Here is a 223,914-nt window from a genome sequence, read left to right as displayed (position 1 = left end):
CCAGGTCCTCGGGCAGGCCGGCGTCGTTGATGCAGAACGTGTCCCGGTCGCGCCGCTCCAGCAGCAGCTCCAGCCGCTCGTGCACGTCCGGCATACCGAGCTCCACATACGCGTCCTGGGCCTCGCCGAGCACCGCGCGGCCGGTGAAGAACGCGTAGTAGTGCTGCAGGGTCACCGTCGAGACGTCCGTGACGTTCCGGAACGCGCTCTGGGCCGTGCGCGCCAGGTCCTCGGCGAACTCCTTCTCGACCTCGGCGAGCACGCTGCGCTGCAACGGGTACGGCACGTGCTTCATCATCCGCGAGATGGTCCGCCCGAAGGCCCGCTCGAGCAGCGCCCGGTCGTTCTTGAAGGCCGCGTTCGGCGGCGAGTCGGCCGTGCTGACCGGGTCCATCCCGATGAACGTCTGCGCCGGGAAGAACCGCGCGATCCCGCTGGGCTCGAAGAACAAACGCGGATCGACCGGCTTGCCGACGAACATGTCGTCGTTGAAGTACAGGAAGTGCTCGGACAACCCCTCGATGCGGTGGAGCTGCGTCTCGATCGCGTGGGAGTTGAACGTGGGCAGGCAGTCCGGGTCGTCGAACAGGTCCCGGTGGTCGACCACGGTGATCCCCGGGGCGTCCGCGTCGAGCCAGTGCGGGCGCTGCCGGTCGGTCACCAAGTAGACATGCCGCACCCACGGCGCGTTCAAGTGCAAGGAGCGCAACGAGAACCGCAGCTCCTCGCGGTCGTGGAAGCGGGCCGCGTTCGCCGACTCCGCGTGGTACGGCGACTGGTCGGCCTCGGCACGGCGGCGCAGCCACGAGTGGTCGGCGCCGTCCACCCACGTGTAGACCACGTCGATCGGGAAGTCCACCAGGTCGAGCCCGGGCCGCGAGAACTCCGGCCGGGTCGCCACGCGCGGCAGCCCCGCGCGCGGACCGGCCGCCAGCGCCGTGAAGAGGCGCCCGGGGGCGGTGACCCGGGCGCCGTCGTCGCGGACGACGGGACTGATGCGGTTGTGCCTGGGCGCCAAGAGGTGCCCGTCGCCGGTCGGGTTCCAGAACTCGACGTCGCAGCCGTAGTCGGCGCCGAAGAGGAGTTCGCGGGCGGCGTCGGTCCAGAGCCAGGAGGCGCGGACCATCGGCACGTCGCCCATGTCGGCGCGGCGGGCCCACTGGGGGCGGTTGAGGCCGAGCTCGGACTCGCGGAACGCGGGTTCGGGCGTGGCGAGGCGCCCGCCGGTGGAGTCGCAGAGCATGGCGAGGGCGGTGAGGACGCGCTGGCGGTCGGCGGCGCTGACGGCGAGCACGGGCCGGGTGAGGCTGAAGCCGGGCACGGCGAAGGAGTCGACGCCGGCGGCGGTGAGGATCGCGGTGATGATCTCGAGGTTGCGGCGCCAGACTTCGAGCGGCGTGGGTTCGGCGAGCGTGTAGGCCGGGCGGATCTCGCCCTCGTGGAGGAGGTGCGCGGCGGTGAGGTCGGAGAAGTAGCCGTAGGGCTCGGTGACCTCGGTGCGGGCCTTGGGAGGTTCCATCGGCCGGGGCTCGGTGAGTTCCACCGCTTCATGCAGTGGGGGCAAGCATTCGGCCGCTCGGGTTGCGATGCGACGGTCATTGTCTGCGAACAATCGACACCTCCTGACACTCACGGCTTTCGCCGTTCCGGGGTGGACCGGGACTGGGACCGGCAGGATTCAGGCAAGTCGTCACTGACCACGCCTGAACGTCACGTGGCCGGACATTGACACTGCTACCAACAGTAGGCCACAGGTCGGTGACAGCATCGTGTCAGATTCGCGTCGTAGACGTCAACCGCAACGGGCGCCGCTCGCGGCGGCGCCCGTTCACAGATTGAGTTCCCTACTCCCCCAAGGGGATTCGCGCGATGTGCTCCCAGGTGTAGGTGGAGGCGTCGGCGGATTGGATGACTCGGACGAGATCCACTCCACTGACCGTGATCTCCGTCCTACCGGGGCGGACGTCGCGGAGCTTGTTCTGGATGGCGCCGCGGCGCGGGTGGGCGTCGGCGTCGGCCGAGCGGTAGGAGAGGGAGACGTGGCCCGGTCCACCGCAGGGGCGGCCGTAGTCGCCTTCGACGATCTCGTTGACGGCGTCCACGCAGGCGTTCACGAGCTGCCGGAACGAGGTGTCGGGGAAGGTGTCGAGCATGATCGCGCCGGTCGCGGCGAGCGCGGGGCCGATGGTGAGCGGGAAGGCCTTGACCTGGGCGGTCTTCTCGCGGAGTCGGTGGATGAGCTTCTCGCGGGTCGCGTCGTCGATCGAAGCGGCGTCGCATTCGACGGAGGCGACGGTGGCGTGGAGCCATTCGAGCGGGACGTGCCGGTCGCCAGCGGCCCGGTCGATGACCTCGCGGTAGGACTCCGCGACGGCCTTGACCTGGTCGAGGTCCGTCAGGTACACGTGGAGTTTGGTCCACCCCTCGGGCCAGCGCTGCCCCGAGTTCGGGGCCTTGGGTCCGGTAGCGGGTGCAGATGTGTTCACTGCTGCATCAAGCCTTAGCGTGATTCATGGGTGACGGGCGCCCGGGCGGGCGCCGTCGTCGGTCGTTCCACCGGTCGGCCTTGGTGGCACTGGTCGTTGGAATCACCGTCTGGGGAGTCTACCCAGGAGGAGCCACGCCCAAAAGCCGGTTGTCCGGCGCGTCACGTCGGGGAGTCGGAACCGGGGCGCGCAGGTGCACGACGCGGTCGACGACGCCCTCGGGCAGCGGCCGGTGGGTGATCACGATGGTGGTCTTGCCTTCGAGCGCGGCGGCGGCCGTGCGGAGGACGCGTTCGGCGGTGGCGGCGTCGAGGTGCGCGTCGGGTTCGTCGAGGACGAGGACCTCGCGGTCGGCGAGGAGGCAGCGGGCGAGGGCGATGCGGCCGCGTTCGCCGCCGGAGACGGCGCGGCCGTGCTCGCCGAGGCGGGTCTCGAGGCCTTCGGGGAGGGCTTCGAGCCAGTCGCGGAGGCCGGCCCAGCGCAGGGCCCGGGCGAGGTCGTCGTCCGCGGCGCCGGGCCGGGCGAGCCGCAGGTTCTCGGCGAGGGTCGTGTCGAAGACGTGGGCGTCCTGGGAGCAGAGGCCGACGGTGCGGCGGATGTCGTCGCCGTCGTACTCGGCGAGTTCGACGCCGCCGAAGCGGAGGCTCCCCTCGTAGGGCAGGAAGCCCATGAGGGCGGCGGCGAGCGTGGACTTGCCGGAGCCGGACGGGCCCATGACGGCGACGCGCTCGCCGGGCTGGACGGTGAGGTCGAATCCGTGCAGCGCAGGGGTCTCGGCGCCGGGCCAGGTGACGGAGAGCCGTTTGATCTCGATGAACGGCGGCCCGCCGAGCGGGTTGGGCTCGAACTCCATGGGCTCCACGGGGTCCGGGCGCGGCTCTTCGGCCTGGGTGATCTCGAGGAGGCGGCGGCCGCAGGCCTTGGCGACGGCGGTCTGCTGCGCGGCGGCGGGCAGGGCGAGCACGGGTTCGAACGCGGCGAGCGGGACGAGCGCGATCACGGCGAGCAGGACCCCGTCGAGGGTCCCGGCGGCGACGGCCGGGATGCCGGCCCCGAGCGCGCCGGTGACGGCGACGGCGAGGGCGAGGAGCCCGGCGGCCTCGCCGAGTCCGGCGGTCCAGGCGATGCGGGCGTGGGCGCGGCGGAGCCGGTCGTCGCCTTCCAGGACCCGTTCGAGCGCTTTGGCGTCGGTGCCGGCGGCGACGAGTTCTTCGCGGCCGTGCAGGCAGGCGCGGACGCCTTCGGTGAGGTCGCCGCGCGCGGACGCGGTGGCGCGCACCGCGTACCGGGACGACCAGGTCGCCAGAGCCGGGCCGACGAGCGCGGCCGCGAGCAGGCAGGCGCCGAGGATGACCCCGGCGGCGGGCAGGAGCGTCGCCTGCAGGGCGGTGGCGCAGACGGAGACGATGACGGCGGAGGCGAGCGGCAGCGCGCCGCGCAGCCACCGGTCCCCCACGCCGTCCACGTCGTCGATGAGGCGGGCCTGGAGGTCGCCTGAGCGCCACACGGGGACGCCGGCGGGCGCGAGCCGCACGAGCTTGCGCCACACGGCGATCCGGAGGCGCTCGAGGCCGCGGAAGGCCGCGTCGTGCGAGACGAGCCGTTCGAGGTAGCGGAGGACGCCGCGGCTGATCCCGAAGAGCCGCACTGAGGTGATCGCGACCATCAGGTACAGGATCGGCGGCTGCTCCCAGGCGCGCGAGATGAGGTACCCGGAGACCGCCAGCAGCGCCAGGGCGCTCAGCTGGGCGAGGGCGCCGAGGGTCGCGCCGAGGCCGAGCCTCAGGGCGATCGTGTTGCGGAGCTGCGCCATGGGACGGCCCATCACCAGTCCACCTCTCTGTCGGCGATCGCGCGCACCGCGGCGCGGTGCGAGGCGATCAGGACGGTCCGCTGGTCGCGGTAGGGCGCGAACGAGTCGAGGACGGCCTGCTCGGTGTCGCCGTCGAGGTGCGCGGTCGGCTCGTCGAGCAGGAGCACCGGCGGGTCGAGCAGGTCGACGCGGAGCAGGAAGCGCGCCAGACCGACGCGGGCGGCCTCACCGGCGGAGAGGCCCGAGCCGTCGGCGGCGACGGTGCGGGTCGCGGCGGGCGCGTGCGCGGCCGCGATCGCCTTGGCCACCGCGGGATCCGAAGCGCCGTCGGGGACGGCGAGGCGGACGTTCTCGGCGACCGTGCCGTCGACGAGGACGGGCCGCTGCGGGAGCCACGCGATCGAGCGGCGCACGGCGGCGAGGTCGAGGTCGTCGAGTTCGGTGTCGTCGAACGCGATCGAGCCGGAGACGGGCCGCCGGAAGCCGACGAGGGCCGCCATGAGCGTCGACTTCCCGGCCCCGGAGCGGGCGGTGAGCACGGTGGTCTGCCCGGCCGGGACCGTCAGGCTCAGCTCGGGGAGCGGCTGGCGGCCCGGGTAGGCGAACACGGTGCGGCGGAACATGATCGTGGGCGCGCGGCCGAGCGGCGTGCGCATCACGCGGGCCGCGGTGATCGCGGCGGCGTTCGGGTTCGAGGGCTCCCCCGGGGCCGGGGCGGCTTGGCGGTCCTCGGCGTCCTCGGGGGTCTCGGCGAGGATCGCGAAGACCCGCTCGGCGGCGGCCAGGCCCTCGGCGCTGGCGTGGTAGTGCGCGCCCGCGTTGCGCAGCGGCAGGTACGCCTCGGGGGCGAGGATGAGGACGAGCAGCGCGGTCTGGAGCCCGGCCTCGCCGGACATGCCGCCACCGCTGTTGTGAGGACTGACGAGGTCGACCCCGACGGTGACCGCGACGACCGCCACGGACAGGCTCGCGGCGAGTTCGAGCACGAGCGCCGAGCAGAACGCGACCCGCAGCAGCGACATCGAGCGGCGCCGGTACGCGCCCGTGGTGACCTCGATGGCCCCCACCTGCTTCGACGCGCGCCCGAAGGCCTTCAGGGTCGGGAGCCCGGCCACGAGGTCCGCGAAGTGGTGCGCGAGATGGGAGGTGGACTCCCATTGGCGTTCGGCGCGGGTGCGCGTGTAGAGGCCGATGAGGACGCCGAACAGCGGGATCAGCGGCAGCGTGACCAGCACGATGAGTGCGGCGGGCGGGTAGGCGACGAGCATGACCACGAGGACGCCGACGGGCACGACCACCGCGAGGACGAGCTGCGGCAGGTACCGCGCGAAGTAGTCGTCCAGCGCGTCGATCCCGCGGACCAGCAGCGCCGCGGTCTCACCGGTGTGGCGCTTCCCGGAAGGGAGGCGCATGAGCTGTTCGAGGGCTTGGCGGCGCAGCCCGGACTTGACGCCCGCGCTCGCGCGGTGCGCGGCCGCCTCCTGCACGGACGCGAGGAGCGCCCTGGCGGCGAGCACGCCCGCGAGCGCCATCAGCTGCGGCGCCAGCGAATCGAGGCCGCGGCCGCCGGCGAACGCGCCTGCGATGAGGCTCGCGGTGAGCCACGCCCCGGCGACCACACAGGCGGTGCGGACGATCCCGAGCCCGGCGCACACGCCGATGAAGACGGACGCGCCGCGGGCGCGGTGGAGCAGGCGGCGGTCGAGGCCGCTCTTGGACGGTTGCGGAGCGAGCTGCGTCATGCGACAGGGATCCGTTCTACGACGACACGCTTGCGGAAGACCCAGTAGGTCCAGCCCTGGTACAGCAGGATCACCGGCAGGAACACCACCGCGGCCCAGGTCATGATCCCGAGGGTCTTCTCGGTGGCGGCCGCGTTCTCGTGCGTGAGGCTGTTCGCGGCGTCCGGCGTGGACGGCAGCACGTCCGGCCACAGCGCGCAGAACAGCGAGGTGGAGGCCAGCGCGATCGTCAAGGCGGTCGCGGCGAACGCCCACCCGCTCCGGCCGGTGTAGTCCAGCGCGAGGCCCGCGACGAGCGCGAGCACCGCGAGGATGATGAGCACCAGGGAAGCCCCGTTCCCGTACGCGGCCTGCGTCCAGATCAGGAACGCCAGCGCGGGCACGGCCGTGGCCGCGCCGAGCCTGATGCCGATCGCGCGGGCCCGCTCGGCGAGGTCGCCGGTGGTGCGCAGGTGCAGGAAGTACGCGCCGTGGGTCGCGAAGAGCAGCAGCGTGGTCAGGCCGCCGAGCAGCGCGTACCCGTTGAGCAGGCCCCAGATCGAACCCGTGTAGTCGAAGTTCGCGTCGAGCGGCACGCCGCGCACGAGGTTCGCGACCACGACGCCCCAGAAGAACGCCGGGAGCGCCGAACCGGCGACGATGCAGATATCCCAGTTCCGCCGCCACCGGTCGGTGTCGCCCTTGCCGCGGTACTCGAACGCGACGCCGCGCACGATGAGCCCCACGAGGATCGCGAAGAGCAGCAGGTAGAACCCGGAGAACAGGCTCGCGTACCAGTGCGGGAAGGCCGCGAACATGGCCCCGCCGGCGGTGATGATCCAGACCTCGTTGCCGTCCCACAGCGGCCCGATCGTGTTGATCATGGCGCGCCGCTCGCGGTCCTCGCGGCCCAGCACCGGCAGCAGGATGCCCACCCCGAAGTCGAAGCCCTCCAGGATGAAGTACCCGGTGAACAGGACCGCGATGGCTATGAACCAGATCGTCGTCAGTTCCATGCAGTGTCGTCCTCAGCAGTGTCCGGTCGTCAGTAGGCGAAGGCCATGGGCTTGTCCGGGTCGTCCGACGGGCTCGAGGTCGCGATGGCGTTCTCCTCGCTCGGCGGGCCCGCCTTGGCGAACTTCAGGAAGAGCCGCAGCGCGACCACCGCGAGCACCAGGTAGACGAGGGTGAAGCCGATGAACGAGAGCGCCACGGTGGGCGCGCCGACGCGCGGCGAGACCGCCTCGCTCGTCTCGTAGAGGCTGAACACGACCCACGGCTGGCGGCCCATCTCCGTGAAGATCCAGCCCGCGCTGTTGGCGAGGAACGGCGTCACGGCCATCCACATCGCGATCGGCCAGAACAGGCGGTGCTCGGGCAGGCGGCCGCGGCGGGTGAACCACCAGACGATGACCGCCATCGCGACCGCGAGCATCCCGAACCCGATCATCGCCCGGAACGACCAGTAGGTGAGCGGGATGTACGGCGCGTAGTCCCCCGGCCCGTACAGGCCCTGGTACTGGGCGTTGAGGTCGTTGATGCCCTGCACCTCGCCGTTGAACGAGCCCGTGGCGAGGAACGAGAGCAGGCCCGGGATCTCGATGATCGGTGTGCCGTGGCTGCCGTCGAGCGAGCCGATGGTGAGCACGGAGAACGGCGCGTTGAACGTGGTCTGGTAGAGCGCTTCGGCGGCGGCCATCTTCATCGGCTGCGTCGCGGTCATGACCTTCCCGAGCGAGTCGCCCGAGAGGACCAGGCCGAGCCCGCCCACGAGGGTCGTCAGGATGCCCAGGCGCATCGCGGGCCGGTGTACGTCGAGGTCGCGGCGGTGCATGAAGTGGTAGCCGGAGACGGCGACGACGATGGTGCCGGCGGTGAGCCACGAGGCGAAGATCGTGTGCGGGAACGCGGCCATCGCGACCGGGTTGGTGAGGACGGCGCCGAAGTCGGTGAGCTCGGCGCGTCCGGCGGTCTCGTTGAGCTGGTAGCCGACCGGGTTCTGCATGAACGCGTTCGCGGCGAGGATGAAGTAGGCGCTGGCGAGGGTGCCGAAGGCGACGAGCCAGATGCAGGCGAGGTGGAGGCCGGGCTTGAGGCGGTCCCAGCCGAAGATCCACACGCCGATGAACGTGGACTCGAGGAAGAACGCGACGAGCGCCTCGAACGCGAGCGGCGCGCCGAAGACGTCGCCGACGAAGCGCGAGTAGGCCGACCAGTTCATGCCGAACTGGAACTCCTGCACGATGCCGGTGACGACGCCCATCGCGATGTTGATGAGGAAGAGCTTGCCCCAGAACTTGGTCGCGCGCAGGTACGCGGTCTTGTGCGTGGTGCGCCAGAGGGTCTGGAGGATCGCGACGAGGAGCGAGAGGCCGATGGTGACGGGCACGAAGAGGAAGTGATAGACGGTCGTGACGCCGAACTGCATCCGGGCCAAGTCGAGAACGTCCATATCGCCCCAATCGCGCATTGAGTGCCTGAGTGTGATTATCGTGGCAGCTCGACCGGGCCCCGGGGGATGAAACGCGCGAGTGCACGGGTTTTCGGGTTCCGCTGATTTTCAACTCATGGAGTCGCGAGGGACAATTGCCGAGGCCGTCGAACGGAGAGGGAGTGGCGATGCGGACAGTCGCGGTGCTTGGTGCGGGGAAGATGGGGCAGGCGATCGTGTCGGGCCTGCTGCGGGCCGGCTGGTCGGGCGAGTCGGTGGTGGCGACGGCGCGCAGCGCCGAGCGGGCCGCCGAGCTGCGCGAGGCCTACGGGATCCGGGTCGAGCCGAACGCCGAGGCCGTGCGGGACGCGGACGTGGTGGTCGTCGCGGTGAAGCCGCAGGACGCCGGGGCGCTCCTGGAGGAGCTGGCCGGGGCGTTCGAGGGCGGCGCGCCCGTCGTGAGCATCTGCGCGGGACTGCCGGTGGCGTTCTTCGAGAAGCGGCTGCCCGACGAGACCCCGGTGATCCGGGCGATGCCGAACACGCCGGCGCTCGTCGACGAGGCGATGACCGTGCTCTCCCCCGGGTCGCACGCGAGCGAGACGCACCTGGCGGCCGTCGAGGAGTTGTTCACGCCGCTCGGGCGGACGCTCGTGGTCGACGAGAAGCACCAGGACGCGGTCACCGCGATCTCGGGTTCGGGCCCGGCGTACTTCTACTACCTGGCCGAGGCGATGACCGAGGCGGGCGTCCTCATGGGACTGCCGCGGGCGATCGCGAAGGAGCTGGTGACGCAGACGTCGCTCGGCGCGGCCCGGATGCTGCGCGAGAGCGGGCAGTCGCCGGTGGACCTGCGCGAGGCCGTCGAGTCCCCGGCGGGGACGACGATCAGCGCGGTGCGGCAGTTGGAGAACCACCGGGCGCGGTCGGCGGTGACCGACGCGATCGAGGCCGCGCGGGACCGGGCGCGGGAGATCGCGGAGGAATATGCGTAGCCGGCGGAGCGGATCGGGAAGGACAGGCGCGTAGATGACGGGCATCAAGCGGGGGAAGTTCGCCGAACTGGACGGCGCGACGGTGTTCGCGATCGCCCGGCTGCGGCAGGAGGTGTTCGTCGTCGAGCAGGAGTGCGCCTACCCGGACCTGGACGACTACGACCTGGACGCGGAGACGGTGCACTTCTGGGTCGAGGGCGAATCGCCTGCGGAGGCGGTCGCGACGCTGCGGGTCCTGCGCGACCGCACTTCCGGTGACGCCTGGAAGATCGGCCGGGTCTGCACGGCGCTCTCGGCGCGCGGGACCGGCTTGAGCGCCAAGGTCTTCGGCGCGGCGATGGACTTCCTCGGCCCGGAGGCAGAGGTGACCCTCGGCGCGCAGACCTACGCGGCGGGCTTCTACCGCCGCTTCGGCTTCACCGAAGCGGGCGAGGAGTACGACGAGGACGGCATCATGCACATCGAGATGCGCCGCCTCCGAACGTGAAACGGTCCATGTCGGAAATGTCCGCCCGGGGGACCCCTTGTTGTAACCCTACGTAGCGCGGCCGACGGTTTCCCGGGCGTGTCGTTCACCCGTTGGCGTGAAAGGGAAAGCCCGGGAGCGGAATCCCGGATCTATCATTCCGCTCCCGGACGTCTGGGCCCCCCTTTAGGCCTCGGGCATGGGTTCAAGCTTGCTCGGGTCGACCACGCCCCAGTACGCCGACTTCGCCTGCAGGCGGTCGTCGAAGAACAGCGGGGCCTCGTGCGGGCGCGAGACCGGCCAGGTCCGCAGCCACGAGACCGCGTCGTACAGGCCCCACATCGTCACCGACTCGAGGTCGTCGGCGCGGGCGCGCAGGACCTCGAAGAGCTCCTTGTAGTACCAGCCCTGCGCGATCAGCCGCTCCGGCGGGGTCGCGGGCAGGCTCTCGGTCATCTCGTTCGAGAGCGAGACGTCGAGCTCGGTGATCGTCTGGAGCACGCCGAGCTCGCGGAACAGGTCGATCGACTCGCCGAGCAGGGCCGGGTCGCGCCGGTAGTCGACGTGCGCCTGGTGCCCGATGCCGTCGACCGGCGCGCCCTCGCACTTGAGGTGCTGCACCAGGTTGAACATCGCCTCGCGCTTGTCGGGGAACTCGGTGTTGTAGTCGTTGATGAAGAGCTTCACCTTGCGCGGGAAGGCCTTCCGGGCGATCTTGAACGCCTTCTCGATGTACTTGGGGCCGCCGAAGACCTCGTACCAGCGCGAGTGGCGCAAGCCATCGGGCTGCTCGGGGTCGACGACCTCGTTCACCACGTCCCAGGCCCACACGCGGTCGCCGTAGTGCGCGGCGATCGCCTTGACGTGGGTCTCCAAGCGCTGCAGCAGGAGCTGCTGGTGCTCGCGCGTCTTCCGGAGCGGCTCGCCGTTCGCGTCGAGGAACCACCAGGCCGGGGTCTGGTTGTGCCACAGCAACGTGTGGCCCCAGATCTTCATGCCGTGGGCCTCGGCGAAGTCCACGATCTGGTCGGCCCGGCTGAAGTCGAAGACGCCCTCGGTCGGCTGGATCGACTCCGGCTTCATCTGGTTGCCGGTCGTGACCTGCGCGAAGTGCTTGGCGAGGAGTTCGGCGGGCTTGCCGACCACCTCAGGCGGTTCGACGGCGCAGCCGAAGGTGAAGTCGTCGGCGAGGAAGTCCTTGAGCGGCAGCAAGTCCTGGATCTCCGGTTCTGCGATGCGGGTGAGCGTGAAGGCGTCGAGGAGGATCGGGGTGAGGCTCGAGTCCGATTCGACGTAGAACTGCAGCAGGTCGGCGGGCTGGGCGATCGAGTACGTGCCGGAGAACTCGGTCCAGGCCGCGTCGGTGACGGCGGTGTTCCATCTGACGCCTTCGTAGTTCGAGACGCCGCCGACGTCGCGCTGCACGGTGGTGCGCAGGTCCGCGGCGGTCTCGCCCTCGGGCAGGCGCAGGTACACCTTGAGCTGGTAGCGGACGCCGACCTCGATGTGCGAGGTGATGTCGATGGCGGCGCCGTTCCAGGTGGCGGTGCGGCCGGTGATCAGCAGGCGCTGTTCGGGGTCGACGGCGACGGCGGCCGCGCCGCGGCCGGTCCAGCCCTCGGTGGTGCCGGAGGAGAAGTCGGTGGCGAGGAGGAGGTCGTCGGCTTGGGCGGGGCTCGCGGCGAGGGCCACGAATCCGGCGGGGAGGAGGCCCGCGCCCGGGCCGCGGGCGGGGCCCCCGCGCCCCGGGCGGCGGCTGGCGGGCGGGGCGAGGGAGGGGTGGGGCATTCGTTGCGGAGAGGGGTGGGACATGCGTTGCGCTCCTTTGCGACAGGCCTTCACAGCGAGGGCCCCGGCCGCTCCATCACGGGGTCGAGGAGCGACCGGGGAACACTGCGAGATCCCGAAAGTTTCGGAAACTTTCATTCAAAGCATTGATATGTTACGATCCTCGCGTCGGGGCTGTCAAGGCGCCGACCCACCACTGTGGCGGAGATGTGAGGGGCTCTGCCGCAATGAAGAAAGGGGACCGGCCTCGCGGCCGGTCCCCTCAAAACGTTATGGCGTCTGCCTGCGGCTACGCGCCGTCGGGCTGCTCGATGAGCGACTGGATGTACAGCGCCTCGCCGATCTTCTCCAGGATCTCGAGCTGCGTGTCCAGGTAGTCGATGTGGTGCTCCTCGTCCTCGAGGATGCTCTTGAAGAGGTCCCGCGAGACGTAGTCCTTGACCGACTCCATGTGCTCGATGCCGCGCTTGAGGCGGTCGATGGCCTCCACCTCGATGAGGCGGTCGCACTCGAAGATCTCCTTGACCGTGGTGCCGATGCGCAGCGGGAACAGCCGCTGGTAGTTCGGCATGCCGTCGAGGAACAGGATCCGGTCGGTCAGGATCTCGGCGTGGCGCATCTCGTCGATCGACTCGGACTTGGTGTACTTCGCGAGCTTGGTGTAGCCCCAGTTCTCCTGCAGCTTCGCGTGCAGGAAGTACTGGTTGATCGCGGTCAGCTCCGCCGTCAACTGCTCATTGAGGAATTCGATGACCTGCTTGTCGCCCTGCATTGCAATCCGTCCTTCCCGGTCCGTCAATCGCCGGCTCCATGACCGACGATCTCAGACTAGGACCAGGTGGGGGCCCATTTCCAGCCAGGAATGCCTAAAATAGGACAACCTATCCTAACGGAGGACATCCTAAAGCGTCCGCCATTTCCGTTGAATCCGGCGATTGAGGATGGGCTCAAGCCGCGGCGGGAACCGAGGACGTGAAATAACTCTCGATCATGTCGACCAGGCGCTCATGGCAGGTGCCGCAGCTGGTGCCGGCGTCGCAGGCCTCGCCGATGGCCTCTTCGGTGTGCGCGCCGGCGCTGATGCAGTCACGGACTTCGTTCTCGTGGACTGCGTGGCAGATGCAGGCGTACATCCGACCTCCGGGAAGGTAAGGCTGGACTAATGAAGGTATGCCTAACCTACCTGCGGTCGGGGGCGATCGGCAACCCCCGTTCCGGTGGATCACCCGGAGCCGTTCGGGCGACCCACCGGCCGGGCGTCAGCCCGCGAGGTCGCCGAGGACCTTCACGGCATGCTCGATCCCGGCGTCGTCCACGTCGAGGTGGGTGAGCATCCGGCCCCAGTCGGGGCCGAGCACCGAGATCTTCACGCCCTGCTCGGCCGCGGCCCGCGCGACCTGCGCGATGTCGGGGAGGCGCAGCAGCACGATATTGGTCTCGACCTGCGAGGCGTCGCAGATGCCGAACGGCTCGAGCGAGCGCGCGAGGTGCTGGGCGCGGGCGTGGTCCTCGGCGAGGCGCTCGATGTTGTTGGCGAGGGCGTAGCGGCCGGCCGCGGCGAGGAACCCGGCCTGGCGCATGCCGCCGCCGAGGCGCTTGCGGATGACGCGGGCGCGCTGGGCGCGCTCGGCGTCGGTGATGAGCAGCGAGCCGACGGGCGCGCCGAGGCCCTTGGAGAGGCAGACCGAGACGGTGTCGAAGAGCGCGCCGTACTCGCTCAGCGGGACGCCGGTGGCGGCGTGGGCGTTCCAGATGCGGGCGCCGTCCAGGTGGAGGCCGAGGCCCTGGGCGTCGGCGAGGGCGCGGAGGGCGCGCAGCTCCTCGATGGGCTGGACGGTGCCGCCGCCGATGTTGTGGGTGTTCTCGACGGCGATCGCGCGGGTCGTCGTGGAGTACGGGTGCGGCGGGTTGATGATCGGTTCGATGAGCGCGACGTCGAGGCGGCCGTTCGGGGCGGCCCAGGTGCGGGTCGAGATGCCGCTCAGCGCGGCGGCCGCGCCCATCTCGTAGTTGACGACGTGCGAGCGCACGTCGCAGAGCAGTTCCTCGCCGGGGGGCACGAGAAGCTGCAGGCCGATCTGGTTGGCCATCGAGCCGGTCGGGGTGAAGACGGCGGCCTCTTTGCCGAAGAGCTCGGCGGCCTCGGCTTCGAGGGCGTTGACGGACGGGTCCTCGCCGTACACGTCGTCGCCGACGTCGGCGCTGGTCATGGCGGCGAGCATGGCCGGGGTCGGCCGGGTCACGGTGTCGGAGCGGAGATCGACGATCATGGGCCGACCCTACTGCGGCCGGTGGGTCTGGATGCGTTCAGGCGGAGTCGGTGGAGAGGCCGTCCAGGACGAGGTCGAGCAGGCGGCTTCGGGCGCGTTCGGGCGCCCAGGAGTGGTGGCGGCGCAGGTGCACGTAGGGCCAGCAGACGGTGTTGAAGACGAGGTCGGCCGCTTCCTCGGCGTCGGCTTGCGGCGCGAGGGAGCCGTCGGCGGCGCCGTCGAGGATGAGCCGCACGAGCGGGGCGACGACGTCCTCGATGGGCTCGTCGAAGAGGCCGGTCTCGTGGAAGGCGGTGTCGAAGTCGGTGAGGAGCGCGAGGTGGCGGTCGAAGACCGCGCACATGGCCTCCAGCGCCCGGCGCAGGCGCTCGCGGCCGGTGCCGGTGGCGGTGAGGACGGGCCACAGGGAGTCGCGGTAGTCGACGAGGAGGCGTCGGATCAGGGCGAGGCGCAGCTCCTCCTTGCCGCCGATCTGGCGCCAGAGGGTCGCGCGGGAGACGCCGGCGCGGTCGGCCACGTCGCCCATGGTGAGCCGGTCCCAGCCGGTCGTCCCGAGCACGTCGGCGGCGGCGGCCAGCAGCTTCTCGTCCATCGTGGTCCCTCCCGTGCGCTCCGGCGCGCCATCATCCCATGAACCAGTCCCGTGAAACACGGTGTTGCACAGACTGGAACGCTCGGTATCATCAGAGCATGTCCCTTCGGCACCACCTGGTCGACACCACCCCCCTGCGGATCAGCCGCGACTTCCGCTGGCTCTACATCGGGCGCACGGGCCTCCTGGTGGGCGCCATGCTCACCGAGACCGCCCTGATCTGGCAGATCTACCAGCTCAGCGGCTCGAACCTGGCCGTGGGCGCGGCCGCCGCCTCCGGCGGCGTCGGCATCGTCGCCGGGCTCCTCGTCGGCGGCGTCCTCGCCGACCGGTTCGACCGGCGCCGCATCCTCGTCACCGTGCGCGTGCCGGGGCTCCTGGTCGCCTTGGCGCTCTTGGTGAACGCCCTGCAGGACGAGCCGCTGCTGTGGTTCCTCTTCGCGGCCGTCGTCGCGGACACGTTCCTCGCCGGGCTCAGCATCCCGGCCTCGTTCGCGGCCGTCCCCTCCCTCGTCGGGCAGGAGAACGTCGCCGGCGCCTCGGCCCTGAACGGCCTCACCGGCCAGCTCACGAGCGTGGCCGGGCCGGCCCTCGCGGGCGTCGTGATCGCGGCCGGCGGCACCGAATGGTGCTACGGCCTCAACGTGGTCGGGTTCGTCGTGTTCGCGGTGGCGATGGTCTTCGTCGGGCCGATGCCGCCCGACCACGGCGGCGAGGACGAGGAGGCGTCGAGCTCGTACTCGCTCAAGGACGCGTTCGCGTTCGTGCGCCGCAACAAGATCGTGGCCGGGGTGCTGCTCATCGACATCATGCCGATGCTCTTCGCGTACCCGAAGGGCCTGTTCCCGGCGCTCGCGACCGAGCAGTTCGAGGGCGGGGCCGTGGCGTTCGGACTGCTCTCGGCCGCCGCCGGGGTGGGCGCGTTCCTCGCGGCCGCGTTCAGCGGGAGGGTCACGAAGACCGCGCGGCCCGGGCTCGTGGTGGTCGTCGCGGCGAGCATGTGGGGCGCGGCGATGATCGGTCTGGCGCTGTCGCCTTGGCTCGCTTTGGGTCTGGTGTTCCTGGCGATCTCGGGGGCGAGCGACCTCGTCTCGGAGGTGCTGCGCACGGGCCTGTTGCAGAACCACACGCCAGACCGGCTGCGCGGGCGCGTCACGAGCCTGTGGCTGGCGCAGGCCACGGTCTCGCCCGCGCTCGGCAATCTGCAGGCCGGAGCGCTGGCGGGCCCGCTGGGGCTCGGCGGCGCGATCCTCGCGGGCGGCGCGGCGTGCGTCGCGGGCGTGGCGGTCGTGGGCTGGCGGCTCCCGGCGTTCCGGCGCGCGACGATGGAGGCCCCGCGGCCGGAGGCCCCGGCGGTCCCGAGCGGCGCCGCCTAGTACGGGTTGTCGCCGTTGCCGATGCCGAGCACCGGCAGGTACATGCGCTCGCCGTCGGCCGTGAAGCCGTCGTAGACGATGTCGAACAGGTCCTGGATGCCGAAGGCGCGCAGGGCGTCCACCATCATGTGCGCGGCCTGGTTGGTGGCGGTGCGGTCGGTCGAGTTGAAGCTGCGCGACCAGTTCGGCTGGGTGCCGCTGGGGGCGCGGAAGCCCATGCTCGGCAGGTTCGACAGGCCCGAGCGCCAGGCGCCGCTCACGGCGGCGCTCGCCTCGACGCGCAGGCCGCCGTCGACGAACGCGGCCACGTACCGGGCGGACCAGTCGCCGGTGCGCAGGAGCACGGTGCCGGCGGTGTCGACCACGGGCACGTCGGCGGCCATGTCGGCCAGGAGCGAGGAGAGCCGCTCGGTGAACTCGCCCATGTCGGTGCAGGCGGGCTCGGGCGGGCGCTGGCCGGTGCGGGCGTAGGCGGCCCAGCCGGAGACGTCGCCCTTGCCGACGGCGTGCGCCTCGAGCTGCTCGAACAGCTCGGGCGAGAGGAGCCGGAGCGTGACGCCGCCGTGGAAGCGGCGCAGGTGGAGTTCGAAGATGAGGCCGTCGCGGTACCAGCGGATCCAGGGGCCGCCGTCGCCGCCGCGGATCTCGGGGGCGCCGAGCTCGCTCATCATGGTGCGCAGCACTTCGCGGAAGATGAGCGTGCGGTGCTGCTCGCCCTGGCGGCCGCGCTCGGCGGAGCGCAGGACCATGACCTCGATGGAGTAGAAGTCGGCGCGGCCCGCGACCGGAGTCTGGGGCGGGATCGAGTCGGCGATGGCGTTGCCGGTCTCGTAGCCGGTCTCGGCGCGCCACATGCCGATGTCGACCTCCGCGGAGCGCACCTGCCAGCCGAGGTCGGTCATGGCGCGCTGCAGGTCCGCCTTGTTCCAGCGCCCGAAGTCGGTCTTTCTGGCCCGGCGGAGCAGGTCGACGAGTTGCGCTTCACTGATCCTGTGTGTGCCGAGCATCCGTTACCGTGCCAATCCGTCCGTAGGTGGGGCTGCGGGCGAAGCCCGGCGTGCCACTGCGGTTAGGGTAGCCTTGCCTGCGGTAGCGGGTCGAGAGGTGAGGGTTGGCAGTTGTCCGATACTGTGCGGCAAGACACGCTAGTCAGCCTACTAGGCGGCAGGCGCGGGGCCTTCGACGCCACCGCCCCGGTGGTGGTGTTCATCCTCACTTGGATGCTGACCGGGAACTCGATCGCTTGGGCCGCAGGGGCTTCCCTCGTTTCGGCGGGCCTGCTCGCGATCGTGCGGCTGCGCCAGCGCCAGAAGCCCCGGGCCGTGATCCTCGGACTCCTCAGCGTCGCGGTCGCGTGCCTCATCGTCCTCTACACCGGACGCGCCCAGGACATCCTCCTCCCCCGCATCGTCACCAACGCCGCCAGCGCCCTCGTCTGGGCGGGCTTCATCGTCTTCCGCCGCCCCCTCCTCGGCCTCATCGTCGGTGGCCTTCTCGGCCAGAAGACCCGCTGGCGCCGCGACCCGGACCTGCTGCGCGCCTATAGCGCGGCCTCCTGGGTGTGGGTGGCGATGTACGCGCTCCGCGTGGCGATCCTGACCCCGTTCTGGAACAGCGAGAAGGAGGAACTGGCGGTGGTCGCCGGCGGGGTCGCTCAAGTGGCGCTCTCCTGGCCCCTGCTCGTCCTCTGCCTGATCGTCAGCGGCTGGGTCATCCGCGCCGTCCTCCCGAAGCACCACCCGGGCATCAGGCACCCGGTCGACCCGGCGGAGCCCGCCGAACCGGAGAAGACCGCTCCGTAACGCGGTTCCCTTACGCACCAAGCGAAACGAATTCCGGTCGGCTTCCCGACTGTCGGCGTTTCGCTGACCCGGTTTCGTTGTGTGCACCAATACACTCAACTGCATGGAAACCCGTAGTCAGGTTCTGTGGAATCCGCTACTCAGCGATGAGCACCAGGACGCGCTCAAGCCGGAGGCGCACGCCGTCTCCTACCCCACGGGCACCAAGCTCATGAAGGCCGACGAGCACTCGGACTACGTGATCTACCTCCGCTCGGGCCTGGTGATGTCGTGCCGCTGGGAGCAGCAGCCGGACGGTCAGGAGCGGCGCACGATCTTCGGCCTCCACGGCCCGGGCACGCTCATCGGCGAGCTGGCCCCGCTCACCGGCGAACCGCGATCGGCCGACCTGGTCTCGCTGCGGCCGGTCGAGGTGCTGCACATTCCGGGGGACGTGTTCCTCAGGTTCCTGCTGTCGAATCCGCGGGTCCACCTCGAGGTGACGCGGCGGCTGGCGAAGCGGGTGCGCGAACTCGGCGAGGTGCAGGAGGAGTCGTTCCTGTCGAGCGAGCGGCGACTCGCTCGGGCGCTGCTCCGGATCGTCGAATCGGGCATCGGCGTGGAAGGCGAGCAGGGTCTCGTCATCGCCGGATTCACCCAGAACGACCTCGCCGACCTCGCCCGCCTCTCCCGCGAATCGGTCTCGGCCGTCATGCAGCAGTTCAAGGCCCGCAGTTACATCGCGACCGGACGGGCCAGATTCACCATCTGCGATACCGCTGCGATCGAGGCGCTGGCCATGCGCCGCGACCGCTCCCTCATTTAGCCCCGGAACGGATTGATCCGCCATGTCGGACTTCGACCTCATTGAACTCATGACCGCGATCATCGGCTCGATCGCCGCGATCGCCACAGTGGCGGGCGCGGTGTTCCAGTACAAGGCGGCACGGCTCGAACTGCGCTCGAGGCAGGAGATCCGCCAGGAACCCTCGGTCCACCCGAAATCGGCAGATGGGAAACCACCGCAGTGAATCCAGTCCGGAGTGAGACCTACGAGGGGTCCGAGTTGATCGAACTGCTCCGCCAACATGTGCCGCTCGACTTCGATCCGGAGGAATTCGTCGTCGCGGGCAGCGCCCGCCTGTGGGTGGAGGGCATCACGCCGCGCCTGTCGGACCTGGACCTGCTCGTCCGGCCGAGAAGCGAGACCTGGCGCCGTGCGATGGAACTCGCGTTCGAGCATGCGCTCGTCTTCGACGCCGCGCCCTTGCGGACGAGCGCCTACACGGGAGACAAGATCGCCCGCCTCTACGGCGGCGTGGTCGAGGTCTGCCAGACATGGCTCCTTCCCGGCAGCGACACGTCGGAACTGCTGGAGAGGGCGGAGGAGATCGACGGGCTGAAATACCTTTCCGTCGAGCAGGTCGTGGCGTACAAGCGGATGCTCAATCGCGACAAGGACAAGGCCGACCTGCACGCGGTCTTCGAGCACGCCGAATCCGGCAATGTCGCTCCCCGTGTTGGGGGGATGTCTGCGATGCTGTTATGTACCAATGTCATTGACGGAGGTTGTCATGGGAACCCCACCACCCGAGACCACCAGGGCCGCCCTCGACGAGGTCTACCGGCAACTCGATCATGCCCGCGTCAACGTGTCCCACGCCGATACGAAGGCCGCGCTGCTGGCAGCGGGGGCCATTCCGATCACGGCGCTGCTGCTCGCCGCGCCGTCGTTAACCGAGCGCGTCAGTGTTTCCAGCGTCTTCGGATGGGCGGCCGCTGGGTCCATGCTCGTGGGCATCGGCTTCCTCGGCGCCGCGGTGTGGCCGCGACTGACCGGCCGCACCGGTATCCGGTCGGGCGCCCGCCGCTCCCCTGACGAGATCGTGCGGACGACGCTGCGCACGTCGACCGACCCGGAGCAGCAGTTGCACGACGCGGCGGAGGAGCTGTCGATGCTGGCCACATTGGCACTCGACAAGTTCCGGAGAGTGCGCGCGGCAATGACCTGCTTCGCCATTGCCGCGCCCCTCATGGCGGCCGCCGCGATCGGGTTCGCCGTTTCCGGCTGAGCTTGTCAGGCTTCGCGGATCACGGCGCATTCGCCGGGTTTCAGGGAGAGCATCGGCGCCCACGGCTTGCCGGTGAGGAGGTTGCGGCCGGTGGCGGGGACTTTGGCGGGTTCGTCGCCGTGGTTGATGGCGAACAGGTAGGTCGGGCCGGCCGGGCGGGAGCGGCGGACGAGTTCGAGGTCGGCCGGGGTCTCGGGGAAGTCGGCGGGAAGGTCGAGGCTGGAGAGGAAGGGGTCGAGGTCGGCGAGGCGGGTCGCCAGGTACCAGACCTGGCCCCGGCCGAGACTGCGGCGGAACACGGCCCCGGTCTCGGGGTAGTCCTCGAAGTTGGCGACGACGTCGGCGTCGAGGGCGTGGGTGACTTCGGACCAGGTGTGGCCTTCCCAGCCGTTGTCGAGGGCGACCTTGTCGCCGTTGGGGATCGGGACGAACTCTTCGACACGGATACCGAGGAGGTCGCCGAGGGCGCCGGGGAGGCCGGGGTGGACGTGCTCGTTGGAGTCGACGATGCCGGAATAGGGGCCGACGACGAGGGTGCCGCCGTTCTCGACGTAGGCGCGGAGGTTCGCGTCGTCGTCGAGGAGGTAGAGGTGCGGGGCGAAGACGTGCGTGTAGCGGCTGAGGTCCCAGGCGGGGTTGACGAGGTCGGTGGTGACACCGCGGTGCCAGAGGGCGGCGTGCCAGCGGCGCAGTTCGGGGTAGGTGTCCATGTCGGAGGACGGCTGGCCGGGGGTGCCTGCGGCCCAGCAGGAGTTGAAGTCCAGGAGGATCGCGGCGTTGGCGTCCACGGTGGAGCCTTTGATCTCGGCCAGGTTCTTGAGCCAGGCGCCGAGTTCTTTGACCTCGCGGAAGACCTTGGAGTCGGTGCCGCCGTGGGGGACCATCGCGGAGTGGTAGCGCTCGGCGCCGTAGCGGGAGGCACGCCATTGGAAGAACATGGCGCCTTCGGAGCCGCGGGCCACATAGGAGAGTGAGTGGCGCAGGAGGTCGCCGGGGCGTTTGGCGAAGTAGCCGCGGCGCCAGGCGGAGGAGTTGGAGGACTGCTCCATGAGCAGCCAGGGGTCGCCGGCGGCGAGGCCGCGGGACGCGTCGGCGCCGAACGCGGCCTGGGCGGGCCAGTCGATGTCGCCGTCCGGCAGGAGGTAGTGGTCGGTGGCGATGAGCCGGTTGGGGCCGGTGGCGTGCTCGCCCCAGCGGTGGTAGTCGAGGCCGGAGAAGTTGCCGGTGACCATCATGTTGGTGGTGATGGGCTTGTCAGGGCTGTGGACCTCGATCGCGGCGGCCTCGGAGCGGAAGAGCTCGAGGAGCGCGTCCGAGGAGAAGCGCTTGAAGTCGAGCACGAGGCCCGGGTTGGGGGTCTCGGCGCAGATGCGCGGGGGCAGGACCTGGGACCAGTCGCTGTAGGTCTGGGACCAGAACGTGGTGCCCCACGCGGCGTTGAGGCCGGCGAGGTCGCCGTGGCGTTCCTGGAGCCAGGCGCGGAAGGCCTCGGCGGCGAAGTCGCACGTGCAGGAGCGGTAGTACTCGTTGCCGATGTGCCACATGGCGAGCGCGGGATGGTCGGCGTAGCGCTCGGCGAGGCGGGCGGCCATTTCCACCACGGCCGCTTGGAAGACGGGCGCGTGCGGGCAGTATTCGGCGCGCGCGCCGGAGTTGAGGCGGACGCCTTCAGGGTTCACCGGGAGGGTCTCGGGGTGGGCCTGGGAGAACCACGGCGGCGGGGACGCGGTGGAGGTGGCGAGGTCGGCCTTGACGCCGCCCTCGGCGAGGAGGTCCATGACGGCGTCGAGCTGCGCGAAGTCCCATTCCCCCGGCCCGGGGTTGATGCTCGCCCAGGCGAAGATGTTGACGCTCACGAGGTTGACGCCGGCCTCGCGCATGAGCCGGACGTCCTCGTCCCAGACCTCGCGGGGCCACTGCTCGGGGTTGTAGTCGCCGCCGTAGGCGAGGCCGTCGATCGTGGGGATGATGTCGGTGTTCCTATGTGCCACAAGTGGTCCTTCGGTGTTCGGCACGGTCGGGGTGAGGCCTCGAAGACGCATGACAGCGCTTTCCAGCCAGGCCTGAGGATTCTGCCTCCACGATCCCCTGCAAGTCAAGCGCTTCCCGGCGCACGCAGCGCGCGCCGTCGAGCAGCGGGATCGGCCCTTTCCCCTGGAACGTTTCGAGGGATGCGGACTGGAGGTGCATCGATGCAGCTAGGGGCGTTGCCGGTGCGGCGGGAGGCCCCGCTTGTACGCGTCCCAGAGGCTGCGCATCACGAAGATCTTCTCGTCGAGCTCGTCGTCGGTCGAGAGCGCGCGGCCCGAGTACGGCGCCTGGAGCCGCCACGGCTTCTGCTCGGGGTCGAGGAGGTAGACGACGGGCACGGTGCGGCTCGCGCGGCGCTCGGCCCGGATGTCCGCGATGTCCGTCCAGGCGGCGTACCGCTCCGTATGACGCTGGGACGCAACGGCTTTGAGCGGGTGGATGCCGCGCTCGTCGAGCACGACCCCGCGGTTGCGCGCGCCCGCGTAGGCGACCGCCAGCGCGACCGCGAGCGCGAGGAGGACCAGCGCGAGCGTCGTGTAGCGGTACCAGTGCCTGACGGCGAGCATGTACGCGGCGGCGGGGACGAGGGCGGTGACGAGCGAGGCGCCGGAGAGGAACAGCGCCCGGCCGAGGACCTGGCGCGTCGTCGGACGGAATGTGATCTTGACGGCCACGTCCACCCCCACCAGGCTTGTGCCGCTGCTGTACCGCTGATCGTGCCACGTTGAGCGGGCACGTCAAGCGACAATCCGACAGAAACCGGACCGGCACTTTGCGTACCCCGCGCCCGGGTGTGTCAGGCTGGTCCCATGACGAGTACCGATGCCTCCACCGGTCCGATCCCCGGCGCCCGCAGCGGCCGCCGGCTCCGGGTCCGGCGCCCGGCGGCGGTCACCGGCGCGGCGTTCGTCGCGTGGCTGACCGTGACGCCGCTGTCCGTGGCGCTCATCGTGGAGCGGCCGATCTGGGGCGCGTTCTCGGCGGCGGTGGGCCTGGCGATGCTGCTCGCGCCAGTCGCGGTCTCCATGTGGGCGTGGCGCTCCGGCATCGACGTGACGAGCGAGGGCATCGCGGTGCGGGGCATGTTCACCAGCCGCACGATCGCGTGGCGGCACATCGACGGGTTCGCCACCGGCAACGAGGGCGTGGCGGCCATATTGGACGACCAGTCGCAGGTGCGGCTCGACCCGCTCAAGCCCGAGAACCTGTCGCAGGTCCTCGCGATCGGCGGCCAGGAGCTGCGCTCCGCCGATTGACGGCTCGCCGGCTTCGCCGTGGCCGAAGCCGACCGCTAGTAGCCGTCGCTGACCACGTTCTCCAGGGGTTCGCCCGCTGCGAAGCGGCGGATCTGGGCGCCGATGGGCGCGTAGGCGCGGTCGAGGGTGCCGTCCACCGAGGCGCCTGCGTGCGGGGTGATGAGGGCGCCTTCGAGGTCCCAGAGCGGGTGGTCGGCCGGGAGCGGTTCGGGGTCGACGACGTCGACGGCGCAGCGCAGGCGGCCGGAGGCGACTTCGGCGACGAGGGCGTCCGTGTCGACGATCGGGCCGCGCGCGGCGTTGACGAGGAGCGCGCCGTCCTTCATGCGGGCCAGGAACTTCGCGTCCACGAGGCCGCGGGTGGCGTCGGTGAGCGGGAGGATCAGGATCACCACGTCGAAGTCGGGCAGCAGCGCGTCGATCCGGTCGATCGGGTGCACGCCGGGGCGGGCGCGGCGGGCGACCTTCTCGACCTCGACGCCGAGCACGGTCAGGACGTCGGCGACCTTCTCGCCGATGTCGCCGGCGCCGACGATGAGGGCGCGCTTGCCCACGACCGTGGTGGTCCACTCGACCTTCCATTCGTGGCGGGTCTGCTTGCGCGCGAAGACGTCGAAGCCGCGCATGGAGGCGATGACCGCGCCGAGGGTCCATTCGGCGGTGACGCCGGTGTGCACGCCGCGCGCGTCGCAGAGGGTGACGCCGGGCGGGACGGCCGGGACCCAGACCTCGGCGCCGGCGCTGAGGAGCTGGATGGCCTTGAGGGAGGTCATGTCGCGCAGCGGGGTCGTGACCTTGGACTGGGCGAGGAACGGCGGGACCCAGAAGTCGAGCGCGGCCGGGTCGGAGGGGTAGTCGCCGCGGCCGTCGTAGACCTCGACCTCGACGCCGTCGGGGAGCGGGCCGAGCAGGGCGCGGCCCTCTTCGTGTGCGATCCAAACCTTCACGGCCACAGCGTCTTCCTCCGGGTCGGTCGTTCTCGGCGCCGCGCTCGCGCCCCATTGCCCCGTATATCCTATAGGATCCATGATTCCCGGCCGCGGGGGTTAGAGGAGGCGCGCGCAGGGGAACCGTGGGGCGTGGAAAACTGCGCCGCTCCCCGGTCGGGCCCTGCCTATAGTCTTGTGGCCATGCGCAGGTTGCTCTCGGCAGCGGCGGCCACCGCCGCCGCACTCACGCTCGCGTCGTGCTCCTTCGGCGAGCCCCCCGAGCCCGAGACCGGCGAGCCCCCGAGCCTCCCCTCCCCCAGCTCCTCGCCCGAGGCGCAGACCTCGTTCATGGACGTCGTCGCCGACGGCCTCGAGGTCCCCTGGGGCCTCGACTTCCTCCCCGACGGCACCGCGATCGTGGGCGAGCGCCCCACCGGCCGCCTCCTCACCATCCCCCTCGCCGAGGACGGCACCGCGGGCGAACCCGTCGAGCTGCGCACCGTCGACGTCGCCGACGACGGCGAAGGCGGCCTCCTCGGCCTCGCCGTCTCCCCCGACTACGACACCGACTCGACGGTCTACGCCTACTACACCACCGACACCGACAACCGCATCGCCAAGATCGACACGAGCACCGACGCCGCGCCCGTCCCGATCCTCACCGGGATCCCCTCCGGCCCCAACCACAACGGCGGCGCCCTCGAGTTCGGCCCGGACGGCTTCCTCTACGCCGCCACCGGAGACGGCGGCGACGGGAACAACGCCCAGGACCCGGAGTCCTTGGGCGGCAAGATCCTCCGCATCACCACCGCGGGCAAGCCCGCCGAGGGCAACCCCGACCCCGCCTCCCCCGTCTGGACCCTCGGCCACCGCAACGTCGAAGGCCTCGCCTGGAACGCCGCCGGCCAGCTCTACGCCACCGAGTTCGGCCAGGACGTCGCCGACGAGGTCAACCTCATCGAAGCCGGGAAGAACTACGGCTGGCCGTACTTCGAGGGCACCGACACCGAGGAGGCCTACGCCGACCCCGCCCTCATCTGGGAGCCCTTCGAGGCCTCCTGCGCCGGCGCGGTCTTCCTCGAGGACACCTTCGTCACCTCCTGCCTGCGCGGCCAGCGCCTCTGGACCGTCCAATTCGACCAGTCGGGCACGCCCACGGCCGAGCCGCAAGCAAGCCTCGTCAACGAGTTCGGTCGACTACGATCGGTCGCCATGGGCCCCGACGGGATGCTCTGGGTGACGACCTCCAACCGCGACGGCCGCTGCACCGAGGAGCGCGGCTGCACCCCCGACGACGCCGACGACCGGATCATCCGGTTCTCCACCAGCTACGCGGCCCAGGGAAGGGTCTGAGCCGCATGACCAGTCCAGCCGCGCGAGAAAGGCACTAGATGAACGACCGGCTCGCCGCCGCCCTGCACCGCATCGAGAACGCCGTCCGACCCGCCGGGAGGCGCGTGCGATCCCTGTGGCGCCGCTCGAGAGCGGGCTGGAAGCGGCTGCGGGCCTCCGAGCGGGCCCAGCGGCTCGCCGTCGTCGTCGCGATCGTCTTCGTCGGCACGGGCGCGGCCGCCGGCGGCCTCGCGCTCGTGGGCGGCACGAAGGCCGACATCGGACCGTTCGACACCACCGTCTCGCTCCACCCGGATCTGAGCGGCGAGACCATCGTGACGATCCCCCCGCTCGGCGACGTCATCTTCGACAGCCACGACGGGCCCATCGGCCTCGACCTCAAGCTCGACTCCGTCGACCCCCTCGAAGCGCAGGAGATCATCAACACCCCCGGCGGCGTCACCAGCGCCTCGAAGAGCCTCGCCTCCGACGTCGAGGACGCCGTGGTGCGCGTCGTCGTGGAGGCCCTGGCGATCGTCACGCTGTGCGGGCTGCTGGTGGGCGCGCTGGCGTTCCGCACGATGCGGCGGGCCCTGCTCACCGGGGTGACCTCGCTGGCGGTGACGGCGGCGCTCATGGGGTACGCGGCGGCGACGCTGCGCGCCGAGTCGATCTCGCAGCCGCGCTACGAGGGCCTGCTCGCCTACGCGCCCAGCGTGGTCGGCAACGCCGAGGACATCGCGCAGAACTACGAGGAGTACGTCGCGAACCTGCAGAAGTTCGTCACGAACATCTCGGAGTTCTACGCGCTCGCGATGGACATGCCGCAGCTCGGCATCCAGGACGACTCGATCCGGGTGCTGCACGTCTCGGACATCCACCTGAACCCCTCGGCCTGGCACCTGATGGAGTCGGTGGTCGACCAGTTCGACATCGACGCCGTGGCCGACACCGGCGACATGAACGACTGGGGCTCCGAGCAGGAGGCCGAGATCTTCTCGCAGGGGGTGGAGCAGATCAACGTGCCGTACGTGTTCGTCAAGGGCAACCACGACTCGGTGACGACCGTGGCCGCGCTCTCGGCGTACGACAACGTGATCGTGCTCGACGGCGAGGTGCAGGAGATCGCGGGGCTGGAGTTCGCCGGGGTCGCCGACCCGCGGTTCACGCCGGACAAGGGCGCGCAGCCGTCGAGCGAGTACGCGCAGCAGATGCTCACCGAATCCGGTGAGCGGCTTGAGCAGACGATCGTCGACGCGGGCGGGGCCGACGTGGCGATGGTCCACGAGCCGCCGATGGCCGATCCGCTCGCGGGCGTCGTGCCGCTGGTGCTCGCCGGGCACACCCACGAGCGGGCCGTGAAGGACCTCGGGGACGGCACCACCCTCATGATCGAGGGCTCCACCGGCGCGGCCGGGCTGCGGAACTTCCAGTCCGAGGAGCCGATGCGGATGGAGATGGACGTCCTCTACTTCGACCCGACGACCAAGGCGCTCACCGCGTACGACTCGATCTCGGTCGGCTCGGGCACGGAGACGGACGTGACCCTCGACCGCACGGTGATCCCCACCGAGAACCAGGTGGACGAGGCCGAGATCCAGGGCGCCACCGAGTCGCCGACGCCCGCCAGCGAATGAGCGGGACCGGTTGCGCCGCAACCGGACCGCCCGCCGTTACCGTTCCGTGATGCACCTTGAGGTTGTCTTGAGTTAACCCGGGGTTCAATCGGAGACGGCCCGGTTTGACTCATCGCGTTCCCAACGACAAGGAGCGCCGATGAGCGACACGGGCATCCCGCCTGACACCGATGGCCAGCTGCGCCGCACCGCGAGCGCGCTGCACTCGTTCAACCGGTTCGAGATCAAGTACCTCCTCTCCTACGAGGAGGTGCCGCGGCTGCGCGAGGAGCTGGCCGCGCGCATGGAGGCCGACCCGTTCACCACGCGCGGCGGGTACCCGGTGTGCAGCCTGTACTACGACTCGACCTCGCTGCGGTACTACTGGGAGAAGATCGAGGGCCTGCGGTTCCGCCGCAAGCTCCGGGTGCGCGCCTACGGCGAGCGCCACGAGCTCCACGACGACACGCCGGTGTTCATCGAGATCAAGCAGCGCGTCAACCGGGTCACCCAGAAGCGGCGCGTCAAGGTCCCGTACCTCTTGGCGCGCAAGCTCTGCGATGAGGCCACACTCATCGACCACGAGCCCGAGCAGCGGCCGTTCCTCGAGGAGGTCATGGGCCTGGTCGACGGGCACGGGCTGCGGCCCACCGCGATCACCGCCTACAACCGCGAGGCCTACCTCGGTTCGGACGCCGACCTCGGACTGCGCGTCACCATCGACCACCGGGTGCGCGGCCGCGACCGCGACCTCCACCTCGGCGCGGAGGTCGAGAACCGGCTCATCATCCCGCCGCACAAGGCGGTCGTCGAGGTCAAGGCCAACGAGCGGGTCCCGTACTGGGTCACCGACACGGCCGCGCGCCTCGGCATGTCCGTCGTGCGGATCTCCAAGTACTGCCAGAGCATCGAGGCGCACGGCCTAGCCCCGCGCTCGGTGTTCCACGTGCCCGTCGAGGACGACTACCTCGTCCGCGCGGAGCCGCAGCCCGCCACCGCCTCCGTCTGACCCATCCCAAGAAAGCAGCCATGGACTTCCTGACGAACTTCAACGACCTCTCGGCCGAGTTCAGCGTGGCGGACATCGCCATCTCGCTGACCCTGTCGTTCCTGCTGAGCTGTGTGATCGGCATCGTCTACCGCCACACGCACCAGAACGTCTCGTACAGCCAGTCGTACGTGCAGACCCTCATCATCATGGGCGTGGTCATCAGCGTGATCATGCTGATCGTCGGCTCGAACGTGGCGCGCGCCTTCGCGCTCGTCGGCGCCCTCTCGATCATCCGGTTCCGCAACGCCCTCAAGGAGACCCGCGACGTCGGGTACATCTTCCTGGTCATGGGCGTGGGCATGGCCTGCGGCACCCGCTTCTACCTGCTGGCGATCATCGCCACGGTCGTCGTCTGCCTCGTGCTGCTCATCATGCACCGCTTCAACTGGTTCGCCCACAACGTGCAGCGCCAGGTCGTGAAGGTCCACGTGCCGGCCGTCGTGGACGGCACCGACGAGGACTACGCCGACCGCATCGACGACGTGCTCATCCGCAACACCGACGAGTTCGAGCAGGTCAGCATGGAGACGATCCGCGGCGGCGCGCTCATCGAGATGACGTACACGGTGCGCCTCAAGAAGGGCAAGAGCCCGTCCGGCCTGCTCGGCGAGTTGCGCGACGTGACCTCGGGCCAGCAGGTGACCGTCCTGACCGGTTACGACCAGACGGACCTGTAGCCATGGCGGCCAAGAGACCACGGCGCAGCCTGCGGAGCCGTGCACGGGCACTGCGCCACCGGATACCGGTGAGCCTCCGGCATCACTGGAAGCTCATCGCGGGCTCGGTCGGGCTCATCGCGGTGCTCACCCTGGCGGTCGGGACCGTGCGGGCGACCGCGCTGGTCTACTCGGAGGCCAACGAGGGATTCGTGGTCACCAACGACATCCAGGGCACCGTCGACCTGTTCGACACGGGCGTCGCGCACGAGATCGCCCTCTCCTACAGCGACGCGGACTTCGAGGAGATGAAGGCGACCTTCGAGGACACCGGCGAGAAGGAGTGGATCAAGGCCGACATCACCATCGACGGCGTCACCATCGCCGACGTGGGGATCCGCCTCAAGGGCAACTCGACGCTCTCGGCGCTCGGCGGGGGGATGTCCATGGGCGGCAACGGCGAGCAGTTCCCCGGCGGCGGGCTGCCCGAAGGCATCGAACTCCCTGAGGGGATGGAGCTCCCGGAAGACATGGGTGCGGTGCCTCCGGACGGCGTGCAGATGCCCGGCATGGGCGGCGGCTCCGGCTCGTCGGTCAGCTTCGACGCCCCCGAGGGCCTGCCGTGGCTCATCGACTTCTCGAAGTACGTCGACGGCCAGGTCTACCAGGGCAACCGGCAGATCAGCCTCCGCGTCGAGTCGGCGATGGGCGGCAGCGGCTCGACCCTCAACGAGGCCGTCGCGCTGGAACTCATCGAGGCCGGCGGCGAGGCGAGCTACGACTGGAACTACGCCACGGTCTCGGTCAACGGCTCCGAGGGCGTCACCCGCCGGTTCGTGGACATCATGGACGTGACCTGGGCTGAAAGCGAGTACGGCGAGAACGCCGGCGTGCTCTACAAGGCCCTCTCGACCGGTTCGTTCGAGTACCAGGGCGAGGACCCCGACGAGTACGAGGACGACTTCAAGCAGATCACGATGGAGGGCTCGGCGGACATGCAGCCGCTGGTGGACTTCCTGGAGTGGCTGAGCGAGGCCGACGACGCGACCTTCGACGCCGAGCTCGGCGACTGGGTCGACATCGAGTCCTTCGCGAACTACACGGCACTGCAGAACCTCCTGACGAACGGCGACGACATGGCCGGCCCGGGGAAGAACTGCTACCTCTGGTACGACTACGAGACGGGCCTCATCAGCGTCGTGACCTGGGACGTCGACCTGACGCTCCAGACCGCCGACCTCGCTCCGGACGAGACCGCCTCGATCGGCGGCGGCATGGGCGGCGGCTTCCCGGGCCAGGACCAGGCCGCCGAGGGGACGGACGAGACCGCGACCGGCGAGCAGCCGCAGGGCCGGACGCCCGGCGGCGGCGAGATGCCCGAGGGCATGGAAGAAGCGCCGGGAGGCATGGGCGGCAACGAACTCAAGGAACGGTTCCTCGCCTCCGAGGCCTTCCAGGACGAGTACCTGGCGGCGTACGACGAGCTGTACGACTCGCTGTTCGCCTCAGGCGCCGCCCTCGAAGCGGTCGACACCGCGCAGGCCGCGGCCGAGCTGAACGGCGCCGATGTCGCCGACGCGGCCGAGACCCTGAAGGCGACGATCCAGCAGCGCACCGAGTTCCTGGCGACGGCACTCGCCGCGGAGTAGCCACGGCACGCCGAAGGCCCGGAAGCGGCACGGCTTCCGGGCCTTCGCGCTGCGTCTCAGCCGGTGAGGGCGGGCCCGAGGACCAGGGCCGCGATCGAGAAGTAGATGAGCAGGCCGGTGGCGTCGCACAACGTCGAGACCATCGGCGCGGAGACGAGGGCCGGGTCGATGCCGACCTTCTTGGCGACCAGCGGCAGCAGCGAGCCGACGAAGGTCGACCAGGTGCAGATCACCAGGAGCGTCACCGCGATGATGAGCCCGATGTCGGGTCCGTAGACGAGGGCGACGATGGGTCCGCCGACGAGGGCGAGCATCGCACCGAGCAGGAAGCCCACCCGCGATTCGCGCCAAGTGATTTTGAAGGCGTCGGAGAAGCGGACTTCGCCGACGGCCATGGCGCGGATGATCGTGACCGACGCCTGCGAGCCCGAGTTGCCGCCCGTGCCGGTCAGCAGGGACACGAACACCGCGAGGACGGTGACGTTCGCGAGGTAGGACTCGTAGTAGTTGAGCACGGTGACGGTGAGCGAGGCGGAGACGGCGAGGATGAGCAGCCATACGGCACGGCTGCGCGCCAGCATGAACACGCCCGCCGAGAGGTAGGGGCGCTCCAGCGGTTCGGCCGCACCGGCGCGGGCGGCGTCCTCGGTGTCCTCGGCTTCCAGGACCTCCATGGCGTCGTCCCAGGTGATGAGGCCGACGAGCCGGTCCTCGTGGTCGACGACGGAGAGGGCGTTGAGGTTGGCCTCCTGGATGAGGCGGGCCGCGTGCTCCTGGTCGGTGTCCGTGGAGACCTGGTAGTGCTCGTCGGCGATGAGGTGGTTGACGAGCGTGTCCGGATCGGCGCTCACGAGATCGGCGAGGGTGACGGTGCCCAGGAGCTTGCGGTGGCCGTCGGTCACGGGCAGCACGTCGAGGTGGCGGGGGCGTTCGCGCAGGTGGCGGATGCGCTCGATCGCGGCGGCGGCGGTCATCGAGGCGCGCAGCGACACGAAGTCGGGGGTCATGATGCGCCCGGCGGACTCGGGGTCGTACCCGAGCAGCTGGGCGGTGGTGCGCCGGTCGGCGGCGTTGAGCTGGGACTGGAAGCGGGTGGCGACCTTGGCCGGCATCTCGTCGAAGAGCTTGGCCCGGTCGTCGGCCTCCATGGAGTCGAGCAGTTCGCGGACGGTGTCGGTCTTGAGCCCGTCGATGAGTTCCTGCTGGTGGACGGTGTCGAGCTCTTCGAAGACGGCGAGCGCGCGGTCTTTCGGGAGGAGCCGGAAGCGCAGGGCCTGCTCGGCCAGGTCCATGCGGGGCAGCTCTTCGGCGAGAACGACGGTCGAGGTGTCGGCGAGTTCCAGGCGGAGCGCCGCGAGCTCGTCAACCGCCGCGGGCGAAATGGGCTGAATGACCTGAGCCATGGCAGCCACCTCCTAACACGAGGAAAGGGCCGTGCCCTAAAGCCCGCGTGGAAGTGCAGGTCAGCCCGTCCGCTCCAATGTAAGAGGACGCGGGGCACGGTAAAAGGAAAATGGGAAGAACGCGTCGGTATCTCGACTAGATCCGGGGTCATCGCCCATGGTCTCCACCTCCTCCGGCCGCAATGAAGCTGACGCGGTCAAGGGTAGCAATCCTCTGTGAACAACATCGCTCTCTGGGGTGCCCAAAGACTCGCGGCTCACACCAGGACTGAACGGACATTGGCATCCCCTTCGCCGCGAACGGCTCAGGTTTCCGACTCGCGGTCCGCTATAGCGGCCGGCTACGGACGGGTTCCTGTTTCGACGGGCCGCGCCAGGTCTTCCCTGGTCTTACCGGCCCTCCACAGGCGTTTCACGTCTCCCAGTGCCCCCGGGCGACAACTTCGATCAGGGCAGCGTCGCAGCTGCGAGCCGCTGGCCCTCACGACGAATGTTGATCTCTGCATTCGCGTCGCGATCGTGAGTCGCGCCGCACTCGCAAGCCCACGCCCGGATTCCCAGGTCTGACAGACCGGCCGGACCGGTCAGCGCCCCGCATGCCGAGCACATCTGCGTGGAAGGGAAGAATCGATCCACACGCACGAAGTTCCGCCCAGCACGGGCGGCCTTCGACTCGAGCTTCGACAAGAACGAGCTCCATGCGGCGTCATGCACGGACTTCGCGGCCCTGCCACGCAAGAGGCCCTTCACGCACAGGTCTTCGACAAAGAGGGCTTGGTTCTCGCCCACCAGAGTCATTACCTGCTTGTGCAGCCAGTCCTCGCGCATATTCCGGGTCCGCTCATGAATCTTCGCGACCTTGACCCGGGCCTTCGCCCTGTTTGCTGATCCTTTGCGCTTCCGCGACAACTGCCGCTGTGCCTTCTGAAGTTGCCGCTCCATCCGCTTAAAGAACCGGGGGTTCTCGATCACCTTCCCACCCCGAACCACCGCGAAGTCTTTGAGTCCCAGGTCGATTCCAGTCTCGGCCTCGGGACCAGCGATAGGCTCCAGCCGCTGGGCATCGTCTTCGAGAGCGATCACGAAACTGGCGAAGTACTTTCCGGTCGAGGTCTTGATGATCGTCACTGAAGTCGGTTCGGCGGCCAAACCTCGGGACCACGCCACCCTGAGGTCTCCGATTTTCGCAAGGTACAGACGCCCGTTCGCCCTCAGCGAGAAGCCGTTTCGAGTGAATCGGGCCGCCTGCCGATTCGAGCGGAGCTTGAATTTGGGCGGCCCGGCCTTCGCCCCGACCCGCTTGCCTTTCAGCGAGTCGAAGAAGTTTCGGTAAGCCGCATGGCAGTCCCGCAAGGCCTGCTGCAGCGGCACCGTCGATACCTCGGCAAGCCAGGCACGTTCCGGGGTGCGCTTTGCCGCCGTGATCAACAGCTTGTCCAACTGCGCAGTAGACGGGAACGGCAATCCTTCAGCGTATGCGCGCCGGCGGGCAGCGACAGCATCGTTGAATACGGTCCGCACACACCCGAACGTCCGCGCGAGCGCTGAGCGCTGCGGCGCGGTCGGATAGACCCGATATGTGTAACGAAGCTGCACGATCGAAACCATAAGCCACGAGTACGACAATCCAGTTATCTACATTCCCGTTATGTGGGACTCCGAACAGGCATGTCGAAGCGAGAGGGCCGGGCGGCTGACGCCACCCGGCCCTCTGCTCGTATCGGTCTAGCTCAGCTTGTCCAGGATGATCTGGCGGACGGTGCCGGCGTCGGCCTGGCCCTTGGTGGCCTTCATGACCGCGCCGATGAGCACGCCGGCGGCGGCGTGCGTGCCGCCGCGGATCTTGTCGGCGACGGCGGGGTTGGCGGCGATGGCCTCGTCGACGGCGGCTTCGAGCGCGCCCGTGTCGGAGACGACCTCGAGGCCGCGCTTGGCGGCGACGTCGGCCGGGTCGCCTTCACCGGCGAGCACGCCGTCGATGACCTGGCGGGCGAGCTTGTCGTTGAGGCGGCCGTCGTCGACCATGCCCTGGAGTTCGGCGACCTGCTTGGGCGTGATCGCGAGCGCGGCGAGTTCCTCGCCGGACTCGTTGGCGCGGCGGGAGAGCTCGCCGAGCCACCACTTGACCGCGCCGGACGGGCTGGTGCCCGCGTCGACGGTGGCCTGGATGAGCTCGACGGCGTCGGCGTTGACGACCGACTGCATCTCCTTGTCCCCCAGGGCCCATTCGGCCTGGAGGCGTTCGCGGCGCTTGCGCGGCAGCTCGGGGAGGCCGGCGCGCAGCTCCTCGACCCATTCGCGGGAGGGCTCCATGACGGCGAGGTCGGGCTCGGGGAAGTACCGGTAGTCGGTGGCCTCCTCTTTGGAGCGTCCGGCGCGGGTCTCGCCGGTAGTCTCCTGGAAGTGGCGGGTCTCCTGGAAGATCCGCTCGCCGGCGTCGAGGAGCGCGGACTGGCGGCGCACCTCGTAGCGGACGGCGCGTTCGACCGAGCGCAGGGAGTTGACGTTCTTCGTCTCGGTGCGGGTGCCCCACTCCTCGCCGGGCAGGTTGAGCGAGAGGTTGACGTCGCAGCGCAGCGACCCCTGCTCCATGCGCACGTCGGAGACGCCGAGGGAGCGGACGATGTCGCGCAGTTCGGCGGTGTAGGCGCGGGCGACCTCGGGGGCGAGGGCGCCGGTGCCCGGGACGGGCCTGGTCACGATCTCCACGAGCGGGATGCCGGCCCGGTTGTAGTCCACGAGCGATTCGGTGGCGCCGTGGATGCGGCCGGTGGCGCCGCCGACGTGGAGCGTCTTGCCGGTGTCCTCTTCGAGGTGGACCCGCTCGATCTCGATCCGGTACTCCTTGCCGTCCACGACCACGTCGACGTAGCCGTTCTCGCAGAGCGGCTCCTCGTACTGGCTGGTCTGGAAGTTCTTCGGCATGTCCGGGTAGAAGTAGTTCTTCCGGGCGAAGCGGGTCCACTCGGCGATGTGGCAGTTGAGGGCCAGGCCGATCTTGATGGTCGCCTCGATCGCGGCCTTGTTGGCGACCGGGAGGGCGCCGGGCAGGGCCAGGCACACCGGGCAGGTCTGCGTGTTGGGCTCGGCGCCGAAGACGGTGGAGCAGCCGCAGAACATCTTGGTGTGCGTGTCGAGTTCGATGTGCGTCTCGAGGCCGAGGACGGGCTCGTAGGTCTCGACGGCCTTGTCGTAGTCGTTCAGCTTCGTCATGGCGCTACTTCCCCTTCTCGTCGAACGCAGTGAGACGTAGATTTGCGGAGATCTCGGGCGCGGTGTCGGCGAGCAGGGTGTCCTGGGTGGACTCCAGGGCGGCCGCGACGCGGTAGGTGATGTCGTCGCCCATGACCGGGCCCATGACCTGCAGGCCGACCGGCATGCCCTCGGAGAGGCCGACCGGGACGGAGACGCCGGGGCCGCCGTAGAGGTTGGTCGGGATCGTGTACAGGTCGGCGAGGTACATCTGGTACGGGTCGCCGGTGCGCTCGCCGAACTTGAAGGCGATGAACGGCGTGGTCGGGCTGATGATCGCGTCGACCTGCTCGAAGGCCTTCTCGAAGTCCTGCTTGATGAGGGTCCGCACGAGCTGGGCCTTGCCGTAGAACGCGTCCACGTACCCGGCGCTGAGCGCGTAGGTGCCGAGGATGATGCGGCGCTTGACCTCCGGGCCGAAGCCGGCCTCGCGGGTGAGGCTCATGACCTCTTCGAGCGAGTGCTGCCCGTCGTCCCCGGCGCGCAGGCCGTAGCGGACGCCGTCGTAGCGGGCCAGGTTCGAGGAGGCCTCGGACGGCGCGATCAGGTAGTAGGTGGGCAGCGCGTAGGTGAAGGACGGGCAGGAGACCTCGACGATTTCGGCCCCGAGCTTCACGAGCTGCTCGACGCCCGCGCGGTAGGCCTCGACCACACCGGGCTCGGCCTTGTCGTAGCTCGACTCGAACTCCTTGACGACGCCGAGCTTGAGGCCCGAGAGGTCGCCGTTCGCGCCGGTCTTCGCGGCCTCGACCACGGGCGGGACGGGCGCGTCGATCGCGGTGGAGTCGCGCGGGTCGTACCCGGAGATGACCTCGTGCAGCAGCGCGCCGTCGAGGGCGTTGCGGGACACGGGACCCGGGGTGTCCAGCGAGGACGAGAAGGCGATGAGGCCGTAGCGGGAGTTGGAGCCGTACGTGGGCTTCGCGCCGAACGTGCCGGTCACCGCGCCGGGCTGGCGGATCGAGCCGCCCGTGTCCGTGCCGATCGCGAGCGGCGCCATCTTCGCGGCCACCGCGGCGGCCGAGCCGCCGCCGGAGCCGCCGGGGATGCGGCCGGTGTCCCACGGGTTCACGGTCTTGAAGAACGCCGAGTACTCGGTGGAGGAGCCCATCGCGAACTCGTCCATGTTCGTCTTGCCGAGGATCGGCATCTTGGCGGCCTTGATGCGCTCGGTGATCGTCGCGTCGTACGGCGGGATCCAGCCTTCGAGGATCTTGGAGGCGGCGGTGGTCGGCAGGCCCTTGGTGACCACGACGTCCTTGACGGCGATCGGGACGCCGGCGAGCGGGCCGAGGTCCTGACCGGCGGCGACGGCGGCGTCGACCTCGGCCGCGGTGGCGAGCGCGCCCTCCCGGTCGACGTGCAGGAAGGCCTTGACGGTGCCGTCGACGGCCGCGATGCGGTCGAGGAACGCGGTGGTGACCTCGACTGAGGTGAGGCGGCCCTCGCGGATGTCCGCGGCCAGTTCGGCGGCGGTCCGGTCGATGATGCGGCTCATGGGCTAGGCCTCCTCGTCCAGGATGCGCGGGACGCGGAAGCGGTCCTCGGCGGTGTCGGGGCCGCCGGCGAGGACGTCCTCGCGGGGCAGGGAGGGCTGGGGCTGGTCTTCCCGGAAGACGTTCACGAGCGGCACCGCGTGCGAGGTCGGCTGGACGCCGTCCGTGTTCACTTCGGCGAGCGTCTTCATCGATTCGAGGATGACGTCGAGCTGGCCGGCGAAGGCGTCGAGCTCGTCATCGGTGACTTCGAGGCGGGCCAGCCGCGCGAGGTGCGCGACTTCCTCGCGTGAAATCGTACTCACGACAGGTGTTTCCTAACGGTTACTAGCTGCGGGAAGACCAGTCGAGTCTAGGCCGTGCACGACCGGGGCCAAAGGCGGGCACCGCCCGGAGTGGCGGGCCGGGCACCGCCGCGGGCGGAGTGCCGGTCGGGCGGGAGTGCTGGCGGTTGCCTTGTGGTGTGACGCACGGATCGCGAAAATCGATCGACACGGATCGAGTGACCTGGATACGACCCCCTAGCCACTGGACATGTGACGTGATACTCTTTCGTCACTGGTTCGGAACGGGTTTCCTGGTTTCCTTTCTGTTTCCTTGCTAAGAACGAGTCGGTGGGTGTTCCGACTTGTGGTGGTGTTCTCGAGCCAGTACAGGCCCCGGGCTGAGCCCGGGGCCTGGTTCTTTGTTTGGGCTACAACGTATTCGCGCTCGAAGCCAATGCGCCCGACTGCTCGTTCTCGGTAGCGTCGACGTCCCCGTGCTCAGCAGATTCACGGCTCGCACGCTCGCCGTGCCAGGCTCGCCAGAGCGCGGCGTAATGGCCGTCGAGTGCGATCAACTCGTCGTGGCTCCCCAATTCGGCGACCCGCCCGTCCTCGACCACCGCGATGCGATCCGCGTCGTGCGCGGTGTGCAGCCGGTGCGCGATCGCGATCACGGTGCGCCCCTCCAGAACGGCCGCGAGCGCCCGCTCGGTGTCGCGCGCCGCGCGCGGGTCGAGCATCGCGGTCGCCTCGTCGAGGATCACCACATCGGGGTCGGCCAGGATGATCCGCGCGAGCGCGATCTGCTGCGCGCTCGCCGCGTCCAGCTCCCGGTTCTTGCCGCCGAGCGGCGTGTCGAGTCCCTCGGGCAGGTCGAACGCCCAGTCCGCGCCGACGGCCGCCAGCGCTTCGTTCAGCTCCTCGTCCGCGGCCTCGGCCTTGGCGAGGATCAGGTTGTCCCGCAACGAGGCCGTGAAGACGTGGTGCTCCTGGGTGACCAGGGTGACGCGCTTGCGGCGCTCGTCGAGCGGCAGCGCGGCGACGTCCACGCCGCCGATCGCGGCGCGGCCCTCGCGGGGCACGTCCGATCCGGAGATGAGGCGCGCGAGCGTGGATTTGCCTGCGCCAGAGGGACCTACGACGGCGAGGCGCTGCCCGGCGGGGACGCTGAGCGTCACGCCGTGGAGCACATCGCGCGGACTCGTCGGGTACGCGTACCGGACCTCGGTGAGGTCCACGGTGCCGTCCTTCGGACGCTCGGTCGTGGCGTCCGCTTCGGCGTCCTCGGCTTCGGCGACGCCCTCGATGCGGGACATGGCCGCGAAACCGCGCTGGACCTTCTCGACCCACATGAGGATGTGGTCGATCGGGAACATGATCTGGCGGGTGAGGACCGCGCACGAGGCGACGGTGCCGAGGGTGACCGCGCCGTCGAAGTAGAACGCGCCGCCCACGAGCAGCACGGCCGCCGTGGGCAGGGCGTACGCGCCGTCGAGGAACGGGAAGTAGACGCTGCGCAGGAACAGCGTGTAGCGGGCGGCCTTCCAGTGCTTGGCGACCGTCGCGTCCCCGGCGGCGTCGCGCTGGTCGCGCAGCCGGTAGGCCTCGGTCGTGCGGGCGCCGTCCGCGGAGGCGCCAATCGTGTCGCCGATGGTCGACTCGGCCTCACGCTCGGCCAGGTAGCCCTTGCGGCCGCGCTTCAGGTACCAGCGGGTGCCCACGACCAGGGGCGGGACGACGACGAGCATGCACAGGCCCAGCAGCGGGCTGGCGATGAGCATGGCGGCGAAGAAGACCAGGACCTTGAGCATCGAGACGGTCACCTGCGGGAGGCCGTCGCGGAACAGCACCCCGGCCTCGGGCACGTCGGCCGAGGAACGGGTCATGAGGTCGCCGGAGCCGGCCTGCTCGACCACGGGCATCGGCAGACGCAGGGCGCGCTCGACGAACTGGACGCGCATCCGCGCCGAGAGCCGCTCGCCGAGGCGGTAGGACACGAACGTGCCCGCCCAGGTGAAGACCACGACCGCGACGATCGCGGCGACGATCCCGAGCGCGAGCTTGTCGATCTGGCCCATGCCCGAGCCGGCGGACAGCTCGTCGAGCATGTCCCCCAACAGGATCGGCGCCACGGCGGCGGCGACGGCGGCGACGAGGTGGAGGCCCACCGCCGCGACCGCGCGGCGCTTCTCGGAGGCGAGGAGCCGGAAGAACGCGCGGCGCACGGTCCGGGTGTCGGCGATCGGCAGCTGGTTCGTCCTCTTGTCGGTCATCAGGACTCTCCCCGGGTCACGAGTGCGCGGTAGTCGGCGTGCGCGGCGATCAGCTCGCGGTGCGTGCCGTGGGCGACGACCTTGCCGCCCTGGACGAACGCGACCTTGTCGGCGCGGCCGAGCCACAGCGGCGAGGTGGTGGCGATGGCGGTGGCGCGGCCGCCGCGGGTCTCGGCGAGGCGGTCGACGATGCGGGCCTCGGTGTGGGAGTCGACCGCGGAGGTCGGCTCGTGCAGGAGCAGGGCCTCGGGGTCGGCGGCGATCGCGCGGGCGAGGCGCAGCCGCTGGCGCTGGCCCCCGGAGAGGGTGCGGGCCTGGTTGTCGACCTCGGTGTCGAGGCCGTCGGGCAGGGCCTCGATGACGTCGTGCGCCGAGGCGGCCTCGATCGCGGCCTCCACGCGGTCGCGCCCGTCGCGGGCGGCGACGGCCGCGGCGACCGTGCCGGCGAAGAGGTAGGCGTCGTGGTCGGCGACGAGCACGCGGCGGCGCAGCTCGTCCCGGTCCAGTTGCGCCACAGGGACAGTGCCGAACCGCGCCTCGGACTCGGTGAACCCGCCGAGCCGGTCGAAGACCTCGGCGACCTGCTCGGAGTCGGAGGAGGCGACGGCGAGGAGCTCGCCGCCCGCGACCGTGAGCCCGGACTCGGGGTCGTGGAGCTCGGCGCCTTCGCGCGGGCCGGGCATGATCTCGCCGGAGACCTCGCGTTCGGGGGTGCTGAGCAGTTCGCAGACCTTGCCGGCGGCGACGCGGCCTTCGATGATGCGGTAGGTGCAGCCGATGAGCCAGTGCACGGGCAGCAGCATCGCGCTCGTGTACCCGAACGCGGCGACCATCTGGCCCGGCGTCAGGTCCCCGGCCGCGACCTGGCGGGCGGCGATCCAGATGACGACGCCGAGGAGGATCGCGGGCGTGCCCTCGCCGAGGGAGTTGAGCCAGGCGGTGGGCCCGGCGACCTTGTACCCGGCGGAGCGCAGCGCGTCCGAGTCGCGGCGGTAGGAGGCGTTGAAGCGGGCCTCGCCGCCGATGCCGCGCAGCACGCGCAGGCCGGAGACGATGTCCGAGGCGCGCTCGGTGATGTCGCCGACGCGTTCGCGGTACTGCTCCTGGCGGTTCTGGAGGCGGGTGAGCAGCGGGCCGGTGATGAGGCCGACGACGAACACGCCGATGAAGATGGTGAGGCCCAAGGCGACCGAGGTGTTGAACAGGAGCACGCCCACGGCGATGAGGCCGGTGAGGCAGCCCGCGGTGGGGGCGAGCGAGTCGATCGCCCACGAGATCCGGTTGATGTCCGTGGCGCCGACGCTCACGACCTCGCCGGTGGTGAGCTTCTTGCGCAGGTCGTCGCCGAGCCGGTTCACTTTGCGGGTGGCGAGCTGCAGGACGCGGTAGGAGGCGTCCGCGCGCCAGAACACGGTGAGGCGGTGCGACCAGACGATCATCGCGGCGGTAACGAGCCCGGCGAGGACCATGCCGAGCGACCAGAACGTGAGCGCGCCCCAGTCCCGTTCGCGCAGACCGTGGTCGACGGCGCCGGTGAGGAAGAACGGCAGCACCGGGAGCGCGCCGAGCGCGATCCCGGAGGTGATGAGCGCGGAGAGCATGAGGCCTTTGCGGCGCCCGGCGAGCCACACGAGGAGGCGCCAGGGCTCTGTCGGCGGCTGCTTCGCGGACGCGACGGACGACGGGTCGCCCCTGGTCCCTTCGGGGAGCAGCGGATCGTCGAGCGGCAGCACGGGGGCGCGGAGGAACCTCACTAGCCGAGCGTAAAGGGAGGGTGCGACACCCGGCAATCGATTAACCCCTCGAACGGGTGCGTACCAGCGCTTTTCACCGTCCGGACTCGACGCGGGGAGACGAAGGTCGCACCGACAAGAAGACCGATAGGAAGCACTGACGAGAAGGCACCGCCGGGACGGTACGAATCGGACCCTCGGTGAAATTGCCTCACTTCGACTCGTAGACTCAGCGCGTCGCACCGGTACCAAGCCGCACCGAGGAGGACCGCCATCCGGAAGCAGCGCAGTCGTACCGGCCAGCGCAGTCGTACCGGCCAGCGCAGTCGTACCAGCCAGCGCAGTCTCACCGGCGCAGGCCTCCTCACGGCGGGCTCCGCGCTCGCCTTCGGGATCCTCGGATGGATTGCGGCCCATGGCATCTCGTCCTGGCTCCTCGCGCACTGCCATGTCGACGGCGCCGCCACGGACGTGTGGCGCGTCGACCGGTACGCGGGCGAGGCCGCCCTCTTCGCCGGATTCCTGGCGCTCGGCTCGCTTCTCGCACTCCTCGCGGCTCCCGGCATCGGTCGCCTCGGCGGCCCTGACCGCAAGCGCACCATGCGACTCTCGGCCTTCGTCTCGGTCGGGGCGTTCCTCACCACCGACGTCGCCGAACGGGTCGTCGCCGGGGACCACCCGGTGCCGCCGCTCATGGTGCTCCTCATCGGCCTTGCGGTCTACGCCGCGATCGGCACCGGCACGTCGCTCCTGTGGCGGTACTGCCTCGGCACGGTTCGCGGCGTCGCCGCACTGCTCGACCGGCGACGTCCGCTTGCGCCGCACCGGCTCTCAGCGATAGCCGCGCGGCGGGCGTCCTCCCGGCGCGCCGCCTTCACCGGCATATGCGCGGGCCGCTCCCCTCCTTCGACGGCGTAACGCCCCCACCGTCGCCGCGTTCGACGCGGCGGCCTCCGTCCTGCCCTGCCCGGCCGACGACGCCACACACGCCGACCATTCGACAGGAGCCACGCCATGCCTGCCCTGCGCTTCGAAGACCTCCTTCAAGACCCCGACCGCGAACATGACGGCGACCGCTGGGGCGCCGACGGCCGCCCCGTCCTCCTCCTCAACGCGGCCGGCACCGACCGCTCCGCGTGGTGGCCGGTCGCGGCCCGCCTCGCCGACGAGCACGCCGTCGCCGTCCTCGACCTCCCCGCCCGGCGTTCGATCGACGACCAGGCCGAGCGCCTCGCGATCTACGTCGCGGCCATGGGCACCCGCGCGCCGGTCATCGCCGGGCACGGCGACGCCGCGCTCGTCGCGTCCCTCTTCGCGGCCCGCTACCTCGCCCATGCCGTCGTCAACATCGAACGGCGCCTTGACGAACCGCATCCCGACCCGGACGCCGAGCGCGCCCGCTCGGAGATCGCCGCCGGTCCCCGCAAGCTCCGCGGCCGCTACCTCACGATCTTCGCCAGCGCTCCGCCACCGGCGTATGAGCCCTGGCTGCAGGACCGCATCCCCGAGGCCGCGTGCGCCGTCTACCGGACCGACGGCGAGTTCCCCCACTTCAACGACCCGAAGCGCTTCGCCGACGACATCCGCTTCCTCGCCACCTGAACTTCCGGCGGCGCCGCGTGCGAAGTGGCATAGTTCACGTCGCCGCCGTTCGTCACCGGCGATGAATCCGCGCGGCTCGCGCAGTCTCATTGGCGTCACCGCAAATGAGCGACGGAAGGAAGCCTCATGAGCCAGCTTCTCAGGGTCCAGAACTTCAACGTCTCCGCCGACGGCTTCGGCGCCGGCGACGGGCAGTCCCTCGAGCGCCCCTTCGGCCACGCCGACCCGGGCACGATGTTCGCCTGGGCCGGGGCGACCGCGAGCTGGCCCAACCGCACCGACCCCGGCGGGAGCCGCGGCCTCGACGACTACTTCACCCGCGACTTCGCCAACAACATCGGCGCGGAGATCATGGGCGCCCACAAGTTCAGCCCTCACCGCGGGCCCTGGGAGAACTACGACTGGAAGGGCTGGTGGGGCGACGAGCCGCCGTTCCACACCCCCGTCTTCGTCATGACCCACCACCTCCGGCCCTCCTTCACGCTCTCGGACACGACCTTCCACTTCACCGACGACGACCCGGCCACCGTGCTCGAACGCGCGCGCGAGGCGGCGCAGGGCAAGGACGTCCGCCTCGGCGGCGGCGCGTCCGTGATCCGTGAGTTCCTGGAGGCCGACCTCGTCGACACCCTGCATGTGGCTGTCTCTCCCAAGATCGAACTCGGCTCCGGCGCCCGCCTCTGGGAATCCCCGGACGAACTCCGCGACCGCTTCCACCTCGACATCGTCCCGAGCCCCGGCGGCGATGTCATCCACCACCTCTTCTGGCGCAAGTAATCCGAATGCCGGTGGACCGAATGCGGTCCACCGGCTTCTCGCCGGGCGGCCCGGCCTCTGCGAAGATGCGGGGGTGACCTTGACGCCCATGTGCCCCTGCCTTCTGACCCGCCACTCCCCTACCGGTCGGCGCGAAGTGCTGCTCGGCCGGAAGAAGACCGGATTCGGCACCGGCAAGATCGTCGGCCTCGGCGGGCACGTCGAACCCGGCGAGACCCCGCTCGCAGCCACGGTGCGCGAGGTCGCCGAGGAGTCCGGCATCCAGGTCGAGCCCGCCGACCTGCGCGAGGCGGCCGCCCTGACGTTCCTGTTCCCCGCGAAGCCCGAGTGGGACATGCAGGTCATCGTGTTCGTCGGCGACCGCTTCACCGGCGAGGCCCGGGAGTGCGACGAGATCGCGCCGCGCTGGTGCCCGCTCGACGACCTGCCCGTTCAAGACATGTGGGACGACAACCAGTACTGGCTGCTCCAAGTAATGGACGGCCCGCACCTCACGGCGACGTTCGAGTTCGCCGCCGACGGCGAGACCGTTGAGACCAGCCGCATCGAACTGGGCCCCACCGGCATCGGCGACGAGGGCTAGCCCGCGACGGCGAGGCGGCGTCGCACCGCTTCCAGGTGCCGGCTCTCGACACCGGCCTTCTGCAGGTACGCCGACACTCCGCCGTGCTCGCTGTCGAAGTGGTCGAGCAGGTCCTGCATCGTCTTCGCTTCGGCGCCTTCAGTAAGGGCGTAGTCGGCGACGATGACGTCATGCGCCGCACCGGCGACCGCCAGAGCCAGCGCCGTCATGATCCCGGCGCGGTCTCTGCCTGCGTGGCAGTGCACCAGCACGGGCCCGGCGGGCGCTTCGGCGAGGGCGATGAACGCGGCCGCGACTCGTTCGGGAGCGTGGTCGACCTCGGGCCGGTAGTCATCGGGCGCAGTCGGATCGAACCCCGGGTAGACGCCGAGGAGCGGGAGGTTCAGATAGATCTCGTCGTCCCGGAACGGACTCGGGAACTCGTCGGCCTCCCACCCATGCCGAAGATCGATGATCCGCCTGACGCCGAGCCCCCGAACGGCGGCGATGCCCGCTTCGGTGAGCAGGTCATGGTTGTCCGACCGCAGCAGCGCGTTCGCGCGAACCGAACCGCCGCCGATGAGGGGCGTCCCGCCGAGGTCGCGGGCATTGACGCAGTCGGGCAAGTCCAGGAAAGGCATGTTGCTCCAGGGAGTCTCGGCATCGAGGAGCGACCGATACTACCCGGGCGTGCCCGGCAACGAAGGCGTTCCGCGTCCATTGCCGCCCCTGTTGCGGCCGTTGGAATGTCGCAGTCGCTTGTCATAGTGGCGGGCATGGATATCCAGGAGATCGTGCAACTGCTGGCCGACGTCGACGCTGGCCGGCCGGCCGGGCCCCGCCGGTCGGGCGGGTACGTCGTGGTCGGGTACAACCCCGAGGCCGTGATCGACGAGGACGATGAGGACTACGACGAGGACCTCGAACACCTCGAGGTCTGGGGCACCGCCGCCACCGCCGCCGAGGCCTTCGAGAAGCTCGGCGGGGAGCTGGCGACGACCTACGACGATGCGGTCCGGGGGCAGTGGTCGAACTACTTCGAAGAGGACATGGAGGACGACGAGTTCGAAGAGGAGGAGGGCAAACGGGCCGCCCTCGCTCTGCTCGCGTTGCAGCGGACGCCGGGTCGGGAGGCGCTCTTCTTCCTGTTCAGCGGCTATTACGCCCCGATGGAGTTCATCACCTCGGCGGACTGGTTCGACGACTTCTATCTGGGTGCCGCGGCCGGACTCTTCCCGGGCGCCAGGCTCCTCTTCGGGGCCAGCGCCGCCTCTCCTCACCAGGATGAGGCCGTGGCCGTCTTCGAGCTGCAGCCCGTCGACCGCGAGGACGGGCCGAACTCCCTTGACGCCCGAGGTATGTCCCCGCTGCACCACGCCGTGGCCGGTGGCGACCTCGCGGAGGTCGCCGCGCTGCTGGCGTCCGGCGCCGACCCGAACCTCCAAGCCGAGTATGGCAATGCGCCGCTGTTCGCCGCGGCCGATGCGAAGGGGCGCACGGCGTCCGCCCTCGAGGCGCTCGATGACGAACGCTGGGCCGTGACCAAGGCCCTGCTCGATCACGGCGCGGACATCGACGCGCGGGACCGGTCGGGCCGCAGCATCGTCGACCTCGCCGCCGACGGCTCGGCCGAGATCCGGGACGAGCTGCGCGCCCGCGGCGGAAGGGCCTACGCCTAGCGGTTCAGGGCGGCGGCGGTTTCGGGGTTCGCGGGGTAGAAGGCTTCGATGGCGAGTTCGGCGACGGTGACGTCCATCGGGGTGCCGAAGACCGTTGTGGTGCTGAAGAAGGAGAGGACGCCGCCGGGGGTGTCGATGCGGAGCGGGACGACGAGGCTGTGCGGCGGGGAGGGGTCGATGCCTCCCGGGTAGGCGCGGAGTTCGTCGCGCAGGGACTCGAGTTCGGGATCGCCGGTGGTGCGGATCTGGTGGTCGAGGCGCGTCAAGATGTGGGCCCGCCATTGCGGGAGGTTGCGGATGCGGGGCGCGACGCCGTCGGGGTGCAGGCTGAGTCGCAGGACGTTGACAGGGGGTTCGAGGAGTTCGGGCGCGCAGCCGTCGAGGAGCCGGTCGATCCCGGGGTTGGCGTCGACCATGTTCCAGTGGCGGTCGACGACGACGGCGGGGTAGGGCATGTGGCCGTCGAGGATCTGCATGAGGGCCTGGCCGATGCTGCTCATCGACGGCTGGTCGAGGGCGGTCTCGGTGTAGGCGGGGGCGTGGCCGGCGGCCATGAGGATGTCGTTGCGGTGGCGGAGTGGCACGTCGAGTTCCTCGCAGACCTTGAGGACCATCGCGGCGGTCGGGTTGGAGCGGCCGGTCTCGATGAAGCTCAGGTGCCGGGAGGAGATGCGGCACTGGATCGCGAGCTCCTGCTGGGTCAGGTGCCGCTGGGTGCGCCAGTGCCGGATGAGGCCGCCCGGGGTGGTCCGGGTCTCGGTGAGCGGTGCAGGCATGCGGCCCAGCCTAAACCCGGAGGTAGCGCGGCTCATTACCTCTGAGGTAATCGACGGGAGGCGCGATCGGGGCGAAGCTGGTGTCGTTCCCGGAGAGGCCGGGACGAGCGCAGAGGAGATCATCATGGACTTCGACACCGTTGCCGCCCAGTACATCACCGCCTTCAACGCGACCGACGCCACGGAGCGCAAGGCCTTCATCGGCGAGGTGTTCGCCGCCGACGTCAGCTACGTCGACCCGATGGCGGCCGTCGCCGGGCATGACGGCGTGGACGCCTTCATCGCCGGCGCGCACCAGCAGTTCCCCGGCTGGGTGTTCAGCCTCCTCGGGCCGGTCGACGGCCACGGCGCTCAGGCCCGGTTCACCTGGGGCCTCGGTCCGGCGGGCGAGGAGCCTCCGGTCGTCGGGTTCGACGTGGTCGTCCTCGACGAGGAGGGCCGGATCGCGCAGGTGCTGGGCTTCCTCGACAAGGTGCCCAGCGCGTGATCAGTGCAGGTCGACCAGGACCGCTGTGGCGTCGTCGTGCTTCTTGCCGCTCCAGCGGTCCGGGTCGGGGTCGGTGAGTTCGGCCCCGCGGACGGCGTCGATGAGGGCTTCGGGACCGCGGTTGGTGGTCGCGAGGGTCATCAGGTCGGGGAGGCGGTAGTCGTACCGGTCCGTCAGGCGCGTGATCCCGTTGGTGCACAGCAGGACTCGTCGGAGCTCGGGCACCTCCCGGTATCCGGTGAACGCGTGGTCGGCCGCTTCCGGGACGGCGCCGGCGAACCAGGCGCCGCCCGGCTGGTTGCGGTAGCGGGCGATGTACTCCGCGATCCCTTCAGCGGTGTCCGGGGGTTCAGGGAGTTCGTTCATCCGGTTGTCGGTCTCGATGGGGACGCGGCCGGTCGTGTCCTCGAAGAGGACGGCGGCGTCGCCCAACACCAGCCATTCGAGCCGGTCGTTCGCTTTGCGCGCCATGGCGACCGTGGCTCCCGGCGAACGCGGGTGCGCGAGGTCGCAGGTCGGGCCGTGGTCGTCGACGGTCGCTCGGATCGCGTCGCGCAAGACGTCGGCGAGCGTCCCCTCCCCCGCGTCCAGCCCTTCGCGCAGATGCGCACCGAGACGGCCGACGATCCAGGCCACGCCGTGCGTGCAGCCGACGTCGACGCCCTCGGGCGGGTTCGCACCGTCGAGGACGACGGCCCAGTCCGCGCCCGTCAGGGCGAGATCCTGGTTCTCGGCGCCGGATCCGATCGCGGTGCGGCGCTGGGTTTCAAAGGTCATGCCGGGCTCCGCTCGCTCGTGCCGTGCCAGGTGTTCCAGAGCAGAGCATAAGGCCCGTTCGCTTGCAGGAGTTCGTCATGGCTCCCGAGTTCGGCGAGCCGCCCGGCCTCGACGACAGCGATCCGGTCGGCGTCGTGGGCGGTGTGGAGGCGGTGGGCGATCCCGATGACGGTGCGGCCCTCGAGGACGGCCGCGAGGGCGCGTTCGGTGTCGCGGGCGGCGCGGGGGTCGAGCATGGCGGTGGCCTCGTCGAGAATGACGACGTCGGGGTCGGCGAGGATGATGCGGGCCAAAGCGATCTGCTGGGCGGCGGCGGGGTCGAGTTCCTTTGCGGTGCCGCCCAGTTCGGCGTCGAGGTCGTTGGCCCAGGCGGCACCCACGGTGGCGAGGGCTCGGCGCAGTTCGGCGTCGTCGGCGTCGGGTTTGGCGAGGGTGAGGTTGTCGCGGAGGGTCGCGGTGAAGACGTGGTGCTCCTGGGTGACGAGGGTGACGTGGCCGCGGCGTTCGCTGAGAGGAAGGGTCGCGACGTCCACACCGCCGATGGTGACCTGGCCGGAGGTGGGGGCGTCGATGCCGGAGACGAGGCGGGCGATGGTGGATTTGCCGGCGCCGCTGGGGCCCACGACGGCGAGGCGTTCGCCCGCGGGGATCCTGAGGTCGACCCCGTGGAGGACTTCGGGCCCGCTCGGATAGGCGAAGTGGACAGAGCGGAGCGCGACGGTGCCGTCTGCGGGCAGCGCCGCGGCGGCGGCCTGCTCATCCGTGTCGATCGCGGCGATGCCTTCCACGCGCGCGAAGGACGCGAAGCCGCGTTGGAGCCATTCGACCATCATGAGCAGGAAGTTCATGGGCGTCATGATCTGACGGGACAGGACGGCGCAGGCGGCGACCTCGCCGAGGGTCACGGCGCCGTCGAAGTACATGGCGCCGCCGAGGACCAGAACGGCCGAGGCGGGGAGCACATAAGAGCTTTCGAGGGTCAGGAAGTAGACGCTGCGCAGGTAGAGCGTGTACTTGTTGGCGGCCCAGTGCGCGGCGATCGTGGTGTCGCCGTGGGCGATCCGGTCGGCTTCGAGGCGGTGGAGCTCGGCGGTGCGGGCGCCGTCGGCGGTCGCGGAGAGGGCTTCGCCGGAGCGGGATTCGGTGCGGGCCTGGGCGAGGTAGCCGTCGCGGGCGCGCTTGAGGTACCACCGGGCGCCGACCGCGATCAGCGGGACGGCCAGCACCATGCAGAGCGCCAGGAGGGCGTTGACCCAGATCATCGCTCCGATGTAGACGAGCGCGGTGAGGATCGCGACCGCGGCCCTGGGGATGGATTCGCGGATGAGGTTGCCCGACTGCGGCACGTCCACGGAGGTGCGGGTCATGAGGTCGCCCGCGCCGGCCTGCTCGGCGGTGTGGAGCGGGAGGCGTAGGCACTGCTCGACGAAGCGTTCACGTAGGCGGGCGGAGAGGCGTTCGCCGACGCGGTTCGCGGTGAAGCCGGCGAGCCAGGTGAGAGCGACGGCTGCCGCGATCGCGGCGGCCATGCCGGCGGCGATCATGTCGATGTCACCGATGCCTTCACCCGCGGCGAGGGCGTCGATCATGCGGCCCATGAGGAGCGGCGCGGCGGTGGAGGCACCGGCGGCGGCGACGCGGAGTGCGATGGCGACGCCGACGCGGGCGCGCTCGGAGAGGAGGAGCGCGACGAAGGCGCGGCGGACGCGTTCGGGTTCGGCGACGGGCAGTTCGGTCTCGGCGGTCATGAGAGCTCCCGGTTCACGAGGGCCCGGTAGTCGGGCCGGGAGGCGAGGAGTTCGGCGTGGGTGCCGGTGGCGGCGACCTTGCCGTCTTGGACGAAGGCGACCTGGTCGGCGCGGCCGAGCCAGAGCGGGGAGGCGCTGACGAGCGCGGTGGTGCGGCCGTGGCGGAACTCGGTGAGGCGCTCGGTGATGCGCGCTTCGGTGTGGGAGTCCACTGCGGACGTGGGTTCGAGGAGGAGCAGGACTTCCGGTTCGGCGGCGAGGGCGCGGGCGAGGCGGAGGCGTTGGCGCTGGCCGCCGGAGAGCGTGCGGGCCTGGTTGTCGATTTCAGCGGCGAGGCCGTCGGGGAGGGCGTCGACGATGTCTTCGGCGGCGGCCGCGGCGATGGCGGCCTCGGGGTCGCGGCCGCCGACGACGGCGGTGAGGGCGCCCGCGAAGAGGTACGCGTCGTGGTCGCCGGGGAGGATGCGGCGGCGCAGTTCGTCAGAGGCCATGCGCGCGAGGGGGATCGGGCCGAAGACCGCTGCCGATGGTTCGAGGCCGGCGAGGCGGTCGAAGATCGCGGCGGCGGCGTCGGTGTCGCTGGTCGCGACCGCGGTGAGTCCGGGAGCGAGGCTGAGGCCGGAGTCGGGGTCGTGGAGTTCGGCCCCGGTTTCGGGGCCCGGCAAGGGGTCTCGCGGGGCGGCGCGTTCGGGCAGGGCGAGGAGTTCGCCGACCTTCGCGCAGGCGACCTCGCCCTGGATGATGGTCATGGCGGTGCCCATGAGCCAGCGCACGGGCATGAGCAGCGCGGCGGTGTACCCGAACGCGGCGACCATCTGGCCGACGGTGATGTCGCCGGAGGCGACGAGGCGCGCGGACATCCAGACGACCGCGCCGAGCAGGATCGCCGGGGCGCCTTCGGAGATCGCGTCGATCCAGGCGCCGGGGGCGGCGAGGCCGAACCCGGATCGCTTGAGGCGCTGGGAGTCCTGGCGGTAGGCGGCGTTGAAGCGGTCTTCGCCGCCGACGCCGCGCAGGACGCGGAGGCCGGCCACGATGTCGGCCGCGCGTTCGGTGACGCGACCGATGTCGCTGCGGAAGGCGCCGTAGCGGGTCTGGAGGCGGCGCAGCATGGGCCCGGTGATCGCGGCTACGGCGATCACGCCGATGAAGACGGTGAGGCCGAGGACCGCCGACATGCCGATGAGCAGCACGGCGACCGCGACGATGCCGGTCACGCAGCCGACGGTGGGCGCGAGGGATTCGATGGCGCGGCCGATCGAGACGACGTCGGTGACGCCGACGCTGACGACCGAGCCGGTGGTGGTGTGGCGGCGCAGGCGCGAGCCGAGCCGCGCGGTCTTGCGGGTGGCGAGCTGCAGGACGCGGTACTGGGCGTCGTGGCGCCACCAGACGGTGAGGCGGTGGTGGAGCACGATGCTCACGGCCGCAACGGATCCGGCGAGGGTGAGGGCGCCGGCCCAGACGAGGAGCGCGCCCCAGTCGCGTTGCGCGAGGCCGTCGTCGACGGCGCCGGTGAGGAAGATCGGCATGACGGGGACGAGCCCGAGGGAGAAGACCGCGGAGACGAGGACGGCGGCGGCGAGTCCTTTGCGGCGGGTGGCGAGCCAGGTGAAGAGGCGCCAGGAGGTGACAGGTGGTCGGCCGGGGTCGTCTACGGGCAGTTCGGGTGCGCGGAGGAGTGACACAAGGCCAAGGTAGTCAGGCGCGAGCCGACGCGGCAAACGGTTAACACTGTTTCGCCGCGTCAACCTTTCAGTCGATCAAACCAACTGGCTCGCTGAGTCTGTTGGCCTTGGCGGTGCCCGAGGAAGTCGACGACATAGTTCACTACGTCTTCCGGATCCGCCGTCGCCGCCACCAGCCTGGGATGGGAAGCGCCCCGCGCTTTCGAGCCACTGGTGTAGAGCACCACTGGGGCGATGATGTGCTGCTCCTCGAAGCGGTCGAGCAACGCAAGGCCGGCTTTCGCCCCTGCCGACTCGTTGTACCGGCCCATATCGCTGATGACGAGGTCGTACGAGTTGCTTCTCAGGGCTTGCATTGCCGCTTCGGTCGAGAGCACGAGGTCGACTTGAATCCCGACCGATTGGAAGAGGAATACCAGCGACTCATTGTTCTCAGGGTGATCGTCAACCCACAGAATCGAGCCGCCTTCCAGGAACTTGGCCGCGGAAGCGAGACGGGTCGCCGCCCGCCGGCTGCGCCGGCTGTCGGCTTCGGTGGGCCGGTACGCAGGCGGCTGCCGGTACGCCGCCGGAAGTGGCTGGTTCCAGTGGAAGTCGGCCTGAGGTCGAGCGGCCTGCCCAAGAGAGGTGCCGCCGGGCGGGGACGCGATGGCCGGGTAGGTGGGCGGGATGTTCGGGATCTGCCGGTTCGGGGCGGTGACGGCGGCGCGCGGGTCCAGGTCGGGGGGTTCGGTGCCATCGGCAGGGGTGTCCGCGGGCGGGGTGGCGTGGTGGTCCGGTTCCGCTTCGGGCGGCGGCTCGGTGTGGACGGCGTCGTCGGTGTCCTCGTCCGCGGGCGGTTGGAACTCGGGCGGGAGCGGCCCTGCGCCGCTGATCGGGAGGCCGTGGACGTCGTTTCGGTTCCCGGGCGGGACCTGCTGCGTCGGCAGCGGATACAGGTTCGAGGGCCAGGCCGGCTCGACGTTCAGCGGGGCGGCGGAGCCGCGCAGCCCGGCCTGTTCGATCGCCTGCTGGGCGAGTTCGACGGTGACCCAAGGGGTCTCGACCTTGGTCATGCGCGGGGCCTGGGCGGTGAAGAGCCGCTTGGCGAAGGCGAGCGCGATGAATCCGAAGGCGACCCAGAGGAATGCGGGCAGCACCCTGATCAGTTCGATCCAGATGGCTTCGCTCATCGCAGGCTCCAAGAGGGGGTACCGGGCCGGGCATCCCTACCTTAATCGGCCGATGCCCGGTACCCGGTGACTCAACGCGTGAGCGCCTCGAACAGGGCGATCCAGCGGTCGGGCGGGACGTGGCCGACGACCTGCTCGCGGCCGATGCCGGCTTCGGCGCAGGCCCGGTGTGCGAGGCGCCTGGGGACGACGCGGCACAGGGACGCGGCGAGGGAGCCGCCGACGCCGGAGAAGCCGAGGTCCACGAGGTCGCGGTAGTCGACCAGGTCGGCCTTGGGCAGCAAGGGTTCCGGGCGGCGTCGCAGGTGGATCGCGGCGGCGTCGACCTGCGGGACGGGCCGGAACTCGCGGCGGTCGATGCGCATGCCGAGCGCGAACTCGAACTCGGGCCAGTGCGCGACGGTGAGGCGGCTCCAGCGGCCGAAGTCGCCGGTGTGCTTGCGGGCGAACTCGAGTTGCGTGACGACCGCGGCCGAGGCGAGCGTGCGCGCGCTGAGGCACCAGCGGACGATGTCAGTGGTGATCCCGAAGGGCGCGTTCGAAACCACATGGAACGGCTCGCCCGGCGGCCGCACGTCGCGGAAGTCCGTGTGGTGGCAGCGGAAGTGCTCGTGGTGGCCGAGGCGCGACTGCAGGCGTTCGACGAAGTGGCGGTCCTTCTCGTAGGCGATCACACGGCCGGCGCGGTCGAGCAGCGGCCGCGTGATCGCGCCGTCGCCGGGGCCGACTTCGATGACGAGGTCGTCCGGGCCGACCCCGGCTGAGGCGACGAAGGCGCGGGCGATGTTCGCGTCGCGCAGGAAGTTCTGGGACAGGGCCTTGCGGGCAGAGGCGCTGCGGGCAGGCTGGAAATGGCTGCGGGACATGGGAGATGCTCCATGGGACGAGTCGAATCAGGACGATCGATTCGCCTAGGCCCGCGCAGGGCGCGGCCGCCGGCGGAGCGGCGGTCGAACAAGAAGCGCTTGCGGTGGCCTAGGCCGCCGCGCGCAGCCGAATGAAGATCGGGCAGGACGCGGCGGACGCGTACTGCCCCGGAGACCCGTACATGGCCGCGAGATTATCCGGTTTCATCCGTGGCGTCCACCCGTTTGTCGGGCGGGGTCCGGCGTGCGCGCGGGATCGCGCCGGTGTCGCCGGTCGAGTAGCGGCCGGGCACGTGGAGGCGCAGCACGGCCTCGCTGGCCCAGTTGGGGACCGAGCCGGGCCGGGACGCGGCGATCATCGTGACGAACGCGAGCGGGACCGTCCACAGTGCAGGCTGAGCGAGGAGGACGGAGACGACGCCCGGTTCGAGGTCGAGGACCACCGAGGCGAGCGCCGCGCCGGTGGAGGTGCACGCGCCCACGAGCAGGCCCGCCGTCGCGCCGGTCGCGGTGAGGCCGCGCCACCAGATGCCGAGGGTGAGCAGCGGGCAGAACGTGGAGGCGGCCACGGCGAACGCCCAGCCGACGAGCACGTTGATGTCCACATCGGAGGCAGGAAGGGAGAGCGCGACCGCGAGCGCGGTGCCGACCACGACGCCGAGGCGCAGGCGCGAGAGCGAGCCGCCGAACAGGTCGTGCGAGAGGCCCCCGGCGAGCGCGAGGAGGAGCCCCGAGGAGGTCGAGAGGAACGCCGCGAACGCGCCGGCCGCGACGAGCGCGGTGAGGACCGCGCCCACCGAGCCGGGGACGATCGCGCCCGGGACGAGCAGCGGCACCACGTCCGTCTCCTCGAGCGTGGGAGTCGTGACGCGGCCGAGGAGGCCGTAGACGACCGGCCACAGGTAGAAGAGGCTGAGCAGGACGATCACCGAGACGGCCACGCGGCGGGCCGCGCGGGCGCCGGCGACGGTGTGGAAGCGCATCACGACGTGCGGAAGTCCCATGGCGCCCAACGTGGTCGCGACCAGGACCGAGATGGTGGCGAGGAGCGGGTGCCCGGAGCCGTCGAGGTCGAGCAGCGGGCGCGACCAGTCCGTGTGCGGGCTCGGGTTGAGGGCCGCGTCGCGCCGCTCGGGCGAGGCGAGGGCGATGAGGAACACCGCCGGCCCGGCGATGAACGCGAGTTTCACCAGGTAGTGGAAGGCCTGCACATAGGTCGCCGAGCGCATGCCGCCCACGGCGATCGCGGAGGAGACCACGAGGCCCGCGCCGACCACGCCGATCCAGTACGGGATGCCGGAGACGAGTTCGAGCACGACCCCGGCCGCTTTGAACTGCGGCAGTAGGTAGAGCAGCATGATGACGAGCACGACCAGGCCGCACATGCGGCGGATGCGCGGCGACCCGAGCCGGTACTCGGCGAAGTCGGGCACCGTGTACGCGCCGCTGCGGCGCATCGGCCCGGCCGCCAGCGCGGCGACGAGCACGTACCCGGCGGTGAATCCCACGGCGTACCACATCGCGCCCACGCCGTTCTTGACGAGCAGTCCGGCGAGGCCGAGAACGGATGCGGCGGAGACGTACTCGCCCGCGATGGCGAGGGCGTTCCAGCCGGGGACGATGCTGCGCGAGGCGACGAGGAAGTCCGGTGTGGAGCGTGCCGCGCGCACACCCCAGACGCCGATGACGACGCTGGCGGCGAGCACCAGGCTGATCGCGGCCAGGCCGAGCATCAGTCGTCCTCGCAGTACTCGGCCTCGATCTTCTCGGCCCGGCGCACGTGGATCGCGGCCAGCGCCAACAGGATCGGGTAGGGCGCGAAGAACAGGACGGCCCAGCCGAGGCGGCCGGGAGTGAAGACGGCGGCGGTGAGCAGGGCGGCCAGGGCGAGCAGGAGCGCGATCGCGGTGCGGGCGGCGAGGCGGCGCTGGCGGCGGAGGGCGCGTTCGGCGTCGTCGAGGTCGATCGCGCTGCGGTCCACGGGGGTGTGGCCCGCGAGGCGGCTGAGGCGGCGGGTGGCGTCCGACCTGCGGCGCAGGGCGAGCCGGGTCTGGGGGCTGGTGACGCGGACGCGCTGGTTCATGGGCGTCCGGTCCGGTCGGGAGCGGACGCGAGCCGGGGAGGACCGTCGGCGGTGCATGCGAGGCGCGCGGGTCCGGTGCGGCGGTCGCGCCAGGCGTTCACGCCGGTTCGGTCCGGTCCGGTCGCGCCGTGCCGCGCCGCCTCCGCTGCCCTCACCGGTGCGCCCCGCCTTCTCTCGCGGCCTGGAGGAGCCGTTCGCGCAGGAGCCGGGAGTGGCGGCGGCTGACGGGGACCTCGCCGGGTTCGGTGACGGCGACGAGGCCGGCTGTGGAGGTCACGCGCAGTTCGGTGACCGCGGCGAGGTTGATGAGGAAGGAGCGGTGGGCGCGCACGAAACCCGCTGCGTCCCATACCTGTTCGAGGTAGGTGAGGGACTGGCGGAGGAGGTGCGAGCCTTGGGTGGAGTGGAGGCGCACGTAGTCGCCGTGGGCTTCGGCGTAGGCGATGTCGTCGCGGCGCACGAACACGGTGCGCCCGGCGAGCTCGACCTGGACGACGGCGAGGTCGTCGGCCTTGTCCCCCACGGCGGGCCCGGAGCGGCGGCCGCCGATGCGGGCCACGGCCTCGGCGAGGCGTTCGGGCCGGAAGGGTTTGAGCAGGTAGTCGGCGGCGCCGAGGCCGAAGGCCTCCACGGCGTGGTTGTCGTAGGCGGTGACGAACACGATCTCGGGCGGGTCCGAGAGGCGCCGGAGGATGCGGGCCACGTCCATGCCGTTGAGGCCGGGCATCGCGATGTCGAGGAACGCGGCGTCGAACGAGCCGGAGCCGAGAAGGCGCACCGCCTCGTCGCCGCCGGCGGCGGCCACGACCTCGCCGACGGCGGGCAGCTCGGCGAGCTGCCCGGCGAGTTCGATGCGGGTGGACGGCTCGTCTTCGACGACGAGCACGCGCAGGCCGGCACTCATGCGTGCACTCCTCGGGCGTATCGGGGGATTCTCACGGTCGCCTTGGTGCCCGCGCCGGGGGCGGTGTCGAGCCACAGGCCGTACTCGGGTCCGTAGACGGCCCGCAGGCGTCGGTCCACATTGGCCAATCCGATGCGGCCGGCGCCTTGGCGGCTGCCGTTCAGGATCGCCTTCGCGGTCTCCGGCTCCATGCCCGCGCCGTCGTCCTCGACCTCGATGACGCACAGCGCGCCCTCGGAGAAGCCGCGCACGGCGATGTGGCCGGTGCCGGGCTTCGACTCGAAGCCGTGGCGCACGGCGTTCTCCACGATCGGCTGCACGACCAGGAACGGGATGGGCACGGGCAGGACCTCCGGGGCGATGCGGACGGTGATGTCGAGGCGGTCGTCGAAGCGGGCGCGCTGCAGTTCGAGGTAGGTCTGGACGGCCTGCAGCTCGTCCGCGACCGTGGCGTAGTCGCCGGTGTTCGCGAACGAGTAGCGCAGGTAGTCGGAGAAGTCGGTGAGCAGTTCGCGCGCGCGCTCGGGGTCGGTGCGGGTGTGGGCGCTGATCGCGGCGAGGGCGTTGTGCATGAAGTGCGGGGAGATCTGGGCGCGCAGGGTGCGCAGGTCGGCCGCGGCGATGCGCTCGCGGGCCCGGTCGAGGTCGGCGTGGTCGAGCGCGGTCGCCACGAGGTGGGCGGCCTCGGCGACCTCCGCGTCGCTCACGTCCCCCGCCACGAGCAGGCACCCCGCCAGGTCCCCCGAGACGATGAGCGGCGAGCCGCGCAGCGGCGGGGCCGTCACCGGTTCGAGCACGTCCAGGGTCTCGACCAGGAGGCCTTGGGCCGCAACCGGATCGAGCGTCCCGGAGACGGCGATGACCCGTTCGCAGTCGGCCAGCGCCACCGCGTCGGCTCCGAGGAGCTTCGCGAGGCGGCGGGCCGCGACCGGCGCGCCCTTGCCCGTGAGGCCGTCCGCGAGCGCTTCGCCGATCTGGCGGGAGAGCCGCAGGGCCGCGAGGGTCCCGGCGCCCACCGCACGGCGCCGCGCGGGGACGCGGAGCGAGGCGGTGAGGCGAGCGGGGATCACGTGTTCACTGTAACGGGGCCCACAGAAAAGGGCGGGGAGGGCCGCCCCGGCCCTCCCCGCCCCACTGGGGCGCCTAGTGCGTACCGGCCCGTTCGGCCCCGGCCCCCGTCAACGCCCTGACTTGCATGGACGCGAAACGGGTCGGGTTCGTTTCCTTACTCATCAGCGTGCCGACCACGGCGCAGATGAGACCGAACGGGATGGACACCAGGCCGGGATTCGACAACGGGAACCATGCGATGTCGACCCCTTCGCCGAGCAGCGAAGTCGGTGTGCTCGAGAAGGTCGGCGAGAAGATCACCAGACCGATCGAGGAGATGAGGCCGCCGTAGATGCCCGCGACGGCGCCGGCGGTGTTGAACCGCTTCCAGAAGAGGCTGAACAGCAGCGTCGGCAGGTTCGCCGAGGCGGCCACCGCGAAGGCGAGCGCGACGAGGAACGCCACGTTGAGGTCCTGCGCGAACACCGCGATCACGACGGCGATCGCGCCGACGCCGACCGCCGCGAACTTCGCGAACACGACCTCTTGGCGGCCGGAGGCCTCACCGCGCTTGAAGACCCCGTTGTAGAGGTCGTGGGCGAGCGAGGACGAGCAGGCGATGATGAGGCCCGCGACCACCGAGAGGATCGCCGCGAACGCCGCCGACGCGATGAGCGCCAGCATGATCGCGCCGCCCGTGGACCCGGCGATGTTCTCGCCGATGACCTGCGAGAGCTGCGGCGCGGCGGAGTTGCCGGCCGGGTTCTCGGCGACGATCGCCTCCTTGCCGACCATCGCGGCCGCGCCGAAGCCGAGCACGAGGGTGAGCAGGTAGAACATGCCGATCAGGCCGATCGCCCAGTTCACGGACTTACGGGCGGTCTTGCCGTCCGGCGTCGTGTAGAAGCGGATCAGCACGTGCGGCAGGCCGGCCGTGCCGAGCACGAGCGCGAGGCCGAGACTGATCAGGTCGAGCTTGTTCCACAGGGTCTGCACCGAATCCCCGGCGACCTCCGTGCCGTACTTCAGCCCCGGTTCGAGGAAGGCCGCGCCTTGTCCCGAAGCCTGGGCCGCGTCGCCCAGCAGCGCCGAGAGGTTGAAGTTGTACTCGGCGAGCACGAGGATCGCCAGGACGAACGCGAGGCCGATCTTCACGCAGGCCTGGAAGATCTGGACCCAGGTCGTGCCCTTCATGCCGCCGAACGCGACATAGGCGACCATGAGCAGGCCCGTGACGACGATGCCCGCCACCTTCGCCGAGCCGGCGTCCATGCCGAGGAAGGTCTCGCCCTCCTTGATGCCCAGCAGCAGCGTCACGAGCGCGCCCGTGCCGACCATCTGCGCGAGCAGGTAGAAGATCGAGATGCTCAGCGTCGCAATGGAAGCAGCCGTGCGGACCGGACGCTGCCGCATGCGGTAGGAGAGGGCGTCGGCGACGGTGAACCGGCCGGAGTTGCGCAGCGACTCGGCCACGAGCAGCAGCGCCACGATCCAGGCGACGAGGAAGCCGATCGAGTACAGGAAACCGTCGTAGCCGTACAAGGCGATCGTTCCGGCGATGCCGAGGAACGACGCGGCCGAGACGTAGTCGCCCGCGACCGCGAAGCCGTTCTGCCACGCGGAGAACCCGCGACCGCCGGAGTGGAAGTCGGTCGCCGTCTTGGTCGAGCGCCCGCCTCGGATCGTGATGCCGATGGTCACCAGGACCATCACCATGAACAGGGCGATCGTCAGGATGCGGTTGGAGTCGCTCATCTCCTGCGCGAGGATGTTCATCGCCCTCCCCCGTTCATGATGTCGTCGCGCAGGTCGGCGGACTGCTGGTCGAAGTGGCGCGCGGTGAACCGGTTGTAGCCCCAGGTGATCCAGAAGGTCACCACGAACTGGGAGAGGCCCAGGATCAGGCCGAGGTTGATGTTGCCGAACAGCACGATGCCCATGAAGTCGCGCGCGTAGGCCGACAGGAGCACGTAGACGAGGTACCAGGCGAGGGACGCGAGCAGGACGGGCACGGTGAAGCGGAAGAGCGTCCGCTTCAGCGCGACGAACCGGGGGTCGTCGTGCATCGCCGCAATCTCGGCGTCGGTGATCTCGGGGGGTGGGCCGTCGCCCTCGGGGGTCGTGGTCATCGAGCCTTCCTCCTTGAAGGGCTTTGACGTGTCGGCGTTGTATCTGGCGCGTGTCGACACCGGGCCTTGTTTACAAGGAACCTATGAGCCCGCGGAGGCAGAGGAAAGCATTGCTGTGACGCGTGTCGCCGGACCGGGCGCATCCTGCGGTGAGAGCGCCGACGAACGGTCGGCGAACGGTCGGCCAACGGTCACCGCGGATCTCGTTCGCGCGAACGATGAATCCCGAGAACCGGTCTCGTCTGTACTGGTGAAGGCAACGGACCACTGAAAGGACCGCCCGATGGCGAGCAAGATGATCTTCCTGAACCTGCCAGTGCACGACCTCGACGCCTCCAAGGCGTTCTACGAGGCGCTCGGCTGGGCCATCAACCCCGACTTCACCGACGAGAACGCCGCCTGCGTCGTCGTCGACGACAACATCTGCCTCATGCTGCTCACCAAGGAGTTCTACAAGACCTTCACGGCCCGCCCCATCGCCGACACCACCGCCTACTCGGCCGCCGCCTACGCGCTGGCCCTCCCCGACCGCGAAGCCGTCGACGCCCTCACCGACGCCGCGGTCAAGGCCGGCGGCACCGAGGAGACCTCCCAAGAGGACCGCCGCACCCAAGAGGCCGAAGTGGGCATGTATGGCCGCACCTTCCTCGACCTCGACGGCCATCAATGGGAACCGTTCCACATGCCCTACCCCCAATAAGAGGCAGACCGAAAGGGCCGCACCGGATCGGTGCGGCCCTTTGTTGCGGGTCAGCTCGGTTGCCGCGGGTCTGCGGGTGGCTGGGGTGGGGTTCCGGGCGGGAGCTGCTGCGGGCCCGCTTGGGGCGGGTGTCCCTGCCACTGCTGTGTGCCGGGGGGCGGGTACATCTGCGGCGGGTACTGGTACTGCTGCCGCTTCTTCCTGGTGGAGTTCGCAACGAGCACGACCGTCAGGACGATCGCGCCGACGACCGCCACGAGGAAGAGCAGGATGAGCACGTGCCAAGGCTTCAGGGCGCCCAAGTCGAGGCCTCCGCCCGTCGGCTCCGGAGATGCGGGGGTGGTGTCTGGAAGCTCCTCCATGAAGAGGCTCCGTTCAGCGTGCGGGCAGGGCACTCTCCATCATGTCAGGTCGGACCCCTCAGGCGCCACAGCCGTCACCGACGGCTTCGGCCTCCTCGACAGGTTCGGTAACCCATACCGAAACCCTCCCTCCCTCCGCGACCGCCTTCGATCAGAGCCGCCCCCCAATGGCGTCTCCTCGCCCGACACAACCTCGTCGCCCTGTCCACACCATCCCTTGGCCCGCTAACTGTGCCGCCCATCGAGGAATGCCTCTGGCAGGCACCACAACCACAGGACCGCGGTCGTGATCTCCCACGCACCATGAGTCCGTGGGCGGGGTCGTGCTGCCCGGCGGCCACCGTTGCGGACCGGCCCGGATCAGTGCTTCCCGCACGCACCAGGCAGGTGCGAGCGCGGGATGGTGTTGCCGTGCATGGCGGGATGGGGAGACCAGGTCCTCTATTGCCTGGCCGGCATCACCGATCATGCTGGCGGTCTTACCAGTGTGTGCCTCGTTCAGAGCACTGCCGCCGGTCGAGGTGATCCCGACCAACGATCTCCCACCCAGCACGGCCCCTTTCGTAGGGGCCGTGGTCCGCTGTGGAACCCGATAGCACGAAGAGACTGAGCTGACGAGGCTCGGGAAAATCATCCGGTTTGGGTTTCGGCCAGAGGCTTGGCGTAGTCTGCTTGCACCTACTCGCCACCTGTACGTTTTCCGTATCCCTGTGCGTACATCAATCATCCCTCACACCACCCCACACCGTCATCACCCACAGGGGTACAAGACCCTCACATTCGCCCCAACCCCACTGCACCCCAAGGAAACAGGGCGCGCCCGACCCCCGCGGCCGGGAGTGTCGCCCGCCCCAAAACAGGCCCGCCGCCCGCCAGCGAACCCCACCCCTCAACTCACCTCTTCGTCGCTGCTCGCCCTGAGCGCAAGCCATCCGCAGCCGCAGCCGCAGCGTCCGCAGCGCCCCAGCAATCTGAGCCGGTCGGCTGGACTCCCTTGACGCCGTTCGGCTTCTGCACGGCGCGCCACGTCGATCCCTACCGCCTCGCCGTGTTCGATGACGCTCCCTCGGCGATCGTCGCGTTCGGGCGGGGGCGGCCGGAAACAGGCGGGCCTCGCATGAGACTCGCCCATCAGCTCCGATTCCCCGAATCGGGACCGAATGCGGGACCGAATGCGGGACCGAATGCGGGACCGAATGCTCCCTCAGGAGTGGACGCAGAACTCGTTGCCTTCGGGGTCCTGCATGACGATCCACTGGGAGGGGCCTTCTTGGCGGCGTTCGCTCGCGCGGGTGCCGCCCAGGGCTTCGAGGCGTTCGGTCTCCGCGTCGATGTTGGCGAGGCCCACGTGGAGGTCGAGGTGGAGGCGGTTCTTGACGGTCTTGGGTTCGGGCACCTGCTGGAAGAGGAGGCGCATGCCCTGGCCGGCGTCGGAGGCCGCGTCGAAGGGGTCGTCCGGGTTGCGGACCGCGGCGAGGGTCTTCCAGGCGTGGTGGCCGTCGACCTCGGTGAGGAGATCCTCGGTGATGATGCCCTGGGCGAGGAGGCCCGCGATGAACGCCGAGTGGTCTTCCACCTTGTAGCCCATGGCCTCGGCCCAGAAGGCCGCGAGGCGGTGGGGGTCGGCGCAGTCGATGACGATCTTGAAGTGAACAGGCATACGGACACCGTAAACCGCGGGTATGACGGTTTCCGCCGAAAGCGGAGGCCGCCCCGATCGAGCACGGGGCGGCCTCCGTTCTACTCGCGGTATTCGGGCGGGAGTCCGAAGAGCGGGAAGAGCTTCGGCGTGTCCAGGAAGTAGTTGAGCCCCGAGATCTTGCCGCCCTCGAGTTCGAGGACGGTGATCGACCACGGCTCCCACAGGCCCGGCGTGCCGCTCGGCTTGTAGTGGCCGAAGGCCGGGAGGCCGTTGGCGCTGACCGGGACGAGCTTGGAGCCCTCGCAGCCCTTGCCGGCGGTGAGCATGAACTCGACGACGCTCGCGTGCCCCTGGACCCACAGCGGGATCGGCGGCATCGAGAGGGCCACGTCCTGCGTGCACAGAGCCGTGAGGGCGTTCATGTCGTACGCCTCGAAGGCGCTCACGTAGCCGTCCACGAGCTTGCGGAGCTCGGCGTCGTCGATCTCGTAGGACTCGTCCGGTTTCGCGTGCACCTGCTCCATGGTCGCCTTCGCGCGCTGCAGCGCCGAGTTGACGCTCGCGGGGCTGAGCTGCAGGGCCTCGGCCGTCTCGGCGGCCGAGAAACGAAGGACCTCGCGCATGAGCATCACCGCGCGCTGCTTCGCGGGGAGGTGCTGGACGGCGGCCACGAACGCGAGCCGGAGCGTGTCCTTGGCTTCGGCGGCCGCTGCCGGGTCGGCCCCGAAGGCCATCGAGTCCGGGATCGGCTCCACCCACATGTAGTCCGGCTCGGGCGCGGGCAGGGGCGAGCCGGCGTCGGAAGCGGGGGCGAGGTCCATCGGGCGGGCCCGGCGCTGCGGGCCCTTGAGCATGTCGAGGCACACGTTCGTCGTGATCTTGTAGAGCCACGAGCGCAGCGAGGAGCGGCCCTCGAAGGAGTCGTGGGACTTCCACGCGCGCGTGAAGGCCTCCTGCACGGCGTCCTCGGCCTCGAAGGACGAGCCGAGCATGCGGTAGGCGTACGCGCAGAGCTCGCGCCGGTGCGGTTCGAACTCGGCGAGGACGTCGTCTTTCATAGCAACGTTCATGCGCAAAGCCTCGCACAGCCCACCGACATTCGCCGAGACGGTTTCGGAAATCTGATCCGCCAGGCCGCAAGGCGCCCGAAACCTCCCTTGTGACCCGAGGAAAGCGCTATTTGTCCCGCTGGTGGTCGGCCATCCACCGCTCGAACGCGTCCGGGGCCATCGGCTTCGCGAAGTGCCAGCCCTGCCCGGCGTGGCAGCCCCAGCCCTCGAGCTGCTTGCGGACCTTCTCGTCCTCCACGCCCTCGGCCACGACCTCCACGTCCAGGGCCCGGCCGAGGTCGATCGTGGTCGAGACGATCGCGGCGTTGTCCGGGTCGTCGATCAGCGTCGTCACGAAGGACTTGTCGATCTTGATCTCCGTGACCGGCAGGCGCCGCAGGTGCTGCATCGACGAGAAGCCCGTGCCGAAGTCGTCGAGGCTGATGCCCACGCCGAGGTCGGAGAGGCGCTGCACGTTGACGACCACGCGCCGCGGGTCGGCCATGAGCGCCGATTCGGTGATCTCGAGCTGGAGTTTGTGCGCGTCCACCCCGTACGCGTCGATCCGCTCGGTCAGGAAGTCCGTGAACTCGGGCGACTGCAGGTCGCGCACCGAGACGTTCACGGCCATGCGCAGGTGGTAGCCCGATTCGTTCCAGGACCGCAACTGGCGCAGGGCGATGTCGACGACCCGCTCGGTGAGCATCCGCATCACCGAGGAGTGCTCGGCGGTCTCGATGATCTCCGCCGGGTTGACGATGCCCCGCTCGGGGTGGTGGTAGCGCAGCAGGGCCTCGGCGCCGATGACCTCGCCGTCGACCAGGCGCACCTGCGGCTGGTAGTAGAGGTTCACGCCGGGCGAGTCGGGGTGGTCGAGCGTCCGGCGCACGTCGCCGAGGAGCAGCAGCCGCTCGGGCGAGTTGTGGTCGAACTCGGGGGCGTACCGCGCGAACGAGGAGGCGCGCTGCTTCGACTCGTACATCGCGATGTCCGCGTGGCGGAACAGGGTCTGGAAGTCCGAGCCGTCGTCGGGGAAGACCGCGACGCCGACCGAGCCGTCCACTTCGACGCTCGCGTCCGCGAGGACGATCGGGGCGTCCAGGCGGGCGCGGATCTCGCGGGCGCACTCCATCGGGTCGGTCATGCCGTCCAGTTCGGACCACATGAACGCGAACTCGTCGCCGCCGAGCCGTGCGATGGCCTTGCCCTTGGGCTTGTCCGCCTCGAAGCGGTGCGCGAGCTCGATGAGCAGCTGGTCGCCCACCTCGTGGCCGAGCGCCGAGTTGACGTCGGCGAAGCGGTCGAGGTCGAGGATGAGCACCGCCACCGCCGTGCCGGTCTCGGCCGCGTCCAGGAGCTTGCCGTCCACGGCCTGCTGGAAGCCCTTGCGGTTGAGCAGGCCCGTGAGCGGGTCGTGGTCGGCCTCGCGCTCGCGGTCGGCCGCGGCCTGGAGGATGCGGTACACGCTGAAGATCGGGATCGCGGAGGCGGCCACGAGCCACCACGAGGACATCGCGGCGGCCGCGAGGATCGGCGCGATCGAGATCTGGGTGGCGCGCAAGGCCCATTCGCTGCGGATCCACTGTGCGAGGAGGTCGCTGAAACCGCCGCCGAGGCGCAGCGCCTGCCGCACGGAGACGAGGAGCCAGCTCGTGAGCGACCAGGCGATCCCGGCCGCGAACACCGCGAACACCTGCGAGGCGGTGCCGCTCCACGGCTCGCTGCCGGTGACGCCGTTCCACACCAGCCAGGCGACGCACAGGGCCCCGCCCTGCTGGGAGAGGTTGAAGACCGTGCGCCACGCGGAAGCCTTGAGCTGCAAGGAGAGCAGGAACAACGCTCCGGACTGGACGATGAGCGCGGGCAGGTAGCCCCACGTCACCATCGTGGCGAGCACGTAGACGAGGTAGATGGAGGCGGCGGGCGACATCCACAGGCCGCCCCAGCGGGTGGGCCGCAGCTCGGCGACCATGGCGAGGCCGGCGGTGAGCCAGAACGCGAAGGGCACGCCGAGCCAGCCGCCCTCCGGGGCGCCGCCGACGACGGTCACGGCGACTGAGCCGGCGATCGCGAACATCGCGACCGCCGACATGAAGCCGTAGTACCGGCCCGGATGCTCTCTAGGCGCAGTGTTGCGCATGAGCGTCGTGGCCATTTCGCTCCTCCCACTGCCGCGCCGTCTCCGGGTGACGCGCCAGAATCACCCAGGGCCGGTCGCGGCCGACTCCTCTGTCATATCGCGAATTCCTCTCCCAGACAACGCCGGGAGCACATGCGGCACAGTTGTGACCAGGCGCGACATGCCAATTACAGAAACCGTTATCCGGCTCCTGCCGCAGCGTCTCCCGTGGTCGGTTCCAGGCTCGGCGGCCCTTTCGGGCGATGGGCGCCGGGCCGTTGGTACGACAGGGGCAAGCATCCACGAGTCGACTCTGCCTTGATCTAACGAGTCTCCCCCCGTGAAGGAATACGGATCGTTACTAACTTGTGATCATTCTGGTTCGGTCTCGGCATCTGGTGTTTCCGGTACGGACAACCCGTCCTCGAGGAACGCCGCGAACTCCTCGCCGCGCACGATCGGGACACCGAGCTGGACGGCCTTGTCGTACTTGGAGCCGGGCTTGTCCCCCGCGACGACCGCACCGGTCTTCTTGGACACCGAGCCGGAGACCTTGCCGCCGCGGGCCTTCACGGCCGCGGCCGCGCCCTCGCGCGTGTATTCGGGGATGCCGCCGGTGATGACCACTGTGAGCCCCTCGAGGGTCTGCGGCAGCACCTCCGAGGGGTCCGGGGCGTCGTCCTGCATCCGCACGCCCGCCTCGCGCCAGCGCTCGACGATCGCGCGGTGCCAGTCGACGGCGAACCAGTCCTTGATGGCCGCGGCGATCGTGGGGCCGACGCCGTCCACGGCGGCCGTCTCGGCCTCGTCGGCGTTCGCGATGCGGTCGAGGTCGCCGAAGTGCTCGGCGAGGGCCTGGGCGGCGACGGGACCGACGTGGCGGATCGAGAGCGCGTTGACGACGCGCCACAAAGGCTGCCGCTTCGCGGTCTCGAGGTTCTCGAGCATCTGGACGGCGGTCTTCTTCGGTTCGCCGTTCTTGTTGGCGAAGTAGGCGACGACCTTGTCCTCGCCGGTCTTCGGGTCGGTCTTGGGCAGGCCCGTGTCGGGGTCGCGCACGACGACCTGGATGGGCAGCAGGTCCTCCATCTTGAGATCGAAGACGCCGCCCTCGTCTTCGAGGACCGGCTCGGCGCCGAGCGGTTCGACGAGCGCGGCGCACGCGATGTAGCCCATGCGGTCGACGTCGAAGCAGGAGCGCCCGGAGAGGTAGGCGAGGCGTTCGCGCAACTGGCCGGGGCAGGTGCGGGCGTTGGGGCAGCGCAGGTCGACGTCGCCTTCGGAGGCCGGGGCGAGCACGCTGTCGCATTCGGGGCAGCGCTCGGGCATCACGAACTCGGTCTCGTCGCCGGTGCGGGCGGCCTCGACCGGGGCGACGATCTCGGGGATGACGTCCCCGGCCTTGCGGACGACGACCGTGTCGCCGATCCTGACGCCCTTGGCCTTCACCTGGTCGGCGTTGTGGAGGGTCGCGAACTCGACTTCGGAGCCGGCGACCCGGACGGGCTCGAGCACGGCGTAGGGGGTGGCGCGGCCCGTGCGTCCGATGGAGACCTTGATGTCGAGGAGCCTGGTGTTGACCTCCTCGGGCGGGAACTTGTAGGCGACGGCCCAGCGCGGGGTGCGGGAGGTCGCGCCGAGGCGGCGCTGCACGGCCGTGTCGTCGATCTTGATGACGACGCCGTCGATCTCGTGCACCAGCTCGTGGCGCTTCTCGCCGTACTCGGCGATGTACTCGAAGGCCTCGCGGATGGTGCCCACGACGCGCCAGTAGGGGCTGACGGGCAGGCCCCAGGCGTCGAGCGCGGCGTACGCGTGGGACTGCGAGTCGGGTTCGAAGCCGCGCAGGGCGCCGAGGCCGTGTGCGATGAAGCTGAGGGGCCGCTCGGCGGTCTTGGCGGCGTCCTTCTGCCGCAGGGAGCCGGCGGCGGCGTTGCGCGGGTTGGCGAACGGGGCCTTGCCGGCGGCGACCTGGGATTCGTTGAGGCGCTCGAAGTCGGCGCTCGGGAAGTAGACCTCGCCGCGCACTTCGAGGAGTTCGGGCACCTCGTAGCCCTCGGCGGCGGTGAGGCGCTGCGGGACGGCCTTGATGGTGGCGACGTTCGCGGTGACGTCCTCGCCGGTGACGCCGTCGCCGCGGGTGGCGGCGCGGACGAGGCGGCCCTGCTCGTAGACGAGGTCGACGGCGAGGCCGTCGATCTTGACCTCGCAGAGGTACGGCTCGTCGGGGACCTCGGCGGTGATCCTGTCCGCCCAGGTCTGGACCTCTTCGAGGCTGAACACGTCTTGGAGGCTGAGCAGCTTCTCGAGGTGCTGCACGGGGGTGAACGCCTCGGAGAAGGTGCCGACCTGCTGCGTGGGCGAGTCGTTGCTCTGCAGCTCGGGGTAGGCCGTCTCGATGTCGATGAGCTCGTGGAAGAGCTCGTCGAACTGGCTGTCCGAGATCGTGGGCTCGGCGAGGTAGTACCGCTTCCGATGCTCGGTGACCGCCGCGGCCAGGGTCTCGTGGCGCTCGCGGGCGCGCTCGAACTCGGGGCCGGCGGTCCGGCCGGTGCCGTCCAGGTCTGCGTCAGTCGTGCTCACGGCCCCATTGTGTCAGCTGGGTCCGACGTTTCGTGGACGCCGAAGCCTTATGCAACCGGTCACCTCGCGTTCACGTCGTGATTGCCCCGTCAACCCCGAGGGCCGGAAGGATCGGCCGCGTACGGCCCGTACAGCCCCTTGCTTGCCCCGTCCCGAAGGAGTCCGGCATGGCGATCACCTCGATCGGCGGCTCGAACCGCCGCAGTTTCCTCCGCCGCGGCGCGACCGCTGCCGGCGCGAGCCTCTTCGCGGTCGCCGCGATGGAGGGCCTGTCGATCCGCGCGGCCAATGCGAAGGACGGCGAGAAGGACCGCAGCTGCCCCGACAACGGCGGCTACGGCGAGCTGCGCGAGCTCACCCGCACCGACCCGGAGTCCGGGTTCGCCCAGACCCTGTGGCTCCCCGAGGGCTTCGACTTCAAGGTGTTCGCGGTGGCCGCGTCTCCGATGCGGGACGGCAACCGCACCCCGCTCGCGCACGACGGCATGGCCTGCTTCCCGACCGGGCGGCGCGGCGAATGGCGGCTCGTGCGCAACCACGAGGAGCGCAACGAGCCCGGCGTGGGCGTCCCGGCCGGGAGCCCCGAGCGGCGCTACGACGCGCTCGGCGGCGGCGGGACCACGACGATGAGCGTGCGCTGGGACGACGGCGAGCCGCACTTCGTGGAGGCCTGGCAGTCGCTCTCGGGCACGATCGTGAACTGTGCGGGCGGACCGACCCCGTGGGGCTCGTGGCTCTCGTGCGAGGAGACCACGGCCGGGACGGGCGCCGGCTGGGCGGCCGACCACGGGTACGTGTTCGAGGTGCCGTCCGCCGAGGAGGTTGAGACGGTTCCGGTGCCGCTCAAGGAGATGGGCCGCTTCGTGCACGAGGCGGTGGCCGTGGACCCGCGCTCGGGCGTGGTCTACGAGACCGAGGACCAGAACACGGCCGGCTTCTACCGGTTCCTGCCGAACGTGCCGGGCGACCTCGCCGCGGGCGGGCAGCTGCAGATGCTGAAGATCGCCGACGAGTGGAACTACGACACGCGGACCGGCCAGCGCGCCGGGCGCAGCCTGTACGTGGAGTGGGTGGACATCGACGAGCCGGATCCTGCCGACGCGGAGGCGAACGAGCTCGCGGTGTTCGACCAGGGCTGGGCGCGCGGCGCGGCGGTGTTCGGGCGGCTCGAGGGCTGCTTCTACGGTGACGGCGCGGTCTACATCGCGTCCACTTCGGGCGGCGACGAGGGCGAGGGCCAGCTGTGGGAGTACCGGCCGCGCGGCCACAAGGGCGGCACGATCAAGCTGGTGTTCGAGTCGCCCGATGCGGACCTCTTGTCCTATCCGGACAACATCACGGTCTCGCCCGGCGGCAACCTGATCCTGTGCGAGGACACGAGCCGGGACCTGCCGGCGATGCGGGGCCTGACGCGGGACGGGGAGATCTTCCCGCTGGTGTACCACGAGGGCAGGACGGAGTGGTGCGGCGCGACGTTCTCGCCTGACGGCAAGGTGCTGTTCGCGAACATGCAGGGCGCGACGCGCGGCGAGCTCGGCGATCCGGTCTTGGAGCCGGGGCGCACGGTCGCCATCTGGGGGCCCTGGAGCAAGGGCGTCCTCTGACAGACTCACCTCCCGCTCTCGGCGAAGCTTGCGAGCCGTCATCGAGTGGAGCAGCGGTCCGGCCGCGCGCAACGTCCCCGTGCGCGTCCGGGCCGCTTTTTTCGTGCTCAACGGGCCCGGCTGTGCGACACTGGAGGTAATTCACTAGACGATGAATTCCCGTGCTACGGTTAATTCATCAACCGTTGAATTACTGGAGGCTCCCATGCCACCCACCCCCGAAGCGGCCATCGCCGTCGACGACCTCGTCGTGGACCGCGGCGGCCAGCCGGTCCTCAAATCCGTCTCGACCCGCATCGCCGCCGGGTCCGTCACCGGCCTGCTCGGGCCCTCGGGCTCGGGCAAGACCACGTTCATCCGCGCTGTCGTGGGCACCCAGAAGGTCAAGTCCGGCACCGTGGAGGTGCTCGGCCGCCCCGCCGGGACGAAGCCGCTGCGCAGCCGCGTCGCCTATGTCACGCAGGACGCCTCGATCTACCCCGACCTCTCGGTGAAGGCCAACGTCGCCTACTTCGCGGCCCTCTACGGCCGCAGCCGCTCCGAGGCCATGGGCGCGATCGAGCGGGTGGGCATGGGCGACCACGCGCACAAGCTCGCCGCGAACCTCTCGGGCGGCCAGAAGACCCGCACCTCCCTCGCGTGCGCGCTCGTCATCGAACCCGAAGTGCTCGTGCTCGACGAGCCGACCGTGGGGCTCGACCCGGTGATCCGCGAGGAGCTCTGGGACCAGTTCCGCGGGCTCGCCGAGCAGGGCGCGACCCTGCTCGTCTCGAGCCACGTGATGGACGAGGCGGACCGGTGCGACCGGCTGCTGCTGTTGCGCGAGGGCCGCTTCATCGCCGACGACACGCCGGCCGACCTGCGCGCCTCGACGGGCACCGCGAACCTCGAAGCGGCGTTCCTCCACCTCATCCGCGAACTCGAGAAGGCGAACTGACATGTCGCTGCGCATCACCTTCATCACCGCGGGGCGCATCCTGCGGCAGCTCCTCAACGACCGCCGCACGGTGGTCCTCATCCTGGCCGTGCCGAGCCTGATGATCGCGCTCATCAGCGCCATCATGGACGCCGCGCCCGACGTGTTCGACTCGGTCGGGCTGATCCTGCTGGCGTTCTTCCCGTTCATGATGATGTTCATGATCACCTCGATCACGCTGCTGCGCGAGCGCACCGGCGGGACCCTCGAACGGCTGATGACGACGCCGACCGGGAAGCTCGACCTCGTCGGCGGCTATGCGATCGCGTTCGGTGTGGCGGCCGCGAGCCAGACCGTGATCGCCGCCAGCGTCGCGTACCTGTTCCTGGGTTTGGAGACGGCGGGCCCGGCGTGGGCGGTGTTCCTCATCGCGGTCGTCTCCTCGCTGTTCGGGATGGCGTTGGGGCTCTTCGTGTCCGCGTTCGCGACCACCGAGTTCCAGGCGATCCAGTTCATGCCGGTCTTCGTCGTCCCGCAGCTGCTGCTGTGCGGCCTGATCTGGCCGCGCGACCAGATGGCCGGGTGGCTGCAAGGCGTCTCTGACGCGCTGCCGATCACCTACGCGGTCAAGGCCCTCACCGAAGTGCAGACCAACCCCGAGATCACCGCGGCCATGTGGAGGGACCTCTCGATCGTGGCCGCTGCGGCGCTCGTCGCAACGGTCCTCGGAGCCGCGACGCTGCGGCGGCGCACGAACTAGGGTTCATCCGTGGCCAGAACGAAGCGCGCCGGACGGCGGACAGGGAATCCCGACACGAAAGCCGAGATCCTGGCCGCCGCCCGGCGGCTGTTCGCCGAAGGGAGCTTCGAAGCGGTCTCCATGCGGCGCATCGCGACCGAGGCCGGGGTGGACCCGTCGCTGATCCACCACTACTTCGGGTCCAAGGACGACCTGTTCCTCGCGGCGATCGAGCTGCCGATGGACCCGGCCCCGGAGGTCGCGGCCGTCCTCAAGGCCGGGGGCGTGGAAGGCGCGGGCGAGCGGCTGATGACGGCGTTCGTGGCGATCTGGGACGGCCCGCACCAGGACAAGCTGCTCGCGGTGGTCCGCACGAGCCTGTCGAAGCCCGCGATGTCGTTCGTGCTCCGCCAGTTGTTCGAGCACCGCATCGTGAAGACCGTGGAGGACGTCCTCGGCGACCAGGTGGACCGGATCCCGGTGCGCGCCAGCTTCATCGCGAGCCAGGTGTTCGGTCTCGTCGTGGCCCGGTACATCCTCAAGCTCGAGCCGGTGGCGTCGCTGAGCTCGAGCGAGCTGGCCGAGACCATCGGCCCGACCATCGACCGGTACCTGACGATGCCCGTCGAGCACCTCGCCAAGGACTGACGCGAGCGCCGCTCGCACGCCTCTCGGGCCGGAGCGGCCCGCCCCTAGACTGGCCGCATGCCGATCGTCGACAGCGCCATCTACCGGAGGGGCGTGCGCGAGTCCCACCACGTGACCCTCGACCAGACGTTCGAGGACCTGCACGAGCACGGCGGCTTCGCCTGGATCGGGCTCTACCGGCCCACCGAGGCCGAGCTGACGGCCGTCGCCGAGGAGTTTGAGCTGCACCACCTCGCGATCGCCAACGCCACCACCGGGCACCAGCGCCCGAAGCTGCAGCGCTTCGACGAGACCCTGTTCGTGGTCCTGCGCCCCGCCCGGTACCTCGAGGAGACCGAGCAGGTCGAGTTCGGGGAGGTGCACCTGTTCATCGGCCCGAACTTCGCGATCACCATCCGCCACGCCGAGTCGCCCGACCTCGCGCAGGTCCGCCGCCGGCTCGAGGCCGACCCGGAGCTGCTCGCGCTCGGGCCGCAGGCGGTCCTGTACGCGGTGCTCGACGAGGTCGTGGACGGCTACAACCCGGTCGTCGACGGCATGGAGGACGACATCGACGAGATCGAGGACGAGCTGTTCTCCGGCGATCCCGACGTCGCCCGCCGCATCTACGAGCTCGCGCGCGAGGCGATGGGCTTCCAGCGGGCCACGCACCCGCTCGTGCGGATCTTCCGGTCTCTGGAGGCCGGGTACGACAAGTACCAGGTCGACATCGAGCTGCGCCGGGACATGCGGGACGTGCTCGACCACGTGCTGCGCATCGTCGAGCGCGCGGACACGTTCCGGGCCCTGCTCGAGAACGCGCTCACCGTGCACTCGACGCTGGTCACGCAGGCGCAGAACGAGGAGATGCGGCAGCTCTCGCACGCGAGCATCGAGCAGGGCGACCAGGTCAAGAAGATCTCGTCATGGGCGGCGATCCTGTTCACGCCGGGCCTGGTGGCCGGGATCTACGGCATGAACTTCACGCACATGCCCGAGTTGTCGTGGATCCTCGGCTACCCGATGGCCATGGGGATGATGCTGCTCTCGGCCGGGCTGCTCTACCTGGTCTTCAAGCGCCACAACTGGCTTTAGCCCGTCGCGACGCCGAAGGCCGAGCCGATGAGGTAGGTCGCGACCATCGTCGCCGCCCCGACCGCCATGACCCGCAGCATCGCCTTGGCGCGCGGCGCGCCGCCGAGCCTCGCCGAGGTGTAGCCGGTGAGCGCCAGTGCGGCGATGACCGCGATCGCGCAGCCGACGACGCGGGAGCCGTCGGGCAGCAGCGTGATCGCGACGAGGGGCAGCAGCGCCCCGCAGGTGAACGAGATGAACGAGGAGATCGCGGCCTGCCAAGGGCTGGTGAGCTCGTCGGGGTCGAGGCCGTACTCGACCACCGCGTGGGCGCGCAGGGGGTTGCGCTCCGAGAGCTCCCTGGCCGCGTCCTGCGCGGTCTCGCTGGAAAGGCCGCGGGCTTCGAGGTTCGCGGCGAGTTCGGCTTCGGCGCCGTCGGGGTCCTCGGCGAGTTCCTGGCGCTCGCCCTCGACGAGGGTCGCCTCGGTGTCGCGCTGCGTCGAGACGGAGGTGTACTCGCCGCCGGCCATCGAGAACGCGCCGGCGACCAGGCCCGCGACGCCTGAGAGGAGGATCGTGGACCGGTCCGAGGTGGCGCCGGCGACGCCGATGACGATGCCGGCGGTGGAGACGATGCCGTCGTTCGCGCCGAGCACGCCGGCGCGGAGCCAGTTGAGGCGGTTGCCGATCGAGCCGGGCCCGTCGCCGTTGTGCGCGCCGCTGTCGTGCTCGTGCCCTTCATGTCCGTTCTGTGCCATCACGATTCCAGTGAACCACAAGGTTGCGCCCGGTGGGAGTTCTCACAAGACCCTGGGAAATGCGGGACCTTCGGATGAATTGTCCGGCACCGCGGGCTGACGCTCTGTAATGGACACTTCCCTTGCTTGACGGCGGCCGCTATCGTCGGCACTCCCTCCGATGAGAAGGGGCTCTTCAATGAGCGAACCCGCTGACTCCCCAGCTCCGCGGCCCGAGAACGCCGAGACGACACCGGCCGGCACGCCGAGCGAACCTCCCCGGGACGCGGCACCGGCCGCACCACGCCGGCCCGAGACGCCGATGGGCGACTCCCGGCCGGACCATCCCGCCGATCCGGAACCCGTTCCCGCGCAGGCGACTCCCCCGCGGCCCCCGGCCCGCGCCGAGGCGGCCCCAGCGCCCGTCCCGCCGCCGCCCGCGCCGCATCCCCAACCCGCCGGGGCCGTGACCGCCGCCGAGTACCAGCGGCAGGCCGCGTACTACGCGCAGCTCCAGCGCCAGCCGCGCTTCGCACCTCCCCCGAACCCGCGCTGGCACCGGCCCGACGAGACGCCGAAACCGGCGATCATCGTGCTGGTCATCGCGGTCGCTCTGTTCGGGGCGTGGGCCGCGTTCCACCCCAGCGGCGTCGGGATCGGCCTGTCGCTCACCGGCATCGCGATGCTCGCGGTCCCGCTCGCGGCGGGCCACCGGTCGGACCTGGTGCCGCGCCTGCCGGGCGCGATGCTCGTGGCGGCCCTGTGGTCGGTCGCGGCGTTCCGCGACGCGGGCTGGGTCGTGCTCCTGTGCACCGTGACCGCGTTCCTGCTCACCCCGGTCGCGCTCGCTCCGCAGCGGCGCTTCAGCGGCGCCGCCGTCACCGTGTTCATGGGCTGGCTCGAAGGCCTCGCCGAGTCGTTCCGGTGGGCCAAGCGCGGCCGCCGCGCCAGGACCGGCGGCGGCTCGAGCATGCGGAACCTGTGGGTCGTGCTCGTCACCGCCGCGCTGCTCCTCGTCTTCGGCGGGCTCTTCGCCGCCGCGGACAGCACGTTCGCGGACCTCATCGTGCGGCTCATGCCGGAGATCGACGCGGCCGAGGTCTTCCTGCGGCTCGTGCTCGCCGCGGTCCTCTTCCCGCTGGTCCTCGTGTGGGCGTACACCGCGGTCGTCAAGCCGCGCTTCGACTCCGAGCGCCCCGAAGGCGAGCACCGCACGGTCTCGCGGTTCGAGCTCTCGGTCCCGCTGGGCGCGTTGAACCTCCTGTTCGTGGCATTCATCGCGGTCCAGTTGCGGGTGTTCCTCGGCGGCGAGGCGTACGTCATGGAGACCGCCGGGCTCACCTTCGCCGAGTACGCGCGCAAGGGCTTCTGGCAGTTGAGCTTCGTCGCGGCCCTCGCGCTCGCGGTCATCGCCGTCGCGGCCTGGCTCGCGCCGAAGCGCACCAAGCGGGACCGGTGGGCGGCCCGCATCCTGCTCGGCACCCTCTGCGCGCTGTCCATGGTGGTCATCGCCTCGGCGCTGTACCGCATGTACACCTACGCCGAGACCTACGGGCTCACCCGGATGCGCGTGTGGATCTTCACCGTGGAGATCTGGCTCGCGGTCCTGTTCGCGCTCGTCATCGTCTGCTGCTGGAAGCTCCGGGCCGGCTGGCTGCCGCGCGCCGTGCTCGGCTCGGGCGCGCTCGCGCTGCTCGGCCTGGCCGCCGCGAACCGGGACGCGCTCATCGCCCGCTACAACCTCGACCACGAGCACGCCGTCGACCTCGTGTACCTCTCCGGCCTCTCCGACGACGCGGCGCCCGTGTTCGCCGATGCCGACCTCAGCCAGGCCGACCGCGACTGCGTGCTCGACCGGGAGGAGCGGGACGAGGAGCGGGCGCTGCTGGCCTGGAACCTCGGCTACCAGCGCGCCCTCGACCTGCGAGAGGCGGCCGCCGAGTCCACGACCGCGTGCGACTGGATGGGCACCTATCAGTCCTATGAGGACGTGCAGAACCAGGTGTCGGGCAACGCGTTCTTCACCGCCGACCGCTGCTACGAGTTCGACACCACCAAGGCCGCCGCGATGTTCCGCCAGCTCGGCCACGAAGCGGCCGTGCTGGACTCGGACGACGCCCTCCGCGAGGCGAGCACCGAACTGGAGTACTACTCCGACGCCACCGGGACCCTCTACTGCGGCTACAGCTCCGAGACGACGGAGGCCTACCTCCGACTCGAGGTCAAGCGGTTCGCCGACGCGGCGGGCGCCTCGGACGCGATCGAGCAGGACCTGCTCGACGCCGCGGGCATGGGCTACGAAGCGACCGAGCTCGCCGACGACTCCTTCACCGGGATCGGGACCTACAACGACGACTACCGGTACGCCGTGGTGGACGAGGAGCTGTACGTCTCGGTGTTCGTGATCCACCCGCCGGACGACGCGGCCGCGGACGAGGTCGCCCGCGAGTTCGCCGGGCAGGTGCAAAGCCGGTACCGCGAGTTTGCCTGAGGGAATGTCCAAAGTCACCTTCGGTGGCGCGGCGGTCACTGAGCTGCCGCGCCACTGGCGTCCCGCTCACCGGGACTAGACGCCCGCGTTCATGACTCTTGCCTGTTCCGTTGCGGCCGTTTATGTTACGTGAATGTTGCGTGTAATCGGCGCGGGACTCCCGCGCACCGGAACCATGACCCTCAAGAACGCCCTCGAAACCCTCCTCGGCGCCCCCTGCCACCACATGGCCGAGGTCTTCGCCCGAGCCGAGACCGACCCTCCCGCGTTCAAGGCCGCCGCCGAAGGCGACTACCCCGACTGGGACGCCCTCTTCGAGGGCTATGCGGCCGCCGTCGACTGGCCCGCCTCGGCGTTCTACGCCGAACTCGCCGAGCAGTACCCGGACGCGATCGTCGTGCTCTCCCGGCGCGACAGCTTCGAGACCTGGTGGACCAGCGTCAACAACACCATCTTCAAGCGCTTCGAAGACCCGCTGGTCGAGGCCGGCCCCGAATGGCTCGCGATGATCGAGGGCCTGTGGACCAAGACCTTCGGCGACGCCGACCGCACCGGCGACACGGCCGCCGTCAAAGCCGCCTACGAGCGGTACCACGACCGCGTCCGCGAGACCGTCCCCGCCGGGCGCCTCGTCGAGTTCGAGACCGGCGCCGGCTGGGAGCCGCTGTGCAAGGCCCTCGACCTGCCGATCCCCGCAGAGCCGTTCCCGCACCTGAACTCCACCAAGGAGTTCAACGACAAGATGGCGCAGTTCCAGGCCGAGCACCCCCAGCCGTAAGGAGCCGCGGTCAGCCGCGGAGCCGCTCGGCGGCTTCGCGGCTGGCCTCCATGGCGAACCGCGCGTAGTCGGGGCTCGCCCCGGCCATGCCGCACGTGGTCGAGACGGACACCTGCCGCGGCAGCTGCTCGGGGTCGAAACCGAGCCGGTGCCACAGCGCCTGCACCCGGTCGGCCGCCTCCTTCGCGACCCCCGGGCGCGGCTGCCCGAGCGAGGGCACGACCCCGGCGATGAGCCGCCCGCCGCCGTCCAGGTACTCCCCCAGTGCGTCGACCTTCGGCACGTCGTCGAGGTCCACCAGCGTCAGATCGACCGAGAGCGCCTGCGCCCCGGCCTCTTCCAGCAGCTTCACCGGCACGTCCGGCGCGCAGCAGTGCACGACCACCGGCACGCCCACCCGCTCGGTCAGCTCCCGCAGCCGCTCGCGCGCGACCTCCGGCGGCACCCGCCGGTAGAAGTCGAGACCGGATTCGGTGTTCACGCGGCCCGCCAGCGCCGCCGGGAGGCTCGGCTCGTCGATCTGGACCGACAAGGCGGCGTTCGGCATCCGCGCCTGCGCAGCCGCCACGTGGTTCCGCAGGCCCTCGGTGAGGGACGCGGTGAGGTCGGCGACCGCGCCGGGGTCGGCGAGCATCGCGCCGCCCGTGCGCCGCCACAGGTTGGCGGCGAGCGTGAACGGGCCGACGGCGGTCAGGCGGACCGGACCGGTCGCGTTCACGCCGTGGAGGGCGTCGAGGTCGCGTTCGAGGAAGTCGAGGGCGCGGCGGGCGTCCCGGCCGGCCAGGTCGGCGAGCTCCCAGCGGAAGGCCCACCACTGCACGGGCAGGCCTTCGAGGAGGGCCGCGCCGCGGCCGATCATGTCCGCGCCGAGGCCGCGGTCGGGCAGCTCGGGCAGGATCGGCCATTCGGGGAGTTCCCCGAAGACGATGTTGACGGCCTCGTGGACGTCCGTCCCGGGCATGGAGCCGACGCCGGTGGCGACGCCCATGGGCAGCGCCTCAGACACTCGCGGTCTCCGCAGACTCACCCTCGCCGACGCTTGCGGAGGCGTAGCTCTGCGTCGCGTCGATGGTGCCGGACGCGAGGACCGCGTCGCCGTCGTCCGAAGGGTCGTAGACGACGAGGGCCTGGCCGGCGGCGACGCCGAACGCGGGCTTGTGGAGCTTCGCGGTGAGCCCGCCGTCCTCGGGGGTCACCGTCGCCGGGTAGACCTCGCCGTGGGCGCGGAGCTGGATCTCGGCCTCGAACGGGCCGGTGCGCTCGGCGGCGAGCCACACGGGCGCGCCGGTGCGGATGCGGTCGACGCGCAGGGCCTCGCGGGGGCCGACCTCGACGCGGTTGTCGACGGGCGTGATCGAGAGGACGTAGCGGGGCTTGCCGTCGGCGGCGGGGCGCTTGAGGCCGAGGCCGTGGCGCTGGCCGATGGTGAACTGGTGGGAGCCGTCGTGGCTGCCGAGGACTTCCCCGGAGGCGGCGTCGACGATCTCGCCTTCCTTGCGGCCCAACCGGTTCTTGAGGAACCCGGAGGTGTCGCCGTCGGCGATGAAGCAGATGTCGTGGCTGTCGGGCTTCTTGGCGACGGCGAGGCCGCGCGCTTCGGCCTCGACGCGGACCTGGTCCTTGGGGGTGTCGCCGAGGGGGAACACGGAGCCGGCGAGCTGGGCCGGGGTGAGCACGGCGAGCACGTACGACTGGTCCTTGCCGGGGTCGACGGCGCGGCGCAGGAGCCCGTCCTCGCCCTTGCGGGCGTAGTGGCCGGTGACGACGGCGTCGAAGCCGAGGGCCAGGGCGCGGTCGAGGACGGCGGCGAACTTGATCTTCTCGTTGCAGCGCAGGCACGGGTTCGGGGTGCGCCCGGCCGCGTACTCGGCGTAGAAGTCCTCCACGACGTCCTCGTGGAAGCGCTCGGCCATGTCCCACACGTAGAAGGGGATGCCGATGACGTCGGCGGCGCGGCGGGCGTCGCGGGAGTCCTCGATGGTGCAGCAGCCGCGGGCCCCGGTCCGGTAGGTCTGGGGATTCTTGGACAGCGCCAGGTGGACGCCGGTGACGTCGTGCCCGGCCTCGACGGCGCGGGCGGCGGCGACGGCCGAGTCGACTCCGCCGCTCATGGCGGCCAGTACTCGCAGTTTCACGTGTTCAACCTTAGGCCCGTTTTCGGGAGCGGCTAGGAGAGCCCGGCGGTCTTGGCGCGCCGCACGGCCTCGGGCAGGGCCGTGACGAGCGCGTCGACGTCGGCTTGGGTGGTGGGCCAGCCGAGCGTGAAGCGCAGGGAGGAGCGGGCGTCGTCCGCTTCGGCGCCCATCGCGAGGAGGACGTGCGAGGGCTGGGCGATCCCGGCCGAGCAGGCGGAGCCTGTGGCGCATTCGACACCGGCGGCGTCGAGGAGCATGAGGAGGGCGTCGCCTTCGCAGCCGGGGAACGAGAAGTGCGCGTTCCCGGGCAGGCGCGATTCGGCGTCGCCGTTGTAGACCGCTTCAGGGACCGTGGCGCGGATGCGGGCCACGAGGTCGTCGCGGAGCGCCGCGAGCCGCCGCGACTCGGTCTCCTGGGTGCGCACGGCGTGCGAGACGGCTTCGGCGAGCGCGGCAATCCCGGGCACGTCGAGCGTGCCGGAGCGGATCTCGCGCTCCTGGCCGCCGCCGTGGAGGAGCGGCACGGCCTTCACATCGCGGCGGAGGATGAGCGCGCCCGTACCGGTGGGGCCGCCGAGCTTGTGGCCCGAGAGGGCGAGCGCGGCCGCGCCGGACGCGGCGAAGTCCACGGGGACGTGGCCCACGGCCTGGATCGCGTCCGTGTGCACCGGGATGCCGTGCGCCGCGGCGAGCGCGGCGATCTCGGCGATGGGCTGGAGGGTACCGACCTCGTTGTTCGCCCACATGCAGGTGAGCACGGTGACCTCGGCGCCGCGCTCGTCGAGGAGCTCGGCGAGGACGGCGGTGTCGACGCGGCCGAGCTTGTCGACCGGCAGCTCCGTGACGTCGGCCTTCTCGTGGTCGCCGAGCCACGCCACGGCGTCCGCGACGGCGTGGTGCTCGATCGCGGTCGTCACGACCCGGTTGCGTTCCGGCGTGCGTCGGAACCAGTGGACGCCCTTGACGGCGAGGTTGTCCGCCTCGGTGCCCGAGCCGGTGAAGATGACCTCCCCGGGTTTGGCGCCCAGGGCTTCGGCGATGCGCTCGCGGGCCTCCTCGACCGTGCGGCGGGCAGAGCGCCCGGAGCCGTGCAGGGACGAGGCGTTGCCGAGGGCGCGGGCGGTGCGCACGTAGGCGTCGAGCGCCTGGGGGAGCATCGGCGTGGTCGCGGCGTGATCGAGGTAGGCCATGGCCCCTCCAGTCTACGTTCGGTGCACGGCCCGCTCGCTTCGCCGTGGCCGGGGCGTCCCGGCTCACTCGGGCGGGCCGCGGCGGCGCTTCCGGGAGCGGCTCCGCACCGTTCCGAGGGGTGGGAAATCGGCGCCTGGATCTTCCGCATTAGTCGGCGTAATGCGTCGTGGTGCGCGCGAGATAGAATCTGACGAATCCTCCTACCTTTCCGATCGCAAAGGGGTCGCCCCCCGAGACCGGGTGCCGCAGAAGTGTCGAGTCTTCGACGCCCGAGTCGAGAGAAAGTGTGTGTGCCGATGACGCCTGAGCTCGCCGAAGCGCTACGCGCCGGGCCGTTCCACACTGCCCTGCGAGTGGCCATCCAGACCAGCGGGCTCGGTCTCGACCGCATCCGCCACCGCCTCGCCATGCGCGGCATCACCGTGTCGACGACGAGCCTCAGCTACTGGCAGTCCGGCCGGTCCCGCCCCGAGCGCGCCGAGTCCCTCGCGGCGGTGACGGCCCTCGAAGACCTCCTCGAACTCCCCGCCGGGTCCCTGCGGGTCCTCCTGGGCCCCAAGCGGGCCCGCGGCCCCCGCTCCATCCGCGGCCAGCTCCCCCGCCCTGACGCGGTCCTCGGCGGCGACGCCGTCCGCGAACTGTGCGACCAGGTGCCCGCCTCCCGCGAGCACACCCTGGACATCCTCAGCCAGCAGGTGATCGTCCACGTCGACTCCGAATGGCAGGAGTCGGTGTTCGAGCTGTCGATGCTGGTGCGCGCCAGGCGCGACGACGTCGACCGGTACATCCTCCTATACCGCGGCGACGAGGGCTGCGACATCGACGACATCGAGTTCAAACCGGTCCGCGACTGCAGCGTCCCGAACATCCTGCGCCACCCGGACGCGCCGGTCGCGTTGGCGGAGATCGTGTTCGACACGCCGCTGCCGAAGGGCGCGACGCACCTGTTCGAGATCGTCGTGCAGGGCAACGGCGGCAGGTCGAGCGGGCACGGCAACGCGTTCCGCTACCCGGTCGACCAGTACTCGCTGCAGGTGCGGTTCGCGCCGGACGCGATCCCGAGGCGCGTGTACCGCTTCGCGCAGTCGAGCCTGCAGCGCGAGAAGCGCGAGACCGGCGACCTCCAGTTGGGCCCCAACCGGACCGTGGCGCTGGCCGAACCGGTCCCCCGCCCGGGGGCGTTGGGCATCGGCTGGGAGATCGAATAAGACGCACGCGAAAGGGCCCCACCGGAGATCCGGTGGGGCCCTTGAGCTTTACGCCTGTGAGCGAGGAGCTCTAGCTCTCGCTGTCGCGGAACCTGTTGACGAGCGCCCAGGTGCCGGGCAGCAGCAGCGCGGCGACGACGAGCTTGACGGCGTCGCCCGCGAGGAACGGGGTCATGCCGGCGGCGATCGCGTCGGAGGCGCTCATGTCGAGCGCGAACGCGAGGTAGGGCACGCCGAACGCGTACATGAGGACGTTGCCGACGACCATGAGCCCCACGGTCTTCAGGATCGTGCGGTCGCCGCCGCGCTTGGCGAGGAAGCCGACCGCGACGGAGGCGGCCAGGAAGCCGAGGATGTAGCCGAAGGTCGGCATGGCGAAGCCGGAGGTGCCCTCGGTGAACCACGGGACGCCCGCCGCGCCCGCGGCGAGGTACACCGCGAGGGTCAGGCCCGCGCGGAGCGGCCCGTAGGCGGCGCCGAGGAGCAGCACGGTGAAGGTGGTGAGCACGAACGGGACCGGGCTGATCTGCGGGATGGTGATCGCGATCTGCGCGGAAGCGCCGACGGCGCCGGCACCGCCGAGCACGAGCACGGCGTCCCGCGCGTACGCGGCGGCCTTCGTGCGAGCGGGCAGGAGATCAGCGAGAACGCTCGGCGCGGCAATCGAGGCGGCTTGGGCGGCCATTTGCGGATTCCTCCAACATCGTATGTAGGTTCTATATAACGAGAGGCTGTCCCGAAGCGTAACGCACCGTTGTTTCAACGAAATGTCGGTCCCCCGAGCCACCATCGAACCGGGGCGACTCCGAACCCGAGCCGCCCTCGCAACACAACTCGTCGCGCAGCCGCCCGCCGATCACCCCGCCGCCCGTCGGACCCCGATGCCATCATCGAACCGGGGGCGCTTGCGAATGCCCGATTTGCAGGCAAGCGCCGCGAACCGCCCAACTCCCCCAAGCGAATCGCCCGCCTGTCGTACGCGCGAGGCACCATCGAAGACGGGGGCGATGGCGAACACGAGCCGCCCTCACCCCAGGCGCGCGGCCACCCTCGACAACGCACGGGCCCGGCCCGCCCCTTTCGGGGCGGGCCGGGCCGCGTCGCGTTTCGCTACTTGCGCTTCTCGATCTCTTCCAGCGCCTGCGGGAGCACCTGGAACAGGTCGCCCACCACGCCGAAGTCGGCCATGCCGAAGATCGGCGCGTCGGCGTCCTTGTTGACCGCCACGATCACGCGCGAGGTCTGCATGCCCGCGCGGTGCTGGATCGCGCCCGAGATGCCGGCCGCGATGTAGAGCTGCGGGCTCACCGTCGTGCCGGTCTGGCCCACCTGGAACTTGTGCGGGTAGTACCCGGCGTCCGTCGCCGCGCGCGACGCGCCCACCGCGCCGCCCAGGGAGTCCGCCACGCGCTCGATGAGCGCGAAGTCCTCCGCCGAACCCACACCGCGGCCGCCGGAGACCACGATGCCGGCCTCGGCCAGGCCCGGCCGGTCCCCCGCGGGCTCGTCGACCCGCTGGGTCACCTTGACGCGCTGGTCGGTCTCGGCCAAGGTCGCCGAGACGGCCTCCACCGTCGGGGCGCCCGGCGCCGGAGCGGGCTCAGTGGAGCCGGCCTTCACGGTCGCGAGCGTGAACCCCTTGGTGGACTTGGACTTCACCACGGTCGCTCCCGCGAACGCGTCCTGCGTCGCGGTCCCGTCGGCCTCCAGGCCCGAGACGTCCGTGAGCAGGCCGTTCTCCAGCGCCACCGCCACGCGGGCGGCGAGGGCCTTGCCCTCGTCGGTGCTCGGCAGCAGGAAGCACCCCGGCGCGGCCGAGCGCGCGAGGTCGATGAGGACGGTCGCCTTCGGATCCACGAAGTAGTCGTCGGCGCCCGGGGCGTCGACGCGGTAGACCTTCGCCGCGCCGTACTCGCCCGCCAGTGCGGCCGAGGCGTCGTCGAAGGCGACGGCCGAGACGTCGCCGAGGGAGCGGCCCAGCGTGAGGACCTCAGCGGCGTGCTTGCCCGAGTTCGGCACGTACACAAGGATGTCAGTCATCATCGGCTCCTAAATGAACTTCTCGGCGGCGAGGAATTCGGCGAGCGCGGCGCCGCCCTGGCCTTCGTCGGTGACGATCTGGCCGGCGGTGCGGGCGGGGCGCTCGGCGGCGCTGAGCACTTCGTTGCCCGCGGCGGCGGGCCCGGCCTCGGTGACGCCGAGGTCGGCGAGGGCCAGGGTCTCGACGGGCTTGCGCTTCGCGGCCATGATGCCCTTGAGCGACGGGTAGCGCGGGGTGTTGATGGTGTCCCAGACGGAGACGATCGCCGGGAGGTCCGCGCTGAGCACGTCGTATCCGTTGGCGCGCTGGTGCTCGACGGTGACGGTGGTGCCGTCGACGTCGATCTTGCGGGCGCCGGTGAGCGCGGGCTTGCCGGTGCGGGCGGCGAGCATCTGGGGCATGACGCCCATGCCGGAGTCGGTGGACTCGGCGCCGGCGATCACGAGGTCCCATTCGAGGCGGCCGAGGGCCGCGGCGAGGATCGCGGAGGTGGTGAGGGCGTCAGAGCCGCCGACGGCGTCGTCCTCGATGTGCACGGCCTTGTCGGCGCCCATCGCGAGGACCTTGCGTACGGTTTCCGTGGCCTGGCTCGGCCCGAGGGTGAGGACGGTGACCTCACCGCCTTGGGCCTCTTTGAGCTGGAGGGCGGCTTCGACGGCGTACTCGTCGAGCTCTCCCATGACGTTGTTGGCGCCGTTGCGGTCGACCCGCAACTGGGCGTCCAGCTGTCTCGCGAGTCCCGAGTCCGGGACCTGCTTGACCAGAACCACGATGTTCATCGACAACCTCCGAGGTCGTACTAGAGGACGCTTGTTGACCTTAGTTTTCGTTCAGGCGTCTCGGGCTGAACTATATCCTACGAAGTTACTTACGGGTAACCACCCGAGGCGTTGTTGTACACGGCGCGGCGGACAGGCATGATTGGACCATGATCCGCGCGTTCGTCTTCCTGGTCCTCGCACACCTGGCGCTGGTCATCGCAGCGGTCGCGGACTGCCTCGGCGGTGAACACGCCCCCAGGAAGCTCACGCGCGCCTGGTGGGTGCTCATCATCCTGCTCGTCCCGATCGTCGGCGGGATCCTGTGGTTCACGGTCGGGCGGGCCAGGCCCCCACGGCCGCAGCCCGGTCCGCGCCACGGCAGCGCCGGTCCGCACACGCCGTGGGGCCCGGTCGCGCCTGACGACGACCCGGACTTCCTGCGGGACATCGACCGCCGCCTGCGGGACGAGAACAAGGAAGACTGAGCTGGTACGACGACGGCTGGTACGACGGCGGCCTCTAGAACGGCGGGTTCCAGAACGGCGCCGCCTCAGGCCGACTTCTCGCGGCGCAGGCGCACGGCCCGCCGCGGGGTGGCCTTCGTCCTGGGCACGAGTGTGGGGTTCACGTTGCGGCGCACCACGTCGGCGGTGATCTCGACCTTCGCGACCTCGTCGGCGCGCGAGGGGATCTCGAACATGACGGGCTGGAGGACCTCTTCCATGATGGCCCGCAGCCCGCGCGCGCCGGTGCCGCGGAGCATCGCGGACTCGACGATCGGTTCCAGTGCGTCCTCGGCGAACTCGAGTTCGACGCCGTCGAGCTCGAGGAGCCGCTGGTACTGCTTGACCAGCGCGTTCTTGGGCTCGGTGAGGATGCGCAGGAGCGCGGCCTTGTCGAGGTGGTCCACTGTGGTCAGGATGGGGAGGCGCCCGACCATCTCGGGGATGAGCCCGTACTTCAAGAGGTCGTCGGGCATGACCTGGGAGACGATCGCGTCTTCGGCGGAGTCCTCGGCGTCGTGCAGGTGGGCGGTGAAGCCGACGGTGCGCTTGCCGACGCGCGACTTGATGATCTCCTCGATCCCGGCGAACGCGCCGCCGCAGATGAAGAGGATGTTCGTGGTGTCGATCTGGATGTGCTCCTGGTGCGGGTGCTTGCGCCCGCCCTGCGGCGGCACGGCCGCGTGGGTGCCTTCCAGGATCTTCAGGAGCGCCTGCTGCACGCCCTCGCCGGAGACGTCACGGGTGATCGAGGGGTTGTCCGCTTTCCGGCCGGCCTTGTCGATCTCGTCGATGTAGATGATGCCGGTCTCGGCGCGCTTGACGTCGAAGTCGGCGGCCTGGATGAGCTTGAGGAGGATGTTCTCCACGTCGTCGCCCACGTACCCGGCCTCGGTGAGGGCCGTGGCGTCGGCGATGGCAAACGGGACGTCGAGCATCCGGGCGAGGGTCTGCGCGAGGTGGGTCTTGCCCGAGCCGGTGGGGCCGACCATGAGGATGTTCGACTTCTGGAGCTCCACGTGGTCGCCGCCGCGGATGGAGCCGAGCTCGTCGAGCTGCACGCGCTTGTAGTGGTTGTAGACCGCGACCGCGAGCGAGCGCTTCGCGGCGTCCTGGCCGATGACCCACTGGTCGAGGAATTCGACGATCTCCTTGGGCTTGGGCAGGTCCTCCCAGGCCACGTCGGCTTCCTCGGCGAACTCCTCTTCGATGATCTCGTTGCACAGGTCGATGCACTCGTCGCAGATGTAGACGTTGGCCGGGCCCGCGATGAGCTTGCGGACCTGCCGCTGCGACTTCGAGCAGAACGAGCACTTCAAGATCTCGCTGTCACCCAGGCGAGGTGCCATCGCGGTAACTCCCTCCCTCGGCGGGCCCGTGGGCTCAGGCCGAGCGTGCTTTCTTGCTCCATCGTTGAAAGGTCAACCGGTGCCACCGATCCGGGTCCGTTGATTCAGGACGAACCGGTGTCTCGATCCAGTATTTCGCATTTGCGGCCACCGCGCCACCCTTGCGGGACCTGGGCCGCGGGACCTGTGCCACGGGGCCGGGGCCACGGTATCGCGGCCGGGCGACATCGGGGGCGGATCGAACGGAGGTGAGCTTCCGTCAGGTGGCGCGGGACGACGGGCCGGGCGTCCGCGGGCTGGACGCCCGGCCCGTCGCTCTCGGGCGTGGCTACGCCGCGGCCTCGGCGGGCAGGGCGTTCTTCTTGCGGTAGGTCAGGACGTTGTCGACGATGCCGTACGCGACGGCCTCCTCGGCGGTGAAGATCTTGTCGCGCTCGATGTCGCGGCGGACCTTGTCCACGGGCTGACCGGTGTGGCGGGCGAGGATCTTCTCGAGCTGGTCGCGCATGCGCATGATCTCGCGGGCCTGGATCTCCATGTCGGAGGCCTGGCCGAAGGTGCCCTCGGTGGCGGGCTGGTGGACGATCACGCGGGAGTTCGGCAGCGCGGTGCGCTTGCCGGGGGTCCCGGCCGCGAGCAGCACGGCGGCGGCCGAGGCGGCCTGGCCCATGCACACGGTCTGGATGTCCGGGCGCACGTACTGCATCGTGTCGTAGATGGCCATCAGCGCCGTGAGCGAGCCGCCCGGCGAGTTGATGTACATGATGATGTCCCGGTCGGGGTCGTTGCCCTCGAGGACGATCAGCTGGCTCATGATGTCGTTCGCGGACGTGTCGTCGACGGGGGACCCGAGGAAGATGATCCGGTCCTCGAACATCTTGTTGTACGGGTTCATCTCCTTGATCCCGTACGAGGTCTTCTCCGTGAACGACGGGACGATGTAGCGGGCGCGCGGGTCGAAGCCGCCGCCGGCCTGGGCGTGGATGTCCATCATCTGGTTCCCCTATTCCTTACTAGTTGGCCTCGGCGGGGACGTCGGCCACCCGCTTGACGACGTGGTCGATGAAGCCGTAGTCCTTCGCCTCGGCGGCGGTGAACCAGCGGTCGCGGTCGGAGTCGCGCTCGATCTCCTCGATCGTGCGGCCGGTGTGCTCGGCGACGCGCTCCTGGAACATCTGCTTGGTGTACAGCATCTGCTCGGCGAGGATCGCGACGTCCGAGGCGGTGCCGCCGATGCCGCCGGAGGGCTGGTGCATCATGATGCGCGCGTGCGGAAGCGCGTAGCGCTTGCCGGCGGTGCCGGCGCACAGCAGGAGCTGGCCCATGGAGGCGGCCATGCCCATGCCGACGGTGGCGACGTCGTTCTTGATGTACTGCATGGTGTCGTAGATGGCCATGCCGTCGTAGACCGAGCCGCCGGGCGAGTTGATGTAGAGCTTGATGTCGCGGTCAGGGTCCTCGGCTTCGAGCAGGAGGAGCTGCGCGCACAGGCGGTTGGCGATCTCGGAGTTCACGTCGGAGCCCAGGAACAGGATGTGCTCCTTGAGCAGCCGGTCGAAGACCATGCTGTCCAGGCCGACCGAGGACGGGTCGCCACCACCGCGACGTGCGACCGCGTTGACGACGTCCTTCTCCAGCTTCGAGGAGAACGGAATCGAATGCTCCATGTCTTGCACCTTCATTCTGTCTCGGCGATATGCACTCGGCGATGCGGTTACCAACCCAGACCTTAGCCCGTCGGGGCGACGATCGGACGCGCCTGGGCTCCGTGTTCGCTGCGAGCGGAGCGCGGGCCTCGGCGAAGCTTGCGAGCCGTAAATGAGCATTGCGTCCCCCCGCCCATCCTGCGGCGCGGGCCGCTCGGGAGGTCCGGCTTCCCTGGCCCGGAAACGCGATCGGGGCCCGGCCGAAGCGGCCGGGCCCCTGTGGAGTCCACGCTAATCGGTGACCTGCAGGAGCAGGTTCGGGCTGCCCTGCACGTCGCTCACCGCCCCCGGGGCGGCCGCGCCGGTGAGGGCGTCCGCGACCTCGGCGGGGGACGCGTCCGGGTGGGCCGAGAGGTAGACCGCGGCCGCGCCGGCCACGTGCGGCGAGGCCATCGAGGTGCCGCTCAGCGAACTGGGCTGGCCGAGCAGGTAGGTGGAGGTGATGTCCTCGCCGGGCGCGAAGAGGTCGACGCAGTCGCCGTAGTTGGAGAAGTCGGCGCGGGCGTCGGCCTCGGTCGAGGCGGCGACGGTGATCGCCTCCGGGGTGCGGGCCGGGGAGACGCCGCACGCGTCGGCGGTCTCGTTGCCCGCCGCCACCGCGTAGGTGACGCCGGAGTCGATCGACGCGGCGATCGCCGCGTCGAGGGCGTCGCTGACGCCGCCGCCGAGGCTCATGTTCGCCACGGCGGGCTTGACGGCGTTCGCGGTCACCCAGTCCACGCCTTGGATGACGCCGGCGGTGGTGCCGGAGCCGAGGCAGTTGAGGACCTGCACGGGCACGATCGTGACCGCTTTGGCCACACCGTAAGTGCTGCCGCCGACGGTCCCGGCGACGTGCGTGCCGTGGCCGTTGCAGTCGAGGCCCTGGAGGCCGGGGAGGATCGCGGAGAACCCGGTGCCGGTGCGCCCGGAGAAGTCCGGGGTGCTCGCCCAGATCCCGGTGTCGATGATGTAGGCGGTGACGCCCTCGCCGCCGTTCGGGTAGGTGTACGAGCCCGAGAGCGGCAGGGCGGCCTGGTCGATCCGGTCGAGGCCCCACGACGGCGGGTCGTCCTGCGTCGCCTGGATCTCGAGGGTCTGGTTCTGCTCGACGTAGGCGACGGACGGGTCGGCCGCGAGGCGCTCGGCCTCGCTCTCGCTCATCGCGGCGAGCACGGTGTCGACGGAGCCGAAGACGGACTCGACGTCGCCGCCGAACTCGTCCACGACCTGGGTCTCGACCCCGTCCTCGAAGGCGACGAGGTACTCGCCGGCGATGGCGTCGGGGCTGTCGGCGGCGAGGATCTCCGCCGTCTCGGCTTGGGCGGGGGCCGCCGCGAAGCCGGTCGCGGCGAGGGTCAGGAGCGAGGCGGAGAGGAGATAACGACGTACGGGGGGAGAGTTCACCATGTACGAACACCCTTCGGGAGAAAACGGGCTATGGCATCTGTCACAAACTACCAAGAAATTGCTAGATTTGGTTACCTCGCGGTAGCGAAAACCGAAAATCCCTCTTAGCCCACAATGGAGTGACTGTGTCCGGTTCCCCCACAACCCGTCTCCGCTTCCTCGGCCTGCTCTTCTGGATGGCCGGAGGGGTCGTCCTCACCTTCGCGTGGATGGGCATGGCCGAGCTCGCCTACGTCGACGGCCAGATGCCCTACCTCGTCTCCGGCGGCGCGGCCGGGCTCGCGCTCGTCATCGTCGGCTCGACCCTCGTCCTGTCCGCCGCCATGTTCGACGCTGCCGAACGCGGCGCCCAGCGCACCGCCGAACTCCTCGAGCAGGCCGCCGACGAGGCCTCCGAGGAGCAAGAACGCACTGCTCAGGCGGTCGAGGCCCAGGAGCAGGTCGAGACCCGGGAGCAACCCGCGGAGGCGGATGCGAAGAGCGAGGCCACGGCCGCCTAGGCGGAGCTAGGCTCAAAGAAAAGTTGCAGTTCAATACCACCTAACGCGCGCTACTGTCGCGCGTTAGGAAAGATCTGCTATGGTCGGGCAAGCGCATACCCGGGTGACTTGGCACACGTGAATGCGTCACAGCGAACGACGGCCGGGAGTCGGCGCTCGCTCCGAACCCCGACGGGACCCTCACCGGCCCGCTTCCTGAAGAGAGAGCTCAATGAAGAGAAGACTCATCCTCACCGCCGGCACCGCCGGTGCGGCGGCCCTGCCCCTCAGCGCCTGCGGCTTCATCGGCGGCGGCGACGACGAGGGCGACGCGAAGACCCTCAAGTTCTGGCTTTCCGGCGACGCCAACCAAGGCGGCGGCTTCCAGAAGATGGCCGACAAGTACCTCGAGGAGACCGGGGTGACCGTCGACATCGACGACATCCCGTACGACGACTTCAACACCCGCCTGCGCAACGCCGCGCAGGCCGACGGGCTGCCCGACTTCGCCCGCGTCACGGCCATCGACCCGATCTGGCAGAACCAGCTCGAGGACCTGACCGACGTCGCCAAGGAGCACGGGGTCATGGAGAACCTCCTCACCGAGAACGAGGAGGGCGCGATCCCGACCTTCCTCACCGACCTCACCGCCGTGGGCCTGTACGTCAACAAGTCCCTGTTCGACGAGGCCGGGGTCGCCTACCCGACCACGCCGGACCAGCTCTGGACCTGGGACGAGTTCATCGCCGCCGTCAAGGAGGTGAAGGCCGCGACTGGAGCGCGCTACGGGCTCGTCATGGACCCGTCCTCGCACCGCCTGCGCGCCTTCATGTACCAGTTCGGCAGCAACGGCTTCGAGCTCGGCGACGACTGCAAGTACACGACCGACGAGGCGACCACCACCGCCGCACTGCAGTTCTTCGCGGACATCAACGACGACGACGTGATGCCCCGCTCGGTGTGGGTCTCCGGCGACGACCCGAACGCGCTCTTCAAGAGCGGCCAGGTCGCGGCCTACTACTCCGGTTCGTGGCAGGTGGCCGACTTCCAGGCCAACATCACCGACTTCGAGTGGGCCTCGGCGCTCATGCCGGCCCAGACGCGGCGCGCCACCAACCTCGGCGGCGGCTACGTCGTCGTCTACAAGGGCGACAAGTCCAAGGCGGCGCTCGACTTCGTCAACTGGCTGTTCACCGCCGAGAACTACACCGAGATCTGCGAGATCTCCGGCTTCCTGCCGGTCATCCAGGGCCTCGACATCGACTACGGCGCCTCGCAGGCGAGCTTCGACCTCTACAACGAGGAGATCGCCGCGTCCGACCCGATCTCGAGCGCCCAGGACAAGGCCTCGCTCGAAGCGGTGTACAAGGGCCAGACCGCGGGCGGCGACGCCGACCCGCTCAAGGACGAGGCCATCAAGCTCGCCAACGGCGACCAGGACGTGTCCACCACGATCGCGAACATCATCGCCGGTCTCAACGAGAACATCACCTGCGAGTAACCCTTGACGGCCACCGCCATCCGACCTGAGACCCCTGCCGGACCGCGCAAGCGGCCCGGCAGGGGCCGCCGCGCCCAGTACCGGCTCGCACCGCTCGCGCTCGCCGGCGTCAGCATCGTCCTCTTCCTCGTCTTCTTCGTCTGGCCCGGCAGCCTGGGCCTGATCTACTCCTTCACCGACTACTCCGGGCTCGGCACGCCGAACTTCATCGGGCTGGACAACTACGAGAAGCTCTTCGCCGACCCGACGTTCTACCAGTCGCTCACGCGCACCCTGCTGTTCGCCGTCTTCAGCGTCCCGCTCATGTACGTGATGTCGCTGTCGATCGCCTCGCTCGTGGTCTCCAGCTACGCCAAGGGCAGCTCGATCGCGAAGGTCGTGTTCTTCTTCCCCTGGCTCATCTCCCCCATCGTCGCGGGCGTCGTGTGGCGCTGGATGTTCGGCGAGAGCTTCGGCTTCGTCAACTACGTCATCACCCGCCTCGGCGCCGACCCGCTCGCCTGGCAGACCGACCCCGACCTCGCGCTCATGGTCGTCGTCATCGCCGCGACCTGGGGCGGCACCGCCTTCAACATGCTCATCTTCATCGCGGCGCTCAAGAACGTGCCGCGCGCCTACTACGAGGCCGCGGAGATCGACGGCGCCAACGCCTGGCAGCGGTTCCGCCACATCACCCTGCCGTCCATCGCGCCCACCTCGTTCCTGGTGATCCTCCTGTCCTCGCTCGGGGCCATGAAGGAGTTCGCGATGGTCCAGGCCCTCAACGGCGGCGGCCCCGGCACCTCCAACGTCATGCTCATCCAGTACATCTACGAGACCGGCTTCAAACGCGCCGACATCGGCTACGCCAGCGCCGTCTCCATGATCCTGCTGCTCATCCTGCTGACCATCGCGCTGGTCCAGATGGCCGTCAACCGGAGGCGCTCCGCATGAGCACCGTTATCGACGCGAAGCCCGCGACCCGCAAGACGCGCAAGGCGCGCAAGGCGAAAGAGCTCGGCACCACCGTCCCGGTGACCGCGTTCATGTGGCTGCTGGCGGCGCTCTACGCGTTCCCGCTCGTGTGGTTCCTCCTGAGCGCCTTCAAACCCGGCTCGGAGCTGTTCCAGTACCCGCTCACGATCCTCCCGGAGAACCCGACGCTCGGCGGGTTCGAGAAGGCCTGGGACCGGTTCGACTTCCTGCTGTACTTCTCGAACACGCTCGCCGTGGCGACCACGACCACGGTCCTGACCGTGTTCGCCAGCGCCATGACCGGGTACGCGCTCGCGAAGTACCAGGACAAGGCGTGGGTGCGGATCTTCTTCGTGTGCCTGCTGGCCACGACGATGCTGCCGACCGAGGTCATCCTCTCCCCCACGTTCCTCGTCATCCGCGACCTCGGCATGTACGACACGATGGCGGGCCTGGTCGTGCCGTCGATCCTCACGGCCACCGGCGTGTTCATGTTCCGGCAGTTCTTCGTGTCCATCCCGGACGACATCATCGAGGCGGCCCGGATCGACGGGGCGCGCGAGACGGGGATCTTCTTCCGGATCATGCTGCCGATGTCGCGGCCGATCATCATGACGCTGGCGATCTTCTCGTTCCAGTGGCGCTGGAACGACTACATCTGGCCGCTGATCGTGGTCGGCGACGAGCGGAAGTTCACGCTCCAGATCGCCCTGCGGTCCATTGTGGGGGCTGAGAACATCGACTGGCCGCTGCTGCTCGCGGCGTCGGTGATGTCGATCCTGCCGCTGGTGCTCATCTTCATCGTGTTCCAGAAGTACGTCATGAACGAGGACATCAATGCCGGACTCAAGGACTGACGCCGCGTTCCTGGCCGCCGTGACCGCGGCGGCCGACGAGCAGGCGCGGGACGTGCTCGCGGGGGTCGACGACCTCCTCGCGGGCGCCCCGCACCACCGCGCGGTCATGTCCGCCGCGAAGGCCCTGGCGGCGTGCGGGGTCCACCCGGGCTCCGCACTGCACGCCTCGGCGGAGGCGGCCTCGGCGGCCGCGCGGCTGGTGGCGTTCCTGGGCGGGATGCAGGGCGCGAACGGCCTGTTCGACGGCGAGAACCTGGCGTCGCCGCCGGACACGGCGTTCACGGTCAACGACCTGTGCGACACGTACGCGCTGCTGCAGGGCGAGGCGGTGCCGGAAGCGCTGCGGCCCTTGGCCGGGGCGCTCGAAGCGATCGCGTTGAAGGCCGCCGGGCCGCTGCGCCGCGGCGGTGTCCACACCCCGAACCACCGGTGGGAGCTGAGCGCGGCCCTCGCGCGGCTGCACCGGCACTGGCCGGACGAGCGGCTGGTCGCGCGCATCGACCAATGGCTGGCCGAAGGCGTCGACATCGCCCCGGACGGCCTGTACTCCGAGCGGAGCGCGATCTACTCGCTGGCCGTGTCGAACCCGTCGTTGACGGCGATCGGAACCGTTCTCGACCGTCCGGCGCTGCTCGACATGGTGTGCCGCAACCTCGAAGCGATCGCCGCGACCGCCCTGCCGGACGGCACGGTCGAGACGGTGCACTCGCGGCGGCAGGACCAGAAGGGCTCGTTCCCGTTGGCGCCGTTCCTGATGCAGTTCCGGCGGTACGCGATCGCCCGCGAGCGCGGCGACTTCGCCGCCGTCGTGGAGCGGATCCTGAAGGAGCCGATCGCGGGTGCGGCGGACGCGCTGGCGGAGCTGCTGCTCGAGCCGGCGCTCGGCGAGGTCTTGCCGGAAGCCGAAGCGCCGCAGGCGACGACCACGGTGTTCGCGTCGGCGGGTTTGGCGGTGGCGCGGGACGGTGATGTCGCGGTGACGGTCTTCGGCGGCACGGACTACGCCGGGCACGGGTGGATCCGCTCGGGCCTGTCGAGCAATCCGACGTTCCTGCGGGTGTTCAACGGCGGGGCGGTGCTGGATTCGGTGCGGCTCTCGCGGGAGTTCTTCGGCATGGGCCCGTTCCGGGCCGACCGCTTCGCATCCGACGCTGACGGCGGGGCGTTCGTGCTCTCCGAGCGGGTGGCGGCGGCGTACTACCAGCCGCTGCCGGAGGAGTTCCGGCGCGCGGACGGCATGTACGCGCTGCGGGACGACGGTCGCTTCTCGGCGTCGATGGACTTCGCGAACCGGCCGATCGACGAGGTCGCGCTGGAGACCGAGGTGCGGGTGCGCCTCGCCGGCGGCGAAGTGCGCCTTGGGATCGAGGCGAATCCGGGTTCGGTGCGGCAGGTGCTCGAACTGGCGTTCCGCGAGGGCGGCGAGCTGGAGGGCGTGCGCCCCTTGGACTCTGGCGGCTTCACCCCCGTTGGGGACGGGTTCGCGTACCGCTTCGGCGAGCACCGCGTCGAGGTGCGAGTGGACGGGCGCGGGACCAGCGCTTCCGGCTTGGCGTACCACCCCGGCGAGGACTACACGCATCTGTCGGGAACCGATGCGGCGCAAGGACTCCGGGTCTATGTGCCGCTCCCGGAGACCGGTCGCTCGACGATCGTCTTCAGCACGGTCTGAGCGAGCGCGATGAAGGCCGGTCCGCACGGGGGCCGGCCTTCTTCGCGTCTCAGGCGAGCAGGAGGAGGACCGCGATGACGATCATGGTCGCGGCGGTGGCGAAGTGGACGCCGAACGCGGCTGCGCGGGGGCCTTTGGCGCGCAGGACGATCAGGCCGTCGAAGACGGGCATCACGGCGGCGGCGAGCATGACCCAGCCGGTGAGCGAAGTGGCGCCGAGGAAGGTGACGACCAGGAGCATGAGCCCGGTGCCGAAGTCGCGCCCGCCCTTGACCGTGAGCCAGGAGTTGAGGACCGGGTCGTCGGCGGGGGTGTCGGGGATGCCGAAGCTCATGTAGAACTGCGGCTTGAGCATGCCGGTCGTGCCCATGGCGAGGACGGCGAGACCGATGAGTGCGGCGAGGGCGGTGGCGATGACGGCGAGCATGGGGTGATCCCTTCGAGGAGTGCGGGCTCGTATCGAATCTAGCATTGCTAGATCTAGGGTCAACGATAGAGCAACTTCGGCAGAAAATCTAGCGATGCTAGTATCGAGTGATGACCGCCACCGAACGCCGCGAACGGCAGCGCGCCGAACGACACCAGCTCATCATCACCACCGCCCGCGAACTCGCCGAGAGCGAAGGCTGGGAGGCCGTGACCACCAGGAAGCTCGCCGACAAGGTCGAGTACAGCCAGCCGGTCCTGTACGGCCACTTCGCCAACATGGAGGCCATCAGGGACGCCGTCGCGGTCGAGTGCATCGGCGAGATGGCCGAGGAACTGCGCCAGGCCCGCCTCGCCGTCCCCGAATCGGAGGCCATCCGCGCGATCTGCACTGCCTACCTGGACTTCGCGGCCGCCCATCCGGCGGCCTACCAGGCGATGTTCTCCCTGCCCACCAAGGTGAAATGGGCCAGCGCCGAGACCCCGGCCCCGCTCCGGGCGGCGTTCGGCGAGATCGTGAGCGCCTTCGGCCCCTTCAACGACCGGAACGCGGAGCTGGCCGAACTCATCTGGGGGTCGCTGCACGGCATGGCCGTGCTGCTGAACAGCGGCCGGATTCCCGAAGAGGCGCAGGAGCAGCGGCTCGACCTGCTGGTGGGGCTGTTCGCGAACGCCCCGGAGTGAACGGCTCCGTTCGCAACCGGCGGACACGCATCAGTGAACTCGTCCTCGACCGCGAGGACCCCGAACGGCCGGCCTCCTCCTGGAGCGCGGTCCTCGACCAGTTGGAAGGCCCCCTCGGTAACCGCGAACCGGCCCGGCCCCGCCGCGCGTTCCCTACAGTTCACTTCGGACGAGCGGCCGCCACTTGCGGCCGACTATCGAAGGGGGAGTCAATGACGAGGAAGTCCATCGCCTGGAGTGCCGGTCTCGCGGCCGTCGGCACGATGATCGCGGCGGCGGTCGCGGCCGCGCCGTCGGGCGCCGCGCCAGTACCGGCTCCCGCGCCGGAACTGCCGCTCGGAGTGCCCTTCTCGTTCGACCTCGTCGACGCCGAGGGGACGGTCTCCATCGACGGCGAGACCTACACCACCGGGGTTCTCGAAGGCGGCATGAGTCTCGTGCCCGCCGCCGGGAACTGCCCCCCGACCGTCACGCCCTGCCCGACCGATCTGCTGCTGGGAGACTTCCACCTGGCCTCGGCCGTCGGCGAGGCGACCGGCGACTTCGGACAGCTGAGGATCGACGACGTCGGCGCGGCGGTGCCGGGCGGCGTCGGGTTCGACCCGCTCGGCGCCTACACCTCGCCCGCGTTCGGGCTCGACCTGAACGGCGAGCGCCGACCGGACCGGCCGGGCCCGGTCCATGTCCGGTCCGCCGAGCCGGTCAGGCTCGTTCCCGCCGACGTCCCGGCCGCCGAGGGCGGCACCCTTGACGGGTTCCCGCCCAGGAACGGGGTGTACCAGCTCACCGAACCGGTCGAGCTGATCGACCCGGACGAGCCCGCGACGGTCGTCGCCGTCCTCGAAAGCTTCGACGGGACCGTGAGCTACCGCTGAACGGCGCCGGGCCGCCTGCCGCGTTCAGCGGAAGTCTTCGGCGTGGGCTTCGGCCCATTGCTCGAAGGTGCGCGGCGGGCGGCCGAGGACCGCTTCGACTGTCGGGAGGACCACGGACTCGTCGAGGGAGCCGTCCACGTAGAAGTCCCAGAAGGCGTGGACGTACTTCTCGGGCATGGTCGCTTCGAGTTGCGCGCGGGTCTCTTCGAGCGTGAGGCCTTCGAATCGCAAGGGGCGGTTGAGGACGCGGCCGATGATCTCGAGCTGTTCGGCGGGGAGCATCGCGCGCGGGCCGGTGAGGCGGTAGACGGCCCCGGCGTGGGCGTCGTCGGTCATCGCCTCGACCGCGACGGCGGCGATGTCGGCGGCGTCGATGCAGGCGACCGGGATGTCGCCCCAGGGCGCGCGGACCACGTCGCCGGCCTGGAGTTCGGGGAGCCAGCGGAGCGTGTTCGTCATGAAGGCGCTGGGGCGCAGGAAGGTCCAGGCGAGGCCGGAGTCCTTCGCGGCGGCTTCCGAGCCCTCCATCATCGCCGTGACGGCGTTGGAGGCGTCGCCGGTCCCGGCCGAGCTGCCGGAGAGCTGCACGACCCGCTTCACGCCCGCGTCGCGCAGCCGCGCGTAGAGCCCGGGCATGTCCGGGTAGCCGGGGAGCATGAACACCGCCTCGACCCCTTCGAGCCAGGGGGCCAGCGAGTCCGGATCGTCGAGGTCCGCCACGGCGGGCACCGCGCCTTCGGGGAGGGCCGCGCGGCTCGCGTCGCGGACCAGGGCCCGCACGGGCAGGCCCCGCTCGACCAGGGCCTGGACGACCGCTCCGCCGACGTTGCCGGTTGCTCCAGCTGCGAAGTACATGGCGTGATCCTAACGCGGACCCTGTTGCGCCACAATCGACTCAGGTGCCGAAGTAGGCCGCCCGGACCACGTCGTCCTCAAGGGTGCCGCTGCCCGAGCCGGTGATGGTGACGCGGCCCTGCTGCATCACGAACGCCGTGTCGGCCTGGGCGAGGACGCCCGCGTTCTGCTCGACCATGAGGACGGTGACGCCGCGCTGGTTGATGAGCTTGACCGCCGCGAAGACCTGCTCGGTGAGCTTGGGCGACAAGCCGAGTGAGGCCTCGTCGATGAGGAGCAGCCGCGGGGAGCTCATCATGCCGCGCCCGATGGCGAGCATCTGCTGCTCGCCGCCCGAGAGGGTCCCGGCGGTCTGGTCGGCGCGCTCTTCGAGGCGCGGGAAGATCTGGTACACCTCGAGCAGGTTGCGCCGCACCCTGCGGGCGTCGCGGCGGATCGTCCACGCGCCAAGGCGCAGGTTCTGCTTCACGGTGAGCGCCGGGAACACATGGCGCCCTTCGGGGACGAGGACGATCCCGGCGCGGACGCGCGCGCCGGGCGAGCCGGTGAGGGGCCGGCCGTCGTAGCGGATCGCGCCGCCGGTCGCCGGGAGGAGCCCGGCGAGGGTCATGAGGGTGGTGCTCTTCCCTGCGCCGTTGAGCCCCAGGAGGACCGCGTTCGAGCCTTCGTCGACGCTGAGGCTGACGCCGTGGAGGACCGGCACGGAGCCGTACCCGGCGCGCAGGTTCTCGACCTCAAGCAGTGCCATGGGTGGCTCCTTCGGGCCGCAGCGGCCACTCGGGCGGTTCGTTCTTCTCGGCCGCGCCGCCGAGGTAGGCGGCGATGACCTCGGGGTGGCGCTGGATCTCCGCGGGCTTCCCTTCGGTGAGGAGTTCGCCGAAGTTGAGCACGTACACGTAGTCGCAGGCCTCGGCGACGAGCGGCACGTGGTGCTCGATCATGAGGATCGTGAGCTTGAGGCGGTCGCGGAGTTCGCGGAGCGTGGCGCCGAGGCCGAGCGCTTCTTCGGGGCTGAGGCCGGAGGCGGGCTCGTCGAGCAGGAGCATCCGCGGGTCGGAGGCGAGGGCCATCGCCATGTCGCAGGTCTTGCGCACGCCGTAGGGCAGTTCGCCGGTGCGCTCGTGGGCGACGTCCTCGAGGCCGAAGTACTCGACGATCTCGGCGGCGTCGCGGAGCAGTTCGCGTTCGCGGTGCCAGGTGCCGGCGAGGCCGAGCATCCCGGCGAGCGCGGAGTAGCCGGCGCGCTGGTGCTGCGCGAGCATGACGTTCTCGGTCACGGTGAGGGCGTCGATGACGCCGAGGTTCTGCCAGGTGCGGGCCATGCCGAGGCGGGCGCGGCGGTGGGTCGCCAGGTGCGAGACGTCCCGGCCGTCGAAGAAGACCCGGCCGCCTTGGGGCTGGTAGATCCCGGTGAGGCAGTTGAAGCACGAGGTCTTGCCCGCGCCGTTGGGGCCGATGAGGCCCACGATCTGGCCTTCGCGGACGGTGAGCGAGAGGTCGTTCAGGACCTGCAGCCCGCCGAAGCGGAGCATGAGGCCCTCGACCTTGAGGATCTGGCGGCGCTTCATTGTCGGGCTCCGGTGCGGGCGTTGGTGAGCCAGCGCGTGGCTGGTCTGAGGAGTTGGCCGAAGCCGCCGGGGAAGAACCGCAGGACGATCAGGAGCATCACGACCACGATGAACGGCGGCAGTACGTGGTACACCGCTTCGTTGAGGAACGGCGGCTGCCAGGGCAGGCCCGAGAGGAAGTTCGGGAGTGTCAGGGGCAGGAGGGCGAAGAACGCGGAGGCGAGGATGACGCCGAGGCGGGAGCGGAGGCCGCCGACGACGGTCATGAGGACCCAGACGAGGGCGACCTGGAATTCGAAGTCCATGGCCTGGACGATCTGGTTCCAGTGGGCGAAGAGGCCGCCGGCGAGTCCGGCGATGAGGCCGGAGAGGCTGAAGGCGGCGAGTTTGTAGCCGGTGACGTTGACGCCGAGGGTGGCGGCGATGCGCTCGTCGTTGCGGACGGCGGCGAGGGCGCGTCCGGTCTTGGTGGCGACGATGCGCCAGTCGAGGTAGAGGACGAGGCCGAGGACGCCGAGGCAGAGGAGCGCGAAGGCGTGGTCGGAGGAGACGAGGGCGGGTCGGGGGGCGAAGGCGCCGGCGCCGCCGCCGGTGAATTCGCGCCAGTTGAAGATGGTGGTCTCGGCGGTGAGTCCGAAGGCGAGGGTGACGAGGGCGAGGTAGAGGCCGGTGACGCGGAGGGCGACGAGGCCGATGGCGGCGGCGGTGAGGGCGCCGGCGACGGCCGCGGCGGCGAGGCCGAAGCCGAGCGGGGCGCCGAGGCGGGAGGCCATGAACGCGGCGGCGAAGGCGCCGATGCCGACGAACGCCTGGTGGCCGAGGGAGATCTGGCCGGCGTGGCCGGTGAGGGTGTTGATGGAGAGGCCGATGACGGCGTAGATCGCGGCGCGGCTGATGCGTTGGGCCCAGACGTCGCCGCCGAGGAGGAGGGGGAGGGCCGCGAGTGCGAGGAGGGCGATGACGAGGGTGACGCGGAGGGCGAGTCCGAAGCGGCGTTGGACTTTGACGCGGGCGAGGACCATGGTCGCGGTTGCCATTTACGCTTCCTTCCCTAGCAGGCCTTGGGGTCTGATGAGGAGGACGAGCATGAGGAGGGCGAAGACGCCGAGTTCGGCGGCGCCGGGGACCTTGAGCTGCTGGCCGAGGTAGTAGATGCCGAGGTTCTGGACGACGCCGATGGCGAGGCCGCCGATGAAGGCGCCGGGGAGGCTGGTCATCCCGCCGAGGACGGCGGCGGCGAAGGCGGGCACGAGCATGGTGAGGGTCATGAATCCGGGCGTGAAGATGCCGACGGGGGCGTAGAGGAGCCCGGCGATGCCGCCGAGGAGGGCGGCCATGCCCCAGACGAGCCGGGAGACGGCGGTCGGGCTGATGCCGACGACCTGCGCGGCCCGGGTGTCCTGTGAGGACGCGAGGACGGGAGGTCGGTCTTGAAGAACCAGGCCATGGCGGCGGCGAGGACGGCGAGGACGGCCATGAGGACGAGCTGCTGCGGGAGGATGCCGGCGCCGAGGATGTTGACGCCGCCGCCTTCGATCAGCGGGGGCATGACCCTCGGGATCGGTTGGCCCACAAGGACGATGATGGCGATGGTGAAGAGGGCGACGCCGACCAGGGCGACGAGCATGATCGTGCGCGATGAGGATTCGAGGGGCCGGACGATGACGCGTTCGACGATGAGGCCCATGGCGACCGCTGCGGCGAGGCCGCCGACGACGCCGGCCCAGTAGGGCAGGCCGGCGCCGACGACGAGGGCGTAGGCGGTGAAGGCCGCGACGCCGCCGAATTCGCCTTGGGCGAAGTTGAAGACGCGTTTGGCCTTGTAGACGAGGACGATGCCGACGGCGAGGAGGCCGTAGACCGCGCCTTGGAAGAGGCCCAGTGCGAGGAAGGCGCCCATGGCTAGAACCCGTTCACGAAGGCGGACTCGGTCTCGTAGTGGCCGCCGCCGTCGCAGACGTTGCGCAGGACGCTCACCTGTGTGCCGCCGAAGGGTCCGTCGGCGTAGTTGAGGTCCGGGAAGACCCCTGTCGAGAACTGCTGGCCCGCGACGGCGTCCATGAACGCGCCCCGGTCGAGGTCCTCGCCCGCCGCGTCGAGCATCTGATGGAGGACTTTGGACTGTCCCCACATCATCCAGGTGACGTCGTCGGGTTCGATCCCGGCGGCGTCCGCCGCGGCGAGGAAGTCAGGGTCGTAGTCGCCCGCGTCCGCGAACGCCGGTGTCGGGTTGAAGAAGCGCGCGCCTTCGGTGGAGCCCGCGGCGCTGCAGCCGGTGCTGGCGACCTGGTCGAGGCCCATGCTCACCCCGACGCCCACGAACTGGGGACGGCAGCCGGAGGCGGCGGCCATCTCCAGGTAGAAGGTGGGGCTGGTGAGGACGAAGACGACGTCGTAGTTCTTGACAGTGCCGGTGCAGAGGTTCCCGGCGGCGGAGGAGCCGCGTTCGTTCTTGTCCGGGCGGAAGACGTCGACGCCGTCGAACGCGCCGGTGAAGCCTTCGACGGCGTCGTCGAAGTTCGGGGTGTTGGTGACGACCGCGGCCACTTTGGACGCGTCGGTGACGCCGAGCTCGTTCTTGATGTAGTCGGCGAGCATCGGCGTCTGCTGCTTGTAGGTCATCGAGGCGGCGAAGTAGGTGTCGAGGGAACCCATGCCGGTCTCGGTGACCCCGGTGGAGAGGTACGGGACGTCTTCGCTGGCCGCGTACTGGGCGCACGCCTGAATCTGGTCGGTGCCGCCGGCGCCGATGAGCGCGAAGGCCTTCTGCTCCTCGGCCATGGTCTGGCAGACCTGGCGGGCCGTGGACGGCCGGTACTGGTCGTCGGCGAACACCGTTTCGACGGTGCGGCCGTGGATCTCGACGGGCTTCCCGTTGTTCCCGTACTGCCAGTAGAGGTCTTTGCCGGTCTCGAACGACTCCTGCTTGAGCGGCGCGGCCCCGGTGAGGGGCGCGTGGATGCCGATGGTGATGGTGTCCGCGGTGACGCCGGTGGTGTCGCCGTTGCCGGCGTTCCCGTTGTCGTTGCCGCCGCCTCCCCCGCCGCCACCGCCGCCCCCGGAGGAGTCGTCGCTGCCGCCGCCGTCGCCCGAGGCGTCCGTGCCTTCGGTGCCGGTGGCGGTGCCGTCGGCGCTGGTGCCGTCGGCGCCGCCGAGGCCGGGGTTCTCGCCGCCTTGGGCGACGAAGTCGTCGTGCACGCCTTCGAACTGGCCGCACGCGGGCAGCACGAGGAGCGCGGCCGCCAAGAGCGCCAACGTGGTCCGTTTCCGGCTGAGCCTCTGGAGGTGCCGCCTCATGAGCGGCCTCCGCGTCCGGTGAGCTTCTGCCACAGGCCGGCCGGGACGGGCAGGGCCCAACCGCGCTTGTCGAGGTTGTGGGCGCGGATGCGGTCGATCGCACCGCCGCCGCCCGCCGCGGCGCTGGACGCGCCCATCACGGTGTGGAGGAGGTAGGCGCCGACGATCCCGGCCGGGATGAGCGTCCACACGTACCAGGGCGCCTTGGGTTCGATCGGTTCGTACGCGGCCGGGGCCAGCTCCTCGGGGGAGGCGGACTCCTCCCCCGCCGCGGCCTCGTCGGCACCGCCGCCGCCGGAGCCGCCGCCTCCGCCCGAACCGCCGCTCGAACCACTGGAGCCGCTCGAACCGCCCGTGGTGCCGGAGCCGGGGTCGCTCGCGCCGTCGTCAGGGGTCTCGCCGGGCGTGAACGCGAAGGTCGCGCTCAGCCGGTACGCGGTGGCGTCGTACTCGTTGACGGGGGTCTGGGTGTCGTCGCGCAGCGGCAGTTTGAGGTTCACCTGCCACGTGTCGACGGGGGTGGCGTCGTCCATGACGGGCATGAACATGACGCCGTAGTTCGCGAACGGGTCCTGACCCCAGTCCTCGGCGAGCTCAGTGAGGTCGAACGTCCATGTGGGGAGCGGGACTTCGACGGCGGGCGTCTCGGTGGTGCCGCCGTTCTCGATCGCCTCCTGCGTGGCGGCGATGAGCGCTTCGGCGTCGGCGACCTCGGCCGGGTCCGGTTCGGCGCGTTCGCCCACGACGCAGCCGTCGCCGACGGGCGGCTGCACGTCCCACATCTCGGCTTCGCCCGTCGTCCAGGCTTCGGTGATCGGGCAGGCTTGGACGAGCTTGCCGGTGGGGTTGAAGGTGGGCGAGTCGCCCGCGTCGTCGCCCTCGGCGACGGTGAGCTTGAAGTCGGTGATCTCGGAGCCCTCGGTGACGCCGCGCTCGGCGAGGTTGAAGGAGAGGGCCGCGACCTTGGTGTTCTCGCCGAGCTCGACGGCGACGGGCATCGTCGTCGCGGACTGCGGGTTGGGCCATTCCACCTGCTGCGAGATCGAGCCGAGCTCGAGGGTCTCGTCGATCTGGCGGCTCCAGTACCAGGAGACGCCGTCCGCGCCGTAGTCGAACTTGAGCTCCTCGCCCCCAGCGGTCTCCTGGGCGGCGGCCGGGGCGGGCCAGGCGAGGACGGCGAGCGCCAGCGCGGCACCGAGGGCAAGAGGCATCGAACCGGAGGAACGGTGTCGGGGGATCATGGGGGCACTCCCGAGACGGTCTCGCGCAGACCATGGTCTGCGTCATGTCGTTGGCACTTGAGCATTGATGGGTGTAGATACACACCATAAGTCAAAGTGACGCTCGTCTCTACCCGTGAGTAGCAAAAATTTCGGGAGCAGCCGGGGCAAAGCGCTCCCATTCCGGCAACGTGAAAGGGGCCCGACGCTGATGCGTTGGGCCCCTTTCGGAAAGCGGTGAGGATCTACTCCTCGGTCTTGTCCTCTTCGACCTCGGCTTCGTCGGCCTCGGCGGCCTTGCGGCCCGGGAAGAGGTCTTCCTCGGTCAGCTCGGTGCCGGAGGCGTCGACGATCGAGGCCTCCTTGACGACCTCTTCGAGGGCGAGCTGCTGGCGCAGCGACGCCGCGACCTGCTGCAGGCCGCCGTTCGTGCGCAGCTCGTCGACGAACTTCTGGAACTGGTCCTGCGGGACGCCGCGCTGCTGGGCCTGGCGCACGACCTCGGCGGTCATGAGCTCGCCGGAGACCTCGAGCTCGCGCTCGCGGGCGATCTTGCCCAGGATGATCGACTGGCGCAGGCGCGCCTCCGAGTCGGCGACCATGTCGGCCTTGAACTCGTCCTCGGTCTTGCCCATCATCTCGAGGTACTGCTCGAACTGGGCGAGGCCCTCGGCGGTCTCGCCGTCGTGGCCGCCCTTCATGTGCATGATCTCGTGCTCGACGTCCTCGGCGACGACGCCTTCCGGCAGCGGCAGCTCGACGGACTCGACCAGCGCCTCGAGGGTCTTCTGGCGGGCTTCGTTGGCCTTGCCGGTGCGGGCCTGGGTCTCCAGGCGCTCGCGGGTGGCGTCGCGCAGCTCGGCGAGGGTGTCGAACTGGCTGGCCATCTCGGCGAAGTCGTCGTCCAGCTCGGGGAGCTCGCGCTCCTTCACCTGGGTGACCTTGACCTCGACGTCGGCGGTCTCGCCCTCCTGCTCACCCGCGAGGGTGGACTGGATGGTCTTCTCGTCGCCGGCGGACATGCCGATGAGGGCCTCGTCCAGGCCGTCGAGCAGGTTGCCCGAGCCGACCTCGTGGCTCATGCCGGTGACGGAGCCGCCCTCGACCTCTTCGCCGCCCTGGGTGGCGCGCAGGTCGATGACGACGAAGTCGCCCTCGGCCGCCGCGCGCTCGACGGTCTTCAGGGACGAGAAGCGCAGACGCTGGGACTCGAGGTCCTTGTCCACGTCCTCTTCGCTGACGCCCTCGGCCTCGACCGTGACCTTCAGCGAGGCGAAGTCGGGGAGCTCGAACGCGGGGGTCACGTCGGTCTCGACCGTGAACTCGAACGGCTTGTCCTGCTCGATCGGCTTGACCTCGGTCAGCTCGGGGCGGCCCAGCGCGTTGACGTCGTTCTCGGTGACGGCCTTGTTGAGGTTCGCCTGGATGGCCGGGTCCATCGCCTGCGCGAAGACCGACTCGCGGCCGATGCGCTGGTCGATGACCTGGCGGGGCGCCTTGCCGGGACGGAACCCGGGGACGCGGACCTGCTGCCCGACCGTCTTGTACGCCTCGTTGATGAACGGCGCCAGCTCCTCGAACGGCACCTCGACCGACAGCCGCACCCTGGTCGGGCTCAGGGTCTCGACAGTGCTCTTCACAGACGTACTCCTAGATCATTTCGCTCAATTGCCTTGCGACATTGACTTGCGTCGGAGCGGAGGGTGCCGTGGCCGCATCGGTCCGCCGGCAGCGCAGCATCGACCCCCGCTCCGATCGAGTCTAGGCCGCCGCGCCGTCGCGGCCCCGGCGGGTGTGGTCGATATCGCCGCTCGTCACCTGTTGGGGCGAGTGCGGCCGGGACGATCGGCCCCCGCCGAGATCGCCTAGACTACGCCCTGCAATCGTTCTCAGGAGGAGTCGGACGGCCCGGCACCCGCCGGCACGGGAACGGCGCCCCGCCCCGAACAGGAGTGAACGCTGTGGTTTCACCCGCCATCCTCGTCTTCACGAAGACGACCGGTTTCCGGCACGACTCGATCCCGGCCGGCGTCGCCGCCGTGGAGCGGATCGCCGCCGAACTCGGGTACGAGACCGAGCACACCGAGGACGCGGGCGTCTACAACCCCCTCGACCTCGCCCGCTTCGCCGCCACCGTCTGGGTCTCCCCCTCCGGCGACGTCCTGGACGAGCTCGAGCGCGCCGCACTCGCGGACTTCGTGACCGGCGGCGGCGGGTGGTGCGGGATCCACGCCGCCTCCACCGCCGAGCGCTCCTGGCCGTTCTTCCGCGAACTCGTGGGCGCCCGCTTCATCGGCCACCCGCCCGGGTGCACGCCCGGGGAGATCGACGTGGTCGAGCAGAGCCACCCCGCCACCGCGCACCTGCCGGAGCGCTGGGCCTGGACCGACGAGTGGTACAGCTTCGACGAGCAGCCCAAGGACGTCGAAGTCCTGCTGGAGGCCGACGAGGACACGTACGACACCGCGGGCCTGGCCATGGGGCGCCCGCACCCGCTCGCCTGGCACCGCCGCCTCGAGGCCGGCCGGTGCTTCTACACGGCCCTCGGCCACGCCGCGGAGGCCTACGAGGACGACGTGTTCCTCGCTCACGTCAAGGGCGGCCTCAGAAGTGTGCTGCCGCCCCGCTGAACGGATGCGCTACACTCGTCTGCGTCCGCTTCGGCGGCGTGCGGGTGTAGCTCAATGGTAGAGTCTCAGTCTTCCAAACTGATTGCGCGGGTTCGATTCCCGTCACCCGCTCCATGCGAGCCCCGGTCCTTCGGCCGGGGCTTTCGTCGTCCCCGGAGCGCCCGGCGGCATGAAAACCGGGCGCGGCGGGTATCTCCGTGTCGCTCGCCTCGCTCGGAGGCGACCGACGCACGAGGGGACAGGGCCATGAGCGGCGATGTCGTTGACCTGATCATGCAGGACCACCGCGAAGTCGAACGTCTGTTCGCCAAGATGCGGGACTTCCCGGACACGCGCTCGCTCGCGGCGCCGGTGCTGTCCGCGCTGCTCATCGCGCACAGCCGCGCCGAGGAGGCCGCGGTCTACCCCGTCGCGAAGGACGAGGCCGGCGAGACCGAGGAGGTCGCGCACAGCCAGGAGGAGCACACCCAGGCCGAGCAGATGCTCAAACGCCTCGTCGAGACCGACCCCGAGTCCTCCGCGTTCGTGGAGGTGCTCGTCGAACTCGAGAAGGCCGTCACGCACCACGTGCACGAAGAGGAGACCACGGTCCTCCCCCACATGAAGGAGCACCTGTCCGAGGAGCGGCGCATGGAGCTCGGCGAGGCCTTCGCCGCCAGCCGCGCCGAGCACCTCGGCGAGCGCCCCGGCGAGGCCACCAAGGAAGAGCTCCAGTGGCAGGCCCACAACGTCGGCCTCACCGGCGCGTCCAACATGGGCAAGGCCGAACTCGCCAAGAAGCTCAAGGCGAAAGCCTCGTCCTAAGAGAAGCGGGCCCTCCTCTCGGCGGGCCCGCGGCGCCTCAGCGCTCGATCCGGTCCAGGTGGAGCATGCGGGCGAGGTTGCCGTCGAGCTCGTCGTCGCGGAAGACCTTCTTCCAGTCGTCCTTGATGATCGCCTCGCGGCCGTAGTCCATCGCGATCAGGCAAGCGTCGCTGAACGGGTTGTCCCCGCGCAGCCCGTTCGCCAGCGCGACCTGGGTGTGGCCGAGGAGGATGCTGCGCGCGGCGGCCTCCGGGACGCCCATCGTGTTGACGGCCTCGTCGAGGGATTCCTTGAGGAGGGCGCCGACCATGCAGGCGATGGTCTCGACGAGGGTCGGTTCGAGCTGCGCGAGCTGCTTGACGGTGACCCAGTGGACGTCCACGACGGGGGCGTAGATGGCGCGGACCGTGGCTTCCACGATCTGGGCCTTGGCGGGGTCGTCGGATTCGATGGCGGCGATGGCGTCCTGCGGGGCGGCGATGCCGCCGAAGGTGTCCGCGTACTCCTCGGGAGTGGTGCGCTGCAGGAAGATCGACGGGTGGCAGGGGTGCGCGACGGCTTGCGTGACCTCGGGGCGCTTCGCGAGGAGGCCCGCGTAGGCGGCGGCCGGGTCGAGGGTGAGGGCGATCGCGCCGTCCTTCATGAGCGGCACGAGTTCGCCGGTGACGGCTTGGAGTGCGAGGTCGGGGACGGCGAACACGACGATGTCGGCGTCGGCGACGGCGTCGGGTCCGTCGGTGAGTTCGCGGCCGGCGTCGAGGGTGCGTTGGCGCCCGGCGGGCGAGTTCTCGACGTAGTGGACGGTGTGCTCGGTCTTGACGAGGTTGTTCGAGACGCGCGTGCCCATCTTGCCGCCGGCTCCGATGACGGCGATGGTGAAGGTGTCGCTCATGTGGTGCTCCTCAGGTGTTCGATGGTGGCGCGGGTCCAGTCCCGCTCGGTCCGGACGGTGGTGGCCGGGTCGCCCTGCCAGGGCAGCCAGTGCTCGACGATCTCGTTGATCCCGCGTTCGCGGGGACGGACGGTGTCGAGCAGGTGCCGGTAGTCGTGGAGGCCTTCGCCCATGCGGGCGCCGCTGTAGCGGAAGCCGACCCAGCCGGGTTCGCGGGTGAACGCGAAGTCCTTGGCGTGCACGTTCTTGACGTGGGGTGCGGTGGCCTCGACGGTGGCGCGGGGCTGCTCGAGGCGGGCGACGGTGTTGGCGGGGTCGAGGCAGATGCCGAGGCTGGGGCTGGCGACGCGTTCGACGAGGGTGATGAGGTCGGCGGTGGCGACCTGCTCGTAGGTCTCGAGGGCGAGGGTGACGCCGGCGGTCTCGTAGTCGGTGAGGGCGGGGCGGAGGCCGGGGGTCGGGGCAGAGCCGGGGCCGGGGACCATCGTTCGGACGAGCCGGGCGTCGAAGGCCTCGGCGAGGCGCAGGAAGCGTTGGAGGCGTTCGGGTTCGAGGCCTCTGGTGCCGAGTTCGATGCTGAGGCCGAGGTCGCGGGCGGCGTGGGCGGCGTCGCGGATCTCCTTGTCGCCCATGGTGTCGAGCGGGGCGTAGTCGCAGATCTGGAAGAGGTCGACGCCGAGGTCGCGGGTGGCTTCGAAGGCGTCGGTGAGGGTGAGGGGCAGGTCGACGCGGTCCGAGTGCTGCCAGAAGAAGGCGTAGGTGCCGAGGCCGATCATGCCGCGGCCCTCGCGGTCGCGAGTTCGGCGGCTTCGTCCAGGACGGTTTCGAGGTTGGCGGGGTCGTGGGCGAAGCGGCCGAGGAAGAGGCCGTCGACGGCGTCGCCGAGGGCGGTGAGCAGGCCGGGGCCCGCGGAGCCGCCGTAGATGACGGCGCTGCCGGCGCGGTCGGGGGCGACGTCGAGGGCGACTCTGAGGGCGCGGGCGACGGCGGCGATGTGGCCGGTGGGGGCGGGTTCGGCGGCGCCGATGGCCCACACGGGTTCGTACGCGGCGATGACGGGCCCGGCGGGGGCGTCGGCGAGGCTGCGGCGGAGTTGGGCGACGGTGGCGGCGGCCGCCCCGGCGGGGTCGAGGCGTTCGGTCTCGCCGACGCAGACGAGCGGTGTGACGCCGTGGCGGAGTGCGGCGGCGGCCTTCGCGGCGGTCACGGCGTCGGTCTCGCCGTAGAGGCGGCGGCGCTCGGCGTGGCCGATCTCCGCCAGGGACGCACCGACTTCCGCGAGTTCGGCGGCGCTCACCTCGCCCGTGTAGGGGCCGGTGTCGGCGGCGGCGACGTCCTGCGCGCCGATGCGGACCGGGGTGCCCGCGAACGCGTCCCGGGCGGGGAGGATCTGGAGGTAGGTCGGGATGACGAACAGCTCGACCGCGCCGGAGGCGACGGCGGCGTGGCCGCGCGCGAGCGCGGCGACGCGGTCGAACCACGCGGCGGCCTCCTGGTGCCCGAAGTACATCTTCAGGCTCACCCCGACCCGCACCGGCGCCATCAGCACGACCCCGTGGACTCGAACTCGCCGATCACGGCGACTTTCTCGGCCGAGGCGGAGGTGGCGTCGAAGCGGTAGTCGAGCCATTCGCGCACGAGGCGGCGGGCGAGCTCGACCCCGATGACGCGCTGGCCCATGGTGAGGACCTGCGCGTCGTTGGAGAGGACGGAGCGTTCGACGGAGAACGAGTCGTGGGCGGTGGCGGCGCGGATGCCGGGGACCTTGTTGGCGGCGATGGCGACGCCGAGGCCGGTGCCGCAGATGAGGAGCGCCCGGTCGGCGTCCCCGGCCGCGACCCGTTGGGCCGCTTCGATGGCGACCTTCGGGTAGGGCGTGTGGCCGTCCGCGTCGACGCCGACGTCGGCGACGGAGGCGACGCGGGGGTCGTTCTCGAGGTCCTGGCGCAGGATCTCCTTGTAGTCGTATCCGGCGTCGTCGGCTCCGACGACGATCCGCAGGCGCTCGGTCATGCGAGGTCCCTTTCCTGTTGTGCGGCAGCGTCTTCCGCCAGGGTCGCGGCGACGGCGGCGGTGATGAGGGCGAACGAGTGGGCGCCCGGGTCGGGTGTGCCGAGGGCCTTCTCGGCGTGGGGGCGGGCGCGGCCCATGCGGGGCAGGAGGTCGGCGGTCGCGGCGGCGGCGCGGGTGGCGGCCTCGGATGCCGTGGCCCAGGCTTCCGGGAGCGAACGGCCTGCGAGGACGGCGGCGGTGAGCGTGTCGCTGAACGGCACGAGCGCGTCCACGAGGGTCTTGTCGCCGAGTTGCGCCTTGCCGTAGGCGATGACGCCTTCGGCTCCGGCGGCGACGCCTTCCGCGACCGCTGCGGCGGTCGGCTTCCCTTGGTCGCCGAGCGCTTCGGCGAGGTTCGCGAGGATGACGCCCCAGAGCGCGCCGGAGGTGCCGCCGGCCTTGTCGGACCAGGCGTCGGCGGCGCGGGCGAGCAGCGTGCGGGCGCCCGCTCCGGCGTCGCGTGCCTGCGCGGCGGCGGTGAGGGCGGCGCGGGAGCCGCGCCGCATGCCGATGCCGTGGTCGCCGTCCCCGGCGACGGCGTCGATGCGGCCGAGTTCGTCGGCGTGCGTATCGATCTCGGCGGCGAGGACTTCGAGTACCTTGTGGACAGTAGCGGCGGCGTTCCGGGAGGCCTCGTCGGCTTCCGGGATCGCCTCGGTCGCAGCAGTCGTGACAGCGGCCGCTTCGCGTTCGGCGGGAGCGACGGCGCCCCGGCGGTACGCGGGCGCGTCGACCGGTGTCTCCCAGAGGCGGGCGAGTTCGTCGTCGGGCCAGTACAGGGTCAGTGAGGCCCCGGCCATGTCGAAGCTCGTGCAGTACTCCCCCACGTGGGGATCGGTGATCAGTGCCCCTGCCGCCTCGAGGCGTTCGGCGACGCGGCGGTAGACGACGAACAGCTCCTCGTACTTGAGCGAGCCGAGCCCGTTGAGGACCGGCACGACCCGCGCGCCCCGCACCGCGACGCCGTCCGGGAGTTCGGCGAGGAGTCGCTCGACGAGCAGGTCGGCGAGGGCGTCGGCGCTCGGGACATCCGCCTCGCCGATGCCCGGCTCGCCGTGGATGCCGAGGCCGATCGCCATGCGGCCCTCCGGGACCGTGAACAGCGGGGCCTCCGCGCCGGGGAGCGTGCAGCCGGTGAAGGCGACGCCGAAGGAGCGGGTGCGGTCGTTCGCGAGGCGCGCGGCCCGGGCGACCTCGGCGAGGCCGTACCCGGCTTCGGCCGCCGCGGCGGCGGCGCGGAAGACCGTGAGGTCCCCCGCGATACCGCGCCGCTTCTCGCGCTCTTCCGCACTGGCGCTGGAGATGTCGTCGGTGACGACGACGGTCTCGCAGGCGATGCCCTCGGCGCGCAGGCGCTCCTGGGCGGCGTCGAAGTTGAGCACGTCGCCCGCGTAGTTCCCGTAGCAGAGGAGGACGCCGCCGCCGCGGTGCGCGGCCGCCGCGACCGCGTGCACCTGCTGCGCGGAAGGCGAGGCGAACAGGTTGCCCATCGCCGCGCCGTGCGCGAGGCCCTGGCCGACGAGGCCGCCGAAGGCCGGGTAGTGGCCCGAGCCGCCGCCGATCACCACGGCCACTTGGCCTTCGGGCGTCGCCGTGGCGCGCACGACGCCGCCGGAGACGCGCCGCACGGAGCGGGCGTTCGCCGCCGCGAAGCCGGCCGCCATCTCGTCCGCGAAGTCCGCGGGGTCGTTCCACAGGCGGGTCATCGCGCGACCAGCTCCTCGTCGGCGGCTTCGGTCGGCCGCGGCTGACGCCGGGCCAGGAGCACCATGAGGACGGCCGAGACCAGCATGAACAGGCCCACGATGAACATCGGCGCCTCGTAGCCGCCGGTCCAGTCGTGCACCGCGCCGGTGATGTACGGGGCGCTGAAGCCCGCCAGGTTGCCGATCGTGTTGATGAGCGCGACCCCGGCCGCCGCGGCGGCACCGGTGAGGAACCGCGTGGGCAGGGTCCAGAAGTTCGGGAGCGCCGCGAAGACCGCCATGGCCGTCACCGCGATCACCGCGATGGTCAGCGCGGGTGTGGCCGCGAAGAGCGCCAACGGGATCGAGACCGCGCCGACCACCGCCGGGACGGCGATGTGCCAGGTCCTCATGCCGCGCCGCGAGGCGTCGCGGGACCAGAAGTACATCGCGATCGCCGCGGGCACGTACGGGATCGCGGTGATGAGGCCCTTGTCGAAGACGCTGAACTCCGCGCCGGTCTGCTCCTGGAAGCCGTCGATGATCGTCGGCAGGAAGAACGCCAGCGCGTACAGCCCGTAGATGAACCCGAAGTAGATGAACGAGAGGGCCCAGACGCGGCCGGAGCGGAACGCGAAGCGCGCCGAGACGTGCTGCTCCTTCGACTCGGTCCGGGCGCGTTCGGTCTCGAGGGCGTCGGTGAGCCAGGCCTGCTCGGCGGGGGTGAGCCACTTGGCGTCGGCGGGCTTGTCCTTGAGGTAGAACCAGGCGATCACGCCGACGACGATCGCGGGCAGGGCGACGCCCATGAACATGAAGCGCCAGCCTTCGAGGCCGAAGAAGACGCCGTGCTGGCCGATGAGCCAGCCGGCGAGGGGCGCGCCGATGACGGTGGTCAGGGGCTGGGCCAGGTAGAAGAGCATGAGGATGCGGCCGCGGTGGGCGGCGGGGACCCAGAGGCTGAGGAAGAGGATCGCGCCGGGGAAGAAGCCGGCTTCGGCGACGCCGAGGAGGAAGCGGAGGGCGACGAGCTGCTCGAAGTCCTGGACCCAGGTGAACAGGAGCGCGACGATGCCCCAGCTGACCATGATGCGGGCGAGCCATTTGCGGGCGCCGAACCGGTGGAGGGCCAGGTTGGAGGGGACTTCGAGGAGGATGTAGCCGATGAAGAAGACGCCGGAGGCGAAGCCGAACTGGGCGGCGCTCAGGGCGAGGTCTTCGTTCATGCCGTTGGGCGCGGCGAAGCCGATGGCGGTGCGGTCGAGGTAGTTGATGAAGAACATCAGGGCGACGAACGGCACGAGCCGGACGGCGACCTTGCGGATCGCGGAGCGCCCGACGGGGGGCGTCTCAGGGGCGCTGAGCTGGGGATCTTGCACGGTAACTCCTATCGACGATGATCGGAGGGCGGTCGTCGTACCCCTCACACTAGCCAACCGGTTGACCAATTGCAACCGGGGTCGGCGGGGCCCGCGATGGTAAATTGATCCCATGCCTGCGTACCCTGACCGTTCTGCCGAGATCACGGCCGCCCTCGGCTCGCTGCCGTCGGGCACGCCCGTCTCCGAGGTCGCCCGCCGCCTGCTCGACCTGTTCACCAGCGGGTCCATCGAGCCGGGTACCCGCCTGCCGGCGGAGCGGCACCTCGCCTCCACGCTCGGCGTGGGGCGCTCGGCGGTGCGCGAGGCGCTCGCGGCGCTCGAGATCCTGGGCATCGTGGACGTGCGGCCCGGCTCGGGCACGTACCTGCGCGGGACGGCGAGCGACCTGCTGCCGCAGACCCTGCGGTGGGGCCTGCTCATCGGCGAGCGCAAGACCGCCGAACTCCTCGAACTGCGCTCGGGCCTGGAGATCTACGTGGCGCGGCTGGCCGCGAACGCGGCCGACCCGGCCGCGTTGAAGGCGATCGGCGGGCACCTCGCGAAGATGCGCGCCTCGATCGGGGACCTGCCCGCGTTCGCCAAGGCGGACAGGGACTTCCACAGCGCGCTGGCGAAGGCGGCGGGGAACACGGCCTTGCTGGACCTGCTCGACGTGGTGCGCTCGCTGCTGCAGGTGTACGCGAACCGGGCGGTGAGCGGCGAGGACGAGGCGCTTCGGGCGGTCGAGGAGCACGCGGCGGTGTTCGACGCACTGGAGCGGCGGGACGCGGACGCGGCGGCCTCGGCGATGGCCGTGCACATGGCGACCGCCTCGGAGCGGCTGGCGGCGGAGCAGGCGTCCGCGACCCCTTGAGGGCCATTGTGTATCGACGTTTATCAATGTATTCTGTCGGGACCCTCACGGAAGTTCACTCGACACCGGCAAGAGTGGTCTCACCGTTGACGCCGGCGCGCTCGCGCCCTCCTCACCGTCGATGATGGACTGTCGCCTCTGGTCAGACAAGGAATCTGCCATGGCATCATCGATCGACCCCCCGATCAGCGTCATCCGACACCGACTCCGATTCGCCCTCGTCCTGGCGGCCGCCTGCGCGGTCGCCGCCGCATTCCTCGCATCGCACCTCGACCGCGCGGAGGCCCAAGCGGGCATCGCCTCGGAATGGAACGGCGCGGACTGCGCCGTGACCGTCCCGGGCAGCTGGCCCTCCAACGCGCAGCTCCCCGACCCGTTCACGAGGATCGACGGCACCCGCGTCACCTCCCAGAGCCAATGGGAGTGCCGCCGCTCCGAGATCAAGGCACTCGCCGAACGCACGGTCTACGGCGACAAGCCGCAGCCCGACAGCGTCACCGGCTCCGTGACCTCCTCCCGGATCACCGTCAACGTCAACGACGACGGCCGCTCCACCAACTTCTCGGCGACCGTGCAACTGCCGAGCGGCACCGGCCCCTTCCCCGCCGTCATCGTCTACGGCGGCTTCGGTGCGGACACCGCCACGATCCTCGGCACCGGCACCGCCGTCGTCAACTACGACCCGGGCGCCGTGGGCGCCGAGGGCACGCCCCGCAACAACAAGCAGGGCGCGTTCTACAACCTCTACGGCGCCACCAGCAGCACCGGCGTCCTCATGGCCCAGGCCTGGGGCGTCAGCCGGATCATCGACGTGATCGAGCAGTCCGGCGGCAGCATCCTGAAACCCGCCACAGGCGTCACCGGCTGCTCCCGGTACGGCAAGGGCGCGTTCGTCGCCGGGGCCTTCGACCAGCGCATCGCCCTGACGATGCCCATCGAGTCCGGCAGCGGCGGCGTCGCGGCGCTCCGCTCCATCCCGCAGGAGAGCGGCTCCCAGCCGCTCAGCAGCGCCTACAGCGAGCAGCCGTGGCTCGGCGACGCGTTCAGCGCGTACACCGCCAACCCCGGCGCGCTCCCGGTCGACACCCACGAGATCGTCGGCATGATCGCCCCGCGCGGACTGTTCATCATGGACAACCCGCACATCGAATGGCTCGGCGCGCGCTCCGGCGCGCTCGCGGCCCTCGGCGGCGCCGAGGTCTACAAGGCGCTCGGCGCGGGGAGCAACATCTCCTACCACTCCAACACGTCGAACGGGACGCACTGCGCGACCCGCACCGAGTGGAAGACCCCGCTGCAGCAGAGCATCAACAGGTTCCTGCACGGCACCGGCGCCCCGCCCGCCACGATCAGCATGCACCCGAACAAGACCGCGAACCTCGCGCAGTGGCGGACCTGGACGACGCCGACGCTCACCGCCGGCAACCCGAGCGAGACGACCACTCCGCCCGAGCAGACCACGAACCCCGGCGAGACCTCCTCACCGCCGCCCGCCGGCACCGGGTGCACCGCGAAGGTGGCGGTGGCGAGCCAGTGGGAGTCGGGCTGGCAGGGCAGCGTCCAGATCACGGCCGGATCCAGCGCGATCAACGGCTGGACCCTGACCTGGACGTGGCCGGGGAGCCAGCGCATCACCAGCTCCTGGAACGCGGCGGTCACGAGTTCGGGCGCGACCGTCACCGCCGAGGACGTCGGCTGGAACGGCGCGATCGCGGCCGGCCAGACCGCGACCTCATGGGGCTTCGTCGCCAGCGGCACGGGCACCGCACCGGCGGTGACCTGCACGCCCGCTTGAGTTGAGGGCCGGGGCGCCCACAGCGCTCCGGCCCGAACGCGTCACAGACCGCTCCCGCGACATGAACACCCGTCATTACCGCTTGGTACGTTCCGAACCGTGTCCGAGCCCGCCCACTCCATCCGCCTGAGGCGCCTGGCCCTGCCGATCTACGGGCCGACGATCCTCATCTCGATCGGGATGGGCGCGGTCATGCCGCTCGTCGCCCTCTCCGCCCTCGACCTCGGCGCCACCGTCACCCAGGCCGCGATCATCGTGGGCCTCATCGGCTTCGGCCAGCTCGTGGGGGACCTCCCCGCCGGGGCGCTCGCCCAGCGGTTCGGCGAGAAGCGGGTCCTGCTGGCCGCGTGCGTCGTCGAAGCGGCCGCTCTGATCACGGCCTCCCGTACCGGCTCGCTCCTCGTGCTCTCGGCGGCGGTGTTCGTCATCGGCCTGGCCTCGGCGGTCTTCGGGCTCGCCCGGCACGCGTACCTCTCCGAGGCGGTGGCGGCGGGCTTCCGCGCCCGCGCCATGTCGACCCTCGGCGGGACGTTCCGCATCGGCGGGTTCATCGGGCCGTTCGTGGGCGCGTTCCTCATCGAGCAGTACTCGTTCGGCGCGACCTACGCCTTCGCCGCGGCCACGAGCCTCGCGGGCGGTCTCCTCAGCCTCGCGCTGCCCGACCTGCCCGCGTCCCGGACCTCCGTCGTGCCCGAGAAGCGCGGCATGTGGTCGGTCCTCGCCGAGCACCGCCGGGTGCTCGCGACCCTCGGCACGGGCGTCCTGCTCATCATGATCGCCCGCGCCTCCCGGCAGGCGATCATCCCGCTGTGGGCCGAGCACCAGGGCCTCGACGCGACGGCCACGAGCCTCATCTTCGGCATCGCCGCCGGCGTCGACATGCTGCTGTTCTACCCCGGCGGCGCGATCATGGACCGCTTCGGGCGCATGTGGGTCGCCCTGCCCGCGATGCTCGTCATGGGCGCCGGGTTCCTGCTCCTCCCCCTGTCCGGGACGGCGGTCGCGATCGGCCTCGTCGCCTGCTTCATGGGCCTGGGCAACGGCATCTCCTCCGGCATCGTCCTCACCCTCGGCGCCGACGTCGCCCCCGACGAGGGCCGCCGCCAGTTCCTCGGCGGTTGGCGCCTCTGCGGCGACCTCGGCGGCGTCGCGGGCCCCGGCCTCATCAGCCTCGTCTCCCTGGTCCTCCCCCTCGGCGCGGCCGCGATCGCCCTCGGCCTCATCACCTGGTTCGGCGCCGCCTGGCTCGCCAAATGGGTCCCCGTCTACGAGCCCGACCGGCAGCCCCGCGAGAAGGCCGCCGTCTAAACCGCTGTCGCGCACCGGGTCTGCGCGGGCATACTCGAGCCACCTGCGTACGAAGGAGAACGGTGCGACTCGAAGGCCGCACGTGGCGGACACTCGTCGGCACGGCCCGACTGGGTCCGACCGCCTACCGCGTCATCCGGCCCGAACGCCTCCCCGCGCACGCGGTGCTCCACGACGACCTTGTGGGACAGCAGCTCTCGGTCGACAAGTCCGCCACCGTCGAACTCGCGATCGCGTGGTGGCTCGCGTCCAGGTCCCCCAGGAGCATCGTCTGGCTCCCGCTGCGGACGGGCGCTTTCGACTGCGGCACCGCACCCGAGTCGCGACGCCTCGACCTGGTGCTGCTCCACCACAGCCTCGGGTTTCGCGTGTCCGAGTGGAAGACGCTCCGCTCCCGGGTGGCGGAGCCGAAGGTCCACAAGGTCACGGTGCCCGCCGGCGTGTTCCCCGAGCGGGACCAGGGCTTCCACGAAATGCGGTGGCACCGCGAGTTCCGCGACCGCCTCGATTGGAAGATCGCGGCGGACACGCTCTTCATCGTCGGGAGCCGGCTCGGCTTCGAGCTCGAGGGCTGGAAGCTCCGCGAACTCGCCGAGGAGAGCCCGGCCGTACTCGCCGAGAGGCCGGAGGCGCACTGCTGCGCCGAGATCGGTCTCGGCCGGTACCTGACCCCCGCCTCCTCCGAGCTGCACGTCGCGTGCTGCAACCTGCATTGGCGCGGCCGGTCCGTCACGAGTCGTTCCGCGCAGGCGTGACCGGCCGTCTTGGAGGGTGAAGAGCGGCGAGTTCGACTGCAACGCCTGACCCCAGCTGCCCCAAGGGTGCCCGTTGTCTAGACCGAACGTTCCTCGATCCAGGCCGCGATGCCGCCCTCGGTGAGGATCATGTCCCAAGCGGCTTCGGCCGCACCGAGAATGGGGGCGTCCGGGCCGAGCGCCGACGGCACCACCGGCGGCGGGTCGTCGCGGCGGAAGCCCATCAGGCCTGCTCGGAAGGCGCCGCCGAAGGCTTCGGGGACCGCTCGGCGCAGTTCCGGCGCGAGGCCGCCGAGGCACACCAGTTCGGGGTCGAGGATGTTGACCAGGCCGGCGGTCCCGCTTCCGAGCACCGCGGCGCATTCCTCCACGGCCGCACGGGATTTCGGGTCCACCAGCGCCTCGATGAGGTAGGCGCGCGGGTCCTCCGGCTCGGCCTCGCCCTTGAGCCGGGCCACGGCGCGGCCGTCGACCGCCACGTCCCAGCATCCTGAAGCACCGCAAGGACACGCCACCGCCGGATCGCCCAGCGGCGCATGGCCGAACTCGCCGCCGGCGCCCGTGGCGCCCGTGACGGCGTGGCCCTGGTCGACGAAGATCCCGCCGATGCCGACCTCGATCGTCAGGTACAGGACGCTCCGGCCCGGGTGCGAGAGTCGCGCCTCGGCGAGGCCGGCCAGGGTCGCGTCGTTGCCGAGCGCTTGGGGCACACCGGGAAGCAGCGGCTCGACCTCGACGTCACGCCAGCCGAGCACACTGGACTGCACGATGCTGTTGCGCCGCACCGTGCCCGTGGCGGACATCGAGACCGCCCGCACACGGCCGCCGTAGCGGTCCGCGAGGTTGCCCACCGCTTCGCGGATGTCGGCGAAGACCCGGTCCGGGCGCTTCGACGCGTGCCGGCCGGTGGTCGATTCGACCAGGGTCCCTTCGAGGTCGGCGATGGCGACGGACCAGTCCGCGTACCGCAGGTCGACGACGGCGGCGAGGGGTCCGTCCGGGTGCGCGTGGAGCGTCGTCGTGGGGCGGCCGCGGCCGGTGGGCGGGGCCGGGGCCTCGGCGATCAGGTCGAGGGCGCGGAGGCGGGCGGAGATCTCGGTGGCGGTGCCGCTGCCGACGTGCAGTTCGCGGGCGGCCTCGGCGCGGGTGACGCCGGGGTGGGAGCGCACGAGGCGGAGCAGGTCGAGGGCGCCGCTCCAGCGGGCGGCCTCGGCGCGGCCGACCTTGGCCGGGTTCGGCTCGTCGGCAGGGGTTCTGGCTTGCACTCGGGGACCTCCAGGAATTATCCTCGCGTTACGAGTTTATTTCTACCCCGGAGGGCTTCATGCGAAGCTACAGCAACCCCGAAGCCGTCCTGCTGGACATGGACGGCACACTCGTCGATTCCGACGGCGCGGTCGAACGCGCCTGGGCCGCATGGGCCGTCGAATACGGCGTCGACCCCGCCCGCGCCCTCGCGGACGCGCACGGCAGCCCCGCCTCGATCACCGCCGCCCGGCTCCGGCCCGACCTCGATGCGGCCCAGGTCGACACGGCCGCCCAGCGGCAGCTCGAGCTGCAGTACGAGGACCTCCACGACGTCGTCCCCACGCCCGGCGCCGAACGGCTCCTCGCCGAGCTCGACCGGATCGGCCTGCCCTGGGCCGTGGTGACCAGCGCCGACGACCGCCTCGCGAAGGCGCGGCTCGAGGCCGCCGGGATCCGCCCGCCGCTGCTGTTCACGTTCGAGGACGTCACGAAGGGCAAGCCCGACCCCGAGGGATACCTGCTGGCCGCCAAGGCACTCGGCGTCGACCCGGCCGCGTGCCTCGTCGTCGAGGACTCCGGGCCGGGCCTGGCGGCGGGCCGCGCGGCCGGGGCGATGACCGCGTCCCTGCGCGGGCTCGACGCGGACGTCAAGCTGCACGACCTCGGGCACCTGGCGGAGCTGCTGGTGTCCGATGGCCGTTGAGACGAGCACGGGGGAACGCGCGGCCGCCCGCGACCTGAGCCGCGTCGTCGCGTTCGCGCAGATCGGGCTCGGACTGCTCGTGAGCTCGTTCGGGCCGTACCTGGCCGGGATCGCGGCCGAACTCGACCGCCCGCGCGGCGAACTCGTCTGGCTCACCATGACCTTCGGCGCAGGACTCGTGCTCGCGGCCGCGACCGGCCCGGCCGTGCTCCGCCTCGGCGCCGGACTGGTGATGCGCCTGGCGTGCGCGGTGATCGCCGTCGGCGCGGTCGCCATGGCGGCCACGGCGGAACTCGCGATCGCGGGGACCGGCGCGGTCCTCGTCGGGTTCGGCTGCGCCGCCATCGCCCTCGCGACCCCGCCGCTGCTGCGCGGGCCCGGCGCGGCGAAGCGCATCACCGTGATGGTGGGCCTCTCGAGCGCCGCCGGGGTGTGCGCGCCGCTGGCGTTCGGGGCGCTCGAATCGGTGGGCGTGCCGGGGCGGTGGGCGCTGCTCAGCGCCGTCCCGGTCCTGGTCGCGGCCGTCGTGCACCGCACCGTCCAGGGCCCGCCGGACGCGGCCGAGCGGGACGGCGGGATCCCGGTCGGGCCCGCGGCGCTGGCGTGGGGCCGGATCGTCCTGTGTGTCGGGATCGAGTTCTGCTTCGCGATCTGGAGCGTGGCGCGGCTGGTCGACACCGGGGTCGCGCTCGGCACGGCTTCGGCGCTCGGCGCGGGCTTCGGGATCGGGATGGCCGCGGGCCGCCTCGTCGGGCCGCGGTTCGTGGACCGGCCGTGGGCGGTGCACGCCGCGCTGGCGCTGATCGCGGTCGGCACGGCCGTGGTCTACCTCGGGCAGGACCCGGCGACAGTGACCGTGGGGATCGGGGTCGCGAGCCTCGGGATCGCGCCGCTGTACCCGATCATGCTGGGGCGCCTGGTCGGCATCCCGGGATTGAGCGGGCGGCATTCGGCGTCGATCGGGTCGCTCGCGTCGGGGACGGCGATCCTGTGCGCGCCCGCCGCGCTCGGCTGGCTGGACGGCCAGGTCGGGCTGCGGGAGGCGTTCCTGCTGCCGATCCCGCTGCTCGTGCTGCTGTGGATCCTCTCCAGACGGCGATAGCAACGGCCCCGGACCGCGCCGGTCCGGGGCCGCATCGTTTGAAGCGCTTAGTCTTCGGTCTCCTGCTTCTTGGTGGCCGTGAGCGAGCCGGCGTGGGCCTTCTCTTCGGGGCTCATGCGGGTCTTGATGAGGCTCGCGATCGTGACGACGACGAGGATGCCGATGACCACGCCCAGGCTGAGTGACGTCGGGACCTCCGGGATGGAGGTGTTGATGTCCACGTGCGCCCAGTGCAGGATCAGCTTGGCGCCGATGAACAGCAGGATGAGCGCCAGGCCGGCCGAGAGGTAGACGAGGCGGTCGAGCAGGCCCTTGACGAGGAAGAAGAGGGCGCGCAGGCCGAGCAGCGCGAAGGCGTTCGCGGTGAAGACGATGTACGCCTCCTGCGTGACGCCGAAGACGGCCGGGATGGAGTCGAGCGCGAAGAGCAGGTCCACGCTGCCGATCGCGATGAGGACGATGAACAGGGGCGTGAAGAGGCGCTTGCCGTCCACTTTGGTGACGAGCTTGCCGTCGACGTAGTCGGGGGTGATGGGCAGGAAGCGGCGGGCGCCGCGCACCATCACGTTCGACTCGATGTCCGGGTCCTCGTTGCGGTGGCGGAAGAGCTGGATCGCGGTGTAGACGAGCAGCAGGCCGAACAGCAGGAACATGAACGAGAACGAGTTGATGAGGGCCGCGCCGAGGGCGATGAAGATCGCGCGCATGATGAGCGCGAGCACGATGCCGAAGGTGAGCACCTTGTGCTGGTGGTGGTCCGGCACGGCGAACGTGCTCATGATGATCACGAACACGAAGAGGTTGTCCACCGAGAGGCTCTTCTCGATGATGTAGCCCGCGAAGTACTCGGTCCCGGCCGCGTTGCCGTAGGCGGCCCCGAACCAGATGCCGAACGCGATCGCGACGGCGATGTAGAAGACCGACCAGGCCGTGGCCTCTTTGAAGCCGACGTGGTGCGGGCGCACTGCTGCGAGGATCAGGTCCACCGCCAGCAGGACGACGATGAGGCCGATGGTTCCGGCCCAAGTGATCGGGCTGATATCGAGCAACGCTTCCTCCGTCAGATTGCCATCATCACGACTGCAGGATTGACATCAAGCCCGCAGTGCCCGCATCCTAACGGCCCCCGGTCCCGTAGGTCACGACTACCCCCGAGAGGCCGTGACCCCGGCCAAAGCACGGCAAAGGTCACAGTGGGGAGATCTCGGGTTTCAGGCGGCCGGGACGAGGCAGCTCAAAGGCGGGTCGATGAGGGAGCAGACCGACTCGCGCACCACCGGTTCGTAGTCGCCGGGGACGCCGCCGCCGGCGATCACGCCGGTGTAGGCCGCGACCCCGTCCGTGGGCTGCCGCACCAGGTCGGGGTCGGTGACGGCGTCCACGGTGTACAGGCCGAAGCGGGGCGTGTACGAGCCCCATTCGTAGTTGTCGGTGAGGGACCAGTAGTTGTAGCCGATGACGTCGATGCCGTCCTCGGCGGCGCGCTGGATCCAGTAGACGTGGTCCTCGATGAACTCGGTGCGGCTCAGGCCGTCCGGGCGTTCGGCGTTGTCGTGGGTGGCCATGCCGTTCTCGACGATGTACAGCGGCAGGTCCGGGAACTTGTTCGCGTAGTAGCGCAGGGCGTAGTAGATGCCGTCGGGCTGGGCGTCGGCGAGTTCGCCGGTGACGGCGCGGGCGGCGGTGAGGTTGTCGAGGCTGAGGCCGAGGTAGTAGTCGATGCCGACGAAGTCGAGCCGGTGCCTGATCCCGTCGATGAACGCGGCGTCGAACAGCCACGGGGACAAGGGGATGAACGCGAGGTTCGAGGTGACCATCGCGTCCGGGTTCGCCTCGTGGATCAGGTCGTAGGCGGCGTTGTGGGCCTTGGCGATCCGGTCGAAGATCCAGGGCGCGTCGAACCAGGTCGCGGCCCCGTTGTCGATCTCGTGGTAGACGTACAGGGTCGCCTCGTTGAAGGTGACCCACATGGCCCCGGAGTCGGCGTAGCGCTGCACGATCCGCTCGGCGTACGCGGTGAAGTCGGCGAGGGTGTCGTCGCTCTTCCAGCCGCCCTGGTCGGCGACCCAGCCGGGGTGGACCCAGTGGTTGAGGGTGATCATCGGCTTCATCCCGGCGTCGAGGACGTGCCGCACGACGTCGTCGTAGTAGGCGAGCTCGGCCTCGTCCCACTCCCCCGGCGCGGGTTCGACCCGGGCCCATTCGACGCCGAACCGGTAGACCTCCACGCCCATGTCGGCGGCCAGCGCGATGTCCTCGGCGTACCGGTGGCGGAAGTCGACGGCGTTCCCGACGTGCTCTTTGGACTCGGAGTACCTGAGCCAGTTGGAGTCGGGGTTGCTGCCTTCGGACTGGAAGCCGGAGGAGGCGACGCCCCAGAGGAAGTCGTCGGGGAGCGGGGCGACGGTGTTCTCGGCCGGAGTGTCGGCGGCCGATGCCGGGGCGGCCGCGAGGAGTGGCGCGAGGACGACGAGTGAGGCGAGGAGCCGACTGAAGGCGCGCATGGGGGAATGCTCCGTTTCTCCCCCGTTTTGTACCCTCACATCATAGGCATGGGAAGGCCCGCAAGGGAATACCGGGGAGTAACCGGTCGGCGCGGAATCCGGCGAGGGCGGCGGCCTGGACGGGGTCGAGCCGGTAGGCCTGGTTGGCGGCGCGCGGGTAGATCTCGGCGGCGTGCCAGAGTTCGGCGCGGACGCTGGTGGCGACGCCGATGCGGCGCATGTAGGCGCGCAGGGACTGGGTGAGGTCGAAGGCGTCGAAGAGGTAGACGTGGTCGATGCCCCAGGGGCGGTGGGCGCCGCGGGGCGCGCGGGGGCCGGTCATGACGAGGTAGTACTCGAGTTCGTCGGAGTCGTTGAGGTCGAGCAGGCCGTCGTTGTGGCCGTAGTGCTTGACGTTGACGGTGCGTCCGGCGAGGGGGCCGCTGCGGAACCAGCCGTCGACGGCGCGGCTGGGCGCGGGTTCGAGTTCGATGTCGAAGATCTGGGCGGCGATCCAGTCGGAGAGGTGGCCGTGGGCGAGGGGGCGGCCGACGATGTCGGCGATGCGGGCCTCGATGTCGTTGCGCGCCTGGAGGAGCATGGCGATGGACTTGAGTCCGTCTTCGTCCATGTGCGCTCCTCGTTCGACGTCGCTCCTCGACCCCGCTCCTCATCGTACCGAGGGCGGGCCGGGGGCGCCGCCTTCGACGGGCGGCGCCCCGGGGCGCGCTAGACGGCGGACCAGCCGCCGTCGCTGGGGAGGACGACGCCGTTGGTGTTGTCGGCGTCGTCGCTGAGCAGCCAGGTGATCGCGGCGGCGAGCTGCTCGGGCCGGGCGGTCTCGGCGGCGTTGGCGAAGTAGGGGCTCAGGCGCTCCCAGCCGAGCTCGGACTTCGGCTTCGCCTCGATGTTGGTGGCCACGCCGCCGGGGGCGACCGCGTTCGAGCGGACGCCGTCCTTGCCGTAGATGACGGCGACGTTGCGGGTCAGTCCGATGACGGCGTGCTTCGAGGTGGTGTACGCGGCGCCGGCGGCGGAGCCGCGCAGGCCGGCTTCGGAGGCGACGTTCACGATGGCGCCGCCGCCCTTGGCGATCATGACCGGCAGGACGGCGCGGATGAGCCGCATGGGGGCGGTGACGTTGACGCTCATGACGCGGTCCCAGGCGGCGTCGTCGATCTCGCCGGCGGGCACGAAGCCGTCCATGACGCCGGCGACGTTGGCGAGGCCGTGGACGGTGCCGTCGGCGGCGGCGACGACCCGGTCGATGACCTCGTTGGAGGTGAGGTCGCCGGCGACGGTGCGGATGTCGATCTCCGCGGCGAGCTTGTCGAGGGCGTCCTGGTTGACGTCGGCGGCGATGACGGTGGCGCCTTCGGCGGCGAGGCGGAGCGCGGTCGCGCGGCCGATGCCGGATCCTGCGCCGGTGACGATGACGGTCTTGCCGGTGAAGCGGTCTGCTGTTGCCATTGGTTCCCCCTGGGTCGGGCCGCGCCGGTCGGGGCGGTCCGTGTCGCAGTGTCGCCTCGGGGCGGTTCCCGAGGTGGCGATTCACTCGATCCCTCAGATTAAGTCAATCATTTGACTTAACTTTACGGCGGCAGCGTCGACCGCGACAAGAGAGGAAGCTCATGAGTTCGGTCATCGCGCCGCTAGCGCGCGGCGGGCACCTGATCGAGCGAGGAGACGACGATCCGTTCGACGGCGAGGAGGCGGTCGGCCATGGACTCGGGGTCGAGTTCGTCGTCGGTGCCGGTGACCCAGGCGCTGAGGAGGGCCGTGCCGCCGCCGATGACGAACACGGCGAGGTCGTCGGCGAGCGGCGGGGGCATGGCCGCGCCGAAGCGCTCCTGGAGGGCGCCGCTGCGGAGCGGCGCGAGGAGGCCGCTGACGACGCGGTTGAGGGCGTAGGCGCTCGCGGTCTCGAACATGGCGCGGTAGAAGCCCTGATGGGCGGCGAAGTGGCGGGCGACGGCGAGGGCGCGTTCGCGGGCGAAGAGGCCCGCGGGGGGTTTCTCGCAGGGGACGGCGAGTTCGCGGCGGGCGAGGTCGAGCGCGGCTTCGAGGAGGAGGGTGTCGCGGTCGCCGTAGTGGAGGTACACGAGCTGGCGGCTCACCCCGGCGGCGTCGGCGATGTCGGAGACGGGGACGTTCATGGTGCCGCGCGCGCTGACCAGCGCGGTCGCGGCGCCCAGGAGGGCGGCTCGGGTTCGTCGCACCCGGCGGTCTTTGGCGGGTGGTGGAGTCGGGAGGCTCACCCGACGAGGTTAGGCACTCGTGGAGGGTTCGACAAGTCGTTCGACGACTCGATCTGCCGCGCGTCAGGAGAAGCCGAGCGCGTCCACGTACACCCAGTCGCCGCCGAGTCGCTCGAACTCGCTGTTCTCGGTCTGGGAGCCGGGCCCGTCGGCGTCGGTGTAGTCGGCGCGGAAGCGGACGGTGCCCTGGGTGTGGAGCGGTGTGCCGCCGGTGGTCTCGAGGAGGTGGAGGCCGGTGAAGCGGCGGCCGTCGCTCCCGAGGTCGAGGCGTTCGGGGCGGGTCTCGGGGTGCCAGGTGCGCATGAGGTAGGCGGCGTCGCCGAGGGCGAAGGCGCTGTAACGGGAGCGCATGAGGGCTTCGGCGGTGGCGGCCTTCGCGGTGCCGGCGTGGAGCGGGCCGCAGCAGTCGGTGTAGGCGGCGCCGCTGCCGCACGGGCACGGCCGGGTCTGGCGGGAGCGTCTGGGCATTCCAGGATTGTGCCGGAGCGCCGCGCCGGCCCGCGGGCCGGTGCGGCGCCGGTTCTAGCAGTCTTCGAGGTAGGGCGTGACGACCTCGGCGTACGCGGCCTGGCCGGCGGCGTTCGCGTGGAACGACTCGACGGTGCCGGTGTAGCCGAGGATCCACGGGTCCGCGGAGCAGATCTCGTGGCCGGTGAAGGCGTCGCGGACGTCCGCGAAGGCGTAGCCGTGGTCGGCCGCGACGGACGCGGTCGTCTCGGCGAGGAGGTCGGCCGTCTCGTTGAGCAGGGCCTGCTCCTCGGGGGTGATCGCGAGGGTGCCGGCGCAGGAGGCGCCGCCGAACAGGAGCGGGTTGCCCACGACGGTGACGTCCGCGAACGGCGCGAGGTCGCCGACCTGCGTGTACAGGTCGTCGAGTTCGGCCGGGAGGGAGTCGGTGATGACGGCTTGCGCGTTCGCGACCGCGCCCTGGCACAGGGCCGTGTCGGTGCCGGCGCACGCGCCGAGCACGGACGAGAACCCGGCGTCGTTGCCGCCCACGCCGATCGAGACCTCGCGGGTGCGCCAGGTGAGGTTGCCGAGCTGCTCGGCGACGACGTCCTCGACGCGCGCGCCGGAGCAGGCGTCGAACGAGAGCCGCGCGCCCATCGCCTCGGCCGCGAGCTGCGGGTAGGCGTTCGCGGAGCGGTAGCAGTCGGTGCCGTCGTCGGCGTAGTCGCCCGCGCCCACACCGGACACGTACGAGTCGCCGAGGGCGACGTACCGCGGCGACCAGGTGTGGTTCGCGGAGGCGGGTGCGGCGATCGAGGCGGCCGCGATGCCGGCGACGGCCGCGGCGGCGAGGGTGCGCGCGATGCGCTTGGTGGAGTGTCGGGTCATGGGTCTCCTTCTGGTGGTGGCGAGCGGGGTCCGCCCTGGGGTGCCGGGGCCGAGGCGGGCTCTGAAGCGGACGCGACCGGCCCCGAGGGAAGACTCCCCCGGGGCCGGTCGCGGTTGCCTCTAGTAGTCGAGGAGCGGGATGACGACGTCGGCGTAGGCGTCCTGGCCGGCGGCGTTGGGGTGGAACGACTCGAGGGTCCCGGTGTAGCCGAGGATCCACGGGTCGGCGGAGCACACGCCGTGGCCTTCGAAGGCCGCGCGCGGGTCGGCGAAGTCGAAGCCGTGGTCGGCCGCGACGGCCGCCGTGGTCTCCGCGAGGAGGTCGGCCGCGTCGTTGAGGAGCGCCTGCTCCTCAGGGGTGATCGCGAGGGCGCCCGAGCATGCGGTCTCGTTGAACAGGCGCGGGTTGCCGACCACGACGACCTCCGCGGAGAAGGCGCGGTTCTCGACCCGGGTGTACAGGTCGTCGAGCTCGGCCGGGAGCGAGTCGGTGATGACGGTGCGCGCGTTGGTGATCGCGGTCCTGCACAGCGCGGTGTCGGTGCCGGCGCACGCGCCGAGCACGGACGAGAACCCGGCGTCGTTGCCGCCCACTCCGATCGTGACGTGCTCGGTGTTGACCTCGTAGAGGTGGTCGAGCTGGTCGGCGACCACGTCCTCGACGCGCGCGCCGGAGCACGCTTCGAACCAGAGGCGTTCGCCCAGTGCGACGCTCGCCTGCTTCGCGTACGCGTTGGCGGAGCGGTAGCAGTCGGTGCCGTCGTCGGCGTAGTCGCCCGCGCCGACGCCCGAGGCGTACGAGTCGCCGAGCGCGACGTACTGCTGGATGGTGACGTCGGCCGAGGCGGAGCCGGCGAGGCCGGCGACGCCGAGGCCCGCGGCCGCCGCGACGGCGGCCACGCGGGCGAGGACGCGACGCGACTTGCCTTCCTTGAAGGACACAGGGTCTCCTTGTTGTCGTCAGGGCCGGCGGGCGCGCCCGGGTGAGGCGCCCCGCCGGAGGACCGCGTCATTATAGACAGGGAAGTCCATTGTGTCGCAATAGAAATGATGCGTGACGCTGCGTCACGGCCGCCCCGGTACGGGCCGCGCGGCGCCCCGGATTGCCAAAACTGTTTCGAGAAGTTTCCGTAGCCGATCGGAAACAGTTTCCGCGAGCGGCTAGAATGACCCCACCTAATTCGCGGAGGGGCGGCAGATGAGGAACCGGGCGACGCTGACCGAGGTGGCCGAGCGCGCGGGCGTCTCCAAGGCCACGGCCTCCAAGGTGCTCAACGGGCGCCCCGGCGTCGCCGACGAGACCCGCCGGGCCGTGCGCGAGGCCATCGCCGCACTCGAGTACGTGCCGAGCACCGGCCCGCGCGAATCGCCTGCGCCCCAGACGATCCACGTGGTGTTCGACACGCTCCTCAACATGTACGCCGTGTACGTCCTCGACGGGATCCTCAGCGGCGGCAAGGAACTCGGCGTCGAGGTCGTCACCAGCTCCCTCGAGGCCGAGACCCCCGGCGACAACGACCCGATCGGCGCGGACCGGATCAAGGAGATCGCCGCCCAGGGCGCGGCCGGCCTGGTCCTGGTGACCGCGCAGCTCACCACCGACGAGATGGACACGTGCGAGCAGCTCGGCCTGCCGCTGGTGGTCATCGACCCCGCGAACCCCCTCGACGAGCGCGTCACGAGCCTCGGCGCCACCAACTGGGCCGGGGGTGTGCAGGCCACCCGGCACCTGCTCGACCTGGGCCACACCAGGATCGGCTTCACGGGCGGCCCGCCCGGGTCGCTGCCCGCGCGCGAACGCCTGCACGGGTACCGGGAAGCGCTCGAATCAGCCGGGATCGAAGTGGACCCCGCGCTCACCGGCGCGGGCAAGTTCAACGCGGAGACCGGTGCGGCCCTGACCGACCGGATGCTCGACCTCGCCGACCCGCCGACCGCGATCTTCGCCGCGAGCGACAGCATCGCCGTGGGCGTCATCCGCACCGCCCGCCAGCGCGGGCTCGAGGTGCCCGGCGACCTGAGTGTCGTGGGCTTCGACGACACGTACAACGCGATGTGGGTCGAGCCGCCGCTCACGACGGTGAAGCAGCCGCTGCGGCAGATGGGCCGGGTCGCGGCGCGCACGGTGCTCGACCTGGCCGCGGGCAAGGTCCCCGACTCGCACCACGTGCAGCTCGCGACGAGCCTCGTGGTGCGCGAGTCGACCGCGCCGCCCCGGGGCTGACCTAGTCCGCCGTTGCCTCCAGGGCGCGTTCGTAGGCGAGGAGGGTGTCGACGAACCGGCGCCGCTCGTCGTCCGTCAAGGGCGCCAGGGCTTTGCGCCAGGCGGCGGCGCTGCCGGCGAGCCAGTCCTCGATCTCGGGGCGCATCTCGGCGCTGATGCTGACGATGCGGCGGCGGCGGTCGGCCTCGTCCTCGCGGCGTTCGAGGACGCCTTTGCGGCTGAGTTCGGCGACCATGAGGCTCACGGTGGTGGGCGCGACTTCGAGGCGGACGGCCAGGTCGTTGACTTGGGCGGGGCCGTCGAAGAGGAGCAGCGCGAGCAGCGAGAGGTGGCGGGGGCTCAGCTCGAGGGAGCGGACCCGCTCGGGCACGGGCAGGCGCTTGGCCCGGCCGACCATGCGCGGCATGAGCAGCAGGAGCTCGCGGATCGCGTCGTCGGTGTTCCCAGGGCTTGACACGGGCACGCCTCCAGATTATCTTTGATATCAAATAATGTTTGCTTGCAAAGCAAATAGGTTCCAGGTTCATGCTACCCGAGGGCGCCGCACGCGCCCTTCCCTCGCATGCCCGAAAACACCCGTCCACCAGGAGCGACATCCATGAGCGACACCGCAGCCCCCGCCAACGAAGACGCCATCCTCGTCACCGGCGCCCGGGGCAACATCGGCTCCCGCCTCACCGCCCGCCTCGCCGCAGCCGGGCACCGCGTGCGCGCCACCGCCCGCGACACGACCCGACTCGACGTCCCCGCGGGCGTCGAGACGGCCGCACTCGACCTCACCGATCCGGACCCCGCCGTCCTCAAAGGCGTGCGCACCGCATTCCTCTACCCCACTCGCGGCGACATCACCGGATTCCTCACGGCCGCAAAGGAAGCCGAGGTCGAGCACGTCGTCCTGCTCTCCTCCCCCGCCGCCTACGACCCCGTCGAGCACGCCGGCCCCATCGGCGCGGCCCACCAGGCGATCGAAGCCGCCGTCCGCGACTCCGGGCTCGGCCACACCGTCCTCTACCCCTCCTGGCTCGCCACCAACCCCGACCGCGACTGGGCCGAGCAGATCCAGGCCGGGAAGGTCGCGATCGCCCACCCCGAGTGGCGCGTCAACCCGATCCACCTCGGCGACGTCGCCGAAGTCGCCGCCGAACTCCTGCTGCACGAACGGTTCCGGGGCCGCAGCCTCATCCTCACCGGCCCCGAATCGCTGAGCCAGCGCGAGGTGATCGCGCAGATCGCCGCCGCGCTCGGCAAGCCGATCGCGGTCGAGGAGCTGACGCACGAGGAGGCGCTGGCGGCCCGGCCGGCGTGGTTCCCGGAGGCGATGTTCGCCTCGCTGCTGGAGGTGGCGGCCAACCTCGGTGACCGCCCGGCCACGGTCAACAACAACGTGGAGCGCGTGACCGGCCACCCGGCACGGACCTTCGCCGAGTGGCTGCAGGACAAGGCCTAATCGGCGTCCTGGCGCTGCTCGAGCGGGTACCGCGCTTCGAGCACCGCCCAGGTCCGCTTCGAGAGCGTCCACCGGCGGATGCGGAGGCGTTCGTATTCGCCGTCGGCGCAGAGGACGAAGCACTGGCGTTCGGAGACGACGATGCGCTCGCCGTGCCCCAGGGGCCGGACCAGGTACATGCCCTGCCCCTGGGTGAACTGCCAGAAGCCGCGTTCGTCGATGCGGGCGAAGGGGATCGCGATGCAGACCAGGGCGATGAGCGCGAAGACGCCGGCGACGATGGCGATCACGGCGAGCAGTTCGAGGAGGTCGCCCCCGGTGGGCGCCGCGGTGAGGTCGTCGCCGTCGCTCAGGGCGCCGATGAGGATGAAGGCGAGGGTGACGGCCACGCCGATGGCGGCGACGATCGGCACGATCCAGAGCGAGGGGCGGAGTTTCATGGGGGCCTTTCTACGGGCCCGGGGAGGCCCGTCACATCGGTGCGACCGAGGATACCGTTCAGCGCCCTCTCGCGGGGTCCCGCCGCGTCCGGCTCCTGTTGCCCGCGAACCGCTTCCGGGCCGTCCCTGGACCGGGAGGCAACCGATCGGAGCGGGACAGTTCCGCTCCGATCAGGTCTTTCGGCGATCAGATCACCGGTTGTTCTGCAACTGCTTCATGCCGGCCATGAGGTCGTCGAGGTTCATCGCCGGAGTGAGGTCGATCTTGGCGTGCAGTTCCTCGAAGAGCGGTTCGCCGTTCACGACCATCTGCGAGGTGTCCTTCATGTCGAAGAAGATCATCATGCTGCGCATGCCGTCCTGCGGGAAGAAGTAGGCGGCCTCGGGCTTGAGCGAGCTCAAGAACTTCTCGAGCATCGGCTGGAGCTTGCCTTCGGTGATCGCCTTGTTCCCGGCTTCGACCGGGATCTGGACTTTCAAGCAGACTCGCATGTCGTGTGTCCCCCTTGACGCCGCGGCGGTCGAGCCGCGTCTGCGGCGCTCTTGGATCCGCGCGGTACCTCCATCACACCGCTCCGGCGCGGGCTTGTCAGGGCTTCGGCGATTCATTCGGTTGCGGCCCTGACGAGCCGTTTCATGGCTTCTTGAGGAACAGGCCCAGGGCTACGGCGACGAGCGGGACGGCGCAGAGGGCGGTGAAGACGCCTTCGGGGCCGTGGCGTTCGGCGATGAGGCCGAAGGCCGGGGCGAAGAGGCCGCCGACGCTCATGGCCAGGCCGAGGGTGACGCCCGCGGCCGTGCCGGGGCGGGTCGGCAGGTAGTCCTGGGCGAGCTTGACGAGCACCGCGAACGGGATGTTGATCGCGATGCCGACGGCGATCGCGACCGCGACGGCCGCGTACTCGTCCGGCACGAACCGGAGCAGCACGAGCAGCGGGACGATCATGACGCCGCCGATGCGGGTGGTGCGCACGGCCCCGAAGCGGTCGGCGAGGCGCCCGCCCATGAGGGTGCCGGCGACGCTGCCGAACATGAAGCCCGCCAGGGCGATCCCGGCGACGGCGTGGCTCGCGCCGAGGTGGCGGATCCAGTACAGCTCGATGAAGGTGATGATCCCGACCCACAGGATCGAGCGGACCACCTCGATCCCGGTGAGGACCGCGAACGGGCCCCAGCGGTCGGTGCCGGTGCGTGCCTTCGCTGGGCCCGCGGCGGTGCGGGTGTGCTTGCGGAGCATGACGAACGCGATGAGGACCGCGGGCGGGATGAACAGGGCGGTCGCGCCGACGCCCATCGCCATGAGCGCGGGGGTGGCGAGCACGGGCGCGAGGAAGAACCCGACCGAGCCGCCCGCGGCGAAGATGCTCATGCCGGCGGCGCTGTCGCCGGCGGCTTCGCGGGCGCCCTTGCCGGCGGCGGGGTGGAACATCGCGACGCCGAGGCCCGAGGCGAAGATCAAAGCGAGGACCAGCGGGTACGGTCCCGCGAGCCCGGCGAGGCCGAGGCCGATCCCGGCGAGGGCCACCCCGGCGGGCGCGAACCAGTCGAGGCGGCGGCGGTCGACGAGGACGCCGAAGAACGGCTGCGGGATCGAGGCGCCGAGGGCGGCGGCGAGGGTGAGGCCGGTGGCGGCCACGTAGCCGTAGCCGCGGTCGAGCACGAAGTAGGGCACGACGGCGGGGACGAGCCCCTGGTAGAGGTCGTCGACGGCGTGGGCGGTGCCCCACAGCCACATGCGGCGCAGCGGCGACGGGGCGGCCTCCCGGGCGGCGGGCGGGGCGGCGGTCTGGGTCATTCGGGTGCTCCTTGTCCGTATGCCCCAAGGATTCCGACTCGCCGCCGCCTCCGGCTAACGGTATTCTGCCGAGTTATGTCGATAGACGGCCAGATCGACGGGCGCAGCATTCCGAGCAGTCCGATCCGCACGCTCACGCACATGGAGCGGATCGACTGGCACCGCCACGACGGCCACCAGTTGATCTACCCGCGCCGCGGCGTGCTGCGGGTGTTCACGGCCACGGGCGTGTGGGTCGTGCCGCCCTCGCAGGGGGTGTGGATCCCGGCGGGCCACGATCATGCCCACCGGGCGTGCGGGACGACGGAGATGCGCGCGATCCTGTTCGCGACCGAGAGCCCCGGGCCGTTCATCGCACATCCGACGGTGCTGGCGTTCACGCCACTGCTGCGCGAGGCCGTCACGTGCCTGACCGACGACGCCGGGCTCGAAGCGGCCACGCGGGGGCACCTCGAGCGGGTCGTCCTCGACCTGCTGCGCGGTGTCGAAGCGCCGCAGCGGTTCCTGCCCGCGCTGCCGGATCCGCGCCTGCGCGAGGTCGTGGCGCTCCTCGAGGACGACCCGTCCGACCGGCGGACGCTCGCGCAGCTGGGGACGGCCATCGGGGCGTCCGAGCGGACGCTCAGCCGGCTGTTCCGGGAGCAGGCCGGGATGACGTTCGCGCAGTGGCGCGGCCAGTTCCGGCTGCACCACGCGCTCGTGCTCCTCGCGGAGGGACACCAGGTCACGCGCATCGCGGGGGCGTGCGGGTACGCGAGCCCGAGCGCGTTCATCGGCGCGTTCCGGGAGGCGTTCGGGCTGACCCCGGGCGAGTACCTGCGGCGGGAGCCGGACCTCCGCCTGTAGGCGGCCATTGCCTTGTACGCGCTTTCAGGCTATTCTGTGTCCACCTCATTATATCGATTCAATTCGATGTTTCGATGTCAATGGTCGATGTGATCGACAGGCGGTCGCGCGCCCCCGGCACGCCGCGCGGACCGCACGCCTCCCCCTGTGCCGCAGCGCGCCCGCGCGCCCCCGCCGCCACCGGCGCGGCCGCCGAGGCGCCCCCATCAGATACGGAGCGAACATGAAGCACTCCCCCAGACCGAGACGCCTGCGGGCGCCCGCGGCGGCGGCCATCGGGCTCGTCGCCGCGGCCGCGACGATGGCCGCGATGACGAACGCGCAGGCCGCCACGGTCCGCTACGAGGCCGAGAACGCCCCGGCCGTCTGCGAAGGCGCGATCGAGTCGAACCACACCGGCTACTCCGGCAGCGGATTCTGCAACTCCACCAACGCGGTCGGCGCCGCCGCCCAGTTCACCGTCAACGCCGCGAGCGGGGGCACGGCCACCCTGGCGATCCGGTACGCCCACGGCGGCACCGACACCCGCTCCGCGAACATCGTCGTCAACGGCACACAGGTCGAGTCGGCCAGCGCATTCGCCGCGACCGGCGCGTGGACCACGTGGACGACGAAGACCGTCACCGTCCCGGTGAACGCCGGGAGCAACACCGTGCGCATCGAGGCCTCGACCGCCGCCGGGCTGGCGAACATCGACTACGTCGAGCTCGCCGACGGGGCGCCCGCGCAGACCGGGGCGATCATGGAGGACCTGGGGCGCGGCGTCACCGTCGTCCCGGCCGGCGGAGGCAACCTCGTGAGCTGGCGGCTCCTCGGCACGGACTCGTCGAGCACCGCGTTCAACGTGTACCGCAACGGGACCCTCCTCAACAGCTCCCCCATCACGGGCGCCACCAACTACCTCGACACCGGCGGCAGCGGCACCTACACCGTGGCGCCGGTGAACGGCGGCACGGTCGGCTCCCAGGCCGGGGCCGAGGCCGTGTTCAACTCGAGCGGCTACAAGGACCTCCCGATCCAGCGGCCCGCGGGCGGGACGACGCCGTCGGGCGAGGCGTACACGTACAGCGCGGGCGACATGAGCGTCGGCGACCTCGACGGCGACGGGCAGTACGAGTACCTCGTCAAGTGGGACCCGAGCAACGCCAAGGACAACTCGCAGTCCGGCTACACCGGGAACGTCTACATCGACGCGTACGAGCTGAGCGGCCAGCGCCTGTGGCGGATCGACCTGGGCCGCAACATCAGGGCCGGGGCGCACTACACGCAGTTCCAGGTGTACGACTACGACTCGGACGGGGACGCGGAGGTCGCGATGAAGACCTCGGACGCGACGGTGTCCGGCACGGGCCAGGTGATCGGGAGCGCGAGCGCGGACTACCGCAACTCGAGCGGGTACATCCTGACCGGCAGCGAGTATCTGACGGTCTTCAACGGCGCCGACGGGGCGATCCTCGACACGATCAACTACCAGCCGGCGCGGGGCACGGTCTCGAGCTGGGGCGACAGCTACGGCAACCGGGTCGACCGGTTCCTCGCCGGTACGGCCTATCTGGACGGCACGCATCCGAGCATGATCTTCTCGCGCGGGTACTACACGCGCAGCGTGATCTGGGCGGTGGACTTCAACGGCACGGATCTGGTGTCGCGCTGGGTGTTCGACTCGAACAGCGCGGGGAGCCAGTACACCGGCCAAGGCGCGCACAGCCTCTCGATCGCGGACCTGAACGGCGACGGCCGCCAGGACGTGGTGTTCGGGGCGATGGCGGTCGGCTCGAACGGGCAGGCGCTCTACAACACCGGGTTCGGGCACGGCGACGCCCTGCACGTGAGCGACTTCGTCCCCAGTAGAGCGGGGCAGGAGGTGTTCATGCCGCACGAGAGCAGCTCCCAGCCGTCGTCGAGCCTCAACGGCTCGAACGGCTCGGTCCTGTTCCAGACGCCGGCGAGCGGTGACAACGGGCGCGGTGTGGCCGCGAACGTGCTGGCGAGCAACGCGGGTGCGGAGTACTGGTCGGCGAACGTGAGCGGCCTGCTGAGCGCGTCGGGCGCGAACATCGGCGCGAAGCCCGCTTCGATCAACTTCGTGTCGTGGTGGGACGGCGACGGCGAGCGGGAGCTGCTGGACGGCACGGCGATCACGAACTACCCGTCGGGAACGCTGCTGACCGGTTCGGGGGTCGCGTCGAACAACGGCACGAAGGCGACCCCGGGGCTGTCGGCGGACCTGTTCGGCGACTGGCGGGAAGAGGTGGTCTGGCGGACCAGCGACAGCAGCGCGCTGCGGATCTACGCGACCTCGGCGACGACGAACCTGCGCATCGCGACGCTCATGCACGACCCGCAGTACCGGGTCGCGGTCGCCTGGCAGAACACGGCGTACAACCAGCCGCCGCACCCGAGCTTCTACATCGGGAGCGACGTGACGAGCTACCCGTTCCCGTCGATCTCGACGCCTTGACCCACGGCGCCTTGACCCTCCTCTGAAGACCCGGGGCCCGCGACTCGCGTCGCGGGCCCCGGCCTTCGGGCGGATCGGTCAGTCTCCGGGAGCGAACTCGACGAGTTCGCTGCGTTCGTCGCTGCCTTTCACGCCGGTCTCGAGGACCAGTCCGATGCCCGGCGCGTAGAACTTGTCCTCGACGACGCTGGTGTCGAGCGGGTTGACGTCCTCGGTGCGCAGGCAGTCGTCGTAGGAGCCCAGCGGCACGTCGACGTGTTCGTCGAGGGCGAGGACCTCACCGGTGTCGACGGCGTGGCCTTCGTAGAACTCCTGGTAGTAGTAGTCGCCGACCTGCGGGTCGGCTTCCATGGCGATGCCGGGCTGGGCGCCGTCGACCCCGGCCTCCCAGGAGCCCTCGGTACTGGTGGTCTTGCCGTCGGCGATCTCCTTGGAGTCCTCGCCGAAGTACCAGACGTTGCCGTCGGCGTCCTGCGCGTACCAGTCGTAGGTGTCCTCGACGACCTTGCCGCTCTCGCTGACGGTGTCGTGGACGACCACGGTGGTCACGCCCATGACCTCGCGGGTGTCGTCGGTGACTTCGACGGTGATCCGCTCGGCGCCGCCTTCGTAGGTGTAGACCGCGCCGGGCGTCCACGGCATGAACGGGTTGTCGATGACGGTGGTGAACGAGGAGGCGTCGGGCACCTCCGCGCGCGTCGGCGTGGAACCGTCGTTCGGTGCAGCGTCGTTCGGAGAGGAATCGCCGCAGGCGGTGACACCGGCTGCGACCAGCAGGAGAACGGCGGTCAGGTGGGACAGGCGCATGGCTCCTCCGGGCCGATGAGGGCCCTCGTTTTCACCCTACGCCCGCGCCGGTGCGCGCGGATCGAAAGCCTTCCCCGCGGGCCGATGAATCCGCGCGTCCCGTGTCGTCCCTACACGAAAGGACCTTCTTCCTCCAGGAGCGATGCCGCAATGAACGACTTCAAGCCCGTCACCGAACTCGTCGCCGGCCTGCTCGACGGCGTCGCCGACGCCCGGCTCGCCGGCCCGACGCCGTGCGGGCACTACACGCAGGCGCAGCTGCTCAACCACCTGCTCGGCCTCTGCCTGGCGTTCACGGCCGCCGCGCGCGGCGAGACCGGCCCGCACAACGACGCGCCGCCCGGCGAGCCGCCGACGGACCTCGAACCCGGTTGGCGGGGCGAGCTCGAGCGGCGCCTCACGGCGCTCGCGGACGCGTGGTCGTCGGACGCGGCGTGGGAGGGCGACGCGCTCGCGGGCGGCGTCACGCTCCCCGCCTCGATCATGGGCCTGGTGGCGCTCAACGAGGTCGCCGTCCACGGCTGGGACCTGGCCCGTGCCACCGGCCAGGACTACGCCCTCGACGCGGACACCGTCGCGACCCTCACCGCGTTCACCGGCCAGGACGCCGACGACCAGGCGGCCCGCGAGGGCATCTACGCCCCGGTCGTCGCGATCCCCGCCGACGCCTCCCCGCAGGACCGGCTCATCGCATTGACGGGCCGCGACCCGTATTGGCGCGCTTGACGAGAGCGGGGCAGGCCTCCCGGCCCGCCCCGCTCTCATGTCGGGGCGTCAGGAGGGTGTGGCGCCGGTGATGGTGAGTTCGTAGGGGAACGGGTCGCCGACGCCGGTCTGCCACATCGTGTAGTTCCGGTGCTGGGAAGGCGTGGCGGCGACGACGAGCATCATGTGCGTCTCTCCGCTCTGGAGTGAGAAGTTCGCGGTCTGGCCGGGCGCGAAGATGCTGCTGTAGCGGACGCTGAAGTCGGCCTTCACCGCCACGAGGCGGAACCGCCAGTCGGCCCCGGCGAGGCTCGAAGCGCCGGTGAGCTGGACGCCGACGTTCGCCGTGGTCGGGTTGAGCCGGATGACGTTGTGGCCGTACTGGTGCGGCGCGTCAGTGCTGGCGATCCGGTACCGGTTCGAGCCGAGGCTCGTGAGCGGATCCGTGTGCAATGGACGGTAACTGCCGCCGCCGCGCCACATGTCGGTGCGGATGGCCGCGCCGTCCGCGAAGTCGTACGTGACCTGGCGTGACGTGTACTCGGCGATGAGGGTGGCGAACTCCTGCTGGTCGAGCTGGAGGACGCGTTTGATGGTGTCGATCGGGTGCTCGCCCTGCTTCGCCTCGAACCAGAGGCGGTCGACCGATTCGGCGCCGTACAGGTCCCGGATGGTGTTGAACAGCATCCAGTCCCCGTAGTAGGTCTCCTGCGCGAGCCACCGCTGATGCTGGCGGTCGACATAGTAGCCGGAGCCGACGGTCACCTCGGGGCGGAGCATGCGGGCCATGTAGTTCGCGTGGGCCTCCCAGACGGGCCCGGCCACGGGGTTGCCGGCGCCCCAGCCGCCGCCGTTGCCGTTCGCGATGTTGATGTCGACGGCGTAGGACTGGAGGATGTGGTTGAACTCGTGGGACTCGACCCAGTCGTCCCAGATCTTGTCGTAGGGCAGGCACATGTGGCCGACGCCGATGTCGTCCGGCCCGGCCCAGTTGGCGGGGGGCAGGAAGCCGTTCGACCAGGTGCCGCAGAGGTAGAGGTTGATGCGGTACTGGGAGCCGACGCGGTGGTCGGCGGGGTTCACGAAGTCGACCTGGTTGACGTAGTAGTCGTAGATCTCCTCCATGTGGGTCGCGACCCACTGCGGGTAGTTGCTGTAGCCGTGCTGCTGGCCCCAGGCCACGGCATCGATCGCGTCGCCCCAGCGGACGGTGAAGTTCGCGGACTCGACGTAGTTGGACGTGGAGGCGCCGGCCTCGATGAGGAACGAGGGGGTGCGGGTCTGCTTCTGCTGCTGGGGCTCTCCGGTGGGCTCGGGTTCGCCGGGGGTCTGGGTGGGGGTGCTGGTGGGCGTGCTCGTGCCGCCGCAGGTGGCGCCGTTGACCTTGAACGTGGTGGGGATGGTGCCGGTGCCGGTCACGGTGAGGCCGAAGACCTCTTTGGTCTGGCCGGACGGGATCTGGGCGTTCCAGCCGACGTCTTCGCCGGTGAAGTGGGCGCCGGACTGGGCGTAGTCGACGTTCCAGGCGTTCTGGACGGTGGAGCCGGACGGGAGGTCGAACTCGACCTTCCAGCCGTCGAGGGATTCGGATCCGGCCTTGATGGACACTGCGGCGTTGTGGCCGGTGCCCCACTGGGAGGTGATCGAGTACTGGACGGCGTCGCAGGCGGCGGCAGATGCCGGGACTGCCGCCACTACCGCGACGGACGCGGCGACGACCGCTCCGACCGCCAGTCCGACGGCGCCGAGGCGCCGTTTCCGGGTTCGCGTGACTTCCATGGACTGCACTCCTTAATATTTACGGACGTAAATATTAGATCGCGCGCCGAGCGACAGGCACAAGCGGAACGGATTTCTGAAACCATTCGCTCATTGCGGGGCAAATCTCCGCGATGGCGCTGGTGTCGATGGCGTTGGCCTTGGGGCCTTTTCATGCGGCGCTTGGCAATAAAAGAGTGCCAATCAACGGCCGGGAGCGTGACGGACGGTCCGGCGGAGGCCGACTGCGCGACCCCCGCCGGATGACCGAAGCCCCGGACCGGTGGGTCAGATGATGCGGTCCGGGCGCGCGTAGAGGTTCATCGTGTCCTCGCGGACGAACCCCGCGAGCGTCAGCCCCGACTCCTCGGCGAGCTCCGCCGCGAGGGACGACGGCGCCGAGACCGCTGCCAGCGCGGGGATCCCGGCCATGACGGCCTTCTGGACGAGTTCGAAGGAGGCGCGGCCGGAGACGGCGAGGACGTTGCCGCGCAGGGGGACGAGGCCTTCGCGCAGGGCCTGGCCGAGTACCTTGTCGACGGCGTTGTGGCGGCCGACGTCCTCCTTGGCGGTGATGAGGTCGCCTGCGGCGGTGAAGAGCCCGGCGGCGTGGAGGCCGCCGGTGCGGTCGAAGATCTTCTGCGCCCGGCGTAGCCGGTCCGGGAGGGAGGCGAGGGTGTCGGCGCTGATCGTGGTGTCGTCTTCGGCGACGGTCCAGGCGGCCTTCGTGCGGACGTCCTCGAGGCTGTCCTTGCCGCAGACGCCGCAGGCCGAGGTGACCGTGGTGTTGCGCTTCGCGGACTTCGGGGGGAGCGGGACATCGGCGGCGAGGGCGATGTCGAGGAGGTTGTAGGTCTGCTCGCCGTCGGCGTCGACGCCCGCGCAGTAGCGCATGCTCACGATGTCGGCGGGCTTGGTGATGACGCCTTCGGCGAGGAGGTACCCGGCGGCCAGGTCGAAGTCGTCGCCGGGCGTGCGCATGGTGACCTGCAGCGATTCGCCTCCGACCCGCAGTTCGAGGGGTTCTTCGACGGCGAGGGTGTCGACCCGCACCGACCGGTGCTCGCCGGCGAGGCGGGTGGTCTTGCGACGGACGGTCACGCGGCCCACTGGCTTCAGGTTCCCTTCAGGTGGCTTCAGCTCCGCTTCAGGTTCGCCGAGCTCTACTGGCTTGTATAGCGCGGCGGGCCGAGGAACGGCGAGGAAGGAGGTCCGAACTCACGACCGGGCAGGTCCCGGAAGCAACGTCCGAGAGTCGGCACCGGGCCGACTCGAAGGTCCGCAATATCGGGTGGGTGGGGTGGGGGCGGGGGGAGGGGCCCCCAGTGAGGGTCCAGGTCGTGTCGTCGCTTCATGTTTTCGCCGGCCCGCCGCTGTCGGCCTCGAACCGCACCACGATCGACTTCGAAGTGGGCGTGTTCGAGGTCTCCGCGACCGAGTCGAGCGGCACGAGCACGTTCGTCTCCGGGAAGTACGCGGCGGCGCAGCCGCGCGCGGTCGGGTAGTGGACGATCCTGAAATGCGGCGCGCGCCTGTCGCCGTCCGCCCATTCGCTCACCAGGTCGCAGTAGGCGCCGTCGACGAGCCCGAGTTCCGCCGCGTCCTCCGGGTTGACGAGCACGACCCGCCGCCCGTCGTGGATGCCCCGGTAGCGGTCGTCGAGGCCGTAGATCGTGGTGTTGAACTGGTCGTGGCTGCGCAGCGTCTGCAGCAACAACCGCCCGGGCCCGGCCTCCGGGGACGTCACCGGATTGACCGTGAAGTTCGCTTTGCCTGTGGCCGTGGGAAACTCGCGTGCGTCGCGCGGCGCGTGCGGCAGCGCGAACCCACCGGGCACGCGGGCGCGCGCGTTGTAGTCCGCGAAACCGGGCACCACCCGCTCGATCCGGTCCCGCACCAGGTCGTACTCCCCCGCGAACTCCTCCCACGGCACCGGGTCCCCCGGCCCGAGCACCGCGCGCGCGAGCCCCGCGACGATCGCGACCTCGGATCGCATCTCCGGGCTCAGCGCCGGCACACTCCCGCGCGAGGAGTGCACGATCCCCATCGAGTCCTCGACGGTCACGAACTGCTCGCGCCCGCCCGGAGCGTCGACATCGGTGCGCCCCAACGCAGGCAGGATGAGCGCCCGGGCCCCGGTCACCACGTGCGACCGGTTCAGCTTCGTCGAGACGTGCACCGTGAGCCGGCACCCGCGCATCGCCGCCTCCGTGGCGGCGGTGTCAGGCGTCGCCGCCACGAAATTGCCGCCCATCGCGAAGAAGACCCGCACCCGCCCGTCGCGCATCGCGCGGATCGTCCCGACCGTGTCGAGCCCGTGGTCGCGCGGCGGCGCGAAATCGAATTCGGTGCCGAGCGCGTCCAGGAACCGGTCGGGCATCCGCTCCCAGATGCCCATCGTCCGGTCGCCCTGCACGTTCGAATGCCCCCGCACCGGGCACACGCCCGCGCCCGGCCGCCCGATGTTGCCGCGCAGGAGCAGGAACGCGACGACCTCACGGATCGTCGGCACGGCATGCCGATGCTGCGTCAGCCCCATCGCCCAGCACACGACGATCCGGTCCGCCTCGAGCACCATCGCGAGCAGCCGCTCGATCTCGTCCGCCGCGAGCCCTGTCCGCTCGACTGCCTCCGCGAGCGCGGCGGCGTCGCCGTCCGGGTCGTCGATGCCGTGGTGGGCGGCGAACGCGTCGAAGCCGTTCGTGTAGTCGGCGATGAAGTCCCGGTCGATCGCGGCGGGGTCGGTGGCAGAGGCGCGCAACAGCATCCGGTTGAGGACGCTGAAGAGCGCGAGGTCGCCGCCGACCTTGATCTGCAGGAACAGGTCGGTGAGCTCGGTGCCGCGCCCGGCGAGCCCGCGCGCGGTCTGCGGGTTCTTGAAACGCCTCATGCCCGTTTCAGGCAGCGGGTTGACGGTGGCGATGCGAGCGCCCGCGCGTTTGGCCTGTTCAAGGGCGGTGAGCATGCGCGGGTGGTTGGTGCCGGGGTTCTGGCCGGCCACGATGATGAGATCGGCCTGGTGGAGGTCGTCGAGCGTGACGCTGCCCTTGCCGATGCCGATGGTCTCCGCGAGCGCGGCGCCGGACGACTCGTGGCACATGTTCGAGCAGTCCGGCAGGTTGTTCGTGCCGAGTTTGCGGGCGAAGAGCTGGTACAGGAACGCGGCCTCGTTGCTCGTCCGGCCGGAGGTGTAGAACGCAGCCTGGTCGGGATGGTCAAGGGCGGCAAGCTCACTGGCGATGAGCTCGTAGGCGTCGTCCCAGGTGATGGCGCGGTAGTGGGTGGCGCCTTCGGGGAGATGGACGGGCTCGGTGAGGCGGCCCTGCTGGCCGAGCCAGTACCCGGACTTGTCGGCGAGGTCCGCGATCGGGTGCTCGGCGAAGAACGCGGGGTCGACGCGGCGGCGGGTGCCCTCCTCGGCGACGGCCTTGGCGCCGTTCTCGCAGAACTCGGCGGGATGGCGGTGGCCGGGCTCGGGCCAGGCGCACCCGGGGCAGTCGAAGCCGCCGGTCTGGTTGACGTCGCGCAGGAGCGGCAGCCCGCGTTTGACCCCGGCTTGCGTGCCGACCACGCGCAGTGAGTTGACGACGGCAGGCACGCCGACGGCGCGGCGTTTCGGCGGGCGGACGTCGGGGCTGTCCTGGGCGGGGTCGGTCTCGGGCGCCTTGCTCATGGGTGAAGTCTAGGGCGGCTGGTGTTGCGGGGCGGACGGGACGGGCTGGCGGACGGGTGGGTTTTCGTGCCGAACCGGTCGCTTCTCGGGCTGAAATCCCAGTTCATCGGGTATCGGGGCGAATCGGCGCGGACCGTTCGGGGGTGACCGTCCAGGTACGCTGAGGGACGGATCGGCGCGGGTCCACTGTCCCCTCCCGCGCTCCAGTCCCTTGTGGAAGGCGGTGGTGATGGGCGACTCGGATGGCGCGCTTGACGACGCGCCGGGTCGGCGAGGTCGTCTGCACGGCCGCTTGCTGAAGGCGCTCGGTGCGGTGTCGGCGGTGGCGACGGCGATCGCGTTGTGGCAGTTCGGGGTGTTCGGCGACGGCCCCGAACGCGATCCGGTCAGTGTGATCGAGGGACTCGAGACGCCGTCCCTCCCGGAAGACGCGTCGGAGTCGAGCGCGGCGCCCACCGCGAACGCCGCCAGCGCGACCATCGAGTCACCGTCAGAGTCGTCGGCGGCGCCCACGACCGCCGCGCCGCCGAGCGAGAGCCCGTCCTCGTTGGCGCCCAATGCGACGCCCTCCGCGCCGGAGGAGTCCGGGCCCGCCGGGCCGTCGTGCACGGCGAGCCTGACGGTCGAGGACGACTGGAGCGATTCGGTCGAGGTGTCCGTGACGGTCGTGAACTCCGGCGCTGTGGCCTTGGCGGCGTGGGAGGTCGACCTCGACCTGGAGGAGGTCTCGATCTACCACTACTGGAACATGCGGGAACTCGGCGGCGGCCGGTACGGCAGCGAGGACTGGAACGGGCGACTGGATCCGGAGGAGGACGCCGTGGCGGGGTTCCAGGCAGAGCTCGGCGACGGTGCAGCACTGCCCGATGCGGTGGCGTGCACGGCATCGTGAGGAGCGGAGTTCAGCCGGCGAGCAGGAGCGAAGCCGCGGTGTCCGCACCGTCGGTGCGGATCGTCGCGGCGACCGCGGACGCCCGCTCCCGAACCTCGGAGGAGAGCGTGGTTTCGATTGCGGCCGAGAGCGATCGAGTGGTGAGACTCGGCCCGAGGTGCGCGGTGCCGATGCCCAGATCGGCGACGCGACGGGCCCAGTAGGGCTGGTCGACGATCTGCGGGACGAGCACTTGCGGCACTCCGGCCAGCGCGGCGGTGATCGTGGTCCCGGCACCGCCGTGATGGACGACGGCGGCGGCCCGACGGAACAGGGCTTGCAGATTGGCTTCGCCGACGACGATGCGGTCGTCGCGGTCATCGATCGGAGCGAGCCCGGCCCAGCCGCTCGCGAGGACGACCCGGCGGCCGAGTCGGCGAGCGGCCCCGATGAGGACGCGGGCAGCGTCCTCCCTGGGCCGCAGAGGGATACTGCCGAATCCGATATAGACCGGCGGTGGCCCGCCTGCAAGGAAATCCTCGAGGTCGGGCGGGAGCGGGCGCGTGTCGGGCCGGATCCAGGCACCGGTCTGCTCGACTTCGAAATCGGGCGTGCGGCGCGGGCTGAGCACCGGGTCGGTCGCGAGCCAGGGGCGCGCGGTGAGGACGTGGTTGGTGAGGTTCGCCAAGGGCTGCAGGCCGTTCGCGGCCCGGAGCCGGTCGACCGGGCCGCCGTAGAGGGCCTGCATGCTCGCGGCGTCGTGCGCCCACAGCGCCCGGTTGTCGGTGACGCCGTGCGGGAGAGGATGTCCGGGCCGTTCGGGGGGCGGGTGGTGGAGGGACGGCAGGAGCGTCGGTTGCAGGCTGACATGGTGGTAGCGGATCCCGAGCACGTCGGCGGCAGTGCGGGCTGCGGCGGCGACGGGGAACATGCCGGTCGCCACGATCGCGTCGCATCCCGCTGCGGCCGTGACGATCTGGTCGAAGTGATCAGTCATGACCGCGGAGGTCCGCGCCGCGAAGTCCCCCGCCCGTGGCGGCGCGGTCCCGGTGACCAAGGGGCGCACCGCATCCCCGGAGGCGACCATCGGCACGTCCGCATCGGCGAGGAGCCGCGCGAATTCAGGATCGGGCGGCGCGCACACCACCGCCTGCGCGCCGAGCGCGTGCAGCCGTATCGCCAGCGCGGCCATCGGTTCGACGTCGCCGCGCGAACCGTAGGTCGAGAGCAGGAGGCGCATCGGTTCCCCGTTCGAGCGGTATCGGTTTGAGCCGCCCATTCTGCGTCGCGCCTGCAAGCGGCGGTGGCTGAGCGAACCTAGAGTGGGCGGCGGCCGCCGTCGGGGCGGCGAGGCGGGAGGCTTCAGTTGGACGGCAGCGCATCAGGTCCTCAGGTCATCGCGTTCACCGGTTTGCCGGGGACGGGCAAGTCGACGCTCGCCGAGCGCCTGGGTCGGGCGAGCGGTGTGCCGGTGTTCGCCTCAGACTGGCTGATGGGTTCGCTGGCACCGCATGGCGTGCTGAACGACCTGGACTACGAGACGTTTCTGGCGCTCGACTACGGCCTGATGGAGACGCTGATCGTGCGGCAGCTCATGCTGGGACAGTCGGCGATCACCGACTGCGTGCTCGACGACGCGACGGCTGAGCGCTGGGCCGGGGTCGCCGCCGAGTACGGTGCGCCGCTGCGTGTCATCGAATGCGTGTGCAGCGACACGGATCTCCACCGCACCCGGGTCGAGGGCCGCGTGCGCGGCATCCCCGGCTGGCACGAGATCGACTGGGCGCACGTCGAACGAATGCGGGACGCCTGGCCGCCGTTCACTCGGGACCGGCTCGTCGTCGACGCCGTCAACTCGATCGACGCGAACCTGGCGCTGGTGGAGGAGTGCGTGTTCAGTACCGCGCGGTGAGCGTGCGCGTCCGGCCGTCGACCCGGATGGTGCCGCCGTAGGGGATGACGAACTGCGGATCGGTGTGCGCCGCTCCTGGATGCACCTCGCGGGCGCGGGCGACAGCCGCTACACCATGGAACTCCTTCCGGCACTGCGGGAATCCGCAACGCCGAAGCTCCTGGTCTGGGGCGAGGACGACGGCTTCCAGAAGGTCGCTTACGCCGAGCGGTTCGCCGCGGAGATCCCGGGCACCGCCCTTGTCCGCGTCCCGCGGGCAGGGCACCTCCCCATGGAGAACGCCCCCGATCAAGTCGCTCGCGCGCTCGCCGGGTGCTTCAATACGATGCCCTTATGAGCACACCACCTGACGGACTGCCGCGATACCGGGTCTTGACCGGCCCTGACGATGAGACGTTCTGCCGGCGCGTGAGCGACGTGATCGCGCTCGGCTACCGGCTGCACGAGGGTCCTGCGGTGACCTTCAACGGGGAGCGCGTCATCGTCGCCCAGGCGCTGATCTGGCCGGAGGCCGAACACGGGAAGTAGGGGAAAGCGGGCGTATGGTTCCCGCCGTTGGCGGCCGTGGAGTAGATTGGCGCGCATGATGTTCAGCGAAACGAGCACCCAAGGTTCATGACGCGGTCCGGCGAGCGCAGTGCGCTCGAACCCGACCTCGTCCCTGTTCACCAGCGCATCCGCGACCTCTGCGGCCGCTTCCCCCAAGGCGGGCTTCCCGGAGCGGAAGTCAGGGCCCTGCGCGAATCCATTGAACGGCCGGGCAGTCGCGTACTGCTCCCCCAGCGCGGGACCAAGACCCAGGCCGAATTCGAGGCCTTCACTCGCGAGCGCCAAGCCGCACTTGCGGTACTGGCCGACCTGGTGCGCTCCGCCGCAACCGGAACCGACGCCGAACTGGCGCGGCTCAGTGAGCGGCTCCGCGGATTTCATGACCATCAGCATCTGCGGTTCGACCCCGAATCGCTCGACCTGGACGTGCCCCTCAAGCAGGTCCGCGCCGTCGCGCTGCATCTGCTCCGCACCGGGATCACCGGCACCGAGACGATGGCGGGACTCCAGCTCATGACGGTCGCGGCGGATGCGTCCGATGAGGAGCTGCTCCGCGACCTGGCGCGGCTCGAGCGCGGTTACGCGGCCAATGCGAGGAAGGCGCTCCGCCGCATCCGGCACCCTGTGTCGCAACGGTTCGCGCTCGCCAAGCGCGAGCGGGACACGAACGGCTCCGAGTGCACCGCCGCCATCGCCGAGGCGCCGCGGGCCGAGATCGACGCGCTCGTGGCGGGCCTCTCGGTGGCCGATGCGATCACGCTGCTGCGGATGACCGTCGAACGGCAAGGCGTACCGCAGTGGCTCAAGGGAAATGAACGACTCGCCGAAGCCGCGGCGGCGGCCGCCGAGAACCCGATGCTCATGGAGGACGGTGCGGAGACGCCGTTCTCCATGGCCTGGCTCCGCGACGAGCTGCGGTACGGCACATGCGCCTACCTCGGCTTCTCCCCCGGCCAGCGCGAGCGGGCTATTGCCAGGCTCGGCGCGTGGCTGTCCTCGCCGCGGGCGCTCCAGTCGGTCGAGAACGTGGTCGCGCGGCGCCCGCACGACAGCCGGGAGCTCTGGCTGCGCCGGCAGGTCCTGGACGCGCAGCGGGACCCGTCCGGCGCTCTCCCTGCGGGACTGGCGGTCCGGATCGCCGCCCCGCAGCCGGGGACCGGCGGGGACGTGGGGACGCATCTGCTCATCGACGGCATGCCGCTCATCCCCCGCACGTTCGAACCCGGTGGAGCGGCTCCGCCTGAACGGATCCTCCACAGGGGCGACGGGCTGCAGGCCACGCCGGTGCCTCGGGAGGTCGAACTCGCCCAAGCTGATTGCGCCGAAGCGTGCTGCGGCGCGATGCGGGCCGAAATCCGAAGGGACGCGGGGCGCGTCGAGTGGGAGGTCTGGGTGACCCGGCGCGCGCACGAGCACCGGGAGACGTTCGGCTTCGACGCCGCCGCATACGACGCCGAGGTCGCCCGCGCCGCCGCCGATCTCACCTGGGAATGGCCCGCGCGGCGCGCGGGCAGGCTCCTCGGGCAGCGGTTGCGGGCCGAGCCCGATGTCATGGCGCGGTGGGGGTGCCGTCTCACTTGGGCCGGTTCGCGGAACAGCGAGCGTTCGCTCCTGAGGATGCATTTCCTGTACGGCGATGGCGAACCGTTCGCGGCGGACCCGCCGTGGCTCCAGTTCGAGCACTGGGTCGAGCTGCCGGACTCGCCGGTCGTCGTCGACGGTGCGGTCGCCGCAGTGGTGGAGCGGATCGTGGCGGAGTTCAGGGAGACCGATCCGAAGACGCTCGGGAGGGTATGCGGCGGTTCGCGGGCGAACGCGGAGGCGCTGGGATTCCCCTGGCCGCCCGGCTGAACGCGGTCAGACGATGCTCAGGATCTCGTGCAGGGCTTCGTTGCAGCGTCGGGGGCGTTCCATGTTCGGGTGGTGGGCGGTGACTTCGACGAGGGTGGTCGTGCCGGTGCCGACGAGGCGTTCGGCCATCGCGAGGTGGTCGGGCGAGTCGAGGTCGCCGTTGATCGCGTGGACGGGCACGTCGAGCGTGGGGACGCGGGCTCAGGTGTCCGAGGGCGGGATCGTCCATCTGGGTTCGCCGGCCGAGTGCTCGGCGAAGGCGCGGCCGGGGCGGCCGAAGCGGACCGGGACGCCCGGGGAGTAGAGGACGCTGAACGGCTCTCCCGTGACGTGCAGACCCGCTGCGGCGAGCAGGGTCTCGTCGCATTCGAGGAGCCGGGCCCGGTACAGGCGCCAGCGCGGGTGGGCGTTGCGGAGGTATCTGAGGCGTCCGGCGACGGTGTGGTGGAGTCCCCAGCGGGCGGTGAGGAAGTGCTCGAGCGGCGTTGGGGCCGTGAGGGGTCGGCCGATGCGGATGCTGATGCGGGAGCGGGCGGAGCGGGGTCCGGGCCAGCGGCGGGCGCTCGTGTAGGTGCGGGTGTCCGCTGTGGAGTCGATGCGCATGCGCGACCACGTGTACGGGAGGCGGAAGCCGACGCGGGCGGCGAGGACGGGCACGAGGCGGGCGGCGTCGAGGGAGCGGAAGACGACGCCGCGGCGGCCCTGTTCGTCCACCGAGTAGAGGCGGACGTTGGTCTCGGCGAAGGTGCCGAGGTAAGGGATGCCTGGGAGGCCGAGCCAGCCGACGCGGTGCATGCGGAACGGGACGAGGCCGACGTAGGTGGCGCCGTCGAAGGTGTCGGGCACGGTCCCGGCCGGGAGGAGGCGGGTGACGGCCGCGGGGTCGACCTTCCAGTGGAGGAAGGCCAGGTCGAGCCAGGACTGGGTGAGCAGCGGGCGGCCGATGGGCACGGTCGGCTCGGGCGTGACGGGTTCGGGCGTTCGCGGCATGGCTCCAGCATCGCAGGGTGGGCGCGGCGGGCGCGGGTCGTCGGCGAATACGCTGCGGGGCGTGGAGATCTTCGAGGACCGGCGCGGGCTGCTGCAGGCCGTGGCGTACCGGGTGCTGGGCACGGTCACGGACGCTGAGGACATCGTCCAGGAGGCGTGGCTGCGATGGCACGGGGTCGACGCCGGCGCGGTGGAGGATCCGACGGCGTACCTGGTGAAGGTGACGACGCGGCTGGCGATCGACCGGTTGCGGAGCGCGCAGGTACGGCGGGAGTCCTATGTGGGGCCGTGGCTGCCGGAGCCGGTGCCGACGGGCGGGGACGTGGCGGACGATGTGGCGCTGGCGGACACGGTGTCGTCGGCGATGCTGCTGGTGCTGGAGACGCTGTCGCCGCTGGAGCGGGCGGTGTTCGTGCTGCGCGAGGCGTTCGGCTACTCGCACAAGGACATCGCGGAGATCCTGGACCGGAGCGAGGCTTCGGTTCGGCAGACGGCGATGCGCGCCCGGGAGCACGTGGAGGCGCGGCGGCGGCGGTACGACACCGATCCTGCGACACGGCGGCGCGCCGCGGAGTCCTTTCTGGAGGCTTCGGCGGGCGGGGACCTGGCGGGGCTGATGGCGATCCTCGCTCCTGACGTGACGCTGGTGTGCGACGGCGGCGGGCTGGCGCCGGCGCCGCGCCGGACGCTCGAGGGCCTGGAGCTGGTGGCGAACGCGCTCATCTCGTTCACGAGGCGGTTGCCCGAGGATCCGAGCGTCGAGTTCGCGGAGGTCAACGGCGGCCCGGCGGTCGTGGTCCGGTCGGCCGGGGAGGCCGCCGTGGTCGTCATGCTGTACCTGGTGGACGGGGTGGTCGAGGAGATTCACCTGGTCAGCAACCCCGAGAAACTCGGCGCATTGTGACGCTCGTCACTACAACTCACGTTTCTCGGGGGCGTCTCGTCCTTGGGGCATGAATGACATCCTCGTTATCGGCGCCGGCTACACCGGCATGATGGCCGCCCACGGCATCGCCCACCGCAACCGCAGCGCCCGCGTCACCCTCCTCAACCCGACCGACCGGTTCAACGAGCGGCTGCGCCAGCACCAGGTCGCGGCCGGGCAGGAACTCGGCGACCACCGGATCCCCATGATCGTTGAACCGGCCGGCATCCGCTTCGTCAAGGGCCGGGCCGCCGCCATCGACGCCGCCGCGCGCCGCGTCCTCCTCGACGACGGGCGGGAGCTCCCGTACGACCTGCTCGTCTACGCGATCGGCAGCGCGACCCAGAAGATGAAGGGCGCCTTCACCATCGACGACACGCGCCTCGCCGAGCGCCTGCGGGAGCACCCGGACGGCGTGCTCACCGTGTGCGGGGCCGGGCTCACCGGCATCGAGGCCGCGACCGAGATCGCCGAGGCCTATCCGAACATGCGGGTGCGGCTGCTCAGCCGCGGCGAGCCCGGGACCATGATGGGCCCCAAGGCGAGGGCGTACCTGATGCGGACCCTCGACCGGCTCGGCATCGAGGTCCGCACCGGCGTCCGCGTCACCGAGGTCCTGCCCGGCGCGGTCGTCCTCGACGACGGCGAGCAGCTGCCGACCGACACGACACTGTGGACGACCGGGGTGCGGGTCGCGCCGCTCGCCGCCGAAGCCGGGATCGCCACCGACGACACCGGCCGGGTCCTCGTCGACGCGACCCTCCGCTCGGTCTCGCACCCCGAGATCTACGCGATCGGCGACGCCGCCGCGATCCGCCAGGCCTACGGCGTCATCCACGGCACCTGCCAGAGCGGCATCCCCTCGGCCGCGCACACCGCCGAGTCGATCACCCGGGAGCTGCACGGCAAGGCGCCCAAGCCGTTCCGGTTCGGCTACATCCACCAGCCGGTGTCGCTGGGCCGCAAGGACGCCGTCGTCCAGTTCACGCACCACGACGACACCCCCAGCCGCTGGTACCTCAAGGGGAAGGCCGCGATCGCCTACAAGGAGGCGGTCAGCGGCAGCCCCCTGAAGTTCTTCCGGTCGACCCGGGCCATCCCCGCCCGCATGACCGGACGCACCGGCGGCCGCCGCAACCCCGTTGCGGCATAACGCCTTCGCCGCACGGCCCTCGCTGACGTGCAGCACCGCGTCAGCGCCCGCCACGACCGCCCGGTCGAGCGGGAACGGGCCCTGCGGCGACGCGATGTCCGTGCGCTCGGCCGCATCGGGAAGATCGGCGGCGGCGACCAGCCCCCACGACTCGAAGCGCTCCTGCAGACGGCCCTCATGCGTCGCCGGATCGGGCGCGGGCAGGCCGATGCCCTCGCTGCGGCCGAGACTGCCCACGACGCACCCGTACCGGTCCCCCAGCAGCGACGCGAGGATCGCGCCCGTGCCGTGCCACCTGAGGTCCATGCCGCCCATGGACATCCGGCACTCGCTGCGCTGCAGGTGGAGGTTGTGGCCGTAGAGGAGGGTCGGGCCGCGGTCGGCTTCGAGGCCGCGGATGTCGAGCACGTTCTGGGCCATGATCGCGTCCCGGACCGCGCCGAGACGGCTCCACCGGGTGCCCTCCTCGCCCGGGCGGGCGGCCTCGCGGTGGTACCGCAGCAGGCCGAGCGCGGTCGTCGCATGGACGCGGGCCCGGTCCCATTCGGCCCGCGACGTCGCCGGAAGGCGTTCGGGCGCACGGAGGTACACCTCGTTGAGCAGGTCGTCGGCGATCACGCGCAGCCGCGCGGCCTCCGGGGTGCCGCCCGGCGACTTCGCCGGGTCGGTCACCGCCTCCATGCCCGACCAGCGCGCGTCCTCGCCCGCGAGCGCCCGGATGTCGAGCGCGAGCCCGAGGTAGTCCGCGGCGTGCTCGAGGTACCGGCGGGGGCTCTCCGCGGTGAACTCGAACGGCGCGTCGATCCCGTGGAACGCGAGCCGGTCCTCCGGGGCGCGGCCGGCGTTGTGCTCGCGCATCCACGCGACGAGCGCGAGGTTCGCCGGGAACGCGCCGAAGCCGTGGGAGAAGCCTTGGGCCATCACCGCATCGAGCGAGCCGATCCCGTGCTGGACGTAGTCGTTCACGGCGAACGCGGCCACCCGGTCCGATTCGAGGGCGAAGGAGCGGAAGCCGCGCTCGACGAGCTGCGCGAACAGCTCGTTGCGGATCGCCCCGAACGCGGGCTCGCGATGATCGGGCTCGCCCAGTGCCAGGAGCTCGTGGGAGTCGTCGACGAAATCGCGGATGTCCTGAGTCATGGCCTCAAACCTATCCTTGAAGGTTCAGTTGAGCCTTTGCATGGGTGCACGCGCGACCCGAGGTCGAGAAGTCTCAACCTGCGGTGCAATGGTCCCCGCGCGAGGCGCGGCGCTTCGTCGGTCCGCTGCTCTAGGGTCGGGGGCATGACGGTGCGATGGCCCGAGTTGATCCTCGGGCAGCTCGAGTTCTACTGGGACACCCACCTCCGGCCGCGCCTGGAGGGCCTGACCGACGACGAGTACCTGTGGGAGCCGGTCGACGGCTGCTGGAGCCTGCGGCCCGGCGCCGACGGCGCGCTCGCGATGGAGGAGGCCGAGCCGGCCCCCGAGCCGCCGCCGGTCACCACCATCGCCTGGCGGATGGTCCACATCGGGCGGGACGTGCTCGGCGTGCGCGCCCGCTCGTTCTTCGGACCCCATGAGGGCCTTGAGGACGCGCACATGTGGGACCTGCGGCTGTGGCCCGACCCGCTGCCCGCGACCGCCGCCGACGCGATCGCCATGCTCGAGTCCTCCTACGGGCACTGGTGCGCGGGCGTGCGCGCACTCGACGCCGAAGCGATCGAGCGCCCGCTCGGGCCCAAAGGCGCCTGGTTCGCCGACTTCTCGATGGCCGCCCTCGTCCTCCACCTCAACCGCGAGGTCATGGCCCACGGCGCGGAGATCTGCCTCCTCCGCGACCTCTACCGCGCCGAGAGCCTCCGCGGCTAGGCGGTCTCGAGGCCGAACCCGAAGGGGTACAGCGGGTCGTAGGCCGGGTCGCCGACGTTCATCGGCTCCTGGTCCGTCGCGCGCGGCCAGGTCACCGGCAGTCGCCCGCCGTACGGCGCCGCCCCGAACAGCGGGTCCGCGACGCCCGCGCCCTCGCTGCCGGGCAGCCACGCGGCCACCAGCGCGTCGACCTCGGCGAGGTGCGAGGTGAGCTCGATCGGGCGGCCCGAGACGACGATGACGACGCAGTCCACTGCGGCGCAGACGGTGTCGATCGCGGCGGCGTCCGCTTCGGACACCGCCATGTCGTGCGCCCCCGCGCCCGCGTCGCCGACGCCCTCGGCGTACGGGTCCTCGGCGACCACGACGACCCCGACATCGGCGCCGCCGATCGGCTCGGACGCGTTCTCGCTGAAGGTGATCGCCGCGTTCGGGGCGACCTCCCGCATGCCGGCGAGGATGCTCGTGCCCTCGGTGACGGCCTCCACGCCGCCCTGCCAGGACGCGGTCCAGCCGCCCAGCTGGCGGCCGAGCGAGTCGGCGCCGGAGCCGGCGACGTAGACCGACGCGTCGGCGGCGAGCGGCAGCAGGTCGTTCTCGTTGCGCAGCAGGGTCTGCGAGGCGGCGGCGGCCTCGCGGGCGACCTGGCGGTGCTCGGGCGAGCCGATGTCGGCCGCGCCGGTCGTGTCCGCGAACGGCTGCTCGAAGAGTCCGAGGGCGAACTTCTGGGTCAGGATGCGCGAGACGGCGTCGTCGATGCGCTCCTCGCTCACCCCGCCGGAGTCCACTTCGGCCACGAGCGTGTCGATGAAGCGGCGGTACTCGAACGGCACCATCACCATGTCGACCCCGGCGTTGATCGAGGTGCGCACGGCTTCGGCGTAGTCCTCGCTCACCTGGTCGACGCCCTGCCAGTCCGAGACGACGAAGCCGTCGAACCCGAGCTCGCCCTTGAGGACGTCGTTGATGAGGTACGAGTCGGCGTGGGACTTCAGCGGGCCGCCGCCGAGGTCGTTCGAGGAGAACGAGGCCATGACCGAGCCGACGCCCGCGTCCACGGCGGCTTTGAACGGCGCCAAGTGGATCGAGCGCAGTTCTTCTTCCGTGAGGGTGGTGACGCCCTGGTCGAGGAGGTAGTCGTCGGTGGTGGAGCTGCCGAAGGCGGTGCCGCCGTCGCCCACGTAGTGCTTCGCCGTGGCGAGGACGCTCGTGTTCGCGGCCAGGTCCTCGCCCTGGTAGCCCTGGACGACGGGCCCGGCGTACTCGACGGCCAGGCCGGGGTCCTCGCCGAAGGACTCGTAGGTGCGGCCCCAGCGGCTGTCGCGGGCCACGCACACGCACGGCGCGAACGTCCAGTGCACGCCCGTCGCGCGGGTCTCGGCGGCCGTGATCGCCGCGGCCTGCGCCGCGAGGTCGGGATCGTGGGCGGCGCCGAGGCCGATGTTGTGCGGGAAGATCACGGCCCCGGGGAGGGCGCCGTTGCCGTGGACGGCGTCGATGCCGTAGACCATCGGGATCTTCAGGCGCGATGCCGTTGCAGCGCTTTGGAAGCCGTCGATCATCTCGGCCCACGCCTCGGGGGTGTCGTGCATGGCCTCCGCACCGCCGTTGAGGAGCGAGCCGATGCCCAGTTCGGTGATGTCCGAGGGGGTGGCCTCGATGGCGGGCACCGCGACCTGCGTCATCTGGCCCACCTTCTCCTCGATCGTCATGCGGTCGAGGAGGTCGGCGACGCGGCCCGCGACCGGGGCGTCGAGGTCGAGATAGGACACGTCGTCGTCCGCGCCGGGCACGACCACGAGCACGGTGATCACGGCGGCGGCGAGCGCGGCGGCCAGGGCGGTCCACAGGACGGCCGGACGGCGGAAGACTGCGGGCAGGTGTGCGCCCATGGGGCGGGCTCCTCGAGGGGTGAGCGATCGACTAGGGCCCCAACCTGGTTCGAACTGTAGTGGAACAGCGCTCCCATGTCCAGTGGCTCAGCCGGAGGAAGCAGGGGCGCCTCCGGGGCGCGGCGGTACCTCGCATGTCACATGTCATGCAGCGCCGACCACGGGTCGAAAACTTTTCGCCGCCTTCTTGCAAGCGCCATCCAGTCCTGTTATGTTGGGTCTCCAAACTAACCCCCCGACGGCCCTCCGGGCCGAACCCTCAACGTCCCTCCGCCCCCTAGGAGCACAGGTGCGACGACGCACTCTCGCCGCTTCGCTGGGCGCGGCCGCAGTTGCAGCTGCGGCCGTTCCCACTGCGGCGCAAGCCAAGACCTCCGGAACCTGCGAAGACGCCTACACCTGGCGCAACGCGATCGTGAACGGCGGCGGCTGGGTCCCCGGCATCGTCTTCAACGAGACCGAGGCCGACCTCATCTACGCCCGCACCGACATCGGCGGCCTCTACCGCTGGCAGGAGGCCACCCAGACCTGGAAGCCGCTCCTCGACTGGATCGGCGGGGACCGCTGGGGATGGACCGGCATCGTCTCGGTCGCCACCGACCCCGTCGAACCGAACCGCGTCTACGCGGCGGCCGGCACCTACACGAACGACTGGGACCCGACCGACGGCGCGGTCCTCTATTCCGACGACTACGGCGAGACCTGGGGCGCGGCGGAGCTCCCGTTCAAGCAGGGCGGCAACATGCCCGGCCGCGGCATGGGCGAACGCCTCGCCGTCGACCCCGCCGACAACGCCGTCGTCTACCTCGGCGCTCCGAACGGCAACGGCCTGTGGCGCTCGGTCGACCACGGCCGCAACTGGGCCGAGGTCACCGCGTTCCCGAACCCGGGGAACTTCGTCATCACGCCCGGCGACGCCTACAACGGCGACAATCAAGGCGTCGTGTGGATCGAGTTCGACCAGACCGGCGGGATCTACGTCGGCGTCGCCGACCCGGACGACCCGCTGTACGTCTCCACCGACCGCGGCCGGACCTGGCAGCCCGTCCCCGGCGCGGCCGCCGCGCTCGGCAGCGCCGACGGCAACCGCACCATTCCCAAGCGGGCCGCCTTCGACCACGAGAACGGGCACCTGTTCATCGTCACCAGCTGGAACCCCGGCCCCTACAACGGCCCGCCCCCAAGCGGCAGAGGCGGTTCGATCCAGCGCCTGTCGCCGGCCACCGGCGAGTGGACCGACGTCACCCCGACCTACGACCCCGTCGGGACCATCCCCGGTTTCGGCGGACTCACGGTCGACCGCAGGCGCCCCGGGACCCTCATGGCCGCGACCGAGAACCACTGGTACCCCGACGAGGTCATCTTCCGCTCGACCGACTCCGGCGCGACGTGGCAGACCGCCTGGGACTACGTGTGGGACGAGGACTACTCCTGGCCGCCGCAGCGCACCGACCGGTTCACCTTGGACCCCACCGGAAACGAATGGCTCACCTGGGGCAAGGCCGATGACGGTCCGGCGTATGCGATCAAGCACGGCTGGATGATGGACGCGGTGTCGATCGACCCGCACGACTCCGACCGGATCATGTGGATCGGCGGGACCATCTGGGGCACTGAAGACCTGACCGCCTGGGACGCGCAGGGCCCGCTGGTGGGCTGGGACGACGCCGCCGGGCGGCAGGTGGCGCTGCCGGTGGAGCCGTTCGAGGCGGGCGTTCGCGTCCACGGCATCGAGGAGACCGCGGTGCAGGACATCGCCGCGCTCGGCGGGACCCTGGTCTCGGCGATGGGCGACCTCGCCGGGTTCGTCCAGACCGACCTCGACCGACCGGGCGCCATGATCCGCCATCCGAACTGGACGTCGGGGCGCGCCTTGGACTTCGCGGGACTCGACCCGGATGTCATCGTCGGCACGGGCGATGTCGAAGGCGACGTCGACGGGCATGTGGGCGTCTCGCTCGACCGGGGCGCGACCTGGCTGACCACGACCCGGCTCGAAGGCGTCGCGGGCGGGGGGAACGCCGGGACCGTCGCGGTCAGCGCCGACGGGGCGGTCATCGTCTGGTCTCCCGGGAACGGCTCGACCGCCCCGGTGCTCAGCACCGACCTCGGCCAGACCTGGACCCCGGTCGAGGGCCTCCCGGCCGGGGCGCTCGTGCGATCCGACCGGGTCGACCCGGCCCGCCTGTACGCCTTCGCCGCAGGGGCCTTCTATGCGAGCGCCGACGGCGGCTCGTCCTTCACCGCGACGAGCGCGGCGAACCTGCCCGCCGAGGGACCGGTGGAGTTCCGGGCCGTCCCCGGCAAGCGCGGGCACCTGTGGTTGACCGGCGGCAAAACCGGTGCGGTGTACGGCATGTGGCGTTCCACCGACGGCGGCCGGACCTGGCGCCGAGTGCCGGACTTCCAAGAGGCCGACGCGGTCGGCTTCGGCAAGGCGCGCAGCCGCTACGGCTATCCCGCGATCTACACCTCCGCGAAGGCCGGCGGGCAGCGCGGTATCTGGCGCTCGACCGACGAGGGCCGGACCTGGCAGCGGATCAACGACGACGCGCATCAGTGGGGCTGGACCGGGAAGTCGATCACCGGCGACCCCGAGGTGTACGGCCGCGTGTACATCGCGACGAACGGCCGCGGCCTGATCTACGGCGACATCGCGCACTGATCGTCATCCAGCCCCCGCCGGACGCTCTCTGGGGAGCGAACGCGCCGGGCGCGGGACCACCGTTCGGTCCCGCGCTCGGCGCCTTTCGGTTCAGGCCGTGATCGGTTCGGGGCGTGCGGGAGTGAGCGTCGCGGTCACCGCCGGCGCCTCGCGTTCGGCGCCGCAGAGTCCGGCGTGGAGGAGTTCGTTCCTGGCCTGTTCGAGGGCGTCGGGGTCGGCGGTGTCGTGCCGGTCGACGATGTTCCAGGCGACGGAGAACTGCCGTTCGCCGTCGAGGGAGTGGAACGAGTTCGCCTCGTGCCCGAGGGTGTCCCCGTTGTGGCCCAGGAAGACCGCGTCGGGGTCGGCGGCGCAGCCCGGCGTGATGCCGAAGAGGCCGAGCCCGTAGTCGAAGCCGCGACCGGCGTCCTCGAACGCCGTCGCCTGGGCGAGTGATCCGGGGTCGAGGAGGGTGCCGTCGGTCAGGGCCCGGTAGAAGTCGTTGAGGTCGCCCATGGTCGAGACGACGTTCCCGCCGGCCCAGAGCTGGCTGTACGAGAGCTTCGACGTGTCCAGATAGGGCGCTTCGGGATCGCCGGTGGTGAGGTACGGGTCGAGGTGCGGGCCGCGCAGGCCGGAGGTGCCGGGGCGGCCGAAATAGGTGCGGTCGAGACCGGCGGGCTCGAACACGCGGTCCGCGAACACGTCGCCGAGGTCGTCGCCGGTGAGCTGTTCGATGAGCAGCCCGAGGACCGTGTATCCGGTGTTGGAGTAGGCGAAGCCGGTCGGCCGCTCGCCCGCGGCGCCGATGGCGATGAGTTCGCTTGAGCGGTAATGAGTCCGGTAGTTCGCGTAGAAGTCGGCGAGGTCGTCGTCCTCGAGGAGCGACCGGTAGATGCGGCCGAGGTAGTCGGGCACGCCGCCGCGGTGGCCCATGAGCTCGCGGACCGTGGGCTCGTCCTCGCCCTCATAGGGCAGGACGCCGGGCAGGTAGGCGCCGATCGGGTCGTCCAGGTCGAGGGCGCCCTCCTCCTGGAGCTGCAGCAGGATTGTCGCGGTCATCGACTTGGTGATACTGCCGATGCGGACCCTGTCGGTCGGTTTCGCGTCCTCCGCACCGGGTTCGAGGCTGCGCGGGCCGATCGCGGCGGACCATTCGTCGTCGCCGTCCCGGACTTCGGCGACCACCGAATGGTCGGCCGCGGCGGCGAATGCCTCCAATTTGGACTCCAGAAGGTCGGTGTCGAGACCGGGCGGCGACGCAGCCGCGGCCGCCGGAGCGGCGGCGAGGGCGAGCGAAAGGCCGACGGCAGTGAGGATTCGGGTGTGCATGCGCCGAGGTTAAAACCGGTTTCACCTGCGGCGCAATGCGAAAGCGCGGATTCGGCGGAAGAGACGAGCAGGCGGGAACGGCCCGGTACAGGCAGCGGTACCACCCCCGTTCACCTCGCGGGCACGCTTCCACGAATATTGCGGTTTCTTGTCAGAAACTGTCGGTAATGCCCAATACGAACGGCTGATCGGCACCGGTAAGGTGATCGCATGAATCACCCTGAATAGGAAGGACCACTCCAGGTGCCCGACGTGCCCTCGCCTCGTCTGGTCTACGACGCCCTCCTGATCACCTCGCTCGACGACGCCTACAAGCCCGCCACCGGCCCACGCGTGACCGGGCTCGGCGTCGGATCCGCGCTCCTGGCCGAACTCGTCCTCTCCCAGCAACTCATCGTCTGGGCCGACAAGGGCGTCGACCTCGTGTGCATGGACTACGGAGGCAACGGCGAGCGGTACCGGCCGCCGGCGGACTCCCTGGCGCTGTGGCTCATCGAGCACGTCCGCGCCGAGCGCACCAGCCTCAGCGTCCGCGACTGGCTCGACTTCCTCTCGGCCGCAGACGTGTACACCAAGACCGCCGACCACATGGCCATGGTCGGCCTCATGGTCCGCCGCGAATACCGGTCGCGGTGGCGCCAGCGCGTGGAGATCGGCTACGAGCCGAGCGACCCGCTCATCGCCAACGCCGCGTTCTCGCGGCTGCGCCGCCATCTGTCCCTTGCGGAGCCGAACCTCTCGATCGAGGACGCGTTCCTGCTGGCGCTCACCGATGCCGTCGGACTCTCCAAGCCCCTCTACAACCAGTTGCCCTCCGGCGCACGCGTGTACGCCGGAAAGCGCCGGCAGGCCCTCCCCGCCGCGCTGCGCGCCGTCCTGGCGCACCTGGCGGCCGCGGTGGCGGACATCGCCATCACCGGCGGCCGCTGACACCTCCCCCGCCACCCGAAGAAGGAGTCACCGCCCGCATGTTCACTCCGTCCTCGCCTCCCAGTGCGGTGCAAGCCGTCCTGGCCCGCGACAAGCTCGGCACCCTCAGCCTCCTCCACTTCTCCCTGACCGCCGCGACGCCGCTGACGGTGATCGCGGGCGGCGTCGTCGTCATGTTCGCGCTGGCAGGCCAGATCGGCATCCCGCTCGGGTACCTGATCATCGCGGTGTGCCTATGGCTCTTCAGCGTCGGCTACACGACGATGTCGCGCCACATCACGAACGCGGGCGCGTTCTACGCGTTCATCGCGCGCGGCATCGGCCGCATCCCCGGGGTGGCAGCCGCCTGGGTCGCGGCGACCTCGTACTGCGCAATGCAGATCAGCCTGTACGGGCTGCTCGGGCTCACGGCGCAGAGTGTCCTGGCGCGCATGGGCATCGACTGGCCCTGGTGGGTTTGCGCACTCGCCGCGTGGCTCCTCATCGGACTTCTGGGCACGCGCGCGGTCGACATCAACGCGAAGGTGCTCGCGATCCTCCTCACCATCGAGATCGCCGTGATCCTGCTGTTCAGCGCCTCGAACTTCGCCAACGCCGCCGACGGCGTCCCGCTCGCGGCGATGTCGCCGTCCACGCTCGGCGGCGAGGCGGCCGGGGCCATGCTGGCGCTGGCGGTCACCGGCTTCATCGGGTTCGAGTCGCCCACCGTCTACGGCGAGGAGGCGAAGGACCGGCGGCGCACGGTTGCACGGGCCACCCTCGCCACCGTCGGCATCCTCGCGTTCATCTACATCGCCTCGTCGTGGTCGATCATCGCCGCCGTCGGCGCGGACGGCGTCGTGGATGCCGCGATCGCGGACCCCTCGCTCATGTTCACCCTCGCCGGCGACCAGCTCGGCGCCCCGTGGGCGATCATCGGCGAGGTGATGCTGCTGACCTCGGTCACCGCCGCCGCCTTGAGCTTCCACAACACGACCGCGCGCTACCTGTTCGCGCTCGGCCGCGAGCACGTCGCACCCGCGTGGCTGGGCCGCACCTCCCCGCGCACCTCCGCCCCCGTGGCCGCCTCGCTCACCCAGACCGCCGTCAGCGGCGCGGTCATCATCGCCTGGGCGGCCCTGGGCCTCGACCCGCGCGTGCACCTGTTCTACTACATGAGCACGTCGGCGGGGATCGGCCTGCTCGCCCTGATCGCCACGTGCGCGGTCGCCGTGGTCGTGTACTTCGCCCGCGACCGGCGCGGAGAATCCCTGTGGGCCAGCAGGATCGCCCCGATCCTCTCGGTCATCGCACTCCTGTGGGTGCTGTACCTGTCGATCCTGCACTTCCACACCCTCCTGGGTGTCGAGAAGGGATCAACGCTGCCCGTGCTCGTACCGATCCTCTTCGCGGGCCTGGCGATCCTCGGCGCGGGCTGGGGCGCGTTCCTCAAATCGGCCCGCCCGCAGGTGTACGCGGGCATCGGCCACGGCGCGAAGGCCGCGCTCATTACAGCCAAGGCCGAACCGGCGGAGGTCGCCGGTGTCTAGCGCCGATCACGTGGCGGGCCTGCTCGGCGAGGCGTTCCGGGACGTGCCGACCGCGGTCTGGCTCATCGACGACCCGGAGGAACGCGTCGCGGCCGTCGCGGGCCAGTTCACGATCCTCGTCGAGCACGCCCTCGCCCACGGCGGCGTCATCACCGAAGGCCTCGACGGCGCGGTCGTCTGGTTCGACCGGACGAAAGACGAACCGCCGATCCCCGGCTACGACGAGCGCCTCCGCGAGGCCTGCGGGAAGCACTACGAGGCGTTCGCCGAGCTCGACCGCATCATGGACGAGCATCACCCGGCCGAACCGCACAACTATGTGGCCCTCGTCGGGGTCCGCGAAGATGCCCGCGGACGCGGCCTCGCCAGCGCGATGCTCCGTCGACACCACGAACGCCTCGACGCCACCGGGACCCCCGCATACCTGGAAGCAGTCTCGTTGCAGACCGCGAACCTCTATGCGTCCCTTGGATACCAGCGTCACGGCGAACCCTTCCGCATCGGCGAGGGCGGCCCGCCGCTCTACCCGATGTGGCGGCCCGCCCACCAGGTGACACACCGCCCCCACCCGTGAACACGCGCCTCGCCGTCGACCTAGAGTCGCATCCGATGACACTTCGACGGCGAGGCGGCCCGGCCGCCCTTGGGAGCGTCCGATGACCGACTGGTGGTGGCTCGACCTCCTACTGGCGATCGCCGGGGGCCTGGTGCTGCTCTGGCTCGCTCTGATCATCGCCCTCGCAATCGCCGGCCCACGCGGCCCGCTCCTGCGCGAAGCACTGCGCCTCCTCCCGGACCTCCTCCGGCTCCTGAAGCGCCTCACAGCCGACCCGGACCTGCCACGCGGCGTCCGCGTCCGCCTGGTCCTGCTCTTCGCCTATCTGGCGCTCCCCTTCGACCTAGTCCCGGACTTCATCCCGGTCCTCGGCTACGCCGACGACGCGATCATCGTCGCCCTCGTACTGCGGTCAGTAGTCCGCCGCGCAGGCATCGAAGCAGTCCGCGCCCACTGGCCGGGCACCGAAGACGGCTTCGAAGTCCTCTGCCGCCTCGCAGGCCTACCAACCCGATAGCCGCACAAGGCTCCACAGCCAGCCGTCACCCGATCAGCAACAAGCAGGCATAGAAGCTCCGCCGCCCCGCCACCGGGGCCCGAAGGCTCGGTTCCGCTATCGAGCGGGCAACGCCAGAGCGCCACAGGTGCGGCTCGCACACCCCAGGGTCGAGCGTCGTCATGTCCTGCCGCCTCCTTCCTCAGCTTCGCTCTCGATCTTGCGTCTGGCGCCTCACCCGGGAAGCACCTTTCCACTTCCCGGCCTTACTAACTCCAACCCAGACACACCGCCGTCTGCTTCTGCTTCTGCTTCTGCTTCTGCTTCTGCTTCTGCGGCAACCCGGCCAGATTCCTGGCCTGCCACATCAGTCCGGGCACACTCCCGTCCTTACCGAGCGAGCGCCTGTCTTGGAGGCCCTTACCTCCTCAGCGCATCGCCGCAGCCCAGACGATGCCGGCGTCGTGGCGATGCAGCGGTCTGACCGAGCACGCTCGCGCGTGGAGATGTCGGTCGGACAGGCCATGCCTGTGTGTTCGGGGTGCGCGGGCCTGGCTGGTGGGCGGGTCCGTGCTCGTCTGGTCTCCCGTGCAGGCCTCAGAGACCTCGCTCAGGCCTTGCAGGCCTCGCGGTCACACCAGACGTCTTCGTGTGCCTCGTTCCGGACACTGCCTCCGGTCGAGGTGATCCCGACCGGCGATCTCCCACCCAGCACGCCCTCCTTTGAAGAGGCCGTGGTCCGCTGCGGATCCCGATAGCACCAAGGGGACTGAAACCACTGTTTCGTCAAGGCAGTGGTTTCGGAAAAGCGTCTGGTTTGGGTTTCGGCCAGAGGCTTGGCGTAGTCTGCTTGCACCTACTCGCCACCTGTACGTTTTCCGTATCCCTGTGCGTACATCAATCATCCCTCGCACCACCCCACACTGTCATCACCCACAGGGGTACAAGACCCTCACGTTTCGCCCCAAACCCCCTGCACCCCAAGGGAACAGCCAACACCGGCCCCCGCGGCCGGGAGTGTCGCCCACCCCAAAACAAACCCGCACCCCGCCAGCGACCGCACCCATCAACTCACCTCTTCGTCGCCGCCCGCCTGAACCGCAACCCACGCACACACTCCGCAGACAATCCGCTGGCGTTCCCACACCCCCCTCCAAAAAAGGCATGAGATCGTGTCGCGGTGCCCGAAACCGCTCGACGAGTCGTCGCTCCTCGCCGCGCCCGGCGCCGGGCTGAAGGCGACCGCGAACGGCGTTCAAACCCCCGGTCCAGTGCCTCTCAGCGGAGGAGGCGCACAGTGGTGATGCCGGGTGTGGCCTTGCCGTCCGGCGCGGCGAACTCGAGCGTGCAGGCGGGGAGCGACTGCGGCAGGGCGTAGTCGAGTTCGGTGTCGCCGTGTCGGTCGTCCCAGGCCTCCTCGGCGATGCGTATGCCGTTGAAGCGCACGGTGACCCCGGTGGACCCTCCCGCGTGGCGGAAACCGATGCGCAACACGCGCCCGGCCCCTTCCGGGTCGTTGAGCACGACCGACATGCGGGCAGCCGTGGTGCGGGCACGGCGGCCCTGGGCGTCGACAGCGACGACGGCCGCTTCGCCGCGGAAGCCGTGGTCGGTCTCGGACTGCTGTTCGCCGAAGACGACCGTGTCGAGGGTCGCGGCGTCGAGGGCGAGAGACCCGCGGTCGGCCTCGACCAGCGCAGTGCGGCGCCGGGCCACCTCGTCGGGTGCGGCGACGGGCCAGTAGAGGGTGTAGCGGCTGTCGTGCACCTCGTAGAACGGCACGAGCTCGGCTTCGCTTGCGGGATCGGCGAATCGGAGGCGGTAGCGCAGCGGCGCCTCGCGGCTGAGGACGTCCTCAGCGGCCGTGTCCGTGATGATCGGGAGGTCGGCGAAACCGACCAGGGCCCCGTGAGCGATCTGCGACCAGTCCGCTTCGTCTGCGCGCAATCCCGCGAGGTGTGCCGTGCCCTCCCGGGAAGCGAGCAGGACGGGACCGGCGAAGTATGCCTGCCACGGAGAGCCGTCAGGCAGTCGCTCGGCCCGAAGTCGCAGCGGGAGAAGGAAAGTGACCGCATCCCCGGGCCGCCATTCCCGTTCGAGCACGACCGCGCCCGGAGCGGGTTCTCCCTCGACCGACCGGCCGTTGACCGCGAGGCCAGCCGGGCCGTCGCATCCAACAGGCACGCGCAGCCGCAGCGGGAAGGTGCGCGGCTCGTCAATGTCCAGGGTGAGGCTGACGTGAGGGTCGTCGGCGGGGAAGCCGGTCTCCAGACGGAAGCGGCCGCCGAACTCGGGCGCGTCGAGGACGGCGGGGGTGTACAGGTTGACCGCGAGGGCGCCGTCGTGCTCGCCGAAGACGAACTCGCCGTACTTCGCCTGCATCTCGATGCCGGTGCCCACGCAGCACCACATATTGCGCTCCGGCTGGGAGTAGACGCGGTAGTGGCGCGGCCGCATGGAGGTGTGGTAGACCAGGCCGCCGTGCTCGGGATGCTGCGATGCCAACTGGTGGTTGTAGACCGCGCGCTCCGCGTAGTCCAGTTGCGACGGATCGAAGGCGGCCTCGGCGAGCGCCTTCGTCAGCTTGAGCATGTTGTAGGTGTTGCAGGTCTCGGGGCCCGTGCGGTCCTCGATCATCGGCGCGAAGTCGTCGCGGGCGTGGAAGTGCTCGCGGACGCTGTTGCCGCCGTTGGCGACCGTGCGGTGCTCCACGACTGCGCGCCAGAAGCACTGGGCGGCGGCGAGCAGTTCCCCGTCGCCGCGGACGGCGGCCGCTGCCGCGTATCCGACGGCTTTGGGGATCTGCGTGTTGGCGTGCTGCCCCGTCAGCTCGTCGCGGCCTTTCAGCAGCGGGTCCAGGATCACACGGTGGGAGAACCGCATGGCCATGTCCGCGTAGGCGCGGCGCCCGGTGACGGCGGCCAGATCGGCGAAGGCCTCGTTCATGCCGCCGAACTCGGTGCCGAGCATCGCCTCGAAGGCCTCGTCGTCGATTCCCGCCGCGATGTCCAGCCACCAGTCGGCGAGGCGGACGACCACGTCGAGCGCCTGCTCGTGGCCGAGGAGGCGGTGCGCGTCGATCAGGCCGGCGAAGGCCTTGTGCACGCTGTACCAGGGCGCCCAGTGGCGGCCGAGCTCGCGCGCCGCCTCGACGCCGCCGCCGCGCAGATCCTCGAACAGGGCCACGCCCCCGGGGACGCCGCCGAGATAGCCAGTGCCGCAATGGGTCTGGGCTCGGGCGAGTTCGGCGACCATGTAGTCGAGGCGTCGGCGCGGCTCCGCCCCACCGGTGGCGGCTGCGAGGAGTGCGAGCGCAGAGAGGCAGTGGCCGCCGATGTGCCCGGCCAGGGCGGTGCTCTCCCAGCTGCCGTAGTTCTCGGCGCGGGGCTCGAGGCCGGCTTCGCGCAGGAACGGCGCAAGCAGGCGGTCGGGCTCCCAGGACAGGACGTAATCGAGATCCGTGCGCACCGCCCGCGAGAACGGGCTCTCCAGCAGTCGCACGCGCGAGAGCGGGAAGAACTTCATGCGCAGCTCCGGGGCAGCGGCGGGAGAGGAGGTGTGGCGGCCATGCCGTGAGCCTAAGGACCGGCGGCGGTTTCCGCGTGGGTCAAAGTCACCGTCGCACCGACGGACTCGCAGCGGCACTGGCCTTCTCCGGTCATCACGCTCGGTGTCAGCAGGGCTGTGGGAGATCACTGAGCAGCTGATCCCGGTGGCACCGAAGCGGGCGCAGGGCGGTGGCACTCGCCGAGCGCTCCCGGGAGTTCGTCAAGCGAATGGATCACGCGAACTCCGGGATCGACGGCCTTCCCAGTGCGAGCCCGGTCGAGCCAGAACGCCGCGAGTCCGGCTTCCTTGGCGCCCAAGCCATCGAGCAGATAGTTGTCCCCGACGTAGGCCACCTCACCCGGCTCCAGACCGATGACTGCGCACCCGGCATGGAAGATGCTCGCCGCCGGCTTCGGCTCGCCGTGCTGCTGTGAACAGACCATCGCGTCGCCGAAGTAGTGCAGCAGACCGATCTGCTCCAGCTTCGCCCGCTGATGTTCGAGCTCGGAATTGGAGACGACGCCCAACCGGAATGCAGGCTTGAGCCTGCCGAGCACAGGATCGGCGTCCGGGAACGCCACCCGGAGTGCATGGCGATGGGACTGGAAGCGGCCGAACCAAGCCGTCGCGTCCTCATCGGACATCGGGGTCGAGTCCCCCACGCGGGCCATGAAGCTCCTCGCCCGCGCCCGGCGCTGCTCGACGAAGGTGAGTTCCCCGGCGAGGAACCGTTCGTACTCGGCGTCGAGCACTTCCTGCCAGAGCTCAACTGCCGCATCCACATTCGCGAAACGCTCGAGGAGTCCTTCCGCCCGCAGGTGCGCGGCGAGGGCGACTCCCTGCGCGCCGGAGGCGTCGAACAGGGTTTCGTCGATGTCGAACAGCACGCCCCGGATCGGCATGAATCGGCTCCTTCAAGTCGGCCCGAGGATCATCCTGCCTCAGAGCTGCTTCGCCAGATCCTCGGCGGTCGCCAGCGCGCCCGCAGCCGCCTTTCGTTCAGCGTCCGAAAGCGCGGTCCCCTCGACCCGCTGCAACACCTCGGCAGCCTTGTCGCCGTCCCCCTCCCGCAGTGCGAGCTCAGCCCGATAGACCAGTGCGTCAATGAGCTCCGACTTGGGAGCCTCCCCGCCACTCCGCGCCAGGGTCGAATCGAGCAGCTTGATCGCCTGCGCCGTGTCCCCCTTGGCCTCCCCGAAGACGATCGCCCTCTCAAGCGTCTTGCCCAGCTTGCTCTGCGGCGCTTCGGATTCCTCGGAATCCTCCGCTTGCGGGAAGAACCGGATGACGTTCCCGCTCGGGTCGGTCAGCGAGAACCCGGCCCGGTTCCCGGTGTTCGCGCGCTTGCGCGGGCGCGTGACCCGCGGTATCCCGGAGACGAGCACCTTGCCGTGTGCTTCCCGCATCCCGGCTGCGAATTCGTCCCAGAGCACCCCCGTGTCCGGCACGAAGACCAGGCAGGTCCCGTACGTGGCTTCAGGATCGAGGCCGTCGACGCCGAAGAAGTGGAGCTGCCAGTCGTCGCGGGCCATCACGATGTAGGGGTTCGGGCGGGTCTGGTGGTGGGTCATGGTGAAGCCGAGCATCCGGTAGAACTCGCTCGTCTCGTCGATGGAGTTGCACGGCAGCAAGGGGATGGTGAACGCGCCGGTCATCGGCTTCCTTCCGGTTCGAGCGCGTCGGTGAGCGCGCGCAGGGCGGCCGTGGCGGCCTCGATCTGGGACGGCTGCAGCTGCGCCGCCAGCGCGTCGGCCCACTCGGCGTGGGCGCGTTCGACTTCCGCCAGAGCAGTGCGCCCTTCCCCGGTCGGTTCCAGGAGCTTCGCCCGCCGATGGCGCGGATTCTCCGCAAGAAGCGCAAGCCCGTCGGCGACCAGTGCGTCGGCGGTCTGCTGCACGCTCTGGCGGCGCAGTCCCATCGTGCGGGCGATGTCCGCGACGGTGGCCGGGGCGTGGTCGATGACGCCGAGGACCTGCCAGCGGGCGCTGGTGAGTCCTGCCGGGCGAGTGAGAGCGTCACCCGCGGCCATCAGGGCGCCGTTGGCGCGGAAGACCGCGATGGCGAGTTCGGACACGGCGAGGCCGCGGGGCGTGAGCTGCACGTCCCCGAGGCTACGTCGTTTGACAGGTACCTGTCAACTCTGCAGGGAGGCGGCCATGCGGGAGACGGCCTCGGTCAGGATCTCGGGCGAGGTGGCGTAGTTGAGGCGCACGTGGCCTGCGCCGCCGGTGCCGAAGCGGTGGCCGGCGTTGAGGGCGACGCGGCCGTGTTCGAGGAAGTGCGCGGCGGGGTCGTCGCCGAGGCCCAGGGGGCGGCAGTCGAGCCAGGCGAGGTAGGTGCCGGGCTGGGGCCGGTAGACCACTTGCGGCAGTTGGGTTCCAAGCTCGTCGGCGAGGATCTTGCGGTTCTCGGCGAGCCCGGCGAGGAGGGCGTCGAGCCAGGCGCCGCCTTCGCGGAAGGCGGCGGTCTGGGCGATGGCGCCGAGGTGGCTGGTGCTGCCGCTCATCTGCTCGGGCATGCGGGCGAGTTCGACGGCGGCGTCAGGTCCGGCGATCGCGAGGGCGGCACGCAGGCCCGGGAGGTTCCAGGCCTTGGCGGCGGAGGTGAGGGCGAGGCCGTTCTCGCCGCCCGGGACGGTGAGGTACGGAGTGAAGGCGGTGCCGGGATCGCACAGAGGCGCGTGGGCCTCGTCGGCGATGACGCGGACGCCGTAGCTGGCGGCGACTCGGGCGACGCGCGCGAGCTCGGCAGCACTGTGGACAGTGCCAGTCGGGTTATGAGGACTGCAGAGGAGGTAGGCGGCGCGTCGTCCGCGGCCGAGGGCGAGTTCGCAGGCTTCGGCGAGGGCGGCGAAGTCGATGCGGTGGTCGGGGCCCAGCGGGGCTTCGATGACCTTGCGGCCGTTGAAGGCGCAGAAGTCGTAGAAGGGCGTGTAGACGGGGCTGTTGACGATGACGGCGTCGCCGGGGGCGGTGACGAGGTCGAGCATTTCGACGACGCCGAGCATGACGTCGGGGACGGGCCTGATGCGAGCGGGGGTGAGGTCCTCCCAGTCCCAGCGGGCGGCGGCGAACTCGGCGAAGGACTCTGCGTAGGCGGTCCCGGCGGGGTAGCCGGTGTCGCCGGCGGCCAGGGCGTCGGTGACGGCCTTGGTGATCGGTGCGGCGAGGGGGACGTCCATCTCGGCGACCCAGAGGGGCAGCACGTCGGCGGGGTGGGTCCGCCATTTGGCGCTGGTGCGCCGGCGGAGCTGATCGAGGTGGAGTTCCCGGAGCGGGTTGCCGGGCAGGTCGTCCGAGGCATGGGTGGCGGCGCTCATGGAAGGAAGGTAGCGAAGTTTTTCCGTTGTGTCACCTGAGCGCGGTCCGATGAGTCTGGGCCGCAGCGGAAGCGCGACCGGGAGCGTTGGATTCGAGGATGCCGGCCGGGGTTTTCCCACCATGGCTCAACGGCGTTCGCCGCCCGACCGCATCCGCTGGCCCGATAGAGCACCGACCGGCGGATACGCAAGATCCGTAGACGGACGGCCGACCGAGAACGCCCCTCGCCCGAACGCGGCTGGCAGCGTGATCGTGGTGATCCGCCGCGGCCGGAAGTACGACACCCCGGCGACGGCGGGCGGCCGCTACTCGATGCTCACGCCTCGCTCGGCCATGAATTCGACCGGCGACACCGCGTTCGCCGAGGTGGCGGGCGGGCTGCCGACATGTGTCTCGAAATGCAGATGCGGGGCGCCGGAGTTCCCTGAACTGCCGAGGTACCCGATGACCTCTCCGGGCAACACCACGTCGCCCACGGCCACCAGCGGCCGGCTCATCATGTGGCAGTAGCGGGTCACCGCATTGTCCGGATGCTCGATATCCACGTACCAGCCGCAGCCCGACACCTCCGCCGCGCCGTCGACATCGCACGAGTAGTCCCGCTCGCCCAGTTGGGCATCGCACCGGACGCGCGCGACCACGCCGGCGCTGGCGGCGACGATCTCGGCGCCCTTACCGCCGTCCTCGGCGCCGATGTCCACGCCGTCGTGACCGGGCCGGTCGGCGGTCCTGAAGCCGCCCCAGAAGACCCCGTCGGGAACCGGGTGGGTCCAGGCCCATTCGTCGCCGACCGGAATGCAGCGGGTGTGGTCGGTGAACTGGCCGACGGCGCTCTCCGCGTAGCCCTCCCATCGGGGGTAGGCGTCCCTGGTTGCCGAGCCCGGCACGGCCCGAGCGGCCTCGACGGGCGTCATGCGCTCCCAGCCGTCGACGGCGACGAGTTCGTCATAGAACGCGCGAGCGGCACGTTCAGGATCCATCAGGTCACTGACCGAACCCCAGCCCGAACTCGGCGACCGCTGGAAGATCCCGACATCACGGTGGTCGTCGCCGATCTTGTCGTGGTCGAGCTCGAGGCTCTCCTCGACGTTGAAGTTCGCGTAGTTGAACAGCCGCGATTCCTGGTAGGCGGTGATGAGACCGATGATCGCCGCCTGGTCGCCGAGCCCGCGTTCGGCGGCGGCGAGATAGACGGCGGTGGCGTTGTCGATCTGGGCCTCGTCCCAGCCGGAGGTGCCGAAGACGGCCGAGCGCAGCGCACCGGGGTCGGCGACGGTGCATTCGTAGTCCCCGCCGCCCGCGGTCGCGGTGGCGTTCCGCCAGGACGTTTCGATCCGGGGCGAGACCGGTCCGCCGACGACCGCCAGGACCAGTACGGCCGCGGCGGCGGGCATCGTCATGGCGAGGCGGCGAAGCGAGGCGTTCAAGGAATGCGCCTCCGAAGCTGCTCGTACCGACGCTATGACGCGGCCCGGACCGGGCGGATCGGCGTTCCGACCACCGGCTGAGCCAACCTCAGATTTTAAGGCTTCGGCGAGGATCCTGCGTCCATAGCAGGACTTATGCGGTCGCGAATGCGGTCTCACGGGTGAGGGGCGTCACGGGATCGGTCGGCCGCGCCCCTTGTAGTTCGTAGTGCGAACTATTATGGTTCGTATAACGAACTAGTTTTTCGGAGAGGGAACGACATGACGCAGCAGGGGAAGACCGTGGCGATCGTCGGCGGCGGGTACGGCGGGGCCGCCCTCGCCAAGGCGCTGGACGAGCACGCCGACGTGGTCCTGATCGAGCCGAAGGACGCGTTCGTCCACGCCGCCGGATCGCTCCGGGCGCTGACGCAGCCCGAGCAGTGGGCCGAGCGCATGTTCTACCCGTACGACGGGTTCATCAAGCGCGGCAAGCAGATCCGCGAGTACGCGGCGGGCGTGGACGCCAAGGGCGTCACCCTCGCCTCCGGCGAGCGCGTCGCGGCCGACTACATCGTGCTGGCCACCGGCTCGGGCTACCCGTACCCGGCCAAGACCCGCACCGACTCCACCGCGGAAGCCTTGGCGCACTTCAAGGAGACCCACGCCGAACTGGCCGGGGCCGAGCGCGTGCTCATCGCCGGGGCCGGACCGGTGGGCCTGGAACTGGCCGGCGAGATCAAGGCCGTCTGGCCCGAGAAGCACGTCACCATTGTGGACCCGTCCGAAGAGCTGATGCCCGGCTACGAGCCGGAACTGCGCACCGAACTCCATGCGCAGCTCGAGAAGCTCGGCGTCAAAGTGCGCCTCGGCGTCACCCTCGACGACGAGCCGGCGGTCGAGCCCGGCCGCGCCGGCACCGTCTCCACCACTGTGGACGGCGAGCCGATCGAGGCCGACATCTGGTTCCGCGCCTTCGGGGTCAGCACCAACACCGGGTACCTGGAGGACGGCCTCGCGCCGCTCAACCGGCGCGGGCAGGTGCCCGTCACCTCCACGCTCAATGTGGAGGGACACGGGCACGTGTACGCCATCGGCGACGTCACGAACGTCAACGAGGAGAAGCGGGCCTCCTCCGCCGGCAAGCACGCGGAAGTGGTGGCCGCCAACATCATCGCGCAGATCAACGGCGAGACCCCGGCATCGGTGTACGAGCCCTCCCCCGTGCGCGTCGCGATCGTCCCGCTCGGCCCCGAGCTCGGCGTCGGCCAGATGCCCTCCGAGAACGGCCCCGTGCAGCTGCCGCTCGAGTCCGTCATCGAATGGAAGGGCCGCGACCTCATGACCGGCTACTTCGACCAGGCGTTCCGACTCGCCTCGGCCTGACCAGGCTCCCCGTTCCGCCTGATCGTCACCGGAACGGGAAGGCCCCCGCCGTCAGCCGACGGCGGGGGCTTCGCTGTCTCCGGAACGTTTGCGGGCCTTAGCACTTCGCGGACGGGCAGCCCGAGTCGGTGAAGACCGCCGGCACGTGGTTGTCCGCGATCACCCGGGTGAGCAGGCCGACCAGGACTTCCTGCTCGGCGGCGCTCAGCCCCAGCGGCAGCTCGGCCACCCGCTTCGTGGTCTCCTCGTGGAACTGCTCGGCCAGCTGCGCGCCCTTGTCCGTGAGCGCGACCCGGAACGCCCGGCCGTCCCCCGGATCGGCCTCGCGGCGCACCAGGCCCCGCTTCTCCGAGCGGTCCACGAGCCCCGAGATGCTCGACTTGGCGAGACCCAGGGTCTTCGCGAGCTCGAACATGCCGTACGGCCTGGCGATGAGGACGCACAGCAGCTGCGCCTGCGGGACGGTGAGGTCGAACTCGCGGACCGAGTCCGCGTACACCGCGTCCACCAGGAACGCGGTGCGCACCAGAGCGGTGCCCATGCCCATCGGCTCACCCGCGTACTCCTCCATCCAGCAAGCATACTGCCTGCACACGGCCATCGTCCCGTGTGATCTGCCACCGGGCCTCAGACGGCCGCCGGACTCGGCACGGGCTTCGGCGCGCGGATCATCGCCGCCGTGACGACGATCCCGGCCAGGCTGATCACGGCCCCCACGAGGCCGAGGCCGGTGACCGGGACCCAGTTGAGCGCCGCCCCGCCGATGAAGCCGCCGAGCGCCACGCCGCCGTACAGCGCCGAGGCGTTCAGGCCGATCAGTACCGAGACCGCCTCGGGGAAGCGGGTGACGAGCCGGTGCTGCTGCGGCACGATCATCATCCAGCCGACGGCCCCGAAGACCGCCGAGAAGGGGATCGCCACGGCCAGACTGTGGACGGCGAGCGGCGTGGCCACCAGCAGGACCGTGGTGGCGATCTGCGCGGCGAGCAGCAGCCGTTCGGGCCCGAGCCGGTCGACGAGGCGCCCGGCCAGGAGGTTCCCGACCAGCGCCCCGACCCCGGAAGCGAAGAGCACCACGGTCAGCAGCGCCTCGGAACCGCCGGTGGCCTCCTCCAGAATCGCGCCCACGTACGTGTTGAAGGTGTATCCGGCGGCCAGGACGAGCGCAGTGGTGGCGAGGATGCCCAGTGCGGTCCGGTCGCGCAGCGGTGCCAGGCGCGCGGCGAGGCTGATCGCCGGCGCGGACGTCGGCGGGAGCCAGACCGCGATCCCGATCGCGGCCAGGACACCGAGCCCGGCCACCGTCCACAGTGTCAACCTCCAGTCCGCCGCGCCGATGAGCGTGCCGAGCGGCACGCCGAGCACGCTCGCGACGGTGAGGCCGCCGGTGACGACGGCGAGGTAGCGGCCGCGCCGCTCCGGAGGGGCGATCGCGGCGGCGATCGCCGTGCCCTGCGGGGAGGCGGTGGCCGCGCCGAGACCGGTGACGACACGGGCTACGAGGGCCAGCGCGAAGGAGTCCGCCACCGCGGTGACGACGTTCCCGGCGACGAAGACCGCGAGCCCGAACAGGATGACCTTGCGCCGATCGAAGGAGGAGGTCAGGGTGCCGATCACCGGCGCGGCGAGGGCGTAGGTGAGGGAGAAGACGGTGATGAGCTGCCCGGCGGCGGCGGTGGTGATGTCGAGGTCGGCGCCGACCTCGGGTAGGAGTCCGGCGATGACGAAGGCGTCAGTGCCGATGGCGAACGCGGAGGCGGCCAGGGGAAGGAGTCGGCGGTCCATGGCGTCCTTTCAGTTTGATTGTTTGGCAAACATCAAACTATGTGATGGTTCGATAGTTGCGCAACAATCCGACTGAGGGATATCATGGGGCGGAAGGAAAGGCCAGGTGACGACCATGCGTGAGCTGCCTCACCCTGCGGTGGCGGACATCCGACTGCCGGAGGTCCTGCACGCCCTCGCCGACCCCGTGCGGCTGGAGATGGTCCAGCGGCTCGCCGAGAACACCGGGGACGAGAACTGCATCGGGGTCACCGACGGCATCACGATCCACAAGTCGACGGTGTCCCACCACTTCCGCGTGCTCCGCGAATCAGGGATCACCTCCACCAGAGTGGACGGACGGAACCGCTACGTCCAGATCCGGCGCGAAGCGCTCGACGAACGCTTCCCCGGGCTCCTCGACTCGGTCCTGAAGGCCCTGGCCGCCTAGCCAGCGTCGCCAGCACTCTCTGTCACACCCCTCGTGACAGGGAGTTTTTTTGTTGCCTCGGGCGATCAAAAGGTTGACATGCACGAATGGCCCTGGAATCATTGCCGGAGCGTTTCGACCCCGCAATACGGGATCATCCCGGCAAATTCGTCATCCGACGCGCCAGCATGGGAGGCCGACCCGGCATGCCCTCCCGCGGCGCACAGAAAGAGTGATCACCCTTGCGACGCAAACCGATCAGGCTCATCGCAGCCCTGGTTGCGGTGGCGGCGGCGGTAGCCGCCGCGCTCACCGTCAGGACCGCCTTCGCCGAACCCGAAGACCCGCAGGCGGACGGCGCCGACGCCGCCCAGCTCAGCGCCGAGGAGACCGTCGCGGCCATGCAGCCCGGCTGGAACCTCGGCAACTCGCTCGACGCCGTCGGCGAGGACGAGACCGCCTGGGGCAACCCGCGGATCACCCCTGAACTGCTCGAATCGGTTCGGGCCCAGGGCTTCAACTCCATCCGCATCCCCGTCACGTGGTCGGCCCACCAGGCCGAGGACGGCGACTACGCGATCGACGCCGAGTACATGGCGCGCGTCAAAGAGGTCGTCGACCTCGCGCTCGAAGACGGCTTCTACGTGCTCATCAACGTGCACCACGACTCGTGGCAGTGGGTCAACCAGATGCCCACGCAGCACGACGCCGTGCTCGCGCGGTACAACGCGGCCTGGACCCAGATCGCCGCGGCCTTCGCGGACGCGCCGCCGGAACTCGTGTTCGAGAACATCAACGAACCGCAGTTCGCCGACGTGAGCGAGGAAGAGGGCGACGCGCTGCTCGCCGAGCTCAACGAGTCCTTCCACGAGATCGTGCGCGGCTCCGGCGGCGTCAACGCCGAGCGGCTGCTCGTGATCCCGACCCTGCACACCAGCAGCGACCAGGCCCGCCTCGACGCGGCCGCCGCGAGCATCGCGTCCCTGAACGACCCGATGATCGCCGCCACCGTGCACTACTACGGGTTCTGGCCCTTCAGCGTCAACATCGCCGGCTACACCACGTTCAACGACGAGGTGCGCGGCGACATCGAGGCGACCTTCGACCGCGTCAAGGCCACCTTCATCGACCAGGGCGTCCCGGTCATCCTCGGCGAGTGGGGCCTCCTCGGCTTCGACAAGCACACCGGCGTGATCGAGCAGGGCGAGAAGCTCAAGTTCTTCGAGTACCTCGGCCACTACGCCGACCAGGTCGGCATGACCACCATGTGGTGGGACAACGGCCAGCACTTCGACCGCGAGTCCCACACCTGGCAGGACCCGGACCTGTGGGCGCACGTCTCGGGCGCGTGGGAAGGCCGCTCCGGCACCGCCGCCTCCGACCTCGTGTACGTGCCGGCGGGCGAGGCCCCGGCCGCGCAGACCGTCGCGCTCAACCCGAACGGCCTCGAGTTCGCCGGACTGTGGAACGGCGACACCGAACTCGCCGAAGGCACCGACTACACGTTGGACGGTGACGACCTGACCCTCAGCGCCGAACTGCTCGGCGGGCTCGCCGGCGGCGACGAGCTGGGCGAGCAGGCCGTGCTCGAAGTCCGGTACTCCGCGGGCGTGCCGTGGAAGCTCCATGTCGTGTCCTCGACCGCGCCGGTCGCGGAGGACGCGACCGGGACCACGACCGAGCTCGCCGTCCCGGTGGCGTTCAACGGGGACCAGCTCGCGACCATCGAGGCGGTCTACCCGGACGGGACCGCCGCGGGTCCGGCCGACTGGACCGAGTTCAAGGAGTTCGGCACCGCGTTCACGCCGGACTACGAGGCCGGGACCATCGTCTTCCCGGAGGCGTTCTTCGCGGCGGTGAACGACAATTCGACCGTGAACCTCACGATCCACTTCTGGAGCGGGAAGACGCTCGAGTACACCCTGGAGCGTTCCGGCACTGCCGTAACCGGCAGCGCCGCATAGCGACTCGCCCTATATAAACAACAGCGCACGCGGGGCGCCCGGTTGCCGGGCGCCCCGTTCCGCACCCCCGCTGGGAGCGTTTCCCCAGCGTGCGAAGGCGAAACGGTGCGACACGACCGGTGTGCGCACGCTCGTGTTCGACGGCCCCATGGGCTAGTCTGGAGCGACGTCCCGCACCGGTGAGGGACCGCTCGCGCGCTCCAGCGCCGAGCCCGGCGCGACCGCCCCCGCGCGCCCCCGCTCCCCTTGTGACCGCCCATTCAGTGCCGATTGGACAACCGTGAACGACGCAGACCCTGAATGGCCGGTGCCGGGCATCAACCCCGACGTCCCGTCGACCGCCCGCGTGTACGACGCGCTCCTCGGCGGCCGGGACAACTTCAAGGCCGACCGCGAGGCCGCCGAGGTCTTCGCCCACCTGATCCCCCAGGTGCGCGAGGCGGCCAGGCTCAACCGCTCGGCCCTGATCCGCGGCGTCCAGTACATGGTCCGCCGCGGCGGCATCGACCAGATCCTGGACATCGGCTGCGGCCTCCCGACCGAGCAGAACACCCACGAGGCCGCCCAGGACATCAACCCGGACACGCGGGTCGTCTACGTGGACAACGACCCCATGGTGCTCTCGCACGGCCGCGCGCTCCTCGCCGACAACCGCACGACCACAGTGGTCACCGCCGACCTGCGCGACCCGGCGCGGATCCTCGAGCACCCCGAGGTGCGGGACCACCTCGACTTCGACCGGCCCATCGGCGTCGTGATCGTCGGCATGATCATGCAGATCTCCGACGACGAGGACCCCGACGCGATCATCGCCGAACTCATGAAGCCCCTCGCGTCCGGCTCGCACCTGCTCCTCACCGCCTGGCCCGACACCGGCGACCCGGCCCAGCACGGGCTCTCGCAGGCGTGCCTCGAGACGCTCGGGAACGGCTGGATCCGACCGATCGAGCGGCTCGAAGGGCACTTCCAAGGCATGCCGATGGTCCCGCCCGGCCTCGAATACGTGTCCCGCTGGTATCCCGAGGACCCGGACCGGACCGTCCCCGAGCTCGCCGACTTCGAGCCGTACGAGCACACCCAGATGGCCGGTATCGCGGTCAAACCCTGACGGGGAGGCGGCGCGGGCCGAGCCGTAGATTGGTACCGCGCAGCGTGTTCGAGAAGAGAAGAGACCGCCAATGCCCATGCTCGAGATCCGCCGCCACAGCAAGCGCAATGGAGACGAGGCCGTCCACCTCTCTCAAGAGGGAGTCGAGCTGGCCCGCTGGTCGGGAACGCTCATGGGGCCCTTCGAGACCGTCGCCACCAGCGTCGCGCCCCGCGCCAGAGAGACGGCGATCGCGATGGGGTTCGCGGTGACCTTGGAGCTCCCCACGCTCCCCAACGTGAACGGGTTCCTGCAGGAGTCGCAGGCCGCCTCGTACGACGTCGGCGCGCCGTTCACGCGGCTCGCCCGGCTCGTCAACCGGCGCGGCAGCGTCGCGTCCGACTACGCGCACGCCCTCGCCCGGCAGTGGTCGGACCTCATGGCCCCGCTCGGCCCGGGCGACGCGGCCCTGGTGATCGGCCACGGCGGCCACATCGAATGCGGGCTCGTGACGCTGTTCCCGGAGGCGAACCACGACGACTGGGGCGCGCTGTTCGGGTACATGGAAGGCGCACGGCTGCACTACGACGCGGCCGCGCGGCGATTCCACGACATCGAGTTCGTACGCAGCTGAGGAATAGGGTGACGGGGGCCGGCTTCTCGCCGGCCCCTTTCAGTCGCCGCCGGTCCTGACGGCGAGGCGCGGCAGGTACCAGATCGCCGCGGCGGTCGCGGCGAGCGCGTACACGACCAGGAGCGGGATCGGGAAGCCAAGGGCCACACCGGACTGCTCGAACTCCAGGTTCTCCAGGGCCGAGATCATCGGGCCCGAGGACAGCATGTCCTGGAACGTCAGCTGCTGCCAGAACAGGTCCTGGGCGTTGACGAGCAGCAGCGCGAGTCCCATGAGGACGATCATCGGCCAGGCGGCCTTGAAGAACGCGAGGCGGGCCTCGCGCGGTTCGGCGCCTTCGATGAGGGCCGCGCGGCGGCGGTCCTCCAAGCCCCAGAACAGCGCCGCGAAGACGAACAGGAGCGGGATCGCCACCCATGCGCGCGCCGGGAACGACCCGATGACCATGTACTCCCCTTCGCCCGCTACCGCTTCGAGGTTCGCCGCGCCGAGCGGACCGGAGCCGACGAACAGCCAGGGCGCGAACAGGAGCAGCAGCCAGCGCGAGGCGTTCCCCAAGGGCCGCAGCACACCGATGGCGTAGCCGCCGAGCACCGCGACGGGCAGCGCGACGGCCGTGGTGATGAGCGGCGGGCCCCACGTGCGGCGGATCGCGAGCCACAGGTCCGCGCCTTCGCTGGTGTCCTCGCCGAGGCGGGCGAGCCACGGCAGGAGGGCGTAGACGGCGGCGGCGAGGAGGAGCACGAGCGCGACGACGCCGAGCACGGTGTTCCCGGGCGCGGGGGCGTCGGCGGTGCGGGGTTCGACGTCGATCCTGGTGCGGGCGGTGATGAACACGAGGGCGGCGCCGAGGCCGAGCGCGGCGAGGATCGCCATGAGCAGCACGGACTTCGCGGTGGACAGGCCCGGGGAGATGCCGGAGTAGAGGCCGTCGAAGATCTGGGAGACGGGGGTCTCGACGTCTTTCGGCACGCCGCTGATGAAGCTGTAGGCGAAGGTCTGGAGGCCGGCCGCGATCAGCGCGAACGCGGTGAGGGCGGCGGTGACGACGAGGCCGGTGTGCTTGCCGGTCGTGTTGCCGCGCATGGCGGCGAGGCCCGCGAGGATGCCGAGGCCGAGGACGACGCCCGCGATGAGGACGGGCCAGTCGTACAGGCTCGCTTCGCGATCGGACTCGGAGACGACGCGGTCGATGAGCGAGGCGACGGTGAGGGCGGCCGGGGCGAAGGAGATCGCGGCGAGGCTCCAGACGACGGCGGCGATGGCGCGCACGCGGGGGCCGGAGCGGTGGAGGAGCCAGGCGGCGAGCGGGGCGAGCACGGTGCCGGTGAGGACCATGGCGGCGATCGGGCCGGCGAGCGCGGTGAGGCTGTCGGCGAAGGCGCCTTCGGCGAACACCTGGTCGTAGTTGGCGGGGCCGACGGTCTCGGCGGAGCCGAAGACGCTGAGGCCTTCGATGCGGCTCAACTGGATCGTGCGGAGGGTCGGCAGGAGGTAGGCGCTGATCGCGGCGATCACGGGGGCGGCGAGGAGCACCACGGCGAGGGCGATGCGGGCGGTGTCGCTCTGCGTCTGGAGGAGCGTGGAGTACGACGGGTCGAGGTCGGTGCGGCCGGTCGAGGTCGGGCTGGGAGTGCTTGGGGCGGTTGGAGTGCCGGGCTCGGGGCGGATGCCGCCGGTGGTCTTGATGCCGGCGGACGGGGTGCGGTTCGGGGCGGGCAGGAACTGCGGGGCGATGCGGGCGGGCGCGGAGCGGGACGACGGGGGCGGTCCGCCGGCTCGGGGCGGGTGGTCCATGAACACTCCTGTGTGGATAAAGGGTGGGAGGTCATGAAAATTATGCTCCACGTCACCTGCCGGAAATCAAGCGGGCACCAGCGCTGGGAGCGGGGGCGAATACGAGCGCAGTAGTACATCACATGTCACGCATGACGCGCCATTCATCGGCGCAAGGAATCTGCACCCGGAGCGCGGGTCGACTTCCGCAATGAGGGTCCGGGGCGCGGCATCGGCCGGCGCCGGGAAACGGCGCGGGCGCCGGTGCGAGGAGTGGCGCGCAGGCCGGCGCGACACCTGGCTGGACACAGAGCCGCCGCCGGGTCGACGCAGGGCATCGGTCGGTTCGAGCGGGCGCTCCCGGTTCCCGGAGCCGGGCCCGCCTCGAATGAGGTTGCCGCCGGGGCCGTCGAATGCTTGGATCGGGGTTATGCCGAGCATCGCGCAGTACCTGGCTTTCATCGTCGCGTCCCTCATCCTGATCCTGATCCCCGGGCCGTCGGTCATGTTCACCGTCAGCCGGGCGCTCGCCTACGGCCGCAAGCAGGCCGTGCTCACCGCATGGGGCAACGCGACCGGGACGTTCGTCGCCTCGGCGCTCGCGGCGGTCGGGCTGGGCGCGCTCATCCAGGAGTCGGCGCTGGCGTTCGCGATCGTGAAGTACGCGGGCGCGGCGTACCTGGTGTATCTGGGGGTGAAGGCGCTGCGCGACCGCAAGGGCCTGATGGCGGCGCCCGAGGACGAGGGCGGGAGCCCGAAGCGGGCGCTGGCGACCATGGGCGAAGGCTTCCTGGTGGGGCTGCTCAACCCGAAGACGATCCTGTTCTACCTGGCGATCCTCCCCCAGTTCATCAACACCGAGGCCGGGTCGGCCACGGTGCAGATGCTGGTGCTCGGCGCGACCTTCGCGGGTCTCGCGGCGGTCTGCGACACGGTCTGGGGCGTGGTGGCCGCGGCCGCCCGCGACGTGCTCCGCCGCCCGCGCCCGAAGCTGATCCTCGCCCGCACCGGCGGCACCGCCCTCATCGGCCTCGGCATCGCGGCAGCCGCCGGCGAACGGTCCTGAACCGCGCCGTTCGAATCGTGAGCCCGCCGGACTGTCAGAGCGCGGAGCGATGATCGATTCGGGGGGCCTGCCGACCGACACACCCGACCCCGGGTAGCGGAGCACGCCAAGCGATGTCGCACCCCTCGGCAACCCTTGAGATTCGGGGGCGCTGCACCGCGGCACTCCCGACCTCGGGGGCCGGATCCCGTTGGGAGCGCTTGCATATCGAAGATCATGGATATATAGTGTGTGGACCCTCGCGCGATCCCATCGTGTAACCGGCTCGCACGGCCCTCCTCCCCCGGGGCCGTCACGACGCCTCCGGCAGCGTCAAGAGAGGACCCCATGTCAACCTCCGCCCTTCCCCGCCTGCGCAGAGGCCTGATCGCCGCGGCGGCCGCGGTGTTCGTCGCCGCGGTCGCGCTCGTCGCGGTCATGATCCCCAAACCCGCCAGCGCGGCGACCCTCACCCAGGTCACGAACTTCGGGAACAACCCGAGCAACATCGAGATGTACCTCTACGTCCCCGACAACCTCGCGCCCGAACCGGCGCTCGTGCTCGGCATCCACTGGTGCGGCGGCTCCGCCAACGCGTTCTACACCGGCACCGAGTGGGCCCGCCTGGCCGACCAGTACGGCTTCATCGTGATCTACCCGTCGGTGACGCGCGCGAGCAAGTGCTGGGACGTGGCCTCGGAGGCCTCGCTGTCGGGCACCGGCTCCGACTCCGTCGGCATCAAGTCCATGATGGACTGGACGATCAGCCGGTACGGCGTCGACACCGACAAGATCTTCTCGACCGGCACCTCCTCCGGCGCGATGATGACCAACGTGATGCTCGGCGTCTACCCCGAGGTCTTCGAAGCGGGCGCCTCCTTCTCGGGCGTGCCGTACACGTGCTTCCGGACCGGCAGCAGCTCGGAGTGGAACTCGCAGTGCTCCGGCGGCGAGATCGACCGCACCCCGCAGCAGTGGGGCGACGAGGTCCGCGCGACCAACCCGGGCTACACCGGGCCGTGGCCGCGCATGCAGATCTGGCACGGCACCAACGACAACGTCCTGCGCTACCCGAACTTCCAGGAGCAGATCGACCAGTGGACGAACGTCAACGGCACCGACCAGACGCCTGACTTCTCCGACACGCCGCAGGCGAACTGGAACCGGACCCGCTACGGCGGCACCGGGGCCCAGGCCGCGGTCGAGGCGATCAGCCTCCAGGGCGTGGGCCACAACCTGTACACGAACGGCATGGCGGCCAAGGCGCTCGAGTTCTTCGGCCTGACCACGCCGGTCGACCCCACGACCTCGCCCACGAGCTCTCCCACCGCCGGCCCGACCGACCCGACCTCGAGCCCCACTGGCGGCCCGGCGGGCGGATGCTCGGCGGCGATCAAGGTGGTCAGCACCTGGAACTCCGGCTGGCAGGCCAATGTGGACGTGACGGCGGGCAGCGCCGCGATCTCGGGCTGGACGCTGAAGTGGACCTGGCCGGGCGGCCAGACCATCACCAGTTCCTGGAACGCCGACGTGACCTCCTCCGGCTCCTCGGTCACGGCCGAGGACGTGGGCTGGAACGGCTCGGTCGCCGCGGGCCAGACCCGGACGTCCACCTGGGGCTTCATCGGCAGCGGCACGGCTGCCACGCCCGCGGTGACATGCACCCCGAGTTAGCCCTTCCACCCCACCCCACCCTGGGGCCGCCCCCCGGGGAACCCCGGGGGCCCCGCGCGGAATCCGGGCCCCGGCGCCCCCCCCGGGGGGCCCCCCCCCCCCCGGTCCCCCCCCCCCCCCCCCCCCCCCGGGGGCCCCCCCCCCCCCCCGCCCCGCCGCCCCTTCGCTTCAGCGGGCCACGGTCTTCGCGTGCAAGTGTGCGCGCAGGAAGTCGACGATCTCGCGGCGCGCGGGCCGGGCGGCCCGGACCAGGCCGGGGACGCTCATGAACTTGTGGACCGCGTTCGGGTACCCGACGTAGCGGGCGTCGTTCCCGGCTTCACGCAGGCGCCGCACGTATTCGCGGGCGTGGTCGCACGCCGGGTCGAGCTCCCCCGCGACCGCCAGCGCGGGCGGGAGGCCGTGGAGGTCCGCGGTCCGCAAGGGGGACACGGAGTCCGGGTCGAAACCGGGCGGGAGGGCGGTCCTGCGCGCGAGGTGGAGTTCGCCCGCGGAGAGGCCGGGCTGGCCGATGTTCCTTGCGACCGAGGGGTAGTCGGTCATGGCCGCGGTCCAGTCGAGGGCGGCGTAGAGGAGGACCTGCGCGGCGACGGCCGGGCCGGTCGTGCGGGAGCGCTGGGCGAGGAGCGCGGCGATGGTGCCGCCGGCGCTCTCGCCGACGACGGCGATGCGGGCGGGGTCGATGCCCCAGCCGAAAGGGTCGGCGGCGAGGCGGTCGAGGGTGTCGCGGCCGTCGTCGACGGGAGCGGGAAGCGGGTGCTCGGGGGCGAGGCGGTATTCCACGGCCACGACGACGGCGGGGAGCGCGGCGGCGAGTCCGCTGTTGAGCCAGTCGTTCTGGGCGGCGGTGCCGGTGATGAAGCCGCCGCCGTGGAAGGAGAGGACGAGCGGGAGCCGGTCGTGGCCGCGTTCGGGGCGGTGGACGCGGAGGGTGAGGCGGCGGCCGGGCAGGTCGAGGACGTGCTCCTCGATGCGGGCGCCGCGGTCGGGGCGGCCGGCGATGGGGCGCATGACGGGTGAGCGGAGCATGCGCGCGAGTTCGGCGCGCCCGGCGGCGATGTCGTCTGCGGTGACGGCGTCCCAGTCGGGGCGGTCCTTGAGGAAGAGGCGGGCGCCGAGCGGGGCTCTGGTGGTCATGGTGTCCTCCTAAATTACGCTACTTGCAGTAGCATAATTAGCAGGATAGCCTGTCTCCGTGCAGGAATCCACTTCCCCCGGGGCGGGGCGGCCGCGCGCGGACGTCACCGCCGAGGTGTTCGCCGCGACCCTGCGCTCGGTGCACGAGTTCGGGTACGCGGGCGCGACGATGGACCGGATCGCGGTCGCGGCGGGCGTCGCGAAGACGACGCTGTACCGGCGCTGGCCGTCGAAGGGTGCGTTGATCACCGCGTGCTTGGTGGACGCGTTCGGTCCCGCGCCGCTCCTGGGCGAGGACCGGGAGGCGGTGCTGACCACCGCGATCCGCTGGGGCGCGGCGCGGATCGGCGATCCGGGCGTCGGCGCGGCCTTCGCGGGCGTGTTCACCGACGCAGTGAGCGACCCGGCGCTGCGGGAGATCCTGACGAACGAGCTGCAGGCGCCCTACCTGCGGGTGCTGCAGGACGCGCTCGGCGAGTCCGAGCAGCGGGTGCGGTTCGTCATCGACGTCGTCATGGGCACGCTGCTGCACCGCATGGGGATCTCGGGCGAGCCGATGGCCGAGGACGACGTCGAAGCGCTCATCGCGATGGTCATCGGCGTCTTCCGCTGAGCGGCGCGCGCCGCCCTAGACTGGGCGGGCACGACGCTGTGCAGGACAGGAACGGAGCGCTTGAGATGACCGAGTTTCCCGCCGAGGTCCGCGACCGGTTCGCCGGTGCGGGCATGGACCTGGACGAGCTGTTCTCCGCCGGCGAGCTGGGCGCCCGCATGGGCGTCGACGTGCTCGAGGCCGCCCCCGAGCGGGTCGTGGCGCGCATGGCCGTGGAAGGGAACCGGCAGCCGTACGGGCTGCTGCACGGCGGCGCTTCGGCGGTCCTGGCCGAGACCCTCGGCTCGATCGGCGCGATGCTCCACGGCGGGCCGGAGAAGATCGCGGTGGGCGTGGACTTGAACGTGACGCACCACCGGGCGGTCCGCTCGGGGTCCGTCACCGGCGTCGCCACCCCGATCCACCGTGGACGGTCGACGGCGACGTACGAGATCGTCGTGAGCGACGACGAAGGCCGGCGCGTGTGCACCGGCCGCTTGACATGCCTGATCCGGGACGCCCCGACCGAGCGCTGAACAAGGCGCTTCGCGTGCCGCGGCCCCTCTGCGGCGGCACGCGAAGCGCCGGTGTCCGTGCGGCTCAGGCGTTCTCGACCGGGAGCTGCACGGGCGCGTTCGCCGACTGCCGGAACCGGTGGACGCGCACCTCCTGCCACACGCCGCCGGTCCGGAACGGATCGGCGTCCGCCCATGCTTCGGCGGCGGCGCGGTCGGGGACGTCGATGATGAAGAGGCTGCCGATGCCGCTTTCGCCGTCATCCGAGAGCAGCGGCCCGTAGACCAGCGGCTTCGGCGAAGCGGTGCGCAGACGGGCCGAGTGCTCGGCCATCAGCGCGGGTCGGCGCCCGGTCCCGTCGACGCCGTCCAGGCAGTGGAGGACGAAGAGCATCAGATTAAAGCCCCCATCGCGTCGAGGGCGGCACGCGGCCGCGGCGTGGTCTCGTCCCGGAGCGTCTGGCGCGCGGCCATCGCCTCCTGCTTCTCCGCGAACCGCACCGGGATCACCCGGATCTCGGCCTCGAAGCGGGCCGCGATCCGGCCGGTCTGCTGCACTTCGACGGTGAAGGCGATGACCTCCCCGACCGGGCCCTCCTCGCGGCGGCGCAGCCGGTACTCCAGGTGCGCCGGAATGGGGAACACGAAGTTGAGGAACGTCGAGTTCACGTGGCTGATCACGAACCGCGAGCGCGGCTCGGGGCTGATCAGGTGCCGCTCGGTGACGGCCGTCCACGTCTGCCGCGCGGCCTCGAGCAGGGTGACCGCCGGGATGTGCAGGCCCGTCAAGTGGTCCTCCAGGACCTCGACGCGTTCGTCGAGGACCAGCGGTGTCCGGTAGCGGCCCTCGCCGAGGTCCTCGATCTCGCCGATGAGCACGTTCTTCTCGTAGACCTTGTGGGTCACGTCGCGCTCCACCGGGAGCGGGACCCGCTCCTGGGTGGCCAGCACGCACCGGCCGGTGACGGCGAACTTGTCGAGCTCGGCGAGCTGCTCCCCCGTGAGGCCTTGGCCGACGGTGATCTTCGGCGGGCCCTCGCCGCCGCCGGACCGCAGGTACTCCAGGAGCGCGGACACCGAGATGGTGCCCGGATGCGTCAGGAACTCCTCGAACCGGTCGCCGACGACCATGACCGACCGCTCATGGGCCTCGCTCATACCGCCACCTCCTGGTGCATCGCGGCCACGTACGCGTCCGCGAGCCCCGCGATCGTGCGGACGTCCGAGATGACCAGGTCGCCCTCGGCGAACGGGTCGGCGCCGAACTCGATCTCGAGCTGGATGATGAGGCGCGCGAGCAGGAGCGAGTTGAGCCCCACCGCGTTCAGCGCCTCCGAGCCGTCGATGGCACCGTGCTCGATCTCCGCTTCCGCGAGGAGGTCGATGATGTGGTTGCGGACGGTGTTCAGGGCTTCGATCTTGTCTAGCATGTGATTCCTCCGTCGACGATGATGGTCTGTCCGGTGATGAACGAGGCGCTGGGCGAGATCACGAACAAGACGCTGTTCGCGATCTCCTCGATGTCGGCGAGCCGGCCCAGCGGGGTGCGCTTCTGGATGCGCTCGCGGTTCTCGGCGGTGACCGCGGCGGTCATGCCGCTGTCGAAGAAGCCGGGGACCACGGAGTTGACGCGGATGTTCAGCGGCCCCAGTTCGCGGGCCAGGCTGCGGCTGAAGCCGTCGAGCCCGGCCTTCGCGGCGGCGTACACCGCGACCCCGCGGAAGCCGCGGACGGCGTTGATCGACGAGATGTTGACGATCTGGCCGCTGCGCTGGGCGCTCATGACCTTCGCGCAGGCCTGGGTGAGCGTGATCGGGGCGATGAGGTTCTGGGCGATCAGGTCCTCGATGCGCCGGCCGGGCACCGTGAGGAACAGCTCCTGGTCGGTCAGGACGCCGGCGTTGTTCACCAGCAGGTCGATCCTGCCGAAGCGGCGCCGGGCCGCCGTCGCGAACGCCCGCAGACCGGCCGTGTCGGCGAGATCCACTGAGGCCCAGTGGAAGTCCTCGGGGTGCTTCTCGGCCATCGCCTCCGTGAACTCGCTGGCGTTGCGGCTGAACGTCGCCACCTGCCAGCCCTGGTCGAGCAGCCGCTCGACGAGGACCATGCCGAGGCCGCGGCTGCCGCCGCTGATGACGGCGACCGGGGCGTTCACGCCGCGCCCCGGATCTTCTTGAAGCGGTCCGAGTGCTGACGATTCTGGGAGACCTCCACGACCGCGGGGATCTTGAACGGCTCCAGTTTGGACCGGCAGTGGGCGCGCACCAGGCGCTGCACGGCCGCCGGGTCCTCGGTGGACTCGGGGCTCAGCAGGACCGTGGCCTTGACGACCATGCCCATCACGTGGCTCGGGTGCCCGCTCACGGTCACCTCGGCGACGCCCGGCACCTCGAGGATCGTGTTCTCGACCTCGCTGGGGTAGACCTTCTCCCCGCCCACGTTGATGATCTCCGAGCGGCGGCCGAGGATCCTGATCCACTCGCCGTCGGTCTCGACCACGTCCTGCGTGTTGAAGAACCCCTCGTCGTCGAACGGCGCGTCCGCGTTGAGGTAGCCGAGCATCGCCATGTCCGAGCGGATCCACAGCACGTCGTCGATGATCTTGTGCTCGAAGCCGGCGTCGCCGAGCTTGACCCACAGCGTGTCGTCGCCGCGGGACTTCGTCGGGAGGATGCCGAGCTCCGAGAGGCCGTACGTCTGCTTGAAGCGGACGCGCGGCAGCGCGGCGGCCAGGCGCTTCAGCGTCTGGATCGGCATCGGCTCGGTGCCGTAGGTGACCAGACCCAAAGAGGTGCAGTCGAACCGGTCGAGCACGCCGGAGATGAGCACCATGTTGAGGAACGTGGGGGTCGTCGGCAGGACCTCGACCTGGTGGCGCTCGACCGCGGCGAACACGGCCTCGGGGCTGCGGTTCGCGATCGTGATCACGGTGCCGCCCTGGACGAGCGTGTGCAGGAGGGTGTTGATCCCTCCGATGTGGTCGATGCTGAGGAACGACAGGATCCGCTGGTCGCGGCCCTTCGCCTGGTAGCGGCCGAGGACCTTCTGGAAGTCGAGCACGGAGGCCTTGCTGCGGCCGGTCGTGCCCGAGCTGAAGAGGACCAGGCCGGGGTGGCGGGCCTCGCGCAGCTGCCCGTAGTAGGCGTGCCGGGCGCGGGTACCGGTGCGCTGCAGGCCCCGGACGCCGTTCTCCTCGACCGAGACGACGATCTCGACCTCGGCCACCTCGAGGAACTCGGCGCGCTTGGCCGGCGGCAGCGTGCTCAGCGGCACGACGACCACGCGGCGCTCGATGAGCGCCAGCAGGCCCGCGCACAGCAGCGGCGAGTACGTCCCTTCCAGAGCGACGACCGCTCCCGGAGGAACGTCGTGCTCGTCGAGGAACCGCAGCCAGTCGCCGACCATTGCGACCAGTTGCCGATAAGTGGTGCCGTGGCCGTGGAATACGATCGCCTCGCTGTCACCGTGTTCCGCGAATTGTTTCACGATGGCAATGCTCATGACGCCTCCCTGTAAGAAAGGAATGCAGACGGGATCCGACCGCAGTGGCGGTGCCGCATGACGGGTACAGGTGGAACGCGCCTGCTCACCGGCCCGAACGGCCGGGCGAGGATGGTTCGCGTTCCATTGGGGAGAAGCCTATGCACGGCTCCGGCCAGGCGCAATATCCACTTTCGGGGCGGTGCGATCGGCGAGCCCGAATGGGTATACCCGCTTTCTCCGCGAAAGCGTGCGCGCTATTCGGCGGTCACTGCCGTGACGATGACAGATCCGTCAGTATGCCAGTTCCCGGCGAATGGCGGAACCCGCGTTCCCTCGATCGTGTGAGCCGCGATCCCGATCTCGGCGGTGAACGAGCCGCCGCGGTCGAAGCTGCGGTCGAAGCGCAGGCGCGCGTCGTGGAAGCCGAGCCAGCGCTCGGTGAGGGTGAACCAGGCCTTGTAGAGGGATTCCTTGGCGCTGAACGCGATCGCGGGCCAGTGGACGGCGGGGTCGGCGGCGGCCAGGCGCGCGAGGTCGGCCTGCTCCTCGGGGAGGAGCACCATGTCCGTGACCTCCGCCGGCAGCGGGCGGTGCGGTTCGGCGTCGATCCCGACGGCCCGGAGGCGGTCGCGGCGTGCGGCCGCGGCGGCTCGGTAGCCGGCGCAGTGCGTGATGCTGCCGACGATCCCGTTGGGCCACACGGGTTGTCCGCGGTCGCCGGTGGTGATCGCGGTGGCGGGCACGCCGAGGCGCGCGAGGGCCAGGCGGGCGCAGTGGCGCCCGGTGGCGAACTCGCGTCTGCGGGAGGGCACGGCTCCGGCGACGAGCGCCGCCTCTTCGGGGAAGAGCGGCACGTCGGGATCGCCGGTGGTCCAGGCCGTCGCGACCTCGGGCGGGAGGACGCGCTCGATCACCGGGGCCCCCGTCCGGTTGCGCGCGTGGGAATGCCGGGCGCCGGGACCGGCGGAGGTCCCGGCGCCGGACGGGTCACCGCGGGTCGAGCGGCGCGGGCAGCGGGCCCGGCGTCGCCGGGAGCCGCCGCCAGCCGAGGCGGTCGGCGTGCTCGGTGAGCACCGGGTCGGTGCCGACCACGCACGGGTGGCCGACCTGCTGGAGCATGTCGAGGTCGCTCATGTGGTCGCCGTAGCAGCGGCAGTCGGCCGCGTCCAGGCCGCGTGCGGCGATGGTCTCGCGCACCGCGAGGGCCTTGACCTCGCCGATCATCGGTCGCACGATGTCGCCGGTGAGCCGCCCGTCGTCGCCGACGATCGGGATCGAGCCGAGCGCCAGGTCCGCGCCCAGCTCCTCGGCGAGCGGGTCGAGGCAGGCCGCGAAGGACCCGGAGACGAAGACGACGAGGTCGCCGTCCCGCCTGTGCGACGCGATGGCGTCCGATGTGGCCGTGATGAAGGCGTCGGGCCGCAGGCGGTAGGACGCGTACCATTTGCGGCCCTCCTCCAGCAGCTGCTCGTAGGAGGTCCCGGCGAACCCCCGGTAGTAGGCGCGGTTGACCGCCGAGCGCGGCGCGCCCGAGGCGGCCAGCGCGTGCAGTTCGCCGGCGGCCTCTTCGTAGGTCCGGTCGTCGCCGCCGCGTTCGAGCCAGTGGCGCAGGAAGTCGAACATGCTCTTGACCGCGATCACGGTCTCGTCGACGTCGAAGAAGGCGGCTCGTCGGGTTCCGTGGCTCATTCCGGCTCCAGTCTCAGGTGGTGTGCTGGCATTCGAGGAGGTCGTGGCGGCGCGCCGCTAGGTGCGGTTCCTCGTCGGGGCGCGGGTCGGGTGCGGGGGCGCGGGAGGTGTGCAGGCCCTCGCGGAGGATGCGGGTGACGGCGAACGTCCTGTTCGGAGAGTCGAGTTTGGCGAGGATGCTGCCGACGAGGCGTTTGGCGCCGTGCGGGGAGATGGCGAGGCGGCGGGCGATCTGCTTGTTGCTCATGCCTTCCACGAGGAGCGGCACGACCTCCCGTTCGCGGGCGGTGAGCCGCGGCGGGCGCCGGGTGTCGGCGGGCCGGGAGGTGAGCAGGCGCTGCGCGAGCCGCGCGGGGATCGGGACCTCGCCGATGGCGACGCGTTCGAGGCAGTCGCGGACGGCGTAGGTGGTGAGGTCCTCGGCGTCGAGGATGCCGGCGCTGGGGACGCGCACGATCTGGGAGAGGTCGACCTCGGCGGTGCGGGTGACGAGGAGGACGGAGCGCAGGTCCGTCTCGCCGAGCATCGCGAGCGCCGACGGGCGGAGCTCGTCGAGGACGAGGAAGACGAGCGCGGGTCCGAGGGGGTCGGCGCGGCCGGCCGCGGTGTGGATGGCCATTTCGGGGCTCTCGTGGGAGGTCACCGTGCGCACGAGGTCGAGTCTGGTGAGGATGCGTTCGAGTTCGGTGCGGAGCTGATGCCCGCCGATGCCGATGGCCACGTTGAACACTGCTTCGGCCCAACCCTGCCCTGGTGGTCTGTCCAGCATGTCTGCCCGACTCCTGTCTCTGGTCTCGGGGGACTCGGTCATTGGGTGTTTGCGACGCCGACCGCCGCGGCACTGGTGGAGAAGCCGGGTCGAGCGGAGGTGTCTTGGCCGCTGGACCGGTGGTACCGCAGCGGCTTCCGGGACCTCGATGCGAGGGAGTTCGGCACTCGGAGCGTTGATTCCCGATGTTCGCGGGGGTACGGATCGGGGTGAGTGCGCCCGGTCGACAGTGGTGGCGACGCTGCCGCAGACCATCGTTGCCCGGCCTTTTTCGAATGTCAACACCGGAGGTCCGGAATCGGACACTCAGCGTGCGCGCATCACTCGGGAACCACGGGGCATGTGCGCCTCCCCGTATCATCTTGAGGAACTTCCGTCCCCACCGCACAGTCAGATGCTCTATGCGACAAGGAAGGTCATCACCTTGACACCCCCGGCAGAACACCCGAGCACGCCGAGTTCGTCTCCTCGCGACAGAGAGGTCATCGCGCACCTCATCGCCGCTCCCGACCAGCAGACGGCCGCTGAATGGCTCGGAATCACCGACCGGCATCTACGGCGGAGGGTCGATTCGATCATGCGTCGATTCGGTGCCGAGACGACGCTGCAAATGGTGGTAATGGCCACACTCTACGGTGATGTCAACCCGAAGGCGGTCCCCGCGAATACGCCCGCCCATGAACTCCTGACCGAGGCGTTCAATCGGAGGAACAGGGCATCCGGTACGCCTTGAACATTCGGCGCGCCAAATCCGAATAAGACGGAAACCGCGCGTTTCGACTGCCGGCGACCGATGTCCGTGCGCCGCGGCCTCCTGCCGGAGCAGGGGGCCGCGGCGCCTCCGGGCGGAGCGCTCCCGCGCTACGACCGGTCGCGGGCCACGGGGAGGTTGACCACGATGGCCGCGAGGAGCGCGATGATCAACCCGGTGAGGTGGACCATCTGGACCGGGCCCATCTTCATCCAGTAGCCGAACCACATGCCGCCGCAGAGGAACACGACGAAGAGGCCGGCGAACGCGGTGAGGCCGAGGTTGGCCGCGCGGAGTGCCCGGGCCGGGAGGACGGGTTCGCGCCGCAGCAGGGTCTTGATCGCGAAGACCGCGCCGCGCCACAGCAGCGTGATGGACAGGAGCTGGTAGGCGATCACGCCGATCAGCGCCGGCACGGCCAGGCCCTCGGGCATGGCCCGCCACTCGATGCCGTTGCCCAGCACCGCGTCCGCGGAGAGCTCGTCCATCGAGAGCATGGCCGCGATGAGCGAGCGGTTCGTGCCGAAGTCGTTGATGTTGTTGGTGACCACGAGGGTCAGCCAGGCCGCGGCCCAGGTGAGGATCAGCGTCTGGAACAGGAGGATCCCGGTGGGGCCGGAGCGCTCGGGTTCGGGGACGACGCGCAGGGGCGCTTCAGTGTGGTTTGCCGTGGGGGTGGACACAGGAGTGAACCTTTCTAGGAGGCGATCGCGTAAGGCGGATCGAGTTGGGGACCGACGCCGTCGTGGGCGGCGATCCAGCCGTCGTGGAGCCACATGGGGGTGCCGCGCCGCGAGCGGGCGGCGTCCCAGTGGATTCCGCGTTCGTAGGTGAGGCAGACCCCGCCGGGTCCGACGACCGCCCAGGTGTAGCGGCCGTCGGCGTGGCGGGTCTTGACCTTCATGCCGGTGACGGTGCGGACCTGGCCGCCGTCGTCGGTCACGGTCTCGTCGTGCGGTTTGATCCACTGCACGACCAGGTCGTCGGCGTAGGCGCCGGCGGCCCGGCGGATCAGGTCGAACGCCGCCTTGCGGCTCTCGGCCCGGTCCGGCAGGCGCGTCGGCCCGCCCGGACGGAGGCTCGTGTAGCCGAGGAGGCGCCCGTCCCGGTCGGCGACCACGGTGGTGTGCGGCCCGCCGAGGCGGTAGCCGCCCGGCTGGCGGCGGATCACCGTCACCGGGAGGCCGTCGTGGTCGCCCGCCCGGACGTCCACGATGTCCCAATCGGACGGTGTGGCCAGGCCGGTCCCGAAGAGGGCCTGGGCTTCGAGGTTGAGTGCGGTTGCGGAGTCGATGGTGTTGGCTCGCATCATGTGGGTTCCTGGGTGTTGCGGCCCGGTAAGGCCATGGTGTTCCTGGTGCGGCGGGCCGCGAGGGCGATCATTGCCCCCACGGCGAGCAGCGTTCCTGCGGCCAGGCACACGCCGACGAATCCGGCGGCGTCCGCGGCGGCCGCGAGCTGGGGACCGAGACTCGCCCCGATGAACAGGACGAACGTGTACAGCGCGGTGGCGGCGGCCCGGGCCGGGCCGGCGACCGAGCCGACGGCTTCGATGAGCCCCGGCGCGGCCAGCGCGACGCCGCCCACGAACTCGAGCAGGCACAGCGCGATCGCCCAGACGCCGAGCCCGGAGACCGCCGCGGCGAGGAACGCGCTGGCGGAGGCGACCGCGAGCGCGCCGACGACGCGGGTGGTCGGGGCGTACTTGCGCAGGCGTCCCGCGATCCAGGGCGCGGCGAGGAACGCCGGGAGCGCCGAGGCGCGGAGGGCGAGCATCGCGGTGGGGTTGCCGGCCAGGCCTTCGGGCCCGACGGTCTCGAGTCCGGTGTAGACGGCGACGAACGAGGAGAGGACGGTGGCCGTCGCCAGGTACAGCAGGATCGTGTCGCGGCGGCGGAGCATCGTTCCCATGGCGCGCAGCGGGTTCGGGCGGTCCGTGGCGCTGCGGACCGGGTCGGGCTCGAGGACGAAGAAGAGGATCGCGGCGAGCGCGAGGACGCAGACGGCGCCGCCGAAGAACGGGGACTGCCAGCCGAACGTCGGCAGGAGCAGCGTCGCGATGGCTTGGGCGATGATCGCGGAGGCGATGAACCCGCTGGTCATCGTCGTGATGGCGATCGGGCGGCGGGACGGCTCGATGCGCTCGGCGACGTAGGCGAGCGCGGCCGGTGCGAAGAACGCCGAGGCGAAGCCCTGGATCGCGCGCAGGGTCAGGCCGGCGGCGAGGCCCCCGGCGAGGCCGACCGCGGCGGTGGCGAGGGCGGAGGCGACCATGCCGACGAGGAGCACGCGGCGGCGGCCGAAGCGGTCGGCGGCCGGTCCAGAGAAGAGGAAGCCGGTCGCGTACGCGAAGCCGAAGGCGGTGACCATCCAGGCGGCTTGGGACGTGCCCGCGCGCCAGCCGGTGGTGAACTCGCCGAGCAGTGGGATGACCACGTAGAGCTGGCCGACGACGAAGACGCCGGCGGCGGCCAGCGGCACGATCGTGCGGGCGGTGCGGGCCCACTGGGCAGGGCTGCGGTCCTCGCTGGGCGGCGAGACGGGTCGGGTCTGGGCTTGCTGGCTCATGCCTTCATTGAACCACCAACTCGTTTGTTGGTCAACATCGGAGTTGGAGTATTATTACGTTCATGTCGGATTCACAACTTCGCACACGCGATACCAGCGCGGACCTGTCGCCGCTGACGACCCGCGAAAAGCTCCTCCGAGCCGCGCGGGAGGTCTTCGCCGAACACGGCCTGGCCCATACCCGCATCTCCGACATCGCGGCCCGGTCCGGGGTCAACCGCGAGCGGGTCTACGGCTATTTCGGCAGCAAGGAAGGCCTGTTCGACGCCGTCGTCAACGACGCCCTGGACGAGCTCGCCGAGGCCGTCCCGCTCACCCCCGGCGAAGACCTCGTCGAGTACGTCGACCGCGTCCACGAGTTCCACCGCCTCCACCCGCAGCTGCTGCGGCTGCTGCTGTGGGAGGCGCTGCACTACCGCACCGAACCGCTCCCCGGCGAGGCCGAGCGGCAGGTGCGCTACCGCGAGAAGGTCAAGGCCCTCGAACAGTCGCTCGGCGCGGCCGAAGGCCACCTCCAGGCCGCCCCGACTCTCTTCATCCTCATCGGCCTCGCGGCCTGGCCGAGCGTCGTCCCCCAGCTCGCGCGCCTCATCCTCGGGTCTGAGGAGAGCGAGAACCCCGAGATCATGCGCGACCACGTCCTGTCGTTCGCGCAGGCGGCGCTGAGGCCGAGGGAACAGGGCGCGTAAGAACGCCCAGCGGCCGAGGTTCCCGCGCAAGTGAGGAACGCGCAGCGGTCAAGTCGCTCGCGGCCGCATGCCAAGCACGCGCCCGCCGGCCTCGACCAGCGCCTCGGAGGACTCGCGTCAACGCACGTGACGGTCGCGCAGTGGCCGACGCATCTGCGTTCGCGCGTACAACGGCGGCCGGATCGGCTGCGCGTGTGGCGGACACGCAGCGCGGGCGAAGCGCCGACGTAAGCAGCCCTCAGCTGTCTCAGCGTCCGCCCGCGTCCGCATCGGCGTGCTGGAGCGGCGCTCGGAAGACGGCCGAAGCGCGCAGCGGTCGCGGTATTCGCGGCCGCATGCGAAACGGGCGCCTCGGTAAACGAGGCGCCCGTGTCCATGCGAGGAACCGGCGCGGCGGCCGGAGTGCCTTCGCCGCCGCGCTCCTGCGTCGTGCTCAGGCGAGGAGGTCGTTCATCGTGCCGTAGCCGATGCCGTCCGCGATCGCGTCGTACGAGTCCGCTTCGAGGAAGCCGATCGTCGCCTTGCGGGCCAGTTCGTATGCGGCCGTGGCGAGTCCCGGACCCAGGCTGATGCGCGCCACGCCCAGGCGGTCGAGCTCTGACGGGGCGAGCGCGCCCGGGCCGGCCATCACGTTGAGCGGCAGCCGGATCGCCTGCACGAGCGCCGCGATCACGGCCGGATCGGTCACGCCCGGCACGAAGATGCCGTCCGCGCCGGCCTGCGCGTACGCCTCGGCGCGGGCGACCGTGGCGTCGAACCGCTCGGACTCCTCACCGATGCCGGCCAGGTACATGTCGATGCGCGCGTTGATGAACAGGTCCGGCCCGGCGCCCTCGCGGGCGGCGGCCAGGCGCTCGGCCTGGTCGGCGAGCGCGCGCAGCGACCCGGACGCCTCCGCCGTCGTGTCCTCGATGTTGACGCCGACCGCGCCCGCCTCGGCGACCGCTGCAAGCGTCTCGGCCACGTCCTTCGCCGTAGCGCCGAAACCGGACTCGATGTCGGCGGTCACCGGCACGTCCACCACGCGCACGATCCGGGCGATGGCGTCCACGGCCGCGTCGCGGTCGAGCGCGTCCCCGTCGGGGCGGCCGAGGCTCCACGCGATCCCCGCGCTCGTCGTGGCGATCGCGGGCGCGCCGGCTGCGGCGATGACCGCCGCGCTGGCGGCGTCCCAGCAGTTCGGGAGGCGCAGGGCCGGGGAGGTGTGGAGGGCGCGGAAGCGGGCGGCGGTCGAATTCGTCATGCGCTCAATGAAAGCAGCGATGTCGCTTCGTGTCTGGCCACGAAACGACATCACCGTCCCTCAGACCTCAGCGGGGCCGACGGCCGAGACGATCGCGTCGGCGAGCTCGGCCGGCTTCGTGAGCTGCGGCCAGTGCCCGGTCGGCAGGTCGATGTACGAGATGTCCTTGATCGCGGCGAGCTCCTTCACGAACGGCACCTTCTGCTCGATCCACGCACGGACCATGGCGCTGCCGAACTCGCAGCAGATGAGGGTGATCGGCACGTCGAAGCGGCGCTCGTCGCCGAGGACCTGCTGGTCGAAGGCCACGGCCTTCGGGGTCGGGATCGCCTTGGCGCGGAACGCGGTCCGCAGGTCGTCGTCGAGGTCCACCAGGTCCTCGTCCTCGAACACGTTCCAATCCGGCAGCGGGATCTCGCCGTCGACGACCGGCAGCTCGTCGTTGATGACGCCGCCCGGACCGAGCGGCGCCGAGTCGACGTAGACGACGCGGGCGATGCGGTCCGGCCGGGCGTCGGCGACCGCGTGCGCGACCGCTCCGCCGCCGGAGTGGCCGACGAGCACGACCGGGCCGTCGAACTCGTCGACCTTCGCGACGACCGCGTCGACGTGGTCGCGCAGGCCGATGCCGCTGCGGTCGGCGTCAGCGGATTCCATGCCGGGCAAGGTGAGCGGGTGCGTGCGGTGCCCGGCCTTCTCGAGCGCGGGAGTGATCTCGCTCCAAGAGGAAGCGTCGAGCCAGAAACCGGGGATGAGAATGATGTCCATCGCCCGACCCTAGCGGCGACCACCGACACTCACGCCGGAATCGCTCCTCAGGCGCCCGCGCGGAGGGTCATAACCGTGATGTCCGCGTCGGCGCCCACGCGGATCGGCGGGCCGTTCGTGCCGGCGCCGTTCGTGACGTACACCTGCGTGTCGCCATGGAGTTCGAGCCCCGTGAGCTGGCCGCTGCGGATGAGCGACGCGTAGTGGACGGGCCACATCTGCCCGCCGTGGGTGTGGCCCGAGAGCTGCAGGTCGACGCCGTAGCCGGCGGTGCGGTCGACCGCGTTCGGCTGGTGGGCCAGCAGGATCACCGGCCGCTCGGGATCGCGGTCGCCAAGGGCCGCTTCGAAATCGGGGCCGGTCTCGTCCTTGAAGCGGCGCTCCTCGACGACCAGGTCGTTGACCCCGGCGAGGTCGAAGCCGGGCAGTTCCACGCGCGTGTTCGGCAGGCCGGTCATGCCGAGTTCGGCCACCCGGTCGTACCACTCGTCCGCGCCCACATAGTGTTCGGCGTTCCCGGCCACGAAGAACGTGCCGTCGCGGGACTCGAGGTCCGCGAGAGGATCGGTGGCGTCGCGGACCTGGTCGGCCTCGTTGCTGGCGAGGTCGCCGACGAACGCGATGAGATCGGCGTCGGCCCGATTGATCTGCTCGACCACACGCTCGCAGTAGCCGCGCCCGCGGATCGCGGAGAAGTGCGTGTCACCCACGACCGCGATCCGATAGCCGTCGAACCGCCGGTCGAGCCGGGCCAGGTTCACCGTGACCGGCTTCAGTTGCGGCGTCCGGTACCCCTCGTACAGGCCGTGCCCGACCGTCGCGACCGCCAGCGCCGACGCGCTCACCCCGATCGCCCGCGACATCACGCGCCGCCGCGTCGGACCGGTGCCATGTGATGCATTACTGCCGCTGCCGGCAGTGGACTGCCTGTTCGCGGCAGTGGTACGTGATGTATTACGAGCATCGGTCGCCGCCTGCCCGGAGTCCGCCTCAGCGTCGTCGGCCGATGCTCGCGGCCACAGCCGGAGCCGGACGAGGATCGAGCGCAGGTGGTGCCAGAAGCCGTCCGCGCGGTCGGCCGCCGCTTCGGATTCCGACATGCCGCGGCGGGCGCGTCGGATGATGAGGAACCGCAGCACCTCCCCCACCAGGAGCAGGCCGAACAGGTACAGGAATACCCCGAACCAGATCAGGCCCGGATAGCCGACGGCCGCTTGGACATCGAGGGGAGCGGCCGAGGGCGTCAGGAACCGCGCAAGGAGGCCGAACAGCGCCAGGACCCCGAGCACGACCGCACCGGCGACGCGCCACCGCGAACCCTGGCGGGTCGTGTCGCGGCACAGCCGCCACCACAGGTAGTAGTGCAGGGCCGCGAACCCGGCCGTGACGGCCAGCAGCCGGACGACGAACCATGCGAAGGCCATCGGCTAGCGCCCGGCCAGCGCGCCGCCGTTGGACTGGATGATCTGCGCCGTCACGTGTCCGGCTGCGGGGGCGGCGAGCCAGTGCGACAGTTCGGCGATGTCCGCGGGCGTGCCCGCACGGCCGTTCAAGGTCTGGCCGATGAGGGTCGAGCGGCGGGTCTCGGTCATGCGGTCGCCGAAGAACTCGGTGTCCTCGATGTAGCCGGGGGCGATCACGTTGGCGGTGATCCGCTTGGGGCCCAACTCGGTCGCGAGGTCGATCGCGTAGGGGTGAAGTGCGGCCTTCGAGGCGGCATAGGAGCCGTTGCCGGAGCCGCGGTAGGCCGCGACGGAGCTGTAGAGGAGGACGCGGCCGTCGTCGTTGAGCTGGGGTTTGAGCGCTTCGACGAGGTGGACGGCGGTCATGACGTTGAGGCGCAGGTTCTCGGTCCAGGCCTGGGACACGGCGGCGAGGCCGTCGCCGGAGCGGAGGGTGTTGCCGCCGGCGCAGGCGGCGATAACGTCGACCGAGCCGTGCCGGTCGGCAGTGAAGGACGCGAGGCGTTCGGCGCCTTCGACGGTGGCGAGGTCGGCGGCCACATAGGAGGCGTTGGCGCCGAGTTCGGCTGCCGCTGAGGCCAGGACGTCTTCGCGGCGGCCGACCAGAATCACGTTGTCGTCCTTGGCGAAGCGCGCGGCGACCGCGAGTCCGATGCCGGTTCCGCCTCCGCTGACCACCACTGTGCGACTCATGCCGGTCTTCTCCTTAAGTCGGGTCCGCGCCGACTCTAGCGCGGAAGGGGAAGACGGCGCGGCCCTGGCGCAGCGCCGGGCAGGGGCCGGATCGTACGAAGATGGTCGAGCGGCCCCATTCGCACCGGTCAAGCAGCTCCGCATCGGGTTCGAGGTTCGTCGTCACCGCGGCCGAACACATGCCCGAACCGCACGGCCGCGCGCTCGCCTGACTTGCGCACCAGCACATCCGCCCACACCGATCCGGCCGCCGGTCCGCCCGACGATGCTCACTCCGGGCGGGCGATCTGGATGAGGTCGGGGTTCTGGCCTCTTCGGGCGAGCAGGGCGCGGCCGGGCGGGAGTTGGCGGCTGGCGGTGCCGTTGATCAGGCGGCCTTCGAGGCGGTCGCCGGAGAAGAGCAGGCCGGGGCTGGACATGTCGCAGATCTGGCGCAGGAGCGGTTCGTAGACGGCGCGGCTCGCGCCGCCCGTGCGGCGGGCGATGATGAGGTGGAGGCCGAGGTCGGCGCCGTGGGCGGCCAGCTCCGTCAAGGGCGCCAAGGGGTTTCCGCTGTTGGTGACGACGAGGTCGTAGTCGTCGACGACCACGAAGACCTCGGGGCCGGTCCACCAGTCGCGCTCGCGGAGCTGCCGGGGCGTGACCTCCGGTCCGGGGAGGCGCTTCTTCAGGGCCTCGGCGAGCTCGGCGGCGTTCTGGGCCGCGTGCGCGGCGGTGTTGCAGTAGGTGATGAGGCTGTCCTCGGGGACCTCCTCGAGGTGCGACCGGCGGTAGTCGACGAGGAAGATGCCGGCCTCGGTGGCAGGGCGGCGCACGATCTGGCGCATGATGCCGCGCAGGAGCGTGGTCTTGCCGGTCTGCGTGTCGCCGAAGACGACCAGGTGCGGGTCGGCGGTGAAGTCGATGACGGCCGGGCCGAGGTCGCTCTCCGCGATGCCGACGACCGGCGCGAGCGCATAGGGGTCGCCGGTCGGGGCGGTCCCGGGCGGAAGGAGTTCCCGCAGGGCGACGTCGACCGGGAGGGCTTTGACGGCGGCGACGCCGGGGCCGGGCCAGCGGCGGCGGGTCTCGCGGGCGAGGTCCGCGAAGCCGTCCGCGAGGTCCTGTGTGGAGTCGAGGTCGTCGATGCGGGGCAGGGCGATGTGGCCGAAGCGCTTGTCGGCGGTGAGGACGCGGCCCGGGACTTCCTTCGGGAGCTCTTCGATGAGCTTGCGGTCGATGCCGGAGTCGAAGGCGTCCGCGAGGCGCAGTTCGATGCGGCCGGAGAACGACGCGGCGAGGCGGGCGCGCACCTGCGTGGAGTTCACGGCGGTGAGCACCGTGTGGACGCCGAGCGCGGGTCCGCGCGAGGCGATCTCCATGAGCAGGTCGTTGGCGTCTTCGTTGGCTTCGGTGAGGCCACCCCAGCCGTCGATGGCGAGCACGATGTCGCCCGGCACGTCGACACCGCCTTCGGTCGCGGCGCGTCGCAGACCGGCCGCCGAGTCGATGCCTTTGCGGCGCATCAGGGTCTCGCGGGCGTCGAGGAGCGAGCGGACCTCGGCGAGGGTGCGGGCCACGAGTTCGGGTTCGGCCCGGCCGGCAGCGACGGCGACGTGCGGGAGCCGGGTGAGGCCGCCGAGCGCGCCGCCGCCGTAGTCGATCGCGAAGGCGGCCAGGGCGTTCGGCGGGTAGCGGAGGGCGAGGCTCGCGATGAGGGTGCGCAGGAGCGTGGACTTGCCGGTGCCGGGCGCGCCGAGTACGACGAGGTTGGCGTCGGCCCCCGAGAGGTCCCATTCGAGCGGGCCCTGACGCTGCTCGCGCGGGTGGTCGAGGAGTCCGAGCACCGCTTTGACCGTGCCGTCGAGGGGTGCCGGATCCATGTCGATGCGGTTGAGCGGCAGCGCCTCCGGGAGCGGCGGGAGCCACACGGGGCGGACGCGGTCGATGCCCTCGGTCGCCGTCGCGGCCGCGAGGGAGGCGACGAGGACGCGCAGGACGCTGTGCTCGGCGTCCGGCAGCTCCCCCGTGCCGCGCGCGGCCGCCCTGCCCGCCAGAGTGTCGAGCATGTTCACCACCGGCGGGACGGGCCACGGGAGCACGGGAAGGGTGTGCTCGGATTCCTCGCGCGGCGGCGTGTACCGGCCGGAGACCATGGCGGCCTTGAACCTCGTGAAGATCGTGGTGTCCACTTTGAGGTATCCGGAGCCGGGCTCGGGCGGGAGGCGGTAGGCGTCGGGCACGCCGATCGCCTCGCGGCTCTCGGCTTCGGAGAAGGTGCGCAGGCCGATTCGGTACGACAGGTGCGATTCGAGGCCGCGCAGGTGCGCCGACTCGAGCCGCTGCGTGGCGAGCAGCAGGTGCACGCCGATGGAGCGGCCGATGCGGCCGACCGCGACGAACAGGTCCGAGAAGTCGGGCTTGGCGGTGAGCAGTTCGGAGAACTCGTCGATGATGACGAGCAGGTGCGGCAGCGGCTCGAGGTCCGGATGCTGTTGCCGCAGTTTGGCGTAGGCGTGCACGTTCGGGAGGTTCCCGGCGTCCTTGAGGAGCTGCTGGCGGCGGCTCATCTCGCCGTACAGGGCTTCGGCGAACCGGTCGACGAGCCCGAGGTCGTCTGCGAGGTTCGTGATCGCGCCCGCGTTGTGCGGCAGGTCGTCGCAGTCGGCGAACGTGGCGCCGCCCTTGAAGTCCACAGTGAGCAGTGCGAGCCGTTCGGGCGGGTGACGCACCGCGAGCGCGGCGACGAGGGTGCGCAGGGCCTCGGACTTGCCGGAGCCGGTGGCGCCCACGATGAGGCCGTGCGGGCCCATGCCGCCGAGCGCGGACTCCTTGAGGTCCAGTTCGACCGGGCGGCCGTCCGCGTCGACGGCGAACGGGACGCGCAGCAGCGCCGACTCCTCGCGCGGGGCCCAGGTGCGCTTCCAGTCCACTTCGGCCGGATCGGCGACACCGAGGATGTCCGCGAGTCCGTGCACGCCAGAGAGCGCGCGCGAGACGTCGTCGAGCGCGAGCCGCCACGGGCTCAAGGCCCGCGCGATCGCGGCCAGGTCGGCCGGGTCGAGCCGATCGGGCCGTCCGGTCGCGGTGGTCTCGGCGACGCCGCCGTCGCTGCGCTCCACGCGGGTGACCGAGACGGTGTCGGCGTCCACTTTGATGCGCGCGGCAGTGTGCTCGGGTTCCTGGCGCTGCTCGGCCACGAGGGTCCAGATGTGGACGCCGAGGAGTTGCGGGGCCTCATAGTCCGCCAAGAGGCCGGGCAGGGAGACCTGGTGTTCGCCGTCGACGATGACGAGCAGGCGGCGCGAGCCGGGACCGGGCGGGCCGCCGCGGCGGCGGCGCAGTTCGGCGGCGCGGACGGCGAGGTCGTCGCTGAGGAGTTCGCCGAGTTCGGCCGTGGTCGCACAGATGAGAGGAACGGGCGCTTCGCTGTCCGCGGGGTCGGCGAGGAGGTGCGGCAGCCACGAGAGTTTCGTCCACTCGGGAGCGACCGTGGGGTGGGCGACGATCGCGACGCGCAGGTCCTCCGGGGCGACGAGGACCGCGAGCTGGGCCAGCATCGCCTGGGCGGTCGCGCGGGCGTGCGCGTACCCGCCGACGATGGCGGTGTCGCCGACCTCGCCGAGGTCGAGCGCGAGCGGCTGGTCGGCGAGGCGCGCGTACTGGTCCACCAGCTCTTCGGCGCCCGACTGGCACACCGGGTCGTAGACGGTGAGCGGGTTCTGCTCGTCGATCCGCAGGGAGAGCGAGCGGCTGAGCGGGACCGCCGCGAGTCCGCAACGGACCGTGAGAAGGTCGGCGTCCGTGCCGCGCCGCTCCCACCGGCGGCCCGGGTCGCAGGCGAGGCCCAGGAGGAGGCCGGGGTGCGGGTGGCGGCGGGCCGCGTGGTCGCGCTGCGCCTTCACGGCCTCGCGGATCGCGTGCCGGGCGTCCTCCAGGTAGTCGAGGTAGCGCTCGCGCTCCTGCCGGAGCTTCCGCCTTGGACCCGAACGCATCGCGGCGAACAGCACGATGCCCATGACGACGCTCGCGACGAGCATCAGCAGGCCCGCCGTGGCGTACAGGGGCCGCTGCAGGTTCGACAGGACCATGATCATCGCGCCCGAACCGGACATGAGCGGCATCATGAGCATCGGCGCGCCCATCGCCGCCGAAGGCGGATCGCCCAGGGCCGGAGGCGAAGCGAGCGTGATGGGCTCGTGGGAGACCTCGGGGGCGGGGCGGCGCGCGGGGCGGCGGACGACGTCGGTGCCCATGTCAGATCCCCGCGACCATCGCGTACAGGCCCGCCAGGTGCCCGGCCAGGACGATCATCGCCGCCACCAGGATCGTCTCCGCGACGGCCACGACCCGCCGCCACCACGCGGCCGACACGGCCGAGCGCGACACCGACGCGACGGACACGTACGCGAGCCCGGCCAGCACCGCCAGCGCCGGAAGCCAGGCCTGGAGCGGTGCGGAGTGGTCGATCCATCGCCATGCAGCCCAGGCGAGTGCGGCCATGCCGGTGAGGCGCAGCGGGGCGACGTGCCGGACGAGTTCGAAGATGCGGGAGCGGGTGAGGAGGGCGAGCGCGGCGCCGGTGCCCATGAGCGCGGCCCAGGTGTCGGCGTTCGCGGAGAGGAGCGCGGCGGTCGCGGCGGTGATCGCGGCGAGGCCGGCGACGGCGCCGGTGAGGCGGGCGTCGGTGGCTTCGAGGCGGCGGGCGAGGTGCACGTCGGTGGTGGGTTCGCCGGAGCGGACGTCGCGGTCGAGGGCGAAGAGCCCGGCGGAGGCCATGGCGAGGCGGGGCACGAGGGCGAGCGCGAACAGTCCGATGAGGATGATGAGGGTCTGGGAGCGGACGGCGGTGAGTCCCATGTGGGCCCAGAGCGCCCATGCGAAGGCGGCCAAGGCGAGTGCGCAGGCGATGCCGACGGCGTAGGCGGTGGCGAGGCGAGCGCCGGCACGGGCGGCGACGATGAGGACGAGGGCGGCGAGGCCGGCGCCGATGAGGCGCGTGGCGGGGTGGGCGCCGCCGTCGGGGGCGAGGACGTCGACCGCGGTGTAGCCGACGCGGCCGGCCCAGAGGGCGCCGCCGGTGAGGGCGAGGTGGGTCATGAGGTCGTGCTGGCGGGCCGACCACCAGGCCATGAGGACGGCGAGGAGGCCGACGAGGCCGCCGGTGAGGAGGATCGCGGCGTCCGCGCCGGGGCTGAACGCGGCGGCGGCGACGAGGAGGCCGGCGGTGCCGATGGCGAGGAGGCGGCCAGTGCCGGGGTCCCAGCGCGCGCCGGAGGCGTCGATCGCGTCCTCGACGGCGTCGCGGACGTCTTCGACGGTGTCGGGGAGGGCGGTGGCGGTGGCGTCGCGGAGGAGGAGCACGCCGCCGTCGGCGACGGGATGGGCCGCGAGGGTGTCGGCGGGCGCGAAGGTGGAGCCGTCGATGGTGGACAGTGCCCAGCCGGTGCCGTCCTCGTCGGGTTCCTCGGGTCCGGTGTGCCGCAGGAGCTGCGGAAGGAGTTCGGCGACGGGCAGGTCGTCGGGGAGCGCGAGGTCGCGGGTGGCGCGGGGGCCGACGACGGTGACGGTGCTGTATCGACCGGGCAAGGCGGGCCCATTTCTAGAGGCGGTGGAGTCTAGGGGCGGTGGATCTGGACGGCGGCGGGCGGCGCGCTCAAGGCGGCGCGTTCGGCTTCTTCTTCGGCTTCGCGCTGTTGCTGCTTCTCGAAGGCGTTGGCGACGGCGAAGGCGGCCACGACGAGGGCGACGGCGATGGCGCCGATGAGGGCGGCGGGCCACAGGGGCTGGCGCTGGCGCCAGCTCCGCGCGGAGCCGTAGAGGACGGCGGCGCGGAGCTGGCGGCGGCGCAGGGCGGCGGCCTGGAGGACGTAGCGTTCGCTCTGTCCGGTGCGCCGCATGGCCATCGGGGCGAGGTCGGTGCCGGGTTCGGCGGGCCTCGCCGGGGTGTCGGGGTGGGTCGAGGTCACCCGCCCCACCGGGAGTTGATGCGGGTCATGGCGCTCGACCAGTTGGTGGCGGAGTCCTCGGTGGCGGTGGCGAGCTTGTTGAAGGCGGCCTGGATCTCGGTGAACTCGCCTTCGGAGGTGGTGTTGAAGGTGCCGAAGCCGTCGGTGCCGGCGCCGACCCACTGCCCTTGGACAGTGGCGACGTGGCTCTTGATCTCGCCGAGGATGGCCTCGAAGCGACCGCGGTAGGTGTGCTGGACGCCGGCGAGGTCCTGCAGGTTGCCGACGTTGCCGTAGAGCTCGAATCCTGAACCGGGCATGTTGGAGTGTCCCTTCTAGATCTGGATCGTGATCGGCTTGATGCCGGGCAGGTTGCCTTCGGCGCCGGTGTAGCCGCCGACGTTCTGGTCGTCGGTGGTGAAGCCGTCGTCGCTGGTGGCGCCCTGCGCGAGGGCGCTGAGGCCGTACTTGCCGGCCATGTCGTTGTAGGACTCGATGAACGCGGCCTTGGCCCGCTGGAAAGCGGCGAGCGACTCGCCCTGCTGGGCGTCGACGTCGGCCTCCATCTCGGCGATGAGGGACTGCAGGTCGCCGGTGAGGCTCTCGACCGAGATGCCGTGGTTGTTGGCGCTGGTGGTGAGGGCGTTGGCGGTGGTGAGCCCGAATTCCGTTCCGATTCCGGCCATGGGGTGCCTCCTAAGGAGTGTTGGACGGCCCGTGCGCAGGGGAGCGTATCGGTTCATGTTGACACGGTGGTGAAGCGAAAGTAAAGGGCGGAAGGAACCACTCAGGACTCGCCGGTGCCGCCGCGCAACAGCAAGATCATTTCGCCACTTCCGTTGCGCCGCAATGAAGACAGTTCACTCGATGTTATTCCAATCCTCACCGGGTTTCGGTACGCTGACGCCAATCCGAGTCCGCACCCCCTGGAGGACCGATGGATGAGTTCGGCACCAACCCCAATCCCGCGAGCGCTTCGGGCGCCGAGACGATGACGCTCGCCGAGAGCTACCGGACGCTCCGCTCCGATCTCATGGGATCGGTCGGCCGCTGCGTCGGCGCCGCCGGCGAGCCCGAGGTGACCGCCGGGTACGAGCAGTTCGGCGAGACCTGGGCGACCGACCTCAACGCCACTGCGGCGCACGGCGAGAGCGTCGGCGGCACCACGGTCCTCTCCGTCTCCGACGGCGTCTCGACGGACGGCGAGAACGCCGGCACCGTCGACATCCCCGCCCCCCGCCCCTCCCCCGCGGGCATCTCCGCGAACTGACAGAGGACGGCCAGCCATGGCGACCATTCCGACAGCGGGCAGCTTCGACCCGCCCGACACCAAGGCCGACGAAGGCGCGCTCGCCGAGGAGTCCGGCTACATCCAGGCCCACGGCGGCCGCATCATCGGCCGCGGCACCGAGGTCGTCGCCCAGATGCGCACCTCCGCCGTCGAGTTCAGCGAGCTCGTGGCCGCTCCGCTCGCCCGCGAGGGCGGCAAGTTCGAGAACGCGGCCCACACCGCGATGCAGGGCGCCGTCTACGGCTCCATGGTCACGAACCAGTGGGCCACATGGGTGACCGAGTTCAAGGCCGCGCGCCTCGCCCTCATCGCCGAATGGGAAGCGGCCGTTGGCGACAGCTTCGGCATCCGCGAGTCCGAAGTGGGCGGCGGCACGCCGAACCTCACGCCGGCCGAACGCACCGAGGCCACCGCCGAGGCGACCGGGTACGCCGGGCAGCTCAAGCTCGCCGAGATGAACGCGAAGGCCAACGCCCTCTACGAGAAGTTCAAAGGCCAGGCCGCGGACATCGGCGGGATGCTCAAGGGCGGCCCCACCCCGGAGAACCTGCGGGCCCTCGCGGCCGGCGGCGTCGGGACCTGGATGGGCTTCAACGTCTTCGGGCTCGACATGGCGCTCCCGGTCACCGGCCAGGACGGGCAGGACCTCGTCGACGCCCTCAACGCCGCGCTCAAGAGCGGCGAACCGCTCTCCCCCGAACTGCGCGAGCAGCTCGAGACCCTGTTCATGGTCGCCCAGCGCGCCGGGAACCTCCAGGACCTCGACGACGCCGACCTCACCGCCGGGGAACTCGGCTTCCTGCAGGTCCTCTATGGAGCTCTCGACACCACCGACGGCGGCGAGCCCGGGCGGCTGTACGACATCGCCGGGCTCATCGCGGACTCGGGATTCTCCAAGGACGACCAGCAGTTCGCGCTCGCCGCGCTCGGCGGCGGCCTGATCGCCCTGTCGAACCCGGCCGTCGGCGGCGGCACGAACCGGCTGCCCGACCCGCTGCGGAAGATCGTCGATCTCTACGCGGGCCGCGAGGAGTTCGGGCGCCACCCGAAGACGCTCATCGAGATGCTCACCGGCATCGCGCCGATGCTCGACGCGACGGGCCGGAAGGTCACCGTCAACGGCGAGCAGGTCGACCTCGGCGGCCTCAAGGCGGGACGCGAGTTCTCGACCGCGCTCGTGTACTCGGTGGCGGACATCGTGGACACCTCGAAGTGGGGCCCGAAGCTGCACCCGACGGAGATGTACAAGCTCGACGACGTCATCGGCGGGGTCATGGAGGTCGCGACGCGCGACCGCGAGCTCAACGCCGATCTCCTGACGGGCCAGGTGAAGCACCCGGTCTACGGCGACGACAGCGTCGAGCACCTGCTGCGCGGCGTGTTCGGCCGCAACTGGGAGGACGACGGCAAGGCCGCCGCCAAGCTCATCGACTGGATCCCGGGCGCGCTCAACGGCGCCGACCCGTTCCTCCAGCGCGACGCCGCCGAATCCTATGCGTCCGTGATGAACACGATGACCAGCGGCGACGTCAACGGGGCCTGGAAGGAGTCGGCGTTCGACTTCTTCACGGACGGCTACGGGAAGATGAACGGCTTCGACAACGCCCCGATCGGCATGGCGAACCCGCACATCGCGAAGGCGCTCGCGAGCTCCACCATCCCGTTCCTCGACTACTTCGCCGACCCCGAGGCCAAGATCGAGGTCGACGGGGAGATGGTCGAGCGGGACACCGCCGTCAACTGGGCGATCGACCCTGCCGACCGCGGCGCGTACTTCAACATGACCGACCGGGCCCGCATGTTCGAACTCGTCATGGGCTCGAAGGACGCCGCGAACACCCTCGGCGAGGCCGTGTACGCCAAGATCTACCTCGACGGCTACAACATGCCGGGCTGGCGGGACGACGACGGGCACGCCGACTTCGGCCTCCCCGGAGGCAACGACGGCGAAGGCGCCCAAGGCTATGCGCGGCGCACCGGCCGGCTCCTCGGCTTCCTGCAGGCCGGGTACGACGCCGTCCACGCCGACGGCGTCGAGGACGCCGCGGGCGTCACGGCCTCCAACAAGCAGGAGTCGGCGTGGATGCGCGCCGGCGCCGCCATCGCCAAGGAGATCGTGACCACCGTCCCGGGCCTCAAGCCGGGCAAGGCCGGCTGGGACGTCCTCGTCAAGGAGGCGTTCGAGGTCGGCAAGTGGGGCCCGAACGTCACCGAGTCCCAAGGCTGGGCGTTCGGCGGGGTCGACGCCCCCGGGAAGGGCGACGGGCCGATGACGCTGGAGCGCATCGACGTCATGGTCGGCTACAACGTCGTCGACGGCCTCACCAGCGACCCCGACTCCGGGCGCACGGTCAAAGAGCTGGCGGAGCTCAGCCCGAACCTGGTCGTCGAGGACCCCAGGACCGGCGACCTCCGGCTGAAGACCCCCGACGAGATCGAGAAGGGCGACGACCCGCTCAACGGCCCGAGGTACGACCTCGACGACGCGCTGAAGGCCTACCGCGCGTTCCTGGGGCCGGGCAACACGACCCGGTACAACGAGTACACCTCGGAGCTCGACGACATGTCCGAGGAGTACCGCGAGCGGTACGCCCGATGACGACCCGGGCGGGGCCGCACGGCCCCGCCCGAACGCATTGCCCCCGAGCCACGAGAGAACCCTCCACTGTGACCCAGACTGACCCGCGCCAGCAGCGCGACCTGCCCGACCGCATCCAGCACGGCCTCGAAGGCCTGCGCGACCGCATCGGCGCGAACCGGGCCGTCGCCGCGACGGCCGCCGTCGTCGCGGTCGTGCTCCTCGTCGCGATCGTCGCGGCCGTCGTCGCCTCGAGCAACGGCGACGACCAGGCCGCCTCCGGCGATGCCGAGACCTCTTCGGCCGCAAGCGAAGGGGACCCGGCGCCGACGCTGCCCGCGGACGGCGCGTACCTCGCGCGCCAGGAGGCCACGGGGCTGTGCGTCACGAACGGGCCCGAGCCGGGCAACCCCGGGCGCAGCGTCATGGTCCTGGGCGACTGCGCCGCAACCTATCCGGCGAGCCTCGCGTTCGCGTCCGAAGGCGCGGGCGTGTACACCGTCGGCCTCGACTTCACCGAGGACGACTGGCAGGCCTGCTGGGGCGCCGACGAACCGGCAGACGACGCCGGGTACCTGACCGCCGGGCAGGACTGCGCCGACTCGGACCTCCAGCGGTTCCAGCTCACCGGGGCCGGGGCGGACTCCTACACGTTCGCCGTCGTCGCCTCCGGACTCTGCCTGGGGCTGTTGGAAGGCGCGGCCGTCGAAGCCGGCGCTGCCCTCGCGACCGCGCCGTGCGACCCCGACGACCCGAACCAGCGGTTCGCGCTGCTGGTCCCCTGACCCGACCCTCACCCCTCCTCAAAGGAACGACCGGTGGCACCACGCGACCCGCGCGACCCGCACACCCCCCGGCACTCCGCCGGGGCCGACCTGCCCGCGCGACTCCGCGAGACCTGGGACAAGGCCCGGCTGCGCCTCGGCACCGGCCAGGCCATGGCCGGCGTCGCGGCGGTCGTCGCGCTCGTCCTGACGATCGCCGTCGTCGCCGCCGTGATGACCGCCGGCGGCGGCGAGGACGAACCGGAGCCCGCCGCGGCCACCGAGCCCGCGGCGACCTCCATGGCCGCGACCTCCACGCCGTCCGCCTCGCCGAGCCCGAGTCCCAGTGCGAGCCCGTCGGAGTCGCCGAGCGCCGAACCGTCCGAAGCGGACGATGACGAGCCGGCGCAGGACGCCGCGACCGAGTCCGAAGCGCCGCCGCCCGCGCCCGCGTATCCGGCCGACGGCTGGTACCAGGTGAAGCAGGAGGCCAGCGGCCTGTGCCTGAGCACCGGGCCCGAGCCGGGCAATGAGGGCCGCACCGTCGTCGTGCTCGCCGGGTGCGGCTCCGCGAACCCGTCCACGATCCAGGTCGTGGCCTGGGACGAGGGCGTGTACGTGTTCAACCTGCACTTCGCCGACTGGAGTGCCTGCATGGGCGCCGACGCCCCCGCCGACCGGGAGGGGTACCTCATGGCCGCCTACGGGTGCGAGTTCACCGAGACCCAGTTCTGGGAGCTCGAACCGCAGGGCGGCGGGGTCTACACGATCGCCACCAGCGCTTCCGGACTGTGCGTCGGGATGCTCGCCGGGCGCTCCGCCAGTTCGGGCGAGCCGACCGCGACCGACTCCTGCGACGCGGGCGACGCGACCCAGCGGTTCACCTTGTCCTCCTGAGTGAGGCGATCAACCGATCGGTTGACCGCGCGGATCAGCCGGTGCCTCAGACGCGCGTCCGATGCCGCCGCGCGCCGTTCTTGCGAGTGTTGACGTACACGAAGCAAGGAGGCCGACATGGCGATCATCGAAGTGCGGGACCTGGTCAAGGATTACGGCAGTATGCGTGCCGTGGACGGGATCTCGTTCGAAGTCGAGGAAGGCGAGATCTTCGGGATCCTCGGCCCCAACGGCGCCGGTAAGACGACCACTGTGGAATGCATCGAGGGGCTGCGGTCCCGCGACGGCGGCAGCGTGCGCGTGATGGGGCTCGACCCCGAGCGCGACGGCCCGGAGCTCAAGCAGGTCCTCGGCATCCAGTTGCAGGAGAGCCGCCTGCCCGACCGCATCCGCGTCGGCGAGGCCCTGGACCTGTACGCGTCGTTCTACCGCTCGCCCGCGAACACCGATCGGTTGATCGAGAAGCTCGGCCTGGAAAGGAAACGCAAGACGCCGTTCGGGAAGCTCTCGGGCGGGCAGCAGCAGCGCCTGTCGATCGCGCTCGCGCTCGTCGGCAACCCGCGCGTGGCCGTGCTCGACGAGCTGACGACCGGCCTCGACCCGCAGGCGCGGCGCGACACGTGGGACCTCATCGAGCAGGTCCGCAACTCCGGGGTGACGATCATCCTGGTCACGCACTTCATGGACGAGGCCGAGCGGCTCTGCGACCGGATCGCGGTGGTGGACACCGGGAAGATCGTCGCGCTCGACACCCCCGCCGGGCTCACCGCGCGGGTGAGCGAGGAGCAGCGGGTGCGGTTCCGGCCCTCCGCCGCGTTCGCGGACGCGCTCCTGCTCGACCTCCCCGAGGTCGCGCGCGTCGAGCGCAGCGGCCCGCACGTGGTCGTCACCGGCGACGGGAACGTCCTCCAGGCCGTCGCCTCGGTCCTGGCGCGCAACCAGATCGTGGCCGCGGAACTGCGCGTCGAGCAGGTCAGCCTCGACGACGCGTTCGTGGCCCTCACCGGCAAGTCCCTCGAACACTAAGCACCCCAAGGAGACCCTGATGCCCGCACTCGGCAAGCTCGTCCAGATCGAAGCCCGCCTGTTCCTGCGCGACCCCATGTCGTTCACGATCGGCCTGCTCCTCCCCTCTGTCATCCTCCTCGGACTCGGCGCGATCCCGGCGCTGCGCGAACCCTCCCCGGACATGGGCGGGCAGCGCTTCATCGACTACTTCGCGCCCTCCGCGCTCGTCATGGCCGTGGCCGTCGTCGGCCTCACCAACCTCCCGGCCGTCCTTGCCACGTACCGCGAACGCGGCGTCCTGCGCCGCATGCGCACCACCCCGGTCCACCCCGCGAAACTCCTGCTCGCGCAGATGATCGTGAACCTCGCGGCCGCGCTCGCCTCCGCGGTCCTCGTCGTCGTCTCCGGGAAGCTCGTCTTCGACGTGCCGATGCCCCAGCGCCCCATCGGCTTCGCGATCGCGTTCGTGCTCGGGATCTCTTCGGTCTTCGCGATCGGTATGCTGGTGGCGGCCGTCGCGCCGACCTCGCGAGCCGCCTCCGGGCTCACCACGGTCCTGTTCATGTCCGTGATGTTCTTCGGCGGCGTGTACCTCCCCCGGTTCATGCTGCCGGACGCGATCGCCCGCGTCGGCGACTACGTGCCGCCGGGCGTGCAGTCGCTGCTCGACGCCTGGACCGGCACGGCCCCCGCCGCGGCCCCCCTGGCCGTCATGGCCGCCACCGCGATCGCCGCCGGGACGCTCGCGGCCCGGATCTTCAAGTGGGAGTAGCAGTCATGGAGCCGGTGACGCCTGAGGAGCTGTCCGAGCGGCACTCCAGGATCGAGTCGACGTACCACCGGCTCCTCGACTGGCTGCCCTACGTGACGCTCGGGCTCAGCGCGGCGCTGAGCATCCTCGTCACGCGGCGGCCGTGGGACTACCAGCTCGTCACGCTGGGCCTCGCGGCCGCCGCGGCCGCGTGGGTGTACTGCGCGTACACCCGGATCCCGGCGAAGACCGAAGCGTCCGGGACCCGGCTCGCGGTGCACCTGTTCGTGATGCTCGCGTTCGGCGCGGCGCTGATGAGCCGGGACATGCTGTTCTTCATCTTCGTGGTCACCGGGTTCTTCCACGCGGGGTACATGAAGACGATGCCGGGGCTGGTCGCCGGCATCGGCGCGACCTCCCTCGTGGTCAACTCGAGCGTGATCGAATTCGGTGATCCGCAGGCCGAGGCCGTCATCGTCTACATGGTCATCTTCCTGGTCCAGACCTCCGCGATCAGCTCCGGATTCCTGCTCAACGAGCGGCTGGTGCAACTGCGGCAGCAGCGCGAGGAGGCCCTGCTCTCGCGGGAGGCCGCACTGCAGGAGAACGCCGGACTCCACATGCAGTTGCTCACGCAGGCAAGGGAAGCGGGCGTCCTCGACGAACGCCAGCGCATGGCGCGGGACATCCACGACACCGTCGCGCAGGGCCTGGCGGGGATCATCGCGCAGCTCCACGCCGCCGACGGCACGGACGACGAGGCGCAGCGCCGCCGCCATCTCGACAGCGCCGCGGACCTCGCCCGCGAGAGCCTGGCCGAGGCCCGCCGCACCGTGCAGGCCATCGGCCCGCCGACCCTCGACGCCGCGCAGCTCCCCGAAGCGCTCGCGGAGGTCTCGGCGAAGTGGTCGCGGGCGCACGACGTGCCGGTCGAGCTCGTCACGACCGGGGACGCGAAGCCGATGCACCCGGAGGTCGAGGTGACGCTCCTGCGCGTCACCCAGGAGGCGCTCACCAACGCCGCCAAGCACAGCGGGGCCGCGAGAGTGGGCATTACGCTCTCCTACATGGAGGACCAGTTGGCGCTCGACGTGCGCGACGACGGCGTCGGTTTTGAACCGGCGAAGGCGAAGGCCGCCAAGGGGAGCGGGTACGGCATCGCGGCGATGCGGCAGCGCGTGGGCCGCCTCGCCGGGAGCTTCTCGGTCGAGTCCGAGCCGGGGGCCGGGACCGTGGTCTCGGCGATCGTCCCGGCCGTGCCGCAGGCGGTGGCCGATGCCGCCTGAACCGATCCGGGTGCTCATCGTCGACGACCACCCCGTGGTGCGCGACGGCCTGCACGGCATGTTCGCGCGCGTCGCGGACATCGAGGTCGTGGGCGAGGCCGCCGACGGCCGGGAGGCCGTCGACCGGGCGCTCGCCCTCGCGCCGGACGTGGTGCTCATGGACCTGCGGATGCCCGGCACCGATGGGGTGAGCGCGATCCGGGAGCTGGCCGCGCGCGGCGCGGCCGCGAAAGTGCTGGTGCTGACCACGTACGACACGGACTCGGACGTGCTGCCCGCGATCGAGGCGGGCGCGAGCGGCTACCTGCTCAAGGACGCCTCGCCCGCGGAACTGCAGCGCGCCATCAGGACCGCGCACGAGGGCGGCACGGTCCTGGCCCCTTCGGTGGCGTCGCTGCTGATGGACCGGGTGCGCCGGCCCGCGCCGAGCACCGGCCCGCTCAGCGAGCGGGAGCTGGAGGTGCTGGCGCTGATCGCGAAGGGCCGCAACAACAGGGAGGCCGCCGCGGAGCTGTTCATCAGCGAGGCCACGGTCAAGACCCATCTCATGCACGTCTACGCGAAGCTCGAGGTGAACGACCGGGCGGCCGCCGTGGCCGCCGGGTACGAGCGCGGCCTGCTGCAGCCGAGGCGCTAGGCCTCTTCGACCCAGTAGTTGTCGTGCTCGAGGAAGAACGCGGCGCGCTCCTCCTCGGTCATCTCGCCGATGGTCGCGAGCCCTTCGAAGTAGGGCTCGCGCGGCGCGCCCGGGGTGAAGAGCAGCAGCATCGAGGCGGGCTCGTCGGTGTCGTTGCGGAAGCCGTGCAGGCCGCCCTGCGGGACGTACACGAAGTCGCCCTTGCTCATCGGGGCCCACTCATTGCCGTTGTAGATCGTGACGGTGCCTTCGAGGATGTAGAAGGACTCCGAGATCGTCTTGTGGAAGTGCGCGCCCGGGCCGCCCTTCTTGGGGCCCATGTTCCAGCGGTAGAGGCCGAACTCGCCGCCCGTCGCGGCGCCTTTCGCGAGGTAGTCGGCGTGGCCGTTCGCGAAGAGGATGTCGGCGGGAGCGTCGCCGCGGCGCACGACGGCGCTGGTCTCACCGGTGTCGCCGAAGTACTTCGGTTCGGGGTATGACATGCGAGGAGGCCTCTCTGGTCGCGGGGTCGTAACGGTGACTGGAGCGTACTGCCGCTGCAGGTGCGCGCATCGGGGAGCCCCGGCTACGCTCGGGCCATGAGCGATCGCCCCGCGCCCCTGACCGTCGCCGCCGCCCAGCCCGAGCTGCGCCCCGGCGACCTCGCCTTCAACGCCCGCGCGCACGCCGAGGCGATCCGCGCGGCGGGCGCGCGGCTCGTGGTGTTCCCGGAACTGTCGCTCTCCTCGTACGCGATGGCGGCTCCCAGTGTGGCCCTTGACGATCCGGAGCTGGACCAGATCGTGGCGGCGTGCGCCGAGACCGGTTCGGTCGCGCTGGCGGGCGCGCCGATCAAGGAAGGCGACGCCGAGTACATCGCGACGCTGCGGATCGACGGCCAAGGGGTCGCGGTCGCCTATCGGAAGATGCACCCCGACGAGGAGGAAGGCCGCCGCTTCCAGGCGGCGACGGACCCTGTCGTCCTGGAACTGGACGGCTGGCGGCTCGGCCTGGCGATCTGCCGGGACACCATGATGTTCGAGCACGCCCCGGCGACTGCCGAGTTCGCGAAGCGCTCGGGCCTGGGCGGTATCGACGCGTACATCGCCGGCGCGCTCTACACGCCGCAGGGACTTCCCAAGCGCGACAAGCGGATGCCGCAGCTCGCTCGCGGCTACGGGATCTGGGTGGTGCAGGCCTGCGCCGCGGGCCCGGGCAGCGACCTCCCGGCCGCGGGCAACTCGGCGATCTGGTCCCCGGACGGCGCGGTGGCGGCACGCGCCGACGAAGAGCCCGGCCGGATCGTCAAGGCCGAACTGCGCTTCTAGTCTGCGCGGCTAGGCGTCGGCTTTGCCGCGGGCGTCCATGATGGTGTCCGCGTTGCCGCGGATCCAGTCGAACATGCCGCCGAGGCGCTGAGCGGTGCCTTCACCGAGTTCGGTAAGGCCGTAGGTGACCTGGGGCGGGACGGTGGGTTCGACGTGCCGCCAGACGAGGCCGTCCGCGACGAGGTGCTTGAGGGTCTGGGAGAGCATCTTCTCGCTCACGCCGTCGATCCGCTCGCGCAGCTCGAAGAACCGCAGCTCGCCGTCGTTGAGCGCGAGCAGCACCCAGATGCCCCAGCGGCTCGTGATGTGGTCGAGGACCTGCACGGCCGGGCACTGGCGGTGAAACACCTCACTCGGGCCGGTCGCGCCGGGCCAGGCCACCTGATTTCCTACCAACACGACATGAGCTTACTTCGAAGTGCGTTCTTCCGGAACCGCCGCGAGGCTCCTAGCTTTGGTTTCAACACAGACACAAGGAGAAACCAAGCATGATCACCGTCACCGGAGCCACCGGAAACGTCGGCCGCCCGCTCGTCGAACTGCTCGTCGCCGCCGGCGAGAAGGTCACCGCCGTGTCCCGCAACGCCGCCGAGTTCCCCGCTGGCGTCACCCACGTCCAGGCCGACCTGGCCGAACCCGCGACCCTGAAGCCCGCCTTCGAAGGCGCGGAGGCGCTCTTCGTGCTCACCGCAGGCGATTTCATCGTGAACGGCGACATGGACGCCGTCATGGAGGCCGCGCGGGCGAGCGGGATCCGCAAGGTCGTGCTGCTCTCGTCCCAAGGGGTCGGCACCGGACGCCACAACCCGAACCTCGAAGAGGCCGTGCGACGCTCCGGTCTGGAATGGACGATGCTGCGCCCGGGCAACTTCGCCTCCAACGCGTACGGCTGGGCCGAATCGGTCCGCACCCGGCGGGTAGTGGAAGCGCCGTTCGGCGACACCGCCCTTCCGGCGGTCGACCCGGCCGACATCGCCGCCGTCGCAGCTGCGGCACTGCTCGAACCCGGCCACGCCGGCGAGGTCTACACCCTGACCGGACCGGCCGCGATCGCCCCAAGGCAGCAGGCCGCCGCGATCGCCGACGCCATCGGCGGACCGGTCGCCTTCACGGAGCTGACCCGCGAAGAGGCGCGGACCCGGATGCTCGGCTTCATGCCCGAGCGGGTCGTGGAGGCCACGCTCCAAGTGCTGGGCGAGCCCTCCCCCGCCGAGCAGGCGCCGAGCCCGGACATCGAGCGCGTCCTCGGCCGCCCCGCCGCGCCGTTCGCGGACTGGGCGAAGCGCAACGCGCCCGCGTTCCGCTAGGTACCGCTCGCGAACGGCCACAACTCGACGGGGCCTCCAGTCACAGCGGTGCCATCGCTCGCAGTGGAGGGGAACCCGGCGGCTGCACGCCGCAGGTTCCCCTCCGCCGCAGTCGCATCGAGAGGAGCACCCGTCTGCCGGCATGGCGGGCTCATCGGCGCGGCGGTCAGGCACTCCCGTATCGCTGCGCCACTCACCCGCGACTCGCACTCGGTCCGAAGAAGTCGCGCAGGATCGCGCCGACGCGAGCGGGGCTGCCATCGTCGGTCGGTCCATCGTGGCCCATCCGGGCGAGAGTGACCCGTTCGGCATGGGGCAGTGTGGTTTCGAGGGCGTCGAGGGCGGTACGGAGGTAGTCGGGGCTCTTCGAACCGCCCATGAGCAGCACCGGAGCGTCGACCTTGGCGTATTCGGCGGCAGTCTCGGCCGTCTCGCGCACGATCTGGATGTCGTAATGGAGGGTCGGAATGAGGTCGTCGACGGCCACGTCGTCGACGCCGGCTCCGCCCTGCGCACGCAGGGCCAGCGGGATCAGCACGCCCAGCACCGAGCGTGGGATTCGGGCGAGGGAGGGTTCGACGCGCAGCCCTTTGAGGGCGGTGATCATGGCCGCTCCGCGCTTGCCGGCGGCGATCTCGCGCTCGTAGCGGTTGGTCCAGCCCAGCGGGGTGGAGCCGCCCGACGACAGCGGCGGCTCGTACAGGGCCACCCGGGTCAGGCCGGGCAGGTGCAGCGCGGCGCGCAGTGCGACGAGCGCTCCCGAACTGAGTCCGAAGATCCGGGCGGCCCCGGTGGTCGCGGCGAGCGCTGCAACGTCCTCGGTCTCGCGCTCGACGCCGAAGCGCTCGCCGTGCGGCCCGCTCAAGCCCCGGCCGCGCCGGTCGGGGACGCAGACGGTGAAGGTGTCGGCGAGGATTTCGGCGAGGGTCATCATGTGCTGGGCGGCCAGCATGCCGCCGTGCAGGAGGATGACCGCCGGCCCCTCGCCGATCTCCCGGTAGCCGATGACGGTGCCGTCCGCCGATTCGACGGTGCCCTTGCGGTATCCGTGCATGGTCGCACTCCCAATCCCGAGGTGAACTTTGTTCACGTGAACTTAGTTTACACTCGAGGGAGATCACGAAAGGGGACTCGCATGGCCCGACGCGACGAGGTCTTGGACGCGGCGCTGGAGCTGCTCGACGAGGTCGGCCTCGACGCTCTCACCGTCCGGCGGCTGGCGGCGAAGCTCGGTGTGCAGCCCGGCGCGCTCTACCGGCACTATCCCAGCAAGGCCGCGCTGCTCGACTCGATGGTCGATCGCATCGCGGCCGGTGTCCCCGAAGCCGAGGCCGGCCTTGCCTGGGACGTGCATGCCCGCTGGATCGCCCGCGCGGTGCGCGCGGCGATGCTCGCCCGGCGCGACGGCGCCCGACTCATCGCCACCTTCGACCGGCCCGGCCCCGCCGGCGTGGCGAGCTGGCGCGGGTTCACCGGCGCTCTGGCCGTTGCGGGTCTGCCGCCTGAGGCCGCAGCCGCCGCGGCCGACACCGTCTTCGCCTACGTCAACGGCTTCACCATCGAAGAGCAGGCCCGGCTCGACCAACGGGCCCGAGCCGACCGCGACGCCCAGTTCGAAGCGGGACTGGCGATCATCGTCGGCGGCATCAAAGCCGTGCTCGAAGATCCGGCTACCGCGACCGGCACGCGAGCGGGACCCGGGCGGCCACGATCCTAGACACAGCGACGCCCGCGACCGAAACGTTCCGCCGAACCCTCCCGGGCGGCGACCTGGCCAGGTCAGCCACAGGATGGCGTATCCCCTGCTCGCGGATAGGTCCACCGCTGCCCTGGCGGCAACAGGACCACGTCGAGGTCGCGGGCGCGCTCGGCCGCCAGCGCCTTGGCCTGTCCCGCCGATCCATGGCGTCGGAAGATCAGCGACATCGGGTCGGCGGCGTGGGCGTCGTGGATGGCGATCAGCGCCCGGGCTCCCAGCACGGTCGCACCGTCCACTGCCTCTTTGTGGCCCATGACGAACGGCGTGCCGATCGCCGGGCCCAGGCCGTTGGTCGGCAGCAGGGCCACGTCCACCGGCGGGTTGGCGACGCGGTAGTCGCGCAGCAGGTCGACCTCGCGGATCTCGCCTCCGAAATAGACCCGGATGCCCTGGGCCGAGATGACATACGCGTTGTGCCGCCATCGCAGCATTCGCCCGGCCGGAACGGCCTCGATGCGCGGTCCGGCACCCGGGTTTCGGACCGCGCCCCATGGCAGGCGTTCGGCCAGCCGGTAGCCGAGCGCACGGGCCTGGCGGGCCATGCTTGCAGTGGCGACGTAGACCGGGGTGGTCGCCTTGTGCCGGTAGCGGCGTAGGGCGCGCAGGTCCCAGTGGTTCGGGGCGAAGTTGGTGGCGACGATCGCGGCCAGGGCCGGGAGGTCGTCGACCGTCATGCCCAGCGGCTCACCGCGGCGCAGGTACCAGCGTTCGGTGAGCCACGGGTCGGTGAGCACCGAGCGGCCGTCGAGTTCGATCAGCGTGCAGGCGTTGGCGATCCGGGTGATCGACAGTGCGGCGGAGGAGGTCGGGTCGGGGTTGCGTGTGTTCATGCGGCCAGCATCCTGCTTAATGTATGGATGAAGTCAAGCGCGGATTTCTCGATAGGCGAGGTCGCCGAGCGTTTCGGATTGGCGACGCATGTGCTGCGGCACTGGGAACAGGCTGGACTGCTCGTCGCGGATCGCGATGCGTTCGACCGCCGCCGGTACCGGGAGGAACACTTGTCTCAGGTGGCGCTGATCCTCTTGGGCAAGGAGGCGGGCTTCACGCTTGGGCAACTGCGGCGGCTGTTGTCGACCAGCAGCCCCATGGACGAGCCTGAACTGCTGCGCGAACATGCCCGTGACCTCGAACGGCGCATCGTTCAGGCCCAGGCGGCCAAGGAGCTGATCGAGCATGCCTTGTCCTGCCCGCTCGACTTCCACGAATGCGAGCACGCGCAACAACGCATCGCCGCGCGAATTCCGGCACGCTGACCACGGCGAGGACGACATCGGGTGATCCGGCCGCCGGCATCGGCGCCGCTCCTGGCTGAGGCCCGCTCAGCGGCCGTGACGCAAGCCACCTCCCGCCCCTGTCATGGATTCCGGCGCTGCCCCGTTCAAAGGGCGTCAACGAACCAGACAGGAGCGAGCCAATGCAGCACCGCATCATCGTCCTCGGCGCAGGCTACGCCGGGACCTTCGCCGCCGGATATCTCGCGCGCCACCTCGACCGCGACGACTTCGCGATCACGATCGTCAACGCCGAACCCGACTTCGTCGAGCGCTTCCGCCTCCACCAGGTCGCCACCGGGCAGACGCTCAAGCACCGGCCGCTCGCGAAGATCTTCGCCGGCACCGGCGTCCGCGTCGAACTCGCCCGCGTGACCGCCGTCGACGCCGACCGGCGGACCGTCGCCGTCACCGACGGCACTCGCACCGACCAGCTCGAGTACGACACGCTCGTGTACGCCCTCGGCAGCACCGTCGCCGACCACGGCGTGCCCGGCGTAGGCGAGCACGCCTTCCACATCGCCTCCCGGCCCGCGGCCCTGCGCCTGCGCGACCGGCTCGAAGCCATGGGCGGCAACGGCACCGTGCTCGTCGTCGGCGGCAACCTGACCGCCATCGAAGGCGCCACCGAGATCGCCGAAACCAACCCGAGCCTGAAGATCGTGCTCGCCACCAGCGGCGAACTCGGCGGCTGGCTCGGCCCCAAGGCCCGCCGCCACCTGCTGCGGACCTTCGACCGGTTCGGCATCGCGATCCACGAGCACGCGCCGATCGACCGTGTAGCAGCAGACGGAGCGTTCACCGCACAGGGCGAGTTCCTGGCCGCCGACGCCACCGTGTGGACCGCCGGGTTCGCCGTGCACCCGATCGCCGCCGCCAGCGGCCTCGCCGTCGAGGCGAACGGCCAGATCACCGTTGACCGCCAGATGCGCTCGGTCTCCCACCCGGGCGTCTACGCCGCCGGGGACGCCGTGTTCGTCATCGGCGAGAACGGGCAGCCGCTCCCGATGTCCTGCGCCTCGGCCGGGTTCACCGGCCAGCAGGCGACCGCCGCGATCATCGGCGACCTCACCGGCCGCGCGGTCAAGCGCACCGGACTCATCTACGTGGGCAACCACATCAGCCTCGGACGAAAGGACGCGATCCTGCAGGTCGTCGGCGGCGACGTGCGGACGAAGGGCGCGATGTGCGGCCGTACCGCCGCCGGGTTCAAGGACGGCATCCTCAAGACTGCGACCTGGGGCGTCGCCAACCCGACCTGGGGCCTGCCCTCGCGCAGGCACGGACTGGCCACCCCCGCCACGCGCGCCGCCGAGGCGGTGCCCGCTTAGAGTGGCGCTCATGGACACCGCCAACGTGGAGCGCTTCGAGGCCGGCCGGGCCCGGTTGGCCTCGTTGGCGTACCGCCTACTCGGTTCGGCCGCCGACGCCGAGGACGTCGTGCAGGACGCGTTCCTGCGCTGGCAGGCCGCCGACCGCGACCGCATCGAGGTGCCCGAAGCATGGTTGACCAAAGTGGTCACCAACCTGGCCCTCGACCGGCTCCGATCGGCGCAGGCGCGGCGCGAGCGCGCGGTCGGCGATTGGCTGCCGGAGCCGCTACTCGACGGCGACCCGATGCTCGGCCCCGCCGAGACCTTCGAGCAGCGCGAATCGGTGAGCATCGCGGTGCTCATGCTCCTGGAACGCCTCTCACCGACCGAGCGGGCCGTCTACATCCTCCGCGAGGCGTTCGCTTACAGCCACAGCGAGATCGCGGGGATCCTCGACATCACCGAGTCCGCGAGTCAGCAGCACGCGCTCCGAGCCCGGCGACACGTCACCGTCGGGCGCAACGCCGCGCACGTCGACCGCGAGGCCGCCCGCCGCATCGTGGAAGCCTTTGTGGACGCAGCGGCTTCAGGCGAGACGGAGCGCCTGGTGGCCTTGCTGACCGATGACGCGACAGCCGTGTCCGACGGCGCGGGGTTCATGGGCAGATTCTGGCTCGAATCGGCCCCCGCGCGCATCGCCGCCATCATTCGGGTGGGGTTCAAGCCGACCCCGGCCAAGCGGAAGTTCGCGGGCGGCAGCCCCTCGATCCACGCCGGGATCGTCAACGGCGCCCCGGCGATGATCGCCGTGCTCGGGGACAGTGTGGCCGGCATTCTGGTCCTGGACCCCAGCGGCGACAAGATCGCCACCCTCCACAGCATCGCCGACCGGGCCCGGCTCGGCCGCGTCACGGAGCAGTGGCGCCGCGGCGAACACCGCGACCCGATCATCGCATCCTGGTAAGCCATATCGGAAACCCTCCTTTCCCAGTCTCTGCGGCTCCGCGATCAGTGCAGCCTGCGGTGTCGTTTCACCGCCGGGCGCAGACCTGTTGCCCTGTCCACGCAGTCTCTCGACCCGCCGTGTGCCGCCCGTGGAGGAATTCCCTCTGATGGGCACGGCAGCTACAGGACTGCGGTCGTGGTCTCCCGCGCATCATGAGTCCATGGGCGGGGTCGTAGTTCCCCGGGCCATAAGTCCATGAGCGGGGTCGTGGTCTCCCGCGCGCCATGAGTCCATGGGCGGGGTCGAGCTTCCCGGAGGTCACCCTAGTGAACCGGCCAGGATGGTGCTTCCCGCGCGCATCACGGTCACGCGAGCACGCGACTGGTGTTGCCGTGCACGCAGGTGATGGGTAGGCCGGGTCCTCTATTGCCCGGCCGGCATCACCGTTCATGCTGGCGGTCTTACAAGCGTGCCTCGTTCAGAGCACTGCCGCGGCCGAGGTGATCCCGACCAACGATCTCCCACCCAGCACGCCCCCGATACGGGCCGTGGTCCGCTGTGGAACCCGATAGCACTGGGACTGAAACCACCGCTTCGTCAAGGCGCTGATCTCGGAAACTCGTCCGGTTTGGGTTTCGGCCAGAGGCTTGGCGTAGTCTGCTTGCACCTACTCGCCACCTGTACGTTTTCCGTATCCCTGTGCGTACATCAATCATCCCTCGCACCACACCCCACTGTCATCACCCACAGGGCGAGAAGACATTCATGTTCGGCCCGACCCACCTGCGCCCCAAGGGAAAAGACACCTCAAGAGCATCGTCCGCCGCCCCCATCAGACCCGCCACCCCGAATCGAACCCCGCCCCGAATCCACCTCTTCGTCGCTGCCCGCCTTGAGCGCAAGCAATCCGCGGCCGCAAAGTCCGCGACGCCCCAGGAGACCGAGCCGCATTGCCGCCACGAAAGGCATTGCCGCTACGCGAGCAAGCGCGCCAACGTCGCCTCGCCCGCCGCCTTCCAGGTCACCTTGCCGCCGGCCCAGCCCTGCTCCCCCGCGTAGCCGACCTGCAGCAAGCCAAACGCCCGCATCAGCGCCCACCCTCGAGCCCGCAGCACGGTCGACTCATCGGCGTCGGGATAAGCATCAAGGCACAACTCAGCCGCGCCCTCAGGAAGCAGCATCCAAGCGGCGCACAGATCGGCCGCCGGGTCGCCCGCGCACAGCTCACCGAAGTCGATGACACCTGTCAAGACACCCTCAGCCCCAACCGCATTCGCCGGATGCAAGTCACCGTGAATCCACACAGGACCACGCTTCCATGAATCTGCAGCAAGCGCGTCGGCCCAGATCTCGCGCATCGCCGCGGCGTTCCCCGCCGTCGACCAAGCCTCGATCCCCCGCTCCACATCAGCCGCATGATCGGGCAGCGGCAGGCTCCGGTGCGGGTTGATCGGCGCGTCCGCGGGCGCCTCCTCGTGCAGGGCCGCAAGGAAACCCGCCAGCGCCGCCGCCGATTCGGGCCCGCGTTCGAGCGGCCTGCGGTCGATCGGTTCGCCTGCGACCCAAGTGGTCACGAGCCAGGTCGCGGGGAACGCCGCAGTCGGCGCACCGAACCTGACCGGTGCAGATACAGGAAGCGGCAGCCGCGCCGCGATGTCCGGCAGCCACCGGTACTCCTGGTCGAGCAGGTCCGGCCCGCGCGGTGTGCGCGGGATGCGGACGGCCAGGTCGTCGCCGAGCCGCCACATCTTGTTGTCCCAACCACCCTCGACCTCCCGAAGAGGCAGCCCAGCCAGATCGGGATGCCGCTCGCGCAGCATCGCCCGCACGAAGGCTTCGTCAATCTCGATGTCGCTCAACTGCAAGTCGGTCATCCAGGCAACCTACACGCGGGAGGTAAACCCCCTGCAAAGCGCGCTGTCATGCGCCGCCGTAGCCGCGACAGCGGCGTGACAGGCCCGTGTCAGTTCGCGGGGCGAAGCTCTACGACATGCAGAACACGCAGTCGCTCACCGCCAATGCGGAAGCCCCCCAGACCAAGGGATTCGTCGCGAAGCTCCTCGCCGACCGGCACTCGATCCCGCTGTCCATCGCCCTCCACCTCGTCCCCGGCGCGCTCATCGTCGCCGCCTACGCCTGGATCGGCGCCCCGATCAGCCACGCCGTCGGCGCGCCGATCTTCGCCGCCTGGGCCATCGCGCTCATGATCGTGCTGTTCCCGCTGCTCTTCGGCCTGTTCTGGCTGGGCAAGAAGCAGACCGGCCGCTACACGCTGCGCGGCGGCGTGGTCCACTACCGCGACAAGCCGTTCTCGCGGGGCAAGATCACGCTGATCGGCATCGGCTTCCTGCTGTACATGGCGATCGTGTCGCTCTCCCTTGCGCCGCTTGACGCTTGGACGTACGACACCTTCTTCACCTGGG

General features: G+C 70.7%; 210 protein-coding genes, 1 tRNA gene and 3 pseudogenes (1 of these 214 only partly in view). 89 read left to right on the top strand and 125 right to left on the bottom strand.

The features are described 5' to 3' along the window. The 6 genes from O2L01_RS09880 to O2L01_RS09855 all read right to left on the bottom strand — a co-directional run. Positions 1 to 1,519, bottom strand: partial view of a stealth family protein gene (locus O2L01_RS09880; RefSeq protein ID WP_270121752.1) — the 5' portion only. It extends 86 nt beyond the left edge of the window; only the first 1,519 of its 1,605 coding nucleotides appear in the window; the start codon lies at positions 1,517 to 1,519; its stop codon lies off the left edge, out of view. 325 nt (positions 1,520 to 1,844) lie between these two features. After that, positions 1,845 to 2,486 (bottom strand): 2'-5' RNA ligase family protein, encoded by a 642-nt coding sequence (locus O2L01_RS09875; protein WP_270121751.1) that lies wholly within the window; start codon positions 2,484 to 2,486, stop codon positions 1,845 to 1,847. A 118-nt stretch (positions 2,487 to 2,604) separates the two neighbouring features. Next, complete coding sequence (gene cydC, locus O2L01_RS09870) at positions 2,605 to 4,311, bottom strand: thiol reductant ABC exporter subunit CydC (protein ID WP_270121750.1); 1,707 nt, start codon at positions 4,309 to 4,311, stop codon at positions 2,605 to 2,607. Next, positions 4,311 to 6,041 (bottom strand): thiol reductant ABC exporter subunit CydD, encoded by a 1,731-nt coding sequence (gene cydD / locus O2L01_RS09865; protein WP_270121749.1) that lies wholly within the window; start codon positions 6,039 to 6,041, stop codon positions 4,311 to 4,313. The genes cydC and cydD overlap by 1 nt, the downstream gene beginning before the upstream one ends. After that, positions 6,038 to 7,036, bottom strand: coding sequence for a cytochrome d ubiquinol oxidase subunit II (cydB, locus tag O2L01_RS09860; protein ID WP_270121748.1), 999 nt, complete (start codon positions 7,034 to 7,036; stop codon positions 6,038 to 6,040). The genes cydD and cydB overlap by 4 nt, the downstream gene beginning before the upstream one ends. A 29-nt stretch (positions 7,037 to 7,065) precedes the next feature. Beyond that, on the bottom strand, positions 7,066 to 8,472 hold the full coding sequence (locus O2L01_RS09855) for a cytochrome ubiquinol oxidase subunit I (protein ID WP_270121747.1): 1,407 nt from the start codon (positions 8,470 to 8,472) through the stop codon (positions 7,066 to 7,068). Between the two features lie 167 nt (positions 8,473 to 8,639). On the opposite strand from O2L01_RS09855, the gene proC reads away from it, so the two are divergent. Both proC and O2L01_RS09845 read left to right on the top strand, forming a co-directional pair. Beyond that, positions 8,640 to 9,446 (top strand): pyrroline-5-carboxylate reductase, encoded by an 807-nt coding sequence (proC, locus tag O2L01_RS09850; protein ID WP_270121746.1) that lies wholly within the window; start codon positions 8,640 to 8,642, stop codon positions 9,444 to 9,446. Between the two features lie 34 nt (positions 9,447 to 9,480). After that, entirely contained in the window at positions 9,481 to 9,933 is a 453-nt protein-coding gene (locus tag O2L01_RS09845; RefSeq protein WP_270121745.1) for a GNAT family N-acetyltransferase, read from the top strand. A gap of 165 nt (positions 9,934 to 10,098) precedes the next feature. Here O2L01_RS09845 and O2L01_RS09840 read toward each other — a convergent pair whose 3' ends face one another. From O2L01_RS09840 to O2L01_RS09820, 5 genes are all read right to left on the bottom strand, one after another. Beyond that, the gene (locus O2L01_RS09840; protein ID WP_270121744.1) at positions 10,099 to 11,724 is read right to left on the bottom strand and encodes an endo-1,4-beta-xylanase; all 1,626 of its coding nucleotides are present in this window, start codon (positions 11,722 to 11,724) and stop codon (positions 10,099 to 10,101) included. 265 nt (positions 11,725 to 11,989) lie between these two features. Continuing rightward, positions 11,990 to 12,472: a bacterioferritin gene (bfr, locus tag O2L01_RS09835; RefSeq protein ID WP_270121743.1), complete on the bottom strand. Its 483-nt coding sequence runs from the start codon at positions 12,470 to 12,472 to the stop codon at positions 11,990 to 11,992. Between the two features lie 175 nt (positions 12,473 to 12,647). Then, positions 12,648 to 12,833 carry a (2Fe-2S)-binding protein gene (locus O2L01_RS09830; RefSeq protein WP_270121742.1) on the bottom strand — a complete coding sequence of 62 codons (186 nt, stop codon included), beginning with the start codon at positions 12,831 to 12,833 and terminating at the stop codon, positions 12,648 to 12,650. A 126-nt stretch (positions 12,834 to 12,959) separates the two neighbouring features. Next, positions 12,960 to 13,967 carry a threonine aldolase family protein gene (locus O2L01_RS09825; RefSeq protein WP_344469109.1) on the bottom strand — a complete coding sequence of 336 codons (1,008 nt, stop codon included), beginning with the start codon at positions 13,965 to 13,967 and terminating at the stop codon, positions 12,960 to 12,962. A 40-nt stretch (positions 13,968 to 14,007) separates the two neighbouring features. Next, entirely contained in the window at positions 14,008 to 14,562 is a 555-nt protein-coding gene (locus tag O2L01_RS09820) for a TetR/AcrR family transcriptional regulator (RefSeq protein ID WP_270121740.1), read from the bottom strand. A 98-nt stretch (positions 14,563 to 14,660) separates the two neighbouring features. On the opposite strand from O2L01_RS09820, the gene O2L01_RS09815 reads away from it, so the two are divergent. After that, positions 14,661 to 15,938 carry an MFS transporter gene (locus tag O2L01_RS09815; protein ID WP_270121739.1) on the top strand — a complete coding sequence of 426 codons (1,278 nt, stop codon included), beginning with the start codon at positions 14,661 to 14,663 and terminating at the stop codon, positions 15,936 to 15,938. Here O2L01_RS09815 and O2L01_RS09810 read toward each other — a convergent pair. Beyond that, positions 15,935 to 16,945 carry a TY-Chap domain-containing protein gene (locus O2L01_RS09810; protein WP_270121738.1) on the bottom strand — a complete coding sequence of 337 codons (1,011 nt, stop codon included), beginning with the start codon at positions 16,943 to 16,945 and terminating at the stop codon, positions 15,935 to 15,937. The two genes, O2L01_RS09815 and O2L01_RS09810, sit on opposite strands and share 4 nt — an antisense overlap. A gap of 123 nt (positions 16,946 to 17,068) precedes the next feature. On the opposite strand from O2L01_RS09810, the gene O2L01_RS09805 reads away from it, so the two are divergent. From O2L01_RS09805 to O2L01_RS09790, 4 genes are all read left to right on the top strand, one after another. Continuing rightward, positions 17,069 to 17,740 carry a DUF3159 domain-containing protein gene (locus O2L01_RS09805; RefSeq protein ID WP_270121858.1) on the top strand — a complete coding sequence of 224 codons (672 nt, stop codon included), beginning with the start codon at positions 17,069 to 17,071 and terminating at the stop codon, positions 17,738 to 17,740. 103 nt (positions 17,741 to 17,843) lie between these two features. Beyond that, the gene (locus tag O2L01_RS09800) at positions 17,844 to 18,545 is read left to right on the top strand and encodes a Crp/Fnr family transcriptional regulator (RefSeq protein WP_270121737.1); all 702 of its coding nucleotides are present in this window, start codon (positions 17,844 to 17,846) and stop codon (positions 18,543 to 18,545) included. Between the two features lie 22 nt (positions 18,546 to 18,567). Next, positions 18,568 to 18,750 (top strand): hypothetical protein, encoded by a 183-nt coding sequence (locus tag O2L01_RS09795; protein WP_270121736.1) that lies wholly within the window; start codon positions 18,568 to 18,570, stop codon positions 18,748 to 18,750. Positions 18,751 to 19,293: 543 nt separating this feature from the next. After that, positions 19,294 to 19,791, top strand: a complete 498-nt coding sequence (locus O2L01_RS09790; protein ID WP_270121735.1) for a Pycsar system effector family protein — start codon at positions 19,294 to 19,296, stop codon at positions 19,789 to 19,791. Between the two features lie 5 nt (positions 19,792 to 19,796). On the opposite strand, the gene O2L01_RS09785 is transcribed toward O2L01_RS09790, so the two are convergent. Both O2L01_RS09785 and O2L01_RS09780 read right to left on the bottom strand, forming a co-directional pair. Beyond that, positions 19,797 to 21,782 (bottom strand): beta-galactosidase, encoded by a 1,986-nt coding sequence (locus tag O2L01_RS09785; RefSeq protein WP_270121734.1) that lies wholly within the window; start codon positions 21,780 to 21,782, stop codon positions 19,797 to 19,799. 207 nt (positions 21,783 to 21,989) lie between these two features. Continuing rightward, on the bottom strand, positions 21,990 to 22,496 hold the full coding sequence (locus O2L01_RS09780; protein WP_270121733.1) for a hypothetical protein: 507 nt from the start codon (positions 22,494 to 22,496) through the stop codon (positions 21,990 to 21,992). Between the two features lie 135 nt (positions 22,497 to 22,631). On the opposite strand from O2L01_RS09780, the gene O2L01_RS09775 reads away from it, so the two are divergent. Next, positions 22,632 to 23,078, top strand: a complete 447-nt coding sequence (locus O2L01_RS09775; RefSeq protein WP_270121732.1) for a PH domain-containing protein — start codon at positions 22,632 to 22,634, stop codon at positions 23,076 to 23,078. A gap of 35 nt (positions 23,079 to 23,113) precedes the next feature. Here O2L01_RS09775 and O2L01_RS09770 read toward each other — a convergent pair whose 3' ends face one another. Further along, on the bottom strand, positions 23,114 to 24,025 hold the full coding sequence (locus tag O2L01_RS09770; RefSeq protein ID WP_344469111.1) for a 2-hydroxyacid dehydrogenase: 912 nt from the start codon (positions 24,023 to 24,025) through the stop codon (positions 23,114 to 23,116). 183 nt (positions 24,026 to 24,208) lie between these two features. Here O2L01_RS09770 and O2L01_RS09765 point away from each other — a divergent pair, with 183 nt between their 5' ends. From O2L01_RS09765 to O2L01_RS09745, 5 genes are all read left to right on the top strand, one after another. Next, positions 24,209 to 25,360 (top strand): PQQ-dependent sugar dehydrogenase, encoded by a 1,152-nt coding sequence (locus tag O2L01_RS09765; RefSeq protein WP_270121730.1) that lies wholly within the window; start codon positions 24,209 to 24,211, stop codon positions 25,358 to 25,360. 38 nt (positions 25,361 to 25,398) lie between these two features. Further along, on the top strand, positions 25,399 to 26,976 hold the full coding sequence (locus tag O2L01_RS09760) for a metallophosphoesterase family protein (protein WP_270121729.1): 1,578 nt from the start codon (positions 25,399 to 25,401) through the stop codon (positions 26,974 to 26,976). A gap of 139 nt (positions 26,977 to 27,115) precedes the next feature. After that, entirely contained in the window at positions 27,116 to 27,964 is an 849-nt protein-coding gene (locus tag O2L01_RS09755; protein WP_270121728.1) for a polyphosphate polymerase domain-containing protein, read from the top strand. Between the two features lie 20 nt (positions 27,965 to 27,984). After that, positions 27,985 to 28,683 (top strand): DUF4956 domain-containing protein, encoded by a 699-nt coding sequence (locus O2L01_RS09750; protein WP_270121727.1) that lies wholly within the window; start codon positions 27,985 to 27,987, stop codon positions 28,681 to 28,683. Between the two features lie 68 nt (positions 28,684 to 28,751). After that, entirely contained in the window at positions 28,752 to 30,311 is a 1,560-nt protein-coding gene (locus O2L01_RS09745; RefSeq protein ID WP_270121726.1) for a CotH kinase family protein, read from the top strand. Positions 30,312 to 30,367: 56 nt separating this feature from the next. Here the strand turns inward: O2L01_RS09745 and mgtE are convergent, their stop codons facing one another. From mgtE to O2L01_RS09710, 7 genes are all read right to left on the bottom strand, one after another. Beyond that, on the bottom strand, positions 30,368 to 31,714 hold the full coding sequence (gene mgtE, locus O2L01_RS09740) for a magnesium transporter (RefSeq protein ID WP_270121725.1): 1,347 nt from the start codon (positions 31,712 to 31,714) through the stop codon (positions 30,368 to 30,370). A gap of 447 nt (positions 31,715 to 32,161) precedes the next feature. Then, positions 32,162 to 33,310, bottom strand: a complete 1,149-nt coding sequence (locus O2L01_RS09735; protein ID WP_270121724.1) for an RNA-guided endonuclease InsQ/TnpB family protein — start codon at positions 33,308 to 33,310, stop codon at positions 32,162 to 32,164. Positions 33,311 to 33,439: 129 nt separating this feature from the next. Further along, a complete protein-coding gene (gene gatB / locus O2L01_RS09730; RefSeq protein WP_270121723.1) occupies positions 33,440 to 34,927 on the bottom strand; it encodes an Asp-tRNA(Asn)/Glu-tRNA(Gln) amidotransferase subunit GatB in 1,488 nt (495 codons plus the stop codon). 4 nt (positions 34,928 to 34,931) lie between these two features. Next, the gene (gene gatA / locus O2L01_RS09725; RefSeq protein WP_270121722.1) at positions 34,932 to 36,464 is read right to left on the bottom strand and encodes an Asp-tRNA(Asn)/Glu-tRNA(Gln) amidotransferase subunit GatA; all 1,533 of its coding nucleotides are present in this window, start codon (positions 36,462 to 36,464) and stop codon (positions 34,932 to 34,934) included. A gap of 3 nt (positions 36,465 to 36,467) precedes the next feature. Beyond that, on the bottom strand, positions 36,468 to 36,767 hold the full coding sequence (gene gatC / locus O2L01_RS09720; protein ID WP_270121721.1) for an Asp-tRNA(Asn)/Glu-tRNA(Gln) amidotransferase subunit GatC: 300 nt from the start codon (positions 36,765 to 36,767) through the stop codon (positions 36,468 to 36,470). Positions 36,768 to 37,156: 389 nt separating this feature from the next. After that, complete coding sequence (locus O2L01_RS09715) at positions 37,157 to 39,001, bottom strand: ABC transporter ATP-binding protein (RefSeq protein ID WP_270121720.1); 1,845 nt, start codon at positions 38,999 to 39,001, stop codon at positions 37,157 to 37,159. Further along, positions 39,001 to 40,755: an ABC transporter ATP-binding protein gene (locus tag O2L01_RS09710; protein ID WP_270121719.1), complete on the bottom strand. Its 1,755-nt coding sequence runs from the start codon at positions 40,753 to 40,755 to the stop codon at positions 39,001 to 39,003. The genes O2L01_RS09715 and O2L01_RS09710 overlap by 1 nt, the downstream gene beginning before the upstream one ends. Positions 40,756 to 41,205: 450 nt before the next feature. Here O2L01_RS09710 and O2L01_RS09705 point away from each other — a divergent pair, with 450 nt between their 5' ends. The 4 genes from O2L01_RS09705 to O2L01_RS09690 all read left to right on the top strand — a co-directional run bounded on the left by O2L01_RS09705 (position 41,206) and on the right by O2L01_RS09690 (position 43,696). Then, a complete protein-coding gene (locus tag O2L01_RS09705; protein WP_270121718.1) occupies positions 41,206 to 41,652 on the top strand; it encodes a hypothetical protein in 447 nt (148 codons plus the stop codon). Between the two features lie 96 nt (positions 41,653 to 41,748). After that, positions 41,749 to 42,336 (top strand): alpha/beta fold hydrolase, encoded by a 588-nt coding sequence (locus O2L01_RS09700; protein WP_270121717.1) that lies wholly within the window; start codon positions 41,749 to 41,751, stop codon positions 42,334 to 42,336. Positions 42,337 to 42,462: 126 nt separating this feature from the next. Next, positions 42,463 to 43,113 (top strand): dihydrofolate reductase family protein, encoded by a 651-nt coding sequence (locus O2L01_RS09695; protein WP_270121716.1) that lies wholly within the window; start codon positions 42,463 to 42,465, stop codon positions 43,111 to 43,113. A 73-nt stretch (positions 43,114 to 43,186) separates the two neighbouring features. Continuing rightward, on the top strand, positions 43,187 to 43,696 hold the full coding sequence (locus O2L01_RS09690) for an 8-oxo-dGTP diphosphatase (protein WP_270121715.1): 510 nt from the start codon (positions 43,187 to 43,189) through the stop codon (positions 43,694 to 43,696). On the opposite strand, the gene O2L01_RS09685 is transcribed toward O2L01_RS09690, so the two are convergent. Then, the gene (locus tag O2L01_RS09685) at positions 43,693 to 44,316 is read right to left on the bottom strand and encodes a tyrosine-protein phosphatase (protein WP_270121714.1); all 624 of its coding nucleotides are present in this window, start codon (positions 44,314 to 44,316) and stop codon (positions 43,693 to 43,695) included. The genes O2L01_RS09690 and O2L01_RS09685 overlap by 4 nt on opposite strands. Positions 44,317 to 44,451: 135 nt before the next feature. Here O2L01_RS09685 and O2L01_RS09680 point away from each other — a divergent pair, with 135 nt between their 5' ends. Next, positions 44,452 to 45,354 (top strand): ankyrin repeat domain-containing protein, encoded by a 903-nt coding sequence (locus O2L01_RS09680; RefSeq protein WP_270121713.1) that lies wholly within the window; start codon positions 44,452 to 44,454, stop codon positions 45,352 to 45,354. On the opposite strand, the gene O2L01_RS09675 is transcribed toward O2L01_RS09680, so the two are convergent. Beyond that, positions 45,351 to 46,130 carry a helix-turn-helix domain-containing protein gene (locus O2L01_RS09675; protein WP_270121712.1) on the bottom strand — a complete coding sequence of 260 codons (780 nt, stop codon included), beginning with the start codon at positions 46,128 to 46,130 and terminating at the stop codon, positions 45,351 to 45,353. The two genes, O2L01_RS09680 and O2L01_RS09675, sit on opposite strands and share 4 nt — an antisense overlap. A 124-nt stretch (positions 46,131 to 46,254) precedes the next feature. Here O2L01_RS09675 and O2L01_RS09670 point away from each other — a divergent pair, with 124 nt between their 5' ends. Next, the gene (locus O2L01_RS09670) at positions 46,255 to 46,617 is read left to right on the top strand and encodes a nuclear transport factor 2 family protein (RefSeq protein ID WP_270121711.1); all 363 of its coding nucleotides are present in this window, start codon (positions 46,255 to 46,257) and stop codon (positions 46,615 to 46,617) included. On the opposite strand, the gene O2L01_RS09665 is transcribed toward O2L01_RS09670, so the two are convergent. From O2L01_RS09665 to O2L01_RS09615, 11 genes are all read right to left on the bottom strand, one after another. Further along, positions 46,618 to 47,394 (bottom strand): protein phosphatase 2C domain-containing protein, encoded by a 777-nt coding sequence (locus tag O2L01_RS09665; RefSeq protein WP_270121710.1) that lies wholly within the window; start codon positions 47,392 to 47,394, stop codon positions 46,618 to 46,620. Next, complete coding sequence (locus tag O2L01_RS09660; protein WP_270121709.1) at positions 47,391 to 49,142, bottom strand: ABC transporter ATP-binding protein; 1,752 nt, start codon at positions 49,140 to 49,142, stop codon at positions 47,391 to 47,393. The genes O2L01_RS09665 and O2L01_RS09660 overlap by 4 nt, the downstream gene beginning before the upstream one ends. After that, on the bottom strand, positions 49,139 to 50,830 hold the full coding sequence (locus tag O2L01_RS09655; protein ID WP_270121708.1) for an ABC transporter transmembrane domain-containing protein: 1,692 nt from the start codon (positions 50,828 to 50,830) through the stop codon (positions 49,139 to 49,141). The genes O2L01_RS09660 and O2L01_RS09655 overlap by 4 nt, the downstream gene beginning before the upstream one ends. 59 nt (positions 50,831 to 50,889) lie before the next feature. Beyond that, the gene (locus tag O2L01_RS09650; protein WP_270121707.1) at positions 50,890 to 52,014 is read right to left on the bottom strand and encodes a response regulator; all 1,125 of its coding nucleotides are present in this window, start codon (positions 52,012 to 52,014) and stop codon (positions 50,890 to 50,892) included. A gap of 59 nt (positions 52,015 to 52,073) precedes the next feature. After that, on the bottom strand, positions 52,074 to 52,868 hold the full coding sequence (gene erm / locus O2L01_RS09645; RefSeq protein ID WP_270121706.1) for a 23S ribosomal RNA methyltransferase Erm: 795 nt from the start codon (positions 52,866 to 52,868) through the stop codon (positions 52,074 to 52,076). Positions 52,869 to 53,062: 194 nt separating this feature from the next. Beyond that, positions 53,063 to 54,601 carry a sodium/solute symporter gene (locus O2L01_RS09640; protein ID WP_270121705.1) on the bottom strand — a complete coding sequence of 513 codons (1,539 nt, stop codon included), beginning with the start codon at positions 54,599 to 54,601 and terminating at the stop codon, positions 53,063 to 53,065. Beyond that, positions 54,601 to 54,951, bottom strand: a complete 351-nt coding sequence (locus tag O2L01_RS09635) for a hypothetical protein (protein WP_270121704.1) — start codon at positions 54,949 to 54,951, stop codon at positions 54,601 to 54,603. The genes O2L01_RS09640 and O2L01_RS09635 overlap by 1 nt, the downstream gene beginning before the upstream one ends. A 151-nt stretch (positions 54,952 to 55,102) precedes the next feature. Beyond that, a complete protein-coding gene (locus O2L01_RS09630; protein WP_270121703.1) occupies positions 55,103 to 55,855 on the bottom strand; it encodes a LytR/AlgR family response regulator transcription factor in 753 nt (250 codons plus the stop codon). After that, complete coding sequence (locus O2L01_RS09625) at positions 55,852 to 56,847, bottom strand: sensor histidine kinase (RefSeq protein WP_344469115.1); 996 nt, start codon at positions 56,845 to 56,847, stop codon at positions 55,852 to 55,854. The genes O2L01_RS09630 and O2L01_RS09625 overlap by 4 nt, the downstream gene beginning before the upstream one ends. A gap of 151 nt (positions 56,848 to 56,998) precedes the next feature. Then, complete coding sequence (locus O2L01_RS09620; protein ID WP_270121701.1) at positions 56,999 to 58,681, bottom strand: solute symporter family protein; 1,683 nt, start codon at positions 58,679 to 58,681, stop codon at positions 56,999 to 57,001. Next, positions 58,678 to 59,034: a DUF485 domain-containing protein gene (locus tag O2L01_RS09615; RefSeq protein ID WP_270121700.1), complete on the bottom strand. Its 357-nt coding sequence runs from the start codon at positions 59,032 to 59,034 to the stop codon at positions 58,678 to 58,680. Before O2L01_RS09615 ends, O2L01_RS09620 begins: the two co-directional genes overlap by 4 nt. A gap of 283 nt (positions 59,035 to 59,317) precedes the next feature. On the opposite strand from O2L01_RS09615, the gene O2L01_RS09610 reads away from it, so the two are divergent. Then, on the top strand, positions 59,318 to 59,734 hold the full coding sequence (locus O2L01_RS09610; protein ID WP_270121699.1) for a VOC family protein: 417 nt from the start codon (positions 59,318 to 59,320) through the stop codon (positions 59,732 to 59,734). A gap of 50 nt (positions 59,735 to 59,784) precedes the next feature. On the opposite strand, the gene O2L01_RS09605 is transcribed toward O2L01_RS09610, so the two are convergent. From O2L01_RS09605 to ligA, 5 genes are all read right to left on the bottom strand, one after another. Beyond that, the gene (locus O2L01_RS09605; RefSeq protein WP_270121698.1) at positions 59,785 to 60,096 is read right to left on the bottom strand and encodes a hypothetical protein; all 312 of its coding nucleotides are present in this window, start codon (positions 60,094 to 60,096) and stop codon (positions 59,785 to 59,787) included. A gap of 1,204 nt (positions 60,097 to 61,300) precedes the next feature. After that, the gene (locus O2L01_RS09600) at positions 61,301 to 61,756 is read right to left on the bottom strand and encodes a VOC family protein (protein WP_270121697.1); all 456 of its coding nucleotides are present in this window, start codon (positions 61,754 to 61,756) and stop codon (positions 61,301 to 61,303) included. A gap of 80 nt (positions 61,757 to 61,836) precedes the next feature. Beyond that, positions 61,837 to 62,808: a sigma-70 family RNA polymerase sigma factor gene (locus tag O2L01_RS09595; protein ID WP_270121696.1), complete on the bottom strand. Its 972-nt coding sequence runs from the start codon at positions 62,806 to 62,808 to the stop codon at positions 61,837 to 61,839. A gap of 106 nt (positions 62,809 to 62,914) precedes the next feature. Further along, positions 62,915 to 64,942, bottom strand: a complete 2,028-nt coding sequence (locus O2L01_RS09590; protein WP_270121695.1) for a putative bifunctional diguanylate cyclase/phosphodiesterase — start codon at positions 64,940 to 64,942, stop codon at positions 62,915 to 62,917. A gap of 336 nt (positions 64,943 to 65,278) precedes the next feature. Then, positions 65,279 to 67,468 carry an NAD-dependent DNA ligase LigA gene (ligA, locus tag O2L01_RS09585; protein ID WP_344469117.1) on the bottom strand — a complete coding sequence of 730 codons (2,190 nt, stop codon included), beginning with the start codon at positions 67,466 to 67,468 and terminating at the stop codon, positions 65,279 to 65,281. Positions 67,469 to 67,656: 188 nt separating this feature from the next. Here ligA and O2L01_RS09580 point away from each other — a divergent pair, with 188 nt between their 5' ends. The 5 genes from O2L01_RS09580 (at position 67,657) to O2L01_RS09560 (ending at position 72,470) form a co-directional block, all read left to right on the top strand. Then, positions 67,657 to 69,093: an alkaline phosphatase PhoX gene (locus tag O2L01_RS09580; RefSeq protein ID WP_270121693.1), complete on the top strand. Its 1,437-nt coding sequence runs from the start codon at positions 67,657 to 67,659 to the stop codon at positions 69,091 to 69,093. Between the two features lie 205 nt (positions 69,094 to 69,298). Further along, positions 69,299 to 70,030, top strand: a complete 732-nt coding sequence (locus O2L01_RS09575) for an ABC transporter ATP-binding protein (protein ID WP_270121692.1) — start codon at positions 69,299 to 69,301, stop codon at positions 70,028 to 70,030. 1 nt (position 70,031) lies between these two features. After that, the gene (locus O2L01_RS09570; RefSeq protein WP_270121691.1) at positions 70,032 to 70,769 is read left to right on the top strand and encodes an ABC transporter permease; all 738 of its coding nucleotides are present in this window, start codon (positions 70,032 to 70,034) and stop codon (positions 70,767 to 70,769) included. A gap of 9 nt (positions 70,770 to 70,778) precedes the next feature. Further along, a complete protein-coding gene (locus O2L01_RS09565) occupies positions 70,779 to 71,396 on the top strand; it encodes a TetR/AcrR family transcriptional regulator (RefSeq protein ID WP_270121690.1) in 618 nt (205 codons plus the stop codon). A 57-nt stretch (positions 71,397 to 71,453) separates the two neighbouring features. Beyond that, the gene (locus O2L01_RS09560; protein ID WP_270121689.1) at positions 71,454 to 72,470 is read left to right on the top strand and encodes a magnesium and cobalt transport protein CorA; all 1,017 of its coding nucleotides are present in this window, start codon (positions 71,454 to 71,456) and stop codon (positions 72,468 to 72,470) included. On the opposite strand, the gene O2L01_RS09555 is transcribed toward O2L01_RS09560, so the two are convergent. Further along, positions 72,467 to 73,207, bottom strand: a complete 741-nt coding sequence (locus O2L01_RS09555) for a VIT1/CCC1 transporter family protein (RefSeq protein ID WP_270121857.1) — start codon at positions 73,205 to 73,207, stop codon at positions 72,467 to 72,469. The genes O2L01_RS09560 and O2L01_RS09555 overlap by 4 nt on opposite strands. Positions 73,208 to 73,385: 178 nt before the next feature. Here O2L01_RS09555 and O2L01_RS09550 point away from each other — a divergent pair, with 178 nt between their 5' ends. Both O2L01_RS09550 and O2L01_RS09545 read left to right on the top strand, forming a co-directional pair. Continuing rightward, positions 73,386 to 75,677 (top strand): DUF4153 domain-containing protein, encoded by a 2,292-nt coding sequence (locus tag O2L01_RS09550; RefSeq protein ID WP_270121688.1) that lies wholly within the window; start codon positions 73,386 to 73,388, stop codon positions 75,675 to 75,677. A 133-nt stretch (positions 75,678 to 75,810) separates the two neighbouring features. Next, the gene (locus tag O2L01_RS09545; RefSeq protein ID WP_270121687.1) at positions 75,811 to 76,455 is read left to right on the top strand and encodes a sulfotransferase family protein; all 645 of its coding nucleotides are present in this window, start codon (positions 75,811 to 75,813) and stop codon (positions 76,453 to 76,455) included. A 10-nt stretch (positions 76,456 to 76,465) separates the two neighbouring features. Here the strand turns inward: O2L01_RS09545 and O2L01_RS09540 are convergent, their stop codons facing one another. The 3 genes from O2L01_RS09540 to O2L01_RS09530 are packed head-to-tail and all read right to left on the bottom strand — an operon-like array spanning position 76,466 to position 79,780. Beyond that, on the bottom strand, positions 76,466 to 77,461 hold the full coding sequence (locus O2L01_RS09540; protein WP_270121686.1) for a methionine synthase: 996 nt from the start codon (positions 77,459 to 77,461) through the stop codon (positions 76,466 to 76,468). After that, positions 77,454 to 78,584 carry a tRNA 2-thiouridine(34) synthase MnmA gene (gene mnmA / locus O2L01_RS09535; protein WP_344469119.1) on the bottom strand — a complete coding sequence of 377 codons (1,131 nt, stop codon included), beginning with the start codon at positions 78,582 to 78,584 and terminating at the stop codon, positions 77,454 to 77,456. The genes O2L01_RS09540 and mnmA overlap by 8 nt, the downstream gene beginning before the upstream one ends. A gap of 38 nt (positions 78,585 to 78,622) precedes the next feature. Continuing rightward, a complete protein-coding gene (locus O2L01_RS09530) occupies positions 78,623 to 79,780 on the bottom strand; it encodes a cysteine desulfurase family protein (protein ID WP_270121684.1) in 1,158 nt (385 codons plus the stop codon). 297 nt (positions 79,781 to 80,077) lie between these two features. Here O2L01_RS09530 and O2L01_RS09525 point away from each other — a divergent pair, with 297 nt between their 5' ends. Further along, on the top strand, positions 80,078 to 80,989 hold the full coding sequence (locus O2L01_RS09525; protein ID WP_270121683.1) for a hypothetical protein: 912 nt from the start codon (positions 80,078 to 80,080) through the stop codon (positions 80,987 to 80,989). Positions 80,990 to 81,059: 70 nt separating this feature from the next. On the opposite strand, the gene O2L01_RS09520 is transcribed toward O2L01_RS09525, so the two are convergent. The 3 genes from O2L01_RS09520 to O2L01_RS09510 all read right to left on the bottom strand — a co-directional run bounded on the left by O2L01_RS09520 (position 81,060) and on the right by O2L01_RS09510 (position 83,809). Continuing rightward, complete coding sequence (locus O2L01_RS09520) at positions 81,060 to 81,674, bottom strand: biotin transporter BioY (protein ID WP_270121682.1); 615 nt, start codon at positions 81,672 to 81,674, stop codon at positions 81,060 to 81,062. A gap of 425 nt (positions 81,675 to 82,099) precedes the next feature. Continuing rightward, a complete protein-coding gene (locus O2L01_RS09515) occupies positions 82,100 to 83,029 on the bottom strand; it encodes an electron transfer flavoprotein subunit alpha/FixB family protein (protein WP_270121681.1) in 930 nt (309 codons plus the stop codon). A 9-nt stretch (positions 83,030 to 83,038) separates the two neighbouring features. Continuing rightward, positions 83,039 to 83,809, bottom strand: coding sequence for an electron transfer flavoprotein subunit beta/FixA family protein (locus O2L01_RS09510; RefSeq protein ID WP_270121680.1), 771 nt, complete (start codon positions 83,807 to 83,809; stop codon positions 83,039 to 83,041). Positions 83,810 to 83,958: 149 nt separating this feature from the next. On the opposite strand from O2L01_RS09510, the gene O2L01_RS09505 reads away from it, so the two are divergent. Next, positions 83,959 to 84,276, top strand: a complete 318-nt coding sequence (locus O2L01_RS09505) for a PLD nuclease N-terminal domain-containing protein (RefSeq protein ID WP_270121679.1) — start codon at positions 83,959 to 83,961, stop codon at positions 84,274 to 84,276. 65 nt (positions 84,277 to 84,341) lie between these two features. On the opposite strand, the gene clpX is transcribed toward O2L01_RS09505, so the two are convergent. From clpX to O2L01_RS09485, 4 genes are all read right to left on the bottom strand, one after another. Further along, complete coding sequence (gene clpX, locus O2L01_RS09500) at positions 84,342 to 85,643, bottom strand: ATP-dependent Clp protease ATP-binding subunit ClpX (RefSeq protein WP_270121678.1); 1,302 nt, start codon at positions 85,641 to 85,643, stop codon at positions 84,342 to 84,344. A gap of 328 nt (positions 85,644 to 85,971) precedes the next feature. Next, the gene (locus tag O2L01_RS09495) at positions 85,972 to 86,634 is read right to left on the bottom strand and encodes an ATP-dependent Clp protease proteolytic subunit (protein WP_270121856.1); all 663 of its coding nucleotides are present in this window, start codon (positions 86,632 to 86,634) and stop codon (positions 85,972 to 85,974) included. A gap of 22 nt (positions 86,635 to 86,656) precedes the next feature. After that, positions 86,657 to 87,310, bottom strand: coding sequence for an ATP-dependent Clp protease proteolytic subunit (locus O2L01_RS09490; protein ID WP_344469043.1), 654 nt, complete (start codon positions 87,308 to 87,310; stop codon positions 86,657 to 86,659). Positions 87,311 to 87,580: 270 nt separating this feature from the next. Then, entirely contained in the window at positions 87,581 to 88,738 is a 1,158-nt protein-coding gene (locus tag O2L01_RS09485) for a S8 family peptidase (protein ID WP_270121677.1), read from the bottom strand. A 125-nt stretch (positions 88,739 to 88,863) separates the two neighbouring features. Between O2L01_RS09485 and O2L01_RS09480 the strand changes: the two genes are divergently transcribed. The 5 genes from O2L01_RS09480 to O2L01_RS09460 all read left to right on the top strand — a co-directional run bounded on the left by O2L01_RS09480 (position 88,864) and on the right by O2L01_RS09460 (position 94,201). After that, complete coding sequence (locus tag O2L01_RS09480) at positions 88,864 to 89,238, top strand: hypothetical protein (RefSeq protein ID WP_270121676.1); 375 nt, start codon at positions 88,864 to 88,866, stop codon at positions 89,236 to 89,238. 211 nt (positions 89,239 to 89,449) lie between these two features. Then, positions 89,450 to 90,718, top strand: coding sequence for an ABC transporter substrate-binding protein (locus tag O2L01_RS09475; RefSeq protein ID WP_270121675.1), 1,269 nt, complete (start codon positions 89,450 to 89,452; stop codon positions 90,716 to 90,718). Positions 90,719 to 90,721: 3 nt separating this feature from the next. Further along, positions 90,722 to 91,651: a carbohydrate ABC transporter permease gene (locus O2L01_RS09470; RefSeq protein ID WP_270121674.1), complete on the top strand. Its 930-nt coding sequence runs from the start codon at positions 90,722 to 90,724 to the stop codon at positions 91,649 to 91,651. Further along, positions 91,648 to 92,529 carry a carbohydrate ABC transporter permease gene (locus O2L01_RS09465; protein WP_270121673.1) on the top strand — a complete coding sequence of 294 codons (882 nt, stop codon included), beginning with the start codon at positions 91,648 to 91,650 and terminating at the stop codon, positions 92,527 to 92,529. The genes O2L01_RS09470 and O2L01_RS09465 overlap by 4 nt, the downstream gene beginning before the upstream one ends. Then, positions 92,510 to 94,201: a hypothetical protein gene (locus tag O2L01_RS09460; protein WP_270121672.1), complete on the top strand. Its 1,692-nt coding sequence runs from the start codon at positions 92,510 to 92,512 to the stop codon at positions 94,199 to 94,201. The genes O2L01_RS09465 and O2L01_RS09460 overlap by 20 nt, the downstream gene beginning before the upstream one ends. Positions 94,202 to 94,250: 49 nt before the next feature. Here O2L01_RS09460 and O2L01_RS09455 read toward each other — a convergent pair whose 3' ends face one another. Continuing rightward, positions 94,251 to 94,628, bottom strand: coding sequence for a DUF4267 domain-containing protein (locus O2L01_RS09455; RefSeq protein ID WP_270121671.1), 378 nt, complete (start codon positions 94,626 to 94,628; stop codon positions 94,251 to 94,253). Between the two features lie 110 nt (positions 94,629 to 94,738). Here O2L01_RS09455 and O2L01_RS09450 point away from each other — a divergent pair, with 110 nt between their 5' ends. Further along, a complete protein-coding gene (locus O2L01_RS09450) occupies positions 94,739 to 95,311 on the top strand; it encodes a TetR/AcrR family transcriptional regulator (RefSeq protein ID WP_270121670.1) in 573 nt (190 codons plus the stop codon). A 212-nt stretch (positions 95,312 to 95,523) separates the two neighbouring features. Continuing rightward, positions 95,524 to 96,186, top strand: coding sequence for a hypothetical protein (locus O2L01_RS09445; RefSeq protein WP_270121669.1), 663 nt, complete (start codon positions 95,524 to 95,526; stop codon positions 96,184 to 96,186). Between the two features lie 24 nt (positions 96,187 to 96,210). Here O2L01_RS09445 and O2L01_RS09440 read toward each other — a convergent pair whose 3' ends face one another. From O2L01_RS09440 to tig, 9 genes are all read right to left on the bottom strand, one after another. Beyond that, positions 96,211 to 97,041 carry an NAD(P)H-binding protein gene (locus O2L01_RS09440; protein ID WP_270121668.1) on the bottom strand — a complete coding sequence of 277 codons (831 nt, stop codon included), beginning with the start codon at positions 97,039 to 97,041 and terminating at the stop codon, positions 96,211 to 96,213. A 40-nt stretch (positions 97,042 to 97,081) separates the two neighbouring features. Further along, a complete protein-coding gene (locus tag O2L01_RS09435; protein ID WP_270121667.1) occupies positions 97,082 to 97,789 on the bottom strand; it encodes an ABC transporter ATP-binding protein in 708 nt (235 codons plus the stop codon). Next, positions 97,776 to 98,609 carry an ABC transporter ATP-binding protein gene (locus O2L01_RS09430; RefSeq protein WP_270121666.1) on the bottom strand — a complete coding sequence of 278 codons (834 nt, stop codon included), beginning with the start codon at positions 98,607 to 98,609 and terminating at the stop codon, positions 97,776 to 97,778. Before O2L01_RS09430 ends, O2L01_RS09435 begins: the two co-directional genes overlap by 14 nt. Further along, entirely contained in the window at positions 98,606 to 99,646 is a 1,041-nt protein-coding gene (locus tag O2L01_RS09425) for a branched-chain amino acid ABC transporter permease (RefSeq protein WP_270121665.1), read from the bottom strand. The genes O2L01_RS09430 and O2L01_RS09425 overlap by 4 nt, the downstream gene beginning before the upstream one ends. Continuing rightward, entirely contained in the window at positions 99,647 to 99,982 is a 336-nt protein-coding gene (locus tag O2L01_RS09420; RefSeq protein ID WP_270121854.1) for an ABC transporter permease subunit, read from the bottom strand. After that, a complete protein-coding gene (locus O2L01_RS09415; RefSeq protein ID WP_270121664.1) occupies positions 99,874 to 100,509 on the bottom strand; it encodes a branched-chain amino acid ABC transporter permease in 636 nt (211 codons plus the stop codon). Before O2L01_RS09415 ends, O2L01_RS09420 begins: the two co-directional genes overlap by 109 nt. A gap of 2 nt (positions 100,510 to 100,511) precedes the next feature. Next, positions 100,512 to 101,906, bottom strand: coding sequence for an ABC transporter substrate-binding protein (locus O2L01_RS09410; protein WP_270121663.1), 1,395 nt, complete (start codon positions 101,904 to 101,906; stop codon positions 100,512 to 100,514). Then, positions 101,903 to 103,147 (bottom strand): hypothetical protein, encoded by a 1,245-nt coding sequence (locus tag O2L01_RS09405; protein WP_270121662.1) that lies wholly within the window; start codon positions 103,145 to 103,147, stop codon positions 101,903 to 101,905. Before O2L01_RS09405 ends, O2L01_RS09410 begins: the two co-directional genes overlap by 4 nt. 224 nt (positions 103,148 to 103,371) lie before the next feature. Beyond that, entirely contained in the window at positions 103,372 to 104,766 is a 1,395-nt protein-coding gene (gene tig / locus O2L01_RS09400; protein WP_270121661.1) for a trigger factor, read from the bottom strand. Positions 104,767 to 105,087: 321 nt separating this feature from the next. On the opposite strand from tig, the gene O2L01_RS09395 reads away from it, so the two are divergent. The 3 genes from O2L01_RS09395 to O2L01_RS09385 all read left to right on the top strand — a co-directional run bounded on the left by O2L01_RS09395 (position 105,088) and on the right by O2L01_RS09385 (position 106,560). Further along, positions 105,088 to 105,756, top strand: coding sequence for a ThuA domain-containing protein (locus tag O2L01_RS09395; RefSeq protein WP_270121660.1), 669 nt, complete (start codon positions 105,088 to 105,090; stop codon positions 105,754 to 105,756). Between the two features lie 40 nt (positions 105,757 to 105,796). After that, positions 105,797 to 105,870, top strand: a tRNA-Gly gene (locus tag O2L01_RS09390). A 132-nt stretch (positions 105,871 to 106,002) separates the two neighbouring features. Beyond that, on the top strand, positions 106,003 to 106,560 hold the full coding sequence (locus O2L01_RS09385; protein ID WP_270121659.1) for a hemerythrin domain-containing protein: 558 nt from the start codon (positions 106,003 to 106,005) through the stop codon (positions 106,558 to 106,560). Between the two features lie 37 nt (positions 106,561 to 106,597). Here the strand turns inward: O2L01_RS09385 and O2L01_RS09380 are convergent, their stop codons facing one another. The 6 genes from O2L01_RS09380 to O2L01_RS09355 are packed head-to-tail and all read right to left on the bottom strand — an operon-like array spanning position 106,598 to position 112,472. Continuing rightward, complete coding sequence (locus O2L01_RS09380) at positions 106,598 to 107,452, bottom strand: phosphogluconate dehydrogenase C-terminal domain-containing protein (protein WP_270121658.1); 855 nt, start codon at positions 107,450 to 107,452, stop codon at positions 106,598 to 106,600. Continuing rightward, positions 107,449 to 108,228 (bottom strand): sugar phosphate isomerase/epimerase family protein, encoded by a 780-nt coding sequence (locus O2L01_RS09375; RefSeq protein WP_270121657.1) that lies wholly within the window; start codon positions 108,226 to 108,228, stop codon positions 107,449 to 107,451. The genes O2L01_RS09380 and O2L01_RS09375 overlap by 4 nt, the downstream gene beginning before the upstream one ends. Further along, on the bottom strand, positions 108,225 to 108,995 hold the full coding sequence (locus tag O2L01_RS09370; RefSeq protein ID WP_310286602.1) for a triose-phosphate isomerase family protein: 771 nt from the start codon (positions 108,993 to 108,995) through the stop codon (positions 108,225 to 108,227). The genes O2L01_RS09375 and O2L01_RS09370 overlap by 4 nt, the downstream gene beginning before the upstream one ends. After that, positions 108,995 to 109,465, bottom strand: coding sequence for a ribose-5-phosphate isomerase (locus O2L01_RS09365; protein ID WP_270121655.1), 471 nt, complete (start codon positions 109,463 to 109,465; stop codon positions 108,995 to 108,997). The genes O2L01_RS09370 and O2L01_RS09365 overlap by 1 nt, the downstream gene beginning before the upstream one ends. Beyond that, on the bottom strand, positions 109,462 to 111,210 hold the full coding sequence (locus O2L01_RS09360; RefSeq protein WP_270121654.1) for a dihydroxyacetone kinase family protein: 1,749 nt from the start codon (positions 111,208 to 111,210) through the stop codon (positions 109,462 to 109,464). Before O2L01_RS09360 ends, O2L01_RS09365 begins: the two co-directional genes overlap by 4 nt. Further along, a complete protein-coding gene (locus O2L01_RS09355) occupies positions 111,207 to 112,472 on the bottom strand; it encodes an MFS transporter (protein ID WP_344469123.1) in 1,266 nt (421 codons plus the stop codon). Before O2L01_RS09355 ends, O2L01_RS09360 begins: the two co-directional genes overlap by 4 nt. Before the next feature lie 208 nt (positions 112,473 to 112,680). Here O2L01_RS09355 and O2L01_RS09350 point away from each other — a divergent pair, with 208 nt between their 5' ends. The 4 genes from O2L01_RS09350 (at position 112,681) to O2L01_RS09335 (ending at position 117,282) form a co-directional block, all read left to right on the top strand. Further along, the gene (locus O2L01_RS09350; RefSeq protein ID WP_270121652.1) at positions 112,681 to 113,424 is read left to right on the top strand and encodes a FadR/GntR family transcriptional regulator; all 744 of its coding nucleotides are present in this window, start codon (positions 112,681 to 112,683) and stop codon (positions 113,422 to 113,424) included. Positions 113,425 to 113,584: 160 nt separating this feature from the next. Continuing rightward, positions 113,585 to 115,219, top strand: a complete 1,635-nt coding sequence (locus O2L01_RS09345) for a glucuronyl esterase domain-containing protein (RefSeq protein WP_270121651.1) — start codon at positions 113,585 to 113,587, stop codon at positions 115,217 to 115,219. A gap of 99 nt (positions 115,220 to 115,318) precedes the next feature. Further along, positions 115,319 to 116,527: an MFS transporter gene (locus O2L01_RS09340; RefSeq protein WP_270121650.1), complete on the top strand. Its 1,209-nt coding sequence runs from the start codon at positions 115,319 to 115,321 to the stop codon at positions 116,525 to 116,527. A gap of 62 nt (positions 116,528 to 116,589) precedes the next feature. Continuing rightward, on the top strand, positions 116,590 to 117,282 hold the full coding sequence (locus O2L01_RS09335) for a hypothetical protein (RefSeq protein ID WP_270121649.1): 693 nt from the start codon (positions 116,590 to 116,592) through the stop codon (positions 117,280 to 117,282). A gap of 77 nt (positions 117,283 to 117,359) precedes the next feature. On the opposite strand, the gene O2L01_RS09330 is transcribed toward O2L01_RS09335, so the two are convergent. After that, a complete protein-coding gene (locus O2L01_RS09330; protein ID WP_270121648.1) occupies positions 117,360 to 118,547 on the bottom strand; it encodes an ROK family transcriptional regulator in 1,188 nt (395 codons plus the stop codon). Positions 118,548 to 118,606: 59 nt separating this feature from the next. On the opposite strand from O2L01_RS09330, the gene O2L01_RS09325 reads away from it, so the two are divergent. Both O2L01_RS09325 and O2L01_RS09320 read left to right on the top strand, forming a co-directional pair. Then, entirely contained in the window at positions 118,607 to 119,233 is a 627-nt protein-coding gene (locus O2L01_RS09325; RefSeq protein WP_270121647.1) for an HAD-IA family hydrolase, read from the top strand. After that, positions 119,223 to 120,335, top strand: a complete 1,113-nt coding sequence (locus O2L01_RS09320; RefSeq protein WP_270121646.1) for an MFS transporter — start codon at positions 119,223 to 119,225, stop codon at positions 120,333 to 120,335. The genes O2L01_RS09325 and O2L01_RS09320 overlap by 11 nt, the downstream gene beginning before the upstream one ends. A gap of 47 nt (positions 120,336 to 120,382) precedes the next feature. Here O2L01_RS09320 and O2L01_RS09315 read toward each other — a convergent pair whose 3' ends face one another. The 8 genes from O2L01_RS09315 to O2L01_RS09280 all read right to left on the bottom strand — a co-directional run bounded on the left by O2L01_RS09315 (position 120,383) and on the right by O2L01_RS09280 (position 127,356). Next, complete coding sequence (locus O2L01_RS09315; RefSeq protein WP_270121645.1) at positions 120,383 to 121,384, bottom strand: TerC family protein; 1,002 nt, start codon at positions 121,382 to 121,384, stop codon at positions 120,383 to 120,385. Between the two features lie 162 nt (positions 121,385 to 121,546). Beyond that, the gene (locus tag O2L01_RS09310) at positions 121,547 to 122,839 is read right to left on the bottom strand and encodes a glycoside hydrolase family 1 protein (RefSeq protein ID WP_270121644.1); all 1,293 of its coding nucleotides are present in this window, start codon (positions 122,837 to 122,839) and stop codon (positions 121,547 to 121,549) included. Positions 122,840 to 122,879: 40 nt separating this feature from the next. Next, positions 122,880 to 123,449, bottom strand: coding sequence for a hypothetical protein (locus tag O2L01_RS09305; RefSeq protein ID WP_270121643.1), 570 nt, complete (start codon positions 123,447 to 123,449; stop codon positions 122,880 to 122,882). Positions 123,450 to 123,547: 98 nt separating this feature from the next. Next, positions 123,548 to 124,288, bottom strand: coding sequence for an SDR family NAD(P)-dependent oxidoreductase (locus O2L01_RS09300; protein WP_270121642.1), 741 nt, complete (start codon positions 124,286 to 124,288; stop codon positions 123,548 to 123,550). Positions 124,289 to 124,470: 182 nt separating this feature from the next. Continuing rightward, entirely contained in the window at positions 124,471 to 125,037 is a 567-nt protein-coding gene (locus O2L01_RS09295) for a TetR/AcrR family transcriptional regulator (protein WP_270121641.1), read from the bottom strand. A 102-nt stretch (positions 125,038 to 125,139) separates the two neighbouring features. After that, positions 125,140 to 125,544 (bottom strand): YchJ family protein, encoded by a 405-nt coding sequence (locus O2L01_RS09290; protein ID WP_270121640.1) that lies wholly within the window; start codon positions 125,542 to 125,544, stop codon positions 125,140 to 125,142. 54 nt (positions 125,545 to 125,598) lie between these two features. After that, on the bottom strand, positions 125,599 to 126,414 hold the full coding sequence (locus O2L01_RS09285) for an SGNH/GDSL hydrolase family protein (RefSeq protein WP_270121639.1): 816 nt from the start codon (positions 126,412 to 126,414) through the stop codon (positions 125,599 to 125,601). Positions 126,415 to 126,534: 120 nt separating this feature from the next. Continuing rightward, on the bottom strand, positions 126,535 to 127,356 hold the full coding sequence (locus O2L01_RS09280) for an SGNH/GDSL hydrolase family protein (protein ID WP_270121638.1): 822 nt from the start codon (positions 127,354 to 127,356) through the stop codon (positions 126,535 to 126,537). Positions 127,357 to 127,612: 256 nt separating this feature from the next. Between O2L01_RS09280 and O2L01_RS09275 the strand changes: the two genes are divergently transcribed. After that, a complete protein-coding gene (locus O2L01_RS09275) occupies positions 127,613 to 128,638 on the top strand; it encodes a LacI family DNA-binding transcriptional regulator (RefSeq protein WP_270121637.1) in 1,026 nt (341 codons plus the stop codon). Between the two features lies 1 nt (position 128,639). Here the strand turns inward: O2L01_RS09275 and O2L01_RS09270 are convergent, their stop codons facing one another. Next, positions 128,640 to 129,044: a MarR family transcriptional regulator gene (locus tag O2L01_RS09270; RefSeq protein WP_374727660.1), complete on the bottom strand. Its 405-nt coding sequence runs from the start codon at positions 129,042 to 129,044 to the stop codon at positions 128,640 to 128,642. 192 nt (positions 129,045 to 129,236) lie between these two features. Between O2L01_RS09270 and O2L01_RS09265 the strand changes: the two genes are divergently transcribed. After that, positions 129,237 to 130,085 (top strand): NAD(P)H-binding protein, encoded by an 849-nt coding sequence (locus tag O2L01_RS09265; RefSeq protein WP_270121635.1) that lies wholly within the window; start codon positions 129,237 to 129,239, stop codon positions 130,083 to 130,085. Here O2L01_RS09265 and O2L01_RS09260 read toward each other — a convergent pair. The 3 genes from O2L01_RS09260 to O2L01_RS09250 form a co-directional block, all read right to left on the bottom strand. Further along, a complete protein-coding gene (locus O2L01_RS09260) occupies positions 130,082 to 130,525 on the bottom strand; it encodes a hypothetical protein (RefSeq protein WP_270121634.1) in 444 nt (147 codons plus the stop codon). The genes O2L01_RS09265 and O2L01_RS09260 overlap by 4 nt on opposite strands. Before the next feature lie 192 nt (positions 130,526 to 130,717). Next, entirely contained in the window at positions 130,718 to 131,017 is a 300-nt protein-coding gene (locus tag O2L01_RS09255) for a hypothetical protein (RefSeq protein ID WP_270121633.1), read from the bottom strand. Positions 131,018 to 131,159: 142 nt separating this feature from the next. Continuing rightward, positions 131,160 to 132,320 carry an MFS transporter gene (locus O2L01_RS09250; RefSeq protein WP_270121632.1) on the bottom strand — a complete coding sequence of 387 codons (1,161 nt, stop codon included), beginning with the start codon at positions 132,318 to 132,320 and terminating at the stop codon, positions 131,160 to 131,162. A 75-nt stretch (positions 132,321 to 132,395) separates the two neighbouring features. Here O2L01_RS09250 and O2L01_RS09245 point away from each other — a divergent pair, with 75 nt between their 5' ends. Together O2L01_RS09245 and O2L01_RS09240 are read left to right on the top strand one after the other, a co-directional pair. Next, complete coding sequence (locus tag O2L01_RS09245; RefSeq protein ID WP_270121631.1) at positions 132,396 to 133,166, top strand: AraC family transcriptional regulator; 771 nt, start codon at positions 132,396 to 132,398, stop codon at positions 133,164 to 133,166. A 223-nt stretch (positions 133,167 to 133,389) separates the two neighbouring features. Further along, positions 133,390 to 135,627, top strand: coding sequence for a rhamnogalacturonan lyase family protein (locus tag O2L01_RS09240; protein WP_270121630.1), 2,238 nt, complete (start codon positions 133,390 to 133,392; stop codon positions 135,625 to 135,627). Positions 135,628 to 135,705: 78 nt separating this feature from the next. On the opposite strand, the gene O2L01_RS09235 is transcribed toward O2L01_RS09240, so the two are convergent. Further along, on the bottom strand, positions 135,706 to 136,434 hold the full coding sequence (locus O2L01_RS09235) for a hypothetical protein (protein WP_270121629.1): 729 nt from the start codon (positions 136,432 to 136,434) through the stop codon (positions 135,706 to 135,708). A 150-nt stretch (positions 136,435 to 136,584) separates the two neighbouring features. Between O2L01_RS09235 and O2L01_RS09230 the strand changes: the two genes are divergently transcribed. Next, positions 136,585 to 137,160 (top strand): TIGR03086 family metal-binding protein, encoded by a 576-nt coding sequence (locus tag O2L01_RS09230; protein WP_270121628.1) that lies wholly within the window; start codon positions 136,585 to 136,587, stop codon positions 137,158 to 137,160. A gap of 48 nt (positions 137,161 to 137,208) precedes the next feature. On the opposite strand, the gene O2L01_RS09225 is transcribed toward O2L01_RS09230, so the two are convergent. The 3 genes from O2L01_RS09225 to O2L01_RS09215 all read right to left on the bottom strand — a co-directional run bounded on the left by O2L01_RS09225 (position 137,209) and on the right by O2L01_RS09215 (position 142,570). Then, positions 137,209 to 138,918, bottom strand: coding sequence for a DUF6055 domain-containing protein (locus tag O2L01_RS09225; protein ID WP_270121627.1), 1,710 nt, complete (start codon positions 138,916 to 138,918; stop codon positions 137,209 to 137,211). A gap of 267 nt (positions 138,919 to 139,185) precedes the next feature. Next, complete coding sequence (gene fdhD / locus O2L01_RS09220) at positions 139,186 to 140,007, bottom strand: formate dehydrogenase accessory sulfurtransferase FdhD (RefSeq protein ID WP_344469046.1); 822 nt, start codon at positions 140,005 to 140,007, stop codon at positions 139,186 to 139,188. A gap of 241 nt (positions 140,008 to 140,248) precedes the next feature. Then, a complete protein-coding gene (locus O2L01_RS09215) occupies positions 140,249 to 142,570 on the bottom strand; it encodes an FdhF/YdeP family oxidoreductase (protein WP_270121625.1) in 2,322 nt (773 codons plus the stop codon). 229 nt (positions 142,571 to 142,799) lie between these two features. On the opposite strand from O2L01_RS09215, the gene O2L01_RS09210 reads away from it, so the two are divergent. Then, positions 142,800 to 143,462 carry a cellulose binding domain-containing protein gene (locus tag O2L01_RS09210; protein ID WP_270121624.1) on the top strand — a complete coding sequence of 221 codons (663 nt, stop codon included), beginning with the start codon at positions 142,800 to 142,802 and terminating at the stop codon, positions 143,460 to 143,462. Between the two features lie 10 nt (positions 143,463 to 143,472). On the opposite strand, the gene O2L01_RS09205 is transcribed toward O2L01_RS09210, so the two are convergent. After that, complete coding sequence (locus O2L01_RS09205; protein WP_270121623.1) at positions 143,473 to 144,681, bottom strand: glycosyltransferase; 1,209 nt, start codon at positions 144,679 to 144,681, stop codon at positions 143,473 to 143,475. Between the two features lie 126 nt (positions 144,682 to 144,807). Between O2L01_RS09205 and O2L01_RS09200 the strand changes: the two are divergent. The 4 genes and pseudogenes from O2L01_RS09200 to O2L01_RS09185 all read left to right on the top strand — a co-directional run. Beyond that, positions 144,808 to 145,236 (top strand): annotated as a pseudogene (locus O2L01_RS09200) (P-loop nucleotide/nucleoside kinase family protein); the annotation flags it as partial. Further along, a complete protein-coding gene (locus O2L01_RS25640; protein ID WP_346265978.1) occupies positions 145,118 to 145,690 on the top strand; it encodes an alpha/beta fold hydrolase in 573 nt (190 codons plus the stop codon). The pseudogene O2L01_RS09200 and the gene O2L01_RS25640, both read left to right, overlap by 119 nt. Beyond that, entirely contained in the window at positions 145,687 to 145,881 is a 195-nt protein-coding gene (locus O2L01_RS09190) for a DUF1737 domain-containing protein (RefSeq protein ID WP_270121621.1), read from the top strand. The genes O2L01_RS25640 and O2L01_RS09190 overlap by 4 nt, the downstream gene beginning before the upstream one ends. Positions 145,882 to 145,968: 87 nt before the next feature. Then, on the top strand, positions 145,969 to 147,753 hold the full coding sequence (locus tag O2L01_RS09185; protein ID WP_270121620.1) for a hypothetical protein: 1,785 nt from the start codon (positions 145,969 to 145,971) through the stop codon (positions 147,751 to 147,753). A 6-nt stretch (positions 147,754 to 147,759) separates the two neighbouring features. On the opposite strand, the gene O2L01_RS09180 is transcribed toward O2L01_RS09185, so the two are convergent. Together O2L01_RS09180 and O2L01_RS09175 are read right to left on the bottom strand one after the other, a co-directional pair. Next, positions 147,760 to 147,933 carry a hypothetical protein gene (locus tag O2L01_RS09180; RefSeq protein ID WP_270121619.1) on the bottom strand — a complete coding sequence of 58 codons (174 nt, stop codon included), beginning with the start codon at positions 147,931 to 147,933 and terminating at the stop codon, positions 147,760 to 147,762. A gap of 21 nt (positions 147,934 to 147,954) precedes the next feature. Then, positions 147,955 to 148,743 (bottom strand): YqjF family protein, encoded by a 789-nt coding sequence (locus tag O2L01_RS09175; RefSeq protein ID WP_270121618.1) that lies wholly within the window; start codon positions 148,741 to 148,743, stop codon positions 147,955 to 147,957. Here O2L01_RS09175 and O2L01_RS09170 point away from each other — a divergent pair. Next, positions 148,742 to 149,647: an RNA polymerase sigma-70 factor gene (locus O2L01_RS09170; RefSeq protein ID WP_374727622.1), complete on the top strand. Its 906-nt coding sequence runs from the start codon at positions 148,742 to 148,744 to the stop codon at positions 149,645 to 149,647. The two genes, O2L01_RS09175 and O2L01_RS09170, sit on opposite strands and share 2 nt — an antisense overlap. A gap of 49 nt (positions 149,648 to 149,696) precedes the next feature. After that, positions 149,697 to 150,821: an NAD(P)/FAD-dependent oxidoreductase gene (locus tag O2L01_RS09165; protein WP_270121616.1), complete on the top strand. Its 1,125-nt coding sequence runs from the start codon at positions 149,697 to 149,699 to the stop codon at positions 150,819 to 150,821. Between the two features lie 276 nt (positions 150,822 to 151,097). On the opposite strand, the pseudogene O2L01_RS09160 reads toward O2L01_RS09165, so the two are convergent. After that, positions 151,098 to 151,961, bottom strand: a pseudogene (locus O2L01_RS09160) (erythromycin esterase family protein); the annotation flags it as partial. A 144-nt stretch (positions 151,962 to 152,105) separates the two neighbouring features. On the opposite strand from O2L01_RS09160, the gene O2L01_RS09155 reads away from it, so the two are divergent. Continuing rightward, the gene (locus O2L01_RS09155; protein ID WP_270121615.1) at positions 152,106 to 152,672 is read left to right on the top strand and encodes a DinB family protein; all 567 of its coding nucleotides are present in this window, start codon (positions 152,106 to 152,108) and stop codon (positions 152,670 to 152,672) included. On the opposite strand, the gene O2L01_RS09150 is transcribed toward O2L01_RS09155, so the two are convergent. Then, complete coding sequence (locus tag O2L01_RS09150; RefSeq protein ID WP_270121614.1) at positions 152,669 to 154,564, bottom strand: glycoside hydrolase family 3 protein; 1,896 nt, start codon at positions 154,562 to 154,564, stop codon at positions 152,669 to 152,671. The two genes, O2L01_RS09155 and O2L01_RS09150, sit on opposite strands and share 4 nt — an antisense overlap. A 289-nt stretch (positions 154,565 to 154,853) precedes the next feature. Here O2L01_RS09150 and O2L01_RS09145 point away from each other — a divergent pair, with 289 nt between their 5' ends. Continuing rightward, positions 154,854 to 157,229, top strand: a complete 2,376-nt coding sequence (locus tag O2L01_RS09145) for a sialidase family protein (protein ID WP_270121613.1) — start codon at positions 154,854 to 154,856, stop codon at positions 157,227 to 157,229. 90 nt (positions 157,230 to 157,319) lie between these two features. Here O2L01_RS09145 and O2L01_RS09140 read toward each other — a convergent pair whose 3' ends face one another. Continuing rightward, positions 157,320 to 158,540 (bottom strand): serine hydrolase domain-containing protein, encoded by a 1,221-nt coding sequence (locus O2L01_RS09140; protein ID WP_270121612.1) that lies wholly within the window; start codon positions 158,538 to 158,540, stop codon positions 157,320 to 157,322. 243 nt (positions 158,541 to 158,783) lie between these two features. Here O2L01_RS09140 and O2L01_RS09135 point away from each other — a divergent pair, with 243 nt between their 5' ends. The 4 genes from O2L01_RS09135 (at position 158,784) to O2L01_RS09120 (ending at position 162,072) form a co-directional block, all read left to right on the top strand. After that, positions 158,784 to 159,470, top strand: coding sequence for a GPP34 family phosphoprotein (locus tag O2L01_RS09135; RefSeq protein WP_270121611.1), 687 nt, complete (start codon positions 158,784 to 158,786; stop codon positions 159,468 to 159,470). 38 nt (positions 159,471 to 159,508) lie between these two features. Beyond that, a complete protein-coding gene (locus tag O2L01_RS09130) occupies positions 159,509 to 160,999 on the top strand; it encodes an APC family permease (RefSeq protein WP_270121610.1) in 1,491 nt (496 codons plus the stop codon). Further along, positions 160,992 to 161,573, top strand: coding sequence for a GNAT family N-acetyltransferase (locus tag O2L01_RS09125; protein WP_270121609.1), 582 nt, complete (start codon positions 160,992 to 160,994; stop codon positions 161,571 to 161,573). The genes O2L01_RS09130 and O2L01_RS09125 overlap by 8 nt, the downstream gene beginning before the upstream one ends. A gap of 82 nt (positions 161,574 to 161,655) precedes the next feature. Beyond that, on the top strand, positions 161,656 to 162,072 hold the full coding sequence (locus tag O2L01_RS09120; protein WP_270121608.1) for a YkvA family protein: 417 nt from the start codon (positions 161,656 to 161,658) through the stop codon (positions 162,070 to 162,072). 1,257 nt (positions 162,073 to 163,329) lie between these two features. Here the strand turns inward: O2L01_RS09120 and O2L01_RS09115 are convergent. The 6 genes from O2L01_RS09115 to O2L01_RS09090 all read right to left on the bottom strand — a co-directional run bounded on the left by O2L01_RS09115 (position 163,330) and on the right by O2L01_RS09090 (position 170,347). Next, positions 163,330 to 165,576, bottom strand: a complete 2,247-nt coding sequence (locus tag O2L01_RS09115) for a beta-L-arabinofuranosidase domain-containing protein (protein WP_270121607.1) — start codon at positions 165,574 to 165,576, stop codon at positions 163,330 to 163,332. Between the two features lie 167 nt (positions 165,577 to 165,743). Next, positions 165,744 to 166,502: an HAD family hydrolase gene (locus tag O2L01_RS09110; protein WP_270121606.1), complete on the bottom strand. Its 759-nt coding sequence runs from the start codon at positions 166,500 to 166,502 to the stop codon at positions 165,744 to 165,746. A 39-nt stretch (positions 166,503 to 166,541) separates the two neighbouring features. Further along, positions 166,542 to 167,255, bottom strand: a complete 714-nt coding sequence (locus tag O2L01_RS09105) for a hypothetical protein (RefSeq protein WP_270121605.1) — start codon at positions 167,253 to 167,255, stop codon at positions 166,542 to 166,544. Continuing rightward, positions 167,252 to 167,701 (bottom strand): MarR family winged helix-turn-helix transcriptional regulator, encoded by a 450-nt coding sequence (locus O2L01_RS09100; protein WP_270121604.1) that lies wholly within the window; start codon positions 167,699 to 167,701, stop codon positions 167,252 to 167,254. The genes O2L01_RS09105 and O2L01_RS09100 overlap by 4 nt, the downstream gene beginning before the upstream one ends. A gap of 33 nt (positions 167,702 to 167,734) precedes the next feature. Next, on the bottom strand, positions 167,735 to 168,919 hold the full coding sequence (locus O2L01_RS09095) for a MalY/PatB family protein (RefSeq protein WP_270121603.1): 1,185 nt from the start codon (positions 168,917 to 168,919) through the stop codon (positions 167,735 to 167,737). A 306-nt stretch (positions 168,920 to 169,225) separates the two neighbouring features. Continuing rightward, positions 169,226 to 170,347: a M23 family metallopeptidase gene (locus O2L01_RS09090; protein ID WP_270121602.1), complete on the bottom strand. Its 1,122-nt coding sequence runs from the start codon at positions 170,345 to 170,347 to the stop codon at positions 169,226 to 169,228. A gap of 261 nt (positions 170,348 to 170,608) precedes the next feature. On the opposite strand from O2L01_RS09090, the gene O2L01_RS09085 reads away from it, so the two are divergent. Beyond that, positions 170,609 to 171,712 (top strand): NAD(P)/FAD-dependent oxidoreductase, encoded by a 1,104-nt coding sequence (locus tag O2L01_RS09085; protein WP_270121601.1) that lies wholly within the window; start codon positions 170,609 to 170,611, stop codon positions 171,710 to 171,712. 97 nt (positions 171,713 to 171,809) lie between these two features. Here the strand turns inward: O2L01_RS09085 and O2L01_RS09080 are convergent, their stop codons facing one another. Together O2L01_RS09080 and O2L01_RS09075 are read right to left on the bottom strand one after the other, a co-directional pair. Further along, entirely contained in the window at positions 171,810 to 172,259 is a 450-nt protein-coding gene (locus O2L01_RS09080; protein WP_344469125.1) for a MarR family winged helix-turn-helix transcriptional regulator, read from the bottom strand. A gap of 80 nt (positions 172,260 to 172,339) precedes the next feature. Further along, positions 172,340 to 173,497: an MFS transporter gene (locus O2L01_RS09075; protein WP_270121599.1), complete on the bottom strand. Its 1,158-nt coding sequence runs from the start codon at positions 173,495 to 173,497 to the stop codon at positions 172,340 to 172,342. Positions 173,498 to 173,612: 115 nt separating this feature from the next. Between O2L01_RS09075 and O2L01_RS09070 the strand changes: the two genes are divergently transcribed. From O2L01_RS09070 to O2L01_RS09055, 4 genes are all read left to right on the top strand, one after another. After that, positions 173,613 to 173,927 carry an ArsR/SmtB family transcription factor gene (locus O2L01_RS09070; RefSeq protein WP_270121853.1) on the top strand — a complete coding sequence of 105 codons (315 nt, stop codon included), beginning with the start codon at positions 173,613 to 173,615 and terminating at the stop codon, positions 173,925 to 173,927. A 221-nt stretch (positions 173,928 to 174,148) separates the two neighbouring features. Then, positions 174,149 to 175,870: a cellulase family glycosylhydrolase gene (locus tag O2L01_RS09065; protein ID WP_270121598.1), complete on the top strand. Its 1,722-nt coding sequence runs from the start codon at positions 174,149 to 174,151 to the stop codon at positions 175,868 to 175,870. 280 nt (positions 175,871 to 176,150) lie between these two features. Continuing rightward, positions 176,151 to 176,978, top strand: a complete 828-nt coding sequence (locus O2L01_RS09060; protein ID WP_270121597.1) for an SAM-dependent methyltransferase — start codon at positions 176,151 to 176,153, stop codon at positions 176,976 to 176,978. A 70-nt stretch (positions 176,979 to 177,048) separates the two neighbouring features. Further along, entirely contained in the window at positions 177,049 to 177,591 is a 543-nt protein-coding gene (locus O2L01_RS09055) for a hypothetical protein (RefSeq protein ID WP_270121596.1), read from the top strand. Positions 177,592 to 177,630: 39 nt separating this feature from the next. Here O2L01_RS09055 and O2L01_RS09050 read toward each other — a convergent pair whose 3' ends face one another. Beyond that, positions 177,631 to 179,388 (bottom strand): hypothetical protein, encoded by a 1,758-nt coding sequence (locus tag O2L01_RS09050; protein ID WP_270121595.1) that lies wholly within the window; start codon positions 179,386 to 179,388, stop codon positions 177,631 to 177,633. Between the two features lie 409 nt (positions 179,389 to 179,797). Between O2L01_RS09050 and O2L01_RS09045 the strand changes: the two genes are divergently transcribed. Together O2L01_RS09045 and O2L01_RS09040 are read left to right on the top strand one after the other, a co-directional pair. Beyond that, positions 179,798 to 180,433: a LysE family translocator gene (locus O2L01_RS09045; RefSeq protein WP_270121594.1), complete on the top strand. Its 636-nt coding sequence runs from the start codon at positions 179,798 to 179,800 to the stop codon at positions 180,431 to 180,433. Positions 180,434 to 180,760: 327 nt separating this feature from the next. After that, positions 180,761 to 182,086 (top strand): extracellular catalytic domain type 1 short-chain-length polyhydroxyalkanoate depolymerase, encoded by a 1,326-nt coding sequence (locus tag O2L01_RS09040; RefSeq protein WP_270121593.1) that lies wholly within the window; start codon positions 180,761 to 180,763, stop codon positions 182,084 to 182,086. 168 nt (positions 182,087 to 182,254) lie between these two features. Here the strand turns inward: O2L01_RS09040 and O2L01_RS09035 are convergent, their stop codons facing one another. Then, a complete protein-coding gene (locus O2L01_RS09035) occupies positions 182,255 to 183,223 on the bottom strand; it encodes an alpha/beta hydrolase (RefSeq protein WP_270121592.1) in 969 nt (322 codons plus the stop codon). 58 nt (positions 183,224 to 183,281) lie between these two features. Here O2L01_RS09035 and O2L01_RS09030 point away from each other — a divergent pair, with 58 nt between their 5' ends. Together O2L01_RS09030 and O2L01_RS09025 are read left to right on the top strand one after the other, a co-directional pair. Beyond that, positions 183,282 to 183,836, top strand: a complete 555-nt coding sequence (locus tag O2L01_RS09030; protein WP_270121591.1) for a TetR/AcrR family transcriptional regulator — start codon at positions 183,282 to 183,284, stop codon at positions 183,834 to 183,836. A 65-nt stretch (positions 183,837 to 183,901) separates the two neighbouring features. Beyond that, a complete protein-coding gene (locus O2L01_RS09025) occupies positions 183,902 to 184,351 on the top strand; it encodes a PaaI family thioesterase (protein ID WP_270121590.1) in 450 nt (149 codons plus the stop codon). 64 nt (positions 184,352 to 184,415) lie between these two features. On the opposite strand, the gene O2L01_RS09020 is transcribed toward O2L01_RS09025, so the two are convergent. The 8 genes from O2L01_RS09020 to O2L01_RS08985 all read right to left on the bottom strand — a co-directional run bounded on the left by O2L01_RS09020 (position 184,416) and on the right by O2L01_RS08985 (position 190,271). Beyond that, entirely contained in the window at positions 184,416 to 184,724 is a 309-nt protein-coding gene (locus O2L01_RS09020) for a YciI family protein (protein ID WP_270121589.1), read from the bottom strand. Then, positions 184,724 to 185,488 (bottom strand): AfsA-related hotdog domain-containing protein, encoded by a 765-nt coding sequence (locus O2L01_RS09015; RefSeq protein WP_270121588.1) that lies wholly within the window; start codon positions 185,486 to 185,488, stop codon positions 184,724 to 184,726. The genes O2L01_RS09020 and O2L01_RS09015 overlap by 1 nt, the downstream gene beginning before the upstream one ends. After that, positions 185,485 to 185,760 (bottom strand): phosphopantetheine-binding protein, encoded by a 276-nt coding sequence (locus tag O2L01_RS09010; protein ID WP_270121587.1) that lies wholly within the window; start codon positions 185,758 to 185,760, stop codon positions 185,485 to 185,487. Before O2L01_RS09010 ends, O2L01_RS09015 begins: the two co-directional genes overlap by 4 nt. Continuing rightward, complete coding sequence (locus tag O2L01_RS09005; RefSeq protein ID WP_270121586.1) at positions 185,754 to 186,485, bottom strand: SDR family NAD(P)-dependent oxidoreductase; 732 nt, start codon at positions 186,483 to 186,485, stop codon at positions 185,754 to 185,756. Before O2L01_RS09005 ends, O2L01_RS09010 begins: the two co-directional genes overlap by 7 nt. Continuing rightward, the gene (locus O2L01_RS09000; protein WP_270121585.1) at positions 186,482 to 187,831 is read right to left on the bottom strand and encodes a class I adenylate-forming enzyme family protein; all 1,350 of its coding nucleotides are present in this window, start codon (positions 187,829 to 187,831) and stop codon (positions 186,482 to 186,484) included. The genes O2L01_RS09005 and O2L01_RS09000 overlap by 4 nt, the downstream gene beginning before the upstream one ends. Before the next feature lie 236 nt (positions 187,832 to 188,067). After that, positions 188,068 to 188,727: a 4'-phosphopantetheinyl transferase family protein gene (locus O2L01_RS08995; protein ID WP_270121584.1), complete on the bottom strand. Its 660-nt coding sequence runs from the start codon at positions 188,725 to 188,727 to the stop codon at positions 188,068 to 188,070. A 73-nt stretch (positions 188,728 to 188,800) separates the two neighbouring features. Further along, a complete protein-coding gene (locus O2L01_RS08990) occupies positions 188,801 to 189,502 on the bottom strand; it encodes an HAD family hydrolase (RefSeq protein ID WP_270121583.1) in 702 nt (233 codons plus the stop codon). Positions 189,503 to 189,515: 13 nt separating this feature from the next. Beyond that, positions 189,516 to 190,271: a LuxR C-terminal-related transcriptional regulator gene (locus O2L01_RS08985; RefSeq protein ID WP_270121582.1), complete on the bottom strand. Its 756-nt coding sequence runs from the start codon at positions 190,269 to 190,271 to the stop codon at positions 189,516 to 189,518. 394 nt (positions 190,272 to 190,665) lie between these two features. Here O2L01_RS08985 and O2L01_RS08980 point away from each other — a divergent pair, with 394 nt between their 5' ends. After that, positions 190,666 to 191,004, top strand: coding sequence for a hypothetical protein (locus O2L01_RS08980; protein ID WP_270121581.1), 339 nt, complete (start codon positions 190,666 to 190,668; stop codon positions 191,002 to 191,004). Between the two features lie 128 nt (positions 191,005 to 191,132). Here the strand turns inward: O2L01_RS08980 and O2L01_RS08975 are convergent, their stop codons facing one another. From O2L01_RS08975 to O2L01_RS08965, 3 genes are read right to left on the bottom strand one after another with little or no spacing between them, the layout of a single operon-like run. Further along, positions 191,133 to 191,705, bottom strand: a complete 573-nt coding sequence (locus tag O2L01_RS08975) for a DUF2165 family protein (protein WP_270121580.1) — start codon at positions 191,703 to 191,705, stop codon at positions 191,133 to 191,135. Between the two features lie 14 nt (positions 191,706 to 191,719). After that, on the bottom strand, positions 191,720 to 192,334 hold the full coding sequence (locus tag O2L01_RS08970; protein ID WP_270121579.1) for a hypothetical protein: 615 nt from the start codon (positions 192,332 to 192,334) through the stop codon (positions 191,720 to 191,722). Then, entirely contained in the window at positions 192,331 to 193,590 is a 1,260-nt protein-coding gene (locus tag O2L01_RS08965) for an MFS transporter (protein ID WP_270121578.1), read from the bottom strand. The genes O2L01_RS08970 and O2L01_RS08965 overlap by 4 nt, the downstream gene beginning before the upstream one ends. Before the next feature lie 62 nt (positions 193,591 to 193,652). Here O2L01_RS08965 and O2L01_RS08960 point away from each other — a divergent pair, with 62 nt between their 5' ends. After that, positions 193,653 to 194,279 carry a TetR/AcrR family transcriptional regulator gene (locus O2L01_RS08960; protein ID WP_270121577.1) on the top strand — a complete coding sequence of 209 codons (627 nt, stop codon included), beginning with the start codon at positions 193,653 to 193,655 and terminating at the stop codon, positions 194,277 to 194,279. Between the two features lie 433 nt (positions 194,280 to 194,712). On the opposite strand, the gene O2L01_RS08955 is transcribed toward O2L01_RS08960, so the two are convergent. The 9 genes from O2L01_RS08955 to O2L01_RS08915 form a co-directional block, all read right to left on the bottom strand. Next, positions 194,713 to 195,522 carry an isocitrate lyase/PEP mutase family protein gene (locus tag O2L01_RS08955; RefSeq protein ID WP_270121576.1) on the bottom strand — a complete coding sequence of 270 codons (810 nt, stop codon included), beginning with the start codon at positions 195,520 to 195,522 and terminating at the stop codon, positions 194,713 to 194,715. A 60-nt stretch (positions 195,523 to 195,582) separates the two neighbouring features. Then, complete coding sequence (locus O2L01_RS08950; protein WP_270121575.1) at positions 195,583 to 196,290, bottom strand: alpha/beta fold hydrolase; 708 nt, start codon at positions 196,288 to 196,290, stop codon at positions 195,583 to 195,585. Positions 196,291 to 196,337: 47 nt separating this feature from the next. Further along, positions 196,338 to 197,714: a metallophosphoesterase gene (locus tag O2L01_RS08945; protein ID WP_270121574.1), complete on the bottom strand. Its 1,377-nt coding sequence runs from the start codon at positions 197,712 to 197,714 to the stop codon at positions 196,338 to 196,340. A 3-nt stretch (positions 197,715 to 197,717) separates the two neighbouring features. Next, positions 197,718 to 198,446 carry an SDR family NAD(P)-dependent oxidoreductase gene (locus O2L01_RS08940; protein WP_270121573.1) on the bottom strand — a complete coding sequence of 243 codons (729 nt, stop codon included), beginning with the start codon at positions 198,444 to 198,446 and terminating at the stop codon, positions 197,718 to 197,720. A gap of 269 nt (positions 198,447 to 198,715) precedes the next feature. After that, positions 198,716 to 202,681 (bottom strand): type VII secretion protein EccCa, encoded by a 3,966-nt coding sequence (gene eccCa, locus O2L01_RS08935; protein WP_270121572.1) that lies wholly within the window; start codon positions 202,679 to 202,681, stop codon positions 198,716 to 198,718. Between the two features lies 1 nt (position 202,682). Then, the gene (gene eccD, locus O2L01_RS08930) at positions 202,683 to 204,014 is read right to left on the bottom strand and encodes a type VII secretion integral membrane protein EccD (RefSeq protein ID WP_270121571.1); all 1,332 of its coding nucleotides are present in this window, start codon (positions 204,012 to 204,014) and stop codon (positions 202,683 to 202,685) included. Positions 204,015 to 204,043: 29 nt separating this feature from the next. After that, entirely contained in the window at positions 204,044 to 204,394 is a 351-nt protein-coding gene (locus O2L01_RS08925) for a hypothetical protein (protein WP_270121570.1), read from the bottom strand. Further along, positions 204,391 to 204,693, bottom strand: a complete 303-nt coding sequence (locus O2L01_RS08920; protein WP_270121569.1) for a WXG100 family type VII secretion target — start codon at positions 204,691 to 204,693, stop codon at positions 204,391 to 204,393. Before O2L01_RS08920 ends, O2L01_RS08925 begins: the two co-directional genes overlap by 4 nt. Before the next feature lie 15 nt (positions 204,694 to 204,708). Further along, positions 204,709 to 205,059, bottom strand: a complete 351-nt coding sequence (locus O2L01_RS08915; RefSeq protein ID WP_270121568.1) for a hypothetical protein — start codon at positions 205,057 to 205,059, stop codon at positions 204,709 to 204,711. Between the two features lie 251 nt (positions 205,060 to 205,310). On the opposite strand from O2L01_RS08915, the gene O2L01_RS08910 reads away from it, so the two are divergent. The 8 genes from O2L01_RS08910 (at position 205,311) to O2L01_RS08875 (ending at position 213,585) form a co-directional block, all read left to right on the top strand. Further along, positions 205,311 to 205,643 (top strand): hypothetical protein, encoded by a 333-nt coding sequence (locus O2L01_RS08910; protein ID WP_270121567.1) that lies wholly within the window; start codon positions 205,311 to 205,313, stop codon positions 205,641 to 205,643. A gap of 16 nt (positions 205,644 to 205,659) precedes the next feature. Next, on the top strand, positions 205,660 to 208,263 hold the full coding sequence (locus O2L01_RS08905; protein ID WP_270121566.1) for a TPR repeat domain-containing protein: 2,604 nt from the start codon (positions 205,660 to 205,662) through the stop codon (positions 208,261 to 208,263). Between the two features lie 68 nt (positions 208,264 to 208,331). Further along, positions 208,332 to 209,027: an RICIN domain-containing protein gene (locus tag O2L01_RS08900; RefSeq protein ID WP_270121565.1), complete on the top strand. Its 696-nt coding sequence runs from the start codon at positions 208,332 to 208,334 to the stop codon at positions 209,025 to 209,027. A 33-nt stretch (positions 209,028 to 209,060) separates the two neighbouring features. Further along, positions 209,061 to 209,903, top strand: a complete 843-nt coding sequence (locus O2L01_RS08895) for an RICIN domain-containing protein (protein ID WP_270121564.1) — start codon at positions 209,061 to 209,063, stop codon at positions 209,901 to 209,903. Positions 209,904 to 210,020: 117 nt separating this feature from the next. Continuing rightward, on the top strand, positions 210,021 to 210,929 hold the full coding sequence (locus O2L01_RS08890) for an ABC transporter ATP-binding protein (RefSeq protein ID WP_270121563.1): 909 nt from the start codon (positions 210,021 to 210,023) through the stop codon (positions 210,927 to 210,929). 19 nt (positions 210,930 to 210,948) lie between these two features. Beyond that, the gene (locus O2L01_RS08885) at positions 210,949 to 211,683 is read left to right on the top strand and encodes an ABC transporter permease (protein WP_270121562.1); all 735 of its coding nucleotides are present in this window, start codon (positions 210,949 to 210,951) and stop codon (positions 211,681 to 211,683) included. Positions 211,684 to 211,688: 5 nt separating this feature from the next. Next, positions 211,689 to 212,948 (top strand): sensor histidine kinase, encoded by a 1,260-nt coding sequence (locus O2L01_RS08880; protein ID WP_270121561.1) that lies wholly within the window; start codon positions 211,689 to 211,691, stop codon positions 212,946 to 212,948. After that, positions 212,938 to 213,585, top strand: coding sequence for a response regulator (locus tag O2L01_RS08875; RefSeq protein WP_270121560.1), 648 nt, complete (start codon positions 212,938 to 212,940; stop codon positions 213,583 to 213,585). The genes O2L01_RS08880 and O2L01_RS08875 overlap by 11 nt, the downstream gene beginning before the upstream one ends. On the opposite strand, the gene O2L01_RS08870 is transcribed toward O2L01_RS08875, so the two are convergent. Continuing rightward, the gene (locus tag O2L01_RS08870; RefSeq protein WP_270121559.1) at positions 213,582 to 214,067 is read right to left on the bottom strand and encodes a cupin domain-containing protein; all 486 of its coding nucleotides are present in this window, start codon (positions 214,065 to 214,067) and stop codon (positions 213,582 to 213,584) included. The two genes, O2L01_RS08875 and O2L01_RS08870, sit on opposite strands and share 4 nt — an antisense overlap. A gap of 96 nt (positions 214,068 to 214,163) precedes the next feature. On the opposite strand from O2L01_RS08870, the gene O2L01_RS08865 reads away from it, so the two are divergent. Then, complete coding sequence (locus O2L01_RS08865) at positions 214,164 to 214,892, top strand: carbon-nitrogen hydrolase family protein (protein WP_270121558.1); 729 nt, start codon at positions 214,164 to 214,166, stop codon at positions 214,890 to 214,892. A 9-nt stretch (positions 214,893 to 214,901) separates the two neighbouring features. Here the strand turns inward: O2L01_RS08865 and O2L01_RS08860 are convergent, their stop codons facing one another. Continuing rightward, positions 214,902 to 215,273: a winged helix-turn-helix transcriptional regulator gene (locus tag O2L01_RS08860; protein ID WP_270121557.1), complete on the bottom strand. Its 372-nt coding sequence runs from the start codon at positions 215,271 to 215,273 to the stop codon at positions 214,902 to 214,904. Between the two features lie 107 nt (positions 215,274 to 215,380). Between O2L01_RS08860 and O2L01_RS08855 the strand changes: the two genes are divergently transcribed. After that, positions 215,381 to 216,199: an SDR family oxidoreductase gene (locus O2L01_RS08855; RefSeq protein ID WP_270121556.1), complete on the top strand. Its 819-nt coding sequence runs from the start codon at positions 215,381 to 215,383 to the stop codon at positions 216,197 to 216,199. 193 nt (positions 216,200 to 216,392) lie between these two features. Here the strand turns inward: O2L01_RS08855 and O2L01_RS08850 are convergent, their stop codons facing one another. Beyond that, positions 216,393 to 217,253: an alpha/beta fold hydrolase gene (locus O2L01_RS08850; RefSeq protein ID WP_270121555.1), complete on the bottom strand. Its 861-nt coding sequence runs from the start codon at positions 217,251 to 217,253 to the stop codon at positions 216,393 to 216,395. A gap of 81 nt (positions 217,254 to 217,334) precedes the next feature. Between O2L01_RS08850 and O2L01_RS08845 the strand changes: the two genes are divergently transcribed. Continuing rightward, complete coding sequence (locus O2L01_RS08845; protein ID WP_270121554.1) at positions 217,335 to 217,916, top strand: TetR family transcriptional regulator; 582 nt, start codon at positions 217,335 to 217,337, stop codon at positions 217,914 to 217,916. A 62-nt stretch (positions 217,917 to 217,978) separates the two neighbouring features. Here the strand turns inward: O2L01_RS08845 and O2L01_RS08840 are convergent, their stop codons facing one another. Continuing rightward, the gene (locus tag O2L01_RS08840; protein WP_270121553.1) at positions 217,979 to 218,788 is read right to left on the bottom strand and encodes an MBL fold metallo-hydrolase; all 810 of its coding nucleotides are present in this window, start codon (positions 218,786 to 218,788) and stop codon (positions 217,979 to 217,981) included. 27 nt (positions 218,789 to 218,815) lie between these two features. Between O2L01_RS08840 and O2L01_RS08835 the strand changes: the two genes are divergently transcribed. The 3 genes from O2L01_RS08835 to O2L01_RS08825 all read left to right on the top strand — a co-directional run bounded on the left by O2L01_RS08835 (position 218,816) and on the right by O2L01_RS08825 (position 221,509). Further along, positions 218,816 to 219,214, top strand: a complete 399-nt coding sequence (locus O2L01_RS08835) for a MerR family transcriptional regulator (protein ID WP_270121552.1) — start codon at positions 218,816 to 218,818, stop codon at positions 219,212 to 219,214. A gap of 161 nt (positions 219,215 to 219,375) precedes the next feature. Beyond that, the gene (locus tag O2L01_RS08830; RefSeq protein ID WP_270121551.1) at positions 219,376 to 220,563 is read left to right on the top strand and encodes an NAD(P)/FAD-dependent oxidoreductase; all 1,188 of its coding nucleotides are present in this window, start codon (positions 219,376 to 219,378) and stop codon (positions 220,561 to 220,563) included. 10 nt (positions 220,564 to 220,573) lie between these two features. Further along, positions 220,574 to 221,509, top strand: coding sequence for a sigma-70 family RNA polymerase sigma factor (locus O2L01_RS08825; protein ID WP_270121550.1), 936 nt, complete (start codon positions 220,574 to 220,576; stop codon positions 221,507 to 221,509). A 956-nt stretch (positions 221,510 to 222,465) separates the two neighbouring features. Here the strand turns inward: O2L01_RS08825 and O2L01_RS08820 are convergent. Further along, positions 222,466 to 223,365 carry an aminoglycoside phosphotransferase family protein gene (locus tag O2L01_RS08820; protein ID WP_270121549.1) on the bottom strand — a complete coding sequence of 300 codons (900 nt, stop codon included), beginning with the start codon at positions 223,363 to 223,365 and terminating at the stop codon, positions 222,466 to 222,468. A gap of 116 nt (positions 223,366 to 223,481) precedes the next feature. Between O2L01_RS08820 and O2L01_RS08815 the strand changes: the two are divergent. Further along, positions 223,482 to 223,914 (top strand): annotated as a pseudogene (locus O2L01_RS08815) (CPBP family intramembrane glutamate endopeptidase); the annotation flags it as partial.

It is taken from the genome of Glycomyces lechevalierae (genome assembly GCF_027622945.1).
GTDB lineage: Bacteria > Actinomycetota > Actinomycetes > Mycobacteriales > Micromonosporaceae > Glycomyces > Glycomyces rutgersensis.
The sequence above is the reverse complement of the archived record's forward strand: the minus strand, read 5'-3'. Positions and strand labels throughout refer to the sequence as shown.

Bases quoted from the DNA above. Each gene is read 5' to 3' on its own strand.
- O2L01_RS08845 (WP_270121554.1), top strand. From the start codon at position 217,335: ATGGCCCGACGCGACGAGGTCTTGGACGCGGCGCTGGAGCTGCTCGAC.
- O2L01_RS09185 (WP_270121620.1), top strand. From the start codon at position 145,969: ATGACGCGGTCCGGCGAGCGCAGTGCGCTCGAACCCGACCTCGTCCCT.
- O2L01_RS09085 (WP_270121601.1), top strand. From the start codon at position 170,609: ATGACGCAGCAGGGGAAGACCGTGGCGATCGTCGGCGGCGGGTACGGC.
- O2L01_RS09425 (WP_270121665.1), bottom strand. From the start codon at position 99,646: ATGGCAACCGCGACCATGGTCCTCGCCCGCGTCAAAGTCCAACGCCGC.
- O2L01_RS09345 (WP_270121651.1), top strand. From the start codon at position 113,585: ATGGCATCATCGATCGACCCCCCGATCAGCGTCATCCGACACCGACTC.
- O2L01_RS08875 (WP_270121560.1), top strand. From the start codon at position 212,938: ATGCCGCCTGAACCGATCCGGGTGCTCATCGTCGACGACCACCCCGTG.
- O2L01_RS09840 (WP_270121744.1), bottom strand. From the start codon at position 11,724: ATGTCCCACCCCTCTCCGCAACGAATGCCCCACCCCTCCCTCGCCCCG.
- clpX (WP_270121678.1), bottom strand. From the start codon at position 85,643: ATGGCACCTCGCCTGGGTGACAGCGAGATCTTGAAGTGCTCGTTCTGC.
- O2L01_RS09600 (WP_270121697.1), bottom strand. From the start codon at position 61,756: ATGCCTGTTCACTTCAAGATCGTCATCGACTGCGCCGACCCCCACCGC.
- O2L01_RS09605 (WP_270121698.1), bottom strand. From the start codon at position 60,096: ATGGAGGAGCTTCCAGACACCACCCCCGCATCTCCGGAGCCGACGGGC.
- O2L01_RS09810 (WP_270121738.1), bottom strand. From the start codon at position 16,945: ATGCTCGGCACACACAGGATCAGTGAAGCGCAACTCGTCGACCTGCTC.
- cydB (WP_270121748.1), bottom strand. From the start codon at position 7,036: ATGGAACTGACGACGATCTGGTTCATAGCCATCGCGGTCCTGTTCACC.
- O2L01_RS09355 (WP_344469123.1), bottom strand. From the start codon at position 112,472: ATGTTCTTCATCAACTACCTCGACCGCACCGCCATCGGCTTCGCCGCG.
- O2L01_RS09635 (WP_270121704.1), bottom strand. From the start codon at position 54,951: ATGAACCAGCGCGTCCGCGTCACCAGCCCCCAGACCCGGCTCGCCCTG.
- O2L01_RS09620 (WP_270121701.1), bottom strand. From the start codon at position 58,681: ATGAACATCCTCGCGCAGGAGATGAGCGACTCCAACCGCATCCTGACG.
- O2L01_RS09530 (WP_270121684.1), bottom strand. From the start codon at position 79,780: ATGGCCTACCTCGATCACGCCGCGACCACGCCGATGCTCCCCCAGGCG.
- O2L01_RS09580 (WP_270121693.1), top strand. From the start codon at position 67,657: ATGGCGATCACCTCGATCGGCGGCTCGAACCGCCGCAGTTTCCTCCGC.
- O2L01_RS09055 (WP_270121596.1), top strand. From the start codon at position 177,049: ATGCCCATGCTCGAGATCCGCCGCCACAGCAAGCGCAATGGAGACGAG.
- O2L01_RS09815 (WP_270121739.1), top strand. From the start codon at position 14,661: ATGTCCCTTCGGCACCACCTGGTCGACACCACCCCCCTGCGGATCAGC.
- O2L01_RS08870 (WP_270121559.1), bottom strand. From the start codon at position 214,067: ATGTCATACCCCGAACCGAAGTACTTCGGCGACACCGGTGAGACCAGC.
- O2L01_RS08955 (WP_270121576.1), bottom strand. From the start codon at position 195,522: ATGACGAATTCGACCGCCGCCCGCTTCCGCGCCCTCCACACCTCCCCG.
- O2L01_RS09360 (WP_270121654.1), bottom strand. From the start codon at position 111,210: ATGACCCGCCTGTGGAACGACCCCGCGGACTTCGCGGACGAGATGGCG.
- O2L01_RS08840 (WP_270121553.1), bottom strand. From the start codon at position 218,788: ATGAACACACGCAACCCCGACCCGACCTCCTCCGCCGCACTGTCGATC.
- O2L01_RS09560 (WP_270121689.1), top strand. From the start codon at position 71,454: ATGCCGATCGTCGACAGCGCCATCTACCGGAGGGGCGTGCGCGAGTCC.
- O2L01_RS09455 (WP_270121671.1), bottom strand. From the start codon at position 94,628: ATGCTCGCCGTCATCGCCACCGCCCTCGCCGCACTCATCGGTCTCGCC.
- O2L01_RS09680 (WP_270121713.1), top strand. From the start codon at position 44,452: ATGGATATCCAGGAGATCGTGCAACTGCTGGCCGACGTCGACGCTGGC.
- O2L01_RS08970 (WP_270121579.1), bottom strand. From the start codon at position 192,334: ATGATGCGAGCCAACACCATCGACTCCGCAACCGCACTCAACCTCGAA.
- O2L01_RS09020 (WP_270121589.1), bottom strand. From the start codon at position 184,724: ATGCTCTTCGTCCTCCACTGCCTGGACGGCGTCGACGGGACCGGGCGC.
- O2L01_RS09010 (WP_270121587.1), bottom strand. From the start codon at position 185,760: ATGCTAGACAAGATCGAAGCCCTGAACACCGTCCGCAACCACATCATC.
- O2L01_RS09150 (WP_270121614.1), bottom strand. From the start codon at position 154,564: ATGGGCGCACACCTGCCCGCAGTCTTCCGCCGTCCGGCCGTCCTGTGG.
- O2L01_RS09520 (WP_270121682.1), bottom strand. From the start codon at position 81,674: ATGGCCGCCCAAGCCGCCTCGATTGCCGCGCCGAGCGTTCTCGCTGAT.
- O2L01_RS09510 (WP_270121680.1), bottom strand. From the start codon at position 83,809: ATGAACATCGTGGTTCTGGTCAAGCAGGTCCCGGACTCGGGACTCGCG.
- O2L01_RS09715 (WP_270121720.1), bottom strand. From the start codon at position 39,001: ATGACCGACAAGAGGACGAACCAGCTGCCGATCGCCGACACCCGGACC.
- O2L01_RS09365 (WP_270121655.1), bottom strand. From the start codon at position 109,465: ATGACCGAGCGCCTGCGGATCGTCGTCGGAGCCGACGACGCCGGATAC.
- O2L01_RS09000 (WP_270121585.1), bottom strand. From the start codon at position 187,831: ATGAGCATTGCCATCGTGAAACAATTCGCGGAACACGGTGACAGCGAG.
- O2L01_RS08990 (WP_270121583.1), bottom strand. From the start codon at position 189,502: ATGAGCCACGGAACCCGACGAGCCGCCTTCTTCGACGTCGACGAGACC.
- O2L01_RS09130 (WP_270121610.1), top strand. From the start codon at position 159,509: ATGTTCACTCCGTCCTCGCCTCCCAGTGCGGTGCAAGCCGTCCTGGCC.
- O2L01_RS09475 (WP_270121675.1), top strand. From the start codon at position 89,450: ATGAAGAGAAGACTCATCCTCACCGCCGGCACCGCCGGTGCGGCGGCC.
- O2L01_RS09845 (WP_270121745.1), top strand. From the start codon at position 9,481: ATGACGGGCATCAAGCGGGGGAAGTTCGCCGAACTGGACGGCGCGACG.
- O2L01_RS09265 (WP_270121635.1), top strand. From the start codon at position 129,237: ATGAGCGACACCGCAGCCCCCGCCAACGAAGACGCCATCCTCGTCACC.
- O2L01_RS08880 (WP_270121561.1), top strand. From the start codon at position 211,689: ATGGAGCCGGTGACGCCTGAGGAGCTGTCCGAGCGGCACTCCAGGATC.
- O2L01_RS09155 (WP_270121615.1), top strand. From the start codon at position 152,106: ATGACGGTGCGATGGCCCGAGTTGATCCTCGGGCAGCTCGAGTTCTAC.
- gatB (WP_270121723.1), bottom strand. From the start codon at position 34,927: ATGACGAAGCTGAACGACTACGACAAGGCCGTCGAGACCTACGAGCCC.
- O2L01_RS09165 (WP_270121616.1), top strand. From the start codon at position 149,697: ATGAATGACATCCTCGTTATCGGCGCCGGCTACACCGGCATGATGGCC.
- O2L01_RS09515 (WP_270121681.1), bottom strand. From the start codon at position 83,029: ATGACTGACATCCTTGTGTACGTGCCGAACTCGGGCAAGCACGCCGCT.
- O2L01_RS09080 (WP_344469125.1), bottom strand. From the start codon at position 172,259: ATGGGCATGGGCACCGCTCTGGTGCGCACCGCGTTCCTGGTGGACGCG.
- O2L01_RS09310 (WP_270121644.1), bottom strand. From the start codon at position 122,839: ATGCGCGCCTTCAGTCGGCTCCTCGCCTCACTCGTCGTCCTCGCGCCA.
- O2L01_RS09790 (WP_270121735.1), top strand. From the start codon at position 19,294: ATGGGAACCCCACCACCCGAGACCACCAGGGCCGCCCTCGACGAGGTC.
- O2L01_RS09640 (WP_270121705.1), bottom strand. From the start codon at position 54,601: ATGCTCGGCCTGGCCGCGATCAGCCTGGTGCTCGCCGCCAGCGTCGTC.
- O2L01_RS08830 (WP_270121551.1), top strand. From the start codon at position 219,376: ATGCAGCACCGCATCATCGTCCTCGGCGCAGGCTACGCCGGGACCTTC.
- proC (WP_270121746.1), top strand. From the start codon at position 8,640: ATGCGGACAGTCGCGGTGCTTGGTGCGGGGAAGATGGGGCAGGCGATC.
- O2L01_RS09015 (WP_270121588.1), bottom strand. From the start codon at position 185,488: ATGAGCGAGGCCCATGAGCGGTCGGTCATGGTCGTCGGCGACCGGTTC.
- O2L01_RS08950 (WP_270121575.1), bottom strand. From the start codon at position 196,290: ATGGACATCATTCTCATCCCCGGTTTCTGGCTCGACGCTTCCTCTTGG.
- O2L01_RS09760 (WP_270121729.1), top strand. From the start codon at position 25,399: ATGAACGACCGGCTCGCCGCCGCCCTGCACCGCATCGAGAACGCCGTC.
- O2L01_RS09430 (WP_270121666.1), bottom strand. From the start codon at position 98,609: ATGAAGCGCCGCCAGATCCTCAAGGTCGAGGGCCTCATGCTCCGCTTC.
- O2L01_RS09175 (WP_270121618.1), bottom strand. From the start codon at position 148,743: ATGCCGCGAACGCCCGAACCCGTCACGCCCGAGCCGACCGTGCCCATC.
- O2L01_RS08850 (WP_270121555.1), bottom strand. From the start codon at position 217,253: ATGCACGGATACCGCAAGGGCACCGTCGAATCGGCGGACGGCACCGTC.
- O2L01_RS09685 (WP_270121714.1), bottom strand. From the start codon at position 44,316: ATGCCTTTCCTGGACTTGCCCGACTGCGTCAATGCCCGCGACCTCGGC.
- O2L01_RS08920 (WP_270121569.1), bottom strand. From the start codon at position 204,693: ATGCCCGGTTCAGGATTCGAGCTCTACGGCAACGTCGGCAACCTGCAG.
- O2L01_RS09490 (WP_344469043.1), bottom strand. From the start codon at position 87,310: ATGGAGCATTCGATTCCGTTCTCCTCGAAGCTGGAGAAGGACGTCGTC.
- O2L01_RS09660 (WP_270121709.1), bottom strand. From the start codon at position 49,142: ATGACCGCCGAGACCGAACTGCCCGTCGCCGAACCCGAACGCGTCCGC.
- erm (WP_270121706.1), bottom strand. From the start codon at position 52,868: ATGTCCCGCAGCCATTTCCAGCCTGCCCGCAGCGCCTCTGCCCGCAAG.
- O2L01_RS08910 (WP_270121567.1), top strand. From the start codon at position 205,311: ATGGATGAGTTCGGCACCAACCCCAATCCCGCGAGCGCTTCGGGCGCC.
- O2L01_RS09410 (WP_270121663.1), bottom strand. From the start codon at position 101,906: ATGAGGCGGCACCTCCAGAGGCTCAGCCGGAAACGGACCACGTTGGCG.
- O2L01_RS09750 (WP_270121727.1), top strand. From the start codon at position 27,985: ATGGACTTCCTGACGAACTTCAACGACCTCTCGGCCGAGTTCAGCGTG.
- O2L01_RS08945 (WP_270121574.1), bottom strand. From the start codon at position 197,714: ATGGCCTTCGCATGGTTCGTCGTCCGGCTGCTGGCCGTCACGGCCGGG.
- O2L01_RS08905 (WP_270121566.1), top strand. From the start codon at position 205,660: ATGGCGACCATTCCGACAGCGGGCAGCTTCGACCCGCCCGACACCAAG.
- O2L01_RS08985 (WP_270121582.1), bottom strand. From the start codon at position 190,271: ATGCTGGACAGACCACCAGGGCAGGGTTGGGCCGAAGCAGTGTTCAAC.
- mgtE (WP_270121725.1), bottom strand. From the start codon at position 31,714: ATGGCTCAGGTCATTCAGCCCATTTCGCCCGCGGCGGTTGACGAGCTC.
- O2L01_RS09140 (WP_270121612.1), bottom strand. From the start codon at position 158,540: ATGCACACCCGAATCCTCACTGCCGTCGGCCTTTCGCTCGCCCTCGCC.
- O2L01_RS09210 (WP_270121624.1), top strand. From the start codon at position 142,800: ATGGGCGACTCGGATGGCGCGCTTGACGACGCGCCGGGTCGGCGAGGT.
- O2L01_RS09255 (WP_270121633.1), bottom strand. From the start codon at position 131,017: ATGCGAGTCTGCTTGAAAGTCCAGATCCCGGTCGAAGCCGGGAACAAG.
- O2L01_RS09830 (WP_270121742.1), bottom strand. From the start codon at position 12,833: ATGTACGCCTGCATCTGCCACGCAGTCCACGAGAACGAAGTCCGTGAC.
- O2L01_RS09025 (WP_270121590.1), top strand. From the start codon at position 183,902: ATGACCGAGTTTCCCGCCGAGGTCCGCGACCGGTTCGCCGGTGCGGGC.
- O2L01_RS08980 (WP_270121581.1), top strand. From the start codon at position 190,666: ATGCTCTATGCGACAAGGAAGGTCATCACCTTGACACCCCCGGCAGAA.
- O2L01_RS09460 (WP_270121672.1), top strand. From the start codon at position 92,510: ATGCCGGACTCAAGGACTGACGCCGCGTTCCTGGCCGCCGTGACCGCG.
- O2L01_RS09555 (WP_270121857.1), bottom strand. From the start codon at position 73,207: ATGGCACAGAACGGACATGAAGGGCACGAGCACGACAGCGGCGCGCAC.
- O2L01_RS08960 (WP_270121577.1), top strand. From the start codon at position 193,653: ATGTCGGATTCACAACTTCGCACACGCGATACCAGCGCGGACCTGTCG.
- O2L01_RS09215 (WP_270121625.1), bottom strand. From the start codon at position 142,570: ATGAGCAAGGCGCCCGAGACCGACCCCGCCCAGGACAGCCCCGACGTC.
- O2L01_RS09240 (WP_270121630.1), top strand. From the start codon at position 133,390: ATGAAGCACTCCCCCAGACCGAGACGCCTGCGGGCGCCCGCGGCGGCG.
- O2L01_RS08940 (WP_270121573.1), bottom strand. From the start codon at position 198,446: ATGAGTCGCACAGTGGTGGTCAGCGGAGGCGGAACCGGCATCGGACTC.
- O2L01_RS09230 (WP_270121628.1), top strand. From the start codon at position 136,585: ATGAACGACTTCAAGCCCGTCACCGAACTCGTCGCCGGCCTGCTCGAC.
- O2L01_RS09170 (WP_374727622.1), top strand. From the start codon at position 148,742: ATGGCTCCAGCATCGCAGGGTGGGCGCGGCGGGCGCGGGTCGTCGGCG.
- O2L01_RS09190 (WP_270121621.1), top strand. From the start codon at position 145,687: ATGAGCACACCACCTGACGGACTGCCGCGATACCGGGTCTTGACCGGC.
- O2L01_RS09205 (WP_270121623.1), bottom strand. From the start codon at position 144,681: ATGCGCCTCCTGCTCTCGACCTACGGTTCGCGCGGCGACGTCGAACCG.
- O2L01_RS09320 (WP_270121646.1), top strand. From the start codon at position 119,223: ATGGCCGTTGAGACGAGCACGGGGGAACGCGCGGCCGCCCGCGACCTG.
- O2L01_RS09350 (WP_270121652.1), top strand. From the start codon at position 112,681: ATGCCTGCGTACCCTGACCGTTCTGCCGAGATCACGGCCGCCCTCGGC.
- O2L01_RS09045 (WP_270121594.1), top strand. From the start codon at position 179,798: ATGCCGAGCATCGCGCAGTACCTGGCTTTCATCGTCGCGTCCCTCATC.
- O2L01_RS09380 (WP_270121658.1), bottom strand. From the start codon at position 107,452: ATGAGCGACACCTTCACCATCGCCGTCATCGGAGCCGGCGGCAAGATG.
- O2L01_RS09525 (WP_270121683.1), top strand. From the start codon at position 80,078: ATGACGCCTGAGCTCGCCGAAGCGCTACGCGCCGGGCCGTTCCACACT.
- O2L01_RS09610 (WP_270121699.1), top strand. From the start codon at position 59,318: ATGGCGAGCAAGATGATCTTCCTGAACCTGCCAGTGCACGACCTCGAC.
- O2L01_RS09415 (WP_270121664.1), bottom strand. From the start codon at position 100,509: ATGGGCGCCTTCCTCGCACTGGGCCTCTTCCAAGGCGCGGTCTACGGC.
- O2L01_RS09105 (WP_270121605.1), bottom strand. From the start codon at position 167,255: ATGACCGGCGCGTTCACCATCCCCTTGCTGCCGTGCAACTCCATCGAC.
- gatA (WP_270121722.1), bottom strand. From the start codon at position 36,464: ATGAGCCGCATCATCGACCGGACCGCCGCCGAACTGGCCGCGGACATC.
- O2L01_RS09615 (WP_270121700.1), bottom strand. From the start codon at position 59,034: ATGACCACGACCCCCGAGGGCGACGGCCCACCCCCCGAGATCACCGAC.
- O2L01_RS09110 (WP_270121606.1), bottom strand. From the start codon at position 166,502: ATGCCGATCCGGGGCGTGCTGTTCGACATCGACGAAACCCTGTTCGAC.
- O2L01_RS09095 (WP_270121603.1), bottom strand. From the start codon at position 168,919: ATGAGCGCCGCCACCCATGCCTCGGACGACCTGCCCGGCAACCCGCTC.
- O2L01_RS09505 (WP_270121679.1), top strand. From the start codon at position 83,959: ATGATCCGCGCGTTCGTCTTCCTGGTCCTCGCACACCTGGCGCTGGTC.
- O2L01_RS08820 (WP_270121549.1), bottom strand. From the start codon at position 223,365: ATGACCGACTTGCAGTTGAGCGACATCGAGATTGACGAAGCCTTCGTG.
- O2L01_RS08885 (WP_270121562.1), top strand. From the start codon at position 210,949: ATGCCCGCACTCGGCAAGCTCGTCCAGATCGAAGCCCGCCTGTTCCTG.
- O2L01_RS08825 (WP_270121550.1), top strand. From the start codon at position 220,574: ATGGACACCGCCAACGTGGAGCGCTTCGAGGCCGGCCGGGCCCGGTTG.
- O2L01_RS08965 (WP_270121578.1), bottom strand. From the start codon at position 193,590: ATGAGCCAGCAAGCCCAGACCCGACCCGTCTCGCCGCCCAGCGAGGAC.
- O2L01_RS09325 (WP_270121647.1), top strand. From the start codon at position 118,607: ATGCGAAGCTACAGCAACCCCGAAGCCGTCCTGCTGGACATGGACGGC.
- O2L01_RS09820 (WP_270121740.1), bottom strand. From the start codon at position 14,562: ATGGACGAGAAGCTGCTGGCCGCCGCCGCCGACGTGCTCGGGACGACC.
- O2L01_RS09485 (WP_270121677.1), bottom strand. From the start codon at position 88,738: ATGGTGAACTCTCCCCCCGTACGTCGTTATCTCCTCTCCGCCTCGCTC.
- O2L01_RS09235 (WP_270121629.1), bottom strand. From the start codon at position 136,434: ATGCGCCTGTCCCACCTGACCGCCGTTCTCCTGCTGGTCGCAGCCGGT.
- O2L01_RS09595 (WP_270121696.1), bottom strand. From the start codon at position 62,808: ATGAACGTTGCTATGAAAGACGACGTCCTCGCCGAGTTCGAACCGCAC.
- cydC (WP_270121750.1), bottom strand. From the start codon at position 4,311: ATGGGCCGTCCCATGGCGCAGCTCCGCAACACGATCGCCCTGAGGCTC.
- bfr (WP_270121743.1), bottom strand. From the start codon at position 12,472: ATGCAGGGCGACAAGCAGGTCATCGAATTCCTCAATGAGCAGTTGACG.
- O2L01_RS09075 (WP_270121599.1), bottom strand. From the start codon at position 173,497: ATGGACCGCCGACTCCTTCCCCTGGCCGCCTCCGCGTTCGCCATCGGC.
- O2L01_RS09695 (WP_270121716.1), top strand. From the start codon at position 42,463: ATGAGCCAGCTTCTCAGGGTCCAGAACTTCAACGTCTCCGCCGACGGC.
- O2L01_RS09250 (WP_270121632.1), bottom strand. From the start codon at position 132,320: ATGACCCAGACCGCCGCCCCGCCCGCCGCCCGGGAGGCCGCCCCGTCG.
- O2L01_RS09270 (WP_374727660.1), bottom strand. From the start codon at position 129,044: ATGCCGCGCATGGTCGGCCGGGCCAAGCGCCTGCCCGTGCCCGAGCGG.
- O2L01_RS09445 (WP_270121669.1), top strand. From the start codon at position 95,524: ATGACGAGGAAGTCCATCGCCTGGAGTGCCGGTCTCGCGGCCGTCGGC.
- O2L01_RS09275 (WP_270121637.1), top strand. From the start codon at position 127,613: ATGAGGAACCGGGCGACGCTGACCGAGGTGGCCGAGCGCGCGGGCGTC.
- O2L01_RS09370 (WP_310286602.1), bottom strand. From the start codon at position 108,995: ATGGCGCCGGTGCGGGTCGGGGTGAGCCTGAAGATGTACTTCGGGCAC.
- O2L01_RS09795 (WP_270121736.1), top strand. From the start codon at position 18,568: ATGTCGGACTTCGACCTCATTGAACTCATGACCGCGATCATCGGCTCG.
- O2L01_RS09285 (WP_270121639.1), bottom strand. From the start codon at position 126,414: ATGACCCGACACTCCACCAAGCGCATCGCGCGCACCCTCGCCGCCGCG.
- O2L01_RS09225 (WP_270121627.1), bottom strand. From the start codon at position 138,918: ATGGAAGTCACGCGAACCCGGAAACGGCGCCTCGGCGCCGTCGGACTG.
- O2L01_RS09675 (WP_270121712.1), bottom strand. From the start codon at position 46,130: ATGCCTGCACCGCTCACCGAGACCCGGACCACCCCGGGCGGCCTCATC.
- O2L01_RS08915 (WP_270121568.1), bottom strand. From the start codon at position 205,059: ATGGCCGGAATCGGAACGGAATTCGGGCTCACCACCGCCAACGCCCTC.
- eccCa (WP_270121572.1), bottom strand. From the start codon at position 202,681: ATGGGCACCGACGTCGTCCGCCGCCCCGCGCGCCGCCCCGCCCCCGAG.
- O2L01_RS09260 (WP_270121634.1), bottom strand. From the start codon at position 130,525: ATGAAACTCCGCCCCTCGCTCTGGATCGTGCCGATCGTCGCCGCCATC.
- O2L01_RS09305 (WP_270121643.1), bottom strand. From the start codon at position 123,449: ATGGACGAAGACGGACTCAAGTCCATCGCCATGCTCCTCCAGGCGCGC.
- O2L01_RS09245 (WP_270121631.1), top strand. From the start codon at position 132,396: ATGTCGATAGACGGCCAGATCGACGGGCGCAGCATTCCGAGCAGTCCG.
- O2L01_RS09375 (WP_270121657.1), bottom strand. From the start codon at position 108,228: ATGATCGGCCTCGGCACCTACGCCTTCTTCTGGCAGCACTCGGACCGC.
- O2L01_RS09765 (WP_270121730.1), top strand. From the start codon at position 24,209: ATGCGCAGGTTGCTCTCGGCAGCGGCGGCCACCGCCGCCGCACTCACG.
- O2L01_RS09665 (WP_270121710.1), bottom strand. From the start codon at position 47,394: ATGACCTTTGAAACCCAGCGCCGCACCGCGATCGGATCCGGCGCCGAG.
- O2L01_RS09120 (WP_270121608.1), top strand. From the start codon at position 161,656: ATGACCGACTGGTGGTGGCTCGACCTCCTACTGGCGATCGCCGGGGGC.
- O2L01_RS09465 (WP_270121673.1), top strand. From the start codon at position 91,648: ATGAGCACCGTTATCGACGCGAAGCCCGCGACCCGCAAGACGCGCAAG.
- O2L01_RS09300 (WP_270121642.1), bottom strand. From the start codon at position 124,288: ATGGCAACAGCAGACCGCTTCACCGGCAAGACCGTCATCGTCACCGGC.
- O2L01_RS09385 (WP_270121659.1), top strand. From the start codon at position 106,003: ATGAGCGGCGATGTCGTTGACCTGATCATGCAGGACCACCGCGAAGTC.
- O2L01_RS09590 (WP_270121695.1), bottom strand. From the start codon at position 64,942: ATGGCCACGACGCTCATGCGCAACACTGCGCCTAGAGAGCATCCGGGC.
- O2L01_RS09290 (WP_270121640.1), bottom strand. From the start codon at position 125,544: ATGCCCAGACGCTCCCGCCAGACCCGGCCGTGCCCGTGCGGCAGCGGC.
- O2L01_RS09755 (WP_270121728.1), top strand. From the start codon at position 27,116: ATGAGCGACACGGGCATCCCGCCTGACACCGATGGCCAGCTGCGCCGC.
- O2L01_RS09700 (WP_270121717.1), top strand. From the start codon at position 41,749: ATGCCTGCCCTGCGCTTCGAAGACCTCCTTCAAGACCCCGACCGCGAA.
- O2L01_RS09040 (WP_270121593.1), top strand. From the start codon at position 180,761: ATGTCAACCTCCGCCCTTCCCCGCCTGCGCAGAGGCCTGATCGCCGCG.
- O2L01_RS09570 (WP_270121691.1), top strand. From the start codon at position 70,032: ATGTCGCTGCGCATCACCTTCATCACCGCGGGGCGCATCCTGCGGCAG.
- O2L01_RS09035 (WP_270121592.1), bottom strand. From the start codon at position 183,223: ATGACCACCAGAGCCCCGCTCGGCGCCCGCCTCTTCCTCAAGGACCGC.
- O2L01_RS09800 (WP_270121737.1), top strand. From the start codon at position 17,844: ATGGAAACCCGTAGTCAGGTTCTGTGGAATCCGCTACTCAGCGATGAG.
- O2L01_RS09450 (WP_270121670.1), top strand. From the start codon at position 94,739: ATGACCGCCACCGAACGCCGCGAACGGCAGCGCGCCGAACGACACCAG.
- O2L01_RS09050 (WP_270121595.1), bottom strand. From the start codon at position 179,388: ATGGACCACCCGCCCCGAGCCGGCGGACCGCCCCCGTCGTCCCGCTCC.
- O2L01_RS09545 (WP_270121687.1), top strand. From the start codon at position 75,811: ATGTTGCGTGTAATCGGCGCGGGACTCCCGCGCACCGGAACCATGACC.
- O2L01_RS09405 (WP_270121662.1), bottom strand. From the start codon at position 103,147: ATGATCCCCCGACACCGTTCCTCCGGTTCGATGCCTCTTGCCCTCGGT.
- O2L01_RS09440 (WP_270121668.1), bottom strand. From the start codon at position 97,041: ATGTACTTCGCAGCTGGAGCAACCGGCAACGTCGGCGGAGCGGTCGTC.
- O2L01_RS08855 (WP_270121556.1), top strand. From the start codon at position 215,381: ATGATCACCGTCACCGGAGCCACCGGAAACGTCGGCCGCCCGCTCGTC.
- O2L01_RS09630 (WP_270121703.1), bottom strand. From the start codon at position 55,855: ATGAGTGCCGGCCTGCGCGTGCTCGTCGTCGAAGACGAGCCGTCCACC.
- O2L01_RS09115 (WP_270121607.1), bottom strand. From the start codon at position 165,576: ATGAAGTTCTTCCCGCTCTCGCGCGTGCGACTGCTGGAGAGCCCGTTC.
- O2L01_RS09550 (WP_270121688.1), top strand. From the start codon at position 73,386: ATGAGCGAACCCGCTGACTCCCCAGCTCCGCGGCCCGAGAACGCCGAG.
- O2L01_RS08865 (WP_270121558.1), top strand. From the start codon at position 214,164: ATGAGCGATCGCCCCGCGCCCCTGACCGTCGCCGCCGCCCAGCCCGAG.
- O2L01_RS09670 (WP_270121711.1), top strand. From the start codon at position 46,255: ATGGACTTCGACACCGTTGCCGCCCAGTACATCACCGCCTTCAACGCG.
- O2L01_RS09495 (WP_270121856.1), bottom strand. From the start codon at position 86,634: ATGGACATCCACGCCCAGGCCGGCGGCGGCTTCGACCCGCGCGCCCGC.
- O2L01_RS09775 (WP_270121732.1), top strand. From the start codon at position 22,632: ATGACGAGTACCGATGCCTCCACCGGTCCGATCCCCGGCGCCCGCAGC.
- O2L01_RS09070 (WP_270121853.1), top strand. From the start codon at position 173,613: ATGCGTGAGCTGCCTCACCCTGCGGTGGCGGACATCCGACTGCCGGAG.
- O2L01_RS08835 (WP_270121552.1), top strand. From the start codon at position 218,816: ATGAAGTCAAGCGCGGATTTCTCGATAGGCGAGGTCGCCGAGCGTTTC.
- O2L01_RS08890 (WP_270121563.1), top strand. From the start codon at position 210,021: ATGGCGATCATCGAAGTGCGGGACCTGGTCAAGGATTACGGCAGTATG.
- O2L01_RS09435 (WP_270121667.1), bottom strand. From the start codon at position 97,789: ATGGCACTGCTTGAGGTCGAGAACCTGCGCGCCGGGTACGGCTCCGTG.
- O2L01_RS09575 (WP_270121692.1), top strand. From the start codon at position 69,299: ATGCCACCCACCCCCGAAGCGGCCATCGCCGTCGACGACCTCGTCGTG.
- O2L01_RS09855 (WP_270121747.1), bottom strand. From the start codon at position 8,472: ATGGACGTTCTCGACTTGGCCCGGATGCAGTTCGGCGTCACGACCGTC.
- cydD (WP_270121749.1), bottom strand. From the start codon at position 6,041: ATGACGCAGCTCGCTCCGCAACCGTCCAAGAGCGGCCTCGACCGCCGC.